Annotated in this window: 195 protein-coding genes and 2 pseudogenes (2 of these 197 cut by a window edge); 94 read left to right on the top strand and 103 right to left on the bottom strand. The window is 71.7% G+C overall.

The window, feature by feature from the left end:
- Window positions 1-677: the 5' portion of an ROK family protein gene (locus ACNNMR_RS42570; RefSeq protein ID WP_420000126.1), read on the bottom strand. Its footprint begins 484 nt before the window's first position; 677 of the gene's 1,161 nt are visible here — the first part of the coding sequence; it begins with the start codon at window positions 675-677; the stop codon falls past the left edge of the window.
- 142 nt (window positions 678-819) lie between these two features.
- Here ACNNMR_RS42570 and ACNNMR_RS42565 point away from each other — a divergent pair, with 142 nt between their 5' ends.
- The 6 genes from ACNNMR_RS42565 to ACNNMR_RS42540 are packed head-to-tail and all read left to right on the top strand — an operon-like array spanning window position 820 to window position 8,388.
- On the top strand, window positions 820-2,136 hold the full coding sequence (locus tag ACNNMR_RS42565) for a glycoside hydrolase family 36 protein (RefSeq protein ID WP_420000125.1): 1,317 nt from the start codon (window positions 820-822) through the stop codon (window positions 2,134-2,136).
- Window positions 2,133-3,080 (top strand): carbohydrate ABC transporter permease, encoded by a 948-nt coding sequence (locus ACNNMR_RS42560; protein ID WP_420000124.1) that lies wholly within the window; start codon window positions 2,133-2,135, stop codon window positions 3,078-3,080. Before ACNNMR_RS42565 ends, ACNNMR_RS42560 begins: the two co-directional genes overlap by 4 nt.
- A 15-nt stretch (window positions 3,081-3,095) precedes the next feature.
- Window positions 3,096-3,914, top strand: coding sequence for a carbohydrate ABC transporter permease (locus tag ACNNMR_RS42555; RefSeq protein ID WP_420000123.1), 819 nt, complete (start codon window positions 3,096-3,098; stop codon window positions 3,912-3,914).
- 13 nt (window positions 3,915-3,927) lie between these two features.
- On the top strand, window positions 3,928-5,235 hold the full coding sequence (locus tag ACNNMR_RS42550; protein ID WP_420000122.1) for an ABC transporter substrate-binding protein: 1,308 nt from the start codon (window positions 3,928-3,930) through the stop codon (window positions 5,233-5,235).
- Window positions 5,236-5,246: 11 nt separating this feature from the next.
- The gene (locus ACNNMR_RS42545) at window positions 5,247-6,779 is read left to right on the top strand and encodes an alkaline phosphatase D family protein (protein WP_420000121.1); all 1,533 of its coding nucleotides are present in this window, start codon (window positions 5,247-5,249) and stop codon (window positions 6,777-6,779) included.
- A gap of 1 nt (window position 6,780) precedes the next feature.
- Complete coding sequence (locus tag ACNNMR_RS42540; RefSeq protein WP_420000120.1) at window positions 6,781-8,388, top strand: beta-N-acetylhexosaminidase; 1,608 nt, start codon at window positions 6,781-6,783, stop codon at window positions 8,386-8,388.
- On the opposite strand, the gene ACNNMR_RS42535 is transcribed toward ACNNMR_RS42540, so the two are convergent.
- The 3 genes from ACNNMR_RS42535 to ACNNMR_RS42525 are packed head-to-tail and all read right to left on the bottom strand — an operon-like array spanning window position 8,385 to window position 12,607.
- Window positions 8,385-8,987 carry a GNAT family N-acetyltransferase gene (locus ACNNMR_RS42535; RefSeq protein ID WP_420000119.1) on the bottom strand — a complete coding sequence of 201 codons (603 nt, stop codon included), beginning with the start codon at window positions 8,985-8,987 and terminating at the stop codon, window positions 8,385-8,387. The genes ACNNMR_RS42540 and ACNNMR_RS42535 overlap by 4 nt on opposite strands.
- A 39-nt stretch (window positions 8,988-9,026) precedes the next feature.
- The gene (locus tag ACNNMR_RS42530) at window positions 9,027-11,240 is read right to left on the bottom strand and encodes a hypothetical protein (protein WP_420000118.1); all 2,214 of its coding nucleotides are present in this window, start codon (window positions 11,238-11,240) and stop codon (window positions 9,027-9,029) included.
- Complete coding sequence (locus tag ACNNMR_RS42525; RefSeq protein WP_420000117.1) at window positions 11,237-12,607, bottom strand: FAD-dependent oxidoreductase; 1,371 nt, start codon at window positions 12,605-12,607, stop codon at window positions 11,237-11,239. Before ACNNMR_RS42525 ends, ACNNMR_RS42530 begins: the two co-directional genes overlap by 4 nt.
- A gap of 177 nt (window positions 12,608-12,784) precedes the next feature.
- Between ACNNMR_RS42525 and ACNNMR_RS42520 the strand changes: the two genes are divergently transcribed.
- From ACNNMR_RS42520 to ACNNMR_RS42495, 6 genes are all read left to right on the top strand, one after another.
- Complete coding sequence (locus ACNNMR_RS42520) at window positions 12,785-13,744, top strand: phosphotriesterase family protein (protein WP_420000116.1); 960 nt, start codon at window positions 12,785-12,787, stop codon at window positions 13,742-13,744.
- Entirely contained in the window at window positions 13,741-14,499 is a 759-nt protein-coding gene (locus ACNNMR_RS42515) for a sugar isomerase domain-containing protein (protein ID WP_420000115.1), read from the top strand. Before ACNNMR_RS42520 ends, ACNNMR_RS42515 begins: the two co-directional genes overlap by 4 nt.
- A 3-nt stretch (window positions 14,500-14,502) precedes the next feature.
- Entirely contained in the window at window positions 14,503-15,960 is a 1,458-nt protein-coding gene (locus tag ACNNMR_RS42510) for a xylulokinase (RefSeq protein ID WP_420000114.1), read from the top strand.
- Entirely contained in the window at window positions 15,950-16,705 is a 756-nt protein-coding gene (locus tag ACNNMR_RS42505) for an SDR family NAD(P)-dependent oxidoreductase (RefSeq protein WP_420000113.1), read from the top strand. Before ACNNMR_RS42510 ends, ACNNMR_RS42505 begins: the two co-directional genes overlap by 11 nt.
- A complete protein-coding gene (locus ACNNMR_RS42500; RefSeq protein ID WP_420000112.1) occupies window positions 16,702-17,433 on the top strand; it encodes a GntR family transcriptional regulator in 732 nt (243 codons plus the stop codon). Before ACNNMR_RS42505 ends, ACNNMR_RS42500 begins: the two co-directional genes overlap by 4 nt.
- A gap of 322 nt (window positions 17,434-17,755) precedes the next feature.
- Window positions 17,756-19,120, top strand: coding sequence for an NAD-binding protein (locus tag ACNNMR_RS42495; RefSeq protein WP_420000111.1), 1,365 nt, complete (start codon window positions 17,756-17,758; stop codon window positions 19,118-19,120).
- Here ACNNMR_RS42495 and ACNNMR_RS42490 read toward each other — a convergent pair.
- The 5 genes from ACNNMR_RS42490 to ACNNMR_RS42470 all read right to left on the bottom strand — a co-directional run bounded on the left by ACNNMR_RS42490 (window position 19,105) and on the right by ACNNMR_RS42470 (window position 23,920).
- Window positions 19,105-20,052 carry a LysR substrate-binding domain-containing protein gene (locus ACNNMR_RS42490; RefSeq protein ID WP_420000110.1) on the bottom strand — a complete coding sequence of 316 codons (948 nt, stop codon included), beginning with the start codon at window positions 20,050-20,052 and terminating at the stop codon, window positions 19,105-19,107. The genes ACNNMR_RS42495 and ACNNMR_RS42490 overlap by 16 nt on opposite strands.
- 16 nt (window positions 20,053-20,068) lie before the next feature.
- On the bottom strand, window positions 20,069-20,398 hold the full coding sequence (locus ACNNMR_RS42485) for a non-heme iron oxygenase ferredoxin subunit (RefSeq protein WP_420000109.1): 330 nt from the start codon (window positions 20,396-20,398) through the stop codon (window positions 20,069-20,071).
- A gap of 2 nt (window positions 20,399-20,400) precedes the next feature.
- Window positions 20,401-21,990: a xylulokinase gene (locus ACNNMR_RS42480; protein WP_420000108.1), complete on the bottom strand. Its 1,590-nt coding sequence runs from the start codon at window positions 21,988-21,990 to the stop codon at window positions 20,401-20,403.
- Between the two features lie 8 nt (window positions 21,991-21,998).
- Complete coding sequence (locus ACNNMR_RS42475; RefSeq protein ID WP_420000107.1) at window positions 21,999-23,000, bottom strand: fatty acid desaturase; 1,002 nt, start codon at window positions 22,998-23,000, stop codon at window positions 21,999-22,001.
- Between the two features lie 77 nt (window positions 23,001-23,077).
- Window positions 23,078-23,920 (bottom strand): alpha/beta hydrolase, encoded by an 843-nt coding sequence (locus tag ACNNMR_RS42470; RefSeq protein WP_420000106.1) that lies wholly within the window; start codon window positions 23,918-23,920, stop codon window positions 23,078-23,080.
- 113 nt (window positions 23,921-24,033) lie between these two features.
- On the opposite strand from ACNNMR_RS42470, the gene ACNNMR_RS42465 reads away from it, so the two are divergent.
- Entirely contained in the window at window positions 24,034-24,495 is a 462-nt protein-coding gene (locus ACNNMR_RS42465) for a MarR family winged helix-turn-helix transcriptional regulator (protein ID WP_420000105.1), read from the top strand.
- Between the two features lie 13 nt (window positions 24,496-24,508).
- Here ACNNMR_RS42465 and ACNNMR_RS42460 read toward each other — a convergent pair whose 3' ends face one another.
- Window positions 24,509-25,627, bottom strand: a complete 1,119-nt coding sequence (locus ACNNMR_RS42460) for an alkene reductase (protein ID WP_420000104.1) — start codon at window positions 25,625-25,627, stop codon at window positions 24,509-24,511.
- 112 nt (window positions 25,628-25,739) lie between these two features.
- On the opposite strand from ACNNMR_RS42460, the gene ACNNMR_RS42455 reads away from it, so the two are divergent.
- The 8 genes from ACNNMR_RS42455 (at window position 25,740) to ACNNMR_RS42420 (ending at window position 54,631) form a co-directional block, all read left to right on the top strand.
- Window positions 25,740-26,108, top strand: coding sequence for a MerR family transcriptional regulator (locus ACNNMR_RS42455; RefSeq protein ID WP_420000103.1), 369 nt, complete (start codon window positions 25,740-25,742; stop codon window positions 26,106-26,108).
- A gap of 139 nt (window positions 26,109-26,247) precedes the next feature.
- Window positions 26,248-26,442 carry a hypothetical protein gene (locus ACNNMR_RS42450; protein WP_420000102.1) on the top strand — a complete coding sequence of 65 codons (195 nt, stop codon included), beginning with the start codon at window positions 26,248-26,250 and terminating at the stop codon, window positions 26,440-26,442.
- Between the two features lie 35 nt (window positions 26,443-26,477).
- Window positions 26,478-27,089, top strand: coding sequence for a hypothetical protein (locus tag ACNNMR_RS42445; RefSeq protein ID WP_420000101.1), 612 nt, complete (start codon window positions 26,478-26,480; stop codon window positions 27,087-27,089).
- Window positions 27,090-27,111: 22 nt separating this feature from the next.
- On the top strand, window positions 27,112-27,648 hold the full coding sequence (locus tag ACNNMR_RS42440; RefSeq protein WP_420000100.1) for a hypothetical protein: 537 nt from the start codon (window positions 27,112-27,114) through the stop codon (window positions 27,646-27,648).
- A gap of 176 nt (window positions 27,649-27,824) precedes the next feature.
- Complete coding sequence (locus ACNNMR_RS42435; protein ID WP_420000099.1) at window positions 27,825-37,199, top strand: type I polyketide synthase; 9,375 nt, start codon at window positions 27,825-27,827, stop codon at window positions 37,197-37,199.
- 35 nt (window positions 37,200-37,234) lie between these two features.
- Entirely contained in the window at window positions 37,235-47,614 is a 10,380-nt protein-coding gene (locus tag ACNNMR_RS42430; protein ID WP_420000098.1) for a type I polyketide synthase, read from the top strand.
- Window positions 47,595-53,120 (top strand): beta-ketoacyl synthase N-terminal-like domain-containing protein, encoded by a 5,526-nt coding sequence (locus tag ACNNMR_RS42425; protein ID WP_420000097.1) that lies wholly within the window; start codon window positions 47,595-47,597, stop codon window positions 53,118-53,120. The genes ACNNMR_RS42430 and ACNNMR_RS42425 overlap by 20 nt, the downstream gene beginning before the upstream one ends.
- Window positions 53,117-54,631: an FAD-dependent monooxygenase gene (locus ACNNMR_RS42420; protein ID WP_420000096.1), complete on the top strand. Its 1,515-nt coding sequence runs from the start codon at window positions 53,117-53,119 to the stop codon at window positions 54,629-54,631. Before ACNNMR_RS42425 ends, ACNNMR_RS42420 begins: the two co-directional genes overlap by 4 nt.
- Before the next feature lie 22 nt (window positions 54,632-54,653).
- Here ACNNMR_RS42420 and ACNNMR_RS42415 read toward each other — a convergent pair whose 3' ends face one another.
- Together ACNNMR_RS42415 and ACNNMR_RS42410 are read right to left on the bottom strand one after the other, a co-directional pair.
- Window positions 54,654-55,907 (bottom strand): cytochrome P450, encoded by a 1,254-nt coding sequence (locus tag ACNNMR_RS42415; protein ID WP_420000095.1) that lies wholly within the window; start codon window positions 55,905-55,907, stop codon window positions 54,654-54,656.
- Window positions 55,908-55,928: 21 nt separating this feature from the next.
- Window positions 55,929-57,644 carry an acyl-CoA dehydrogenase family protein gene (locus ACNNMR_RS42410; protein ID WP_420000094.1) on the bottom strand — a complete coding sequence of 572 codons (1,716 nt, stop codon included), beginning with the start codon at window positions 57,642-57,644 and terminating at the stop codon, window positions 55,929-55,931.
- Between the two features lie 115 nt (window positions 57,645-57,759).
- On the opposite strand from ACNNMR_RS42410, the gene ACNNMR_RS42405 reads away from it, so the two are divergent.
- A complete protein-coding gene (locus ACNNMR_RS42405) occupies window positions 57,760-59,373 on the top strand; it encodes an MFS transporter (protein ID WP_420000093.1) in 1,614 nt (537 codons plus the stop codon).
- Between the two features lie 9 nt (window positions 59,374-59,382).
- Here the strand turns inward: ACNNMR_RS42405 and ACNNMR_RS42400 are convergent, their stop codons facing one another.
- Entirely contained in the window at window positions 59,383-62,139 is a 2,757-nt protein-coding gene (locus tag ACNNMR_RS42400; RefSeq protein WP_420000092.1) for an AAA family ATPase, read from the bottom strand.
- Window positions 62,140-62,225: 86 nt separating this feature from the next.
- The gene (locus tag ACNNMR_RS42395; RefSeq protein ID WP_420000091.1) at window positions 62,226-63,191 is read right to left on the bottom strand and encodes a DUF3500 domain-containing protein; all 966 of its coding nucleotides are present in this window, start codon (window positions 63,189-63,191) and stop codon (window positions 62,226-62,228) included.
- Window positions 63,192-63,233: 42 nt separating this feature from the next.
- Here ACNNMR_RS42395 and arr point away from each other — a divergent pair, with 42 nt between their 5' ends.
- Complete coding sequence (gene arr / locus ACNNMR_RS42390; RefSeq protein WP_420000090.1) at window positions 63,234-63,644, top strand: NAD(+)--rifampin ADP-ribosyltransferase; 411 nt, start codon at window positions 63,234-63,236, stop codon at window positions 63,642-63,644.
- Between the two features lie 104 nt (window positions 63,645-63,748).
- Here the strand turns inward: arr and ACNNMR_RS42385 are convergent, their stop codons facing one another.
- The 8 genes from ACNNMR_RS42385 to ACNNMR_RS42350 all read right to left on the bottom strand — a co-directional run bounded on the left by ACNNMR_RS42385 (window position 63,749) and on the right by ACNNMR_RS42350 (window position 70,134).
- Window positions 63,749-64,924 carry a GDSL-type esterase/lipase family protein gene (locus ACNNMR_RS42385; protein WP_420000089.1) on the bottom strand — a complete coding sequence of 392 codons (1,176 nt, stop codon included), beginning with the start codon at window positions 64,922-64,924 and terminating at the stop codon, window positions 63,749-63,751.
- 102 nt (window positions 64,925-65,026) lie between these two features.
- Window positions 65,027-65,980 carry a pirin family protein gene (locus ACNNMR_RS42380; RefSeq protein ID WP_420000088.1) on the bottom strand — a complete coding sequence of 318 codons (954 nt, stop codon included), beginning with the start codon at window positions 65,978-65,980 and terminating at the stop codon, window positions 65,027-65,029.
- Window positions 65,977-66,339, bottom strand: a complete 363-nt coding sequence (locus ACNNMR_RS42375; protein ID WP_420000087.1) for a carboxymuconolactone decarboxylase family protein — start codon at window positions 66,337-66,339, stop codon at window positions 65,977-65,979. Before ACNNMR_RS42375 ends, ACNNMR_RS42380 begins: the two co-directional genes overlap by 4 nt.
- Before the next feature lie 20 nt (window positions 66,340-66,359).
- A complete protein-coding gene (locus tag ACNNMR_RS42370) occupies window positions 66,360-67,202 on the bottom strand; it encodes an alpha/beta fold hydrolase (protein ID WP_420000086.1) in 843 nt (280 codons plus the stop codon).
- 31 nt (window positions 67,203-67,233) lie between these two features.
- Window positions 67,234-68,508, bottom strand: coding sequence for a glutaminase (locus tag ACNNMR_RS42365; RefSeq protein WP_420000085.1), 1,275 nt, complete (start codon window positions 68,506-68,508; stop codon window positions 67,234-67,236).
- A 9-nt stretch (window positions 68,509-68,517) separates the two neighbouring features.
- Entirely contained in the window at window positions 68,518-68,904 is a 387-nt protein-coding gene (locus ACNNMR_RS42360; RefSeq protein ID WP_420000084.1) for a GNAT family N-acetyltransferase, read from the bottom strand.
- A 177-nt stretch (window positions 68,905-69,081) separates the two neighbouring features.
- On the bottom strand, window positions 69,082-69,390 hold the full coding sequence (locus tag ACNNMR_RS42355) for a GNAT family N-acetyltransferase (protein ID WP_420000083.1): 309 nt from the start codon (window positions 69,388-69,390) through the stop codon (window positions 69,082-69,084).
- Window positions 69,391-69,477: 87 nt separating this feature from the next.
- Entirely contained in the window at window positions 69,478-70,134 is a 657-nt protein-coding gene (locus ACNNMR_RS42350) for a hydrolase (protein ID WP_420000082.1), read from the bottom strand.
- Window positions 70,135-70,284: 150 nt separating this feature from the next.
- Here ACNNMR_RS42350 and ACNNMR_RS42345 point away from each other — a divergent pair, with 150 nt between their 5' ends.
- Complete coding sequence (locus ACNNMR_RS42345; protein ID WP_420000081.1) at window positions 70,285-70,752, top strand: MarR family winged helix-turn-helix transcriptional regulator; 468 nt, start codon at window positions 70,285-70,287, stop codon at window positions 70,750-70,752.
- An 80-nt stretch (window positions 70,753-70,832) separates the two neighbouring features.
- Here ACNNMR_RS42345 and ACNNMR_RS42340 read toward each other — a convergent pair whose 3' ends face one another.
- Window positions 70,833-72,281 (bottom strand): MFS transporter, encoded by a 1,449-nt coding sequence (locus tag ACNNMR_RS42340; protein ID WP_420000080.1) that lies wholly within the window; start codon window positions 72,279-72,281, stop codon window positions 70,833-70,835.
- A 213-nt stretch (window positions 72,282-72,494) separates the two neighbouring features.
- Here ACNNMR_RS42340 and ACNNMR_RS42335 point away from each other — a divergent pair, with 213 nt between their 5' ends.
- Window positions 72,495-72,791, top strand: coding sequence for a heavy-metal-associated domain-containing protein (locus ACNNMR_RS42335; protein WP_420000079.1), 297 nt, complete (start codon window positions 72,495-72,497; stop codon window positions 72,789-72,791).
- Window positions 72,792-73,068: 277 nt separating this feature from the next.
- Here ACNNMR_RS42335 and ACNNMR_RS42330 read toward each other — a convergent pair whose 3' ends face one another.
- Together ACNNMR_RS42330 and ACNNMR_RS42325 are read right to left on the bottom strand one after the other, a co-directional pair.
- On the bottom strand, window positions 73,069-73,731 hold the full coding sequence (locus ACNNMR_RS42330) for a DUF305 domain-containing protein (RefSeq protein ID WP_420000078.1): 663 nt from the start codon (window positions 73,729-73,731) through the stop codon (window positions 73,069-73,071).
- Window positions 73,732-73,841: 110 nt separating this feature from the next.
- Window positions 73,842-74,258 carry a DUF6153 family protein gene (locus ACNNMR_RS42325; protein WP_420000077.1) on the bottom strand — a complete coding sequence of 139 codons (417 nt, stop codon included), beginning with the start codon at window positions 74,256-74,258 and terminating at the stop codon, window positions 73,842-73,844.
- A gap of 112 nt (window positions 74,259-74,370) precedes the next feature.
- On the opposite strand from ACNNMR_RS42325, the gene ACNNMR_RS42320 reads away from it, so the two are divergent.
- The 3 genes from ACNNMR_RS42320 to ACNNMR_RS42310 are packed head-to-tail and all read left to right on the top strand — an operon-like array spanning window position 74,371 to window position 75,652.
- Complete coding sequence (locus ACNNMR_RS42320) at window positions 74,371-74,739, top strand: BlaI/MecI/CopY family transcriptional regulator (RefSeq protein ID WP_420000076.1); 369 nt, start codon at window positions 74,371-74,373, stop codon at window positions 74,737-74,739.
- A complete protein-coding gene (locus tag ACNNMR_RS42315) occupies window positions 74,739-75,221 on the top strand; it encodes a hypothetical protein (protein WP_420000075.1) in 483 nt (160 codons plus the stop codon). The genes ACNNMR_RS42320 and ACNNMR_RS42315 overlap by 1 nt, the downstream gene beginning before the upstream one ends.
- Complete coding sequence (locus tag ACNNMR_RS42310) at window positions 75,158-75,652, top strand: M56 family metallopeptidase (RefSeq protein WP_420000074.1); 495 nt, start codon at window positions 75,158-75,160, stop codon at window positions 75,650-75,652. Before ACNNMR_RS42315 ends, ACNNMR_RS42310 begins: the two co-directional genes overlap by 64 nt.
- A 95-nt stretch (window positions 75,653-75,747) precedes the next feature.
- Here the strand turns inward: ACNNMR_RS42310 and ACNNMR_RS42305 are convergent, their stop codons facing one another.
- Window positions 75,748-77,283 carry an MFS transporter gene (locus ACNNMR_RS42305; protein WP_420000073.1) on the bottom strand — a complete coding sequence of 512 codons (1,536 nt, stop codon included), beginning with the start codon at window positions 77,281-77,283 and terminating at the stop codon, window positions 75,748-75,750.
- Window positions 77,284-77,376: 93 nt separating this feature from the next.
- Here ACNNMR_RS42305 and ACNNMR_RS42300 point away from each other — a divergent pair, with 93 nt between their 5' ends.
- The 9 genes from ACNNMR_RS42300 to ACNNMR_RS42260 all read left to right on the top strand — a co-directional run bounded on the left by ACNNMR_RS42300 (window position 77,377) and on the right by ACNNMR_RS42260 (window position 86,493).
- On the top strand, window positions 77,377-78,021 hold the full coding sequence (locus ACNNMR_RS42300; protein WP_420000072.1) for a TetR/AcrR family transcriptional regulator: 645 nt from the start codon (window positions 77,377-77,379) through the stop codon (window positions 78,019-78,021).
- Window positions 78,022-78,127: 106 nt separating this feature from the next.
- Window positions 78,128-78,460, top strand: a complete 333-nt coding sequence (locus ACNNMR_RS42295; RefSeq protein ID WP_420000071.1) for an NADH-quinone oxidoreductase subunit A — start codon at window positions 78,128-78,130, stop codon at window positions 78,458-78,460.
- Entirely contained in the window at window positions 78,451-79,872 is a 1,422-nt protein-coding gene (locus ACNNMR_RS42290) for a hypothetical protein (protein ID WP_420000070.1), read from the top strand. Before ACNNMR_RS42295 ends, ACNNMR_RS42290 begins: the two co-directional genes overlap by 10 nt.
- A complete protein-coding gene (locus tag ACNNMR_RS42285; protein ID WP_420000069.1) occupies window positions 79,865-80,797 on the top strand; it encodes a complex I subunit 1 family protein in 933 nt (310 codons plus the stop codon). Before ACNNMR_RS42290 ends, ACNNMR_RS42285 begins: the two co-directional genes overlap by 8 nt.
- 18 nt (window positions 80,798-80,815) lie before the next feature.
- Window positions 80,816-81,379: an NADH-quinone oxidoreductase subunit J gene (locus tag ACNNMR_RS42280; protein ID WP_420000068.1), complete on the top strand. Its 564-nt coding sequence runs from the start codon at window positions 80,816-80,818 to the stop codon at window positions 81,377-81,379.
- Window positions 81,376-81,681: an NADH-quinone oxidoreductase subunit NuoK gene (nuoK, locus tag ACNNMR_RS42275; RefSeq protein WP_420000067.1), complete on the top strand. Its 306-nt coding sequence runs from the start codon at window positions 81,376-81,378 to the stop codon at window positions 81,679-81,681. The genes ACNNMR_RS42280 and nuoK overlap by 4 nt, the downstream gene beginning before the upstream one ends.
- Entirely contained in the window at window positions 81,678-83,558 is a 1,881-nt protein-coding gene (locus tag ACNNMR_RS42270) for an NADH-quinone oxidoreductase subunit L (protein WP_420000066.1), read from the top strand. The genes nuoK and ACNNMR_RS42270 overlap by 4 nt, the downstream gene beginning before the upstream one ends.
- Before the next feature lie 8 nt (window positions 83,559-83,566).
- The gene (locus ACNNMR_RS42265; RefSeq protein WP_420000656.1) at window positions 83,567-85,072 is read left to right on the top strand and encodes a complex I subunit 4 family protein; all 1,506 of its coding nucleotides are present in this window, start codon (window positions 83,567-83,569) and stop codon (window positions 85,070-85,072) included.
- 5 nt (window positions 85,073-85,077) lie between these two features.
- Window positions 85,078-86,493: an NADH-quinone oxidoreductase subunit N gene (locus ACNNMR_RS42260; protein ID WP_420000655.1), complete on the top strand. Its 1,416-nt coding sequence runs from the start codon at window positions 85,078-85,080 to the stop codon at window positions 86,491-86,493.
- A gap of 7 nt (window positions 86,494-86,500) precedes the next feature.
- Here the strand turns inward: ACNNMR_RS42260 and ACNNMR_RS42255 are convergent, their stop codons facing one another.
- Window positions 86,501-87,718 (bottom strand): MFS transporter, encoded by a 1,218-nt coding sequence (locus ACNNMR_RS42255; protein WP_420000065.1) that lies wholly within the window; start codon window positions 87,716-87,718, stop codon window positions 86,501-86,503.
- A gap of 65 nt (window positions 87,719-87,783) precedes the next feature.
- Between ACNNMR_RS42255 and ACNNMR_RS42250 the strand changes: the two genes are divergently transcribed.
- The gene (locus tag ACNNMR_RS42250; protein ID WP_420000064.1) at window positions 87,784-88,377 is read left to right on the top strand and encodes a TetR/AcrR family transcriptional regulator; all 594 of its coding nucleotides are present in this window, start codon (window positions 87,784-87,786) and stop codon (window positions 88,375-88,377) included.
- Between the two features lie 22 nt (window positions 88,378-88,399).
- Here ACNNMR_RS42250 and ACNNMR_RS42245 read toward each other — a convergent pair whose 3' ends face one another.
- The gene (locus ACNNMR_RS42245; protein WP_420000063.1) at window positions 88,400-89,854 is read right to left on the bottom strand and encodes an FAD/NAD(P)-binding protein; all 1,455 of its coding nucleotides are present in this window, start codon (window positions 89,852-89,854) and stop codon (window positions 88,400-88,402) included.
- A 184-nt stretch (window positions 89,855-90,038) separates the two neighbouring features.
- Between ACNNMR_RS42245 and ACNNMR_RS42240 the strand changes: the two genes are divergently transcribed.
- From ACNNMR_RS42240 to mtnB, 6 genes are all read left to right on the top strand, one after another.
- Window positions 90,039-91,118: a LuxR C-terminal-related transcriptional regulator gene (locus ACNNMR_RS42240; RefSeq protein ID WP_420000062.1), complete on the top strand. Its 1,080-nt coding sequence runs from the start codon at window positions 90,039-90,041 to the stop codon at window positions 91,116-91,118.
- Between the two features lie 252 nt (window positions 91,119-91,370).
- Window positions 91,371-92,207, top strand: coding sequence for an MHYT domain-containing protein (locus ACNNMR_RS42235; RefSeq protein ID WP_420000061.1), 837 nt, complete (start codon window positions 91,371-91,373; stop codon window positions 92,205-92,207).
- Between the two features lie 49 nt (window positions 92,208-92,256).
- Complete coding sequence (locus tag ACNNMR_RS42230; protein ID WP_420000060.1) at window positions 92,257-93,960, top strand: enoyl-CoA hydratase-related protein; 1,704 nt, start codon at window positions 92,257-92,259, stop codon at window positions 93,958-93,960.
- Between the two features lie 92 nt (window positions 93,961-94,052).
- Window positions 94,053-94,637 carry a 1,2-dihydroxy-3-keto-5-methylthiopentene dioxygenase gene (locus ACNNMR_RS42225; RefSeq protein WP_420000059.1) on the top strand — a complete coding sequence of 195 codons (585 nt, stop codon included), beginning with the start codon at window positions 94,053-94,055 and terminating at the stop codon, window positions 94,635-94,637.
- Complete coding sequence (gene mtnC / locus ACNNMR_RS42220; protein ID WP_420000058.1) at window positions 94,634-95,359, top strand: acireductone synthase; 726 nt, start codon at window positions 94,634-94,636, stop codon at window positions 95,357-95,359. The genes ACNNMR_RS42225 and mtnC overlap by 4 nt, the downstream gene beginning before the upstream one ends.
- A complete protein-coding gene (gene mtnB / locus ACNNMR_RS42215; RefSeq protein ID WP_420000057.1) occupies window positions 95,356-95,970 on the top strand; it encodes a methylthioribulose 1-phosphate dehydratase in 615 nt (204 codons plus the stop codon). Before mtnC ends, mtnB begins: the two co-directional genes overlap by 4 nt.
- On the opposite strand, the gene mtnA is transcribed toward mtnB, so the two are convergent.
- Window positions 95,971-97,002, bottom strand: a complete 1,032-nt coding sequence (gene mtnA / locus ACNNMR_RS42210) for an S-methyl-5-thioribose-1-phosphate isomerase (protein ID WP_420000056.1) — start codon at window positions 97,000-97,002, stop codon at window positions 95,971-95,973. It abuts the gene before it with no gap.
- A gap of 257 nt (window positions 97,003-97,259) precedes the next feature.
- Here mtnA and ACNNMR_RS42205 point away from each other — a divergent pair, with 257 nt between their 5' ends.
- Genes ACNNMR_RS42205 through ACNNMR_RS42170 form a run of 8 tightly spaced genes read left to right on the top strand, consistent with a single transcriptional unit; the run spans window position 97,260 to window position 105,157 of the window.
- Window positions 97,260-98,309: a BMP family ABC transporter substrate-binding protein gene (locus ACNNMR_RS42205; RefSeq protein WP_420000055.1), complete on the top strand. Its 1,050-nt coding sequence runs from the start codon at window positions 97,260-97,262 to the stop codon at window positions 98,307-98,309.
- Window positions 98,290-99,831 (top strand): ABC transporter ATP-binding protein, encoded by a 1,542-nt coding sequence (locus ACNNMR_RS42200; RefSeq protein ID WP_420000054.1) that lies wholly within the window; start codon window positions 98,290-98,292, stop codon window positions 99,829-99,831. The genes ACNNMR_RS42205 and ACNNMR_RS42200 overlap by 20 nt, the downstream gene beginning before the upstream one ends.
- A 1-nt stretch (window position 99,832) precedes the next feature.
- Entirely contained in the window at window positions 99,833-100,903 is a 1,071-nt protein-coding gene (locus tag ACNNMR_RS42195) for an ABC transporter permease (RefSeq protein ID WP_420000053.1), read from the top strand.
- Window positions 100,903-101,763 carry an ABC transporter permease gene (locus tag ACNNMR_RS42190; RefSeq protein ID WP_420000052.1) on the top strand — a complete coding sequence of 287 codons (861 nt, stop codon included), beginning with the start codon at window positions 100,903-100,905 and terminating at the stop codon, window positions 101,761-101,763. Before ACNNMR_RS42195 ends, ACNNMR_RS42190 begins: the two co-directional genes overlap by 1 nt.
- Complete coding sequence (locus ACNNMR_RS42185) at window positions 101,760-102,530, top strand: nucleoside phosphorylase (protein WP_420000051.1); 771 nt, start codon at window positions 101,760-101,762, stop codon at window positions 102,528-102,530. Before ACNNMR_RS42190 ends, ACNNMR_RS42185 begins: the two co-directional genes overlap by 4 nt.
- Window positions 102,527-103,822 (top strand): amidohydrolase, encoded by a 1,296-nt coding sequence (locus ACNNMR_RS42180; protein WP_420000050.1) that lies wholly within the window; start codon window positions 102,527-102,529, stop codon window positions 103,820-103,822. The genes ACNNMR_RS42185 and ACNNMR_RS42180 overlap by 4 nt, the downstream gene beginning before the upstream one ends.
- Entirely contained in the window at window positions 103,819-104,430 is a 612-nt protein-coding gene (locus ACNNMR_RS42175; RefSeq protein ID WP_420000049.1) for a sulfite oxidase-like oxidoreductase, read from the top strand. The genes ACNNMR_RS42180 and ACNNMR_RS42175 overlap by 4 nt, the downstream gene beginning before the upstream one ends.
- The gene (locus ACNNMR_RS42170) at window positions 104,423-105,157 is read left to right on the top strand and encodes a ferredoxin reductase (protein ID WP_420000048.1); all 735 of its coding nucleotides are present in this window, start codon (window positions 104,423-104,425) and stop codon (window positions 105,155-105,157) included. Before ACNNMR_RS42175 ends, ACNNMR_RS42170 begins: the two co-directional genes overlap by 8 nt.
- Window positions 105,158-105,174: 17 nt before the next feature.
- Here the strand turns inward: ACNNMR_RS42170 and ACNNMR_RS42165 are convergent, their stop codons facing one another.
- The 6 genes from ACNNMR_RS42165 to ACNNMR_RS42140 all read right to left on the bottom strand — a co-directional run bounded on the left by ACNNMR_RS42165 (window position 105,175) and on the right by ACNNMR_RS42140 (window position 114,256).
- Entirely contained in the window at window positions 105,175-107,499 is a 2,325-nt protein-coding gene (locus ACNNMR_RS42165) for an arylsulfatase (protein ID WP_420000047.1), read from the bottom strand.
- Window positions 107,496-109,499: a dipeptide ABC transporter ATP-binding protein gene (locus ACNNMR_RS42160; RefSeq protein ID WP_420000046.1), complete on the bottom strand. Its 2,004-nt coding sequence runs from the start codon at window positions 109,497-109,499 to the stop codon at window positions 107,496-107,498. The genes ACNNMR_RS42165 and ACNNMR_RS42160 overlap by 4 nt, the downstream gene beginning before the upstream one ends.
- Entirely contained in the window at window positions 109,496-110,350 is an 855-nt protein-coding gene (locus ACNNMR_RS42155) for an ABC transporter permease (protein WP_420000045.1), read from the bottom strand. Before ACNNMR_RS42155 ends, ACNNMR_RS42160 begins: the two co-directional genes overlap by 4 nt.
- 7 nt (window positions 110,351-110,357) lie before the next feature.
- Window positions 110,358-111,302 carry an ABC transporter permease gene (locus ACNNMR_RS42150; protein ID WP_420000044.1) on the bottom strand — a complete coding sequence of 315 codons (945 nt, stop codon included), beginning with the start codon at window positions 111,300-111,302 and terminating at the stop codon, window positions 110,358-110,360.
- A gap of 3 nt (window positions 111,303-111,305) precedes the next feature.
- Window positions 111,306-112,880, bottom strand: a complete 1,575-nt coding sequence (locus ACNNMR_RS42145) for an ABC transporter substrate-binding protein (RefSeq protein ID WP_420000043.1) — start codon at window positions 112,878-112,880, stop codon at window positions 111,306-111,308.
- Window positions 112,881-113,023: 143 nt separating this feature from the next.
- On the bottom strand, window positions 113,024-114,256 hold the full coding sequence (locus tag ACNNMR_RS42140; RefSeq protein ID WP_420000042.1) for an ROK family protein: 1,233 nt from the start codon (window positions 114,254-114,256) through the stop codon (window positions 113,024-113,026).
- 301 nt (window positions 114,257-114,557) lie between these two features.
- On the opposite strand from ACNNMR_RS42140, the gene ACNNMR_RS42135 reads away from it, so the two are divergent.
- Window positions 114,558-115,520, top strand: coding sequence for a TauD/TfdA dioxygenase family protein (locus ACNNMR_RS42135; protein ID WP_420000041.1), 963 nt, complete (start codon window positions 114,558-114,560; stop codon window positions 115,518-115,520).
- Window positions 115,521-115,561: 41 nt separating this feature from the next.
- Here the strand turns inward: ACNNMR_RS42135 and ACNNMR_RS42130 are convergent, their stop codons facing one another.
- The 3 genes from ACNNMR_RS42130 to ACNNMR_RS42120 form a co-directional block, all read right to left on the bottom strand.
- Complete coding sequence (locus ACNNMR_RS42130) at window positions 115,562-116,683, bottom strand: acyl-CoA dehydrogenase family protein (RefSeq protein WP_420000040.1); 1,122 nt, start codon at window positions 116,681-116,683, stop codon at window positions 115,562-115,564.
- The gene (locus ACNNMR_RS42125) at window positions 116,680-117,612 is read right to left on the bottom strand and encodes a sulfite exporter TauE/SafE family protein (protein WP_420000039.1); all 933 of its coding nucleotides are present in this window, start codon (window positions 117,610-117,612) and stop codon (window positions 116,680-116,682) included. The genes ACNNMR_RS42130 and ACNNMR_RS42125 overlap by 4 nt, the downstream gene beginning before the upstream one ends.
- Before the next feature lie 158 nt (window positions 117,613-117,770).
- Window positions 117,771-118,229 (bottom strand): RrF2 family transcriptional regulator, encoded by a 459-nt coding sequence (locus ACNNMR_RS42120; protein WP_420000038.1) that lies wholly within the window; start codon window positions 118,227-118,229, stop codon window positions 117,771-117,773.
- Between the two features lie 96 nt (window positions 118,230-118,325).
- Between ACNNMR_RS42120 and ACNNMR_RS42115 the strand changes: the two genes are divergently transcribed.
- Both ACNNMR_RS42115 and ACNNMR_RS42110 read left to right on the top strand, forming a co-directional pair.
- On the top strand, window positions 118,326-118,409 hold the full coding sequence (locus ACNNMR_RS42115; protein WP_420000654.1) for a putative leader peptide: 84 nt from the start codon (window positions 118,326-118,328) through the stop codon (window positions 118,407-118,409).
- A 140-nt stretch (window positions 118,410-118,549) separates the two neighbouring features.
- Window positions 118,550-118,858, top strand: a pseudogene (locus tag ACNNMR_RS42110) (winged helix-turn-helix domain-containing protein); the annotation flags it as partial.
- A 3-nt stretch (window positions 118,859-118,861) separates the two neighbouring features.
- Here the strand turns inward: ACNNMR_RS42110 and ACNNMR_RS42105 are convergent.
- Window positions 118,862-119,398, bottom strand: coding sequence for a GNAT family N-acetyltransferase (locus ACNNMR_RS42105; RefSeq protein WP_420000037.1), 537 nt, complete (start codon window positions 119,396-119,398; stop codon window positions 118,862-118,864).
- Window positions 119,399-119,421: 23 nt separating this feature from the next.
- Between ACNNMR_RS42105 and ACNNMR_RS42100 the strand changes: the two genes are divergently transcribed.
- Complete coding sequence (locus ACNNMR_RS42100; protein WP_420000036.1) at window positions 119,422-120,090, top strand: phosphotransferase; 669 nt, start codon at window positions 119,422-119,424, stop codon at window positions 120,088-120,090.
- Here the strand turns inward: ACNNMR_RS42100 and ACNNMR_RS42095 are convergent.
- The 6 genes from ACNNMR_RS42095 to ACNNMR_RS42070 form a co-directional block, all read right to left on the bottom strand.
- Window positions 120,087-121,223 (bottom strand): MsnO8 family LLM class oxidoreductase, encoded by a 1,137-nt coding sequence (locus tag ACNNMR_RS42095; RefSeq protein WP_420000035.1) that lies wholly within the window; start codon window positions 121,221-121,223, stop codon window positions 120,087-120,089. The two genes, ACNNMR_RS42100 and ACNNMR_RS42095, sit on opposite strands and share 4 nt — an antisense overlap.
- Window positions 121,220-122,353, bottom strand: a complete 1,134-nt coding sequence (locus ACNNMR_RS42090; protein WP_420000034.1) for an LLM class flavin-dependent oxidoreductase — start codon at window positions 122,351-122,353, stop codon at window positions 121,220-121,222. The genes ACNNMR_RS42095 and ACNNMR_RS42090 overlap by 4 nt, the downstream gene beginning before the upstream one ends.
- A 144-nt stretch (window positions 122,354-122,497) precedes the next feature.
- Window positions 122,498-123,040, bottom strand: coding sequence for a GrpB family protein (locus ACNNMR_RS42085; protein ID WP_420000033.1), 543 nt, complete (start codon window positions 123,038-123,040; stop codon window positions 122,498-122,500).
- 59 nt (window positions 123,041-123,099) lie between these two features.
- Window positions 123,100-123,807, bottom strand: coding sequence for a hypothetical protein (locus tag ACNNMR_RS42080; RefSeq protein WP_420000032.1), 708 nt, complete (start codon window positions 123,805-123,807; stop codon window positions 123,100-123,102).
- 42 nt (window positions 123,808-123,849) lie between these two features.
- On the bottom strand, window positions 123,850-124,260 hold the full coding sequence (locus ACNNMR_RS42075) for a hypothetical protein (RefSeq protein ID WP_420000031.1): 411 nt from the start codon (window positions 124,258-124,260) through the stop codon (window positions 123,850-123,852).
- An 83-nt stretch (window positions 124,261-124,343) separates the two neighbouring features.
- Entirely contained in the window at window positions 124,344-125,096 is a 753-nt protein-coding gene (locus ACNNMR_RS42070) for an SDR family NAD(P)-dependent oxidoreductase (protein WP_420000030.1), read from the bottom strand.
- A 120-nt stretch (window positions 125,097-125,216) separates the two neighbouring features.
- On the opposite strand from ACNNMR_RS42070, the gene ACNNMR_RS42065 reads away from it, so the two are divergent.
- Entirely contained in the window at window positions 125,217-126,161 is a 945-nt protein-coding gene (locus ACNNMR_RS42065) for an AraC family transcriptional regulator (RefSeq protein ID WP_420000029.1), read from the top strand.
- An 8-nt stretch (window positions 126,162-126,169) separates the two neighbouring features.
- Here the strand turns inward: ACNNMR_RS42065 and ACNNMR_RS42060 are convergent, their stop codons facing one another.
- Window positions 126,170-128,749: an ABC transporter permease gene (locus ACNNMR_RS42060; RefSeq protein ID WP_420000028.1), complete on the bottom strand. Its 2,580-nt coding sequence runs from the start codon at window positions 128,747-128,749 to the stop codon at window positions 126,170-126,172.
- Between the two features lie 50 nt (window positions 128,750-128,799).
- Window positions 128,800-129,549: an ABC transporter ATP-binding protein gene (locus ACNNMR_RS42055; protein WP_420000027.1), complete on the bottom strand. Its 750-nt coding sequence runs from the start codon at window positions 129,547-129,549 to the stop codon at window positions 128,800-128,802.
- A gap of 240 nt (window positions 129,550-129,789) precedes the next feature.
- Here ACNNMR_RS42055 and ACNNMR_RS42050 point away from each other — a divergent pair, with 240 nt between their 5' ends.
- Both ACNNMR_RS42050 and ACNNMR_RS42045 read left to right on the top strand, forming a co-directional pair.
- On the top strand, window positions 129,790-131,466 hold the full coding sequence (locus tag ACNNMR_RS42050; RefSeq protein WP_420000026.1) for a sensor histidine kinase: 1,677 nt from the start codon (window positions 129,790-129,792) through the stop codon (window positions 131,464-131,466).
- Window positions 131,463-132,140 (top strand): response regulator, encoded by a 678-nt coding sequence (locus tag ACNNMR_RS42045; protein WP_420000025.1) that lies wholly within the window; start codon window positions 131,463-131,465, stop codon window positions 132,138-132,140. Before ACNNMR_RS42050 ends, ACNNMR_RS42045 begins: the two co-directional genes overlap by 4 nt.
- A gap of 66 nt (window positions 132,141-132,206) precedes the next feature.
- Here ACNNMR_RS42045 and ACNNMR_RS42040 read toward each other — a convergent pair.
- Both ACNNMR_RS42040 and ACNNMR_RS42035 read right to left on the bottom strand, forming a co-directional pair.
- Window positions 132,207-132,467 (bottom strand): annotated as a pseudogene (locus ACNNMR_RS42040) (metal-dependent transcriptional regulator); the annotation flags it as partial.
- 8 nt (window positions 132,468-132,475) lie between these two features.
- Window positions 132,476-133,015, bottom strand: coding sequence for a YbhB/YbcL family Raf kinase inhibitor-like protein (locus ACNNMR_RS42035; protein WP_420000024.1), 540 nt, complete (start codon window positions 133,013-133,015; stop codon window positions 132,476-132,478).
- Window positions 133,016-133,121: 106 nt separating this feature from the next.
- On the opposite strand from ACNNMR_RS42035, the gene ACNNMR_RS42030 reads away from it, so the two are divergent.
- Window positions 133,122-133,805: a GntR family transcriptional regulator gene (locus ACNNMR_RS42030; RefSeq protein WP_420000023.1), complete on the top strand. Its 684-nt coding sequence runs from the start codon at window positions 133,122-133,124 to the stop codon at window positions 133,803-133,805.
- A gap of 27 nt (window positions 133,806-133,832) precedes the next feature.
- On the opposite strand, the gene ACNNMR_RS42025 is transcribed toward ACNNMR_RS42030, so the two are convergent.
- Entirely contained in the window at window positions 133,833-134,210 is a 378-nt protein-coding gene (locus ACNNMR_RS42025) for a winged helix-turn-helix transcriptional regulator (RefSeq protein ID WP_420000022.1), read from the bottom strand.
- 101 nt (window positions 134,211-134,311) lie between these two features.
- Here ACNNMR_RS42025 and ACNNMR_RS42020 point away from each other — a divergent pair, with 101 nt between their 5' ends.
- The gene (locus tag ACNNMR_RS42020) at window positions 134,312-135,163 is read left to right on the top strand and encodes an alpha/beta fold hydrolase (RefSeq protein WP_420000021.1); all 852 of its coding nucleotides are present in this window, start codon (window positions 134,312-134,314) and stop codon (window positions 135,161-135,163) included.
- Window positions 135,164-135,183: 20 nt separating this feature from the next.
- On the opposite strand, the gene ACNNMR_RS42015 is transcribed toward ACNNMR_RS42020, so the two are convergent.
- The gene (locus tag ACNNMR_RS42015; RefSeq protein WP_420000020.1) at window positions 135,184-135,978 is read right to left on the bottom strand and encodes a carbon-nitrogen hydrolase family protein; all 795 of its coding nucleotides are present in this window, start codon (window positions 135,976-135,978) and stop codon (window positions 135,184-135,186) included.
- Window positions 135,979-136,014: 36 nt separating this feature from the next.
- Window positions 136,015-136,770: an HpcH/HpaI aldolase family protein gene (locus ACNNMR_RS42010; RefSeq protein WP_420000019.1), complete on the bottom strand. Its 756-nt coding sequence runs from the start codon at window positions 136,768-136,770 to the stop codon at window positions 136,015-136,017.
- Window positions 136,771-136,825: 55 nt separating this feature from the next.
- On the opposite strand from ACNNMR_RS42010, the gene ACNNMR_RS42005 reads away from it, so the two are divergent.
- Window positions 136,826-137,503: a GntR family transcriptional regulator gene (locus ACNNMR_RS42005; RefSeq protein ID WP_420000018.1), complete on the top strand. Its 678-nt coding sequence runs from the start codon at window positions 136,826-136,828 to the stop codon at window positions 137,501-137,503.
- Window positions 137,504-137,523: 20 nt separating this feature from the next.
- Here ACNNMR_RS42005 and ACNNMR_RS42000 read toward each other — a convergent pair whose 3' ends face one another.
- From ACNNMR_RS42000 to ACNNMR_RS41980, 5 genes are read right to left on the bottom strand one after another with little or no spacing between them, the layout of a single operon-like run.
- Window positions 137,524-139,179, bottom strand: coding sequence for an ABC transporter ATP-binding protein (locus ACNNMR_RS42000; protein ID WP_420000017.1), 1,656 nt, complete (start codon window positions 139,177-139,179; stop codon window positions 137,524-137,526).
- Window positions 139,176-140,000, bottom strand: a complete 825-nt coding sequence (locus ACNNMR_RS41995) for a creatininase family protein (RefSeq protein WP_420000016.1) — start codon at window positions 139,998-140,000, stop codon at window positions 139,176-139,178. Before ACNNMR_RS41995 ends, ACNNMR_RS42000 begins: the two co-directional genes overlap by 4 nt.
- A gap of 42 nt (window positions 140,001-140,042) precedes the next feature.
- Window positions 140,043-140,936, bottom strand: a complete 894-nt coding sequence (locus ACNNMR_RS41990; RefSeq protein ID WP_420000015.1) for an ABC transporter permease — start codon at window positions 140,934-140,936, stop codon at window positions 140,043-140,045.
- Between the two features lies 1 nt (window position 140,937).
- On the bottom strand, window positions 140,938-141,882 hold the full coding sequence (locus tag ACNNMR_RS41985) for an ABC transporter permease (protein ID WP_420000014.1): 945 nt from the start codon (window positions 141,880-141,882) through the stop codon (window positions 140,938-140,940).
- On the bottom strand, window positions 141,879-143,471 hold the full coding sequence (locus ACNNMR_RS41980; RefSeq protein WP_420000013.1) for an ABC transporter substrate-binding protein: 1,593 nt from the start codon (window positions 143,469-143,471) through the stop codon (window positions 141,879-141,881). The genes ACNNMR_RS41985 and ACNNMR_RS41980 overlap by 4 nt, the downstream gene beginning before the upstream one ends.
- A 277-nt stretch (window positions 143,472-143,748) precedes the next feature.
- Between ACNNMR_RS41980 and ACNNMR_RS41975 the strand changes: the two genes are divergently transcribed.
- The 13 genes from ACNNMR_RS41975 to ACNNMR_RS41915 are packed head-to-tail and all read left to right on the top strand — an operon-like array spanning window position 143,749 to window position 154,410.
- Window positions 143,749-144,492 (top strand): ABC transporter ATP-binding protein, encoded by a 744-nt coding sequence (locus ACNNMR_RS41975; protein WP_420000012.1) that lies wholly within the window; start codon window positions 143,749-143,751, stop codon window positions 144,490-144,492.
- A 2-nt stretch (window positions 144,493-144,494) separates the two neighbouring features.
- Complete coding sequence (locus ACNNMR_RS41970) at window positions 144,495-145,343, top strand: ABC transporter permease (RefSeq protein WP_420000011.1); 849 nt, start codon at window positions 144,495-144,497, stop codon at window positions 145,341-145,343.
- 12 nt (window positions 145,344-145,355) lie between these two features.
- A complete protein-coding gene (locus ACNNMR_RS41965; protein ID WP_420000010.1) occupies window positions 145,356-146,423 on the top strand; it encodes an ABC transporter substrate-binding protein in 1,068 nt (355 codons plus the stop codon).
- 19 nt (window positions 146,424-146,442) lie between these two features.
- A complete protein-coding gene (locus ACNNMR_RS41960; protein WP_420000009.1) occupies window positions 146,443-147,594 on the top strand; it encodes an FAD-dependent oxidoreductase in 1,152 nt (383 codons plus the stop codon).
- Window positions 147,595-147,607: 13 nt separating this feature from the next.
- Window positions 147,608-148,207 (top strand): amino acid synthesis family protein, encoded by a 600-nt coding sequence (locus ACNNMR_RS41955; RefSeq protein ID WP_420000008.1) that lies wholly within the window; start codon window positions 147,608-147,610, stop codon window positions 148,205-148,207.
- Window positions 148,191-148,946 (top strand): class II aldolase/adducin family protein, encoded by a 756-nt coding sequence (locus ACNNMR_RS41950; protein ID WP_420000007.1) that lies wholly within the window; start codon window positions 148,191-148,193, stop codon window positions 148,944-148,946. The genes ACNNMR_RS41955 and ACNNMR_RS41950 overlap by 17 nt, the downstream gene beginning before the upstream one ends.
- Window positions 148,933-149,865, top strand: a complete 933-nt coding sequence (locus ACNNMR_RS41945) for a 3-hydroxyacyl-CoA dehydrogenase NAD-binding domain-containing protein (RefSeq protein ID WP_420000006.1) — start codon at window positions 148,933-148,935, stop codon at window positions 149,863-149,865. Before ACNNMR_RS41950 ends, ACNNMR_RS41945 begins: the two co-directional genes overlap by 14 nt.
- A complete protein-coding gene (locus tag ACNNMR_RS41940) occupies window positions 149,862-150,680 on the top strand; it encodes an alpha/beta fold hydrolase (protein ID WP_420000005.1) in 819 nt (272 codons plus the stop codon). The genes ACNNMR_RS41945 and ACNNMR_RS41940 overlap by 4 nt, the downstream gene beginning before the upstream one ends.
- 7 nt (window positions 150,681-150,687) lie before the next feature.
- On the top strand, window positions 150,688-151,104 hold the full coding sequence (locus ACNNMR_RS41935) for a YbhB/YbcL family Raf kinase inhibitor-like protein (RefSeq protein WP_420000004.1): 417 nt from the start codon (window positions 150,688-150,690) through the stop codon (window positions 151,102-151,104).
- 36 nt (window positions 151,105-151,140) lie between these two features.
- Window positions 151,141-151,905 (top strand): IclR family transcriptional regulator, encoded by a 765-nt coding sequence (locus ACNNMR_RS41930; RefSeq protein ID WP_420000003.1) that lies wholly within the window; start codon window positions 151,141-151,143, stop codon window positions 151,903-151,905.
- 48 nt (window positions 151,906-151,953) lie between these two features.
- Window positions 151,954-153,192, top strand: coding sequence for a Tm-1-like ATP-binding domain-containing protein (locus ACNNMR_RS41925; RefSeq protein ID WP_420000002.1), 1,239 nt, complete (start codon window positions 151,954-151,956; stop codon window positions 153,190-153,192).
- Complete coding sequence (locus tag ACNNMR_RS41920; RefSeq protein ID WP_420000001.1) at window positions 153,182-154,006, top strand: phosphoenolpyruvate hydrolase family protein; 825 nt, start codon at window positions 153,182-153,184, stop codon at window positions 154,004-154,006. Before ACNNMR_RS41925 ends, ACNNMR_RS41920 begins: the two co-directional genes overlap by 11 nt.
- On the top strand, window positions 154,006-154,410 hold the full coding sequence (locus tag ACNNMR_RS41915) for a cupin domain-containing protein (protein ID WP_420000000.1): 405 nt from the start codon (window positions 154,006-154,008) through the stop codon (window positions 154,408-154,410). The genes ACNNMR_RS41920 and ACNNMR_RS41915 overlap by 1 nt, the downstream gene beginning before the upstream one ends.
- Before the next feature lie 24 nt (window positions 154,411-154,434).
- On the opposite strand, the gene ACNNMR_RS41910 is transcribed toward ACNNMR_RS41915, so the two are convergent.
- Window positions 154,435-154,749 carry a nuclear transport factor 2 family protein gene (locus ACNNMR_RS41910; protein WP_419999999.1) on the bottom strand — a complete coding sequence of 105 codons (315 nt, stop codon included), beginning with the start codon at window positions 154,747-154,749 and terminating at the stop codon, window positions 154,435-154,437.
- A gap of 188 nt (window positions 154,750-154,937) precedes the next feature.
- Here ACNNMR_RS41910 and ACNNMR_RS41905 point away from each other — a divergent pair, with 188 nt between their 5' ends.
- Window positions 154,938-156,161 carry a saccharopine dehydrogenase family protein gene (locus ACNNMR_RS41905; protein WP_419999998.1) on the top strand — a complete coding sequence of 408 codons (1,224 nt, stop codon included), beginning with the start codon at window positions 154,938-154,940 and terminating at the stop codon, window positions 156,159-156,161.
- A gap of 34 nt (window positions 156,162-156,195) precedes the next feature.
- Here the strand turns inward: ACNNMR_RS41905 and rpsR are convergent, their stop codons facing one another.
- Genes rpsR through rpmG form a run of 4 tightly spaced genes read right to left on the bottom strand, consistent with a single transcriptional unit; the run spans window position 156,196 to window position 158,065 of the window.
- Window positions 156,196-156,432 (bottom strand): 30S ribosomal protein S18, encoded by a 237-nt coding sequence (gene rpsR / locus ACNNMR_RS41900; RefSeq protein WP_419999997.1) that lies wholly within the window; start codon window positions 156,430-156,432, stop codon window positions 156,196-156,198.
- Window positions 156,433-156,465: 33 nt separating this feature from the next.
- Window positions 156,466-157,629, bottom strand: a complete 1,164-nt coding sequence (locus ACNNMR_RS41895; RefSeq protein WP_419999996.1) for a GTP-binding protein — start codon at window positions 157,627-157,629, stop codon at window positions 156,466-156,468.
- Between the two features lies 1 nt (window position 157,630).
- Window positions 157,631-157,885 (bottom strand): type B 50S ribosomal protein L31, encoded by a 255-nt coding sequence (locus tag ACNNMR_RS41890; protein WP_419999995.1) that lies wholly within the window; start codon window positions 157,883-157,885, stop codon window positions 157,631-157,633.
- A gap of 15 nt (window positions 157,886-157,900) precedes the next feature.
- A complete protein-coding gene (rpmG, locus tag ACNNMR_RS41885) occupies window positions 157,901-158,065 on the bottom strand; it encodes a 50S ribosomal protein L33 (protein WP_165230397.1) in 165 nt (54 codons plus the stop codon).
- Window positions 158,066-158,156: 91 nt separating this feature from the next.
- On the opposite strand from rpmG, the gene rpmB reads away from it, so the two are divergent.
- From rpmB to ACNNMR_RS41850, 7 genes are all read left to right on the top strand, one after another.
- The gene (gene rpmB / locus ACNNMR_RS41880) at window positions 158,157-158,393 is read left to right on the top strand and encodes a 50S ribosomal protein L28 (RefSeq protein WP_419999994.1); all 237 of its coding nucleotides are present in this window, start codon (window positions 158,157-158,159) and stop codon (window positions 158,391-158,393) included.
- The gene (gene rpsN / locus ACNNMR_RS41875; protein ID WP_419999993.1) at window positions 158,393-158,698 is read left to right on the top strand and encodes a 30S ribosomal protein S14; all 306 of its coding nucleotides are present in this window, start codon (window positions 158,393-158,395) and stop codon (window positions 158,696-158,698) included. The genes rpmB and rpsN overlap by 1 nt, the downstream gene beginning before the upstream one ends.
- 12 nt (window positions 158,699-158,710) lie before the next feature.
- Window positions 158,711-158,881 carry a 50S ribosomal protein L32 gene (gene rpmF, locus ACNNMR_RS41870; RefSeq protein WP_419999992.1) on the top strand — a complete coding sequence of 57 codons (171 nt, stop codon included), beginning with the start codon at window positions 158,711-158,713 and terminating at the stop codon, window positions 158,879-158,881.
- Between the two features lie 300 nt (window positions 158,882-159,181).
- On the top strand, window positions 159,182-160,993 hold the full coding sequence (locus ACNNMR_RS41865) for a coagulation factor 5/8 type domain-containing protein (protein ID WP_419999991.1): 1,812 nt from the start codon (window positions 159,182-159,184) through the stop codon (window positions 160,991-160,993).
- 16 nt (window positions 160,994-161,009) lie between these two features.
- Window positions 161,010-162,095 carry a DUF1996 domain-containing protein gene (locus tag ACNNMR_RS41860; protein ID WP_419999990.1) on the top strand — a complete coding sequence of 362 codons (1,086 nt, stop codon included), beginning with the start codon at window positions 161,010-161,012 and terminating at the stop codon, window positions 162,093-162,095.
- The gene (locus tag ACNNMR_RS41855; protein ID WP_419999989.1) at window positions 162,092-163,849 is read left to right on the top strand and encodes a discoidin domain-containing protein; all 1,758 of its coding nucleotides are present in this window, start codon (window positions 162,092-162,094) and stop codon (window positions 163,847-163,849) included. Before ACNNMR_RS41860 ends, ACNNMR_RS41855 begins: the two co-directional genes overlap by 4 nt.
- An 82-nt stretch (window positions 163,850-163,931) precedes the next feature.
- On the top strand, window positions 163,932-164,981 hold the full coding sequence (locus ACNNMR_RS41850; RefSeq protein WP_419999988.1) for a LacI family DNA-binding transcriptional regulator: 1,050 nt from the start codon (window positions 163,932-163,934) through the stop codon (window positions 164,979-164,981).
- A gap of 9 nt (window positions 164,982-164,990) precedes the next feature.
- On the opposite strand, the gene ACNNMR_RS41845 is transcribed toward ACNNMR_RS41850, so the two are convergent.
- From ACNNMR_RS41845 to ACNNMR_RS41820, 6 genes are read right to left on the bottom strand one after another with little or no spacing between them, the layout of a single operon-like run.
- The gene (locus tag ACNNMR_RS41845) at window positions 164,991-165,431 is read right to left on the bottom strand and encodes an OsmC family protein (protein ID WP_419999987.1); all 441 of its coding nucleotides are present in this window, start codon (window positions 165,429-165,431) and stop codon (window positions 164,991-164,993) included.
- 38 nt (window positions 165,432-165,469) lie between these two features.
- A complete protein-coding gene (locus ACNNMR_RS41840; protein WP_419999986.1) occupies window positions 165,470-167,245 on the bottom strand; it encodes a WD40 repeat domain-containing serine/threonine protein kinase in 1,776 nt (591 codons plus the stop codon).
- Window positions 167,246-167,262: 17 nt separating this feature from the next.
- Window positions 167,263-168,141, bottom strand: a complete 879-nt coding sequence (locus ACNNMR_RS41835) for a carbohydrate ABC transporter permease (RefSeq protein ID WP_419999985.1) — start codon at window positions 168,139-168,141, stop codon at window positions 167,263-167,265.
- Window positions 168,138-169,172, bottom strand: a complete 1,035-nt coding sequence (locus tag ACNNMR_RS41830) for a carbohydrate ABC transporter permease (protein WP_419999984.1) — start codon at window positions 169,170-169,172, stop codon at window positions 168,138-168,140. Before ACNNMR_RS41830 ends, ACNNMR_RS41835 begins: the two co-directional genes overlap by 4 nt.
- The gene (locus tag ACNNMR_RS41825) at window positions 169,169-170,410 is read right to left on the bottom strand and encodes a sugar ABC transporter substrate-binding protein (protein WP_419999983.1); all 1,242 of its coding nucleotides are present in this window, start codon (window positions 170,408-170,410) and stop codon (window positions 169,169-169,171) included. The genes ACNNMR_RS41830 and ACNNMR_RS41825 overlap by 4 nt, the downstream gene beginning before the upstream one ends.
- Window positions 170,411-170,448: 38 nt before the next feature.
- The gene (locus tag ACNNMR_RS41820) at window positions 170,449-171,513 is read right to left on the bottom strand and encodes a LacI family DNA-binding transcriptional regulator (protein WP_419999982.1); all 1,065 of its coding nucleotides are present in this window, start codon (window positions 171,511-171,513) and stop codon (window positions 170,449-170,451) included.
- Window positions 171,514-171,646: 133 nt separating this feature from the next.
- Between ACNNMR_RS41820 and ACNNMR_RS41815 the strand changes: the two genes are divergently transcribed.
- Entirely contained in the window at window positions 171,647-173,728 is a 2,082-nt protein-coding gene (locus tag ACNNMR_RS41815; protein ID WP_419999981.1) for a glycogen debranching N-terminal domain-containing protein, read from the top strand.
- A 5-nt stretch (window positions 173,729-173,733) separates the two neighbouring features.
- Here the strand turns inward: ACNNMR_RS41815 and ACNNMR_RS41810 are convergent, their stop codons facing one another.
- Entirely contained in the window at window positions 173,734-174,573 is an 840-nt protein-coding gene (locus ACNNMR_RS41810) for a phytanoyl-CoA dioxygenase family protein (protein WP_419999980.1), read from the bottom strand.
- 108 nt (window positions 174,574-174,681) lie between these two features.
- On the opposite strand from ACNNMR_RS41810, the gene ACNNMR_RS41805 reads away from it, so the two are divergent.
- Entirely contained in the window at window positions 174,682-175,581 is a 900-nt protein-coding gene (locus ACNNMR_RS41805) for an AraC family transcriptional regulator (protein ID WP_419999979.1), read from the top strand.
- On the opposite strand, the gene ACNNMR_RS41800 is transcribed toward ACNNMR_RS41805, so the two are convergent.
- From ACNNMR_RS41800 to ACNNMR_RS41780, 5 genes are read right to left on the bottom strand one after another with little or no spacing between them, the layout of a single operon-like run.
- Window positions 175,528-176,196: an ABC transporter ATP-binding protein gene (locus tag ACNNMR_RS41800; protein ID WP_419999978.1), complete on the bottom strand. Its 669-nt coding sequence runs from the start codon at window positions 176,194-176,196 to the stop codon at window positions 175,528-175,530. The two genes, ACNNMR_RS41805 and ACNNMR_RS41800, sit on opposite strands and share 54 nt — an antisense overlap.
- On the bottom strand, window positions 176,189-177,109 hold the full coding sequence (locus tag ACNNMR_RS41795; RefSeq protein WP_420000653.1) for an ABC transporter ATP-binding protein: 921 nt from the start codon (window positions 177,107-177,109) through the stop codon (window positions 176,189-176,191). The genes ACNNMR_RS41800 and ACNNMR_RS41795 overlap by 8 nt, the downstream gene beginning before the upstream one ends.
- A 41-nt stretch (window positions 177,110-177,150) precedes the next feature.
- Window positions 177,151-178,020, bottom strand: a complete 870-nt coding sequence (locus ACNNMR_RS41790; RefSeq protein ID WP_419999977.1) for an ABC transporter permease — start codon at window positions 178,018-178,020, stop codon at window positions 177,151-177,153.
- Window positions 178,013-178,978: an ABC transporter permease gene (locus ACNNMR_RS41785; RefSeq protein ID WP_420000652.1), complete on the bottom strand. Its 966-nt coding sequence runs from the start codon at window positions 178,976-178,978 to the stop codon at window positions 178,013-178,015. The genes ACNNMR_RS41790 and ACNNMR_RS41785 overlap by 8 nt, the downstream gene beginning before the upstream one ends.
- Window positions 178,979-179,007: 29 nt before the next feature.
- On the bottom strand, window positions 179,008-180,600 hold the full coding sequence (locus ACNNMR_RS41780; protein WP_419999976.1) for an ABC transporter substrate-binding protein: 1,593 nt from the start codon (window positions 180,598-180,600) through the stop codon (window positions 179,008-179,010).
- Between the two features lie 229 nt (window positions 180,601-180,829).
- Between ACNNMR_RS41780 and ACNNMR_RS41775 the strand changes: the two genes are divergently transcribed.
- The gene (locus ACNNMR_RS41775; RefSeq protein WP_419999975.1) at window positions 180,830-183,208 is read left to right on the top strand and encodes a LuxR C-terminal-related transcriptional regulator; all 2,379 of its coding nucleotides are present in this window, start codon (window positions 180,830-180,832) and stop codon (window positions 183,206-183,208) included.
- Here ACNNMR_RS41775 and ACNNMR_RS41770 read toward each other — a convergent pair.
- Entirely contained in the window at window positions 183,197-183,616 is a 420-nt protein-coding gene (locus tag ACNNMR_RS41770; protein ID WP_419999974.1) for an arsenate reductase ArsC, read from the bottom strand. The genes ACNNMR_RS41775 and ACNNMR_RS41770 overlap by 12 nt on opposite strands.
- A 125-nt stretch (window positions 183,617-183,741) precedes the next feature.
- Between ACNNMR_RS41770 and ACNNMR_RS41765 the strand changes: the two genes are divergently transcribed.
- Window positions 183,742-185,127, top strand: coding sequence for an NAD(P)-binding domain-containing protein (locus ACNNMR_RS41765; RefSeq protein WP_419999973.1), 1,386 nt, complete (start codon window positions 183,742-183,744; stop codon window positions 185,125-185,127).
- Between the two features lie 50 nt (window positions 185,128-185,177).
- Here ACNNMR_RS41765 and ACNNMR_RS41760 read toward each other — a convergent pair whose 3' ends face one another.
- From ACNNMR_RS41760 to ACNNMR_RS41750, 3 genes are all read right to left on the bottom strand, one after another.
- A complete protein-coding gene (locus ACNNMR_RS41760; protein WP_419999972.1) occupies window positions 185,178-186,710 on the bottom strand; it encodes an amidohydrolase family protein in 1,533 nt (510 codons plus the stop codon).
- 158 nt (window positions 186,711-186,868) lie between these two features.
- Window positions 186,869-187,867, bottom strand: a complete 999-nt coding sequence (locus ACNNMR_RS41755) for a dipeptidase (protein ID WP_419999971.1) — start codon at window positions 187,865-187,867, stop codon at window positions 186,869-186,871.
- A gap of 3 nt (window positions 187,868-187,870) precedes the next feature.
- Window positions 187,871-189,592, bottom strand: a complete 1,722-nt coding sequence (locus tag ACNNMR_RS41750; protein ID WP_419999970.1) for a thiamine pyrophosphate-binding protein — start codon at window positions 189,590-189,592, stop codon at window positions 187,871-187,873.
- Window positions 189,593-189,690: 98 nt separating this feature from the next.
- On the opposite strand from ACNNMR_RS41750, the gene ACNNMR_RS41745 reads away from it, so the two are divergent.
- Window positions 189,691-191,649, top strand: a complete 1,959-nt coding sequence (locus tag ACNNMR_RS41745; RefSeq protein WP_419999969.1) for an amidohydrolase family protein — start codon at window positions 189,691-189,693, stop codon at window positions 191,647-191,649.
- A 14-nt stretch (window positions 191,650-191,663) separates the two neighbouring features.
- Window positions 191,664-193,148 carry an alpha/beta hydrolase gene (locus tag ACNNMR_RS41740; protein ID WP_419999968.1) on the top strand — a complete coding sequence of 495 codons (1,485 nt, stop codon included), beginning with the start codon at window positions 191,664-191,666 and terminating at the stop codon, window positions 193,146-193,148.
- Window positions 193,149-193,157: 9 nt separating this feature from the next.
- Here ACNNMR_RS41740 and ACNNMR_RS41735 read toward each other — a convergent pair whose 3' ends face one another.
- The 14 genes from ACNNMR_RS41735 to ACNNMR_RS41670 are packed head-to-tail and all read right to left on the bottom strand — an operon-like array spanning window position 193,158 to window position 213,014.
- Window positions 193,158-194,558, bottom strand: a complete 1,401-nt coding sequence (locus ACNNMR_RS41735; RefSeq protein ID WP_419999967.1) for an aldehyde dehydrogenase family protein — start codon at window positions 194,556-194,558, stop codon at window positions 193,158-193,160.
- Between the two features lie 14 nt (window positions 194,559-194,572).
- Window positions 194,573-196,135 (bottom strand): GMC family oxidoreductase, encoded by a 1,563-nt coding sequence (locus tag ACNNMR_RS41730; protein ID WP_419999966.1) that lies wholly within the window; start codon window positions 196,133-196,135, stop codon window positions 194,573-194,575.
- Complete coding sequence (locus ACNNMR_RS41725; protein WP_419999965.1) at window positions 196,132-196,827, bottom strand: precorrin-6A/cobalt-precorrin-6A reductase; 696 nt, start codon at window positions 196,825-196,827, stop codon at window positions 196,132-196,134. Before ACNNMR_RS41725 ends, ACNNMR_RS41730 begins: the two co-directional genes overlap by 4 nt.
- Window positions 196,828-196,837: 10 nt before the next feature.
- The gene (locus ACNNMR_RS41720) at window positions 196,838-197,887 is read right to left on the bottom strand and encodes a dipeptidase (RefSeq protein WP_419999964.1); all 1,050 of its coding nucleotides are present in this window, start codon (window positions 197,885-197,887) and stop codon (window positions 196,838-196,840) included.
- A gap of 9 nt (window positions 197,888-197,896) precedes the next feature.
- On the bottom strand, window positions 197,897-199,786 hold the full coding sequence (locus tag ACNNMR_RS41715; protein ID WP_419999963.1) for a S9 family peptidase: 1,890 nt from the start codon (window positions 199,784-199,786) through the stop codon (window positions 197,897-197,899).
- Entirely contained in the window at window positions 199,783-200,676 is an 894-nt protein-coding gene (locus tag ACNNMR_RS41710) for an alpha/beta fold hydrolase (RefSeq protein WP_419999962.1), read from the bottom strand. The genes ACNNMR_RS41715 and ACNNMR_RS41710 overlap by 4 nt, the downstream gene beginning before the upstream one ends.
- Window positions 200,669-201,688, bottom strand: a complete 1,020-nt coding sequence (locus ACNNMR_RS41705; RefSeq protein ID WP_419999961.1) for a dipeptidase — start codon at window positions 201,686-201,688, stop codon at window positions 200,669-200,671. The genes ACNNMR_RS41710 and ACNNMR_RS41705 overlap by 8 nt, the downstream gene beginning before the upstream one ends.
- Window positions 201,681-203,207 (bottom strand): S10 family peptidase, encoded by a 1,527-nt coding sequence (locus ACNNMR_RS41700; protein WP_419999960.1) that lies wholly within the window; start codon window positions 203,205-203,207, stop codon window positions 201,681-201,683. The genes ACNNMR_RS41705 and ACNNMR_RS41700 overlap by 8 nt, the downstream gene beginning before the upstream one ends.
- Window positions 203,208-203,249: 42 nt before the next feature.
- A complete protein-coding gene (locus ACNNMR_RS41695) occupies window positions 203,250-205,520 on the bottom strand; it encodes a DPP IV N-terminal domain-containing protein (protein WP_419999959.1) in 2,271 nt (756 codons plus the stop codon).
- Window positions 205,521-205,536: 16 nt separating this feature from the next.
- Window positions 205,537-207,651: a DPP IV N-terminal domain-containing protein gene (locus ACNNMR_RS41690; RefSeq protein WP_419999958.1), complete on the bottom strand. Its 2,115-nt coding sequence runs from the start codon at window positions 207,649-207,651 to the stop codon at window positions 205,537-205,539.
- Complete coding sequence (locus ACNNMR_RS41685; RefSeq protein ID WP_419999957.1) at window positions 207,648-209,531, bottom strand: dipeptide ABC transporter ATP-binding protein; 1,884 nt, start codon at window positions 209,529-209,531, stop codon at window positions 207,648-207,650. Before ACNNMR_RS41685 ends, ACNNMR_RS41690 begins: the two co-directional genes overlap by 4 nt.
- Window positions 209,528-210,400 carry an ABC transporter permease gene (locus ACNNMR_RS41680; RefSeq protein WP_419999956.1) on the bottom strand — a complete coding sequence of 291 codons (873 nt, stop codon included), beginning with the start codon at window positions 210,398-210,400 and terminating at the stop codon, window positions 209,528-209,530. Before ACNNMR_RS41680 ends, ACNNMR_RS41685 begins: the two co-directional genes overlap by 4 nt.
- Window positions 210,400-211,362: an ABC transporter permease gene (locus ACNNMR_RS41675; RefSeq protein WP_419999955.1), complete on the bottom strand. Its 963-nt coding sequence runs from the start codon at window positions 211,360-211,362 to the stop codon at window positions 210,400-210,402. Before ACNNMR_RS41675 ends, ACNNMR_RS41680 begins: the two co-directional genes overlap by 1 nt.
- The gene (locus tag ACNNMR_RS41670) at window positions 211,359-213,014 is read right to left on the bottom strand and encodes an ABC transporter substrate-binding protein (RefSeq protein ID WP_419999954.1); all 1,656 of its coding nucleotides are present in this window, start codon (window positions 213,012-213,014) and stop codon (window positions 211,359-211,361) included. Before ACNNMR_RS41670 ends, ACNNMR_RS41675 begins: the two co-directional genes overlap by 4 nt.
- 216 nt (window positions 213,015-213,230) lie before the next feature.
- Here ACNNMR_RS41670 and ACNNMR_RS41665 point away from each other — a divergent pair, with 216 nt between their 5' ends.
- Together ACNNMR_RS41665 and ACNNMR_RS41660 are read left to right on the top strand one after the other, a co-directional pair.
- Window positions 213,231-214,184 (top strand): GntR family transcriptional regulator, encoded by a 954-nt coding sequence (locus ACNNMR_RS41665; protein WP_419999953.1) that lies wholly within the window; start codon window positions 213,231-213,233, stop codon window positions 214,182-214,184.
- 183 nt (window positions 214,185-214,367) lie between these two features.
- Window positions 214,368-214,586: a hypothetical protein gene (locus ACNNMR_RS41660; protein WP_419999952.1), complete on the top strand. Its 219-nt coding sequence runs from the start codon at window positions 214,368-214,370 to the stop codon at window positions 214,584-214,586.
- On the opposite strand, the gene ACNNMR_RS41655 is transcribed toward ACNNMR_RS41660, so the two are convergent.
- The 11 genes from ACNNMR_RS41655 to ACNNMR_RS41605 all read right to left on the bottom strand — a co-directional run bounded on the left by ACNNMR_RS41655 (window position 214,579) and on the right by ACNNMR_RS41605 (window position 225,263).
- Entirely contained in the window at window positions 214,579-215,694 is a 1,116-nt protein-coding gene (locus ACNNMR_RS41655) for a P1 family peptidase (protein WP_419999951.1), read from the bottom strand. The genes ACNNMR_RS41660 and ACNNMR_RS41655 overlap by 8 nt on opposite strands.
- Window positions 215,691-216,122, bottom strand: a complete 432-nt coding sequence (locus ACNNMR_RS41650) for a cobalamin B12-binding domain-containing protein (protein ID WP_419999950.1) — start codon at window positions 216,120-216,122, stop codon at window positions 215,691-215,693. Before ACNNMR_RS41650 ends, ACNNMR_RS41655 begins: the two co-directional genes overlap by 4 nt.
- Window positions 216,123-216,145: 23 nt before the next feature.
- Window positions 216,146-217,825: an acyl-CoA mutase large subunit family protein gene (locus ACNNMR_RS41645; RefSeq protein ID WP_420000651.1), complete on the bottom strand. Its 1,680-nt coding sequence runs from the start codon at window positions 217,823-217,825 to the stop codon at window positions 216,146-216,148.
- Window positions 217,822-218,727: an ArgK/MeaB family GTPase gene (locus ACNNMR_RS41640; RefSeq protein WP_419999949.1), complete on the bottom strand. Its 906-nt coding sequence runs from the start codon at window positions 218,725-218,727 to the stop codon at window positions 217,822-217,824. The genes ACNNMR_RS41645 and ACNNMR_RS41640 overlap by 4 nt, the downstream gene beginning before the upstream one ends.
- A complete protein-coding gene (locus tag ACNNMR_RS41635; protein WP_419999948.1) occupies window positions 218,714-220,210 on the bottom strand; it encodes a class I adenylate-forming enzyme family protein in 1,497 nt (498 codons plus the stop codon). Before ACNNMR_RS41635 ends, ACNNMR_RS41640 begins: the two co-directional genes overlap by 14 nt.
- A gap of 1 nt (window position 220,211) precedes the next feature.
- Window positions 220,212-220,616, bottom strand: a complete 405-nt coding sequence (locus tag ACNNMR_RS41630; RefSeq protein ID WP_419999947.1) for a 3-aminobutyryl-CoA ammonia lyase — start codon at window positions 220,614-220,616, stop codon at window positions 220,212-220,214.
- Window positions 220,617-220,723: 107 nt separating this feature from the next.
- Window positions 220,724-221,881, bottom strand: a complete 1,158-nt coding sequence (locus ACNNMR_RS41625; RefSeq protein WP_419999946.1) for a DUF3500 domain-containing protein — start codon at window positions 221,879-221,881, stop codon at window positions 220,724-220,726.
- Window positions 221,878-222,654: an alpha/beta fold hydrolase gene (locus tag ACNNMR_RS41620; RefSeq protein ID WP_419999945.1), complete on the bottom strand. Its 777-nt coding sequence runs from the start codon at window positions 222,652-222,654 to the stop codon at window positions 221,878-221,880. Before ACNNMR_RS41620 ends, ACNNMR_RS41625 begins: the two co-directional genes overlap by 4 nt.
- Window positions 222,655-222,716: 62 nt before the next feature.
- Window positions 222,717-223,334: a TetR/AcrR family transcriptional regulator gene (locus tag ACNNMR_RS41615; protein WP_419999944.1), complete on the bottom strand. Its 618-nt coding sequence runs from the start codon at window positions 223,332-223,334 to the stop codon at window positions 222,717-222,719.
- Between the two features lie 58 nt (window positions 223,335-223,392).
- Window positions 223,393-224,541: a pyridoxal phosphate-dependent aminotransferase gene (locus ACNNMR_RS41610; protein WP_419999943.1), complete on the bottom strand. Its 1,149-nt coding sequence runs from the start codon at window positions 224,539-224,541 to the stop codon at window positions 223,393-223,395.
- Window positions 224,538-225,263, bottom strand: coding sequence for an RraA family protein (locus tag ACNNMR_RS41605; protein ID WP_419999942.1), 726 nt, complete (start codon window positions 225,261-225,263; stop codon window positions 224,538-224,540). Before ACNNMR_RS41605 ends, ACNNMR_RS41610 begins: the two co-directional genes overlap by 4 nt.
- Before the next feature lie 186 nt (window positions 225,264-225,449).
- Here ACNNMR_RS41605 and ACNNMR_RS41600 point away from each other — a divergent pair, with 186 nt between their 5' ends.
- The 3 genes in view from ACNNMR_RS41600 to ACNNMR_RS41590 are tightly spaced (at most 60 nt apart) and all read left to right on the top strand, a layout consistent with a single transcriptional unit that may run on beyond the window.
- On the top strand, window positions 225,450-226,661 hold the full coding sequence (locus tag ACNNMR_RS41600; protein WP_419999941.1) for an acyltransferase family protein: 1,212 nt from the start codon (window positions 225,450-225,452) through the stop codon (window positions 226,659-226,661).
- A 60-nt stretch (window positions 226,662-226,721) separates the two neighbouring features.
- On the top strand, window positions 226,722-227,744 hold the full coding sequence (locus ACNNMR_RS41595; protein WP_419999940.1) for a fatty acid desaturase family protein: 1,023 nt from the start codon (window positions 226,722-226,724) through the stop codon (window positions 227,742-227,744).
- A protein-coding gene (locus ACNNMR_RS41590; protein ID WP_419999939.1) for a sensor histidine kinase crosses the window boundary here: on the top strand, window positions 227,744-228,642 show its 5' portion. The gene runs 322 nt beyond the window's last position; 899 of the gene's 1,221 nt are visible here — the first part of the coding sequence; its start codon is at window positions 227,744-227,746; its stop codon lies beyond the right edge, outside the window. The genes ACNNMR_RS41595 and ACNNMR_RS41590 overlap by 1 nt, the downstream gene beginning before the upstream one ends.

The raw sequence follows: 228,642 nt of genomic DNA, 5'->3' as shown, positions 1-228,642 counted from the left end.
GCGCCGGTGCGCCGCCCCGCGTGTACGAAGACCGCGTCCCTGATGCCCTTGGCGACGCCCAGCTCGCGTTCGGCGAGGGCGGCGAGGCGGGCGTCGTTGTCGATCTCGATGGGGCAGGAGAAGAGCTCGCCGAGGCGGGCGGTCAGGTCGACGCCCGCCCATCCGGGGATGCCCGCACAGATCCGTACCACGCCGGCGTCGTCGACGATGCCCGTCGTACCGGCGGCCACCGTCCACAGATCCTCGCGGGCCAGCCCCGCCATCGTGAGGCAGCCCTCGACCGCCCGCTCCGCGGCGGCGATCCGCTCATCGGCGGGCGTCGCCGGGGTGACCGCCTGCCGGGTCTCGGCGAGGACGGCGCCGTCCAAGTCGGATACGACGGCCCTGACCGTATGCACACCGAGGTCGATGCCCGCGATGTGGCCGGCCTCGGCGCGAAAGCGGTAGCGCCGCGCCGGGCGGCCGATGGTGCCGGCGGACGGCGCCACCTCCACCACCCAGCCCAGCTGGACGAGTTGGTCGACCACGTCCTTGGTGGACGGCCGGGACAGCCCGGTCCGCTCCGCGACGGCGGTGAGGGTGAGCGGTCCGTCGGCGCGCAGGGCGGCGAAGACCGCCAGCGAGTTCAGCTGGCGCAGCCGGGACAGGTCCCCGCCAGTGGGGGCTGCGGAAGCCATGTATTGAAGCTCTCCTTCGGAAATTCCTGCAACAACCATTGACCGCCACCTCGTTGGTGGCTACTAATGATGGTCTCCTTCGTAAAGCCCATCCAGTCATAAGCCCTGTTCAGTGCAACTGGCAACCCCCGGGAGAGCGTTCATGCGGTTCAGCGAGGTGGCGGAGGTCGATCACGACACCGGCCGGGCACGGATCTTCGAGCAGGGCTGGCAGTCGTGGAGCCCCTCGTCCACGTACCGGATCGGGGAGCGGCCGGCGCGCCCCGCCACCGACACCATTCAGATTCTCTGCTACCGGCCCGAGACGCCGGTGCCCGAGGGCAGCTTTCAGGGCGAGGGGCTGCTCGCCCTCGACCCCGGCGACGGCGGTCCCGTGCACGTCTTCTCCACGCCGGACCCCGACGCCATCCCGTCGATACGGGCCAGGCCCGAGCGCGGCCGACTGCTCGTCACCGCCGACGGCCCGGTCCGCCACACCACCCACGACGGCGGCCTCGACGCCGCCCTCGCCACCTGGGCGGACACCCTGGCCACCCAGGCAGGCATCGGAGAGATACCGGCCGCGGCCCCCATGTGGTGCAGCTGGTACGGCTACTGGGACAAGGTCACCGAGACCGACATCGCCACCGAACTGGACCACATCGACCGCTACGGCCTCGACGCCGGCATGATCCTCCTCGACGACGGCTACGAGGCCGGCATCGGCGACTGGCTCGACATCCGCCCCGGCTTCGGCGACCTGGCCGCCACCGCCCGCCGCATCACCGACACCGGCAGGCGCGCCGGGATCTGGCTGGCCCCGTACCTGGTCGGCAGCGGCAGCCGGCTCTTCCGCGAGCACCCCGACTGGCTGGTCGGCGGCGCCGACGCCGGCCGGATGTGGGATCAGGACCTCGCCGTCCTCGATGTCACCCATCCCGAAGCCGCCGAGTATCTCGGACACGTCTTCCGCACGCTGGCCGGGCTCGGCTTCAGCCACTTCAAGCTCGACTTCATCTACGCCGGCGCGCTCGCCGGCCATCGGCACGAGGACGCCGGCCCGGTCACCGCGTACCGCCGCGGCCTTGAGATCATCCGGGATGCCGCCGGGCCCGACGCCACCCTGCACGGCTGCGGGGCGCCGCTCATCCCGAGCCTCGGGCACGTCGACATCATGCGCGTCGGCCCCGACACCTCCACCGCCGTCCAGCCCCGCTCCGGCGACATCAGCCAGCCCTCGCAGGCCGGCGCGGAACTCTCCAGCCGGGCCCGGGAGTTCCTGCACGGCCGCTGGTGGGTGAACGACCCCGACTGCCTCATCGTGGCCCCGGGCGTGGAAGCCCGTACGGACTGGGCCGACTTCATCGCCTCCTCCCCCGGGCTGCGCGGCTCCAGCGACCGGCTCGGAGACCTCGACGCCTGGGGACTCGCGACCACGAAGCGGCTGCTGCGCCCGAGCTCCGGGGAGCCGCCGCGGTGAAGACGACGACCATCCCGGCGCGCCGCCAGGCGGCGACGCCCACGCCGAAGCCCGCATCCGCCGTCCGTCGCTACAAGAAGCTCAACCTCACCCCGTACCTCTTCCTGGCCCCCAGCCTCTTCGGCGTCCTCGCCTTCCTGCTGCTGCCGGTGCTGATCGTCGCCGGGGTCAGCCTGTTCAAGTGGGAGCTGCTGGACAGCCCGACCTTCATCGGCCTCGAGAACTACCGCAAGCTGGCCGGCGACGGCGACGTGCGCCATTCCCTGTGGGTGACGGTCCTGTACGTCCTGCTCTCGATCCCGGTGCAGACCGTCATCGCGCTCGGCCTGGCCCTGCTGCTGAACCAGAAGATCCGCGGGGTGAAGTTCTTCCGCGCCCTCTTCGTCGTGCCGTGGATGGCCACGCCGATCGTGATGGGCGTGGTGTGGACATGGATCTTCGATCCGGCGAACGGGGCGCTCAACAAGTTCCTCGGCGCCTTCGGCGTCGACGGCCCCAACTGGCTCAGCGATGCGGCCTTCGCCCTGCCCGCCGTCGCCGCCGTGCAGGTCTGGCAGTACGCCGGCTACAACATGCTCTTCTTCCTCGCCGGCCTGCAGGGCATTCCGGGCGAGCTCTACGACGCCGCCGACACCGACGGCGCCTCCAAGGTCCGGCAGTTCGTCCACATCACGCTGCCGCTGCTCAACCCGACCATGTTCTTCGTGCTGGTGACGAACATCATCGGCTCCTTCCAGGTCTACGACACGCTCTATGTGATGACCGAGGGCGGCCCGGACAAATCCACGGAGGTCCTCAACTTCCGCATCGTCCAGACCGCCTTCACGGAATTCGACTTCGGTTACGCCTCCGCGATGGCGATGCTGCTCTTCGCGCTGATCCTGGCGTTCACCGTGGTCCAGGTCCGCTTCTTCAACCGGCGCACGACGTACGACATCAGCTGAAGGAGGCGGACCGGCATGCGAAAGATCTCGAAGAAGCCCCTCATCTACGTGGCGCTGGTGCTGGGCGCGGCGGTCACGCTGTTTCCGTATCTGCTCGTCGCGCTGACCGCGTTCAAGGACCGCGGGCAGCTGTTCTCCAGCGCTCCCTGGCTGCCCGCTTTTCCGCCGACGACCTCGAATATCGACAAGCTCATCGACTCGGGCTTCCTGAGCTACGTCGGCAACACCGCGCTCATGACCACGGTGCTCACCCTCGGGCAGCTGGTCTTCACGACCTTCGCGGCGTACGCGTTCGCGCGGATGAAGTTCAAGGGCCGGGAATTCCTGTTCTGGTGCTATCTGGCCACGATGATGGTGCCGAATGCGGTCACCATGATCCCGCTGTTCCTCATCATGCGGGAGATGGAACTCGTCAACACCTGGTTCGGGCTGCTGGCCCCGTATCTGCTCGGCACCCCGTACGGCATCTTCCTGATGCGGCAGTTCTTCCGCACCATCCCCGCCGACCTGGAGGACGCCGCCCGTATCGACGGGGCCGGGCCGCTGACCGTGCTGTGGCGGATCCTGCTGCCGCTGTCGCGGCCGGCGCTCGGCACGCTCGCGATCATCACCATCGTCACGACCTGGAACAACTTCCTGTGGCCGCTGATCATCACCAGCAGCGACGACACCAAGGTCGCGACGGTCGCCATCGCCACGCTCAAGCAGAACATCGGCACCGACTACAACCTCATGATGGCCGGCAGCCTGATCGCGCTGCTGCCGATGGTGCTCATCTTCCTGTTCTTCCAGCGGTTCATCGTCCGGTCCGTGGTTCTCACGGGCCTGAAATGAGAGGCCTCAAGCGATGAAGAGAATGACACGGCTGTGCGCGGCGATAGCCGGCGCGGGGATGTTCGCCGTCACGGCGGCCTGCGGCGGCGGCACCGGCGGATCCGGCGACGGCGAACTGGTCTACCGCACCTGGGACGAGCAGCAGAAGAAGGGCCTGGAGAAGGTGATGGCCGCCTTCGAGAAGAAGAACCCGGGCATCAAGGTCAAGATCGAGCTGCTGCCCTGGGACCAGTACTGGACCAAGCTCACCGCCGATGTGGTCGCCGGCACCGCGCCCGACGTGTTCTGGATGAGCGTCCCGCAGTTCCCCGAATTCGTCACCAAGGGCGTGCTCGCCGACGTCTCGGACGTCGTGAAGGACCCCTCCCAGTACAACAAGAACGTCGTGCAGTCCTACACGTACAAGGGCAAGCTCTACGGCGTCCCCAAGGACTGGGGTGCGGTCGGACTGCTCTACAACAAGGACCTGTTCAAGAAGGCCGGCGTGAAGATGCCGGAGAAGCTCACCTGGGCGCCCGACGGCTCCGGCACCTTCCTGCCACTGCTGCGCAAGCTGACCGTCGACAAGTCCGGCAAGCACCCCGGCGATTCCGGCTTCAACGCCAAGCAGGTCAAGCACTGGGGCTTCGCCTCCTGGAACCACTACCAGACGCAGTGGATGAACTGGATGGTCTCCAACGGCGGCAAGATCACCGACAAGCCGTTCGGCAAGTTCGCCTTCAACGGCCCCAAGGAGGTCGAGGCCCTCAAGTGGGGCGTCGACCTGGTGAACAAATGGAAGGTCTCCCCGCCGGCCGCCCAGACCAACCCGCCGTCCATGCAGGCCACCGAGATGTTCCAGCGCGGCCAGCTGGCGATCTTCCCGGCCAACAACGCGCTGCTGCCCTTCGTGCAGCCGGAGGCCAACTTCAAGATCGGCACCGCCGCGATGCCCGAAGGCCCGGCCGGCCGCGCCGTGAACATCAACGGCCTCAGCGAAGCCGTCTACGCCAAGTCCAAGCACCCCGAAGAGGCCAAGAAGCTCGCCCGCTTCCTCGCCACCCCCGCCGCCCAGAAGATCATGGGCGAGGACGGCTACGTCTTCCCGGCGCTCACCAGCCTCGACCACACCTACGTCGACTACTGGAAGAAGAAGGGCATCGACGTCTCACCCTACGTCGAGGAGTCCAAGGGCAGGACCTTCAACCTGCCGATCGTGACCGGCTTCTCGGCGGCGGAGAAGGGCCTCAACCAGAACATGAACTCCGTCTACCTCGGCAAGACCAGCCCCAAGGACGGCGCCGACAAGGCGGTCCAAGACGGCAACGCGAAGCTGAAGTGAGGACAGGCCGGATGCCTTCCAGACGCGCCTTCGTAACGGCCGCCGCCACCCTGCCCGTGCTCATCAACGCCCCGGCGCGGGCGGCCGGCCGGCGGCTCGCCGACCCGTTCACCCTCGGTGTCGCCTCCGGCGACCCCACCCCCGGCGGCGTGGTGCTGTGGACCCGGCTCGCCGTCGACCCGCTCGCCCTCGACGGCCGCGGCGGCATGCCGGACGCGGACGTACGGGTGCAGTGGCAGATCGCCGCCGATCAGTCCTTCCGCCGGGTGGTACGGGAGGGGACGACGCGGGCCCGGGCCGCGGCCGGGCACAGCGTGCACGTCGAGGTCGACGGCCTCGCGCCCGGCGGCGAGTACTTCTACCGCTTCCGCACAGGGCAGGACCTCTCCCCCGTCGGCCGCACCGTCACCGCGCCCCGACCGGGCACCCGCACCCGCGACCTCAACTTGTCCTTCACCTCCTGCTCCGACTGGCAGACCGGCTACTTCACCCCGTACGCGCGGATGGCCGAGGACGCCCCCGACCTGATCGCCTTCCTCGGCGACTACTTCTACGAATACGGCCCGTACGCCTCCAACGTGATCCGCCCGGTGACCGGCGGCGAGTGCTTCACGCTCGCCGACTACCGGCTGCGCTTCGCCCTCCACCGCACCGACCCCGACCTCCAGCAGGCGCACGCGATCGCGCCATGGGCACCGGTCTACGACGACCACGACATCGAGAACGGCTGGGCCGGCGACATCCCCGAGCAGCCGGACCCGCCGTTCCTGCCGCGCCGGGCGGCGGCGTTCCAGGCGTACTGGGAGAACATGCCGCTGCGCCGCGCGCAGCACCCCACCGGCCCCGACATGACGCTGTACCGCACCATCCGCTGGGGCGCCGTCGCCAACCTGCACATGCTGGACACGCACCTGTACCGCGACCTGTACGCCTGCACCGGCAAGCCCGGGATGATCCCGGCGGACTGCGCGGAGCGTCTTGACCCGGGGCGCACCATGCTCGGCGCGGAGCAGGAGGCGTGGCTGGACTCCCGGCTGCGCACCTCGCGGGCGACCTGGGACCTGCTCGGGCAGCAGGTCTTCTTCATGCAGATGGACTGGAAGAACGGCGACGCCGTCGAGTTCTCCAACGAGGGCTGGGACGGCTACGCGGCCACCCGTACGAAGGTCACGGACGCGATCGCCGCCTACCGCCGCAACGGCGTCGTCCTCACCGGCGACGTGCACTCGCACTGGGCGGGCGAGGTCAAGCGCGACTTCGGCGATCCGGACTCGGAGTCGGTGGGCGTGGAGCTGGTGACCACGTCGGTGACCTCGGCCCGCGACGGCCTCGACGAATACCCCAACACCCAGATCCTGCTGGCCGAGAACCCGCATGTGAAGTTCTTCAACGGCCGCCGCGGCTACGTCAGAACCCGCGTCACCGCGGAGGCCATGCACGTCGACTTCCGCTCACTGAAGTACGTATCGACGCCCGGCGCCGCCGCGTACACCTCCGGCTCGTACGTCATCGAGGCCGGCAGCCCGCATCTCAAGGAGGCCTGACTTGATCATCCCGGCACCGTCGCACACCCGGCCCGGCACCGGCACCTTCTCCCTCGGCCCCGACACCCCACTGCACGTAACCGACCCGGAGCTGGCCCCGGTGGCGGCGGTGCTGCGCGAGCAGCTGGCGCCCGCCACCGGATGCCACTTCCCGCCGGGCCGCGGCGGCATCGAGCTCGCGCTGGACGCCGGCCTCGGCGCGGAGGCGTACCGGCTGACGGTCGCGACCGACGGCATCCGGATCGCCGGCGGGGACGCGGCGGGCGTCTTCTACGGCGTGCAGTCGCTGCGCCAGTTGCTGCCGCCGCAGACCTTCCGGCGCGCTCCCCTGTCCGGCGGTCCGGTCGGCGTCGGCTGTACGGAGATCGAGGACCGGCCGCGGTTCGGCTGGCGCGGCGTGCTGCTGGATGTCGCCCGGCACTTCTTCACCAAGCGCGACGTGCTGCGGATGATCGACCTCATGGCGCTGCACAAGCTCAACGTGCTCCACCTGCATCTCACCGACGACCAGGGCTGGCGGCTGGAGATCAAGCGCTATCCGCGGCTGACGGAGGCCGGCTGCTGGCGCCACGAGTCGCGGCAGGGCTGGGACCGCGACGGCGGCGACGGCCGCCCGCACGGCGGCTACTACACGCAGGAAGACATCCGCGAGATCGTCGCGCACGCCGCGACCCGGCACGTCACCGTCATCCCCGAGGTCGACGTCCCCGGCCACACCCAGGCGGCGATCACGGCGTACCTGGAGCTGGGCAACACCGGGGAGCAGCTGGAGGTGGCCACCGGCTGGGGCGTGGGCACCCGCGTGCTGAATGTCTCCGACTCCACCCTGGAGTTCGTACGGAACGTCTTCGACGAGGTGGTGGAGCTCTTCCCGGACCCGCTGATCGGCATCGGCGGCGACGAGTGCCCGAAGGACGAGTGGAAGGCGTCCCGGGCGGCGCAGGCGCGGATGGCGGGGCTCGGTCTGCGTAACGAGGACGAGCTGCAGAGCTGGTTCATCGGCCAGGTCTCCGACCACCTGGCGACGCGCGGCCGGCGCCTGCTCGGCTGGGACGAGATCCTGGAGGGCGGCCTGCCGCCGGGCGCCACGGTGGTGTCGTGGCGCGATCACCACGGAGCGGTGAAGGCCGCGCAGGCCGGCCACGACGTGGTCACCAGCCCGGCCCGCGAGGTCTACCTCGACTACCGGCAGTCGGCGAGCCCGGACGAGCCGGTGCCGGTCGGGACGGTGCTGCCGGTCGAGGAGGTGTACGCCTTCGAGCCGGTGCCCGAGGAGCTCGCCGGCACGCGGGCGCAGGAGCGCGTGCTGGGCGCGCAGTGCGGCCTGTGGACGGAGGCGATCGACAACGTGCGGGTCCTGGACTTCCAGGCGTTCCCGCGCATGAGCGCCTTTGCCGAGACGGTGTGGAGCTCCGCGGACCGCGACACGGCGTCCTTCATGGCCCGCCTCACCGAGCATCACCTGCCGCGCCTGGAGGCGCTGGACGTGGAGTACCGCCCCCTGGACGGGCCGCACCCGTGGCAGCGCCGCCCCGGCGTGCGCGGCCGGCCGGTGGAGATGGCCGACTACCTGGCGGGGGTGGCGCACGACACGCGGAATATCCGCTAGCCGATGGCGGGTCGGCCGCGGTGCTCGAACCACTCCGGCGCCAGGATCGACATGACCACCGCGGCCACCCGCCGGCCCTCCCACAGCAGCGCGTCGCGCAGCACGCCCTCGGCGACGAACCCCACTTTTTCGTAGACCCGCCGGGCTCGCGGATTGAAGGCGTAGACCTCCAGCGAAATGCGATGCAGCCCCAGCTCCTCGAAACCGTGGCCGATGATCAAGCGGGTCGCCTCCGTGCCCAGGCCCCGCCCGTAGGCGCCGGGCACGAGCATGATGCGGAAGTTGCAGCTCTCGTTGCCCGGCTCCCACTGGTTGAGGACCACCTCGCCGATGACGTCCCCCGTCGTCCGCTCGATCACGGCGAGATCCAGCCGGTCGTCCTGGTCGCGGCGGGTGTCGTACCAGGTGCGTATCGCCGCCTCATCGAGCGGGCCCTCGTCATGGCTGCCGGTCAGCCGTGACGACTCGGCATCCTGGAGCATCGGCAGCAGTGCCGGCACATCGTCCACCGTCAGCGGCCGCAGCAGCACCCGGTCTCCCCGCAGGGTGGGCTTCTTGAGGAAGTCGGGGCGCCGGGTGCTTCGATCGCGATCAGCCATGGGGGCATTCTGTCCGGCCGGCCGTGCGGCGTCCTCCCGTTATTCGCCGCCGGAGAACCGCACCTCGACGTGCTCCACCGGCGTGCCGTCGGCCAGCCGGTCGGGTACGTCCATGCGCACCTGGCCGCGCTCGACCGGGAAGGTGCCCAACGCCTCGGTACGACCGCCGGGCAGGTGCGCGGTGAGGTGCGCGCGCGTGGCGGCGCCTTCGTGGCGTACGAGGAGGCGGGCCGGCTGGAGGGCGACGACGCCGAGGTGGTCGCTGCGCGTCAGCGGCTGCGCGGTCAGGGAGCCGACCGCCGCCTGGGCGTCGGTCTCCACCACGTCGTCGAGGCGTCCACGCCCTGGCACGCCGGCGAAGCCGTGCGGGCGGAGCGCCGCCAGCACCGGCTCGCCGTCCTCGTACCGGACCCAGGAGGCGGCCCGGGCTCCGGTGGAGACCGCGTGCGGGACGCCGCCAAGCGCCGCCACCACGCCGAGGGGGGTCGGCCGGACGAGCCGTGACAGCCCGTTGTACGCGGCGACCTGTTGCGCGGTCAGCCGGTCGGCGGGGCGGCCGGTGGCGAACGAGCCGAGGGAGCCGAGCGGGCCGGAGGCGATGGAATCGAACCAGATCTGCTCGAGGTCGTGCGTGTCGTAGCCGGAGGATCCGTAGCTCGCCACGCCCAGCTCCGTGAGTACGGAGGAGAAGTACAGCCGCCGGTTCACCTCGGCCGGTATCTCACCGGAGGCCAGGAACAGGTCATCGGCGCTGATCAGGTCGAGGCGGGAGGCGAACAGCGGCGACAGCGAGTAGTACATGACGGCGATGTCCGGGTCGGCCGCGCGCAGCGCGTCGACAACCAGCTCCACGGCATGGCCGAAGATCCGCTCGCCGCCGAGCCGCGGGTCGTGCGGCCGGGCGGTGGCGAGGGACGGCAGCTCGTAGCCGAAGTCGAACTTCACCAGGCTCGGCCGGTAGCGGTGCACGAAGCGCTCGATGCAGGCCCTCAGCGCCGCCGCCGTTTCCGGGTGGGTCACGTCGTACAGCCGGTAGCCGCCCGGCCGCACGATCGGACGGCCGTCGGCGCCGCGGAGCATGTGCGCATCCGTGAGCCCGAGCGCGCCCGGATCGTCGCAGCGCAGGAACGCCGCCCACAGCCCGATCCGGTCGCCGTCGGCGCGTACCCGGCGCAGAAAGTCCTCGAAGTCCGGCAGCCGCTTCGGATCGTGTTCGAGGACGCCGTAGTTGCCCTCCCACTTGTCGTCGATCACGAACAGGCCGCGGGTGAGGCCTGTGGCCCGGTACGCGGCATGGATCGTCTCCAGGCCTTCCTGGTCGAGCCGCTCCTGGTCGGTGCCGGTCGCGAGTTGGGCGGCCCAGGTGGTGAATTGCGGCAATGCGAGGGTCTCGTCCTTGACCGGGGTCCGGTGGCTTGGCGCCGCCACCCCGTCCGCGACGAGCGCGCGCTGATACGCGGCGACGGCGGCGCGCTGATCCGCGCCGAAAGAGATCCGCCAGCGCGGACCGAGCGGCTGCTCGCCGCGGGCGGCCGGCCACGGCTTGCCCGCCAGCCGCAGCACCGGCGCCGCGCAGCCGCCCGCGATCCGCAGCATCAGATCGCCGTCAGGCAGCTCGGCGAGCCCGCAGCAGTACGCGGCGGACACCCGGTCCTCGACCTTGCCCGCCAGCAGCGGCATCCCGTCGGCGTGAAAGCCGCCGAAGTAGTGCGCGGGCAGCCCCCATTGCTGCATCGGACTGTCCACGTCGCAGGCGCCGCGCCCCAGCCAGGTCGTCAGATCCAGGCCGGTGATGGCGGGCACGATCGGGCTGAGTACGGGCGCCTCGCAGATTCCCGGGTGGACCAGGAAGGCGGCCGCAAGGGTGGGACGGGGGTCGGGCCCCGCGGTGGCGAACCAGTGCACCGACTCGATTTCCTCGTCGCGCCCGGAGGCGTAACCGAGGGGTTCAATCCAGCCGCCGTCGTCGTCGAAATGCCAGACCAGGCGCACGGTGGCGGCGCCGTTCACGCCTTCGTACGTGATCAGCACCCGGTCCCCGTCCACCTCACAGCCGGCCGGCGCCCCCGCCGAGCACACTTCCGCGGCGTCGCGGCGTACGAGCACCGCGGGCTGCCCGGCGCCGCGGACGACCTCGCGTCCCCGCGCGTCCCTGAAGGCGAAGGTGTCGTCGGCGCGCGACCAGGTCCACGAGTAGGCGGTGGCCTCGATACGTACGCGAGTCCCGTCGTCGGTGATCACCGGCTGCGTCACGCTGTCATCCCTTTCACCGGGCCGGGCACTGGTTCTGCGTCCCGCACGTCGTCGCCGGTGACCACCGCGCCCGCCGCGCGCAGGCGGCGCCGCAGCGGCTCCGGGTCGACTTCGCGGGTGCCGGCGGAGCCGGCCGCGGCCATCGCGGCCGCCGTGCCGGCCGCCTGGCCGAGCGCCATGCACTGCGCCATGGACCGCACCGACGCGTGCGCGTCGTGGGTGGCCGAGAAGCAGCGCCCGGCGACCAGCACATTCGCCGCGTCCCTGACCACGAGAGTGCGCAGCGGGACGCCCACGACCTGGCCGTCGGGGAGGTACGTCCAGCCGGTGCCGACGCCGTCGTTGTGGTCCTCGATGGGGGCGCCGCACAGCGCGATCTGGTCGGGGAACTGCCGCGCCCCCAGCACGTCCGCGCGGGTGAGCCGGTAGTCCCCGTACACCCGGCGGGTCTCGCGGACGCCGATCTGGCTGCCGAAGGCGACCAGTTGGGCGTCCGCGTAGCCGGGCACCCGGTCGCGCAGGAAGCGCACGTACTCCAGCGCCTGGCGGCGGCCGGCCATCTCGGCCGCGGTGAGCAGGTCGGGGTCGGTGGCGTTGACCGTGCGGCCGTTCTCGCTGCGGTACGACGGCAGCCGCGTCATGATCGTGGCGGTGACGTGGTCGACCGGCGTGATGTGGTCGCTGCCCTCCAGGCGGGGCAGGTCGTACGCGCCGCTCGCCGCGGCCTCCCGCATGAGCGCGGCCAGCTCGCGCTTGGGCAGCGGCCGGCGGCGTTCCATGTCGACGTTTGCCATCCGGAAGGTCGTCGTCAGCGTCTGGGCCGGCTCGCGTTCGCCCGCCAGCTCGTAACCGAAGCCGGCGAAGTGGCACAGATCCGCGTCGCCGGAGGCGTCCACGAAGACGCGGCCCTCGACCCGGGCCGGGCCCGACTTGGTGGCGACGATCAGGTTCTCCACCGCGTCGTCGCTGCCGACCCGCACCCCCTGCAGGGTGGTGTGCAGCAGCACGCGCACTCCCGCGTCGAGCACCAATTGCTCCCAGGCGACCTTCAGATGCTCGGGGTGGTACGTGACACCGGTGCCGGCGCCGAAGGAGTTGGGGCGGCGGACGACCGGGCCGAGCCCGGTGAGCGCCTCGACCACCTCGTCGCCGATCCCGCCGACGACCTTCAGCGGCCGGGATCCCGGGGTGTAGAAGCCGTAGAACGTGTCCAGCACCGCGGTCGACGTGCCGCCGAGGAACGCGTTGCGCTCGATCAGCACGACCGAGGCGCCGGCCCGGGCAGCGGCGATCGCGGCGCTCGCCCCGGCCGAGCCGGAACCGACCACGACGACGTCGGCGGTGGCGGCGATTCGGGTGTCCTCCATGCGTCTCCGCCCTCCCAAGTGGTCCGCAAGCGCGATGAACGTACGTCCCCCTTTCCGACAGTGTCAAGACCACTCACACAGAGTCTACTTGGCCCTTTAATGCCTCAAGCCACTTCCCTGGCAGACCACTTTGGGTGACACTCGAAGCCAAAGTGGTCCGTCCAAAGAGGAGGTGCGGTGATCACCACCGTCCTGGGTGACATACCGGTGGACCGGCTGGGGCCGACCGACTGCCACGGGCATCTGCTGATCCGCGGCGGGCTGCCGGTGGCGCTGGAGCCCGAGTTCCTGCTCGACTCCGTGGATGCCGCGGTGGCCGAGGCGAAGGAGTTGCTTGCCGCCGGAGGCGACGCGGTCGTCGACTGCATGCCGCTCGGCGTCGGCCGCGACGCCGCGGGTCTGGTCGACACCGCCCGCCGCAGCGGGCTCACGCTGGTGGCCGCGACCGGCTTCCACAAGGACCGCTTCTACGCCGCCGATCACTGGGTGCGCCGCTACGACGCCGACCGGATCGCGGAGTTGCTGGTGGCCGAGGCGCGCGAGGGCATGGAGCGCTCCGGTTACGGCGACCCGTACGTGGAGCGGATCGAGGCCCGGCCCGGCATCATCAAGGTCGCCACCAGCGCGCCGGAGCCGACCGCCATGGAGCGCACCACGCTCCGCGCAGTCGGCGCCGCGGCCGCCGCCACCGGCCTGCCCGTCATCAGCCACACCGAACACCCTGACGCGGCCCCCGCGCAGCTCGCCGCGCTGGCCGCGGAGGGACTGCCGGCCGAGCGCGTGATCCTCTCCCACATGGACCGGCACGGCGACGCCGACACCCTCGCCGCCGCCTGCGAGACCGGCGCCACGGTGTGCCTGGACTGGCTGGGCCGCACCGACCGGCGCCCGGACTCCTTCGTCGTCGACCTCGTGGTACGGCTGGTGCGCCGCGGCCACGGCGACCGGGTCGTGCTCGGGCAGGACCTGGCCCGCCGCGGCTACTGGCACGCTTACGGCGGCGAGCCGGGCATGCGCAATCTGTTCGCCAACGTCGTACCGCAACTGGCGGCCGCCGGACTCTCGCCCGACGAGGTGCGCGCGGTGCTGATCGACACGCCCCGCAGAGTCCTCGACCGCATGGAGGTGACGCGATGAGCCTCGCGTACCCGCAACTGGCCCGGGAGATCGTCGACCGTATCGAGGCGACCCAGGAGGCGCCCATCCGCGCCGCCGCGGACGTCTTCGCCGACGCCATCGCCGCCGGCGGACTGGTGCACCTCTTCGGTGCGGGCCACTCGCGCATGGGCGTGGAGGAGATCTTCCCGCGCATCGGCTCGATCGTCGGCTATCACCCGATCGTCGAGCTGTCGCTGTCGTACTACACCAACGTGGTCGGAACGATGGGCCTGGCGCAGGCGCTGTTCCTGGAACGGCAGGACGGCTTCGGCGAGTTGCTGCTGTCGCAGTACGCCTTCGGGCCGCACGACGCGGCCATGGTGATCTCCTCCACCGGCATCAACAACGTACCCGTGGAGGTGGCACTCGGGCTGAAGTCGCGCGGCCTGCCGGTCGTCGCCCTCACGTCGGTGGCGCACTCCTCCTCCGTCGACTCCCGGCATCCGTCGGGGAAGCACCTGTACGAGGTGGCGGACGTCGTGGTGGACAACTGCACGCCCCCCGGCGACGCGGCCGTCCACGTCGAGGGCTGCGACTACCCCGTGGGGCCCACCTCCACCATCGGCACCGTGGTGGCCGCGCACTCCATCAACGCGCTGCTGGCCGAGGGCCTGGTGGCGCGCGGCGTGAAGCCGGTGGTGCTCGGCAGCCCGCACTTCAGCGACGAGGAGAGCGCCCGGCGGAACCTGGCGGATTACTACGCGGCACACCTCGAGCGGACCAGGGGCGTGTAGCGGGTGGCACTGACGATCGGCGTGGACATCGGCACCAGCGCGGCCAAGGCGCTCGTCCTCGACCCCGGGACGGGCGTCGTCGGCCGCGGCTCGGCCGCGCACCCCACGCACACTCCCGGGCCGGGGCAGGCGGAACAGGACCCGCGGGCGTGGTGGACGGCGACGGTCGCCGCCGTCCGGCAGGCGGTGAAGGACGTACGGCCCGCGGACGTGTCCGCGATCGCCGTCAGCGGCCAGGGCGCCGCGCTCGTCCTGCTGGACGACGCCGGGGAGCCGCTGCGTCCGGCGCTGATCCACCTCGATCAGCGGGCCGCGGACGAGGCGGCCGAACTGAGCGGCGGGGGCCTCGGCGCCGCGGTCATGGCGGCGTCCGGCAACCGTGTCGGAGCCTGGAACCTGGCCGCGAAGCTGACCTGGGTGCGCCGCCACGAGCCCGGGCTCCTCGCCCGTACCGCCCACGTCACCTCGGCGGCGGGATACGTGCTGTCGCGGCTGGCCGGACGGCAGGCGCAGAATGTCAGCGACGCCGGCATCTCCGACCTGTTCGACCTGGGCGCACGCGGCTGGTCCGGGCAGGTGCCGGCCGAACTGGGCCTCAGCGACAAGCTGTTGCCGCCGCTGTACGCACCGACCGAAGCCATCGGTGGCCTGTCCCCCGCGGCCGCCCGTGAGCTGGGCCTGCCGCCGGACGTACGGGTCGTGGCGGGCGGCGAGGACACCTCCGCGGCCGCGCTCGCGGTCGGCGTGCTGCATCCCGGCGACGCGTATCTGAGCCTGGGCACGGCAGGCGTCGTCGGCGTCGCCGTCGGTCCTGGCGCCCGGCACGAGCCGCGGCTGCTGACCTTTCCGCATGTACGCGACGGGCTCGACCTGCTGTCCGGGTCGATGACCTCGGCGGGCGCGGCCATCGCCTGGCTGGCGGAGGTCACGGGCACCGACCCGGCCGGGCTGCTGGCCGCCGCGGAGTCGGCGCCGGCCGGGGCCGACGGCGTGGTGTTCCTGCCGTACCTGGCCGGCGAACTCCACCCCATCGACGACCCGGCGGCCCGCGGTGTCTTCTCCGGCCTGTCGCTCGTCACCGGTCAGGCTCAGCTCGCCCGGGCCGTGGTCGAAGGCTCGGCCGGGGCGGTCGCCCACAACCTGAGCGTTGCCCGGGCCGCCGGCGCCGCCCCGGCCCGCCTTGCCGCGACCGGTCGGCCGACGGCGTCCGGGGCGTGGATGCAGGCGGTGGCCGATGCCACGGGCGTGCCGGTGGACGTGCACGCGGGCGATGGCGCGCCGCTCGGCGACGCGCTGCTGGCCGCGGCGGGCACTGATGGTGCGCTGCCTGAACTGGTGCGGGCACACAGCCGGGTTGAGGCGACGTACCAGCCGGATCCGGCGGGACAGCGGGCCGCGGCGGCCCGGCGGCGGATTGCGGCCGCGCTCTACGAGGCGACGAGGAGTGGGGATGAGCACTGAAGCCACGGCCCCGCGTACGGCCCTCGTCACCGGCGCCGCCTCCGGCATCGGGCTGGCCACCGCCCGCCGGCTGGCCGCGGACGGCTGGACGGTCATCGGCCTCGACCGGCGGCCGCCGCCGGCCGGCTTCCCCGGCACCGCGGCGGTCGCCGATGTCACCGACGAGGGGGCGCTGCGCGACCGTATCGACGTGCTCGACCGCCTCGACGCGCTGGTCTGTTGCGCGGGTATCTCGGGCGGCGCCGCAGGGGACGGGCCGGTGGCGCGGTCGAGCGGCGCCGCCTTCGACGCCGTCGTCGGTGTCAACCTCCGCGGCACCTTCCTCACCGCCTCCGCCGCCTGGCCCGCGCTCGTCGCGGCGCGCGGCACGGTCGTCACCGTGTCGTCGGTGCTCGGACTCACGGGCGGCGGCGGGCCGTTCCGCAGCCACGCGTATGTGGCGGCCAAGGGCGGCCTGGTCGCGCTCACCCGGGCGCTGGCAGCCGAGGGGCGCGGCGCGGGCGTGCGGGCCAACTGCGTGGCGCCCGGCCTGGTCGACACTCCCCTTGCCGCCCGCGGCGTCGCCGACCCGGCGGTGGCCGCGTACGTACGCGAACGGCAGCCGCTCACCGGCGGCGTGATGGACACGAGCGCGGTCACCGGCGCCATCGCCTTCCTGTGCGGCCCGGACGCGGCCGCCATCACCGGCCAGACCCTCACCGTCGACGCCGGCTGGACCCTCGACCCCGACCTGGAGGAAGCGTGAACAACAGCCGCCTGGGCCGTGAGCTGGCCGCGGCACTGGAGACCACCATCTACAGCGGCCGCTGGCCCACCGGCATGAAGATCCCGGCCGAGCGCAGCCTGGCCGCCACCCACGAGGTGAGCCGGCAGACCGTACGGGAGGCGCTGGACGAACTCGAACGCGCGGGCCTGGTCGTCCGCCGCCACGGCAGCGGCACCTACGTCGCGCCGCGCAAACTGGAGCAGTCGCTGATGAGCCACTTCTCGATCGTCGAGTCGCTGCGGCAGGCCGGGGCGAAGGTCGGCACGTCGACCCGTACCGAAGCCGTGGTCGACGCGCTGCCGCAGATCGCCCGCGAGCTCGGCCTGGACCCCGGCGCCGAGGTCTTCGAGCTGGAGCGGCTGCGGACCGTGGACGGTGCCCCGTTCATGCTGGAGCGCACTTGGCTGCCGACGGGCCTGGTCCCGGGCCTGGCCGAGACCGGCATCGGCGAAGCCGGCCTCTACCAGACCCTGCGCGAACGCTACGGGCTGGTGCTGGTGCGCGCGATCGAGTCCTTCGAGCCGGTGCTGCTGCACGGAGCGGAGGCGGCGGCCCTGGACGAGGATCCCCAGCAGTGCGCCCTGATGCTCACCCGCACCACCTACGACGAACACGACCGCCCGGTCGAAACCGCCCGCGCCATCCTCCGCGCCGACCGCTGCCGCACGCTGGTCGAACGCCGCGTCCATGAGCCGGACCGGCCGTGAGGTCTCTGCGGGTCATGCGGAATTCGGGTGTCCATGCGGGGGTGGCGCGAGCGGGGGTTCATACCCTCGTCGACAACGGGAGGTAACCAGATGAGCGCCACAGCGACGGACAAGCGCCACCCGCCGAGCACAGACCAGCAGTGCGCCAAGGGACCGGCCGACCCCAGCTGCCACTGCGGCCGCACGCTCACCACCTGCAATGGCTGCGGATCCCCCCGCTGCACAGCCTGCGACCCCTACCGGTCCGATGACTGCGACATTGGCCGCTGAACACCGCGGCCGAGAGGATCCGGCTGGGCACCCGCCCGACAGGTGCTTCGTCGTGATCGGCAGCGATGTCGCCCGCCGGGTCTGCGGCTCGCTGCTCGCGGCCGGCTGCCTCGTACGGCACCTGGCGCAGCCCACGGACCAAGAGCTGCGTCGTGCGCTGGACGGTGATGTCACCGGCGTGGCGATCCTGCTCGACCATGACGTGGAGTCCCTGCGGTATGCGCTCGCGGTCGAGCACATCCGGCCCGGCGTCCGGCTGGTCGTGACGGTATTCGACCGGACGGTCGCCGAGCAGCTCGTGCGCGTCGTGCCGAACTGCCGCGTCACGTCACCGGCCGACGTCGCGGCTCCGGTGCTGCTCGCCGCGTGTCTCGAGCCCGACCTGCTGTCGCTCGACCGGACGGACTGCGGCGGCCACGTCGGAGCCCGCCCGCGCGGTGACGGCGTCGCGCTCGAACCCTGGCATCCGCCTCGCTCGCTGCGGCTGCGGGCCCGGCTGGGGAAGGTCAGAGGGCAGCTGCGGCCGCATGACGGCAGTTCGCGCATCATGCTGACCGGGCTCGCCGGGCTGCTCGCCGTCCTGCTGGCGGACGTGGCCTGGTCCATGGCCTTCAACCACCGGCCGCCGGTGGCCGCGTTCTTCGAGGCGGTCCGTACGGTGGCGACCGTGGGGCCCGCCGCCGCCCACGGATCCACTGCCTACCTGGTGTTCGCCGGCCTCGCCATGCTCATCACCATCGTCTTCAGTGCCGTCTTCACCGCCGGCATGGTGGACCGCCTGCTGGCGCCCCGCTCGATCGGCATGGTGGGCCCCCGCGCACTCCCCCGCGGCGGGCACGTCGTGGTCGTCGGCCTGGGGCAGGTCGGGCTGCGGCTGTGCACCCGGTTGCAGGACCTCGGCGTCGGCGTGATCGCGGTGGAACGCAACGCGAAGGCGCCCAACCTCCGCCTCTCACGGGCACTCGGCATTCCCGTGGTGATAGGCGATGCCTCCGACAAGTTCGTGCTGCGCAAGCTCAGCCTGCACACGGCCCGCGCCATGGCAGCCGTCGCCTCCGACGACCTGGACAACGTCGCGGTCGCGGTGGCCGCGCGGGCGGTCGCACCCGACCTGCGCGTGGTCATCAGGGCGGGGGATCACGAGGCCATCGCGGAGACCCAGTCGCTGTTCAGGATCGGCATCGTGCACGATCTGGGCAGCCTCAGCGCCGCGTACACCACCGCGAGCCTCACGGGACTTCAGCCGTGCGGCGTGCTCACTCACGGCAGGCAGCTTCTCGTGGCGCGTACGGACGGAACCTTCACTCCCTGGCCGCGGATCGTACGCTGCGACCACCCGCAGGTTAACGGCACCGTGCGGGACGGCGACACGGCCCCGAGCAACTCGGCCGCCCCCGTCCGCTACGGCCCGGCGTGAAGGTTCTGGTACGGCGGCCGTTCAGCGTCCGGGGGGCCGCTCGTCTCGCCCGCGTCGAAGAGTTTCTCGGCGATGGTCATGAAGGCCCGGATCTCCGGTGCGTGGCGGCGGCTGCGCAGGCAGACGGCGAAGGCCTCGGTGTGGACGTCGGCGTCGACGATGGGGAGCATCCGGGTCCGGGGCTCGTCCACGTACTCGACCTCGGTGCTGATGCCGATGCCGAACCCGGCCAGCACGGCCTCCCTGACCCCCTCGCGGTTCACTTCGAGCGCCACCCGCGGGACGATGCCCAGGTGGTTGAGGGCTCGTTCGAGGACGAGTCGGCTGGTTGAGCCGTGTTCGCGCATGACCAGCGGCTCGTCGGCCAGCTCGCCGAGTCCGATGCCGCTGCGGCCCGCCCACGGATGATCGTCCCGGCAGAGCAGCACCACCTGCTGCCGGCTCGAGGGCAGCGCCATCAGCTGGGTGTCGAGCGTGGCCTGTCCGACGATGCCGACGTCGATCTGCTGTTCCACCAGCTGCTCGACGACCGCGGCCGAATTGGCGAGCTGCAGCGAGACCTTCACCGCGGGGTACGTCTTGGCGAAAGCCGCGAGCACCCGCATGACGTAGGTAGGGGCCACTCCCCCGACCCGGAGCGTGCCGTGCACGGTCGTGGCCGACGAGCCGAGCAGGTCGAGGATCCGGCCGTGCAGGTCGAAGAGCTGCTCGGTGAACGCGAAGAGTTCCTCGCCCAGGGGCGACAGCACCACGCCACGCGATGTGCGTCGCACCAGTTCGATGCCGTAGCTGGCTTCGAGTTGCCGCAGCTGGATCGTGACCGTGGGCTGGCTTACGTGCAGCAATGCGGCGGCGCCGGTGACGCTGCCCGCCACCGCCACCGCGTGGAAGGAGCGGAGCTGGTTGAAGCCGACGTACGAAAGACCCGCCATCGACACCACCTCATGCTCACTCCGGGAGCCTCACCCACACCTGCCCATCTTCGACCTTTACGGGGTAGACGCGAAGGGGGGCGACGACAGGTGCTGCCTTCGGCCGGCCCGTAGGCACGTGGAAGAGGCCCTGGTGCCGCGGGCACTCGATGATGTCGCCCTCCAGATATCCCTCGGACAGGGAGGCCTCCTGGTGGGTGCAGCGGTCGTCGGTCACGTGGTAGCTGCCGTCCTCCAGGTGGAAGAGCGCCAGACTGCATCCGCGCACCTCAAAGGGGGCTACGTCGTCCTCCTCGACCTCGTCGGCACCGGCCACGGCGTGCCACGTGCCCGAGCCCTCTGCCACGCTCAACGGCTGCCGCCCGCTCCGACCATCGCACTCGGGCCCGGCCGGCTGTACCGGGACACCAGTTGGCTGTGCCTGCTCATGCTGGTCTCCAGGTCGAGGTAGATCTGATGCCAGAGTTCGAAGAACTCGCCGTACATCGCGTGCCGTTCCGCGTCCGGCTCCACGGCTCCCTTGATCTTGACGAGGGATTTCGCCGGCTCGCGCAGGTCGCGGTACAGCCCGACGCCCGTGGCCGCGATCATCGCGTCGCCCAGCGGAGCTGCCTCGTCCACGTCGGGGATGACGAGCCGGTGCCCGGTGACATCAGCGGTGATCTGGTTCCACAGCGCGCTCCTCGTGGGGCCGCCGTTCAGCACGATCTCGTCGAACTCGACGCCCGCTTCCTGTGCGATCCGGACGTTGGAGTACAGGTCGAACGCGACGCCTTCGATGAGCGCCCGGATGAAGTGCGCTCTCGTACTGAATGGCTGCATGCCGAAGAAGACCCCGCACGCGTTGAGGTCCCACCGCGGCGCCAGTGAGTTGCCGAGGTAGGGGAGGTAGAGCAGCCCGTCGGCGCCGGCGTCGATCTGCCCGGCCTGTTCGGTGACGAGGTCGAAGACATTACGTCCCATGCGCTCGGCCATGACGACCTCGGGGTCGGCGAACTTGTCGCGGAACCACTTCAGCGAGGCACCCGTGAACGCCATGGGAGCGTCGAGCAGAGTGAGCCCCTCAATGACGTGCGGCCATTTGAGGATGCGGTATTCCGGCACCTCCTGCTCGCGCGGGATGACGATCCCGAGATTCGAGCCGGTGCCCATCGAGTAGTACGCCTGGCTGACCTCGGTGATGCCGGCACCGAGGGCGGCGGAGCCGATGTCCGTCCCGCCCGCGACCACCGCCGTGCCTGCGCGCAGCCCTGTCTCGGCCGCGGCTTCGGCGGTGACCGTGCCGATGACCTGCTGCGAGACGCTGACGTCCGGGTAGATGCCGGGGTCGAGACCGAGATCGGCGGTCAGGGCGTGGTCCCAGCTACCTGTTTTGTGCTCGTACGGATAGAAGAGGCCGGCGTCGCCCTGATTGATGGAATAGCTGCCGGACAGCCGGAAATTGCAATATCCGGTGGGCGAGAGCAACTTGTGGATCCGCCCGAAGGTCTCGGGCTCATGGGTGCGTATCCACAGCAGCTTCGGCTCGATGAACCAGGACGCGACCCGATTGCCGTTGACGGCGTTGATGCGCTCCTCGCCGATGCGTTCGCGGATCTCCGTGCACTCGGCGTGCGCGCGGGAGTCCATCCAGATCATCGCCGGCCGCAGCGGCCGTCCGGTGCGGTCGACCGCGAGCGTCACACCGACGAGCCCGGAGAGGGATACGGCGGCGATGTCACCGGCCGGCCCGGGCAACTGGCGCACGCAGTCGCGGATGCAGGCGGACACCGCGTCCCAGTACTCGTCGGCGTACTGCTCGGCCCATCCGGGATGCGGATGGTGCAGCGGATGCTCGGCCGCCGCCGTGGCGATGACGGCGGCGGTAGCGGTGTCGAGGACGCACGCCTTGACGTTGGTGGTGCCGATATCGACACCGAGGGTCAGCTGTCCTGGCACGGATGCTCCTACCTTTCAGCCGTGGCGGCGGCCCGCGCGGTCGCGGTGGGAACGGTCGAACCCGCACCCTTGCCGAGATTGGCGACGATGTCACGGTGCGCGGCCGCATAGCCCTTGCTGATCACGTACTCGCGCTCCGCGGGCTCGCCCGGCAGCGCCTGGTGGAGCGCCTTGAGATGGTGGAACGGCACCGAGGGCGCCATGTGGTGCTCGGCGTGGTACGGCATCTGCCAGTAGAGGAAGCGGACCACCGGATTGCTCAGCGTCGTCCGCGTATTGGTGAGCGGGTCGGCGCCCTCTTCCATCCCGGTGTGCTCCGCCATCCGTACGAGCCGCAGCGTCGGCTCGGCGATGATCCGCGGCACCAGCCAGAAGGCCAGCAGCATGAGCCAGAAGGAGAAGAGGACCGACGCCGCCGCCAGCAGGACGTAACAGCCCACCATCAGCCGGGCCTCCCAGATGATCCGGGGCCGTACCGACTCGGGCAGGAAGGTCTTCTCGCGCTCGTTGAAGCGCCCGGTGGTGCCCCGGTAGAGCGTGCCGGCCATCTTCGGCCAGAACTCCATGCCGAAGACCTCGCCCAGATATTCGGCGAGGCCGTCGGGCATGGGCACCTGGTCGGGGTCGCGCTCCGGATCCTGGGTGTAGCTGTGATGGGCGGCGTGCCGGTAGCGGAAATACAGCGCCGGGCGCATCAGCACGAATCCACAGAATGTCGCCAGTGTTGAGTTCAGCCAGCGGGTGCGGAATGCGGTGCCATGGGTGCATTCATGCATCGGCGCGAAGAGGAAAACAAGGATGACGCCGTGCAGGAACATCGTGGGCACCATCCACCAGGTGCCCCAGGCGAGCGCGATCAGCGTGGTGGTCAGCGCCGCGGCCACGAGGTGTCCGGCCACGTAGCGTACGGCGGGCGCGTCACGCCGCTGCTGAAGGGCCTTGAGTTGCTTGCGCGGCAGCGGGGGCTTGGGAGGTTTCGCCCACGGATCCACATCATCCGGAGTCAGCATCGGCCTCATTGCTAAAGCGTCGTCCACTGCGCCAGGCGAGTCGAATCCAAATATCGGAAGGCGGGCATTGAGTGGGTCTATACGTGCAGTTGAGGCAGCGTCTTAGAGAGGAACTGGCCTGCCCGCTCCAGGGCCGCGGCCGCCTCTGGGGATTCGGTGTCGAGCTGGAATACATGCGGCTGGCGCGGGGCCACCTCCAGCGTCACCTCGACCTCGTCGGCGCCGGCGCGGCCTGCCAGTCGTACGGCATCGTCCAGCAGCAGCTCGCTCGACCCGACCTGGATCAGGAGGGGCGGCAGGCCGGCGAGGTCGGCAAAGAGTGGGCTCGCCTCGGGCTTTGCGCCGTCGGCGCCCGCGAGGTACTGACCGAAGAGCCACTCGAGATCGGCCGGAGCGAAGACCGGGTCCACGCCGGTCTTGGACCGCACGCTCGCACCGCTCAGCGTCAGATCGACCGCCGGTGAGAACAGGACCGCCGCCGCCGGCAGCGGCAGTCCTTCATCCCGGGCGCGCACCATGGTGACGACTGCCAGCGCGGCACCGGCCGAGTCGCCCGCGATCACCAGCCGCCGCGGATCCACGCCGGAGTCCAGTAGCTCGCGGTACGCCGCCAGGCAGTCATCGGGCGCGGCCGGGAACGCGTGCTCGGGCGCCAGCCGGTAGTCGAGCGAGACCGCCCGGCCGTCCAGGTGCCGCAGCAGCGCGGCGGCGAGGTGGGCACTGACGCGCGCCGACCCGACCACGAACCCGCCGCCGTGGAGATACAGCAGCACGTCCTCCCCCGCCGGGCCGGGCGCCGCGCTCCGCAGCTCCAGTGCCGGCTGCCCGCCGAGCGTCGTCGTCGACGCGTCGACATCGGCGGGCAGCGGCCGGGTGAACATCGCCGCGAACTGCTCACGCTGTTCCGTAATGCCGGTCATCTCGTCCTCCAGGTTTTAGTCAAGCCCCCTGACAGTCAGGCGACCTTACCAGTTCGCTGCCTGATACTGTCAAGCGACCTGACTAACCCACTTGGAAGAAGGGCCGCACGACGATGACGACGCGTTCAGGCGCGCGGGAGCGGCAGCAGGAGCCGAAGTTGCCCCTCCACGCCCTGCTCACCCGGGCCAGGGACATCGCGCTCGAGGGGCTGCACCAGCAGCTGGCGGAGGAGGGCTTCGAGGGGATCCGGTTCGTCCACGGCTCGGTCTTCCGCTACATCGACCCCGAAGGCTCGCGGCTCACCACGCTCGCCGAACGCTCCGGACTCACCAAGCAGGCGCTCGCCGAACTCGTCGCCGACCTCGAAAAGCACGGCTATCTGGAGCGCATCGCCGACGAGGCCGACCGCCGCGCGAAGATCATCCGACTCACCGAGCAAGGCAGGGCGGCCCAGGCCGCGGCGGGCCGGATCCTCGAGGACGTCGAGCAGCGATGGTCCGGGCTGCTCGGCAAGGACCAGGTCGCTGGCCTGCGCCGAACGCTGGAGCAGATCGTCGCGCTCGACGCCGCCTGAGCGGGCGGCCCGTTCAGGCCTGCAGCACGCCTTGAGGCTCACCCTCGTGACGGTACGCCGGGAAGTCGATGAACCCGGCGTCACCGCCGCCGTAGTAGACGGCCGGATCGGCCTCCGCCAGCGGAGCACCGAGACGAAGGCGCTCGACCAGGTCGGGATTGGCGAGGTACGCCCGTCCGAAACTGACCAGGTCCGCCCCCAGCCCCAGCCAGCGGTCGGCGGACTCGAGACCGGTCGGCGCGGAGCCGAACGGCTTGTCCCCGCGCGCCAGCCAGGAACTCGGATTGACCACCATCGTGCCGTCCCAACGCTTGCGCAGGTCAAGCATCGTCGCGTCGTCGGTGGTCGCCTCGATGTGGACGTACGCCAGGCCCAGCCGGTTCAGTTCGGTGACCAGTGCCGCGTAGACCTCGGCGTGGTCCGGCTCGGCGACGTCCCAGAGCCCGGCACCGGGCGAGAGCCTGATGCCGGTGCGCTCGGCGCCGACCGCATCCGCGGTGGCCTCGACGGCCGCGACCGCGAAGCGGATCCGGCCCGCGACCGACCCTCCGTAGCGGTCAGTGCGCAGGTTGGCGTTGGTGGAGAGGAACTGGCTGATCAGATAGCCGTTGGCACCGTGGAGCTCGACACCGTCGAAGCCCGCTCCGACCGCACGGACAGCCGCCGCCGCGTACGAGCGCGCCTGCTCGGGTACCTCCTGAGTGCTCAGCTCCCGCGGGACCGGGGCGGGCTGCGGGCCGGTGGGCGTGAAGACCGAGCCGGCCGCCGCGACCGCCGAGGGGGCGACCGGCTGCAGCCCGGTCACCGACTCATGGCCGATCCGGCCGCCGTGCATGAGCTGGGCGAAGATCCGGCCGCCGTTGATGTGCACCGCGTCGGTCACCTGCCGCCAGGAGGCGGCCTCTTCGTCGGTGCGCAACCCTGCGGCGCCGGGGTTGGACGTCCCGACCAGGTTGGGGCCGATCCCGTCGGATACGAGCAGTCCGGCGCTCGCGCGTTGGGCGAAGTACGTCGCCATCGAGGGCGTCGCGAGGCCGTCGGTGGTGCCGCGCACCCGGCTCATCGGTGCCATCACGATCCGGTTCGGGAGGGTGAGTGCGCCGAGCTGGTGGCGGTCGAAGAGAGTGGTCATGCGGTGGCTTCCTCTGCTCTGCCTGGCGTGGTCGGTGGGGACATCACGTACGCTAAAACCTGACACTGACGTCAGAGGCAAGCTTTGTGCCGGAGATCACAGGAGGTGGAACGTGCGGATCGGCGAGCTCGCGCGGCGGGCCGGGGTGAGCGTGCGATCGCTGCGCTACTACGAGGAGCAAGGGCTGCTGACATCCGAGCGCAGCGCGAGCGGGCAGCGGCATTACGCCGAGTACGCCGTCGACCGGGTGATCCTCATCCAGCGCCTCTACGCCGGCGGCCTCTCCAGCCGGACGATCGCGGAGGTGATCCCCTGCGTCGACTCTCCCGGCGCCGACACCGCCGACGATGCCTTCGAGCGCATGCTCGTCGAACGCGACCGGCTCAGCGCACACATCGACGATCTGCTGGCCACCCGGGACGCACTCGACGAACTGATCGCGATGAACCGCCGCTTCCGCGCGACGCAGGCGATCGGCTAGCGCGCCGCGGTGCCGCGTGGACCAACCGGTCCATGGGGTGGGAAGCGGGCCGTCTGCTATCCATCGGACAGCTCTACTGGGCGATCCAGATGCGTTCAGGTGCGGTGTCAGAACAGGGCGAATCGACCCTTCGCAGGGGATGCATTTCATCAAGACAGACATCGTCGAAAATCTGGGCAAGGACGGCTCGCTGGGCGATCCGAAAGACTGGAAGATCGCGGTCTCTCCCGCCAACGAGCAGACACCCCTGGAGCGGTATCGACCCGCCGCAGGCGACACCATTTACCTCCTCAAGAGCGACGTAGGCCGCCCTCCAGCGGCCGAGTTCCCCTGATGCCCAGGCCACCAGCCTTCCTTGAGGACCTCAGCGTGAGCACCGCCCAGGAGCTGTTCCGTGAGAGCTCACTGGTCCCCCTCTTCCGGCGCGGGCTGGTGTTCGTACAGTGCAAGCGGCCCGCAGCCGACCAACTCATCGCGTCCGCGGCAGTGGAACTCGCCCCGCACCTCCGATTCCGTCACCACGACACGCGCGATCTCGAGAGCCGCGCACTCCGCGCACCCGGCCCTGGCGCGAGGGCGAGCCCCGCCCGATGCGCGGTGCTGCCGCTGGTGGAGATCCATGGTTCGACGGACGGGGTGGCAGATCTGGTAGCCGGCTACAAGGCCCTCGGTCACCGGCGCGGGTTATGGGTGAAGGGCCACATCGCGGAGCTGCCGACGGCGACGCTCTGCCAGTTCGACGCCCTGTTCCTCTTTCACATGAGCGAAGGCGACTTCAATCACGTCAGGTCGTCCGTTCCCTTGGGCGACAGCGCGGCCAAGGAGCTCGAGGACTCCGTGGACGCCTCAGGAAGGGCCTACGAGAGCGTCCTCTGCGTCGTTACCTCGCCCGCGATCGGCGAGCAGCCTCTCCCCCGACTGACGCCCCGGCCAACCGTGCTGCCGCTCACCCCGCACGACAGGGACGCGTCGTTGCCGTGATCGACCGATCGGAGGAATGGCTGTGTCCTGGACTGTGCCGGCGATCGTAGCGACCTGCGCCCTCGCCTTCACCATCGGATCGTTCTGGTGGATGAACGAACGCCGGGGCCGGCTCAGGTCCTACGCACCGCACACCTTCGGTGCTTGGGTGAAGGACCGCCAACTATTCGTCCACCTACCGCTGGTGATTTACAACACCGGGCCCAAGCCCCTGATCGTCCAGAACCTCCGCCTCTGCTTCAGCGACGGTCCCGCCGGGATCGAGCCGCTGCTCTGGAATGGATGCTTGGCCGAAGCCAGGAAGTCACACATAGCCAAGAACGCGAAGCCCGCGATCTTTTCGGTGCCCGGTCGTCAAGCACTGCAATTGTTTGTGGATTTCGGCAGCGAATTGCCGCAGGATCGACCTCACAAGGAGCACCTGTGCGACCGCACGGCGACGATCGAGGCCATGCTCGGCGACCGTGACGCGTGGGGACCACTGGTTCGGTTCACACTCCAACTCGGCCGTGTGCAGGGCCCCTACGAGTTCGGAATGTATCGCAACGACCGCGGCTGACACACCTCCCCTCCCCCGCCCACCTCGGCCCTTACCGGGCCCGTGAGGCGTGGGGCGACTCGGCGTCCACCAGGCAGGCGACTCCGCGGCGAGCGTTGCGCATGCCGCCCGCTGAGTGTGGCGCCACCGGTGCGAGCGAGACTTCGGGGGCGGCCGGCGCACAGCGGAGGAATGCGATGCCCTATGGACCCGGATCTCGTCGTGAGAAGAAATACGTCGCGATGGACGACGACGCCATTGCCGTCATCGGGTTGTCCTGCCGCTTTCCCGGCGCCCCGGATCCGGACGCATTCTGGAGCCTGCTGAGAAACGGCGAGGACGCCGTCACCGAGGCCCCCGCGGACAGGCGCGAGCAGTCCGCCGCGTACGCCTCCTTCCGTGGCGGATTCCTCGACCAACCGGACTATTTCGACGCGGATTTCTTCGGCATTTCCGCCCGCGAGGCGGCCGCCATGGACCCGCAGCAGCGCCTCGCCCTCGAACTCGCCTGGGAGGGCCTGGAGCACGCGGGCGTGCTGCCCGAGACGCTGCAGGGCAGCGACACCGGCGTCTTCGTCGGGTCCATCTGGGACGACTACGCCAAGCTGGCCCACCAGCACGGCGCCGCCGCCCTCACCCAGCACAGCCTCACCGGCCTGCACCGCAGCGTCATCGCGAACCGGCTCTCCTACGTGCTCGGCCTGCAAGGACCGAGCCTCGTCGTCGACTCGGGCCAGTCCTCCTCCCTCGTCGCCGTCCACATGGCCTGCGAGAGCCTCCGCACCGGCGAATCCGCCATCGCCCTCGCCGGCGGGGTGAGCCTCAACCTCATTCCCGAGAGCTTCCACATCGCCGACCACTTCGGCGGCCTCTCCCCCGACGGCCGCTGCTACACCTTCGACGCCCGCGCCAACGGCTACGTACGCGGCGAAGGCGGCGGCCTCGTCGTCCTCACCACCCTGCGCCGCGCGCTGGCCGCGGGCCACCCCGTCCACGCCGTCATCCGCGGCAGCGCCGTCAACAACGACGGCGGCGGCGGCCACAACCTCACCTCCCCCAGCATCGAGGGCCACCGCGACGTCCTGCGCCGCGCCTGCGCCCAGGCCGCGGTTGACCCCGCCGACGTCCGGTTCGTAGAGCTGCACGGCACCGGCACCCCCGTCGGCGACCCGGTCGAGGCCGCCGCCCTGGGCGCGGTCCACGGCGCCGCGCGCGCCCGTGACGGCGATGCGCCGCTGCTGGTCGGTTCGGTGAAGACCAACATCGGCCACCTGGAAGGCGCCGCGGGCATCGCCGGGCTCATAAAAGCCGTGTTGTGCGTACGGGAGCGCACGCTCGCCCCGAGCCTCAATTACGAGACCCCCAATCCGCGCATCCCACTCGACGCCCTCCATCTGGAGGTGAATACGGCCCTCCGCACGCTGCCGGGCAGCGAACCGCTGCTGGCCGGGGTCAGCTCGCTCGGGGTCGGTGGCACCAACTGCCATGTGGTGATCTCCGACTGGGTGCACCGCGACGACGGCGACGGCGAGCGAGCTGAAGCGTCCGAGGCCCCGGCCTCCGGGCCGGCGCCCGTTCCGGTGCTGGTGTCGGGGCGTGCGGAGGCGGCCCTGCGAGGGCAGGCGGAGCGGCTGCGGTCGTTGGTGGAATCCGCCGCCGGTGCGGTGTCAGTGGCGGACGTCGGCTACTCCGCGGCGGTGACGCGGGCGCAGTTCGAGCACCGCGCCGCGGTGATCGCCACCGATCGCGGGTCGCTGGCGGCCGGGCTGGCCGCGCTGCAGGACGATGGAGCGGATTCCGGGGTCGTACGGGGCGTCGCGCGCGAGCGGGACCGGGCGGTGTTCGTCTTCCCGGGACAGGGATCGCAGTGGGCCGGCATGGCGCTGGACCTGGCGGAATCCGCGCCGGTCTTCCAGCAGCGGCTGGCCGATTGCGCAGAGGCACTCGACCCGTTCGTGGACTGGTCGCTGCTGGAGGTCCTGGGCGACGAGCAGGCCCTGGAGCGGGTCGACGTGGTGCAGCCCGCGCTGTGGGCGGTGATGGTGTCGCTGGCGGCGCTGTGGCAGGCCCACGGTGTACGCCCGGCCGCGGTCGTCGGCCACTCGCAAGGCGAGATCGCCGCCGCCTGCGTCGCGGGCGGCCTCACCCTGGAGGACGGCGCACGGGTCGTGGCGTATCGGAGCCAGGCGGTCCTGGCGCTGTCCGGGCAAGGCGGGATGGTCTCCCTCGCGGTTCCGCGCGCGGACGTTGATGAGCTGCTGGCCCGCTGGGAGGGCCGTATCTCAGTGGCGGCGGTCAACGGCTCGGCGGCCACCGTCGTGGCCGGTGACGCCGACGCCCTCGACGAGATGATGGACGTCTGCCGGGAGCAGGGGACCCGAGCACGGCGCATCCCGGTCGACTACGCCTCGCACTCCACGCACGTGGAGCGCATCGAGGACCGGATCGCCGAGCTCCTGGCGCCGGTACGGCCCGTATCGGGCGAGGTCCCGTTCTTCTCCACTGTCACCGGGCAGCAGCTCGACACCGCCTCCCTCGACGCCGATTACTGGTACCGCAACCTGCGCCGGACCGTCCGCTTCGAGACCGTCATCCGCACCCTCCTCGCGGAGGGACACCAGGCGTTCATCGAGATGACCCCGCACCCGATCCTGACCATCCCGATCGAAGCGACCGCCGAAGACGCGAACACCGACGCACTCATCGTCGGCAGCCTGCACCGTAACAACGGCGGCCTCGAACGCTTCTACACCTCCCTCAGCCAGGCCTGGGTCAGCGGCGTACCGGTCGACTGGGCCGGCGTCTACGCCCACACCCCCGCCCGCCGCATCGGCCTCCCCACCTACGCCTTCCAGCGCCGCCGCTACTGGCTGGACGACCCCGGCACCACCCACGACGCCCCGCCGTCCAGCACCTCCCCCGGCGATCTCGATCACGACCTCCCCGACCTGGTGCGCGGCCAGATATCCACGGTGCTGGAGCGCCGCTCCCCGGACACCCTCCCGCTGGAGCGGTCGTTCAAAGACCTGGGCTTCGACTCGCTCAAGGGCGTCGAGCTCCGCAACCGCCTGAGCCAGGCGACCGGCAAACGATTGCCGACAACGCTGATCTTCGACCACCCGACGCCGGAGGCGCTGATCCGCTTCCTCCGGTCAGAGGTGCTGGACGAGAGCTCCCGCAGCACCGCTGCCGCCACCACCACCGACGCTCCCGCCGACCCCGTGGTGATCGTCGGTATGAGCTGCCGCTTCCCCGGCGGCGTACGGTCGCCGGAGGCCCTGTGGGATCTGGTGGCGTCGGGCGGCGAGGGTATCTCCTCCTTCCCTGCCGATCGCGGGTGGGACCTGGAGGGGCTCTCGGACCCCGGACCGGAGCGCTCTGGGACCTCCGCCACCGGCCTCGGCGGGTTCCTCCACGACGCGCCGGAGTTCGACGCCGAGCTGTTCGGGATCAGCCCGCGCGAGGCCACGGCCATGGACCCGCAGCAGCGGCTGCTGCTGGAGACCGGCTGGGAGGCGTTCGAGCGCGCCGGCATCGACCCGTTGTCCGTACGCGGCAGCAGGACCGGCGTCTACGCCGGGACGTTCATGTACCGCGACGCCGGCGGGGGCGGGCCCGTGGACGGGATCGAGGGCTACCGGCTGACCGGCGGCGCGGCGAGCGTGCTGTCGGGACGGCTGTCGTACGCCTTCGGGCTCGAAGGGCCGTCCATGACGGTGGACACGGCCTGTTCGTCGTCGCTGGTGGCGCTGCATCTGGCGGCGCAGGCGCTGCAACAGGGCGAGTGCTCGATGGCGCTGGTCTGCGGCGTGACCGTGATGCCCACGCCGCAGACCTTCGTGGAGTTCAGCCGGCAGGGGGGACTCGCCCCGGACGGGCGGTGCAAGTCATTCTCTTCCTCGGCCGACGGCACCGGGTGGGCCGAGGGCGTCGGCGTGCTCCTGGTGGAGCGGCTGTCCGAGGCCCGCCGCAATGGGCACCAGGTGCTGGCGGTCGTACGCGGCTCCGCGGTGAACCAGGACGGCGCCTCCAACGGCCTCACCGCCCCCAACGGCCCGTCCCAGCAACGGGTGATCCAGGCGACACTGGCCAGTGCCGGCCTGTCCGCCGCCGAGGTGGACGCGGTCGAGGCGCACGGCACCGGCACCAAGCTCGGCGACCCGATCGAGGCGCAGGCCCTGATCGCCGCGTACGGCCGGGACCGCCCGGACGACCGCCCGCTCTGGCTGGGCTCCGTAAAGTCCAACATCGGTCACACGCAAGCGGCGGCCGGTCTGGCGGGGGTCATCAAGATGGTCATGGCGATGCGCCATGGCGTGCTGCCGCACACCCTGCACGTGGCCGAGCCCAGCCCGCACGTGGACTGGAGCGACGGGACCGTACGCCTGCTGACCGAGCAGCGCGACTGGCCGTCGGACGGCCACCCGCGCCGCGCCGGTGTCTCCGCCTTCGGGATCAGCGGCACGAATGCCCACGTCATCCTTGAGCACGCACCCGCCGAGGAGCCGGCAGCGGCTCCCTCCGCCCCCGCCCTGCTCCCGCTGCCGGTATCCGCCAAGAGCGAGTCGGCCCTGCGCGACCAGGCCGCCAGGCTGCTCTCCCACCTCGACGCCCACCCCGGCCTCTCCCCCGCCGACATCGGCTTCTCACTCCTCACCGGCCGCGCCACGCTCGACCACCGCGCCCTCGTACTGGCCGACGACAGCGCCGCCTTACGCGGCGGCCTCGCAGCTCTCGCCGAGGGCGGCCCCGCCCCGAACCTCGTCACCGGCGTCGTGCGCAGCGACAGGAGGGCGGTGGCGTTCCTCTTCGCGGGGCAGGGCAGCCAGCGGGTGGGGATGGGGCGGGAGTTGTACGGGCGGTTCCCGGTGTTCGCGGCGGCGCTGGACGAGGCGTGCGGGCACTTCGATGCGCTGCTGGAGCGTCCGCTACGGGAGGTGATCTTCGCCGAGGACGGCTCGGCGGAGGTGGAGTTGTTGCATGAGACCAGGTACACGCAGCCCGCGCTGTTCGCAGTCGAGGTGGCGTTGTTCCGGCTGATCGAGAGCCTGGGCGTACGGCCGGACTACGTGGCCGGCCACTCGATCGGCGAGGTCGCGGCCGCCCATGTGGCGGGTGTCCTGTCGCTGCGGGACGCCTGCAGGCTGGTGGCGGCCCGCGGCCGATTGATGCAGGCGCTGCCTGCCGGCGGCGACATGGCGGCGCTCCAGGCCACCGAGGAGGAAGTGCTCGACAGCCTGACCGGATACGGCGACCGCGTCTCGATCGCCGCGCTCAACGGCCCCACATCGACCGTCATCTCCGGCGACGCCGACGCGGTGACCGAGATCGCCGCGAGCTGGCAGGAGCGTGGCCGTCGCACCAAGCACCTGCGGGTCAGCCACGCCTTCCACTCCGCCCATATGGACCCGATGCTGGATGAGTTCCACGCCGTCGTACGGGACCTAGATCTCCAGCCGCCGCAGATCCCGGTCGTATCGAACCTCACCGGCGAGACCGCGGCCGGGGAGGAGATCTGTTCCCCGGAGTACTGGGTCCGCCACGTCCGCGAACCCGTCCGCTTCTGCGACGGAGTCCGGCATCTGCAGTCCGCAGGCGTGACCACCTTCCTGGAGGTCGGCCCCGACGGCACCCTCACCGGAATGACCCGCGACTGCCTCGCCGACGCCGACCTCATCCCCGTACTCCGCCGCGACCGCCCCGAAGCGCTCGCCTTCGCCACAGCTTTGGGTCGGCTGCACGTACGCGGCACCGCGCCCGACTGGACGGCGTTCTACGACGGCACCGGCGCCCGCCGGATCGACCTGCCCACGTATGCCTTCCAGCGCAAGCGCTACTGGCTGAATGACGCCGACAGCCTGGTGCTCAGCGCCCGGCTGTCGCTGGAGACGCAGCCCTGGCTGGCCGATCACATGGTGCTCGGCAGGGTCGTGTTCCCCGGGACGGGCCTGGTGGAGCTGGCGATACGGGCAGGTGAGCAGGCCGGTTGCGGCGCGCTCGACGAGCTCACGCTGCAAGCGCCGCTGGTGCTGCCCGAGAAGGGCGCCGTGCAGGTGCAGGTCGTGGTCGGCGACCCCGACGCGAGTGGCCGCCGACCGGTCGGCATCAACTCCCGGCCCGAGGACACTCAGGGCGCCGCCGGCGCCCCATGGACCCGGCACGCCAGCGGCACCGTCACGCCCACCGGCCCTGAGGCGCCGTTCGACCTCAGCTCCTGGCCGCCGGCCGATGCCGAGGAGGTCGCGGCTGATGGTCTGTACGCGCGGCTTACTGAGGCGGGTCTGGAGTACGGGGCGGCGTTCCGTGGGGTGCGGCGGGCCTGGCGGCGGGGCGAGGAGGTGTTCGCCGAGGTCGAGCTGCCCGAGGACCGGCACAGTGACACCGGTTCGTACGGCCTCCACCCCGCGCTCTTCGATGCCGCGCTGCACGGGATGGCCCTCAGTGGGCTCAGGCAGCCACCACGCCGCCCACTGCTCCCGTTCTCCTGGAGCGGTGTGCGGCTGGATGCCGTCGGCGCCACCACGCTGCGGGTACGGCTGGCGCGCAGCGGTCCCGAGTCCCTCGCGCTCCAGATCGCCGACGGTGCCGGACGTCCCGTCGCCGAGGTCTCCTCGCTGATGCTCAGGCCGCTGGCCGAGGAGCTGTTCGGCGCCGCGGCGGCCGCGGTCCACGAGTCGCTCCTCCGGCTGGACTGGACCCCGGTGCCGCTGCCCGCCGCGGGCCCGCCCGCGCCGCGATGGGCCCTGGTCGGCACGACCGGCGCCCGGCTGTCGGGACTGCTTGCCGCCGCCGGGACCGACGTCGTGACGTACCCCGACTTCGACGCGCTGGGCGCCGCACTCGCCGCCGACGGGCCGCCCGCCGACGTGATCGCCGTCGCCTGCGGCGCGAGGGAGGACTCGACCGTCGGGCCGAACGAGGCCGGCACCCCGCACGCAGCCGCCCGTTCCGCCACCGCCAACGCCCTTACCGCAGCCCGCTCCTGGCTGGCCGACGACCGGTTCACCGGCCGCCGCCTGGTCGTGCTCACCCAGGGCGCCGTGGCCGCCACCCCCGGCGAGACGCCCTCTCTGACCGACGCCCCGGTCTGGAGCGTCATACGCTCGGCCGAGGAGGAGCACCCCGGCCGCTTCGCCCTGATCGACACCGACGGCACCGACGCATCCCTGCGCGCCCTCCCTGCTGCAGCCACCGCCACCGGCGAACCGCAGATCTCCCTCCGCGCCGGCGACGCCCACATCCCCCGCCTGACCCCGCTCGGCTCCGAAACCGCCCTCACCCCACCGGACGCCCCCGCCTGGCGACTGGACGCACCCACCAAAGGGACGATCGAAGGCCTCGACCTCATCCCCTCCCCCGAGGCAACGGCCCCCCTCGCCCCCGGCCAAGTCCGTATCGCGATGCGCGCAGGCGGCCTGAACTTCCGGGACGTCCTGTTCGCCCTCGACATGTACCCCGACGAGATGCTCCTCGGCGGCGAAGGCGCCGGCGTCGTCACCGAGGTCGCGCCCGACGTGACCCGGCTGACCCCCGGGGACCGGGTGCTGGGCCTGATACCCGGCGCGCTCGGCCCCGTCGCCGTGGTGGACCACCGGATGGTCGCCCACATGCCCGCCGGCTGGTCGTTCACCGAAGCCGCCGTCGTCCCGATCGTCTTCCTCACCGCCTACTACGGCCTGGTCGACCTCGGCCGCCTCCAGCCCGGCGAATCCGTCCTCGTCCACGCCGCCACCGGCGGCGTCGGCACGGCGGCCGTCCAACTCGCCCAACACCTGGGCGCCGAGGTCTACGGCACCGCCAGCGCAGCCAAGTGGGACACCCTGCGCTCGATGGGCCTCGACGACGCGCACATCGCCTCCTCCCGCACACTGGACTTCGCGGACACGTTCCGCGCCCCAACCCGCGGCGAGGGCGTGGACGTCGTACTCAACTCCCTCGCCCGCGAGTTCGTCGACGCCTCCCTCGGACTGCTCCGCCCCGGCGGCCGGTTCGTAGAGATGGGCAAGACCGACATCCGTACGCCCGAAGCGGCCACCGCGGGCCGACCAGGCGCCTCGTACCGCGCCTTCGACCTCATGGAAGCCGGCCCCGACCGCATCCAGGAGATGCTGACCGCCATCCTCGGCCTCTTCGAGAGCGGCGCGCTGCGCCTGCCCCCGATCACTACCTGGGACGTACGAGCCGCCAAGGAGGCGTTCCGTCACCTCAGCCAGGCGCGGCACGTCGGCAAGGTCGCGCTGACCGTGCCCCGTCCCGTGGCCCCCGAGGGCACGGTCCTGATCACCGGTGCCACCGGCACCCTCGGCGGCCCGCTGGCCCGGCATCTCGTCGCCGACCACGGCGTCCGGCATCTCGTGCTGGCCGGCCGCCGGGGACTGGACGCCCCCGGCGTTACGGAGCTGGCGGCGGAACTCACCGCCCGCGGCGCCGAGGTGACCGTGGCCGCCTGCGACGTCGCCGACCGCGCCGCGGTCGCCGCGCTGCTGGCCGCGGTGCCGCCGGAGCACCCGCTGACCGGCGTCGTGCACGCGGCCGGCGTGCTGGACGACGGCGTGGTCGCGGCCATGACCCCGGAGAGCCTCGACCGGGTGTACGCGCCGAAGGCGGCTGCCGCCTGGCATCTGCACGAGCTGACCCGGGACCTGGACCTGCCGCTGTTCGCGCTGTTCTCCTCCGCCACCGCCGTGCTCGGCAGCGCCGGGCAGGCCAACTACGCGGCCGCCAACGCCTTCCTCGACGTCCTCGCCCAGCACCGCAGGGCCGAGGGCGCGGCCGCCCTGTCGCTCGGCTGGGGACTGTGGGCGACGGACACCGGTATGGCCGGCGGGCTGAGCGAGCGGGACCGCACCCGGTTCGCGCGCGGTGGCGTGGGCGCGCTGAGTGCCGCCGAGGGGCTGGAGCTGTTCGACGCCGCGCTCGGCACGGGCGAGCCCCATCTCGTACCGATGAAGCTCAACGCGGCCGCGCTGCGCGCCGGTCCGGGCGAGCGGATCAATCCGGTGCTGCGCGGCCTCGTGCGGAGCCGCGCCGCGCGGCCGGCAGACGACACCAGCAGCGACCGGCGCGCGGCCTCGCTCGCTGAGCAGCTCGCCGGGCTCTCCCCGATCGAGCAGCAGCGCGCGGTCCTGGAGACCGTACGAACCGAGGCCGCCGTCGTCCTCGGCCACGCCTCGCCGGCCGCGATACCGGCCGACGCCGAGTTCAAGGACCTGGGCTTCGACTCGCTCACCTCGGTCGAGCTGCGCAACCGGCTCGACGCGGCGACGGACCTGCGGCTGCCGGCCACGCTCGTCTTCGACGTCACCACGCCGCAGGCGATGGCCGGCTATCTGCTGTCGCAGCTCTTCCCGGACGGCGCCGAGCCGGCCGCCGACGCCGACGGGGAACTCCGGCAGCTCATCGCCTCGATCCCGGTGGGACGCCTCCGGGCCGCCGGCCTCGAAGAGATCCTGCGCCGGCTCGCCGCCACGGCGGACGAGCCCGCGCACGACGGCGGCAACACCGAGCTCATCGACGCGCTGGATGCCGCGGACCTGGTGCGTATGGCACTCGAAGGATCCGAAGCCCCCTGACTACGTGACCTGCTGCCCCCTGACCTGCCGACCTTGTGAGGACCCCGAACATGACGAACACGTCCACCGAGAAGCTGGTCGAGGCGCTGCGGAAGTCCCTCAAGAAAACCGACCGGCTGCGCGAGCAGAACCGGCAGCTCACCGCCGCCGCCGGAGAGCCGCTGGCCATCGTCGGGATGAGCTGCCGCTTCCCGGGCGGGGTCGGCTCTCCGGAGGAGCTGTGGGACCTGGTCGCCCGCGGCGGCGACGCGATCACCGAGTTCCCCACCGACCGCGGCTGGGACCTCGACTGGCTCTACGACCCGGACTCCGAGCGCGAGGGCACGTCGTACACGCGGCACGGCGGCTTCCTCTACGAGGCGCCGGACTTTGACGCGGAGCTGTTCGGGATCTCGCCGCGCGAGGCGCTGGCGATGGACCCGCAGCAGCGGCTGCTGCTGGAGAGCACGTGGGAGGTGTTCGAGCGGGCCGGCATCGACGCGGCGTCCGTGCGCGGCAGCCGCACCGCCGTCTTCGTCGGCGGCCTGCGCCAGGATTACGGCCCGCTGCTGTACGTGCCTGTCGAGGGCGTCGTCGGGCACCGGCTGACGGGCGTCGCGGCGAGCGTGTTCTCCGGGAGGCTGTCGTACGCCTTCGGGCTCGAGGGCCCGTCCGCGACGATCGACACGGCCTGCTCGTCCTCGCTGGTGGCGCTGCATCTGGCCGGGCAGGCGTTGCGGCAGGGCGAGTGCTCGCTGGCGGTGGTCGGCGGCGTGAATCTGATGTGCACGCCGGGGACGTTCACCGAGTTCGCCCGGCAGGGCGGTCTCGCCCCGGACGGGCGGTGCAAGTCCTTCTCCTCCACGGCCGACGGCACCGGCTGGGCCGAGGGCGTCGGCATGCTGCTCGTGGAGCGGCTGTCCGACGCCCGCCGCAACGGCCGCCGGATCCTTGCCGTGGTGCGCGGCTCGGCGGTGAACCAGGACGGCGCGTCGAACGGCCTCACCGCCCCCAACGGCCGCTCGCAGGAGCGAGTGATCCAGGCGGCGCTGGCCGGCGCGGGCCTCTCGGCCGGTGAGGTCGACGCGGTCGAGGCGCACGGCACCGGCACCAAGCTGGGCGACCCGATCGAGGCGCAGGCCTTGATCAACACGTACGGCAAGGAGCACGAGCCGGAGCGGCCGCTGTGGCTGGGCTCGCTGAAGTCCAACATCGGCCACAGCCAGGCGGTCGCCGGCGTCGCGGGCATCATCAAGATGGTCATGGCGATGCACCACGGCGTGCTGCCGCGCACCCTGCACGTGGAAGAGCCCACCCCGCATGTGGACTGGAGCGCCGGCACCGTACGCCTGCTGACCGAGGAACGTGAATGGGCGGAGGACGGGCACCCGCGGCGCGCCGGTATTACGTCGTTCGGGGTCAGCGGCACCAACGCGCATGTGGTCATCGAGCAGCCCGCGGCCGAGGCCTGGGCCGGAGCCGAGGACGGGCGGCCGGGCGCCGCGCGGGCCCTGGCCGACCTCGTACCGCTGCCGCTCTCCGCCAAGTCTCCTGATGCGCTGACCGACTTGTCCGCGCGGCTGCGCGACCACCTGTCCGCCCGGCCCGAGCTCGATCCCGTGGATGTCGCCTACTCGGCGGCGACGGGGCGGACCGCGCTGGAGCACCGTGCGGTGCTGCTGGCGTCGGATCGGGACGAGCTGCTGGCCGGGCTCGACGCGCTCGCGGACGGGCGCTCGTCCGCCCGGCTGGTGCAGGGGGCGCAGGCTGATGGGGGGACGGCGTTCCTCTTCGCGGGGCAGGGCAGCCAGCGGGTGGGGATGGGGCGGGAGTTGTACGGGCGGTTCCCGGCGTTCGCGGCGGCGCTGGACGAGGCGTGCGGGCACTTCGATGCGCTGCTGGAGCGCCCGCTGCGTGAGGTGATCTTCGCGGAGGAGGGCTCAGCTGAGGCGGAGTTGTTGCACGAGACCGGGTTCACGCAGCCGGCCTTGTTCGCTGTCGAGGTGGCGCTGTTCCGGCTGTTGGAGAGTCTGGGCGTGCATCCGGATTACGTGGCGGGGCACTCGATCGGCGAGGTCGCGGCGGCGCATGTGGCGGGGGTGCTGTCGCTGGCGGATGCCTGCGTGCTGGTGGCGGCTCGTGGGCGGTTGATGCAGGCGCTGCCTTCCGGTGGCGCGATGGCCGCGGTGCAGGCGAGCGAGGAGGAAGTACGCGACAGCCTGGCCGGATACGGCGATCGGGTTTCCATCGCCGCGCTCAACGGGCCTTCGTCGGTGGTGGTTTCCGGGGACGCCGACGCGGTGGCCGAGATCGCTGCCGGGTGGCAGGAGCGCGGTCGTCGCGCCAAGCAGCTGCGGGTCAGCCACGCTTTCCACTCCGCGCACATGGACCCGATGCTGGACGACTTCCGGGCCGTCGTACGGGACCTCGACTTCCACCCGCCGCAGATCCCGGTCGTATCGAACCTCACCGGCGGGACGGCATCCGCGGACGAGATCTGCGCACCGGAGTACTGGGTGCGGCACGTCCGCGAAGCGGTCCGGTTCTGCGACGGCGTCCGGCATCTGCAGGCCGCGGATGTGACCACCTTCCTGGAGATCGGCCCGGACGGCACCCTCACCGGCATGGCCCGCGACTGCCTCGCCGACACCGCCACCGAGGACGACGCCGACCTCATCCCCGTACTGCGTCGCGACCGTGCCGAGGCGCACATCTTCACCACGGCCCTGGGCAGGCTGCACGTACGCGGCGCAGGTCCGGACTGGGCGGCGGTCTTCGCCGGCAGCGGCGCCCGGGCCGTCGACCTGCCCACCTATCCCTTCCAGCACCGGCGTTACTGGATGGACGCCACCGTGGAGGGGACCGGCGCGACCACCGCCCCCGCCCTCGGCCTGACGCCCGCCGGGCATCCGCTGCTCGGCGCAGCCGTGTCGCTCGCGGACGCCGACAGCCTGGTCCTCACCGGCCGGCTGTCGGTCGACGCGCACCCCTGGCTGGCCGATCACGCGGTGCTCGGCAGGGTCGTGTTCCCCGGTACGGGCCTGGTGGAGCTGGCCGTCCACGCCGGTGACCAGGCCGGCTGCGGCGTACTCGACGAACTCACCCTGGAGGCCCCGCTGACGCTGCCCGAGCGCGGCAGCGTGCAGGTCCAGGTCGTCGTCAGCGTCCCTGACGACGCAGGGCGCCGCCCGGTCGGCATCCACTCCCGGCCAGAGGACACCCGGGACGACGCCGACGCCGACGCTCCGTGGACCCGGCACGCGACGGGCGTGCTGGCCGCGGTGGAGCCCGCGGACGTGGCGGACGAGATGTCGGCGGAGATGGCCGTGTGGCCGCCGCCGGACGCCGAGGAGGTGCCGGCGGACCAGCTGTACGAGCGGATGGCGGAGCTCGGCCTGGACTACGGTCCTGCGTTCCAGGGCACGCGCGGCGTGTGGCGGCGGGGCGACGCGGTCTTCACCGAGGTGGCGCTGGCCGAGGAGCAACTGGGCGACGCCGGTGCGTACTGCGTCCACCCCGCACTCCTCGACGCCGCGGGCCATGGCTTGGTGTTGGGCGACGCGTCCGGCGGCGGAAGCCCCCGGCTCCCCTTCGTCTGGAGCGGCGTCGGCGTCCAGGCGACCGGGGCCTCTGTGCTGCGGGTGCGCATGACTCCCGCAGGCCCGAACGCAACCTCGGTGCTGGCCACCGACCCCACCGGCCAACCCGTCATCACCATCCGGTCCGTGGCCTCGCGACCGATCTCCGTCGAGCAACTCGGCGCCGCCACCCGCGAGACGGGCGGCACGACGCTGTACGCGCTGGACTGGACGGCGCTCCCCGCCGCCGCACCCCCGGACCCGGCCCTACGATGCGCGGTCCTGAGGGCGGACGACGGGCAGGCGGCCGGCCTCGCAGCCGCCCTCGCCGCGGCGGACGCGGTCCCGTACCGGGGCCTGGATGCCTTCGGCGCGGCGGGCGGCGCGGACCTGGCGGACACGGTGGTGGTGCCGTTCGTCCCGGACGCCACCGTCGTACGGGACGGTGCCGGAGCCGGGAGCGACGCGGCGGATGCCGCGCGGGCCGCCGCGCATCGCGCGCTGGAACTCGTGCAGGCCTGGCTGGCCGACGAACGCTTCGGGGCGGCCGTGCTGGCGGTCGTCACCCGTGGCGCGGTCGCCGCCGGCCCCGACGAGGACGTGGATCTGGCGCACGCCCCGCTGTGGGGCCTGGTGCGATCGGCGCAGACCGAGAACCCGGGCCGGATCGTGCTGATCGACCTCGACCTCGAAGACGAAGACGAAGCAACCGCTGTGGCGCTGCTGCCCCAGGCGCTGGCGGCCCGGGAGCCGCAGGTGGCCGTACGGGCCGGGGCCCTCCTCGTGCCCCGGCTGGCCAGGGCGGCCATGGCCGGTGACGCCGTACCTGCCGACGGGCCGGGGCGCTGGGACGCGGGCGGCACGGTGCTGATCACCGGGGCCACCGGCGCGCTGGGCGGCCTGTTCGCCCGCCACCTGGTACGCGAACACGGCGTCCGCCACCTGCTGCTGACCAGCCGCCGCGGAGCGGCCGCCGCGGGCAGCGCCGAGCTGGCGGCCGAACTCACCGCGCTCGGCGCCGACGTCGAGCTGGCCGCCTGCGATGTGGCCGACCCCGACGCGCTGCGCCGGCTCCTGGACGGCATACCCGCCGACCGCCCGCTGACCGGCGTCGTGCACGCGGCCGGCGTCCTGGACGACGGCGTCATCGGCGCCCAAACGCCCGAGCGGATCGACGGCGTCTTCCGCCCCAAGGCGGACGCCGCCCTGAACCTGCACGAGCTGACCCGCGACCTGGACCTGTCCGCGTTCGTGCTGTTCTCCTCGGCCGCCGGCACCATCGGCAGCGCGGGCCAGGCCAACTACGCCGCGGCCAACACCTTCCTCGACGCCCTGGCCCACCACCGACGCGCGCACGGCCTGACCGCCACCTCACTGGCCTGGGGCCCCTGGGGCGAGGGCGGGATGGCCGCCGAGCTGAGCGACGCCGACCGGGCCCGGCTGGCCCGCGCCGGTACGACGCCGCTCACGCCGGAGCAGGGACTCGGCCTGTTCGACGCCGCCCTGGCCCTCGACGCGACCGTGGCCGTACCCATCGGCCTGGACACCGCGGTGCTGCGCGCTCAAGGAAGCGCTCTGCCGGTCGTGTTCCGCGGCCTGGTCCGCACCGCTCCCACCCGTCGCGTCGCCGAAGCCGGCGGCGCGGCCGGGGGCGCCGACCTCCCGCGGCGGCTGGCCGGCATGTCCGCGGAGGAGCGCGAAGAGGCCGTGGTCGGCCTCGTACACGCCACCGTCGCGGAGACCCTCGACTACCAGAACGCCGACTCGATGGACCCCCGCCGCGGCTTCAAGGACCTCGGCCTCGACTCTTTGACCGCCGTCGAGCTGCGCAACCGGCTGGAGAAGACCACCGGCCTGCGGCTGCCCGCCACGCTCGTATTCGACTATCCCAACCCGGCGGCTCTCGCGCGGCACTTGATCGATGAGCTGGTCGACACCGCGGCCCCGGCTCCCGTCGCGGCGCCCGCGGAGCCGACCGCGCTCGACGACGACCCCATCGCCATCGTCGGCATGAGCTGCCGCCTCCCCGGCGGCGTACAAACCCCCGAGGACCTCTGGGAGCTCGTCGCCTCCGGATCCGACGCCATCTCCCCCCTCCCCACCGACCGCGGCTGGGACCTCGACGCGCTCTACGACCCCGACCCGGACCGGCCCGGCACCTCGTACGTACGCGACGGCGGATTCCTCTACGACGCGGGTGACTTCGACGCGGAGTTCTTCGGCATCAGCCCGAAGGAGGCGCTGGCGATGGACCCGCAGCAGCGGCTGCTGCTGGAGACGTCGTGGGAGGCGTTCGAGCGCGCCGGGATCGCCCCGGCGACGGTGCGCGGCAGCAGGACCGGCGTGTTCGCCGGCGTCATGTACCACGAGTACGCCTACCGGCTGCCGAAGATGCCGGCGGAGCTGGAGGGATATCTCGGCACCGGCAACACCGGCAGTGTGGACTCCGGCCGTATCGCGTACACCTTCGGCCTGGAGGGCCCGGCGGTCACGGTGGACACGGCCTGCTCCTCGTCCCTGGTGGCGCTGCACCTGGCGTGCCAGTCGCTGCGCCTCGGGGAGTCTTCGCTCGCGCTCGCCGGTGGCGTGACGGTGCTGTCGGCGCCGGTGTCGTTCGTCGAGTTCAGCCGGCAGCGGGCGCTCGCCCCCGACGGCCGGTCCAAGTCCTTCTCGGCGGCCGCCAACGGCACCGGCTGGTCCGAGGGCATCGGCATGCTCCTGCTGGAGCGGCTGTCCGACGCCCGGCGCAACGGCCACGAAGTGCTCGCCGTGGTACGCGGCACAGCCGTGAACCAGGACGGCGCCTCCAACGGCCTCACCGCCCCCAACGGACCCGCACAGCAGCGCGTGATCAAGGCCGCGCTGTCCGCGGCCGGCCTCGACCCGGCCCAGGTGGACGCGGTCGAGGCGCACGGCACCGGCACCAGGCTCGGCGACCCGATCGAGGCGCAGGCGCTGATGACGGCGTACGGCCAGGACCGGCCGGACGACCGGCCGCTCTGGCTCGGCTCGGTCAAGTCCAACATCGGCCACACGCAGGCCGCCGCCGGGGCAGCCGGAGTCATCAAGATGGTCATGGCGATGCGGAACGGCGTGCTCCCGCGCACCCTGCACGTGGACGAGCCCTCGCCGCACATCGACTGGAGCGCGGGCAGCGTCTCGCTGCTGACCGAGCAGCGGGCCTGGCCCGGCGGCGAAGAGCCGCGCCGGGCCGGGGTGTCCTCCTTCGGGATCAGCGGGACCAATGCGCATGTGGTCATCGAGCAGCCTCCTGCGGCGGACGAAACGGAGGCCGCCGCGCCCGCCACGACGGCGCCGGTTCCGGTGCCGGTCTCGGGGCGTGGTGCCGGAGGCCTGCGGGGGCAGGCGGGGCGGCTGCGGTCGTACGTGGAGTCGGCTCCTGGTGAGGTGTCGGTGGCGGACGTCGGCTACTCCTCGGCGGTGACGCGGGCGCAGTTCGACCATCGTGCGGTGGTCGTTGCCGCCGACCGTGGGTCGTTGACGGCGCGCCTGGCCGCGCTGGAGTCCGGCGGCGCGGATTCCGGGGTCGTACGGGGCGTGGCGGGCCCGCGGGACCGTGCGGTGTTCGTCTTCCCGGGTCAGGGCTCACAGTGGGCGGGCATGGCGCTGGAGCTGGCCGAGTCCGCTCCCGTCTTCCGGGAGCGGCTGGCGGAGTGTGCCGTAGCGCTGGAGCCGTTTGTGGACTGGTCGCTGCTGGAGGTGCTGGGCGACGCAGAAGCCCTGGAGCGGGTGGACGTCATCCAGCCCGCGCTGTGGGCGGTGATGGTGTCGCTGGCGGCGCTGTGGCAGGCCCACGGCGTGCATCCGGCGGCGGTGGTCGGCCACTCGCAGGGCGAGATCGCCGCGGCATGTGTCGCGGGCGGCCTGTCGCTGGAGGACGGCGCCCGGGTCGTCGCGCTGCGCAGCCGGGTCGCCCGCGGGATCTCCCAGCAGAGCGGCCTGACGTCGCTCGCCCTCCCCCAGGCGGGCGTCGAGCAGCTTCTGACCCGCTGGGACGGGCGCCTGTCCGTAGCGGCGGTCAACGGGCCCTCCGCCACCGTCGTGGCCGGAGACACCGCCGCGCTGGACGAGCTGATGGACCTCTGCCGCGAGCGGGACATCCGGGCGCGGCGGGTGACGGCGGCGTACGCCTCCCACTCCGCGTACGTGGAGCCGCTCAAGGACACGCTCGCCGAGCTCTTCGCGCCGGTGCGGCCCCTATCGGGTGCGGTGCCGTTCTTCTCGACGGTGACCGGGGAGCAGCTCGACACCGCGTCCCTGGACGCCGGTTACTGGTACCGCAACTTGCGGCACCCGGTGCGGTTCGAGCCGGTGATCCGCTCCCTGCTCGCGCAGGGGCATCAGGCGTTCATCGAGATGACCCCGCACCCGATCCTGACGGTGCCGGTGGAGGAGACGGTGGAGGACGCCCGCGCCGACGCGGTCGTCGTGGGCAGCCTGCAGCGCGACGAAGGCGGCCTGGAGCGCTTTTACGCCTCGCTGGGCGAGGCCTGGGTCAGCGGCGTGCCGGTGGACTGGGCGAGCGGCTACGCCGACCCGCCCGCACGCCGCGTCGACCTGCCGACGTATGCCTTCCAGCGTCGCCGCTACTGGCTGGACGAGCCTGACACCGGCCAGGACGCCGCACCATCCGGCACCGACGCCGTGGAGACCCGCTTCTGGGAGGCCGTCGAGCGGGAGGACCTCGAAGCGCTCACCGGCACCCTCCAGACCCAGGAGGCCGATGCCCTGGGGGCGATCCTGCCCGCCCTGTCCTCCTGGCGCCGCGGTCGGCGGCAGCAGTCCGCGGTCGACTCGTGGCGCTATCAAGTGACTTGGCGGCCCGTACGGGAACCTGAGCACCCCGCCATCACCGGCACCTGGCTCCTCGTCACACCCGCCGTCGACACCGGCGCACCGGACGACGACCTGGCCGGTGCGTGCGAGAGCGCGCTCGCCCGCATAGGGGCGCGTACTATCCGTGTCGCCGTGGACCCGGGCGCCGACCGCGCCGCCGTCACCGCAGCCATCACCGCCGCCCTCGCGAGCGACGGCGACGGCGACGGCGACGGCGCCTCGCCCGCCGGGGTGCTCTCACTCCTCGGGCTGGACGAGACCCCGCTGCCCGGCCGCCCGTCCCTGTCCACCGGCACCGCCGGCACCCTCGCCCTGCTCCAAGCCCTCGCCGATACGGCATGGGACACCCGCCTCTGGCTCCTCACCCGAGGCGCGGTAGCCACCGGCGGCGGCGACCGGCTGACCAGTCCCGTACAGGCCCAACTCTGGGCCCTGGGCCGTACCGCCGCGCTGGAGCACCCGCTGCTGTGGGGCGGCCTGGCCGACCTCCCGGCCGCCCCCGGGGAACGGGCGCTCACCAGGTTGGCGCGCCTGCTCGCGGACCCCGGGGACGAGGACCAGCTCGCCGTCCGCGCCTCCGGCGCCTTCGCCCGCCGCTTGGCGCGGTTGTCTCCCGGCGACCGCACCGACCGCGGCGCATGGCGCCCCAGGGGTACGGTCCTGGTCACCGGCGGCACCGAGGGCGCCGGGGCGCATGCGGCACGCTGGCTCGCCCGCAGCGGCGCCGAGCACCTGGTGCTCACCCACGAGGCCGGAACGCCGCCCCCGGACGCCGGTCTCACAGCCGAGTTGACCGGCCTCGGCACCGCCCGGGTCACGGTCGAGGCATGCGACACCACCGACCGGCAGGCACTCGCCGAGGTGCTCGACCGAGCCGCCGCCGACATCCCGTTGACCGCCGTCGTCTTCACCGCCGCCGCAACCGCGCCCGCCGCCCTGGCCGATACGGGCCCTGACGCGCTCGCGGACGCGCTCGACCAGGTGGCCGGCGCCGGTCACCTGCACGCGCTGCTGGACGGCGTCCCCCTCGACGCCTTTGTGCTCTTCTCCTCCGTCGCCGGAGTGTGGGGCAGCGGCGGCCAGAGCGGCATCGGCGTGGCCAATGCCGGCCTCGACGCGCTCGCCGAACAGCGCGCCGGGCAGGGCCAGAAGGCCACCTCGCTCGCCTGGGGCCTGTGGGGCGACGCCGACGCCGCCGACGACCCCGAGGCTGAACAGGCCCGCCGCGACGGGCTGCGCCGCCGGGGCGTGTCCGAGATGGCCCCGGAGGCAGCCGTCCTCGCCATCCCCGCGGCCGTCGGCGCGGGCGAGGCCACCACGGTCGTCGCCGACATCGACTGGGAGCGCTTCGCGACGGCGTTCACCGCCGTCAGGCCCAGCCCGCTCATCGGCGACCTCCCGGAGGTCCGCAGGGCGCTGGCCTCCGATGACCCGGCCCAAGCGGCGGACGCCGGCACCGGCGCCCTGGCCCAGCAGCTCGCCGGCCTCGCCGACGCGGACCAGGACCGCGTGCTGCTCGACGCCGTACGCACCGCGATCGCCGAGGTGCTCGGCCACTCCGACCCCACGGAGGTCGAGCCGCACCGAGCCCTCAAGGACGTCGGCTTCGACTCTCTGGCCGCGGTCACCCTCCGCAACCGCCTCGGCGCCGTCGCCGGGCTGCGCCTCCCCGTCACCCTCGTCTTCGACCACCCGACCCCCGCCGCCATAGCCGCGTACCTGCGGGGCGAACTCGGCACCGGGGCCAAGGCACCGCTCGACGAGGAGCTGGACCGGCTGCAGGCCGCGCTCTCCTCCGCGACCGGGGACGAGGACGTACGGGAACGGGTCGCCGCCCGCCTCACCGGATTCCTCTCCCAGCTCGGCGCGTTCGACGGCAACGGCGACAGCACGCGGCCGTCCGGGCTCACCGATCAGCTCGAGACCGCCACCGACGACGACATCTTCGACTTCATCGACAGCGAGCTGGGACAGGACAGCAGTGAGGACAGCCATGTCTGACGAGCAGCGGCTCCGCAGCTACCTCAAGCGTGTGACGGTGGAGATGAGCGAGGCCCGTCGCCGCCTGGAGGAGGTGGAGGAACGGGCCCGCGAGCCGATCGCCATCGTCGGGATGAGCGGCCGGTTCCCCGGCGGGCTGCGGTCGCCGGAGGAGCTGTGGCGGTTCCTGGCGGAAGGCGGCGACGCGATCTCGCCCTTCCCCGCCGACCGGGGCTGGGACCTGGACGGGCTGTACGACCCCGACCCGGACCGGCCCGGCACCTCGTACGTCCGCCACGGCGGATTCCTCTACGACGCGGGCGACTTCGACGCGGAGTTCTTCGGCATCAGCCCGCGCGAGGCCGCGGCCATGGACCCGCAGCAGCGGCTGTTCCTGGAGACGGTGTGGGAGGCCTTCGAACGGGCCGGCCTCGACCCGCTCGCCCTGCGCGGCAGCAGGACCGGCGTCTTCGCGGGCTGCAGCGCGGAGGACTACAGCACGATCCTCGCCGCCGCCCCGCCCGAGGAGGTCGAGGCCCACCGGCTGACCGGCACCTTCCGCAGCGTCCTCTCCGGCCGGGTGTCGTACCTCTTCGGCTTCGAGGGCCCCGCGCTGACCGTGGACACGGCCTGCTCATCGTCGCTGGTGGCGCTGCACCTGGCGCGCCAGTCGCTGTTACGGGACGAGTGCTCGCTCGCGGTCGTCGGCGGCGTGAACGTCATGGCCACGCCCACCGGCTTCGTGGACTTCAGCCGCCAGCGGGGACTCGCTCCGGACGGCCGGGTCAAGGCGTTCTCCGCGGCGGCGGACGGCACCGCCTGGTCCGAGGTGGTCTGCGCGATTCTCGTAGAACGCCTCTCGGAGGCGCGGCGCAACGGCCACGACGTGCTGGCGGTCGTACGCGGCTCGGCGGTGAACCAGGACGGCGCCTCCAACGGCCTCACCGCCCCCAACGGCGCGGCGCAGCAGCGGATGATCCGCGCCGCGCTCGCCGACGCGCGGCTCGCGCCGTCCCAGGTGGACGTGGTCGAGGCGCACGGGACCGGCACCACCCTGGGCGACCCGATCGAGGCGCAGGCGCTGCTGGCGACGTACGGCCAGGACCGGCCGTCCGACCAGCCGCTGTGGCTTGGCTCGGTGAAGTCCAACATCGGGCATTCGGGCGCTGCTGCCGGCGTCGCCGGGGTCATCAAGACGGTGCTGGCGATGCGGAACGGCATGCTGCCGCGCACCCTGCACGCGGACGAGCCCTCACCGCATGTGGACTGGTCGTCCGGGGCGGTGTCGCTGCTTACGGAACCGGTGGAGTGGAGCCGGGACGGGGACCGGCCGCGGCGGGCCGGGGTCTCGGCGTTCGGCGTCAGTGGAACAAACGCGCACGTCCTCGTCGAGGAGTCTCCGCTCACCGAGGCAGACGAGGATGCCGGGCCGGGCGTGGTGCGCAAGGAGGCCGGGCCATGCGTGGTACCCGCGGTCTCCCCCTCCGGGGGTGTGCCGGTGGTGGTGTCGGGGCGGGGCGCGGCGGGTCTGCGGGGGCAGGCGGGGCGGTTGCGGACGTACGTGGAGTCCGCTCCCGGCGACGTGTCGGCGGCGGACGTGGGCTTCTCCTCGGCGGTGTTCCGGTCGCAGTTCGAGCACCGCGCGGCGGTGGTCGCCGCCGACCGGGCGTCGCTGACGGCGGGACTTGCCGCGGCGGAGGCCGGGGAGCCCGCACCGGGAATGGTGCAGGGCGTCGCGCGCGACCGGGATCGTGCGGTGTTCGTCTTCCCCGGCCAGGGATCGCAGTGGGCCGGGATGGCGCTGGAGCTGGTGGCGTCCTCACCCGTATTCCGTGAGCGGCTGACCGAGTGTGCGGCGGCGCTGGAGCCGTTCGTGGACTGGTCGCTGCTGGAGGTGTTGGGCGACGAGGCGGCGCTTCAGCGGGTTGATGTGGTGCAGCCGGCATTGTGGGCCGTGATGGTGTCGCTGGCCGCACTGTGGCGGGCCCACGGCGTTCATCCTGCGGCGGTGGTGGGCCACTCCCAAGGCGAGATCGCGGCCGCGTGCGTGGCGGGCGGGCTGTCGCTGGAGGACGGGGCGCGGGTGGTGGCATACCGGAGTCAGGCGGTGCTGGCGCTGTCCGGGCAGGGCGGCATGGTGTCCATCGCTGCCTCGCGGGCGGACGTTAATGAGCTGCTGGCCCGCTGGGAGGACCGTATCTCGGTGGCGGCGGTCAACGGCTCGGCGGCCACGGTGGTGGCCGGTGACGCCGACGCCCTCGACGAGATGATGGACGTCTGCCGGGAGCAGGAGATCCGCGCCCGTCGCATCCCAGTCGACTACGCCTCGCACTCCACCCACGTGGAGCGGATCAAGGACCAGATAGCCGAGCTCCTGGCCCCCGTACGGCCCATATCTGGTGAGGTGCCCTTCTTCTCCACGGTCACCGGGGAGCAGCTCGACACTGCCTCCCTGGACGCCGATTACTGGTACCGCAACCTGCGCCGGACGGTCCGCTTCGAGACGGTGGTCCGCTCCCTTCTCGCGCAAGGTCACCAGGCGTTCATCGAGATGACCCCGCACCCGATCCTGACCACCCCGGTTGAGGAGACCGCCGAGGACACGAGCACCGACGCGCTCGTCGTCGGCAGCCTGCACCGCAACGACGGCGGCCTGGAGCGCTTCTACGCCTCCTTGGCGGAAGCCTGGGTCAACGGTGTGCCGGTGGACTGGGCCGCCGTCTACGCCGACACCCCCGTCCGCCGCGTCGACCTGCCCACCTACGCCTTCCAGCGTCGCCGCTATTGGATGGAGGCACCCGCCGCATTCCACGCCGCAGGTCCGGTCGGCGCCGACTCCTGGCGCTATCGCATCGCTTGGCGCCCGCTCAAGGAACCGGATCGCCCCGCACTCACCGGCACCTGGCTCGTCGTCGCACCCGCTCACCCCACCGCCACCGCCGAGCGCATCACGGCCTTGACCCGCGCCCTGGAACGCAATGGCGCCCGGGTGGCCGTGGTCGAGAGCGACCCCGGCGCGAACAGCCGGGAGCAGCTCGCAGGACTCCTGGCCGCGGCTGCCACCGCCGAGTCACCGGCCGGCGCCGAGCCACCAACGGGCGTCCTCTCCCTGCTCGCCTGGAACGACGACGCGCCCACCCCCAGCCACGCCGCCTCGGCCACCCTGCTGCTGCTCCAGGCACTCGCCGACGCAGGCATCGAGTCCCCGCTGTGGGCCGTCACCCAGGGCGCCGTACGCGTGGACGACGCCGACACGGTCGACCACCCGGACCAAGCCGCGGTCTGGGGCCTGGGCCAGGGCGCGGCGCTCGAATTCCCGCTCGCCTGGGGAGGCCTGGTCGACCTGCCCGCCACGGTGGACGACCGCGTTGCGGCCCGGCTCGCGGGTGTCCTGGCCGGGCTCGACGGCGAGGACCAGGTCGCGATCCGCTCCTCCGGCGTGTTCGCCCGCCGCCTGGTGCGCTCTCCCCACGGCGCCGCGGCCGCCGGCCCCGACCGGCGGTTCTCCGGCACGGTTCTCGTCACCGGCGGTACGGGCCCGATGGCCGCCCACGTCGCCCGCTGGCTGGCCGGCAGCGGCGCCGGACACCTGCTGCTGACCAGCGCGGCCGCGTACGACCCTGACCGCACGGTCGAGCTGGAGGCCGAACTCGCCGCCCTCGGCGCCAAGGTGACCTTCGCCGACTGCGACGCCGCCGACCGCGACGCGCTGGCCCGCGTACTCGCGGCCGTACCGGCGGACCGGCCGCTCACCGCCGTCGTGCACACCGACGGGCTGCTGGAGGAAGGACCGCTGGAGGCCTTCGTCCCCGAGGCACTCGAAGCCATGCTCCGGGCCAAGGCCCAGGCCGCGTGGAACCTGCACGAGCTGACCCGCGACCTGGACCTCTCCGCCTTCGTCCTGTTCTCGTCGGTCTTCGCCACCCTCGGTGGCACCGTCGGCCTGGCCGGCTGGGCGGCCGCCAACGCCGCCCTCGACGCCCTCGCCGAACACCGCCGGGCCCGCGGGCTACCGGCCACCGCCGTCGCCTGGGGCGCCTGGGCCGACACCGAGGTACGCGGCGCGGAGCAGGCGGAGTTCGAGCAGGCGCGGCAGGAGCGGCTGGCGCGCCGCGGGCTGCCGTCGCTGCCGCCCGATCAGGCCGTCGCCGCACTCCAGCAGGCGCTGGACCGGGACGAGGCCGTGCCCGTACTGGCCGACGTGCGCTGGGAGACACTGCTCGGGGTGCTCGGCCGGGACCGGCCGCGCCCGCTGCTGGCCGAGCTCCCGGACGTCCAGCGGATCCGCCAGGCCGCCGGCACCGCCGATGGCGGACAGGCAGCACCGGGGCAGGGGTTGCCGCAGCTCTCCGGGCTGTCCGGAGCCGAGCAGCACCGGCTGCTGCTCGACCTGATCCGTACGCACATCGCCGGTGTGCTCGGCCACGCGGACCCGGCGGAGGTGACGATCGACCGGGCGTTCCTGGAGATCGGCTTCGACTCGCTGACCACCATCCAGCTCCGCAACCGGATCAACGCCGCTGCCGGGCTGCGGCTGACGGGCCGCGCGGTCCTCGAGGCCCGTACGCCCGAGGGGCTCGCCCGTCACGTACGGGAGGAGCTGGGTGCCGTGGAGGACGACGGCGCCGCCGGGGCGGAGGCCGCCGGCGGACAAGAGGGGCTGCTCAGCGACCTGTTCCTCCGGGCCGGCGACCGCGCCGACGCCCCCGGCGGGGGCGACACCCCCAGCCTCCTCGACGTACTCGACCTCCTGGACGCGGCCGCCCGCCTGCGACCCGCGTTCGACACCCCGCAGCCCGGCGAGCTGCCGCAGCCGGTCGGCCTTGCAGCGGGCACCGCCTCGCCCGCCCTCATCTGCTTCCCCTCGGTGCTCGCCACCTCTGGTCCACACCAATACGCCCGCTTCTCCGCTGAGTTCACCGGCGAACGCGACGTAACGGCGCTGTCCCTGCCGGGCTACACCCCCGGCGAGCGCCTCCCCGCGACATTGGACGCGCTGGCCGAGGCGGCGGCGTCCGCCGTACTCGAACGGGCCGGAGCAGCACCGTTCGTGCTCACCGGCTACTCCTCCGGAGCACTCCTGGCCCACGCGGTCGCCCGCCACCTCGAACGCTCCGGCACCTTCCCAGACGCGCTCGTGCTCCTCGACGCGTACCGGCTCGACTCCAGAAACCGCTCGACCCTCGGCCCCGCCCTCCTGACCGGCATGGCGGACCGCGTCGGCGACCTCATCCCGGTCGACGACACCAGACTCACCGCGATGGCCGGCTACCTGCGGCTGCTCGACAGCTGGGAGCCCACCGCACTCCAGACCCCCGTCCTCCTGGCCCGCGCCAGCGACCCCGTGCCCGGCTGGCCGGCGGACCACGCCTGGCGGTCCTCCTGGAGCCGGCCCCACACCGCGCTCGACATCGCCGGAAACCACTTCTCCGTCATCGAGGAGAACGCCCGGCTGACCGCCCGGTCGGTCCAGGGCTGGCTCGACTCCGTCACCAAGCCGAAGGCACGAAGGGAGCAGCCCGTATGACAGGCAAAACGCAGGTGCTGATCGTGGGCGGCGGGCCCTGCGGGCTGGCCGCGGCCTGCACGCTGCTGCGGATGGGCGTGGGCGTACGGGTGCTGGAGGCCGCCGCGGAGCCGAGCACCGGGTCCCGCGCGATCCTGCTGTGGCCGCCGACGCTGGAGAGCCTGCGCGCGGTCGGGGTGCTGGACCAGGTCGAGGAGCTGGGCTTCCGCTGCAAGGCCATCAACTACCACCTGCCGGAAGGCCCGATCATCCGGGTCGTGCTGGACAAGGTCAACCAGCCGCTGATCCTCCAGCAGGACAGAACCAACCGGCTGCTGGAGCAGGAGCTCGAGCGGCTCGGCGGCCGCGTCGAGCGGTCCATGCGGGTCACCGATATCGGCACCGCCGCCGAGGACCGCGTCACGGCCGAGGTCAAGGGACCCGACGGGACCGAGCTGATCGAGGCCGAGTGGCTCATCGGGGCGGACGGTGTCGGCAGTACGGTCCGCGAGCGGCTCGGCGTCGAGTTCCCCGGGACGTACATCCCGAGCACCTCGCTGCTCACCGAGGGGCGGGTGCACGGCGGCGGCCTGGACCGCGGCGAGATGCACTATCTCTACAGCGCCGGCAGCTCCCTGGTCTTCGTGCCGCTGCCGGGCGGCGCCGTGCGGCTGTCGTCGCGCATCGAGGCCGACACGCCGCTGACGCCCGAGACCGTCCAGCGGCTGCTCGACGCGCACGACCTCGGGCTGAGCATGTCGGACCTGGAGGCCGTGACCTCGTTCACGAGCCAGGAGCGGATCGCGGCGCGGTACCGCAAGGGGCGGGTCTTCCTCGTCGGCGACGCCGCGCACACCCACCTGCCGCTCGGCGGGCAGGGCCTCAACCTCGGCCTTCAGGACGTACGCAACCTGGTGTGGAAACTCGCCGGGGTCGTCCAGGGCCGGCTGGACGAGGCCGTCCTCGACACGTACGACATCGAGCGGCGGCACGTGGCCGAGGAGACCCTCAAGCTCACCGCCCAGCTGGGGGCGAGGTTCATGAAATGCACCGGCACCGGGGCGGGGAACCTGCTCGCCTCGGCCACCAGCCGGGCACGCAATGCGTGGTGGGCCGCCCTGCAGCGGTCCGGCGTGCTGCGCCGCTTCTACGCGCCGGTGCTGGCCGGCTGGCGGGTCAGCTACCCGGACGCGCTGTTCGGGAGGCCCGCCGCGCCCGAGCGCAGCCGCCGGGAGCTGCGCCCCCGTCGGCTGCCGGGGCCCGGGGCCCGTACGCCGCACTGGGTCGCCGAGCCCGGGCGGGACGAGGCCGCCGCCCGCTTCCGGCTGCTGACCACGGGCGGTGAACTGGCCAGCCACGCCGCCGAGGTGGCCGCCCGCCGGCCGGACCTGGTGGTGCACGAGCGGGTGTCGCTTCCCCGCCGCGGCCCGGGCTTCCTGCTGCTGCGCCCGGACGGCTTCGTCGCGGCCAGCGGGCAGGAGGCCGGCGACATGGCCCACGCCGAGCGGCTTCTGGGGCGCCTGGCGGCGTGAGTCAAGACCGGTGGCCGTCGCGTCAGGGGCCCGCGGCGGCCACCATCTCCACCGGCATCTCCAGCATCACCGCGTGCTTGTTGCTGGGCGCATAGCCGACCGGCCCGGTGACCCGTATCGCCGCCACCCGGTCGAGCAGCTCCTCCAGCAGCACCCGCAGCTCAAGACGGCCCACCTCATCGCCCAGGCAGTAGTGCGTGCCCGCCCCGAAGGTCAGGTGCGGGTTCGGATCCCGGCGTACGTCGAACTCCTCCGGCGCGGCGAACACCGCCTCGTCCCGGTTGGCCGCGGGCCACCACAGGGTGACCTTGTCGCCGGCGCGGATCAGCTTGCCGCGCAGCTCGATGTCGCGGGTCGCGGTGCGCCGGTTGTACGGGTTGGGCGGCGCCCAGCGCAGCATCTCCTCCACCGCGCCCGGCACCAGCGTCCGGTCCGTACGCAGCGCATGCCACTGGTCCGGGCGCTCGGCCAGCGCCAGAAGGCCGCCCGCGGCGGTGTTCCTGGGCTGCTCGCTGCCGGTGAGCAGGAGCAGCCCGAGGTTCGCCGACCGTTCCAGCGGGGTTATTGGGCTCATCCCGGGGATCTCGCCGACCGCCACCACCGACGCCAAGTCCTCGGCCGGCGAGGCGGTCTTGGCCGCCAGCAGCCCGTCGACGTAGCCCTGCATAGCGGCAAGCGTGGCCTGCGAGCGCTCCGTGGGGTGGCCGGCTCTGCGGTCCGTGAAGCCGACCACGTCGTGCGCCCAGGCGACGAGGCGGTCCCAGTCCCGCCGGGGCGCGCCCAGCAGCAGCGCCATCGCGCGGACCGCGAACTGTTCGGTCACGTCCGTAACGAAGTCGCAGGCGCCCCGGGCGACCGCCTTGTCGATCACCTCGGCCGCGCAGGTCCGCAGCTCACCCTCCAGGGACGCTGCCACCCCGGCGGAGACGGCGGGCCCCAGCAGCTGCTTGATCAGCTCGTGCCGCGGGTTGTCCATCATGGGCAGCAGCACGCCCGCGACCTGGCCGAGCGGCAGGTCCGCCAGGTGCGAGCCGCCGCCCTTGCGGCCGCCGCCGCCCTGTGCCGAGAAGGCCGGGTCCGCGGCCGCGGCGGCGATGTCGCCGTGACGGGTGAGCACCCAGAACCCCTCGCCGTCGGGCATCCGCCCCGGCGGGTGGAAGAGCACGGGGGCCTCCCGGCGCAGCCGGGCGAGCACGTCGTACGGCACGCCGGCGGCGTACCGGGCCTGGTCTGTCAGGTCGAAGCCGCCGAGGACGGCGGGGAGATCGTGGGTCATCGGGATCCTCCTCGCGCGTCGTCAGCGGCTGTGCAGGAACTCCATCCCGTCGCCGGTCAGCAGCGCGCGGCTGGTACCGGCGAAGTCGGGCTCGGGCTGCGGGTCGAGGCGCCGCCACAGCTCCGCGAGCCGGTGCCGGGCCTCGGTGCAGACGATGTCGGCCAGCTGCTGTACGTCGGTGCCCTGGCCGGCGAGGTGGCTGGTGCGGGAGAGGACGGCGCACATCGTGAACAGTTCGGTGGCGACCCGGCTGATCTGGATGATCAGGTTCTCCTTGGCGAACAGGTCCGCGGGGTCCGGGTGCCGGCGTACGAGGTCCCAGCAGGTCTCCGCGAACCGCCGCACCTGCCGGGCCGCCTCCTGCAGATGGGCGCGGTTGGCGGTGGTGAGGTGGGCGCCGCCCATGGCGTCGGCGTCGAAGCCGAGGTCCGCCTCCAGTGAGTCGGCCTGGCCGTTGTACAGGCGGTTCAGCAGGAGGTGGGCGGTCTCGTTGTCGATCTGGAAGTCGACGTTGGCGACGATGCGGAGGCCGCGGGCGTCGCGGAAGGCCCGCTCCAGCGGGATCGGATCCGCGCCCCTGCGGCGCTTGCTGTGTTCGGTCTCGAAGCCCTCGCCGCCCATCAGGCTCATCGTCCGGTCGAGGGTGCGCCAGGCGTGCGTCGTGGTGATGTTCTTGGTGACGAGCTGCTCGAACCAGCGGTGCATGGGCTGGTCCCCCAGCAGGCACCACTGCACGACGGTCTCCAGGGCGAACACCTCGGCCATCGAGGTGGCGAGGATCCGCTGGATCTCGTCGTAGTCGCCCAGGTCGCGGCCGTCGATCCGGCGCCGCCGCGCGAAGTCCCGGGACCAGGCCAGGCAGTTGCGGGCAAGTGCGGTGGCCGGGCCGCCGACGCTCAGCACCCGGCCGACGAGCGCGACCGCGCCCACCAGGGGCGCCAGCTCCGGCTCCTCGACGGCCTTGAGCACGCGCTCCTTCGGCACGCGGATGTTGTCGAAGCGCAGCGCCGCGTTCGGCAGGCCCTTGCTGCCGAGGAATTGGATGGGGTGTACGACGCCGAAGCCGGGGTCGCTGGTCTCCACGAATGCGGCGGCGACGCTGCGTTCCCCGTTCTCCACCAGCGTCGCGGAGACGACGATCAGGTCGGTGATGGGCCCGTTGGCGGTGAACAGCTTCCGGCCGTTGATCACGTACCCGTCGCCGTCCTCGTCGGGGGTGACGGTCAGGCTGACGAACCGGTTGTTCTGGCCGCCCGGGTCGGTGTCGCCGAAGGCGCAGATGATGCCGTCCTTGACGCGCTCGCGCACGTACTCGCGCAGCGGCCCGCGCAGCACCGGCAGCAGCGCCTGCGCGCCCGCCGTGTTGCTCAGCCCGACCACCTGCGCGGCCGGCACCGACCGGCTCGCCACCTGCTCGATGAAGCGGAATACGGTGTAGTACGGCAGCTCGCGGCCGCCGACGTCCGCGGCCGCCAGCAGCTTGTGGTAGCCGCGCTCCTTGTACGCCTCGACCAGGTCGAGGGGGAACTCGCCGGTGCGGTCCAGCTCCCCGGCGTCGAGACTGCTCTCCAGGAAGGCGCGCACCTCCGCCACCAGGGCGTCGCCCACCCGCCGTTCTTCGGGGTCCTGTTCCGGGAACGGGTGCAGCAGGTCCCAGCGTAATTGTCCGGATTCCAGGCTGGTAAGAAAGTTCGGCGTCTCGGTCTTGAGGGAGTTGTCAATGTAACCGGTCTTCATGTCTATCCGGTGTACAAAATACCCCCCTTATTTCCAACCCCAGTTCACCCCCTACGGCACCGCAGTCCAGCGGGATTCTTCCGCGGGTAAAGCGAATTCCCGCATCATCGACGCCATGGCATTCCAAGAAGCAGCCTCGCCGCCGCCGAGCAGCACCCGCTGGTGGACCCTCGCCCTCGTCACCCTGGCGACGTCCATGCTCATGCTGGACCTGTCCGTCGTGAACGTGGCGCTGCCCAGCATCCGCGGGGACCTGGACGTGGCGAGCCTCTCCGACCTGCAGTGGGTCCTCGACGCGTACGCGCTGACCCTCGGCGTGTTCCTGCTCACCGGCGGCTCGCTGGCCGACCGCTTCGGCCGTAAGCGGATCTTCCTGGCCGGCTTCGGCGTCTTCTCGGTCTCGTCCCTGGTGTGCGGGGTGGCCTGGGACATGCTCAGCCTCAACCTGGCGCGCGGCGTGCAGGGCTTCGGCGCCGCGGTGCTGTTCGCGGTCGGTCCCGCGCTGATCGCGCAGGAGTTCCGCGGCAAGGAACGGGCCACGGCGCTCGGCGTCTTCGCCGGCGGCTACGGTGTGGCCATCGCCGCCGCGCCCCTGGTCGGCGGCGCGCTCACCCAGGGGGTGAGCTGGCGGTGGGTGTTCCTCCTCAACGTTCCGCTGGGCATCTTCGCCATCGTCACCGGCGCCTGGAAGATCCGCGACACGGGCGAGCGGCGCAACCACGGCGACGACTGGCTCGGCCTGATCAGCTTCTCGCTGTCCATGACCGCCCTGGTGTACGCGATTCTGCGCGGCAACGCGGAGGGCTGGACCAGCGGCCTGATCCTCGGCCTGTTCGCCGTGGCGGCCGTGCTGATGACCGCCTTCATCGCGATCGAACAGGCCCGCGGCGAGCGGGCGATGCTCGACCTGTCGCTGTTCCGTAACCGCAGCTTCAACGGCCTCGCCGCCGTGTCCGTGATCCTCATGGGCGCCGCCCTGGCCGCGATCTTCCTGGAGACCGCCTTCCTCCAGAACGAGCTGCACCACTCACCGCTGGAGACGGGCGTACGAATGCTGCCGCTGACGGCCGTGCTGATGCTGATGGGCGGCGTGGTCGGAGGCCTCACAGCGCGGGTGTCGCCGCGCTATCTGCTCGGCTTCGGGTCCGTCGCGGTCGCGGCGGGCATCGTGACCGTCCCGCTGATGCTGGACGACGGCAGCTCGTGGACGGCGCTGCTGCTGTCGTTCCTGCTGCTGGGGATCGGACTGGGCATCTTCAACCCGACCCGCGCGGCCATGGCCATCAATCTCGTGGAGCCGCGCAAGGCGGGCATGTCCAACGGGGCCAGCGAGACATTCCAGCAGATTGGCGTGGCGCTGGGCATCGCCATCTTTGGCGCTCTCTACGAGGCCCGGCTGACCAGCCACTTCGTCGATTCCGGCGTCGGGCGTGAACTGGGCGCCACCGCGCAGCACCTGGGCGAACCGCTCGCGGCGGGCGGCTCGCAGGTGGCCGCCGATGCGGTGCCGGGCGACGTGGCCGCGCGCGCCGTCGAGGCAGCGCACTCCGCGGCGGTGTCGGGTCTGACGGAGACATTCGCCATCGGGGCGGGCGTGATGGTGGTGGCCGCCGTGATCGGGTTCGCCTTTGTCAGCGGCAAGGACATGCATGAGAGCAGCGTGGTCGAGGCGGAGGGGCCGGCGCCCGTCCAGCCCGACGACGAGGCCGCCGAGACCGCGCTGCGGTGAGAGCGACGGTCAGGCCCTTCCGTCCGACAGGGCCAGGTCCGGGTGCAGGACCCGGGTCAGATCCGACCGCCGTGCGATCCGCAACTTGCGGTAGACGCGGGTGAGATGCTGCTCGACCGTGCTGACCGTCACGCACAGCTTCGCCCCGATCTGGCGGTTGCTGTATCCGCTGGCCGCCAGCACGGCGACCCGGTACTCGGCGTCGCTGAGCTGCGCCGGCCAGCTGCCGTCCGGCTCCTGGGGACCGCGGCCGGCCGGCTCGATGTGGGCCACGCCGGCCACCCCTCCGTCCGCCTCGGGCGGCAGCGTCCGCCCCGCCTCCGCGGCGCCACACTGGTGGGCGAGCTGGTGCGCGCTGCGCAGCAGCGTCCGCGCCTGGCCGTGCTCGCCCAGCGACCGGTGGGCCAGGCCGAGATCCGTCAGCGTGTGCGCCAGCTCAAGGCGGTCGTACGAGCCGGACAGCGCCGCCACGGCCTGCCGCAGCAACTCGACCCTGCGGCCGGGATCGCCCGCCGCGGCCAGCACGCGCAGGGTGACGGCACGCTCCCGCGTGTGCTCGGGCCGCAGCCTCCCGAACTGCTCCGCGGCCAGCCGGTGCGCCCATCGGCTCTCGCCGAGCCGCAGCAGGCTCTGCGCCGCGTCCGTCCGCCAGGGCAGCAGGGCGGGGACGTCCATGTGCCAGCGCTCCATGAGCGACCCGACCGTACGGAAGTCCGCGACCGCCGCGTGGAATCGCCCGGCCGCATGGTGCTGCCGCCCCCGCGCCTGCAGGTACAGCAGCCCCGGCGGGGTCCGTAGCAGAGCATCCGGCACCGGCGTCAGCAGCACCTCGGCCGCGTCCGCGGGTCTGTTCATGGCCCGGGTGGCGTTGAGCAGCGTGCTCAGCGGCAGGCCGACGACCACGCCCCAGCTGCGGGGCGGCAGCACCGAGAGGGCCGTACGCGCATGGGCCTCGGCCGACCGCAGGTCGCCGCGCCGCAGCGCGATCTCCGCGCGCAGCGCTTCGAACAGCGCGTGCCACGTCGGGGCGCGTCGCTTCCTGGCCGCCGCCAGCAGGGCGTCGCAGAACGGCTCGGCTACGGTGGGCCGGCCCGCCCAGATGAGGGTGAGGAGTGCGGCGGCTATCGGCGCCACGGTGCGCTCGTTGAGCCGGTGCCGGCGCAGGGCCTGCTGGGCTTGGGCGGCCTGCTCAGCCGGGGTCGCCGTGCCGGTCCCGGTGAGATCGGCCAGCAGGGCGCGGAATGGCTCGCCGAGCCGCGTCGAGGTCTCCAGCCAAGTCGGCTGCCGGTCGGGCTGCGGGTCGGGCTGCCGGTCGGGCTGCCGGTCGGGCTGCCGCAGCGCATCCCGCGCGGCCTCCACGTCACCGAACCACAGCAGCCAGCCGGCCAGTGCCAGCACGTCGGTACGGGCGAGCCGCCCGGCCCGGGCCGCCTCCGTCAGCTCCGGTACGTATCGCAGCACCAGCGCGGGTTCGCGCCGCCCCTCAGCCCGCATCAGCAGCGCCGTGGTCGCGGCGTGCTCCGCCCTGTCCGCGGGGCGCCGACCACTGATCCGCTGCCGGGCCGCCCGCAGGCAGGCCAGCGCACGCTCCACGTCATCGGCGGCGAGGGCGTGTTCAGCCGCCTCGTGCAGGATCGGCACGGCGCCGGGCACGTCCGCCGTCTCACTGTCCACCAGCTGGCGGGCGATCGCTGCGGCCGGGGCACCCGCCTCGTACAGCAGCCGCGCCGCCCGCGCCCGCAGGGCGGTGCGCTCGGGCGCGGGCAGACCGGCGAGCACCGCGGGCCCGGCCGCCGGATGCCGGAACGCACGCCCCGAGAGCACCCCGGCGGCATTCAGAACGTCGATCGCCCGCCGGGCCGTGCCCTCCTCAAGACCGGCCAACTCCCCCAGCAGCGCGGGGCTCACGGTCTCGCCCAACACGGCGAGACCGCGGGCCGCCACCGGCACCGCCGGATCGCAGCGATAGAGGCACCGCTGCAGTGCCTCGCCGAACGCCGTCCCGGCGCCAGGGGGTTGCGCCGTCCCGGCACCGCCCGAGCCGAGGAAGTCGGCGACCAGCCCCTGCAGCAGCACCGGATTGCCACCGGTGAGCTCGTGGTACTGCAGCGCGAGCCGCTCCAAGTGCTGCTGCGCCAGCAGCTCCCGTACGCCTTGTGGCGACAGCTGCGCCAGCTCCAGGACATGCGTCCGCGGCTCCTGGTGCAGCCCGGCGGCCACCCGCGGCACGGTCGGGGCCGCGTGCGCGGACTCCGCGAGCACGATCAGCACACGGCTTCGGCGCAGCTTGCGTACGAACGCCGACAGGCACTCCAGCGAGCCCACATCGGCATCCTGCGCGTCATCGATGCTGATGAGCAGCGGACCGGGTGCCTGCTCCGCCACGTCCAGCAGCGCCTGGGACAAGCCGTTCAGCGCGTACGCGGTGACCCGGTCGTCGACCCCGCGCTCCGTACCGAACGCGGCCCTCTCCGCGCCCTCCTCCAGCAGCCGCGCAACGTGCTCCGCCCTGCCCGGCGGGAGCTCGGCGCCGCGCAGGAGCTGCCCCAGGACCCCGAGCGGTACGGCCCGCTCCGCCCGCGCGGCAGCGGCGCTCAGCCGGCCCGCCCCGGACGCCCTCGCCTCCTCGGCGAAGGTGCGCAGCAACTCGCTCTTCCCACTCCCCACGGGCCCGCTGACCAGGACGACCCGGCCACCACCCGACTCCCCCGCCTCCCGGAACAGCCGATGGAGGCGCGCAAGCTGCTCGGCTCTCTCCAGCAACATCCTGCGACCATAGAGAGGTGGGCTAGTAGCGCACTTGGACGTCGGTGGCATGGCAGCGGCCGCCGCTGCCAAGCCGCTGCCGGCTGCTATCGATGCTGCTCCGTGTAATGCGCGCGCAGCAGATCGGCGCCCCAGTCGTGGCGGATGTGCCGCCAGACGGAATGCGCGTGATTGCCGCCATCCTGGGTGTTGTCGTACTCGATGAGGAAGTCCGGGCCCCGGACGCAGTAATAGTGCCGCTCGCCCGGCGCCAGCCCGCCGGCCCAGGCAAAAGAGAGCGTGTCCAGCCCCTGCGCCACGGCGTCGGCCCAGCATTCCTCCGCATACGCGGCGGGCGCACGGTCAAGGTAGCGGCGCACCAGGCGCTCCACCAGCCGCTGCTGGCCCGGCGCCATGTCCGCGTACGGCAGGCCGCCCGGCAGCAGTCCCGGGTCGGCGAACGGATCGGCGCGGGTCAGGATGTCATCCGGCGGCTCGGTCGCGAAGAGCGCCTTCGCCTGAAGTCCGGCGTCCAGGTCCGTGACCAGCTCCCGCGCCAGATCCTCCTCCGGCCCCAGCAGCCGCCGCCCGGCCTGCGGCCCGTCCCCGAGCCGCGCCGGCTCCGCGCCGATGAAGTGCGGGGTCACCCGGATTCCGCCCGCCGTGATCAGGACATGCACGGCGAGATGGTGCCCATTCATCCGCCAGCCCCACGGACCGTCGCCATCCGGATCCCCCAGCAGCCGCACCCAGTACCGGTCCGCCCCGCCGGCGCCGAGGATCCCGCGCCGATACCGCTCCACCTCAATCGCCCCACGCGCGAGCTCGGCCCCGGGCACGCTGTGCGCCGCCCCCAGCACGGCATCGACGGCCTCACGCTGCGCACGATCGAGCCCTTCGGTCGACAGCCCGGGCCGCGCCCCCGGCAGATACGTCCACTCCCGCCACTCCGGCGCATCCAGCCGCCCGGGCCCCGCACGCAGCTCCCGCACCTGCTCCGGCTCCAGCACGTCCAACAGCCCCCGCACGGCCTCCCGCATCTCCGCGGCAGTCTCCTCATGCAATCCGCTCACCATCGCGCTCCCTCCCCAGGGATCCGTTGTTAGCCTATGCCGATGGACGAGGTGTTGGACGAGGGCCCCTTCTTTCACGGCACAAAGGCCAAGCTACAAGTCGGTGACCATCTCACCGCCGGTTTCCGCTCCAATTACCGGCCGGAAATCGTAATGAACCACATCTACTTCACCGCATTGCGCGACGGCGCAGGCCTCGCCGCCGAACTCGCCACCGGCGACGGCGAACCGCGCGTTTACGTGGTCGAACCAACCGGCGCCTTCGAGAACGACCCCAACGTCACCGACAAGAAATTCCCAGGCAACCCCACCCGCTCCTACCGCAGCACGGCCCCCCTCCAGATCACCGGCGAGATCACCGACTGGACCCGCCAGACCCCCGAGGCTCTCCAACTCTGGCGCGACCGCCTGACCGCCATCCGCCAGGACGACGGCGCCGAGATCATCAACTGAGGGTCCGTGAGCGCGGCTCGAAGCAATGGCATCCGAACGGGGCCATCGGCGCCGCCGTCGCCGCCCGCAATAACCTGACGCCGAGCCGCGTACGGGGCGTGACCTCAGGTGGTGAAGGGACCGCCGTTGCCGAAGACCAGGTCGGCGAAGCGTTCGCCGATGTGCTGGTGGGTGGCTGGGTCGGGGTGGAGTTCGTCGGGGAGGGGGCGTTCCGCGTAGTCGGACGCGCTGTAGAGGTCGAGGCCGTTGAGGTAGTGGAGGTTCGGGTCGGTGGTGGCGCGCTGGTGGACGATGCGGGCGAGTTCGTCTCGGATCACGGTCAGCGTCAGCTTCCCGGCGGCGGTCTCCGCGGGGTCGCCGGTGCTCATGAAGCGCATCCGTCCCTCGCTCATCGCGCTGACGTCCGGGGCGGCGGGCCCCGGGGTGTTCTCGTGGATGGCGCAGTAGATGGGGGACGCGACCAGCAGCGGGGTGGTGGGGTGGCCGTCGCGGATGGTGTCGAGGAAGCCGTGGACGGCCGGGCCGAAGGCGCGTAGCCGCATCAGGTCGGCGTTGACGACATTGATGCCGATCTTGAGGCTGATCAGGTCGGCGGGAGTGTCGCGGATCGTGCGGGCGGTGAACGGGTCGAGCAGCGCGCTGCCGCCGAATCCCAGGTTCACCAGCCCCACCTTGCCCAGGGTCGCGGCGACGGCGGGCCAGGTCCCGGTCGGGGTGGCGGCGTTGGAGCCGTGGCTGATGGAGCTGCCGTGGTGCACCCAGACCTTGCGGTCATTCGGCGGCGCGGTCTGGACGGGAGCGTTGGTGCGCAGGCCGGCCAGCAGGGCGGTCTCGTCATGCGGCAGCCAGATCTCGATGTCCTTGTCATGGCCGGGCAGGCCGCTGAACCGCAGCGTCTCCACCGGCCCCGGCCGGGTCTCCGCGGTCCCGGCGACCATGTCGATGGTGAGTACGTCGCCGTCCGTCACGCTCTCCCGGCCCGCGAGCTGCCCGTCGACGAGAAGCTCGTACACCCCATCGGCCCGCAGCGGCGCTCCGGCGTAGACGCGCTTGGTCGCCACGACGTCCAGCTCGACGGCGGTGGCCGCGCTACGGATCACCATCCGTACGCCGGAGGGCTGCGACTCGGCCATCGCCAGCTGGCCGTCGGGGATCTGCCGGCGCGCGAACGCGGGCAGCCGGTGGGGCAGCGCGCCGCGTTCGGTGTGCTCCAGGTCGAGGGCGCCGAGCAGGAGGTCGGCGGTGATGGGGGTGGTGGTCCAGTCGTGCTCGGTGCGCATTTCGGTCTCTTTGCTCGGAATCATACCTAACAGCATTATAGATTTACCTAATGTGATTAGGCAAGGGTTTCGGCCAGCCAGTCATGGATGGTTCTCCTTGCGCTACTCGCGCGGGCGCAGTCTCGCGTTCGGGAGCACCGGCGCCGGCAGCGGTGGGAGCTGGCCGGGCGGGAACTCGCCGAACAGGGCGGGCTTGCCGTCGTCGAGCGGGTCGATGGGCTCGAAGCCGAGTTCGGCCTGGTAGCGGCGCCGGTACTCGGCGATTTCGTCGTGGCTGCGGCCGATGAAGTTCCACCACATCACGATCTGCTCCCCCAGCGGGATCCCGCCCAGCAGGATGACGCGGGCTTCCGTATCACCCGCGGTGATGGCCAGGGTCTCGGATCCGGGAGGGACGTAGGCGAGTGATCGGTGGTCGACGGCGGCCGAGTTCACCGTGACCTCGCCCGTCTCGGCGAGGACGGCGTGCTCGAAGTCGGTCCGTACGGTGAAGCGAGCTGTGGCGCCGGGCTCGACGACGAGTTCGGCGCCGAGCAGGTCCGGTGTCCGCGTGTCGACCGGGGACGCCGAGCCGAGGAGCTCGCCGATGAATACGCGCGCGGTGACGCCGGGAAGCGACACCGGCTCCGGTGCGTAATGCACGAACGCGTTCTCGCTGAATCGCGTCTCGTCCGGCAGCGCGTACCAGAGCTGCACGCCGTGCAGCGTGCTCACCGCGGGGTCGCTGAGCTCCTGATGGGTGATGCCGCGGCCGGCGATCATCAGGTTGAGCTCTCCCGGCACGACCGGCGCCGCGTTGCCGCCGGAGTCGAGGTGCCCGACGTGCCCGGCGAAAAGCCAGGACACCGTCGCGAGGCCGGTGTGCGGATGCCGCGGCATCTGCATCCCACCGGTCTCGGATACGTCGTCGGGGCCGAAGTGATCCAGGAAGCACCACGACCCGACCAGCGACCTGCGCCGCTGCGGGAGGGTCCGGCGCACGGTCGTGGCGCGCACGCCGCCGAGCGGCACCAGGCGCGGCGTGAGGATCTCCACCTCCGTCTCAAGGTTCGTCATCGAATGATCTTTCCTTCCGCGTCGCGCGGACGCACCGGATGGCCGCTGAGAATCGAGATGCGGTTGAAGGCGTTGATGGTGACCGCCACCCACTCGGCAGCGACGAACGCCTCCTCGCCGAGAGCCACTCGGGCGCCGGCGAGATCGGCGTCCGACTCATCGGTGATGGGGAGCGCCGTGACCGCTTCGGCCACGGCGAGCACCGCCCGCTGCCGTTCGTCGAACAGCCGGGTCTCCCGCCACGCCGACAGCAGGTCCAGCTTCTGCTGCGCTATCCCCGCCTCGCGTATCGCCGACGAGAACGCCGACGCGGCCTGCCACGCCTCGGGCATGACCTTGTCCAGATACGGACGGCTCACCGTTTCCACTTCCGCGGACGTCACTTGGACAGGAAGTCACGCAGCGCGGCGTTCACTTCGTCCGCGTGGGTCCAGAGGAGGCCGTGCGGGGCTCCTTCGATCTCGACGTATGTGGCCTCGGGGAATGCCTTGTGGAATCGCCGCGCGGTGGCGTCGACCGGAAGGATGTTGTCCTTCGTCCCGTGCAGGATCAGCGCGGGCTTGCCGCTCGCGCGGACCGCCTCGACATCGCTCCGGAAGTCCTCGATCCATGCCGGGACGACGGCGTACGCGGCCACCGGTGCGCTGCCGATCGCGACATTCCAGCTGCCGGTCACGACCTCCTGGCTGATACGGGTGCCGAGGTTCTCGTCGAGGTTGTAGAAGTCCTTGTAGAACTGCGTGAACCACGCGTACCGGTCGCCCTTGGCGGCGGTGGCGATTCCGTCGAAGACCGACCGCGGCACGCCTTCGGGATTGTCGTCGCGGGCGACGAGGAACGGTTCGAGCGAGGCGAGAAAGGCGAGCTTCGCGACGCGCTCGTGGCCGTGGCGGCTGACGTAGCGGGCGAGTTCGCCGGTGCCCATGGAGAAGCCGACGAGCACGACGTCCGTAAGGTCGAGGGTTTCGAGGACCGTGTTCAGGTCGGCGGCGAAGGTGTCGTAGTCGTATCCGGTGCCCACCTTCGAGGACTGGCCGAAGCCGCGCCGGTCGTACGTGATGACCCGGTAGCCCTGGTCCAGCAGCTCTCGCGTCTGGCGCTCCCAGCTGTGCCCGTTGAGCGGATATCCGTGGATCAGGACGACCGGCTGACCCGAACCCTGGTCCTCGTAATACAGCTCGACCGGCGTGCTGTTCTCGGTGTCCACTGTGATGTAACCCATTATTCTCTACCTTTCCTTACCGGACTTCTCTTCAGGCCGAAGCCTGTTCCACCGTGCTTACGACAGTAATTCGGCCCCCGTCGCCGGGATCTGGGTCGGGAATGACTGTCTCCGGGTCTACGAGGTAGACCTCGTGGCCGTCCAGCGTGAGCCGACGCGTGACCTCCAGGACCATGCGCCTGGCCACGTCGTCGATCGAATAGACCATCGTGAGGTCGACGGCCACCCTGGTCTCCTGAAACGCGGAGTCCACGGCCTCGCGAACGACTCTCTCGGCACCGGCGAAGCCGATCCCGCCTTGCAGTTGGAGGACCCGCAGCGCGTCAGGACCGCTGCCGACGACATGGTTGGAGCGCACGACCGCGCGCGCGGCGGCTGGGACGCCCATCAGATGCAGACCCATGTCGGATGAGAATCGCTCGAAGAGCGACACCCCGCGCACACTGTTCCCGTGCGGATCGAGGCGCGGCGAGAAGGTGGCGATGCCGATCTGGCCTGGGAGCGCGCCGATGAGCCCCCCGGCCACGCCGCTCTTCGCGGGAATTCCGACCTGGGTCGCCCAGTCCCCGGCCGCGTCGTACATTCCGCAGGTGAACATGACGCTCAGCACCTGCCGCACCACCGGTTCAGGGATCACTCGGACACCCGAGAGCGGATTCACCCCGCGATTGGCGAGCGTCGCGGCCATCATGGCCAGATCTCGCGCGGTGACGAGCACGGAGCACTGGCGGGTGTAGCCCTCGACCACGGACGTCGGGTCCTCGGTGAGGATGTTGTGGCTGCGGAGCATGTTGGCAATGGCGAGATTGCGATGCGCGTGCTCCATCTCCGATACGCACACCGCCTCGTCCGTCCTCAGCCGGCGGCCGGCGAAGGCCGACAGTCCGTCGACTACCCGCTCGACACGCTCCGCCGGTTTCAGATCCTCCGCCCCGGCCAGCGAGTGCGTGGTGATCGCGCCCGCGTTGATCATTGGGTTACGGGGACGCCCGGTCTCGCTTTCCAGGGAGATCTCGTTGAACGCCTCACCCGATGGTTCGACGCCGACCTTGGCGAGCACGGGGTCGAATCCTCGATCCGCCAGCGCAAGGGCGTACGCGAACGGCTTGGAGATCGACTGGATCGTGAATTCCGTATCGATGTCACCGGCACCGTAGACCTCCCCCTGCACCGTGGCGAAGACCGCGCCCAGAAGCTCGGGGTCCGCCGCCGCAAGCTCGGGGATGTATCCCGCCAGCTCGCCCGACGTATCCGCCACCGTATCTCCGAGCACCTCGGCCAGGTAGTCGGGAATGACTGACCGCATGCGCCCTCCTCAGCTCTGCGTTGCGCGTCTGACCAGCGCAAAGTCGGACGGTGTCGGCTGGCGGAACATGCCACCGTTCGCGACGAATTCATCGCCGTGCTTCTTCAGGTGGCGGGCGAACAGCGGGCACACGGGCACGACGGTGAGGTTCTTACGAATGCTGTCATCGAGCGCCTCCCGTACCAGCAGACCGGCCAGCCCACGGCCACCGAATTCTTGGTCGATCTCGGTGTGGAAAAAGATCCGCTCCTCGCCTACGCCGGGATTGTCGACGAATTGGGCCCTGCCGATCGGAGGTCCGTCGCCGAGGTTCACGGTGTAGGCATGGATCGGGCCGGTGACATCCAGCGTGACCGTAACGGATGCGCCGGTGTTGTCGATCAATTCTTGCGTCATCAGGCTCCACTTTCGTAACAGCGATTGGGGAAGGGGCGCCATCAGTCCGAAGGCTTTCGGCCGCAGGGCCCCGCATGCGTCCGGGCTCGAATGTCACGGTGATCAACTGACCCTCGTACGCCTTCTTCTCGGTTCCCCGGCTCATATCGGCCTCCGTCGCTGCCGTGTCCGGCTGTTTCAGTCGCTGACGTTGCTGCGGGACTGGTACAGCAGGTCCTGGTATTCGGGATGCCGGGCAATCCATCCGGCGAAGAACGGACAGGTCGCCAGCACCCGCAGATTGGCGGCGCGTGCCTCGTCGAGGGCGGTGCGAGCCAGTGCGCCGCCGACCCCCTTGCCCTCGTATTCCGGCAAGACCTCGGTGTGCACGAATGCGATGAGTTCCGTCGTACGCAGGTATTCCGCGACGCCGGCGACCTTGGACTCCCCGCCGACCCGGGCCTCGTATCGCTTGGATTCCGGAGCGTCACTCACTTCGACTGCCACGTGTCCTCCATGGGACTTCGCGCGGGGTTTTTCTTCACGCTAACCCGCTTAAGTTGATGCATCAACTGGAGCAGTGCAACGGCAAGGTCAGGCTGCGTCACCAGCGGGTGTGGCCAGCAGCTGCATTTCCCAGGCAAAGGCCACGCCCGAGGCGCCGCCATGCTGGGCCTGGACCTCCGCCGCGCCCGGCACGGTCTTCTCGCGGGCCCAGTCGCGCTGCCACTCCCCCATCACGGCCATCCAGGTGATCGGCACCACGCCCGCCTGCACCATGCGCCGCACCGCCATGTCGTGGGCCTCCTTCGAGACGCCGCCCGAGGCGTCGGTCACGGCGAAGACGTCGAAGCCCTCGCCCGCCGCCTGTATGGCGGGCATCGCCAGGCAGATCTCGGTCCAGAGGCCGGCGAGGATCAGCTTCTTGCGTCCGGTCGCCTTGACGGCGTCCACCACCCGCTGGTCCTGCCAGGTGTTGATGAAGGTCCTGTTGATCGGCTTCTGCTCCGGGAAGACGTCCTGCACGCCCTGGATGAGCAGGCCGCCGCGCTCCTCCAGGACCGTGGTCAGAATGGTCGGGACGTCGAACACCTTGGCGGCCTTGGCGAGTCCGACGACGTTGTTGACCACCATCGTCGGCTCGTGGCTGTTGAGGTTGGCGACCTGGAACGGCTGGTGGTCGATCAGTACGAGAACGCTCTCCTCGGGCGTCAGCAGCGCGTCGAGTCCGGCCTTGTTCTCGGTGCTCATGGGGATTCCCTCTCTGGCGCATTTGGTTGATGCGTCACCTACATTAGGCGGAGGTTGTTGAAGCGTCAACTAGATCCCTGGAGGGGCGACTTCCGGGCACCTGCCCGACGGACGGACACCCCGTCCGAGCGGCGCCGTTACCCTCGGTTCATGAACGCAACGCCGCGCTGGCTGACGTCGGACCAGAGAGCCGCCTGGGACGGCTTCATCCGCATGCAGGAGCAGCTCATCGGACGGCTGTCCCGCCGCGTCCAGGCCGACTCCGGGATGTCCGCCGCCGACTACACCGTCTTGGTCAAACTCACCGAGACCGGCGACGGGCGACTGCGCTTCATGGACCTGGTGAAGCTGGCGGGTTGGGAGAAAAGCCGGATGTCACACCAGGTCGCACGGATGACGAAACGCGGCCTTGTCGCCAAGGAGGACTGCCCCGACGACGGCCGCGGCGCCTTCATCGTCGCCACCACGGCCGGCTACCAGGCGATCCAGGACGCCGCACCCATGCACGTCGAACACGTCCGCCGCCTGTTCATCGACGCCCTCCCCCCGGACGACCTCGACGCGGCCGCCCGGATCTTCAACCGAGTCCTCGCCCATATGGAGAAGCAGCCCGACTGACCGACCGGCCAGCGCCCCCCAAGGCTGGCCGGCGGTCGGCAGGAACTCCCGGTCGGCCCGGGCCACCAGGCGTATCAAGGTCAGATTGCCTTCACCCCCTCCGGTTCCACGTCCGCTTCGGCTCCGGCAGCCTGGGGTGCTGAGCGCAGCGCCAGGAGTGAGGCGGCTGCGCCAAGTGCGGCCAGGATGGCGGCGCCGGTGAAGGCCGCCGAGAAGCCGTTGGTCAGGGCCTCCGGGTCACCCAGTTCGCGGGCGCCGTACGACGCCGCCACCGCGGTCATCGCCGCCAGGCCGAGCGCGGAGCCGACCTGATAGCTGGTGTTGACGATGCCTGAGGCCAGGCCGCCTTCCTCGGGGCGGGCGCTGGAGAGGGCGGTGCCCAGTGACGGGATGAAGGCGAGCGACATGCCGATGGCGGCCAGCAGCGAGGCGGGCAGGACGTCCACCCAGAAGCTGCCGTCGGAGCGGGCGAGCGACAGCCAGAGCATGCCGCCGGCGAGGGCCAGCAGGCCGGTGACGATCAGCGGCTTGGGGCCGTACCGGCCGATCAGCCGTGGCGCCAGCACGATCATCATGATCATGATGGCGATCGTCATCGGCAGCAGGGCGGAGCCGGAGGCGAAGGCGCCCAGGCCCAGGACCTGCTGGAGGTAGAGGTTCAGGAAGAACCACATCGGGATCCAGGCGGCGGCCATCAGGAGTTGGGCGAGGTTGGCGCCGGCCAGGTTCGGGGTGCGGAAGATGCCCAGGCGTACGAGTGGTTCGCGCCGCTTGGCCTGGATCGCTATGAAGGCCGCGATCAGTGCCGAGCCGGCCAGCAGCACCAGCCAGGTCTCGGCCGAGCCCCAGCCGGTCTCGGGTGCGCGGACGATGGCGTACACGGCCGTGGCCAGGCCGGCGGTGACGGTGAGCGCGCCCGCGAGGTCGAGTGAGCCGCGACGGGCGGGGGCCGAGGGCATGACGGCCGGGGTGAAGGCCAGGACGAGGGCGGCGACGGGGATGTTGATGTAGAACACCCAGGGCCAGCTGGCGTACTCGGTGATGAGCCCGCCGAGGAAGACTCCGGCGGTGCCACCCGCGGGGGCGGCCGCCCCGTACAGGGCCAGCGCCTTCGTCAGCTCCTGCGGCCGGGCGCCGAAGAGCATCATCAGGAGGGTCAGCGCGGACGGCGCGATGAGCGCCGCGCCGACGCCCTGGAGCCCGCGCCCGGCCAGCTCGACCCAGACCTCGCCGGCCAGCCCCGCGACGAGGGACCCGGCGGCCAGCACCGCCCAGCCGGCGACGAACAGCCGCTTGGCGCCGAGCAGATCGGAGAGCCGGCCGCCGAGGAGGAGCAGGCCGCCGAAGGCGATGACGTAGGCGTTGAAGACCCAGGAGAGGTTCTCCTGGGAGAAGCCCAGTTCGGCCTGCATCTTGGGGAGGGCTACGCCGATGATCGACGTATCCATGATCACCATGAATTGGGCCAGGGCGATGAGGGCGAGCGCCGTCCAGCGGCGTGGGTTCGGGGGTGCGGTTGGGGATGACATTCTGGGGCCTCCTATACCGGGTGGGGGTATCTGCTTGCGACCGATGAGCAAAATACCCCCTGGGGGTATTCCCGCCAAGGGGGTGATCCGACAAGAAGTTGCGCCTGGCGCGCTTGCACTGGTGATACCCCCTGGGGGTATCCTGTCGGCGCAAGGCACGGTCCGCCCGGGTGGCGGCCTGCCGCACTACATCCGCTTGCCCAGGAGGAAGTCATGAGCGAGAGCCAGTCCTGCTGCACCCCCGACGGAAGCTGCGGGGGCGGCGGCACCGCCACCACCGTCGCCGCGCCCGCGACGCAGACCACCACCGTCTTCACCGTCAGCGGCATGACCTGCGGCCATTGCGAGGCATCCGTCGCCGAGGAGATCTCCGCCCTGCCCGGCGTGACCGCCGTGAAGGCCGACGCCGCCAGCGGAAAGGTTTCCGTCGACGCCGCCGAGAGCCTCGACGAGGAAGCCGTGCGCGCCGCTGTCGACGAGGCGGGCTACGAGCTCGTCGGCCGGGCCTGAGCCGACAGCCCAGGGTCCGGGCGGCAGGCGCGCCTCAGCCGCCCGGACCCTGCTGCGTCCAGCGTTACGGCGTCAAAGCGAGGCGCTTCGTGAAGGACTTGCCGCCGTCCTTGGACTCGTAGACGCCGTCCTGGCTTGCCGCCAGGACGCGGTTCTCGTCGATGGCCGTGAGCGGAGCTTCAGCTTCATGGGGAGTTCCATTGCGGGAGGCGTACGACCGGGCCCCGAACCCGCAGAGGGCAGGACCCGGTTCGTACGTGACGGAAGGGGTGTCGGGTCAGGCCTCGTCGAGGAACTGCTGGAACTTCTTCACCTCGGCCGACTGGCCCGTGATGACCGCCCCGGCGAGCTTCTTCGCGGCGGCGTTCCTGCCGTCCTTCCGCTCCGTCTTCGCCATCTCGATGGCGCCCTTGTGGTGCTCGATCATCATCTCGGCGAAGGCCTTGTCGAAGGCCGCGCCCTTGGAGTTCTCGAGCTTCTTCATGTCCGCGTCTGAAATCATCCCGGACATCCCGTGATCCATGCCGTGCTCCCCGCCCTCCATCTTGGTGGGCTTGCCCCAGGACTTCAGCCAGCCGGTCATGGTCTTGATCTCCGGGTCCTGGGCCTTCTCGATCTGGCCGGCCAGGTCCTTGATCTGCTGCGACTCGGCCCGGCCGTCGGCCAGCTTCGCCATCTCCAGCGCCTGCTCGTGGTGCGGGATCATGCTCTGCGCGAAGGTGACGTCGGCGTCGTTGAACTCGCCGGTCCTCTTGCCCGCGTTCCCGCCGGCCTCCTCGGGCGCCGACGAGCTCTTCTTGCCGCCGCCGTGGTCCATCCCGGACATGTCGTCGCCGTCGTCGCCGCAGGCGGCGAGGAGCAGGGCGCCGGCGGCGAAGACGCCGATCGCGGCCAGGCGGCGGTTACGGGCGCGCCCGAAGGCGCGGGGGGTGATGCTCATGATGGATTGCCTCGTTCTTTCTCTCCTACGGATCTGGGCACGGGTCACCGCACCGGCGCCGCGGGCGAGCGCTGAGCGCGCGCCATGGGGCGGGGCGGTGTGACGTCGGCCTAGGTCCGTAGCACCGAGAGAAGGGACAGATCCGGTGGGCGAGGCGGCGGGGAGTTGGGCCGCGGGGCGGCAGCGGCGTGGGCCGGCCAGTTCACCGGGCGGTGGCCGCTGCGGGCGAAGGCGGCGCGCAGCAGGGCGACGAAGGCCCAGGTGCCGAGGATGGCGAGGCAGACGGATGCCATGTCCATACCGGTGGCCAGGCCGATCGCTTTCGAGCCGCCGCCCTGGTCGTGGTGGCCGGCCTCGGGAGTGGCCGGTGCCATGTGATGCGAGGTGTGCATCGACGAGCTCATCCCCTGCGCCGACGCGCCGTCCGGATGCCCCGACGTATGCATCACCGTCACCCCGAGCGCGAGCACGGCGACGAACAGGAGGCGTCCGATGACGCCACCCATGCGCGACCAGCCGTTGCCCACGATCCCGATCTCCTCTCACGGGCGAGCGTACCCGCTGCTTCCACTAAGCTGCTTGGCAGTAGCGTACGCAACGTGGTACCTGCTCCGCATGCCGGCCAGGAGGGGAACGATCGTGCGAAAGCTGGGTGAGCTCGAGGCGGAGATCATGCACCGCCTGTGGGCCTGGGGCCGGCCGGCGACCGCGCGCGATGTGCTCATCGACCTCAACAAGCAGCGGCCGGTCGCGTACAGCACGGTCAAGACCGTCGCCGACATCCTCCACCGCAAGGGGCTCCTGCGGCGGGAGAAGGAAAGCCGGGCCTGGGTGTACGAGCCGACGCTCACCCGGCAGGAGTACACGGCGGCGCTGATGCAGGAGGCCCTCGACAGCAATCCCGACCCTGCCGGCGCCCTCGTCAGCTTCGTCGAACAGATCTCGCCTGAAGAGGTGGAGGCCCTGCGCTCCGCGCTGCGCGCTGCGAAACGCCGGAGCGGCTCGTGATGGCGGCGCTCGTACTGGCCGCGTACGCCGCCCTCGCCGGAGCCGCGGCGCCGTACGCGCTGGCGCGGGCGCGGTGGGCGCACCGTATGCCCAAGGTGGCCGTCCTCGCCTGGCAGGGGCTGATGGCGACCTTCGTGGTGTCGACGGCGCTGGCCGTGCATCGCCTGGTGCTCGCCGAACAGCATGTGCACGGCGGGCTCGTCGGCCTGCTCCACCTGTGCGGCGTGCCCGCGGCGGGTGCCGGGCGCGGGGACATGACGCCGACGGTGGCGGATGCCGCTCTGCTGCTGCCACCGCTCCTCGTCGCCCTGCTTCCGGCCGCGTGGCTGCTGCGCGCGATCGGGCGCGGCGGGCGCGGCGGCGGCATGTGGTGCTGCTCGCCCTCGTCGGGCGTGCGGCTCCGGAGTACGACGCCACGGTGCTGGATCATGACGCCGCCGCCGTCTATTGCCTGCCCGGGCGCGCGCGGCGCGTCGTCGTGACCCGGGGTGCGCTGGAGGTGCTCACCGAGGAGCAGCTGCGCGCCGTACTCGATCATGAGCGCGCGCACATCGCCGGGCGGCACCATCTCGCGCTGGCCGCGGCCGAGGGGTTCGGGCGGGCATTCAGGGGTCTGCCGCTGGCACGACTCGGGCGCGAGCAGACGGCGCTGCTCCTGGAGATGGCCGCGGACGACCGGGCGCTGCGCCGCCACCGGCGCGATGATCTGGCCACCGCCATGTGTGAGGTCGCCGCTGGCCAGACCCCGCAGGCTGCCCTCGGCTCCGGCGGTCCTGGCGCAGTGATCCGGCTGCGCCGTATCCTCACCCCGGCCGCCGCACCCCGCCGGGCCACCGGCGTCGCCCTGATCCTCGCCTCGCTCACGGCACCAGCGCTGCCGCTGCTGCTGGCCTGCTGCCCGCCGGTCGGCTGAGGGCTGCCCGCCTGTCCGCTGACGGCTCGCGCCGCGCCTACGTACCGAAGGGGGCTGCGGGATGGGCGGCGCCGGGAAAGCTCAGGTCCGCAGGGTCATCGGGTGGTCGCTGGCGGGCGCGATGGACGCGAAGCCGCGGGCCGGCGCGGGCGCTTCGGCAGCAGCAAGGCGGCTGCCAGACCGCCGAGGATGACGACGGCGAGGCCACCGACCATGGCGTCGGCCATGCCGGAGGTGAAGGCGTGGCGGGTGGCGGCGGCGAGTTCGGCGCCGGGCTGTCCGCCGATGTCTTCGGCGATGCGCTGGGCGCCGGTGGCAGAGGCGCGTACGGCGTCGGCCGCCTCCGCGGGCAGCCCGTCCGCGGCCTTGCCGGCCTCGCTGCGATAGGTGGTGTTGAAGATGCTGCCGAGGATCGCGATGCCGAGGACGCCGCCCAGCTCGCGGGTGATGTCGTTGAGGGCCGAGGCCACGCCCTGTTTCGCGGGCGGTAGGGCGGCGACGATGGCGTCGGTGGCGGGAGTCGCGGCGAAGGCGATGCCGGCGCCCATCAGTACGGCCCCGATGCCGATCGGGGCGTATCCGGAACCGGTGTCGAGGGTCGCCATCAAGCCGAGTCCGCCGGCGATCAGCGCCATCCCGAGGCCGACGACCGGCCGCATCCCGAAACGCTCGGCGAGCCGCGGCGCCGGTGGCGAGAACACCATCGCACCCAGCGCGAGCGGCATCATCGCCAGCCCGGCCTCGAACGGCGAATAGCCCAGGATCTCCTGCAAATACTGCAGCCCGAGGAAGAAAAAGCCGAACATCGCCAGCGACTCGGCGGTGATGACCAGCGCCCCGGCGGACAGCCCGCGCAGCCGGAACATCCGCGGGTCCAGCAGCGGATGGCGGCGGCGCAGCTCCCACGGCACGAAGGCGGCCAGCGCCAGCACCCCCACCACGAATCCCGCCACGACGGCCCCCGCGCCCCAGCCGAGCTCCGGCCCCTCGACGATGGCGAAGACCAGCGCCCCGACGCCGACCACGGACAGCAGGCTGCCGCCCGCGTCGAACGGCGCCGCGTGCGGATCCTTCGATGCCGGAGCCCACACCACTACCCCCACCAGGGCCGCGATGGTGAGCACGATGTTGAGTACGAAGACCGACCGCCACGAGTACGCCTCCAGCAGCCCGCCGGCGATCAGCACGGCCGCCATGGCGCCGCCGACGGTGACCCCGGACCAGACCCCGATGGCCCTGCCGCGCTCCTCCGGCGGAAAGACGTGCGTGATGATCGACAGGGTCATCGGCATGACCAGCGCCGCGCCCACGCCCGCCGCCGCGCGCAGCACGATCACCCAGCCCACGTCGTCGGCGAAGACGATGCCCGCCGATGCCGCCCCGAAGAGCACCAGTCCGGCGAGCAGGACGCCCTTGCGTCCGTGGCGATCCCCCAGCGCCCCGCCGGGCAGCAGCAGCCCGGCGAAGACCACGCCGTAGGCATTCACGATCCACTGCAGCTCGGACTCGCTGGCGTCCAGATCCCGCGCGATGTCGGGTACGGCCACCATCAGCGACGTCATCATGCCGACCACCACGGCCAGCGCAAGGCACATCACGGCCAGCACCGTCGTGCGTCGCCCGCCGGTCATGCCCACCACCCCATTCAAACGATCGATTGAATCACTCGTTTCAGTAGAGCACGGTTGCTTGCCCGGATTCAAGCGGTCGTTTTAAATGGGCGTATGGCGCGCAAGAACGAGATCCCCGCAGACACCAAGGACCGCATCCTCGACGCGGCGATCCGACTCTTCGGCGAGCGCGGGTACGCGGCCACGTCACTGCGCGCCGTGACGGAGGCAGCCCAGGCCAACATCGCCGCGGTCAACTACCACTTCGGCTCCAAGGACGGCCTGCTGCGCGCCGTCGTCGGGCGGACCATGGCCCCGGTGAACGCCGAACGGGAGCGGCTGCTCGACCAGTTGACGGCGAAGGGCGCCAAGCCCGGCGTGGATGAGCTGGTGCGGGCGTTCGTGGAGACGGGTGCGCATGTCGTACGGCGGCAGGGGCGCCGCGAGCGCGACGTGGCCCGGTTTCTGGGCCGGGTGATGTTCGAGACGGACCCGGCGGTGCGCCGCGTCTTCGCCGACGAGGTGGATCCGGTCGAGGGCCGCTACCTGGCGGCGCTCATCGAGGCGCTGCCGAAACTCCCGCCGGACGATGTCACCTTCCGCTACCGCGCCATGGTCGGCCTGCTCGCCCTGCACCAGACCGGCGCGCTGGCCGACCTCGCGGGGCCGTCCGCCGATGCGCCGCGCCTGCAGGCGGTGCAGCGGGAGATCGAACGGCTGACGGCTGCCGTCATTGCGATCTTCCGCGCGGCGGCGTAGGGATCTGTGGAGCGTTGGCCTCGGGTATACCCTCCATGGGTATATTGTGGCTCGCGGACTTGGCGCGTTGACCGCTAAGGAACTTAGCAGCTGAAGGAGGTACCCGGTGCTGGTTCTGCTCGGTGTGGTCCTCGGCGGGCTGCTTGCGCTTTACGGGCTGGCTGCCTGGCTGCGCGAGGGGCAGCGGCCGCTGGAGGCGGGGCCGTTCAGTGGCGGGTATCCGGCGCGTGAGCATGCCTTCTCGCGGTTCCATGTGCGCTGGTATCCGGTGACGATGATCTTTCTGGCCTTCGACATGGAGATGCTGTTCATGTACCCGTGGGTGCGGGTGGTGCGGGAGATGGGCACGCCGGCCGTCGTGGAGATGTTCCTCTTCCTGGGGATCCTCTTCGCTGCCGTGGCCTACGCCTGGCGTGAGGGTGCGCTGCGGTGGACTTGAGGCGTGTGGTGCGTAAGTGGGCGTTGAGCCGGCCCGCGGTGCTGGTGGCGACGCTGCCGGGGGCTACTCGGGTGCGGCTGGCCACGGAGGCCGAACTCCGGCGGCGTGGGTGGTCGTTGGCGCAGAGTCCGGCGGCGGCTGACGTCTTGGTGGTGGCCGGGGAGGCTGGGTCGGCGCTGGATGATGCGCTGGGGGCGGTGTGGGGGCAGATGCCGTATCCGAAGGCGATGGTCTTCGTGAGCGGTGTGGATCGGGTGGGGGCGGCCTTGGACGAGGTCGGGAGGGAGCTGGTCGCGGGGACGGGTGCCGGGGTGTGGCCGCGCGGTGACTCTGGGGCGGGGCATGGGGGGCACGAGGACCACGTCGTGGAGCACGACGAGCACGAGGGCCATGCCATGGAGCACGGCCAGCAGCACGATGGCCTCGCCATGGAGCATGGGGCTCATGGCGGCCATGGTGAGCACGGAGGTCATGCCGACCAAGAGCACGCCGCACACGACACTCACATCGATCACGAGGCCCATTGGGCCCATGGCGACCACGGCGGACACGAGACCCACGGCGGACACAACGCCCACGGGGGCCACGGCCACCACCACGGCGGCGTCATCGCGGGGTTGCCCATGGCAGACCGGGCCGACGACCGCGACGGACTGCGGCTCGACCAGCTGCACGTCCCCCTCGGCCCGGTGCTCGCCGACTGGCCGGCCGGGCTGGTCCTGGACCTCGCTCTACAAGGTGACGTAATCCAGCACGCCGAAGTGCGCCACCCCTCCCCCGCCGACCCGCCGAGCCTTCCGTACTGGAACGAACCCTGGCTGCGCGCTGCCCAAGGCGAGCGCGTCAGTCGCGGATCCGCCGAGCGGCGGCGCTGTGCTGCTCATCTCGACAGCCTCTCCCGGCTGCTGGCCGTGGCCGGATGGCCCGACCCCGCCGCCCGCGCCCGCCGGCTGCGCGACGCGGCGCTCGGTGGGGCGACCGCCGCCGAGCTCACCAGGGACGTACGCACCCTAGCTCGCCGGGTACGGCGTTCCCGCACGCTGCGGCGCCTGACCGCAGGCCTCGGCCCATTGCCCGCCGCCCGCGCTCGCGAACTCGGCGTGACCGGCCCGGCGCTGGCCGCCGACGGCGACGGCGACGGGCACTGCAACGCCCACGACACCCACGACCGGATCATCACCTGGCTCACCCAAGTCGAGCACAGCGCAGCCGCCGCCGACGACAAAGCCCCACTCCCGCCCGGAGCGATGGACGGCCCACGCGGACAGCTGGACAGCCACCACCCACCATCCGCCGCCCTGCTCTCCGCCCTGCCCGCCCTGCTCGAAGGCTCCGAGTTCGCCGCCGCCCGCCTCATCGTCGCGAGCCTCGACCCCGACCTCGACGAACTACGGGCGGAGGCCCATGTCTGACACCGCCCCCGCGTGGGCGACGGTGCTGCTGCCCCTCGCCCTCATCCTCGCCGCCCTCGCCGCCGCCGGCTTCGACGCGGTCCTGACCGTCGCCGCCGAGCGCGGCGGGCGCGCCTCGCTCCGCAACGCGACCGCGCCGCTGCGCAAGGGAGTCCGCCTCCTCGGGCAGCAGACCCGGCGCACCACCGCCGATGACCCGTGGCTCGGCCGCATCGGCATCGCGCTCGTCCCGGTCGCCGCCGTGCTCGCCGCCGCCGTACTCCCCTGGGGCTACAACTCCCTCACCGACCCCGTCGTCGGCGTGGTCTGGTTCAACGCCATGGAGGCCCTGGCCTGGGCCGCCGTCTGGCTGGCCGGCTGGGGCCCCAACTCGGCGCTCTCACTCATCGGCGGCTACCGCTTCCTCGCCCAGGGACTCGCGTACGAACTCCCGCACATGTTCGCCCTGACCACAGCCGCACTCGGCGCCGAGTCCCTCCGCGTCAGCGAAGTCGTGGACGTCCAGCAGGGCCTCTGGTTCGCGGTCTGGATGCCGGTCGCCTTCGCCGTCTACCTCCTCAGCGCCCTCGCGATGTCCTTCTGGGGCCCGTTCGACCACCCCCTCGGGCGCGACATCGCAGGCGGCGCCGTCGCCGAGCACAGCGGAGTCGACCGGCTCGTCCTCCTCGGCGGCCGATGGATGCTGCTCGTCGTCACCGCGGCATTCAGCGTCCCCCTCTTCCTGGGCGGCGGGCACGGGCCGCTGCTGCCCGCCTGGGCGTGGACGCTGATCAAGACCGTGGCGGTGCTGGGCCTGCTCATTGCCGGGCGGCGCTTGCTGCCGACGCTGCGGATGGATCGCTACATGGAGTTCGCGTGGATGGTGCTGGTGCCGCTGACGCTGCTGCAGGCCCTGTTCGTCGCCGTCGTCGTGCTCAACCGATAGCCGGAGGGAGGTCAGTTCATGCTTGATGACATCGTCTTCTGGACGCTGGCGGGGCTCGCGGTGGCGAGCGGCGTCATGGTGTTCCGCTTCGACTCCATGGCGCGGGCCACGTATTCGCTGCTGCTATCGCTGCTGTGCGTCGGCGGGATGGTGATCCAGCTCGGTCTCGACTACCTCGGCGTCGTGATCATCCTGATGATGACGATCGAGATGGCCATCATGGCCGTGTTCATGGTGATGTACATGATGAATCCGGCCGGCCTGATGCCGATGTCCATGCTCCACAACAAGCGCGGGGCAGCGGCCATCTGCGCGCTCGTCTTCGCTCTCCTGACCGCCGGCAGCCTGCTCGCACCCTGGCCGGCGCGCAGCGGCAAGCCCGACGACGACCCCACGATGGCGCTCGGCGAGTCGCTCATGGGGCCGCACATGCTGACCATGATGACCCTTGGCTTTTCCCTGTTCAGCACCATCGTCGCCACCGTCGTGCTGGCCACCCGCCGCGGCCGCTACGACCGCTTCGGCGATGACCTGCGGTCGCGCCCGGCCGCCGATCCGGTACGGGGAGGAGTCGGCCGATGACCCTCGAACTCTTCCTCGTCGCGGCCTCCGCCCTCTTCAGCATCGGCCTCTTCGGGGCGCTGACGCAGCAGTCGATCGTGATGCTGATGATGGGCCTTGAGCTGATGCTCGGCGGCGTCATCCTCGCCGCGGCGGCCATCTGGAAGTACGTCGCCCCCGCCGCGACCGACGGCCAGGTGCTGATCGTGCTCGCGGTCACGGTGATGGCGGTGGAGATGGCGATCGGGTTCGCCGTCGTCACGGCGATGTTCCGGACGCGCGAGGTCGACATGACCGACGAGGCCGCGGAGTTGAAGGAGTGAGCGCGCTGCTGTGGGCGCTGGTCGCGGTGCCGCTCGCCTCCGGGACCCTGCTCGCCGTATGCGGGCGGCGGGCCGATCGGTACGCGCCCGGCCTGGCGACGATCGCCGCCGCTGCCGCCGTCGTACTCGCCGTCCTCGCCGCCTTCCGGCACCCGTCCGCGACCGCCCCGCTGCTGGCGGGCGCGCCCTTCGGTCTGGCGGTGGACGGGCTGTCCGGGCTGATGGTGGTGACGGTCAGCGTCATCACGCTGCTCGTGCTGATCTTCAGCACCGCCGACATCGGCGCGGACGAGGCGCGTGCGCGCTTCTACGGGCTGATGCTGCTGTTCGGCGGCGCGATGCTGGTCACCGTCACCGCGACCACGCTGCCCGCGCTGCTCATGGGGTGGGAGGTCATGGGCGCCACCTCGTGGGCGCTGATCGGCTATTGGTGGCGTGATCCGGTACGGGTGGAGGCGGCCGGGGTCGCCTTCATCACCACCCGTACCGCCGACCTCGGGCTCTATCTCGCCGCCGGGGCCGCGCTCGCGGGCGGCCAGGCGGGGGCGCTGTCGCTCGGCGGGCTCGACGGGCTGGGCGGTCCCTGGCCGCACCTGGTCACGGCGGGCGTCATCGTCGCCGCGCTGGGCAAGTCGGCGCAGCTGCCGTTCAGCTTCTGGCTGTCCAGGGCGATGCAGGGGCCCAGCCCCGTATCGGCGCTGCTGCACTCCGCGACGATGGTGGTGGCCGGGGCGTATCTGCTGATCCGGCTGCGGCCGCTGCTCGCCGCGTCCGGGTGGGGCGACGACCTGGTGGCTTGGACGGGGGCGGCGACCGCGCTCGTCCTCGGCTTGGTCGCCGTCGCACAGACGGATCTCAAGCAGCTGCTCGCCGCGTCCAGCTGTGCGCAGATCGGCTTCATGGTGCTGGCGGCGGGAGTTGGTGCGGCCACCGGCGGGACGTTGCAGCTCATGGCGCATGCGGCGGCGAAGAGCCTGGCCTTCCTTGTCGCCGGCTTCTGGCTGACCTGGCTCGGCTCGAAGGCGCTGCCCGAGCTGCGTGGCGCCGCGCGTCGGCACCCCGTGGCCGGGGCCGCGTTCACGGTGGCCGCGCTCGGACTGGCCGGGGTGCCACCGCTGTCGCTGTGGGCGGCGAAGGATGTGCTGCTCGCCGGGGTGCTCGAGCACAGCCCGGTGTTGTACGCGGTGGGGCTGGCGGCGGCGGTGGTCTCGGTTGCGTACAGCGTCAAAGCCCTGTGGTACGTGTGGCGGCCGGCGCCGGCTGCTGAGCCCGCGAAGACGGCACCGGCCGCCCCGGCCAGCGGCAAGCAATTGCCGCCGCCCGCCGTACTGCTGCCTTTCGCCGTGCTCGCGCTCGCGGCCGTGGGGCTGGCCGTCCTGGCGCTGCCCGGCCCGCGGGCCGCGGTGGGCCGGGTCCTGGGTGTGACGGGGGAAGCGACTCCCCATGCCTGGGAGTTCGCCCTGTCCGCCGCCCTCGCACTCGCCGCCTCCGCGGCCGCCTGGGCCTGGGGCGGACGCCGCACGCCGATCCCAGCGGGCCTCGCCTCCTGGGCCTCCGCATGGCTGGGCCTGGAGGCAGCGGCCCGTACCTTCCTCGTGCGCCCGACCCGACAACTGGCCGCCGGCCTCGCGGCCTTCGACGACCGGGTTCTCGACCGCGGCGTCGATGGCCTGGCCGGCGGAGCCGTCCGCCTCGCCGCGGCCGTCAACCGCCGTGTGGAGGCCGCCGTCGACGCTTCGGTCGAAGCCCTCGCCACCGCCACCCGCGCCCTCGGCCGCCTCGCCCGCCGCCCCCAGACCGGGCAGCTGCACCAATACCTCGCCCAGGCCGTCGCGGCCTTCACCGTCCTCGCCGTCGTCTTTGTCCTCGTGAGGTGACCGGACCCTTGCTTACGGCCATCATCCTGCTCCCCGCCGCCGCGGCCGGGCTGCTCCTGTGCCTGCCACGCTCGACACCGAACCGGGTGTTCCTCGGCGTGTGGCTGGCGGCCTCAGCCGCGGTGCTCGCGCTGACCATCGCGCTCTGGGTGAGATACGACAACGGCGGCGGCATCCAGTACGAGACGAACGCCCGCTGGATCCCCAGCGCCGGCATCAGCTACCACATCGGCGTCGACGGCCTGTCACTCCCGCTGCTCGCCCTCACCGCCGTGCTCTTCCTCGCCTGCGCGCTCTACGCGCTGCGCGAGACCCGCCGCGTACGCGAATTCGCCGCGCTCTTCCTCTTCCTGCAGACCACCTGCCTGGGCCTGTTCGCCGCGCTCGACCTGATCCTTTTCTTCGTCTTCTTCGACCTGTCGATCGTCGCGATGTACTTCATCATCGCGGGCTGGGGCCACGCCGGCGCATCCCGCGCGGCGATGAAGTTCTTCCTCTACACCTTCCTCGGCTCGCTCATCCTCCTCCTCGGCTTCATCGGTCTCTACCTGGCCGCCGACCCCCACACCTTCGACATCGTCGAACTCTCCCGCCAGAACCCCCTCGCCGGCCGCTCCGTCTACGGCGCCCTCGTCCTGCTCGCGCTCGGCGTCGGCCTGGCGGTGAAGACCCCGACCGTGCCGTTCCACACCTGGCTGCCGCCCGCGCACACCGAGGCCCCGGCGGCGGGCTCGGCGATCCTGGCCGGAGTGCTGCTGAAGATGGGCACCTACGGATTCCTGCGCATCGCCATGCCGCTGCTGCCGGAGTCCTGGCGCTCGTACGCCCTCGTCTTCGTCGTGGTCGGCGTCGTCTCGGTGCTGTACGGCGCCCTGGTGGCGCTCGCCCAGACCGACTTCAAGCGCATGATCGCGTACACCTCGGTCAATCACATGGGTTACATCATCCTGGCCATCGGCGCCGCGGCCGCCTCCGGCGCGGACACCGCCGACGCCCGCCGCCTGGCCGTGACCGGGGCGACGTACCAGATGGTCAGCCACGGCCTGCTGACCGGCGCGCTCTTCCTCCTCGCCGGTGTCCTGTACGAGCGCGGCCGCACGTACGACATGGGCGCCTACTCCGGCGTCGCGAACCGCGCGCCCGTCTTCGCCGCCTTCACCGGCATCGCCGTCTTCGCCTCTCTCGGGCTGCCGGGCTTCGCCGGGTTCATCGCCGAGTTCCAGATCCTCGCGGGCAGCCTCGGGCCGCGCCCGGTCGCCACCGGCCTGGCCGTGCTCGGCATTCTGCTGACCGCGGCGCTGCTGCTGCGGGCGCTGCAGCGGATGTTCCTCGGGCCGCTGAGGCTGCCCGACGCACCGGGCGCGGGGCGGCCGTTCCCGGACGTACGGGCTCATGAGACGGCGGCGATCGCGCCGCTGCTCGTGCTCGCTGTCGTCCTCGGGCTCTTCCCGCGCTTCGTCCTCGACGTCATCGAGCCGTTCTCGCGCGGCGTGCTGGAGCTGCTCGCGCGATGAACGAGATGACCGGGACCGAGAATCCCGCCGACCTGCTCCCCGAGGTGATCCTCGCCGCCTCCGCGGTGCTCGGGCTGCTGCTCGGCGCCTGGCTGCCGCGGCACCGGCAATGGCTGGTCGGCGCGCTCGCGTGCGCGGCCTGCGCCGCCGGGATCGTGGCGGCCGCGGTGGCCGCGGCCGGGGATCCCATGACGGCCTTCTACGGCGCCTTCGCCGTCGACGCGGTGACTTCGACGAGCCGCATCGTCATCCTCGGCGGCACGCTCATCGCGCTCGCGCTGAGCTTCAGCGCCTTCCGGGCGGACAAGCGCGAGAGCGAGTTCTACGTACTCCTCCAACTCGCCTCGCTCGGCGCCCTGATGCTCGCCGGTGCCCAGGACCTTCTCCTCCTGGCCGCCGCGTACCTCCTCGCGAGCGTGCCCGCGTACACCCTCGCCGGCTTCCGCAAGGACGCGCCCGGCACGGAAGGGGCGCTGAAGTACTACATCACCGGCGCGCTGCTCGGCGTCGTGATGCTCGCGGGCATCACCGTCCTGTTCGCCGCCGGCCGGGCCAGCGCGTACCCGGCACTCGCCGAGGCCCTGCCCACCGCCTCCACGGCGCTGGTCTCGGTGGGCGTCGTCGGGCTGCTGGCCGGTGTGCTCTTCAAAGCGGGCGCCGTGCCCGGCCACTTCTGGGTCCCGGACGCGATCCAGGGCAGCGCGCCACCGGTCGCCGCGTTCCTCACCACCCTCCCCAAGATCGGCGCACTGGCCGCGCTCTATCGCCTGGCCGCGGTGCCCTTCGCCGATACGGACATCCCGTGGCCCGCGCTCCTTGCCGTCCTGGCCACCGCGTCCATGACGCTGGGCAACCTGGCCGCCTTCTTCCAGACCGACGTCAAACGGCTCCTCGCGTACTCCACCATCAGCCAGGTCGGCTATCTGCTGCTGCCGGTGGCCGTGGCCGTACGCAGCGATGACGCCCAGCCCGCCCTGCTCTACTACCTTGCCGCCTACGCCCTCACCAACCTCGGCGCCTTCGCCGTCGTCTGCGCCCTCCCGCACGCCCACACCCTCGCCGACTACCGCGGCCTGCTGCGCCGCCACCCCTGGCTCACGCTGAGCCTGATCGTCTGCCTGCTCGGCCTCCTCGGCACCCCGCCCACCGCGGTCTTCCTCGGCAAGCTGCAGATCTTCACCGCGGCCGTGGACGGCGGTTATGCGTGGCTGGCGGTGGTCGCGGCGATCAACACCGTCGCGTCCCTCTTCTATTACCTGCGCTGGATCTACCCGGCGGTGTCCGGCACCGCGGCGGAGAGCACGAAGCACGTCGTACGCCCCGCCGCCCTCCTCGCCTACGCCGCCGCGGCCGCGTCCGTGGCGCTGGGAGTGGCGGGCGGGCCCGTACTCGATCTGCTGGACGGGCCGCTCGCCCGCTGACAGCCTCTCAGCGGTCGTCGGAGGCCAGGGCGAACAGCGCCAGCGCCGCGACCTGTGCCGCCGCGGCGCCCAGCGGCAGCGCGCCGCTGCCCAGCGTGCCGAGCAGCAGTCCGCCCGCGGCGCCGCCGCCCGCCACGCCGAGGTAGACGGCGCTGCTGTTCAGCGCGAGGGCCTCCGATCCCGCCGGGCCGGCGAGCCGGAGCAGGCGGGCGCTGGCCGCCGGTGGGATCCACCAGGCGGCTGCCTGCCAGAGCAGGATGAGCGGCAGTACGAGGGCGAGCGGCGCCGGGCGCAGCGGCCAGCAGGCCGCCAGTCCGAGCATGATGGCGGCGAACGCGCCGCATCCCACCACCAGCGCCCGCTCCGCGCCCCAGCGGTCGGCGGCCGGGCCGCCGAGCTGCCCGCCGACCAGCCCCGCGATGCCGACGAGGACGAAGATGACGCCGAGGCCGGTGGGGCCGATTCCGGCGAGGTCGCGGAGGTAGACCGCGAGATAGGTGAGGACGGCGAGGTTGCCGAGGACGGCGAAGGCGGTGGCCGTCAGCCCCATGAGCAAGGCGGGGCGGGTGAGCGGCGCCAGCCGGTCCTTCAGCCGCAGCCGCACGCCGCGCGGCGGCTCCGGCAGAGTGACGTAGACGCAGATCAGCGCCGCCGCCCCCAGCAGGCCGCCGAGCACGAACGCGCCCTGCCAGCCCGCCACCGCGCCGGCCCAGGCGCCTAGGGGGACGCCCAGCAGCAGTGAGGTGGTGAGACCGCCGAGCACCAAGCTGAGGTAGCGGCCCTGGCGCTCCGGCGGCGCCAGGGCCGCCGCGGCGCCGAGCGCGCCGGGCACCACCACGGCCGCCGCGAGGGCCGCGAGCACGCGCAGCGCCATGAGCAGCGGGAACGCGGTCACCAGGGGCATGGCGAGGTTGGCGGCGGTGAACACCGCCAGGGCCGTGGTGAACAGCGGGCGGCGCGGCCAGCGGGCGGTGACGACGGCGGCCACCGGGGCGGCCAGCGCGAAGACCAGCGAGAAGACGGTGACCAGCTGCCCGGCCGTGGACTCGCTGACGTGCAGGTCGTCGGCGAGCCCCGGCAGCACCGCGGCCACCAGGTAGTCGTCGGTGGAGAATGCGAAGGTCGTCAGGGTGAGCGCGAGCAGCCAGCCCGGCAGCGGCGGCGAGCGGCGCAGCAGACGAGAGGTGGTGGTGGATACGGGAGTGGCCGTGTCGTTCTTGTCCATGCCATAAAGGTAACAGTCGTTACCCTTATCAAAGCCACCGGTTTTCCTGATCCGGCAGGAGCCCCATGCCCCGTACGCCCGACCCCGCCCGCAAGACCGCCCTGCTCGACGCGATCGTCGACTACCTGACCGTCCACGGCCTCGGCGCCCTCTCCATGCGCCCGCTGGCCAAGGAGCTGGGGCAGACCACGCGGGTGCTCACCCACCACTTCGCCGACAAGGCGGAGCTGCTGGCCGCCGCCCTGACCAGGCTGGACGAGCGACAGCGCGCCTGGCTCGCCGAACTACCGGGCGCGGACGGCACGCTGCCCATGAGCGAGGTGGTCAAGGCCACCTGGGAGTACCACCTCACGCCCGAGCACCTGCCCTTCACCCGGCTGATCCACGAGATCGAGGGCCTGGCGGCCGGCGACCGCCTCTCCGGCGCCGCCTCCCGGCTCCTCGCCGACCGGGTGGAGTTCGTCGCGGGCTGGTTCCGCGACCGGGGCGTGCCGGAGGCGGACGCCCGGGACTACGCCACGCTGCTCAACGCGACCTTCGCCGGGCTGCAGATCGACATGCTCAACACGGGCGACCGCGAACGCACCACCGCTGCCCTGCACCGCCTTGCCGAGCAGACCGACACGTGGGTGGCCCGGCACGCACGTACAGGACGGTGACTCAGGAGGCGACTGCCTCGATCTAGCTCGCCTCCGTACGGAACGCCCGCGCGGTGCGCGCCGCCTGGGCCGCGACGCCGGGGATGCTGGAGGTGATGAAGGAGCCGCCGCCGGTCAGGTCGCCGACCACGTGTATGCGCGGGTCGGCGGGGAGCAGGCCGCCGGCCGGGTGCGCCGTCGCCAGGCCCGCGCGCACCAGGGACCCCGCCAGGTCACCCGCCCGGGGCGGCGTCGCGTGCGCCGACGGGTTCACGGCGTTGAGGACGTAGTCGGCCGTGCGGTCGCCGCCCGCGTCCCGGATCCGGAAGCGGCCGCCCTCCGGCTCGATGGCGCGGAGGCAGGCGGCGACGGCGAGTTGGCCGGTGTCGAGCAGTCGCAGCAGCACGGCCGCGTTCACCGGCACCATGGGGGAGGCCACGCTGGCGGCCGTACGGAAGTGCCGCCGCAGCAGCGTGCGGTCGGCCTCCGGCAGCAGCGGCCACGCGAACGGGCCGACCGAGTGTGCCGCCTCCTGCACCACCCGGCGGCCGATCCGCGGGTCGTCGATGGCGGCGAACTGCCGCCGCAGCCGCTGCACCGGGTCCTCCACGGGAGCCCGCAGCAGGTCGGCGGCGAGCGCCTCGAAGTCCTCGCCCGCGTCCGCCAGTTCCGTACGCAACAGGCCGATGAGGTCGTCGAGCCCGACCTGCCCTCGCGTGCGGTGCAGCTCCGCGACGCGCTCGGCGGTCAGGTGCGCCGGGCGGCGGCCGGTCGGGCGCTGCCAGACGTGCGGCAGCATCCCGCTGCGCGAGTGCAGCGTTATCCGCCCCTGATGGCCGCGCGCGGCGAGAGCCACGACGACGTCCACGGCGGTCAGTCCGCTGCCGAGTACCGCGACGCGGCCGTCGACGGGGATCGCGTCGAGGGTGTCCGCGAGCGGGTACGGGTCGGCGGTGAAGCCGGGAGCGCCGGCGAGGTCGTACGGGTCCGGGGGCGTGCCGCCGCCGACGCAGAGCGCCACGTGGGTGGCGCTGTGGTCCCGGGTCGCGTGCGTGTCCGCGTCCTGTGCGCGCAGTACGAACCCGGCCGCCGAGCGGGCGATCCCCGTGACGCGGGCGGCCCGGACGCGGACCGTCCAACCCCGCTCGGCCAGGGCCGCGATGGCCTTCTCCGCGGTGTGCGCCAGGTACTCGCCGTACAGCGCCCGCGGGACGAGCGGCTGGCCCAGCCGCTCGTCCATGTGGTCGGCGCCGCGGGTGCCGAGCCAGGTCGCGTAGTGGCCGAAGTCGCCGTGCCGGACCGACATGATGGCGGGCGGCACGTTCACCAGCACCGCGTCCAGGTCCCGCCCGTACGGCCGCCCGCGCCACAGCTGCGGCGACGGCTCGAAGACCGTGATCGTGCCGGCGCCGCCCGCGCCGGGGCCGTCTTCCGCCACTGACAGCGCGTCCAGGAGGCCCACGGCGGCCGCGCCGCCTCCGACGATTGCGAGGTCCATGATCTGTCTCTCCGTTGGTCGAGTGCGTCCGGCGCGGCAATCCGCCGGATGACCTCGACCCTCGCCGCCCGCGGCGTGCGCTCCCATCCCGCACCGGAGGGTGATCGGCGGGGAATGACCCCCTCAATCGAGGGGTTGGCGGAAGAGCAGGGGCCGCGCAGGGTGAGCGGCGGAGGGGATGCGCATGACCGATCGACGCCAAGCCGTGCTGGCGGCTGCCGGAGCGGCCACCGATGCCGTCGGGCTCTTCGACCGCGTCTCCGCGGGATTGCGCCGTACGGTCCCCTTCCACTCGGCCGTGTGGACGGCCGCCGACCCGGAGACGGGGCTGATCACGGCGCCGATGGTGGTGCAGAACCTGGGCTCCGGCGAGCGCTGCGCCGAATACTGGGAGAGCGAGCTGCTGCAGGAGAACGTGGTGCCGTTCCGCGACCTGGCCCGCGCCCCGGTGCCGGCGGCCGGGCTGCGGGCGGCGACCGGCGGACTGCCCGCGCGCAGCGCCCGGTTCCGGCGGCTGCTCGCGGACCAGGGCGTGCACGACGAGCTGCGCGCCGTGCTGCGGATCGGCGACCGGCCCTGGGGGCTGGTCAGCCTGTTCCGTACCGACAAGGACTTCGGCCCCGACGAGGTCGAGCTGCTCGCTCGTCTCTCCCGGCCGCTCGCCGAGCAACTGCGCCGCTTCGCCGGGCCGCCCGCCGCCGGTCCGCGCACCGACTCCCCCGCGCCAGGCCTGATCCTCTTCGACGACACCGGCGCGGCCCTGTCGGCCAACGAGGAGGCGCGACACCACCTCGCCCTCCTCCCCGACGGCCCTTCCTACCCGACCCAACTGGGGCTGCGGCTACCCATCTGGCTGATCGGCACGGCCCTCCAGGCGCGCGCCATCGCCGACGGCCGCGACGACGGCGACGCCCGGCTACGGATCCGTACGACCGAGGGCCGCTGGCTGAGCTGCCACGCCTCCTGCCTCACCGCCGCCGACGGCGCTCCGGGCCCGGTGGCGCTCGTCATCGAACCGGCGACTCCGGCCGACCTGGCGGTGCTGATCGCCGACGCGTACGGCCTGACGGAGCGCGAGCTGCAGATCACCCAGCTCATCGCCCGCGGCATGGCCACCGCCGAGATCGCCACGATGCTCTTCATCTCCCCGCACACCGTCCGCGACCACCTCAAGGCCGTCTTCGCCAAGGCCGGCGTCTCCACCCGCGGCGAGCTTGTCGCCCGCCTGTTCACCGAGCATTACTGGCCCGCGATGCGCAAATAACCACCACCGCGTCATTACATTCGGAACCTCTAAGTGAAGCCGTTGCGGGGGTTTTGTGTTGATGCCCTGTGACATGCACAACACGCTTTCGTGGAACCGAATTTGACACCCCTCGTGAGCCCGGACTTATACGGCGAATGCTCATCAGGTCAGCACCCTGCAAAACTTCTTGAGCATCCCGCTGACTCACACCAGCGACTAACGTGCTGCTAGCTTCTGCCGCCGGTTTCCCCTACCCCCGAAGGAGCCGGCATGCACCTTTCCGCGATTCCTGTGAACGATTTCACGTATGGCCCGATAACCCCGATCGTGGCCTACGCGGCCGCCTGTCTCGGCGCCGCGCTCGGCCTGCGCTGCACGCTGCGCGCCATGACGCACACCACCACCGCGCGCGCCCGCTGGCTGGTTCTCGGTGCCGTCGCACTCGGCACCGGCATTTGGACGATGCATTTCATCGCTATGACCGGATTCAGCATCGAATCCATGGACATTGACTACGACGTCCCGGTCACCTTCGCCAGCCTCGCGGTGGCCATCGTGGTAGTCGGCATCGGCGCGTTCGTCGTCGGTTACGGCGGCCGGGGTCCCGTACCGCTGCTTTGCGGCGGCGCCATCACCGGCCTCGGCGTCGCCGCCATGCACTATCTCGGCATGGCGGGGATGCGCTTCGCCGGACATATCTCGTACGACACCACGATCCTGGTCGCGTCCGTCGTGATCGCCGTCGTCGCCGCCACCGTCGCGCTCTGGCTGGCCGTCACCGTGACGAACTTCGGCGCCGCCATCGGCTGCTCCCTCATCATGGGCGCCGCCGTCTCGGGCATGCACTACACCGGCATGGCCGCCCTGCAGATCACCGCCGCCCCGGGCGTCGGCGACGCCGGCCGGCAGCCGGTCGCCGTGCTCGCGCCGATGCTGGTGGGGCCGGTGCTGCTGCTGTTCTTCGTCGGGCTGATGGTCTCCATGGATCCGATGGACCGGGAGCAGTGGCGCTCCGAGCGCAGCAAGCACAAGAAGCGCAGCCAGCCCGAGCAACACGTCGAGACCACTGCTTCACAACCTCACCGCAGCACCCCCACGCCACGCTGAGCACGCTCTCCCCAGCAGCGTCTCCCCCACGGAAGGTCCCGCCGCCACCATGTCCAGCCCCGCCGCCACCGCCGCCGGTCTGCGCATCATGCTCATCTCCAGCGCCTACAACAGCCTCACCCAGCGGATGGACGCCGAGCTCACCGACCGCGGACACAGGGTCGCGTCGCATGTCGTCGAGGACGACTTCGGCCTGCGCGTGGCCGTCGCCCAGCACCGGCCGCAGCTGATCATCGCGCCGATGCTCAAGACCGCGCTGCCGGCGGACATCTGGAAGGCGGCGGTGTGCCTGATCGTGCATCCGGGGCCGGTCGGCGACCGCGGTCCCTCGTCGCTGGACTGGGCCATCACCGAGGGCGCCGAGCGCTGGGGCGTCACCGTGCTGCAGGCGGTGGAGGAGATGGACGCGGGCGACATCTGGGCGACGGTGGAGTGCCCGCTGCCGCCGGTGGGCAAGAGCGACCTCTACCGCGGCGAGATCGCCGACGCGGCGCTGGCGGCGGTGCATCTGGCCGTCGACCGCTTCGCGTTGCGCACCTACGTGCCCGAGCCGCTGGACCGCGCCCTCGCCGCCCGCGCGGGCACCGCCGCGGTGACCGGCACCCTCAAGCCGTACCTCCGGCAGCACGCCCGCCGCATCGACTGGACCCACGACACCACCGCGACCGTGCTGCGCAAGCTGCGCGCGGCCGACTCGTTCCCCGGCGTGCTGGACACGCTGGACGGCCGGGAGTTCTTCCTCTACGGGGGTCACGAAGAGGAAGCGCTCCGCGGCCGGCCAGGCGAGCTGCTGGCCCGGCGGGCGGGCGCCGTCTGCCGGGCGACGGCGGACGGGGCGGTGTGGCTGACGCAGCTGCGGCCGCGGCGGAAGCCGGGCGGCCCGGCCACGTACAAGATGCCGGCCACGATCGCGCTCGGCGCGAAGGCGGCCAAACGGCTGCCGGAGATCCCCGCGCCGCTCGGCGCCGGGCCCGGCACCTGGGCGGACATCCGCTACCGGGAGCGCGACTCGGTCGGCTACCTGAGCTTCTCGTTCCCGTCCGGCGGGATGAGCACGGCCCACTGCGCGCGCCTGCTCCAGGCGTACGAGCAGGCCCGCTCCCGCCCGACCAGCGTGCTCGTGCTGGGCGGCACCCGGGACTTCTTCTCCAACGGCATCCACCTCGGTGTGATCGAGGCGGCCCCGTCCCCGGCCGACGAATCATGGCGGAACATCAACGCCATGAACGACCTCGTCCACGCCGTCCTCACGACGACGGACAAGGTCACGATCGCCGCCCTCGGCGGCAATGCCGCGGCCGGCGGCGTCATGCTGGCGCTCGCGGCGGACGAGGTCTGGGCGCGCGAGGGCGTCGTCCTCAACCCGCACTATCGCAAGATGGGCCTGACCGGCTCGGAGTACTGGACGTACACGCTCCCGCTGCGCGCAGGCGTCGACCAGGCGCGCGAGCTGCTCAACGACGCCCGCCCCGTAAGCGCCCTGCGAGCCCGCGAAATAGGCCTGGTCGACTACGTGATCCCGGCCACCCCTGACGCCTTCCCGGCGGAGGTCGAGACGGTCGCGGCCCGCATGGCCGCCTCCCCCGAACTCACCGCCTGGCTCCGCGGAAAGGCCCACCAGCGAGCCAAGCACGAGGAGGCCCGCCCCCTGTCCTCCTACCGCGAAGCCGAGCTGGCGAAGATGCGCCGCATCTTCTACGACCAGGAATCCGAGTATCACCGTCTGCGGTACGCATTCATGCGCAAGCTGTAGCCGTTCTCGGAGAGTGAGACGGCGGGGCCGGCGGCTGCCGTACGGCGCCCACCTGGGGATACGATCGATTCCTCCCTCTCCTTGGAGTTCGCATGACTCTTCTGACGACCTGGCCCGAGTCCGGGCCCGGCACCGTGACGCGGCGTACCTCCGCGCCCGCCGAGATCAAGGAGGCGCTGGCGCCGCTCGGGGTGCGGTATGAGCAGTGGCCGGTGCGTGAGGATGTGCCTGCCGACGCCGACAGCGACACCGTGTTCGCCGCGTACGGGACCGAGATAGACAAGCTCAATGCGGAGGAGGGCTTCACCACCGTCGACGTCCTCGGGCTGCATCCGAGCGACGACCCGGAGTTTCCCGCGAAGGCGAAGGCCGCGCGGGAGAAGTTTCTGCAGGAGCACACGCACGACGACGATGACGAGGTCCGCTTCTTCGTCTCGGGCTCCGGCATCTTCTATCTGCACGTGGGCGGCGAGGTGCACGCCGTGCTGTGCGAGAAGGGCGACCTCCTCGGGGTGCCGCGCGGGACCACGCACTGGTTCGACATGGGCACCAGCCCGTCGTTCACGGCGATCCGCTTCTTCCACGAGGAGGACGGCTGGATCGGCAACTTCACCGGCGACCGGATCTCCGACCGCTTCCCGGACTACGACACGATCGCGGCCGGGCACCTGGCGTGAGCGTTCGGTTCGACGTGGATGCCGTGGTGCTCGACATCGAGGGCACCACGAGCGCCACCGGGTTCGTGGTGGATGTGCTTTATCCGTATTCGCGGGCCCGTTTTGCGGCGCTGCTCGCAGAGCGCGGTGGTGAACCCGAGGTCGCGCGCGCGGTCGCGCAGGTCCGGGAGCTGCTCGGCGAGCCGGATGCGGACGCGGCCCGTATCGAGAAGGCGCTGGGCGGCTGGCTCGACGAGGACCGGAAAGCCACGCCGCTGAAGACGCTCCAGGGGATCATCTGGGCCGAGGGCTTCGCGCGCGGTGACCTCGTCTCGCATTTCTACGACGACGTGCTGCCGGTGCTGCGCGCCTGGCACGCGGCGGGTGTCCAGCTGTACGTGTACTCGTCCGGGTCGGTCGCCGCGCAGCGCTCATGGTTCGTCAACAGCCCCGACGGCGACCTGCTGCCGCTCGTCAGCGGCCTGTACGACACGGAGAACGCCGGGCCCAAGCAGGAGCCCGAGTCGTACCGCCGCATCACCGCCGCCCTCGGCGACGTCCCCGCGGACCGCACCCTCTTTCTCTCCGACCGGCCGGGCGAGCTCGATGCGGCGCGCGCCGCGGGCTGGCGCACCGCCGGTGTCCGGCGGCCCGGAGAGCCGTATTACGAGCAAGGCGTCGGCGACCACCCCGAGGTGGGCACCTTCGACGAGATCACCCTGAGCACGAGGAGCCCGCAGTGAGCACGACCTCCGCCTCCACTACCTCTCAGCTGCATGAGGCCGGGGCGATACTCGCCGCCGAGTCGGCGCGGTTCGCGTCGTTCGGCTGGATGCGCGGCACATCAGGCAATCTGTCGGCCGTCCTGTCCCGCGACCCGCTGCGTCTCGCGGTCACCGCCAGCGGTCGCGACAAGGGTGAACTGACGCCCACGGACGTGGTGCTGGTCGATGAGCTCGGCGCGGCGGTGGAGGGCGGCAAGCCGTCCGCGGAGGCCGCGCTGCATGCCCGGGTCGCGGCGCTGACCGGCGCCAACGCCGTCGTTCATGTGCACACGGTGGCCTCCGTGGCGATGGGCAGGCGCGAGCCCGGCGGCATTGTCTTCCGGGACCTGGAGATGCTGAAGGGTGTCGGGCAGCCCGCACACGACACCGAGGTGACGCTGCCGGTCATCGCCAACAGCCAGGACATGACGGTGCTGGGCGACCGCCTGGAGGCGGCGCGCAGCGAGCGGATGCCGGCGGTCGTGGTCGCCGGGCACGGGCTGTACGCGTGGGGGGACTCGCCGCAGCAGGCGCGGCACCACACGGAGATCGTGGAGTGGCTGCTCGAACTCGCCCTCACCGACCGGTAGTCAGACGAGCCGCTCCCCCGGCAAATCGCCCGCCGACACCTCCAGCACCCCGCGCTCGGTGACCAGCCCGGTCACCAGGCGCCCCGGCGTCACGTCGAACGCCGGGTTGTGGCCGCGCGAGTCCGCGGGTGCGGTACGGACCCCGCCCCACTCCAGCACCTCGTCCTCGCCGCGCAGTTCGATGTGGATGGCGCCGCCGTCCGGCGTCTCCAGGTCCACCGTCGTGGTCGGCGCCGCGACCAGGAACGGGATCCCTGCATCCGCGCAGGCGAGAGCGACCCCCACGGTGCCGACCTTGTTGGCCGTATCGCCATTGGCCGCGATGCGGTCCGCCCCGACGATCGCCGCGTCCACCTCACCGCGCAGAATCGTGCCCGCGGCGGCGCCGTCGGCCTGCACGTAGTGCGGGATGCCCTCCTGGACCAGCTCCCAGGCGGTCAGCCGCGCGCCCTGGAGGAGCGGCCGGGTCTCATCGGCGTACACGATCTCCACCAGACCGCGGGCGTGCAGCTCGCGGATGACGCCGAGCGCGGTGCCCCAGCCGGCGGTGGCGAGCGCGCCCGTGTTGCAGTGCGTGAGGAGGCGCAGCGGCCGGTCCGCGCCCACCTTCTTGACCAGCCAGTCCGCGCCATGGGCGCCCATGGCGTGATTGGCCTCCACGTCCTCGCGCTGCACGGCGGCCGCCTCGGCGAGGACGGCGTCGAGGCCGTCGTCGATACGGGCGGCGACCCGGTCCACGCACACCATCAGGTTCACGGCGGTCGGCCGCGCCGCCCGGACCCGCGCGACCTCGGCCCGCAGCCGCGCGGCATCCCAGCTCTCGCGCTCGCCCTGCAGCAGCGCGAGGGCGACCCCGTACGCCCCGGCGGCGCCGATCGCGGGCGCGCCGCGCACCACGAGCCGCTGGATGGCGTCCACCAGGGCGTCCACGTCGCGGATTCGGCGGATCTCCGTGCGGTGCGGCAGCGCGGTCTGGTCGATGAGGGCGAGGGCGTCGCCGGTCCACTCCACCGCGCGTAGTTCCTGGGACATGCGCGAAACCGTACATGACCTGGAGGAACCACAGTTCGAGACGCTCGCGCAGCAGTGCGGGGAGCAGTGCTACTCTCCTGCTCCGCCGCGCCGTGACGACAGAACCGAGGAGGGACCGTGCTGCTGACAATGCGCCGTTTCCTCGACTACGGCCGGTGCGCAAGCGACGCCTGTCGCGGCTGATCCGCTCCCCCGCGCGCCCGCCCTGTTCCCCTCTTCCCTCCGCTCGACGCCATCAGGTCCGGAAGGTCCCCGCCATGCCTCGTAGAATCCGCCCCTTGCAGTTCGCCGCTCTGGCCGCCGGTGCGGCCCTCGTGATGACGGGCTGCAACGCCGCCGCAAAGAAGGACGATTCGGACGGGGCGGGGGGCAAGGGGTCCAAGGCCTTCACGCTCGTGACGCCGGATCCGGTCGGCCAGAACGAGTTTCTGAAGCTCGCCGTGACCGGGGTGAAGGCGGCGGCGAAGGCGAACGGCGGCTCGTCGAAGGTGTACCAGAGCTCGGACACGGCCTCGCAGCAGCAGAACCTCAAGGCGGCGGTGGACACGGCGCCCGATACCGTCGTCCTGGTCGGGTTCGAGTTCGCGGACGCGGTGGCGCAGCAGGCGGAGGCGCACCCGAAGCAGCAGTTCCTGATGGTCGACGCGTGCACGAAGAAGCCGTACAAGAACGTCGCCTGCGCCGTCTTCCGCGAGCACGAGGGCGTCTTCCTCGCGGGCGCCGAGGCGGGGCTGCTGAGCAAGAGCGGCAAGGTCGGCGCGGTGGACGTGCTGGACACGCCGCAGTTCCGGCGCTACAGCGACCCGTTCGCGGCCGGGGCGAAGCACGTGGACAAGAAGGCGCGCGCCAGCACCCGCTTCGTCGGCGGCCAGTCGCCCTTCGACGACTCGGCGCGCGCCAAGGAGCAGGCCGGTTCGCTCATATCCAAGGGCACCGACCACATCATGGCGGCCGCCGCGGCCGGCAACTACGGCGTCTTCGAGGCGGCCAAGGCCAAGGGCGTCTTCGCCTACGGCGTGGACGTGAACCAGTGCCCGTCGGCGCCCGGCACCGTGGTCGACAACGTGGTGAAGCGGACCGACGTCGCCGTCCGCGACGGCATCAAGCACATCCTCGCCGGCGACGCGGGCAAGACGGTGTCGTACGGCCTCAAGGAGGGCGGCATCACGCTGACCGGCCTCGAGGACGGCCTCGCGTCCTCGAAGTGCGTGATCGCGAAGCACAAGGACGTACTCAAGAAGATCACCGCGCTCCACGACGACATCGTGTCCGGGAAGCTGAAGGTCGATGACCCCGCCGCCGCCTGACGAGGCCGCGCCCGCCTTTGAACTCGTCGGCATCAGCAAGGAATACCCCGGCGTCCTCGCCAATGACCGCGTCGACCTGTCGGTGCGGCGGGGCGAGATCCATGCCCTGATGGGCGAGAACGGTGCGGGCAAGTCCACGCTGATGTCCATCCTGTACGGGATGCTGCCCCCGGACTCCGGGTCCATCAAGGTCGACGGGCGTGAGGCGTCCTTCGCGTCGCCGGGCGATGCGATGGCCGCCGGGCTTGGCATGGCGCACCAGAGCTTCAAGCTCTTCGACTCGCTGACGGTCACCGAGAATGTCGTGTACGGCGCCGAGCCCCGCCGCTTCGGCTTTGTCGACCGGGCGGCGGCGCGCCGCCGGGTGGCCGAGCTGGTCGAGGCGCACGGTCTCACGGTCGATCCGGACGCGCGCGTGGGCGACCTGCCGGTGGGCGTGCGGCAGCGGGTGGAGATCCTCAAGCTGCTGCATCGCGGCGCCCGTACGCTCATCCTGGACGAGCCGACCGCCGTGCTGACGCCGTCGGAGGCCGACGCTCTGTTCACGGTGCTCCGCTCCCTTGCCGCCGAGGGCCGTACCGTCGTGCTGGTCACGCACAAGCTGCGCGAGGTCCTGGAAGGCAGCGACAACGTGACGGTGATGCGCGACGGCCGGGTCGCCGCCCGGCTGCGTACCGCCGACACGACGGCGGAGGAGATAGCGGCGGCGATGACGGGGCGGGCCGTCGACCTGGACCGGATATACGAGCCCGGGGCGCCGGGCGACGACATTCTGCAGGTCTCCGGGCTGTCTGCGGCCGGCGTGCACGACGCCGAACTCGCGGTGCGGGCGGGCGAGATCGTCGGCATCGCGGGGGTGGCGGGCAATGGGCAGAGCGAGCTGGTCGAGGCCCTCGCCGGGCTGCGCCCTGTCACCGCCGGGCGGGTCACCCTCTCCGGCCGCGACATCACCCATGCCTCGGCGGCCCGGCGGCGCGTCGAGGGCCTCGCGTACGTACCCGAGGACCGGCACGCCGTGGGCACCGCGCCCGCCGCCTCCGTGGCCGACAACCTGGCGATGGGCCATCACAGGACCGCCCTCTCCCACCGGGGCATGCTGCCGCCCAAGACGGTGCGCGAGCACGCCCGCGCTCTGATCGAGCGCTTCGGTATCAAGGCGTCGTCGCCGCAGGTGGCCGCGAGCGCGCTGTCCGGCGGCAATCTGCAGAAGCTGCTCATCGGGCGGGAGATCGCGCATGACGCGCCGCTGCTGATCGTCGAGCAGCCGACTCGCGGCGTCGACATCGGTGCCGTACAGACCATTCACGAGCAGCTGATCGCCCACCGCGACGCGGGGCATGCGGTGCTGCTGGTGTCCGCGGAGCTGAGCGAGGTGCGCGGGCTCGCCGACCGGGTGCTGGTGATGTACGAGGGGCGGATCGTGGCCGCGTATCCGAAGGCGGAGGCGGATGAGCGGGCGCTGGGGCTCGCGATGGCCGGTGGGCTTTCGGCGGCCGATGAGCCCGTGGCGAAGGGGGCCTGACATGGCGACAGCCACTGTGCCTGCCCCCGCGCGCGTGCTGCGCTCGCCCGTCTTCTTCTCCATCGTCGCGGCGCTCGTGATCGGGGCGGTGTTCCTGGTCGCCACCGGCGCGGATCCGCTGACCGCCTACCGGGAGGTCCTGACCGGCTCGCTCGGTCCTGCGGGCATCGGCTCCACCCTCACCACCGGTACCAGCGTGCTCGGCATGTCGCTGGCGCTGGCGATCCCGCTACGCGCCGGGCTGATCAACCTGGGCGGGGACGGCCAGTTGGTGCTCGGCGGCATCGCGGCCGCCGCGGTCGGGCTGTACTCGCCGCTGCCGGCGCCGCTCACGACCATCCTGGCCGTCCTCGCGGGGATGGCGGCGGGCGCGTTGTACGCCGCGCTGGCCGCGCTGTGCGACATCAAGTTCGGCGTGCCGCTGCTGGTGAGCAGCCTGCTGCTGTCGTATCCGGCGTCATCGCTCGCCTCGTATCTGGTGCGCTATCCGCTCAAAGAGCCGGGTTCCAGCCTGCCGCAGACCGAGCGGCTGCCGGACGGTGTGGAGCTTCCCGCCTTCGGCAGCTCGACCGTCACCATCGGTCTCGTCCTCGTGGCGCTCGCCGCCGTCGCGTACTTCGTCGTCGACTCGCGCACCACCGCCGGCTACGAGATGCGCATGACGGGCCTCAACCCGCGCTTCACCGCGTACGCCGGCGTCGAGCGCGGCCGCCAGACGCTGCGCCTGATGGCGGTGTCGGGCGCCCTCGCCGGACTCGTCGGCGCGATCGGCGTGCTCAGCTTCCCGTTCCGCTTCCTGGACGGCGCGCTCACCGCGCCGAACTACACCTGGACCGGGCTGACGGCGGCGCTGCTCGCGGCGGCCGCGCCCGTGGGCACCGTACTGGCGGCGTTCTTCTTCGCGATGCTGCAGGTGGGCGGGCTGTCCATGGAGCGTACGACCGAGGTGCCGCGCGAGCTGACGCAGGTGCTGCAGGCGATTGTGATCGTGTTCCTCGCGGCGCGGCTGCGGATCGCATGGCGGGGGCCGCGGCGCAAGAAGCAGGACGAAACCGTGAAGGACGGCGAGTGATGTTCTTCGACTCCGATCTTGCCCTGTCGGCGCTGCGCGCCCTCACCCCGATCCTGCTCGCCGCGCTCGGCGGCGCTCTGTGCGAGCGGGCGGGCGTCTTCAACATCGGCCTCGAAGGCATGATGCTGATGGGCTGCTTCACCGCGGTGGCCACGAGCTGGTTCACCGGCAGCCCGTGGCTCGGCGTGCTGGCCGCGGCGGCAGCGGCGGCCGCGTATTCGCTGATCCTCGCCGTCGGCGCGGTGACGCTGAAGGGCGACGCGGTCGTCCTCGGCGTCGCCATGAACCTCCTCGCGGTCGGCCTGACCAGTTTCCTTCTCCGTACGGTCTTCGGCGTGCAGGGCACCTTCGACGACCCGGACCTCGCGGGGCTCGGGGAGATCGCCGGCTTCTCGCCGCTGACGTGGCTGTCGTGGGCGGCGGTCGCGGTCGCCGCGGTGCTGCTGTCCCGGCACGCGTGGGGGCTGCGGCTGCGCGGCGTCGGGGAGACGCCGGACGCGGCCGCGACGCTGGGGGTGAGTCCGGTGAAGTACAAGTACGGGGCCGTGCTCGCCTCCGGGGTGCTGTGCGGCCTCGCCGGGGCGCAGCTCGCCCTCGGGAACGTCACCCTCTTCTCGGAGAACATGACGGCCGGCCGCGGCTGGATCGCCGTCGTCGCCGTCATGCTGGGCCGCGCCCTGCCGCTCGGCGTGCTCCTCGCCGCCCTCCTCTTCGGCCTCGCGGAGGCCGCCGGATTCCGCCTCCAGGGCCTCGGCCTTCCGCAGCAGGCGACGGACGCCGCGCCGTACGTCGTCACCCTGATCGCCCTCTTCCTCACCACGGCGCAGCGCCGCCGCCGCAAGACTGGAGCCGTCGCATGAGTGCCACCGCAGCCGACGCAGCCGACCTGCTGCCCATCACCCGGATACCGCGCACCGGCCTGCCGCCGCGTGCGGTCGTCGTGGGCGACCCGGCCCGCGCGGCGGCGGTCGCCGAGCTGCTGGACGACGCGAAGGAGGTGTCGTACCACCGCGAGTACCAGGTCTTCAGCGGCAATTGGCGCGGCCTGCCGGTCGTCGTCGCCTCGCACGGGGTGGGCGCGCCCGGCGCGATCCTGCTGTTCCAGGAGCTCGCGGACGCGGGTGTGCACACCCTCATCCGCTTCGGCACGGCGGGCGCGATGCGCTCGGGCATCGGCGACGGCGACCTGGTCATCGCGGAGGCCTGCGTACGGGACGACGGCGTGACGCAGCAGCTGGTCCCCGCCGAATACCCGGCGGTGTCCGCGCCGGAGGCCGTACTCGCCCTCACCGGCGCGGCGCGCGACGCGGGCGCGCCGCACCACCGCGGCCTGGTGTGGACGCGGGCCGCCTTCCAGCCGGGACTGATTCCTCTTGATACGTACAACAAGGCCGGTCTCGCGGCGATCGAGATGGAGCTTTCGGCGCTGTACGTGACGGCGTCCCTGCGCGGCCTGATCGCGGGCGGCGTCCTCGTCGTGGACGGCGCGAACGCGGACGAGCTGGTGGACGAGGACGCCACCGGCGGCTACAACCCGCACCGCGAGGTCGTCGCCGCGGGCGTGGCCCGCGGCAGCGTCGTAGCCCTGGATGCCCTGCGCACACTGTCCGAAGACAGGGCCCGATGACCGGCGAGCCGGTGGATCTGCTCGTCCACGGAGGCACGCTCCTCACCGTCGACGACGCCTCGACGGTCATCCCGGACGGCGCGCTCGCGATCCGCGACGGCGCCATCGCGGCGGTCGGCGCCACCGACGCGCTGCGCGCCCGCTACTCCCCCGCCGACGAACTCGACGCCGCCGGCGGCCTCATCATGCCGGGCCTCATCAACACCCACACCCACCTCGCCATGACGCTGTTCCGCGGCGGCGCGGACGACGTGACGCTCCAGGACTTCCTCGGCCGGGTGATCCCCGCCGAGGCCCGGCTCCTCAACCCTGGCAATGTGGCGGCGGCTGTACGGGTCGCCATCGCGGAGAGCGTACGGGCGGGGGTGACGTCGGCGCTCGACATGTACTGGTTCCACGAGGCCGCCGAAGACGCGGCACGGGAGGCGGGCTGGCGGCTGCTGACCGGACCCACCTTCATGGACGTACCCGACCCCCCGGACGGCCGCACCTACGACACCCGCCTCGCGTGGGCCCGGCGCGACCTGGCAGCGCGCGCCCCGGGCACGCGCCCGGTCCTCTTCGCGCACTCCACCTACACGCTCTCGCCCGAGCAGCTCACCGAGATCTTCGCCCTGGGCCGGGAGTACGGCGCGCTCCTCCACATCCACGCCGCGGAGAACGCCGCCGAGGTCGCCACCGTGGAGGCCGGCCACGGCAAGCGCCCCGTCGAACTCCTCGACTCCCTGGGCCTGCTGGGCCCCGACGTCGTCCTGGCCCACGCCGTCGACCTGACCGCCGCGGAGATCGCGGCCCTCGCCCGCACCGGCACCTCCGTCGCCCACTGCCCGGTGTCCAACCTGAAGCTGGGCTGCGGCATCGCTCCCGTACCGGACCTGCTGGCCGCAGGCGTCACGGTCGGCCTCGGCACGGACGGCGCCGTCAGCTCGAACACCCTCGACCTGCTGGGGGCGGTGCGGCAGGCCGCGCTGGTGCACAAGGCGGCGGGCGACCCGACGGCCGTCAGCGCGGAGCAGGCGGTACGGATGGCCACTGCGGAAGGCGCCCGCGCGCTGGGGCTCGGCGCCGAGCTCGGCTCCCTGGAGGCGGGCAAGCGCGCCGACCTGATCGTCATCGACCTGGACCGCCCGCACTTCACGCCGCGCCACGACCCCTGGTCGATGCTCGCGTACGCCGCCCAGGCCGCCGACGTCCGGCACACCGTCGTCGACGGCCGGATCCTGATGCGCGACCGCGCGCTCACGACGCTCGACGAAGACTCCGTCCTCGCCGCGCTGGAGGCCGCCGCATGAGCCGCCACGTCACCCGCGGCTTCGTCGGCCGCCCCCGCGTCGACAATCCCGGGCTGCCGCCGGGCCAGTACGACGCGGGCGCCGACTGGCCGGTCCTGTCGGCGGAGGTCACCCCGGACCTCTCCCCCGCCGACTGGACATTCCGCATCGACGGCCTCGTCGCCGAGCCCCGCACCTGGACCTGGGACGAGGCACAGCAGCTGCCCACCAGCCAGTACGAGGGCGACATCCACTGCGTGACGAGCTGGTCCAAGTTCGGCGTCCGCTTCGGCGGCGTGCCGCTCGACGCCTTCCTGGACGCCGTCCGCCCGGACCCCTCCGCCACGCATGTGGTCGCGTACTCCCACACGGGCTACACCACCAACCTCCCCCTCTCCGACGTCACCGACGGCCGCGCCTGGGTGGCTTTCACGTACGAGGACGCCCCCCTGCCTCCCGAACACGGCGGCCCCGCCCGGCTCCTCGTACCGCACCTCTACTTCTGGAAGAGCGCCAAGTGGCTCGCGGGCCTGCGCCTACTCGACCACGACGAGCCCGGCTTCTGGGAGCAGAACGGCTACCACGGGCGCGGCAACCCCTGGGAAGAACAGCGGTACGCCGGTGACTGACGCGCTCCGCACCCGCTTCGCCGTCCCCGGCCGCATCGCCGCCAGCAACCGCGCCGCCGCCACCTGGCAGCGCGCCGTGCTCACCGGGATCCGCCGGGAGACCCCGGACGCCGCGACGTTCCGCTTCGCGGTGCCCGGCTGGCAGGGCCACCTCCCCGGGCAGCACCTGATGCTGCGGCTGACCGCCGCGGACGGCTATACGGCACAGCGGCACTACTCGCTCGCGTCACCGCCCGACGACTCCGGTCACATCGACCTCACCCTCGATCACGTCGAGGGCGGCGAGGTCTCGGGCTATCTGCACACCCTCGCGCGCGTCGGCGACGAGATGGAGGTGCGCGGCCCGCTCAGCGGCTTCTTCGCCTGGCCCGGCGACCGCCCCGCGCTGCTGGTCGGCGCGGGCTCAGGTGTCGTCCCCCTGATCTCGATGCTCCGCCACCATCGCCGCCGCCAACTCGACGTGCCTTTGCGTCTCTTCGTCTCGGCACGCACGCGTGAGGATTTGATCTACGCGACGGAGTACGGCGACGAGACGACGGTCGTACTCACCCGCGAGGGCGAGCGCCGACGCTTGTCGGCGGACCATCTGGCGCCCGCCCTCACCGCTGCCGCTCCCCCGTGGGACGCGTACATCTGCGGCTCCAACTCCTTCGCGGAGCACGCCTCCCGGCTGCTGGTGGACCTCGGCCAGCCGGTGGAGCGGATCCGTATCGAGCGCTTCGGCTGAGGCGCGGGGACGGGGACTCACTCGAAGGCGGCCGCCGCCGCGCGCAGCGCCCGGGCGATCTCCTCGGGGGCGTCGGGGCCCGGTGGGCCCGGTGTGTACGTGACCGAGTGCAGGTTGCCCGTATAGCGGAAGACGCCGTGCCGCTCGTGCAGCGGCCAGGACACCGGGGACTTGCGGTCCACGCCGATGCTGATGCCCTGGAGCGGGGCCATGCCGATCAGCTGGTGGACCGGCGCGGGGGTGGCCCGTGGTGTGCCGTCGACCGTGAGCGTGAAGCGCCAGCGCAGGCCGCGCTCGGCGGTGGCCACGAGCTCGATGCGGCGGGTGCCTGGGGGTAGCGGGCCGGCGTCGGTGGTGTGCAGGGCGCCGTAGGCGTTGTATGCGAAGTGGAGCCTGCCGTCCTCGGCGTACAGGCTGTAGCCGCCGCCCTGGTCGCCGTGCGAGAGCAGCACGCCCGCGTCGCCGTCCGCGTAGCCGGGGGCCGACAGCTCCACCGTCGCGGTCCACGAGCGCAGCGCGATCAGGCGCGACGAGCGGTAGCGCTCCAGCTCCGGCGTGCCGGCGAGCAGCGTGACCGAGTGGGTCAGGCGCTGTTCGGACGGGCCGCGGCGGGCCAGGGCGCCGGAGGCGTCGGGGAGGGGGAAGACGCCGTTGCGCCAGGCGGCTTCCTCCCAGGCGGCGGCGAGTTCCTTGACGAGGTCCGGTCGTTCGGCGGAGAGGTCGTACAGCTCGGTCGGGTCGGTGCGGATGTCGTAGAGTCGCCATTCGCCGTCGTCGTACGGGTCGCCTGGCCGGTGCAGGGTGACGAGCTTGTGGCCGTCGCGGTAGTAGCTGCGGTTGCCGGTCATCTCGCAGTACTGCTCGGTGTGGGTGCCCGCGGCGGCCGGGTCCGCGAGGACCGCCGCGAAGCTCGCGCCGTCCTGCTCCTGGACGGCGTCCTCCCGGGTCACCCCGGCCAGCTCCAGCAGCGTCGGTGCGACGTCGGTGACGTACTGGTAGGCGTGCCGGATGCCGTCGTCCCCGGCCGCGCGCGGCAGCCCGGCCGGCCAGGAGAGCAGGAAGGGCACCCGCACCCCGCCCGCGTACGTGTGCCGCTTGTAGAGCCGGAACGGGGTGTTGGACGCCATCGCCCAGCCGCGCGGATAGTGCACGAGGCTGCGCGGGCCGCCGATGAGGTCGGGGTCGCGTTCGACGTCGGCCGGCCAGTCGGCGGGGAGGTGCGGGTGGTGGGCGAAGCGGCTGAAGTAGCTGCGGCTGCCCTCGGCGCCGCCTTCGCCGCTGCCGCCGTTGTCAGAGGTGAAGACTACGATCGTGTTGTCGAGTTCGTTCAGGTCACGGAGGGTGTCCAGAAGCCGTGCCAGGTTCTGGTCGACGTTGTCGACCATTGCCGCGTACGCCTCCATGTAGCGGGCGAAGAGCTCCTGTTCTTCCTGCCTCAGCTCATCCCACGGGCCCACGTCCAGGCCGTCCTCGGCGTTGCGCGGCGGCAGTTCGGTGCCGGGTGGGAAGAGGCCGTCGGCCAGCTGGCGGTTGAAACGGGTGCGGCGGAGCTCGTCCCAGCCGGCGGTGTAGCGGCCGCGGTGGCGTTGCAGGTCGGCGGGCTTGGCCTGGAGCGGGGCGTGTACGGCGTTGTGCGCGTAATAGAGGAAGAAGGGCTTCTCGGTGTCGTGGGCGCGCAGCGACTTGACCATGGAGATGGCCTGGTCGGTGATGTCGTCGGTGTAGTAGTAGCCGTCCGGGAAGGCGTCAATGTCGAGGGGGGTGTTGTCGCGGACGAGCTGGTGCGGGTGGAAGAGGTTCGTCAGGCCTTCCAGGACGCCGTAGTACTGGTCGAAGCCCTTCTGCAGCGGCCAGTTCGCGCGGTCGTCGGCGGCGGAGGACGCGGCGTCGCGGGAGAGGTGCCATTTGCCGACGGCGTACGTGGCGTAGCCGGCGCCGTGCAGCGTCTCGGCGAGGGTCGGGAAGTCGGGGGCGATCTCCATGCCGTAGCCGGGGAAGCCCGGGTCGGCGTTGGCGACCATGGCGTAGCCGACGCGGTGCGGGTTGCAGCCGGTGAGCAGCGCGGCGCGGGAGGGGGAGCAGAGCGGGACGGTGTGGTAGTTCGTCAGGCGTATGCCGTCGGCCGCCAGGGCGTCGAGCGTCGGGGTCGGGACCTCGGCGCCGAACGGGCCGATGTCGCTGAAGCCCATGTCGTCCAGGTAGACCAGGACGATGTTCGGCGCTCCGGCGGGCGGGGTGCGGCGGTCGGGCCAGGCGGGCTCGGAGTCGGCGAAGGTGCGGCCGACGCGGCCGGGGAAGCCGGCGTACGGGTCGCGGCGGGGGCCGTGGGGCGGGGGTGTCATGCGGCGGAGGCTCCTACGGCGTCGGCGTCGGCGGGGACGAGGTCGGGGGCGGCGGCCAGCAGCCGCTCGGTGTACGGGTGTTGCGGCTGCGAGATGACCTGGTCGGCCAGTCCCGTCTCGACTATGCGGCCGTTGTGCATGACCGCGATCCGGTGGCTGACCTGCCGTACCACCGCCAGGTCGTGGGCGATGAAGACAAGCGCCAGGCCGAGGTCGCGCTGCAGGTCGGCGAGGAGGTTGACGATCTGCGCCTGCACCGAGACGTCGAGCGCGGACACCGGCTCGTCGCAGATCAGCACCGACGGCGCGGGCGCGAGCGCGCGGGCGATGCCGATGCGCTGGCGCTGGCCGCCGGAGAAGGCGCTGGGACGGCGACCGGCGGTCGCCGGGTCGAGGCCGACCAGCTCCAGCAGCTCGGCGACGCGGCGGGCGCGTGCCTGGCGGTCCTCGTACGCGGAATGCCCGCGCAGGGGCTCGGCGATGCTCTCGCCGACGGTCATGCGGGGGTTGAGGGAGGCGTACGGGTCCTGGAACACCATCTGGACCTGCTGCCGCAGCGCGCGGAGTGCGGCGCGGGAGGGCCGGGTGACGTCCTCGCCGCGCAGGCGGAGGGTGCCGCCGTCCGCGGGGTGGGCGTGGGCGAGGACGCGGGCGAGGGTGGACTTGCCGGAGCCTGACTCGCCTACCAGGCCGAGGGTTTCGCGGGCGTGCAGCTCCAGGGAGACGCCGTCGAGTGCCGTGAGCGAGCCGCGCCGGCCGCGGCGGAAGACCTTGCGGATGTCGGTGGCGGTGAGGAGGGGCGTGGCCGGGTCGGCCGCGGACGCACCGGGCGGGCCCACGGATCCGGCTGCGGGCTCGGCGCTCGACGGCACGGGCGAGGACGTGCTCCCGGCGACGGCCGCGTCTCCGGCCGGCCTCACCGCCGCAGCCGGCAGCACCGCCGCAGCCGGCCCCGCCTCGGCCGGGACCGCCGGTGCCACCGGCTCTGCCACTGGCCGGAGCGCACCGAGAAGTTCGAGCTCGTCCGCGCGGTGGCAGGCCGCTCGGCTCCGCTCGCCGCCCGGTGCCGCCAGCGTCTGCGGCTCCGCCGCGCACCGCTCCTCCGCGTGCGCGCAGCGGGCCGCGAACGCGCAGCCGGTCGGCACCAGTGACAGGTCCGGTGGCGATCCCGGTATGCCGCGCAGCCGGGTCCCGGACGGCGACGACAGGCGCGGCACTGCCGCCAGCAGGCCCGCGCTGTACGGGTGCCGGGGCCGGGCCAGGACGTCGGCGGTCGGGCCGTCCTCGACGACCGTGCCGCCGTACATGACCAGTACGCGCGCGCATGTGCGGGCGACGACGCCCATGTTGTGCGTGATGAGCACCAGCGCCGTGCCCGTCTTCTCGCTCAGCTCGGTGAGCAGCGTGAGGATCTGTTCCTGGACGGTGGCGTCCAGCGCCGTCGTCGGCTCGTCGGCGAGCAGCACGTCCGGCTCGTTGGCCAGCGCCAGCGCGATGAGGATGCGCTGCCGCTGGCCGCCGGAGAACTGGTGCGGGTAGTCGTCCAGCCGGCTCTCCGCGTCCGGGATGCCGACGAGCTCGAGCAACTCCCGCGCCCGCGCCCGCCGCGCCGGGCGGTCCGCGCCGCCGTGCGCGCGCAGCACTTCGTCGAGGTGCCGGCGGACCGTGAGCACCGGGTTCAGCGAGGTCATCGGATCCTGAAAGATCATCCCGATCCGCGCGCCCCGCACCGCCCGCAGCTCCTCCTCCCCCGCCGCCGTCAGGTCCGTCCCTTCGAGGCGTACGGAACCGGCCGTGACGCGCCCGCTCCCGGGCAGCATCCGCAGCAGCGCCAGCGCCGTGGTCGACTTCCCGGACCCCGACTCGCCGACCACGGCGATCCGTTCACCGCGCCGCAGCGTGAAGTCCACATCTCGCACGGCATGCACCACGGATCCGTCAGAGGCGGTGAAGTCCACGCTCAGGCCGCGTACGTCGAGGAGCGCGTCGGTGGTGGTCATCGGCGTATCTCCCGGTTGAGGGCCTCGGACAGCAGGGACAGGCCGAGGACGAGCAGGGTGACGGTGAGCAGCGGCCCGGCGGCGAAGTACGGGGCCTGGGAGAGGAAGGGCAGCGCCTGGCTGAGGACGCCGCCGAGGGTGGGTTCCGGCGGGCGGACGCCGACGCCGAGGAAGCTCATCGCGCCTTCGAGGAAGACGGCGACGGTGAGGGAGACGGCGACCTGCACGATCAGCGGGTCGGCGGCGTTGGGCAGGATGTGCCGGGCCAGCAGCCGGACCCGCCCGGCACCGCCGACCCGGGCGGCGACCGCGTACTCCCGCTCGCGCTGCACAAGGATGCCGGTGCGCAGCTGCCGTCCGAAGACGGGGATCTCGGCGAGCGCGATGACGACGATCACCGGCAGCCGCCCGGGGCCGAGCATGGCGGTGATGGCGAGCGCCAGGATCAGCCCGGGAAAGGCCAGCACCAGGTCGAACAGCCGCTGCACGGCCGTGTCGAGCACCCGGTGCGCGGCCGCGAGCAGGGCCAGGGCGCAGCCTACGAGCGCGCCGATCGGGACCGCGAGCGCGATCACCTCGACGTCGGTACGGATGCCGTAGAGCACCCGGCTGAACAGGTCGCGGCCGAGGTCGTCGGTGCCGAGCAGATGCCCGCCCTCGCCGGGCGCGAGGAGGGCGCGGCTGGACTGCTCGGTCGGCCCGTACGAGGTGAGCAGCGGGGCGAGCAGCCCGGCGAGCACGACGAGCGCTACGAGGGCGAGGCCGATGCGGCCGCGGATGCTGCCTAGCACCTTCGGGAGGCGCGGCAGCCGCAGCGTCCGTACGGCCGCGGTCGAGGACAGGGTGGTCATCGGCAGATCACTCCCACCGGATCCGGGGGTCGAGCCAGGCGTGGACGGCGTCGGTGAGCAGCTGCACCACGACGAAGACGGCTACGAGCAGGAGCAGCAGGTCCTGGACGACCGGGTAGTCGCGGCGGGTGAGCGCCTGTTCGGCGAGCTGGCCGAGGCCTGGCCAGGCGAAGATGGCCTCGACCAGGACGGCGCCGCCGAGGAGGTGGCCGGTCTGCATGCCGAGGAGGGTGACTACGGGCGGCAGGGCGTTGGGCAGCGCGTGCCGCCACAGCAGGCGGCGGCGCGGCACGCCCGCCGCGACGGCGGTGCGCACGTAGTCCTCGGCGAGGGCGCGCTCCAGGCTGTCCCGGAGGTAGCGGCCGAGGACGGCGGCGCTGGGGAGGGCGAGGCAGACGGCGGGCAGCAGCAGGTACTGCAGCTCGAGATCCGGAGCCTGAAGGAGGCCGATCCGGCCGCTGGACGGCAGCAGTCCGAGGCCGACCGCGAAGACCAGCACCAGCAGCACGCCGGTGACGAACGGCGGCACCGCGAGGGCGCCCGTGGTCAGCGCCCGTACGACCGCCTGCACCCAGCGCCGCCGTGAGGTGGCGCCGAGGACGCCGAGGGCGAGGCCCAGGGACACGGTCACCAGCAGCGCGCCGATGGTGAGTTCTGCCGTGGCGCCGAGGCCGTCGCCGATGAGGGTGGCGACGTCGCCGCCGACCGCGTACGACGGGCCGAGGTCGCCGGTGAACAGGTCGCCGAGCCAGGCGAGGTACTGCGTCAGCAGCGGCTCGTCGAGGCCGAGGCGGTCCCGGATGGCGGCCACGGAGGCCGGGCTCGCGTCCGGCCCGGCGAGCGTGGTGGCGGCGTCGCCGGGGACCAGGCGGAGGATCGCGAAGATCAGGAAGGAGGCGAGGAGCAGCACGAGGAGGGCGGAGGGGATCCGCTTCAGGAGGTATCCGCGCATGGGTCAGGCCAGGTAGGCGTGGTCGAGGTTGAGATAGCTGAACTTGCCGAGGGTGGCGCCGCGCAGCTTCTTCGCCGCCACCTCGACCTGGGCCTGCACGGCGAGGTCGATGATGAACGCCTCGTCCAGCAGCAGGTCGGAGATCTTCTGGTAGCGGGCGCGGGCGGCGGGCGAGTCGGCTTCCTTGACCTCCCACGCCTCGTGGACGGCCTTGGTGTACGCCTTCGAGCGGAAGCGGGAGGTGTTCTTGGCCTCGTTGAAGGGATACGCGCTGACCGCGAGCGTGGACGGCTGCACCTGGGCGAAGCCGTGGCCGTTGATCCACAGCGCCGGCATATCGCCGCCGATCAGCTTCTTCTGGAAGGTGGCGGTGTCGTGCGGCTGCAGCTCGGTCTTGATGCCGATCTGCTTCAGGTCGTACTGGACGATCTCCGCGATCGAGGTGTGCAGCGGCATGGCGGGGTGCCCGAGGGGGACGGTTTTGCGGGTGTCCGCTCCGGAGGCCTTCAGCAGGGCGCGGGCCTTGCCCGGGTCGTGGCGGTAGTGGGTGCGGTTGGCCTCGCTGTAGGCGGGCGAGGACTTGGGCCACGGGGCGGCCGAGGCGAAGCCGTAGCCGCCGAGGGCCTGCTCGACGACCCGTTCGCGGTCGACGCCCCAGGCGACGGCCTGCCGGAAGTCCTTGCTGTCGGTGGGGTTGTCCGCGACGGTGGCGCCGACGTAGACGGCGCCGTTGCCAGTGGCGTAGCGGCGGACGCGGAAGTCGTCGCGGCTCTTCAGCGCGGCGAGGTGCTTGCCGGAGACGTGGTACGAGAGCTGGACCTGGCGGGAGCGGAGGGCGGAGAGCAGGGCGTCGGGCTGGGTGAAGACGCGCAGTTCGACGGCGTCGAGGTAAGGACGGTCCGGTATCCAGTACTTGTCGTTGCGGGTCAGGCTGAGGCCGGTGCCGGGCTGCCACTGCTTCAGGCGGTACGGGCCCGTGCCGTTGAGCTTCGCGCCCTTCACGGTCTCCGCGACCGTGTGCCGGTCCGTGATGATCATGAATTCGAAGAGGTCGAAGAGGTTGCCCACCGGGTGGGCGAGCTTCAGCACCAGCTCGTGGGCGCCGCGCTTGTCGAAGCCGGTGACGGCGCGGGCGGTGGCGGCCAGCTGGGCAGAGCGGACCGGCTTGGTGAGGTTGCGGATGGCGAAGATGACGTCGTCGGCGTCGAACGTGCGGCCGTCGTGGTACGTGACGTCGTCGCGCAGCCGCAGCGTGATGCTGCGGCCGTCGGCCGCGTACTGCCAGGACTTGGCGAGCTCCGGCTGCGGCTTCAGCTCATCGTCGTAGCGGGTGAGGGTGTTGTAGATCAGCCGCTGCTGCAGCGACTGGCCGCTCTGGGTGAACAGCAGCGCGGGAGTGAAGTCCTGGTTGATGCCGACGACCAGCTTGCCGCCGCGCTTCGGCCCGCTGCCGCCCTCGGCGGTGGACGCCGCGGACCGGCAGCCCGCCAGCCCACCGCCCGCCCCGAGCAGAAGGGCGCCGGCACCGGCGGCGCGCAGGGTGGTGCGGCGGGAGGGCAGGGGTGGTGGCACAGGCATGACGGAGGCCCATTTCTTTTGCTGCGAGCGGAAGGAATGCCGGAAGTGAGGAATTCAAAGGCACGTTTCGGTATTCGATCGCAGCAGAATGACAGTAAGCCCGACGACCGGTCAACCTCGGTTTTTGTACGGGATGTTGACTATCACAACGGGGCCATTGCCGGAATATTGCGGGCGCCTTGCAGCGGATTCCTGAACAGCGGATTCAGTAGGACGGTGACCGCCGCGACCGGAAGCGCGGCCGGTCCAGCATGTGGGACCACGATCCGCTCCGGATCTTCGCTGACGTGCGAATGGTCGATCGCGGCCGCCCGTATCTCCTCCAGATAGCCGGGGTGGAGCACGCTCGACTGCTCGGTGATCACGACGAGATCGGGGTTCAGCACGTCGAGCAGCAGTCCGGTGGCCCGGCCCACCGCGCGGGCCCGCTCGCGCAGCAGCGAGTCGGCGCGCGGGTCGCCGGCCGCGGCCGCGTCCACCAGCAGCGCCGCGCTCGGCTCCGGGATCACACCGCGGGCGACGGCGGTACGGGCCAGCGCGGCATCCGATGCGGTGGCCTCCAGACAGCCCGTACGGCCGCAGCTACAGGGCGCGGCGCTGTCCGGAACCGGCAGGTGGGCCACGTCCCCGGCGCCGGCGCGGGGGCCGCGGTGCACGACTCCGGCGATGGCGACGGCGGCGTCCACGACGTTGCCGACGAAGAGGTGGACGAGGGACCGGCGGGCCGCGGCGCGGCCGAAGAGCAGCTCGGACTGGGCGACGGCGCGGGCGTGGTTGTCGATGCGTACGGGCAGACCGGTGTGCCGCTCCAGGACGCTCGCGAGGGGGAGTTGGCGCCAGCCGAGCGACTCGTGGCGGACGACCGTACCGGTGCCGGGGTCGACCCAGCCGCCGACGGCGGCGCCGACGCCGAGGTGCGGGCGGGCGGCGGTGCCGTGCTCGACGAGGAAGCCGGCGAGGGCCCCGCCGACCGCGTCCGGGAGCCGGTCGGCAGGGATCCCTTCGTGCCGGAACACCCGCCGCGCGAGCACCCCTCCGCGCAGGTCGGCGAGGCAGAACACGGACTGCGGCACCCCGATGTGCACGCCACCCGCGACCGGCCCGGCGGCTGCTCCGGCCCGCAGGTCGACGGGGATCTGCGGCCGTCCCACCCCGCCGCTCGGGCCTGCGCTGCCCGGCAGTTCGTGCAGGAGGCCGAGCCGCGTCAGGTCGGTGCACTGCCGGGAGACGGCGGCCGGGCTGAGCTCGGCGAGGCGGGCGATGGCGCTGCGGGCGACCGGACCGTGGTCGAGTACGGCGCGCAGCACGGCGGCGGCGTTGGCTTCGCGGCGGCGGTCGCCGGAGGTTCGGGTGCCCTGGGGGGCTGGGGACAACATGTCCCCAACATGCCCTGAACCACGGGATTCGGCGAGCATCGGCGGACGGAATACCGTCAAGAATGTCGGCAGTATTGCAGCCTCATGAAGGTGGCCGGGATAGCCTTGACGCCTTTCCGGGACCGGACCATGATCCTGGGCATGACCGCGATGATTCAGCCCCTTTCCGCGTGTCCTACCGCCGCCTGATTTACGGCCCTTGCCGCGGCATTCGCTGCACCCCAGCTCCAGTTATCCACTCCTCCCCACGCGGCTCGGAATTCTTTCCGCTCCGAGCAGAACCAACGAAGGGACCCACCCCATGACATCCGCACCCGCCAAGGACACCGTCACCGTGGAGAAGGTCGGCGGCCGCATCGGCGCCGTCGTCTCCGGCGTCCGGCTCGGCGGCGATCTCGACGCCGCGACCGTGGCCGCGGTCCGTAACGCCGCCCACGAGCACAAGGTCATCTTCTTCCGCGACCAGCGCCACCTGGACGCGGACGGCCACGAGGCCTTCGGCCGGCTGCTCGGCGACCTCGTCGCCCACCCCACGGTCCCGTCCGTGGACGGCCGTTACGCGCTCGGCATCGACAACGCGCACGGCGGCCGCGCCAACCAGTGGCACACCGACGTCACCTTCGTCCCCGCCTACCCGGCCTTCTCCATCCTCCGCGCCGAGGTCATCCCGCCGTACGGGGGCAACACCCTCTGGTCCAACACCGCCGCCGCCTACGCCGAACTCCCCGAGCCGCTGCGCGTCCTCGCCGACAGCCTGCGCGGCGTGCACACCAACGACTACGACTACGCGGCCATCCGCCCCGACGCCCCGTCCAAGGCGATCGAGCAGCACCGGAAGGTGTTCACCGCGGTCACCTTCAAGACCGAGCACCCGGTCGTCCGCGTCCACCCGGAGACCGGCGAACACACCCTGATCCTCGGCAACTTCCTGCAGAAGCTCTCCGGCTTCAACGCCCGCGACTCGCGCGCCCTCATCGCCGTCCTGCAGTCCCACGTCGAGCGCCCGGAGAACACCGTCCGCTGGCAGTGGCGCGCGGGCGACGTCGCGATCTGGGACAACCGCGCCACCCAGCACTACGGCGTCGACGACTCCGACGCCCACGAGCGCACCCTGCGCCGGGTGACGATCGACGGCGATGTCCCGGTGGGCGTCGACGGCCGCCGCTCGGTGCTGCTGGCACCTGAGTCGGTGCCGGAGCCGCGCTACGGGATCGCCTCCGGTGCTTCGACGGACGGCCGGGTGGCGGAGCACGCCGCCGCCTGACGCCCACGACCGCAGCTAGCCCCTGACCGGCAGGTCAGGGGCTAGCTGTTCAGGTAATGGTCGCCAATCGCCCGGAGCCGGCGGGCGCTCGCGTGCTCGGCCGTCAGCACGCGGGCGTTGCGCCAGAAGCGGTCCAGGCCGGGGGCGTCGGCGAGTTCCAGGACTCCGGTGGTGATGTGCAGCATGGCGTCGGCGGTCACGGACTCGGCGGTGGCCACGTGGAAGGTGACGGCCGTAGGTTCCTCGACGTCCACGTACGGCCCGGCGCTCAGCGCGCGCGACATCGCGTGCGTCGCCCGCTCGACGAGGGCGCCGGCGGTCTGCGCCGAGGCGGCGAGATCTCCGTACGCGAGGAGAAGGTCGGGATCATTGCCCGGGAGCCGCGTCGTCAGGCTGTTCCTGCTGAGGTCGCGGGCCTCCGCCAACGCGCCCTCGATGATGCCGAGGCCGACGTGACACAGGGCGAGCCGCAGCGCCGGCTCGGCGAGGGCGGTGCGCGGCGGGGTGGTCTCGTCGTCGTGCGGCCGGGGGCCGAGGATCTGCTCCGGCGATACGGGGATGCGGTCGAGGACAAGGGTGCCGGCGTCCGCGACGCGCTGCCCGAGGCGGTCGTGTGCGGGCTCACCGGTCATGCCCCGGTGGCTGCGCGGGAGGCGTATCACCAGGATGTCGCCGGTCGCGGCCGACACGGCGTCCACGACGAGCTGGTCGGCGACGGTCGCCGCCGTGTCCACCCAGCAGCTCCCGTCGAGCACCTGCCGGCCGTCGCCGGTGGCGAGCGTGAGGGTCGGCGCGGATTCGTCGGCGGCGATGGGGCGTACGGACCCGCTCCAGAGCCACTGCCCGCGAGCCGAGTCGGCGTCGATGGCGGCGGACCGGGGAGACGTGGCGTAGAAGCGGCTGCTCCAGGTGTGTACGTAATGCCGCGCGAGGATCTCGCCGACGGAGCTGTCCGCCGTCGCGATCTCCCGGATGGCGGCGCAGGCGGTCTGCCAGTCCAGTCCGTGCCCGGGTCCCGGCGGGGTGAGCGCGGCCAGCAGGCCGGCCTCGCGGAGCCGGGCGACCTCGTCGGCAGGCGGCTTGCCCGCCTGGTCGCGGGCGATCGCGTCGGTGGCGAGGTCGTCGGCCACTTCACGGGCGGTGCGCAGGATCTCCGCGGTCATGCGCTCGTGCTGGGCTCTGTCGTACGGTCGCCTTCGGCTTGGGCTGGGACGCTCGTTGGGGCGGCGGCCTGACGGCGGTGTTCCTTTACGGAGTAGCCCACGGCCGCGGCCCACAGTGCGTAGATCAGCGCGTACACCACCCACCGGGCGCCCTCCCCCGCCCCGACCCAGTCGCTCCGCAGCACCGTCCGGATGTTGGTGAGCACGATGAGACCGCCCACCGCGGAGCCGAGGATGCGCGGCGGCACGTGCCGTACGAGCCAGGCGGCGAAGGGTGCGGCGATCAGGCCGCCGAGGAGCAGGGCGAGGGCCCACTGGTAGTCGATGCCCTCGGAGCCGAGGCCGAACAGGAAGCCGAGGCTGGCCGCAAGCGCGACCAGGAACTCGCTGGTGTCGATGGAGCCGATGACCTTGCGGGGCTCCATCCGCCCGCTGGCGAGCAGCGCGGGCGTGCCCACCGGGCCCCAGCCGCCGCCTCCCGTGGCGTCGAGGAAGCCGGCCACGACGCCGAGCGGCGACAGGAACCGCTTCCGGAGCGGCTTGCCCAGATTGCCGGTGGGCAGGCCGCGGAAGGTGAAGCGGCCCAGCACGTACAGCCCGAGGCCGAGGAGGATCAGGGCCATCACGGGCTCTGCGGTCTCGGTGGAGAGATTCGACAGGACGGTGGCGCCCGCGAAGGCGCCGACAGCCCCTGGCACGCCGATCTTGGCGACGACCTTCCAGTCCACATTGCCGAACCGCCAGTGGGACACGCCCGAGGCGAGCGTGGTGCCGATCTCGGCGAGGTGCACGGTGGCCGAAGCGGCGGCGGGGTTGGTGCCGAAGGCGAGCAGGAGGGTGGTGGAGGTGACGCCGTACGCCATGCCCAGGCTTCCGTCGACCAGTTGGGCCCCGAGCCCGGCAAGTGCCAGCAAAATCAGCGTCTTCACGACCGCTTCTCCCCATCCCTAGTTTCCCCATCGGATTGATAGGGATAGTGGGCGGGAGTGGCCGAGATGACAAGTCGGCGTCCAGGAAATGGACGGATCCGTATCGCAATTCGAGAACGCCCTGGCCAGAACGATCAGGGAACGATTCAGGGAACGATTCAGGGATTGACCCAGGCCGCCGGGTCCTGCGCCAGCTCGTGTACGAAGCCGGGGAGCTGTCCCGCCGCGATGTCGGCGAGTGAGACGCCCTCCAGGATGTGGCGGACGTTCGCCCGCAGGGCGACCCACAGCGGCAGCAGCGACTCGGCCGGGCCGCCGTACGCCAGCTCGGGGGGCCGGACGCCGCGCACGGAGACGAGCGGTCCCTCGACGGCGCGGATGACGTCGGCGACGGTGATGTCGGCGGCGGGCCTGGCCAGCCGGTAGCCGCCGCGGATGCCGCGCTGGCTGACGACGAGCCCGGCGCGCCGCATGTCGCCGAGGATGCCCTCGAGGAACTTGTGCGGAATCTCCTGCGCGACCGCCATGGCCTCGGCCTTCATGGGCTCGGCGTGCTCCGCACCGGCGAGCAGGAGGGCCGCCCGCACGGCGTAGTCCGCCTTCGCTGAGATCCGCATGCGGGCATTATCGCGCAGGTCATGCACGCACGCGAATTCCTACAAACTTGATAGGGAAGCTTGACGGGCGGCGGCGTCCCGCCACAGACTGACCACATGCCCCTGTCGCAGCCGCCGCTCGTTCGCCGCAGGCACGTCGACTTCCGTCGCGTGGCCAGCGCGGTCTGCCGACCCTACTGAGACCGGACCCTGCGGGCGCCCGCGCCCTGCCCGGACGGACCCAGCGGGCCCCCGCGATTCGCGCGCCGCCGCTCGCCTCCGCTCACTCCACCCTTCTCCAGCCAAAGGGGCTCAACGTGACCATCACCCTCCCCGATTACGCACCTCCCGCCCGCGGCGACGCCGCCGTACGCATCGACCACGCGAGCCGCGTCGTCCACGTCGACGGCCGCGAACTCGACCTCACATACCTGGAGTTCGAGCTACTCGCCCACATGGTCGCCCACCCGCACCGGGTGCACACCCGCGACGCGCTCCTCGCCGGCATCTGGCAGTACACCTACGCCGGCGACGGCAGAACGGTCGACGTCCACATCGCCCGCCTGCGCCGCAAGCTGGGCCCCGCGCACCGGTCCCGCATCGTCACCGTCCGCCGGGTCGGCTACAAGTACGTGCCGGGCCTCGCGTAGCCATCAGAGCCGCATCGTGGTGAACAGGTTGGTTCCGTACGCCACGTCCACTTCCTTCCGGTCGGTCTCGGTGAATCCGACCTTGGCCAGCACACGGCGCGAAGCGGTGTTCCAGTCCCAGACCGTGGCCCACAGACGCTGGTACCCAGATGATCTCGCCCAGTCCACCACCGCCAACGAGGCTTCCGTCGCGTACCCCTGACCCCAGACTCGGCGCAGCAGCTCGAATGCCAGCTCCGGTTCCCCTTCCGATCCTCGCCCGCTGTCGACCAGCCCGCAGTAACCGACGACATCGCGAGCGCCCTTCCGCTCGACCGCCAACAGCCCGCTCGCCCACACCCGGCTGCCGCGGATCGAATCCTCGAGCTCTGCCACCGTGGGACGTCCGTCCGCGTCGATCCGACGGTGCGGCGGCACCCGCGGATCACGCTCGGTCCACAGCTCCCGCTGAACAACAGCCTCGGCCACTCGCCAAGGTCTGAGCAGCAGACGACTCGTCTCGAGTACAACCTCACTGCCCGAATCCGCGCCAACCGTCATGGCAGCAACCGTGTCACAGGTGAATGCACTGTCATGCCAAGGGCCAGGATGTCGCCATGGAGAAACGAAGTGCCGTTGTACGGCGGACGTATCACCCCCGGCGTGGTCAAGGTCGGCCAGGCTGGGTGCCGGCCCGGTTCCAGCGCTGGACCGACTCCCAGGTGGCCGCGGCCGGCTCCCTGCTCCGTTCCTTCCACGACGCCACCCGCGGCAGTCGGCTGGCCGGCGGGCATCCCGCGGTCTGCCACCACGACCCGGGACCGAACAACACTGTCTTCGCCGACAACATCGCGGTAGCCTTCATCGACTTCGACACCGCCGCCCCCGGTGATCCCATCGAAGACCTCGGCTACATGGCGTGGACCTGGTGCATCTCCTCCAAACCCACCGCTCCTCCCGCCACCGTCCAGGCCGCCCAGCTACGCGCCCTCGCCGACGCGTACAGACTCGACGAGCCCTCTCCCGCCTCATCGATGCCGCGCTCGACCGCCAGGCCCGCAACGCCAGGTGGTGGCACAGCCGCCTCGCGCACCTGCCCCCACGCGTCGCCGACGACCACACGATCGCCGAGCGCATCCGGTGGTCCGAGCAGGAGCACGCCTACACTTCGGCCAACCGCACAACCTTCGACACGGCCCTGGGCTGACAAGACGGCGTCAGGCTTCGCAGACGTACACCGTCGTGGTTCCTAGCGGCGCTGCCACTCCCCCGCCAGCAGTTCGTACGAGCGGACGCGGTCGGCGTGTGCGTGGGTGATTGTGGTGATGAGGAGTTCGTCGGCGGCCGTCGCCTCCTGGAGCCGCTCCAGGTCGTCGGCCACCCGCCGCGGGGAGCCGACGAATTGGGTTTCCAGGCGGTCCGCGACCAGCTCCCGGTCGGCCTCCGTCCAGGCGTGCGCGCGGGCCTCCTCGGGCGTGGGGTATTCGATCGCGCCCTCCGCCGTGCGGATGCTGCGCACCCACGCGGCGTAGCCGGTGGCGAGTTCGCGGGCCGACGCGTCGTCCTCGGCGACGACGACGTCGGCGGAGACGGTGACGTACGGCTTGTCCAGCGCGTCGGAGGGCTGGAAGGCGGCGCGGTAGCCCTCCACGGCTTCCAGCACCGTCGCCGGGCTGACGTGGTAGTTCGCCGCGAAGCGCAGGCCGTTTCGGCCCGCGACCTGCGCGGATTCGCCGCCGCTGCTGCCCAGGATCCACACCTCGACGTCCGCACCCTCGCCCGGCACCACGTGCGCCTCGACGCCCTCCGCCGAGCGGTACGTGCCCGCGAGCAGCGCGAGGATGTCATCGACCTGCTCGCCGTAATCCTGCGCCTCGGCGTGCGGCTGCCGCAGCAGCCCGCGCTGCAGGGCCACGCGGGGCGAGCCCAGCAGGTGCTCGTACGAGAATCGCTTCGGGATGCGCAGCCCGTTCGGCGTCAGGCCGTCGACGACGGGCGTGGTGGTCGGCGCCGGCCCGGCGGAGGACGCGGGCGGGCGGCCGCCGGAGCGGCCCAGGCCCAGGTCGATACGGCCGGGGTGGAAGGCGTCGAGCAGGCCGAACTCCTCCACCGTGGACAGCGCCGTCCGATGGCCCAGCTGCACCGCCCCCGACCCGAGCCGGATCGTGGAGGTCGCCGCGGCCGTCAGGGCGAGGACGACGGCGGGCGAGGTGCCGGCCACGCCCGGGTTGAGGTGATGCTCGGCGAACCAGTAGCGGCAATAGCCGAACCGTTCCGTCTGCTGCGCCAGATCGACGGAGTTACGCAGCGCCTCCGGCGCACTGGAGCCGCTCGATATCGGCACCAGGTCGAGGACGCCGAGCGGGATGCCGGCCGGGCGACTCACCGGGCGGCCGCCGCCGCCAGGTTGTGGGTGCCGCGGGCCGCCCGCCCGGCGTCGCGCTTGGCGACCTCCTCGCGGACGATCGGGATCACGTAACGGCCGAAGTCGATCGCGTCGTTCAGCAGGTCGTAGCCGCGCGCGGAGAGGATGTCGACGCCCAGGTCGTAGTAGTCGAGCAGGGCCTCGGCGACCGTCTCCGGGGTGCCGACGAGGGCGTTGGAGTTGCCGGCGCCGCCGGTGGCCGCGGCGGTCGGCGTCCACAGCGCGCGGTCGAAGCGCTGGCCCTGCTCGGCGATGGCGATCAGCCGCTGCGAGCCGGTGTTCTCCGGGGCGCCGGTGTAGCGGCGGAGGACCTTGCCGCGCCGCGACCGGTTGGCCTTGATCGCGCCGACCGTACGGTGCGCCTTTTCCCAGGCCAGCTCCTCGGTCGGGGCGATGATCGGCCGGAACGCGGCCTGGATCCGCGGGGTGTCGGCGCGCCCGGCCGCCTTCGCCGCCGCCCGGACCGTATCGATCTGTTCGGCGGTACGGTCGAGCGGCTCGCCCCACAGGCAGTAGATGTCGGCCTCGGTGCCGCCGGCGGCCAGCGCGGCGGGCGACGAGCCGCCGAAGGAGACGCGGGGGCGCGGCTGCTGCGCGGGTACCACGTCGCTGACGAAGTCGCGGAAGCGGTAGTACTCGCCGTCGTGGTCGAAGGGTTCGCGGGTGGTCCAGATCTTCTTGACGACCTCGATGTATTCGCGGGTGCGGGCGTAGCGCTCGTCCTTGGTGAGGATGTCGCCTTCGCGCTGCTGCTCGTGGTCGTTGCCGCCGGTGATGAAGTGCACCGTGAGCCGGCCGTCGCTGATCTGGTCGATGGTGGCGAAGGTCTTGGCGGCGTAGGTGGGGTACGAGACATTCGGCCGGTGGGCGAGGAGGATCTGCAGCTTCTCCAGGCGCGCCCCGAGATACGCGGCTCCGGCGGCCGGATCGGGCGAGCCCGCTCCGTACGCGAAGAGCACCCGGTCCCAGCCGTGCTCCTCGTGCGCCCTGGCCAGGCGCAGCGTGTAGTCCTTGTCGAAGGCGGGGCCGGAGCGGGGACTGGTTTCCGAGCCGTCATTGGTGGCGGCAATGCCAAGGAATTCCACGGGCATGGGAAAGCGACCTTTCGCAGGCGGTCGGAAAGGAAAGCACGCAAGGAGAATCCCATTCACCGATATGCGGCGCGCCCCGTCAACTCCCATCCGAATGCCGGGACATGCGCCCGGCATTCCGGTCTCCCGGGCTGAGACGGCGGGTCAGGCGGGCCTCGGCCGCCAGCCGGTTTCGCGTGCCCAGCGCTCGGCCGCCGTCATCAGTACAGTCGTGGCGGGGGCCTTGATCTGCCCGTTGTCGTAGATGTCCGGCACGCTGCGCGCCAATTGCTTCTTGAAGGCCTCCCACCCCTGCCGGGCCGTTTCGTCGGCGCGCAGGAAGTCGCGGAAAAGGAGCGCGAAGCGGGCGCCCGGGCCCCCGGCCCGGCGCAGGTGGACGTTGCACCGACGGGCACCGATCGGCGGCGCGAAGACCAGTTTCCGGCATTCCTCCCCGAAGGAGATCTCCGTACGATTCCAGGGCTCCGGCCGGCAGCGAAAGCCGATCGCGCCCATGAGCGCGATGTGCCGGTCCTCGTCGATGTCGTCGACCAGGACTTGGACGTCCACGCAGTCCTTCGCGGCCAGCCCGGGCACCGAAGTGGACCCGACGTGGTCGATCGCCCGGGCGTGGCCGCCGAGGGCACCGCGCAATGTCCTGGCCACCTGCTCGAAGTCCACCGCCCATTGCGGCTGATAGTCGAGCATGGCAACCAGACTTGGCTCATCGGGAAAAGGCATGCCCACCAGCATGCACGAGCCCCCCGTCAGGCGCGGAACGACAGCATCCCGCGCTTGTCCACGTAAATGGCCCGGTCGAGCCACTCGACCCGCTGGACGCCGTCGGTGCAACTGGCCGAGAGATCCTGGCAGTAATGGCCGGATACCTTGCCGGGTTCCGCGGTGAACACCTTCGGAAGCCGGTCGCACCGCGGGTCCACCGGCGCGAGGGGTCCCTCCGTCGTCCCGTTCTTGCCGGTCTCCCAGGCGAAGAGGTCGTAGACCGACCGCGCGGTGTGCACGGTCTTCAGCGGCCGGGCCGTGTAGATGAAGTCCTGGCTGAAGGCGCCGGCGCTGCCCGAGGTCATGCCCTTGCTGGTCACCTGCCACGGCACGGTGACGCCCTCGTACGACACGGTGCAGCGGACGGTCTCGCCGCGCGGCCGCATCACCTCGCCCGCACACTTCCCGGCGCCGGTCTTCCCGATGGACCCCGCCATCCGCAGCGTCTCCCGCCGCAGGTGGTTGAGCACCTTCTCCTCGGGCTCCGCCTTGAAGTCCGGCGTCGGGAGCACGTCCTCCAGCTTGGAGTCGATGAGGCCGGGATGCCGCTGGCTCGGCTCGATCTTCACCGGCCGCTTCTGGCCCTTGGCCGACGCGGGCTTCGGCTTGGCGTCACAGCCGCTGGGCTCGTCGGCGCAGCCGCCGGCCAGGGCCATGAGCGCGGCTACGGCGGGGATCACGAGACGCCTCATCCCACGGTCTTATCCGCCCGCGCGCGCCCGCACACCTGCGGCTCAGTAGCCGTAGCCGCCGCTGTCGTCGTCACCCGTGCCGCCGTCCGTCGATCCGGCTTTTCCCGGCACCGTCACGGCGTCAGGGCGGTCGACGGTGTCGAACTTCGCCGGGGCCGCGGCCTTGGCGCCCAGCGTCACGGGCTTCCAGAAGGCCAGGCAGCCCTTGGTGCAGATGATCTTGGAAGTCGACTCCTGGTCGGCGGTGTACAGCGTCATCCCGTGTGCGTCGCCGAAGACCTTGCCGGCATCCGAATCGCGCTGGGTCACCGCCTTCGCGGCGGCTCCGCCACCGCCGTCCCCGTCATCGCCTCCGCCCGAGGAGCAGCCGGCCGCGGCGAGCACCACCGCGACCGGTATCGCCGTCGCCATCACGAGGGTCCGCCGCCCGTACGAGCCGATGGAAGTGCGCATCACAACTCCGTTCCGGCACCACTGTGTTGTTCACGGTGCCTGCGTCGCGCGCTCTCCCGTACGTACCGGAGGGAGGGGTGTGTTCAGGTCTGGTTCTCGCCGCCGTCGACGTAGATGTTCGCGCCGACCACGTAGCTGCTCTGCTCCGACGCCAGGAAGGCCACGACTGCCGCGGCCTCCTCGGGCCGGCCCATGCGGCCCTTGGGCACGGTCGCGGCCACGTTCTCCTTGACGGCCCGGGCGGTCTCCTCGTCGCCGAAGGCGGCGGTGCCGCCGGGGGTCTCGATCCAGGCGGGCGAGATCACGTTGACCCGGATGCCGCGGCCCTTGAGCTCGGTGGACCACGTCCGCGCGAAGGACCGGACGGCCGCCTTCGACGCCGCGTACGCGCCGAATGCCTCGACTCCGCGATCACCGGCGGTAGAGCCGACCAGGACGACCGAGGCGCCGTCGTTGAGCAGCGGCAGCGCCTTCTGCACGGTGAACAGGGTGCCCCGGACGTTGACCCCGAAGGTCTGGTCGAAGTGCTCCTCGGTGGTCGCTTCCAGCGTCACGAACGCGCCGACCGCCGCGTTCGCCACCAGCACATCCAGACCCCGGCCGCGCGCCCGGACCGCGGCGTAGAGCCGGTCCAGGTCCGCCGGCTTCGCGATGTCGCCAACGACCGCGGTCGCCCGGTCCGCACCGATGGTCTTGACGGCGGCCTCCAGCTCGGACTCCCGCCGGCCGGTGACGAAAACATACGCGCCCTCGTCCGCCAGCCGCACGGCGGCGGCCAGCCCGATGCCGCTGCTGCCCCCGGTGACCACCGCCGTCTTGCCTTCCAGCTGTCCCATGTGAGTGTCTCCATCGCGCTATCGATGCCGAACCGTTCACCATCGAGAATGCGGGAGATCGGCGGTACTATCCATGATGCAGAGTCCGCCATTCTTTACGTATCGTCCAAGCTCCAGGAGGTGACCCCGGTGCTCGGCTTTCAGGATCCAGTGGCCGACGCGATCGGCCTGCTCCGCCCTCGCACCGTGATCGGGCCCAGCCTCTTCGCCACGGGAGAGTGGGCGCTGCGCTTCGACACCTTCCTTCATGTACGGGTCGGGGGCCTCGTGCGCGGCACGTGCTGGCTGATCCTCGACGGGCACGAGCCGGTGCTGCTGAAGGAGGGCGACACCTTCATGCTCGGCAACCCGCCGCCTTACGTGCTGGCCGGCACCCCCGACGCCCGGCCGCGCCCGGCGGAGCCGGTACTGGCGGGCGCCGAGGACGGGTTCGTACGGATCGGCCCGGAGTCCGCGGACGACCTGTACCTCTGCGTCGGGCACATCGCCTTCGACGACGACAACGCGGCCCTCCTGACCGATCTGCTGCCACCGCTCGTGATCGTCCGCGTCACCGATCCGCATGGCAGCCGGCTCGCGCAGCTCATCGACCTCCTGGCCAACGAGGTCTCCGTGCACGCGGCCGGCGGCCCGCTGGTGCAGAACCACCTCGCCCAGATCCTGCTCGTGCACATGCTGCGCGCGCACGCCGGCCAGACCGACCGGCCCACCGGCTGGCTGGGCGCGCTCAACGAGGACGGCATCGGCGCCGCGCTGCGTGCGGTGCACGCGGACGTGGCCCACTCCTGGACCCTCAAGGAGCTCGCCGGGATCAGCCACATGTCGCGGTCCGCATTCGCCCAGGCCTTCAAGAGCCATGTCGGGGTCCCGCCGCTGGAGTATCTGATCCACTGGCGTATGAGCCTCGCCCGCGACGCCCTCGCCCGCGACACGCTGTCGATCTCCGAACTCGCACGTGCCACGGGCTACCGGTCCGAGAGCGCGTTCAGCACCGCGTTCCGCCGCGTGGTCGGCGCCTCGCCCGCGCAATTCCGGAGCCAGGCACGGCAGTCGGCGCGGCGGTGAGCGCCGGCTCACTGCGCATGGATCGCCTCCAGCACATTCGCGCGGGCCGCGCGGCGGGCCGGCCAGATCGCGGCCAGGACGCCGATGACCAGGGCGAGCAGCGCGAAGAGCGCCAGCCGCGGCCAGGGCAGCACCGTCTCATACGAGCTCAGGCCGCCGCCCGCCACCCCGCTGTTGAGCCAGGCGAGGAAGACGCCGGAGCCGATGCCGAGCGCCGCGCCGAAGAGGCAGATGACGATCGACTCCAGCCGCACCATCTGCCTGATGCCGCGTCGGTCCAGGCCGATCGCGCGCAGCATGCCGATCTCGCGGGTGCGCTCGAAGACCGACATGGCCAGGGTGTTGATGACGCCGAGGACCGCGATCAGGACGGCCATGCCGAGCAGGCCGTACATCATGTTGAGGACGGTGTCGACGGAGCCGGCCTCCACCGCCACGATCTGCTCCTTGTCCTGGACCTGGAGCAGCGGGCTGTTGCCGAGGGCGGTGCGCAGCCGGGTCTGCAGCCGCTCGTCCGCCGCGTCGGCCTTGACGAGGATGGTGTCGAGCTTCTTGCCGGTGGCGTACGGCAGGACGTCGTCGAGGGTGCCGATGGCGTCGGTGACGGTCTTGTTGGGTTCGTAGAGGGCGACGACCTTGAAGGTGACCGGCTTCTGGCCGCCGGGTTCGAATTCGCTGCCGATGCTCCCCTTTACCGTGTCGCCGAGGGCGAGGTCGCGCTGCTGCGCCCAGTCCGTCGAAACGGCGATCCGGCCCGGGCCGATGTCGGTGAGCGAGCCGTTGGTGACGTGCAGGTCGGTGACGGCGGGCAGGGTCTTGGTGGTGACGCCGTTGATGATGCCGAGGCCGTCGTCGATCTCCAGGGGGGCCGAGGCGAGCGGGGCGGCCGTCGTGACGCCCGGCACGCGTTCCAGCTTGTGCACCGCGTCCGTGTCGAGGCCGCCGTCGAAGGTGGAGTTGGTGACCCGGTAGTCGGCGGCGTTGCCCGTCGTCACCTCGGCGGCCACCGCCCGCTGGGCGGAGTTCGCCGACACCGTGAGCCCGGTGATCAGGCAGAGGCCGATCATGAGCGCGGAGGCGGTGGCGGCGGTGCGGCGCGGGTTGCGCTGGGCGTTCTCCTTGGCGAGCTTGCCGGTGACGCCGAAGAGGGAGTACGTGATCCGGCCCGCGAGCCCCACGATCGGCCGGGACAGCAGCGGGGCCAGCAGGATCAGCCCGAGGAGGAACAGCCCGGCGCCGAACATAGCGATCATGAGCCCGGTCGCTTCGGGATCGTCCAGCGTCGTCACGTACACCATCACGAGCAGGCCGAAGCCTGCCAATGCCGCGCCGAAGGCGTTACGGAGCACCAGGCTGCGGGCCGGCGGCGGGGCGTCGACGGTGCTCATCGCCTCGACCGGGGCGATCCTCGCCGCCTTGCGGGAGGGCAGCCAGGCGGCGAGCACGGTCACCACGACGCCGACGAAGAGCGCGGCGAGGAGGGTGCCGGGTGCGATGACGAGCGGGCCCGAAGGGAGGCCCGCGCCGGCCGAGTTGATGATCGACGGCAGCACCTTCGCGATGCCGAGGCCGAGTACGAACCCCGCGGCCGAGGCGCCGAGGCCGAGCAGCCCGGCCTCGATGAGCACGGAGCGGACGACCTGGCGGCGGGAGGCGCCGACCGCGCGCAGCAGCGCGATCTCGCGGGTGCGCTGGGCGATGAGCATCGTAAAGGTGTTGGCGATGATGAAGACGCCGACGAAGAGGGCGATGCCGGCGAAGACGAGCAGCACCTGCGTCAGCGCCTTCGTGCTCTGCTCGGTCTGCGTGGCCTGCTCCTGCGCGAGCTCCGTGCCGGTGCTGACCGCCGCGCCCTCCTCGGGCAGCAGCTTCCGTACATCCGCGGCCAGCCGCGTCTCGTCCGCGCCGGGCGCCGCGCCGATCACGATCTCGTCGTAGTGGCCGGGGGAGACGAAGAGCCGCTGCGCGGTGGCGGTGTCGAGGAGCGCGAGGGTGCCGCCCGCGGTGACCCGGGGGTCGGTGGTGGAGACGAGACCGACCAGCTTCTTCTTCAGCGTGGGGCCGGTCGTGGCGAACCGTACGGTGTCGCCGATCCGGTATCCGGCCCGCTCGGCCGTCTTCGCGTCCAGCGCCAGCTCGCCCGCGGCGGCCGGGGCGCGGCCCTGCTTGACGGGATAGCGCGGGTCTTTCCCGTCCTTGCCGGGCGCGTAGTTGGCGGCCAGGTTCGCCCACGGGGTGTCGCCGCCGACCGGGTCGCCGTCCTTGGCGGCGAGGGTGGCGCTGCCGTTCACCGAGGGCCGTACGGAACCGGCGCCGGGAACGTCGCGGATCTTCGCGGCGAGCGCATCGTCCAGCGGGGTCCTGGTCTTGCCCGGCTCGGTCCGCGGTGCGTCCGAGGCGGCTTCGTACGCCACGGAGACCGCGACGCCGTCGAGGTTCTTGGCGGCGGCACCGCGCAGGGCGCCGCCGACGGTATCGCCGAAGACGAGGGTGCCGGAGACGAAGGCGACGCCGAACATGACGGCGAGCGCGGTCATGACCAGCCGGGCCTTGTGCGCAAGGACGTTGCGCAGAGCTGTTCGCAGCATGGGTGGATGCGTCCTGTGTGTGGGAGGGCGGGAGTGGGCTCAGCTGGTGCTCAGCTGGTACGGGCGACGGCGTGGCTCTCGAACCGCCGCATCCGGTCCAGCACCGCGTCCGCGGTCGGCGCCGCCACCTCGTCGACGATCCGCCCGTCGGCGAGGAAGATGACGCGGTCCGCGTACGAGGCGGCGACCGGGTCGTGGGTGACCATGACGACGGTCTGCTCCAGGCGGTGCACGGACTCCTTGAGGAAGCCCAGGATTTCGGCGCCGGAGCGGGAGTCGAGGTTCCCCGTCGGCTCGTCCGCGAAGATGATCTCGGGGCGGGAGGCCAGCGCGCGGGCCACCGCCACCCGCTGCTGCTGGCCGCCGGACAGCTGCGCCGGCCGGTGCCCGAGCCGGTCCGCGAGGCCGACGGCGCCGACCACGCGGTCCAGCCAGGCGCGGTCGGGCGCGCGGCCCGCGATGGCCGCGGGGAGGGTGATGTTCTCGGCGGCGGTGAGGGTGGGCAGCAGGTTGAAGGCCTGGAAGACGAACCCGACCTTGTCGCGGCGCAGCCGCGTCAGCTCCCGGTCCCCCAGTCGCGCCAGCTCCACCTCGCCGATCCGCGCCGAGCCCGCGGTGATCGAGTCGAGCCCGGCCATGCAGTGCATGAGCGTCGACTTGCCGGACCCGGAGGGCCCCATGATGGCGGTGAAGCGGCCGCGCCCGAACGCGACGTCGACGGCGTCGAGGGCGACGACGCGGGTCTCGCCGGATCCGTAGACCTTGGTGAGTCCGGTGGCGTGGGCGGCGGCGTACATCATGCTTGCTCCGTGAGGGGCCGGGCGGCCCGGATCCGGGCCGCGGTGACAAGGTGCGTCCAGCCTCGCCCCGCCGACCCGCCGGAATCGTCGGTCGGAAGGCGTGACTCGCGGCTCTGTCAAAGGGCAGGGAAGAGGGGCGCGCTCCTCCTTGGCGCCTCTTCCTTTTGGCAGAGGCGTCGGCATCCGGATCCCCCGCGAGGCGCACCGGACCAGCGCCTTCGCCCCCCGATACTGGAGGGCATGCCGTCCCTCCGTACCGCCGTCGCCGCGCCCGGCGAACACGGCCGCCTCCTGTGGCGGGCCGTCGCCGAGGCGGTGGGCGGCGGCATCCTCGCCGTCAGCACGTACGCGGCCATGGCGGGGCTGCAGAACGACTTCACCGCCGAGGCGCTGATCCCGCCGACGCTGCTGGCCATGCTGCTGCTCGTGATCCGCAGACGGGTCCCGGTCGTCTCGCTGCTCGGGCTGGCGGTGCTGCTGGGCGTGGTGCCGTATTACGGGCTGATCGTCGCCGTCACCGCGTACACCACCGCCCGCCGGCTGCCCGAGCCCCGCCGCCGCACCCTGCTGCTGCTCGGCGCGAGCCTGCTGACCATCGCGGCCGCGACCGTCAGCACCCCGCAGACCGGCCTCGGCAACCACACGTACGGGCTGGCGCTCGGCATCGTCCTCGCCGCCACGACGATCGGCGTGCCGGGTCTTGGCGGCATCACGGCCGGTCAGCAGGACCGGCTCGTGACCGCGCTGCAGGAGCGTACGGCCGCGGCGGAGGAGGCGCGGCGGCTCGCGGGCGATGCGTCGCGCAGCGCGGAGCGTACCCGGATCGCGGCCGAGATGCATGACCTCGTCGGGCACCGGCTCAGCCTGATCGCGGTGCATACGGGCGGCCTCGAACTGGCGCTGAGCGACCAGGAGCCCCGGCTCAAGGAGAGCGCGGCGCATGTGCGGCAGGCGGCCCGGGACGCGATGCACGAGCTGCGGCAGGTGCTCGGCGTGCTGGGCCCGTTCAGCCGCGACACCGGCACCGAGGCGCTCACCGACGCGACCGGCACGCGGACGGACATCGAGGCGCTGGTGGAGGAGTCGCGGGGCACGGGCACCCCGGTCTCGCTCGACTGGCAGGGGTCCGACCTGGACGGCCGGGACGCTCAGGTGCGGCGGGCGGTGCACCGGGTCGTACGGGAATCGCTCACCAACGCGCACAAATACGCCACCGGCGCGTCCGTCACAATCGCCGTCGTCCACACCGACGACGAGGTCACCGTCCGGGTGCGCAACGATTCCCCCGACTTCCCCGCGACCGCCCCCGAGCTGTCCACCGGCCGCGGCCTGACCGGGCTCCGCGAGCGCGTCGAGCTGCTCGGCGGCAGCCTCGACGCGGGGGTGCGCCCGGAGGGCGGCTTCCAGGTGCAGGCCGTCATGCCGGCGGTGCCGGACCCGGCGGGCGCCGGGCGCCGCTCCACTCCCGCGGCCGCCCTGGGCAGCGGGGCGACGGCACTGTCCGGGATGCAGCATCGCGTCGGCAGCGTCCTCACGGCGCTGCTCGGGCTCGCGGGCGTCGCGGTCACGATGATGTTCGGCGTGATCCTGGTCGAGCAGGCGGCGCGGCCGCAGCCGGTGTACGGCAAGCCGGAGCAGATCCGGGTCGGCATGTCGAAGCAGCGGGTGGAGGAGCTCAGTTACGGCGACCAGGACGCGGTCCGCGCGGCGGCGCGGGGCCGCGAGCCGGCGCGGCCGGAGGCCGCCACGAGCTGCATGTACGCCTTCAGCCCCGACGAGGAGGAGCTGGCGGCGAAGGGCCGCTTCGGCATCGCCCGCTACTGTTTCCGCGCCGACACCCTCATCAAGATCAACCGCTTCAGCGTGCCCATGGTCAACGAGCCGGGGACCGCAGCCACCCCTGGGGAGAGCCGATGACGACGACGGTCCGCGTCCTGCTCGCCGACGACGAGGAGATGATCCGGCGCGGCGTGCAACTGGTCCTCAGCCACGCGGAGGGCATCGAGGTCGTAGCCGAAGCGGCGAACGGCGAGGAAGCAATCGCGCTGGCCGCGCAGCACCACCCCGACGTGGCGCTGGTCGACATCCGCATGCCGGTCCTCGACGGCCTGACCGCCGCCCCCCGCCTGGCCGCCCTCGACCCGGCGCCGGCGGTGGTCATGCTCACCACCTTCGGCGACGACGAAAACGTCGTCCGGGCACTGCGCGCGGGCGCGGCCGGCTTCCTGCTCAAGGACGAGGGCCCGCAGGAGCTGATCAGCGCGGTCCGCGCCGCGGCGGCGGGCGACGCGGTGTTGTCCCCCGGCGTAACGGGCGCGGTGATCAACCGCATGCTGCAGGGCACAGCCCCCGCAGCCCCGCCCGCGCGGGGAACCACCCCACCGGACACCCGCCTCTCCACCCTCACCGACCGCGAACGCGAGGTCCTGACCATGCTCGGCCAGGGCTTGTCGAACCAGGACATCGCCCTCCGCCTGGGCATCGGAGTGGGCACCGTGAAAACCCACATGGCGGCAATCCTGGACAAGACCCAGACATCCAGCCGCGTCCAAGCGGCCCTGCTGGCCCATCAGTCGGGCCTGATCGGTTGAGTGTGCCGCGCTCGCACCGCACGGTCGCGCGGACTGTCACGCCGTCGGGTGAAGCTCCCCGGTGCCCCGCTCGCCGAGCTCTTCCAGGCCCGGGATCGGGTCGCCGCAGGGCGAGTGTGCCGGGCCCTCCTCGGTCAGCTCCAGGTGCCGGTCGCCGGTGACGTGCAGCAGGCCGTCGCGCTCCATTCTGGCGGCGGTCTGACTGACGGTCGGGCCGCTCTGGCCCAGGCGCTCGGCGATGCGGGCGCGGATGGGGACCACGCCTTCTTCCTCAAGCTCCAGGATGGTGCGCAGATACATCTGCGGGGTGTCGATGAGCCGGGACATGCGGCCTGTCAGGCGGGGGTTTCGGCGGTGGCGGTCAGGACCGCGCGGCCGAGGATGTGGCCGGACATGGTGAAGCCGAGGTAGGCCGGGGTGCCGTCGGCCGGCACGCCGATCCCTGCGACGTCCAGCGCGTGCACCACGATGAAGTAGCGGTGCGGGCCGTGTCCGGGCGGCGGCGCGGCGCCGATGTAGCGGGCGGCGCGGGCGTCGTTGGGCAGCTGGAAGGCGCCCGCGGGCAGGCCTGAGCCGGTGTCGTCGCCGGCGCCCTCGGGGAGTTCGGTGACGGTGGCGGGGATGTCGGCGACCGCCCAGTGCCAGAACCCGGACCCGGTGGGGGCGTCGGGGTCGTAGACGGTGACGGCATAGCTCTTGGTGCCCTCCGGGGCTCCGCTCCAGGACAGCTGCGGGGAGATGTCCTTGCCGCCGGGGACGCCGGATATCCCGGAGAGCTGCTCGGGCGCGAAGGCGGCACCGTCCGTGACGGTGGTGCTGGTGACGGTGAAGGAGGCCGCCTCGGGGAGGCGGGCAAAGGGGTCGTTGGCGCTCAAGGCGTAGATCCTTTCTGACGGTGACGCAGGGAGTGGGCCTCCCTGGCCGTTGGATCGACCATAACACCAATAATCGATTATCTGCAGCGTCGTCTATGATGGCGCCATGACGCAGACGGCCCTTACCTCGACCTCACCGGGGAAGCAGATGCTCTCCGAGCAGGCCTATGGACACCTTCGCGACGCGATCATGCGCGGCGACTACGCCCCCGGTGACGCCCTCAAACCGCACGACCTCGCCAAAGAACAGGGCGTCAGCCTGGCCGTCGTGCGCGAGGCGCTGGTACGACTGGTCGGCGACGGCCTCGCCGACCGGCTGCCCAACCGCGGCTTCGCCGTCCCGCACGCCTCCGACCGCCGCTGGCAGGAGATCGCCGAGGCCCGCCGGACCATCGAACCGGTCCTGCTGCGCATGGCCATCGAGCGCGGCGACGTCGACTGGGAGGCCCGCGTACGAGCCGCCCACCACCGCCTGGCCCGCACCCCGCCGTACCTGCCGGAGGAGGGCGAGCACTACAGCGAGGCCTGGTCCGAGGCCCACCGCGCCTTCCACCGCACCCTGCTGGAGGGCTGCGGCAACCCGGTCCTGCTGGAGACCTTCGACCGGCTGTGGACCGCAAGCGAACTGGCCCGCCGCTGGTCGGCGAACCGCACCCCCAACCGGGACGGCGCCACCGAACACCGCCGCCTGGAGGAGGCGGCCCTGTCCCGCGACGCCGACACCGCCACCGAGGTCCTGACCCAGCACCTCACGCAGACCGCAGCCGGCCTCACTGCGGAAGCCGAGTAGGGCAGCGCCCTGCGGTTGTCACGACCCTTACTGGAGTTGGTTGTTGCGGTCGATCTCCTGCATGTGTGTTTCGGCCCAGAGCCGCAGGGCGGCGAGCGGTCCTTCGAGGGAGAGGCCGAGTTCGGTGAGGCGGTAGTGGACGGCGGGCGGCACGGTGGGTTCCACTCGGCGCGTGACCAGGCCGTCGCGGGCCAGGCTCTGCAGGGTGACGGACAGCATCTTCTGTGAGATGCCGGGGATACGGCGCCGCAGTTCCGCGAAGCGCAGCTCGTCCGGAGCCGCCTCGGCCAGCACCTTGACCGCCATCGACGTCCACTTGGTGCCGATCCGGTCGAGCAACTGGCGGGTCGGGCAACGCGGATCCAGCAGATCACCCCGCTCGCCGGGCCGCCTCGATGTGGTCACTCCGGGCTCACCACCTGAAGGGAAAGTGCCGTCTTGGACGGACCAGGATAGTTCATTAGCGTGACCTGGTAACCAAACCGCACCACCCCTGGAGCCCTTCCATGCCCGAGCTGCGGCGCATCCCCGTCAACGGCGTCGAACTCAACGTCGCCCTCGCCGGATCGGGCCCGCCCGTCCTGCTCCTGCACGGCTTCCCGCACACCTGGGAGTTGTGGACGGACGTCATGGCCGACCTGTCCGGCCGCTACCGCGTCATCGCACCGGACCTGCGCGGGTTCGGCGCCAGCAGCCCGGCCCCCTCCGGATACGACGCAGGCACCCTGGCCGAGGACGCCGCGGCGCTTCTCGCCACGCTCGGCGCGTCCTCGGCCGCGGTGGTGGGCATCGACGCGGGCACCCCGCCGGCCTTCCTCCTCGCCCTGCGCCGCCCCCATCTCGTCCGGCGCCTGGTCGTCATGGAGTCCCTGCTGGGCAGGCTGCCCGGCGCCGAGGACTTCCTCGCCGACGGCCCGCCGTGGTGGTTCGGCTTCCATGCCGCCGCACCCGGCCTTGCCGAGACCGTGCTGGAGGGCCACGAGGCCGCCTACATCGACTGGTTCCTGCGCGCCGGCACGCTCGGCGACGGGGTGCGACCCGCCCTCCGGGATGCTTTCGTCCGCGCCTACACCGGCCGCGAGGCTCTGAGCCGCGCTTTCTCGTACTACCGGGCGCTGCCCCAGAGCGCGCTGCAGATCCAGCAGACGGTCGCCACCGCCCGCCTGACGGTGCCGACGATGGCGGTGGGCGCCCAGCCCGTCGGTGCGGCACTGGAACGCCAGCTCCGCCCGATCACCGACGATCTCACCGGACACGTCATCGAAGACTCCGGCCACATCATCCCGCTGCACCGTCCGCGCGCCCTGCTCACGCTGCTGCGCCCATTCCTGGCCAGTGAGGACGCGAAAGCAACGTGAGCGGGGCCGGCGGCAGGCTCTCAGGCGAAGGACACCGTGAAGCGGCGGTTGGTCAGGCTCGGGTTCTTGGCCCTGACCTCCGCCACCCGCTTGGCGTCCAGGGGGGCCGAGGCCACGCCCGGGTTCTCGCCGGCGGAGGCGACCGCGTGACCCATGGGGTCGATGATGCTGCTCTGTCCGCTCCATGTGGGGCCGGTCTGGCCGCAGCCGAGGACGTATGCCGTGTTCTCGATGGCGCGGGCTCGCAGCAGCGTGGTCCAGTGGTCTTCCTTTACCGGGCCGACCACCCATGCGGCAGGTACGACGATCGCCTCGGCGCCCGCGTCGACCAGGAAGCGGGCCATTTCCGGGAAGCGCAGGTCGTAGCACGTCATGACGCCGAAGGTCAGACCGTCGAGGGCGAAGGTCAGGGCCTGTGCCGCGTGCGGCTGGATGCGGTCGGACTCGCGGTAGCCGAAGGCGTCGTAGAGGTGGACCTTGCGGTACGCGCCGAGGCGCTCACCCGCACTGTCCACGGCCACCACGGTGTTGCTCGGCTTGCCGGAGCCGTCGCGCGGTGCCTCGGTCATCCCCGCGACCACCGCGATTCCGTGCTCCTTCGCCGCGGCCGCGATCGCCGTCGCGAACGGGCCGTCCACCGGCTCAGCCTGGCTCGCGGTCTCAGCCGCCGGGTCGGGGTTGGCGTACATGGCGTTCTCGGGGAGGACGACGAGGTTCGAGCCCTGGGCCGCGGCCGCGGCGATCAGGCCCGTGGCCGCCTCCAGGTTGGCTGACTTGTCGGTGGTGGCGGCGAACTGGCCGACCGTTGCGAGCATGGGATGTGGTTCCTTCCTCAGAGTGGTAAAGAGTGACTACGGGCGGATGAGTTCCGTGGTCTCGTCCAGCGCCGCCCGGAAGCCCGCCGCCAGCGCGCCGTGCTGCATCGTCAGCACCAGCTGATCGGCGCCGTGCGCCAGCGCGAAGGACTTCTCCGCCGTCGACCACGCCGGCAGCACCCACGGCTTCCCGGCCGAGCGCGCCGCGTCCGCGATCACCGCGAGGTCGGCGAAGTCACCGTCCCCGCGCGTGTACGCGCCCCGCTCCCGGCGCATCGACAGATCGCTCGGGCCGACGAAGACCCCGTCGACCACCGGCAGCGCCAGGATCTCCTTGATCTCCTCGATCGCCCCGGCGTCCTCGATCATCGGATACACCCGGGTCGAGCGGTCCTGCCGGGCGATCCAGTCGTCGTCGAAGCCCCCGTACCCCGCCGTCCGGCCCCCGGCAAAGCTCCGGTCGCCGAGCGGCGGGAATTTCCCGTACGAGCACACCAGAGCCGCATGCGCCGCACTCTCGACATGCGGCACGACCACCGCCGTGGCGCCGAAGTCCAGCGCCTGCTGGATCGGCCCCCGCTCCGGCCCGAGCACCTTCGCCAGGACGTCCAGGTCCAGCGAGCGCAGGAACGGGATGAAGCGCTCCAGATCGGCGAGGTCGAAGGCGCCGTGCTCGATGTCGAGCACCACGGCGCCGTAGCCTGTGGCGGCCACGATCTCCGCCGCCGCGAAACTCGGGTCCGAGAGCCAGGCGGCGTACTTGCGGCGGGGATCGGTCGTGCGCGAAGACATGAGCCTCCTTAATCAGGTATACACTGCGTATACGCATTCGGTGAGGGAGATGAGCGTGTCAGTCGACCAGGGGGGCAGCGCCGGTTCGGCGCGGTCGCGGGCCTACGAATGGGTGCGCGAGGCCATCTTGTTGGGGCATTACCAGGAGGGCGAGTTCCTGGAGGAGAAGGCCCTCTCGGAAGAGGCGGGGGTGTCGCGGACCCCGGTTCGCGAGGCGCTGCACCGGCTCGCGGCGGAGGGGTTCCTCGACCTGCTCCCCCGCCGTGGCGCCCAGGTCCGCCGCGTGACCGTCGGCGAGATGATCGAGACGTACGAGATGCGGCAGGTCCTGGAGATCCACGGCTTCTCGATCCTCTGCGAGCGGCGGATCGAGATCCCGCCGGAGCAGGCCGAGCTGCTGGAGCGGATGGGCGCCCCCGACCTGTTGGCGCGGTCCCGCGCCGGCGACCGCGAGGCGATCGCCGAGCACGGGAAGCTCGACTTCCGCTTCCACTGCGGCTTCGTCCGGGCGACCGGCAACACCGTGCTGCTCGACCTCTTCCGCAGCCTCCAGCCGCGGCACCAGCGGATAGGAGTCTCGGCGATCACCATCCGGCCGGAGCGGCTGCCCGTCATCATGCGCGAGCATCACACGCTGCTGACGGCGCTGACCAAGCACGACTTCGAGCTGGCGGCGGAGACGCTGCGTACGCACCTCAACCCCGATGACACGGTGGTCGCGCACCTGAAGTGACGGCACGCGGGAGGAGGCCGTCACGCCGCCATCTCCCGCCACAGCCGCCGCCGCTCCGTCTGCTGGGCCGGGTCCGGCACCGGAGCGGCCGCCACCAGCCGCCGGGTGTAGTCGGTCTGCGGCCGGGCCAGCACCTCGTGCGCCGGGCCGTGCTCGACGAGCCGGCCGTGCTGCAGCACCGCGACCTCGTGGGCGAGCAGCTCGACCACCCCGAGGTCGTGCGAGATGAACAGGCAGGCGAAGCCGAGCCGGTCCTGCAGCTCCCGGAACAGCCGCAACACCGTGGCCTGCACGGACACATCCAGCGCCGAGGTCGGCTCGTCCGCGATGAGCAGCTCCGGCTCCAGCGCCAGCGCCCGGGCGATCCCGATGCGCTGCCGCTGGCCGCCGGACAGCTCGTGCGGAAAGCGCTCCGCCCAGCTCGCCGGCAGCTCGACCTGCTCCAGCAGTTCGGCCACCCGCTTGCGCGCCTGCGCCCGGTCGGCGGTACGGCTCGCCAGCAGCGGCGCCGCGATGGAATCGCCGATCGACAGGCGCGGGTTGAGCGAGGCGCCGGGGTCCTGGAAGACCATCGAGTACGTGGGGCGGAAGGCCCGCAGCCGGCGTCCGGTCAGGCGGGTGACGTCCGTACCGCACACCTCGATCGACCCGGCGGTCGCCCGCGAGAGGCCGACGATGGCGCGCCCGATCGTGGACTTGCCGGAGCCGGACTCGCCGACCAGCCCGAGGATCTTGCCGGGGCCGATGGCGAGGCTGACGCCGTGCACGGCCTTGAAGCCCTTCTGCCCGAGCCGGCCCGGGTATTCGACCTCCAGGTCCGTCACCCGCAGCGTCGCGGCCTCGGCCTCCTGCGCCGCCTCGGGCGCCGACTCGACGGAGCCGGGGGCCGGTGGCTTGGGGACCGCGGCGAGCAGCTTGCGCGTGTACTCGTGCTGCGGCGCCGCGAACAGCCGCTCGACCGGCGCCTCCTCGACCACCTCGCCCTGCTTCATGACCACGACGCGGTCGGCCAGGTCGGCGACCACGCCCATGTCGTGGGTGATGATCAGCACCGCCGAGCCCAGGTCCTTCTGCAGTCCGCGCAGCAGGTCGAGGATCTCGGCCTGCACCGTGACGTCGAGCGCCGTGGTCGGCTCGTCGGCGATGATGACCTCGGGCGAGCCGGAGATCGCCATCGCGATCATCGCCCGCTGCCGCTGGCCGCCGGAGAGCTGGTGCGGGTAGCTGTCCACGCGGCGTTCGGGCTCCGGGATGCCGACCTTCGTCAGCAGCTCGATGGCCCGGGTGCGGGCCTCCGCAGTGGGGATCTTCTCGTGGCAGCGGATGGCCTCGGCGATCTGCCGGCCGATGGTGTAGACGGGGTTCAGGGCCGTCATCGGCTCCTGGAAGATCATCGCGATGCGTTTGCCGCGGATGCCGCGCAGCGCGTCGTGGTCGAGGCCGAGCAGCTCGGTTTCGTGGAAGCGGATGCTGCCGCGATGCCGCGCACTCCCGCCGACCAGGCCGAGGACGGACATCGAGCTCACGGACTTCCCGGACCCCGACTCGCCGACCAGCGCGACGACTTCACCCTTGGCGACGGTGAAGCTGATGTCCCGTACGGCCGGGGTCCACTCCCCCGCGATACGGAAGTCCACCGACAGCCCCTCGACCGTCAGGACGGCATCGCCGGTCATCGTGTCCCCGCGGCGGCCGCCGTGTCGCGCGTGTTCGCCTCGTACTCACGCAGATACGCGGCACAGAAGCCCAGCACCCGCTCGATCCAGATCTCGCCCGTACGCGCGCTGCCCAGGCTCACATCGCCGGTGCAGCCGGTCGGGCTGACCTCGGAGAAATCCCACAGGACGGTGCCGGGCACGTCATAGCCGGGGATGGCGGCGTCGGTGTAACTGGTCGGCTTCCACCCGTCGTCGGACGCCAGCCCCCCGGGCTCGGCGAGCTCGCTCTGCACCTGCTCGGGGAACATCGCCAGCATCGCCGAGTGCTCCGGCTCCGCCCCGTGCCCGTACGCCGTGGCCGCGTCGTCGTATACGTCGCGCATCAGCGCGTACCCGAGCTGCCACGGGTACAGGTGCCCGATCAGCACCCCGAAGTCGCGCCGCGCGTCCAGGCTCGCGCCGGTCACCGGGCCGACGTTGCCGCCGTTGTTGTCGACGATGACGATGCGGCGGAAGCCGGAGGCCACCAGGGCCTGGATGATCTCGTACGTGACATTGCGCAGCGTCGCCTGGCTGAGCGAGAGGTTGCCGGCGTAGCCGCGGAAGGTGCCGGAGTGGCCGTAGTTCAGCGCCGGGGCGACCCAGTAGCCGTGCTCGCGGGCCAGCCGGTCGGCGACCCACTCGGCGACGATGGAGTCCTCGTGTACGGGCAGGTGCGGGCCGTGCTGCTCGATGGCGCCGATAGGGAGGAGGACGACCGGGTCCTGCGCGGCCAGGTGCTTGACCTGGGTCCAGGAGAGCTCGCCGAGGCGGTGGGTGTCAGGCAGGGTGACGGTCATGTGGCGTTCCTTTCAATGGCGTTGCGATGGTGCGGGGGTGGTTCAGGAGTCGGACCCGCGGCGCCGCGGGTCGAGGAGGTCGCGCAGGCCGTCGCCGAAGACGTTCAGGGCGAGCACGATGAGGATGATCAGCACCGAGGGATAGATCAGCAGTGCGGGCGAGACCTCCAGGAAGTCGCGGCCGGCGCCGACCATGGTGCCGAGGGACGGCAGCGGCGGCTGGGCGCCGAGGCCGAGGAAGCTCAGGCCCGCCTCCATCTGGATGGCGAAGCTCACCGAGAGGCTGAGCTGCACGATCACGGGGGCGGCGACGTTCGGGAGGATGGTGCGCAGGAGGATGGTGGTGCGCCGGGTGCCCATGATCTCGGAGGCCTCGACGTACTCCACATTCCTGATGGCCAGGACCTGGCTGTGCACGATGCGGGTGAAGCGCGGGATGTAGAGCACGCCGATGACCATGACGACGTTGATCAGCGCGGGCCCCATCGCGGCGACCACGGCGATGGCGAGGACGATGGGCGGGAAGCTGAGCAGGATGTCGATGCCGCGCATGATGATGCTGGACGCGACCCGGCCGCCGTAACCGGCGATCAGGCCGAGCGCCGTGCCGATGACGCCCGCGATCGCGACGGCGGACAGCGCGACGGCCAGGGACGTACGCAGCCCGATCAGCAGCCGCGAGAGCACATCGCGCCCGAAGTCGTCGATGCCCAGCACCCCGCCGCCGGTGAGCGGCTTGCCGACGATGTCGCGGTAGTCGTGCGGCGCGATCAGCGGTGCGAGCAGGGCGGCCAGGCCGACGATCAACAGGAATCCGCCGGCAATCGCGGTACGGCGGTTGGCGGCCAGCCGCCGGAGGAAGTGCTTGCCGCGGCGCCCGGCCTGTGCGTCGGGCTCGGGTGGGGCTTGCGTTGGGGAGAGTTCGGCGGTCGACATGTCAGGCTTCCTCCGCCCGCGGGTCGAGGGCTCGTGTCACCAGGTCGCCGACCAGGTTGACGAGGATGACGATGGCCGCCACGGCGAGGACGACGGCTTGGATGATCGGGTAGTCCCGCTGCCCGACGGCGCTCATCAGCAGCGAACTCACACCCGGCCAGCCGAAGATGGTCTCGACGAGGACGGTGCTGCCGATGAGGGTGGTCAGCTCGACGGTGGCCGCGGAGGCGACCGGAAGGAGCGCGGTGCGCAGCGCATGGTCGTTGATCACCTTGCGCTCCGCGAGTCCCTTGGAGCGGGCCGTGCGCACGTAGTCCGTACTCAGCGTCTCCAGCATCGCCGACCGCGTCATACGGGTGATGACGGCGCAGGAGGCGGCGGTCAGCGTGATCACCGGGAGGATGAGGATCTGCAGGTGGGTGACCGGGTCTTCCCACGGTGTGGTGAAGCGCTGCGGCGGCAGGATGGGGACGAGGAAGGCGAAGACCATCAGCAGCAGCGTGCCGATGACGAAGACGGGCAGCGAGATCCCGAAGATCGATCCGGCGACCAGCGCGTGGTCGGCGGGCTTGTCGGCGCGGGTGGCCGCGATCCGGCCGAGGAAGATGCCCAGCACCAGGGCGATGATCAGGGATATCAGGACGAGTTCGAGGGAGTTGCCGAGCCGGGTCGGCAGGTCCTGCATGACGGGGCGGCTGCTCATCAGCGACGTGCCGAGGTCGCCCTGGAAGAGCCGCCCCCAGAAGCCGAAGTACTGCTGCAGGAACGGCTCGTTGAGGTGCATCGCCTCGCGCGTCTGGGCGACCTGCTCGTCGGTGGCGCCCTCGCCGAGCGCGGCGCGTGCCGGGTCGCCGGGGATGAGGCGTACGAGAAGGAAGACGATGCTGCCGACGGCGAAGAGCTGCAGCAGGGCCTGCGCGAAGCGGGTGAGCAGGAAGCGTTTCATGCGCCCTTCTCCATCCATATGCGGCGGAGGGTCGTGCCGGTCCAGGACCCCTTGGGAGGGTGCTGGTAGCCCTTGACGTAGTCGTAGTGCGCCTCGCCCTGCTGGCGGCGGATCGTCCAGGTCATCGGGAGCAGTTCGAGCGCCCGCTGCTCCACATCCCGGTAGATCTCGTCGCGCAGCGAGCGGTCGCGGGCCCTGCGCCCCTCTCCCAGCAGCCGGTCGATCTTGTCGTCCTTGAAGCCGGTGTTCACGGCGAAGGTGCCGGTGCTGCTGAGGAAGTCGCCCAGCGAGGACGGGTCGCCGAACTTCGGCGCCGTGCCCCACGAGTGGGCGGGAAAGGACTTGGCGGTGACGCTGGCCCGGAAGGTCAGCCACTCCTGCTGGGTGAGCCGCACATCCACCCCTGCCGCCCGGATGCCGGGCAGCATCGCCTGCGCCGGGCGGGCGATCACGGAGTACGTGCTGGTGGTGACCACCGGCAGCGTCATGCCTTCCCGGCCCGCCTTCTTCAGCAGGAATCGCGCCTGCTCAGGGTCGTACGACAGGGTGTTGTCGAGCTTCGCCGGATAGCCGGCGAACGCACCCGGCATCAGCCCTCCGTCGATCGGCTGCCCGTGCCCGAGGAGAGCGGTCTCCAGCACGGACGGGCGGTTGACGGAGAGCGCGATGGCCTTGCGGACACGTGCGTCGTCGAACGGCGGCTTGGTGGTGTTGAACCCAACGAAGCCGAAGCCGAAGCTGCGATCCGAGGCGAAGCGCAGCCGCGGGTTCTCCTCGATCACGTCGACGTGGGTCGCGGGGACGTAATCGATCATGTCGACGGTGGCGGTGCGCAGCGCCGTGACGCGGGCGTAGTCGTCGCTCATCGGCTGGAAGACGATGCCGTTGAGGTACGGGAGGCCGTTGTCGAAGTAGTCGTCGAAGCGGGAGAACGTGGTGCTCACGCCCGGGATCCGCTCGATGAACTTGAACGGGCCCGTCCCCATGACCTTCGTCTTCGGATCGGCGCCGGACTCGATCCACCGGCGGGAGACGATGTTCGCGGTCGGCCCGGCGAGGACGAAGGGGACGGTAGTGTCGGGCTGCTTCATCCGGAAGACGACGGTGGACGCGTCGGGCGCCTCGACCGCCTTGACCTGGTCGAGCAGCGGACCGGTGGTCGCCGCGGTCTTCTTGTCCATCATCCGGCGGAACGAGAAGACCACATCCTCGGCGGTCATCCGCGAGCCGTCGTGGAAGCGCACCCCCGGGTGCAGCTTCACCTTGTACGTCGTGGTGTCGGACCAGCCGAACTCGGCCGCCAGATCGCCGGTGATCTCGCCGTCCCCGTCGTACTGGAGCAGGCTGTTGTAGCTCAACTGCCGCAGGAAGTCGGACGCCGCGCCCGTGGTGACGTGCGGATCGAGGTTGGCGGGGTCCGTCGACAGGCCGAAGTGCAGCACCCCGCCCCGGCTCGGCCCGCCGGGCCGGGCCTTTACGGCCTCCATGGATTCGGGCAGGTTCACCGGACTCCCGCAGGCCGCCAGCCCCGCCGTACCGAGCGCGCCTCCGCCTACTGCAAGCAGGCGTCGCCTGCTGATTGCTGCCATGACATCTCCACGCATCGGGGCTTCGGAACGAGCCGCTCAGGATGTGGATCCACCATGCATGGAGCATGTATACATGGCGTCCACACGGTGGTCAATGGGGCGGCACGCAGACCAACTCGGCGCGCATGCCTTGACGTCGCCCCGGGCGCGAGCATAGCGTGGTTGATAACAAGTTATTAGAGAGTGATAACGCAGAAAAACCAACGCACTCCGGTATCGCATACCAGGAGAGGAGCGGGTTATGGAATCCCTGGGGATTTCAGCGCAAGGGATCGCGATGCGCTTCGCTCGACGCGCACAGGAACAGACGGTCCTGGAAGATATCAACCTCGACATCACCCCGGGCAGCTTTGTCACGCTGCTTGGCCCATCCGGGTGCGGAAAGAGCACCCTGCTCAAAATCCTGGGCGGCATTCTCGCGCCCACCGCCGGCGCGGTTCAGATCGGCGGTCTGCCCGCCGAGGACGCGGTCAAGAGCCGGCAGATCGGCCTCGTACCGCAGCGGCCCGCGCTGCTGCCCTGGAAGTCCGCGCTGCAGAACGCCACCATGCTGCGGCAGATCGCCACCGGCGAGCTGTCCAGGGAGGCGGCGTCCGCCGCGCGGGAGGCTCTGGACCTCGTCGGGCTCAGCGCGGCGGAGGACAAGCTGCCGCATGAGCTGTCCGGCGGCATGGCCCAGCGGGTGTCCATCGCCCGCGCCCTGGCCATGGACCCGGCCATCCTGCTGATGGACGAGCCGTTCGGCGCCCTGGACGCCATCACCAGGGATGAGATGAACGAGAAGCTCGCCGAGATCTGGGCGGCCACGGGCAAGACGATCGTCTTCGTCACCCACTCCATCTCGGAGGCGGTCTTCCTCTCCGACACCGTGCACGTCATGAGCCGCGACCGCGGCCGCGTGCTGGAGTCCCTCGACGTCGCCCTGCCCCGGCCGCGCACCCGCGGCGTATTCGACAGTCCGCTGTTCGGCGAGTACACGGCGCGGCTGCGCGGCCACCTCGAGCCGAAAGCGACGGTCTGATCATGGCACTCGCACAGGACAGCGCAAAGCGGCAGCAGGCCGGCCCGTCCTCGGGTAACGGGCAGGGCATCGGCCGTACGATCCGGTACTGGATCTCCCGGGCCTGGCCTTCCCTGGCCGTGCTCGTCGGCGCGTTCGTCATCTGGGAGCTGGCCGTCGAGATCCTCGGCATCTCCAGCTTCGAGCTCGCGAAGCCGACGGAGTTCATCGCCGAGATGGGGCGGTCCAGCGACATGCTGCTGGAGTCCACCTGGGCCACCACCCAGGAGATCCTCTACGGCTTCCTGCTCAGCTTCGCCATCGGCGTGCTCCTCGCGGTGCTCATCGTCCGCTTCGGCTGGCTCGAGCGCGCCCTCTATCCGCTGATCGTCCTCTTCCAGGTGGTGCCGAAGGTGGCGCTCGCGCCGATCTTCATCCTCTGGTTCGGGTACGGGCTGGCGCCGAAGCTGCTGCTCATCGTCGTGATCGCGTTCTTCCCGATCACGCTCAACATGATCGTCGGCCTGAAGGCGATCGACCAGGACCTGATCCTGCTGATGCGGTCGGTCGGTTCCTCGAAGAACCAGATCCTCACCCGTATCCAGATCCCGACCTCGCTGCCGTACCTCTTCGCGGGCATGCGCATCGCGATCACGCTGGCCGTCATCGGCGCGGTGGTCGCGGAGTTCGCCGGGGCGCAGAAGGGGCTCGGCTATCTCATTCAATTCGCTTCGACACAGCTCGACACGCCGCTGATGTTCGCGGCGTTGACCCTCGTGTCGCTGCTCGGCCTGATCCTCTATTACGGGATGTCGCTGCTCGAGTTCGCGTTGAGCAAGCGTTTCCCGCACATCAAGGCCGACACGGAATGATTTGGAGCCACCATGTTTTCCTCCGGAAGGCGCTCCAAGAAGACCGCGGCCGGAATCGCGGGAGCGGCGGCAGCGGCACTCCTCCTCGCCTCCTGCAGCTCGGAAGTCAAAATTGATTCCGATGCGGACGGGCTCGACAACGTCACCGTGCAGCTCGATTACCAGCTCCGCGGCAACCACGCCATGTTCCAGGTCGCCGACCAGCTCGGCTATTTCAAGGAGCAGGGCATCGACGTCGAGGCCATCAACACCGGCACCAGCTCGACCGACGCCCTGCGCATGGTCGGCAAGGGGCGGGCGGACTTCGGCTTCGCCGACCTGCCGACGCTCGTCACCGCGCGCTCCCACGAGGTGCCCGTGACGGCCCTGGCGGCCGTCAATCAGACCTCGCCGCTGGCCATGTGCACCGTGAAGAACAAGAACCGGCTGAAGTCCGTCGGCGATCTGAAGGGCCTGACCTCCGGCATCCACGCCGCCGGTTCGACCTTCATCTTCTATCAGGCGCTGCTCAAGGCCAACGGCCTCGACCGCGGCGACCTGACGGAGGCCAGCGTCAACCCTCCGTACGAGAATTTCCTGCTCAAGGGCAAGGTCGACACCGTGCCCTGCTACATCGACGCCGAGGTGCCGCACCTCGAGGACATCGCCGGCGGCAAGGGTTCGCTCGACGTGCTGCTCGGCTCGGAGCACGGCTACCAGGCCTACGGCTCCGGGCTGTTCACCAGCGACGAGATGGTCAAGAAGCACCCGGACCTCGTCCAGCGGTTCACCAACGCGTACCTCAAGGCCTTTGAGTACGTGGTCGACCACCCGGACAAGAGCGCCGCGATGATCGCCAAGTCCTCGCCGCAGACCCAACCCCTCGCCCCCCTGTTCCGGCGCCAGCTGCAGGCCGACATCGACCACACCTTCACCAGCGCGACCACCGAGAAGCACGGTCTCGGGGCGATGGATGAGCGGGTCTGGCGGACGACCATCAGCACCCTCGCCGACCAGGAGCTGCTGAAGAACAGCACCCCCGCGACGAAGGACGTCTACAACCCGTCGTTCGTCGAGAAGTACGCGGCGAAGTCGGACTGAGGAGGAGGGAAGCGGAGCTATGAACACCACGGTTGAAAAGCACGGCCGCCACGCCGAAATCTCCGGCGCGGGGTTCGCCGGCCTCACCGCCGCCATCGCACTCGCCCAGCGCGGCTGGACGGTACGGGTCCATGAGAAGGGCGCGGAGCTGCGCGAACAGGGTGCGGGCATCGTCCTCTGGCACAACAGCCTGAAGGTCCTCAAGGCGATCGGCGCCTACGACCGGGCGATGGCCGACTCGATGACCCCGCCCTACTACGAAACCCGCTTCCAGCACGACAGCATGTCCCACGAGGACTTCGGCGGCATGCCCTGGCGCACCATGACCCGGCCGCACCTGCACAAGTCGCTGCTGGACACGGCGGTCGAGGCCGGGGTGGAGATCCGCACCGGCTCGGAGGTGGTCGCCGCCGACCCCCGCGGGCGGCTCACCCTCGCCTCCGGTCACCTGCTCGATGCCGACCTCGTCATCGGCGCCGACGGGGTGAAGTCGAGGGTCCGCGACTCGATCGGGTTCGAGCAGGAGCGCTCGAAGTCCCGCGACGGGATCACCCGGTTCCTCGTCCCGCGGCGGCGGGCCGAGCTCGGCCCCGGCCAGTGGGACAACGTTATCGACTTCTGGAACCTCGACCCCCGCTATCTGCGGGTGCTCTACGTGCCCTGCAACGACCGCGAGCTCTACATCGCCCTGGGCGCCCCGAGGGCCGACGAACAGGGCAGCCGGACGCCGATCGACCTGGACCTGTGGACCACCGCGTACCCGGAGCTCACCCCCGTACTGGAGGCCGCGGCGACCGCCAAGGACCCGCGCTACTACGGCTACGAGACCACCGTCGTCGAGGAATGGCGGCGCGGCGCCGTGGCCCTGGTCGGCGATTCGGCGCATGCCATGCCTCCGGCGCTCGCCCAGGGCGCGGGCTGCGCGATGGCCAACGCGTACACCCTCGCCGTCGCGGCCACCGAGGCCGCCGACGGTGAGCTGGAGGAGGCGCTGGCCCGCTGGGAGCAGCTGGAGCGGCCGATCACCGACCGCTGCCAGCAGCGCTCCGCCGGCTTCGCCGCCAGCCGCCGGATGGCCGAGGGCAGTCAGTTCACCCTCGAGAACCTCGAGACCGCCCTGTACGACCCGACCAACCCCAACCGCCACGCCCTGACGCTCGCGCAGGGCTGAGGAGATGAGTCAGATGACCCCCGAGGAGCAGGTGACCAAGGACTACCAGGTCCGCCGCTGGGTCGGCCTGGTCGAGGAAACCCTGCACGAGAACGGCCCGGTGGCCGGACCGCCGCTGCTCAAGGCGGTCTCCGGCGTCGTCATCAAGAACCCGTTCGCCGGCCGGTACGCCGACGATCTGTCCGTACTCACCGAGCCGAGCGCCGCGCTGGGGACGGCACTCGGCAGCCGGGCCGCCGCACTGCTCGGCGGCCGCGAGGTGCAGAGTTACGGAAAGGGGGGCCTGGCGGGACTGGCCGGCGAACAGGAGCACGTCGTCGCCTGCGTCACCACGGTCTTCGGCGACGCGCTGCGCGCGGCGGTGGGCGGCGGCGCGGCCTGGATCTCGTCGGCGACCAAGACCGCCGCCGCCGGCGCGAGCCTCGACATTCCGCTGGCCTACAAGGACGAGCTGTACGTCCGCTCGCACTACGACGCCGCCACCGTGTCCGTACCCGATGTGCCGCGCCCGGACGAGCTGTTCATCTGCGTGGCCGTCGCCACCGGTGGCCGGGTGCACGAGCGCGTCGGCGGCCTGACCGTAGAGGAGATTTCCCATGCAGCAGCACAGTGACGCCCTGTACTCCCAGGACGACTCCATCGCCAACGTCCTGGACAACCTCGCCCGGGCGCACCGGATCCTGGAGCTGGAGGGCCACGGCGACATGTCGATGGGCCACCTGTCCTACCGCGATCCGCACGGCCGCGGGCTCTGGCTCAAGCGCGGCAACCTCGGCATGGAGGAGGTGCGGGCGGAGGACTACATCCTCATCGACTTCGACGGCAATGTGCTGGAGGGCCAGGGGCTGCGCCACCTGGAGTGGCCGCTGCACGCCGAGATCATGCTGGCCCGGCCTGACGTCCATGTCGTCGGCCACTCGCACCCGTTCCAGGCCACCGTCTTCGGCGCCAGCACCGCCACCCTGCAGCCCGTCAACAACCACGGCGTCTGGTTCGCCGAGCACGGCGTGCCGCGCTTCGCCGAGACCAGCCACATCATCACCACCGTGGAGCTGGGCAAGGCCCTGGCCCAGACCCTCGGCAACGCCGATGCGGTGCTGCAGGCCAACCACGGCGCCTCGTTCGTCGGCAGCAGCGTCCGCGACGCCACCCTGGCCGGGATCTTCCTCGAAAAGGCCGCGACCTTCCAGCTGGCGCTCGCCGCGTCCGGCCTGCCGTACGAGTCACCGGATCCGGCGGAGAGCGTCGAGAAGAACCGCCGCATCTACCCCGAGCGGGCGCGCGACAACTACTGGATGTACTTCAACCGCAAGCTCGACCGTCACGAAGGGAATCACCATGACTATTCCTAAGACCATCGCCGTCATCGGCTCGGGGAGCATGGGTCCCGGCATCGCGGCACTGCTCGCCCGTTACGGATCCGACGTCCGGCTCAACGACGTGAGCGCGGAGGCCCTGGCGCGGGCGGAGGGGATCTGCGCCGGCATCGTCACCCACCTCGACCAGCTCGACGTCCCCCTCACGGCCGGCGGCTCCGTCACCTTCGAACGCGACCAGGCCAAGGCCCTCGACGGCGTCGACCTCGTCATCGAGGCGGTGCCGGAGAAGCTAGACCTGAAGAAGACCGTCCTCGCGCAGGTCGAGGCCGCCGTACGCGACGACGTCATCATCGCGACCAACACCTCCGGCATCCCGATCTCGGACATGGCCGTGGACATGGCCCACCCCGAGCGCCTCATCGGCATGCACTGGTCCAACCCCCCGCATCTCATCCCCATGATCGAGGTGGTGAAGGGCGAGCACACCGACCCCGCGATCGAGGAGCGGCTCGTCGGCATGGTCGAGGGGTTCGGCTACGAGGCCGTAGTGGAGAAGGAGGTGCCGGGCTTCGTCGAGAACCGGGTGCTCTACGCGGTGCTGCGCGAGTGCATGGCCCTGGTCGAGGAGGGCGTGGTCTCCCAGAAGGACCTGGACACGGCGGTCAAGTGGGGCATCGGCTACAAGCTCGCGGTCATCGGCCCGATGCGGCTGGTGGACATGGCGGGCCTCGACATCTATGAGGCCGTGGGCTCGTACCTCAACCGCGACCTGTCCAATGAAGCCGGCGTCTCCTCCCTCGTCACCGACCTGACCGCCGAGGGCAAGCTCGGCATGAAGACCGGCGGCGGGCTCTACGAGTACGGCGACGGCGAGGTGGCCGCCAAGCGGGCGGACATCATCGCCGGGCTGGTGAGCGTCCGCAAGGCGCTCTCCGCGATCAAGCCGGTGTGACGGACGTGGAGTTGGAGTACGTCCGTAACGGGGAAGTCGAGCTGTGCGTCCGTGACGCGGGCACCGGGCCCGCGGTCGTCCTGCTGCACGGCACGACCGCCAGCCTGGGGGTCTGGGATGCGGTCGTGGACGCCCTCGGCAGCGGCACGGTACGTACCATCGCCGTCGACCAGCGCGGCCACGGCCGCAGCTCCAAACCCGCCTCCGGGTATGGCGCCGCGGAGTACTGCGCCGATGTGCTCGCCCTGATCCGCGAGCGCGACTGCGGCCCGGTGGTGGTGGCCGGACACTCCCTCGGCGCCCGCAACGCCGTGGTGCTCGGCGCCCGCTCCCCCGCCGTCGTCGCGGGCGTGGTGGCGGTCGACTACACGCCGTTCGTCGAGCCCGGCGTGCTGGACGCGCTCGATACGCGGGTGCGCGGCGGGGACCGCACCTTCGACTCACCCGCCGACGTACGGGCGTATCTGAAGGGGCGGTACCCGCTGCTGCCCGCCGACGCGGTCGAACGCCGCCTGCGGTACGGCTACGCCATGGCCGGCGGCGGTCTGCGGCCGCTCGCCGACCCGCGCGCGATGGCCCGGACCGTCGAAGGGCTGCGGCACGACTTCGCGGCGGAGACGCGGGACATCGCGGTCCCCGTGACCCTGCTGCGGGGAGAGCACAGCGCGATCGTCTCCCCGGAGGCGTTCGCCGCCACCCGCGAACTGCGCCCCGACTTCCGCGCGGTGGAGCTCCCCGGGCTCGACCACTACGTACCGGAGGAGGACCCGCGGGCCGTCGCCGACGAGATCATCCGCATGCTCGAGAGGAACTGAGAGAACCATGCCCCTGAACATCAAGGACCTGGCCGTCACCGCCACCAGCTTCGGCCCCGGCGAGCGGATGCCGGACCGGCACGCCGCCGACCGCGGCAACACCGCACCCGAGATCGAGATCACCGGCGTACCCGCGGGCACCGCGGAACTCGCGCTGATCATGCACGACCCGGACGCGCCGCTGCCGCACGGCTTCACGCACTGGGTGGTCTACGGCATCGACCCGGCCACCACCAAGGTGACCGGGGACAAGGCGTACATGGGCCCGCAGCCGCCTCCCGGGCACGGCACCCATCACTACTATTTCTGGGTTTACGCCCTCGACACCGTCGTATCCGGCGAGCCGTCGCGGGAGGAGTTCCTCACCACGTACGGCCCCCACATCATCGAGCAGAACCGGCTCGTCGGTACCTTCTCCACCTGACGCACCCGGCCACCACCACAGAAAGGCGAACGCATCGTGCCAGACGGGCAGGAGCGAACCCCCGGCGTCGACAGCGCCAGGCGGCTGTTGAAGGTCCTTCTCCTCTTCACCGAGAAGGGGCCGGAGCTGAGCGTGGAGGAGATCGCGCACTCCGTCGGGATCTCGGTCCCGTCCGCCTACCGGTTCGTCTCACTCCTGCGGGAGATGGACCTGGCCGAGGACACCGGCCGCGGCACGTATGTGCTGTCGCCGCGCGTACTGCTGCTGGGCCGCAGCGCCGAACAGGCCTTCCCCGTCTCACAGGTCCTGCGCCCGCTGGTCGAGCGGCTGTCGAAGGACACCGGCGAGGCCGCGCTGGTGATCCGGCGGGTGGGTGACTTCGCGACCTGCGTGGAGATGAGCCAGCCGGAGCACACGATCCGGCTGTCCTTCGAACCCGGCCAGATCATGAGCCTGCACCGCGGCGCGGGCCCGAAGCTGCTGCTGGCCTCCATGGGCGAGACCTGGGCACAGCGCTACTTCGACCGGCTCCGCCCGGCGCCGCCGCAGTCCGAACAGGACGCGGTGCTGGCCGAGGTCCCCGCCATCGCCGGCCAGGGCTGGTCGAAGAGTGAGGCGGAGGTCGACGAGGGCGTCTGGGCCGTCGCCGCACCGATCACGGTGGGCGGCCGGGTGCTGGCCACGGTGACCGTCGCGGGTCCCCAATTCCGCATCGACGGCGAGCGGTCGGAGTACATCACGGAGCGGGTCATCGCCGGCGCGGCGGAGCTGTCCGAGTCGCTGAGCACCTGGCGGCATTGAGGGGCGGCTCCTCGATAGTGGCCCGAGTATGTGGGTAACGGTTCGGGCATGGCCGTCATATTGGTGGGGACCCTGGACACCAAGCACCAGGAGTACGCGTTCGTCCGCGACCTCGTCGTCGCCCACGGGCTGGAGGTCGTGCTGGTCGACACCGGCGTGCTGGGACCGCCGGGACTCGAACCCGACTTAGGCGCCTCCGCCGTCGCGGAGGCCGCGGGCACGACGCTGGAGGCGCTGCGGACCCGCGGCGACCGAGGGCACGCTCTGGCCGCGATGGCGGCGGGCGCCCGGGCGGTGGCCCAGGACCTGCACGCCCGCGGCCGGCTCAGCGGCGTGCTCGCCCTGGGCGGCAGCGGCGGCTCGTCCATCGCCGCGACCGTGATGCGGGCACTGCCCGTAGGACTGCCGAAGCTCCTGGTCTCGACCATGGCCGCGGGTGACGTCTCCGCGTACGTCGGCACCACCGATGTCACGCTCATGTACAGCGTCGTCGACGTCGCCGGGGTCAACTCGATCTCGCGGCAGATCCTCTCCAATGCGGCCGGTGCGATCGCCGGGATGGCCGGCGCGTACGAGGCCCGGCAGGCGGCCGACGCGCGGCCGCAGGACAAGCCGCTCGTCGCGGCGTCGATGTTCGGCGTGACGACACCGGCCGTCAACACCGCCCGGCAGCGGCTGGAGGAGCTCGGCTACGAGGTGCTGGTCTTCCACGCCACCGGCTCCGGCGGCCGCACCATGGAGTCGCTCATCGCGGACGGGCACCTCGCGGGCGTGCTCGACCTGACGACGACGGAGCTGGCCGACGAGCTCGTCGGTGGCGTGCTGACGGCAGGGCCCGACCGGCTCACCGCCGCGGCCGCGGCCGGGGTGCCGCAGGTGGTCAGCCTCGGCGCTCTCGACATGGTCAACTTCGGTCCGCGCAGCACCGTCCCGCAGCAGTTCGCGGACCGCACCCTGCTCGTCCACAACGACGCGGTGACGCTGATGCGTACCAGCGCCGCCGAGGCCGCCGAGATCGGCGCCACGCTCGGCAAGAAGCTCGCCGCCGCCAGCGGCCCTGCCGCGCTGCACGTGCCGCGCGGCGGACTCTCGGCCGCCGACGCCCCGGACGGCCCGTTCTGGGACCCGGAGGCGGACGCCGCGGTGGTCGCCGCCGCCCTCGCCGGCGTCGCCGGCAGCCCCGTCGACGTCGTCGAATCCGACCGGCACATCAATGACCCCGCCTTCGCCACGTCGGCGGCCGACCACCTGCACCGACTCATCCAAGGGACGCGCAATGAACCGTGACCAGGCCCTCGCCGGGTTCCGCAGCCAACTCGAGGCGGGGCGGCCGATCATCGGTGCCGGCGCCGGCACCGGGCTGTCCGCCAAGGCCGCCGAGGCGGGCGGCGTGGACCTGTTGATCATCTACAACTCCGGCCGGTTCCGGATGGCCGGGCGCGGCTCCCTGGCCGGGCTGCTGCCGTACGGCGACGCGAACGCGATCGTGCTGGAGATGGCGAACGAAGTACTGCCGATCATCGAGTCCACACCGGTGCTGGCCGGGGTCTGCGGCACCGATCCGTTCCGCCGCATGCCGTGGTTCCTGGACGAGCTGCGCGCGCTCGGCTTCACCGGCGTGCAGAACTTCCCCACCGTCGGCCTCATCGACGGCGTCTTCCGCGCCAACCTCGAGGAGACCGGCATGGGTTTCGGCCTCGAAGTCGAAATGATCAGACTCGCCGCGGAACGCGACCTGCTCACCGCCCCGTATGTCTTCGACCCCGCCCAGGCCACCGCCATGGCGCAGGCCGGCGCCGACATCCTCGTCCCGCACCTCGGCCTGACGACAAAGGGCAGCATCGGCGCCAAGACGGCGATCAGCCTGGACGAGGCCGCCGAGCGCATCCAGGAGATGCGCGACGCCGCCGTGGCCGTCAATCCGTCCATCCACGTGCTCTGCCATGGCGGCCCGCTCGCCGAGCCGGAGGACGTCCGCTACGTCCTCGGCCGGACCGAGGGCATCGCCGGCTTCTTCGGCGCCTCGTCGATGGAACGGCTGCCCACGGAACGCGCCATCGCGGGCCAAGTGCACGCCTTCAAGAAGCTGGGAGACAACTGATGCACCGCGAACCGGATTCCCTGCCCACCATGGTCTTCGACTGGGGCGCGATCAAGTGGCATGTGACGCCGGAGTCCGTCCCCCAGGCGACCTCGACGCTCGGCGAGGTAGTCATCAACCCGAACAAGGGCCATGACCGCCACGAGCACCCGGACGCCGACGAGATCCTTTACGTCATCGAGGGCGAAGGCGTGCAGACCGTCGGCGACGACCCGGCATTCACCGTGAAGGCGGGCGACGCCATCTGGATCCCGAAGGGCACCCTGCACTCGACCCACAACACCGGCTGGCGCCCACTGCGCCTCATCGCCACCTACACGCCCGGCGGCGCCGAGAACGCGCTCAGGACCGTACCCGACTTCGCCGAGCTGGCGCCGGGGCAGGCGCCGACCTGGGCGCGTTGACCTGGGGAAGGCATGCCCCAGGCGTCACGCCTGCCCGGTCTCGATCCGGCTGATCTTGCCGTCGTCGGTGAGCGTGAAATGCCAGCGGGTGTTCATCTCGCCCCAGGTGTCGTTGCGATAGCGGACCGTCAGGTCGGTGCCGTCGCCGTTCTGCCGGTGGACGTCCATGTGGCCGTTGCTGGTGAAGATCTCGCGGTCGATCCAGTCCTCCAGCTCCCGCGTCGTGCCGTCGTCGGTGAGCTCGGCGTCAGGGGTGAGGAGGGCGAGGAAGGCGTCGCGGTCGCCGCGGTTGACGGCGTCGACCAAGGCGCGGACGGCGGGGTTGTGTGGAGCGGACATGGCGTCTGCCTTCCCCTGTCGGCGTGACCGCGGTCGCGCAGGGGCTGAGCTTCACCCGGCCGGCCGCCTCCGCACTGGGCCGTACGAGCGTCGTCGCCGCTCTTCGTAAGGCGCCATGCGATGCGCGAGGATCGGTCGCAGCCCCCGGGCGCCCGCCCGCGGGTCCGTCTCGACGAAAGGGGTGTGCCATGCGCGTACTACTCGTGGGGGCGGGCGGCGTCGGAACCGCCGCCACCCGGATCGCGGCTCGCCGTGACTTCCTGTCCCACATGGTCGTCGCCGACTACAACCTGGCCCGCGCCGAAGCGGCCGTCGCCGCGCTGGGCGAGCACGGGTGCCGCTTCACCGCGCGCCGCGTGGATGCCACCGACGAGGCGGCGGTCCGGGCCCTTCTCACGGAGGAACGCTGCGACGCGCTGCTCAACGCGACCGATCCGCGCTTCGTGATGCCGCTGTTCACCGCCGCGCGCGAAGCGGGCACCCACTACCTCGACATGGCGATGTCGCTCTCCGCGCCACACCCGACCGCGCCGTACGAGCAGTGCGGGGTGAAGCTCGGCGACGAGCAGTTCGCGCAGGCCGCGTCCTGGGAGCGCGCCGGTCGCCTCGCCCTGGTCGGCATGGGCGTCGAGCCGGGGCTGTCGGACGTATTCGCGCGCTACGCGGCCGACGAACTCTTCGACGAGATCGAGGAGATCGGCGTACGCGATGGCGCGAACCTGACCATAGCGGGCTACGACTTCGCCCCCTCCTTCAGCATCTGGACCACCATCGAGGAGTGCCTCAACCCGCCCGTGGTCTACGAGAAGGGCCGCGGCTGGTTCACCACGGCCCCCTTCAGCGAGCCGGAGGTCTTCGACTTCCCCGACGGCATCGGCCCGGTCGAGTGCGTGAATGTCGAGCACGAGGAGGTCCTCCTGATCCCCCGCTGGGTGGACGCGCGCCGCGTGACGTTCAAGTACGGCCTCGGCGACGACTTCATCGCCAAGCTGAGGACCCTCCACGAGCTGGGCCTCGACTCCACGGCGAGGGTCACCGTCCCCGGCAAGGACGGACCGGCCGAGGTCTCCCCACGGGACGTCGTCGCGGCCTGCCTCCCCGACCCGGCGACGCTGGGCGACCGCATGACGGGCAAGACCTGCGCAGGCACCTGGGTCAAGGGAACAAAGAACGGCGCCGCACGCGAGGTGTACCTGTACCACGTCGTCGACAACGCCTGGTCAATGCGCGAATACGGCTCCCAGGCCGTCCTCTGGCAGACCGCCATCAACCCGGTGATCGCCCTCGAACTGATCGCCGGCGGCCAGTGGAAGGCCACCGGCGTCCTCGGCCCCGAGGCCCTGCCGCCCCGGCCGTTCCTCGACCTGCTCGGCACGTACGGCTCGCCGTGGGGGCTGCGCGAGCAGCACTGACCGGACGTGGGCATCCGGACCGGCGCGGGCCTGGCTACTTGGGCTTGGACGCGTATGGCAGCAGCGCCATCTCCCGGGCGTTCTTGATGGCGCGCGCGAGGTCGCGCTGCTGCTGGACGGTCACGCCGGTCACCCGGCGGCTGCGGATCTTGCCGCGGTCGGAGATGAACTTCCGCAGCAGGGCGGTGTCCTTGTAGTCGATGTACGTAATGCCGGCGGCCTTCAGCGGATTCTGCTTGGGGCGGCGCGGCGGCTTGCGGACGTGGTGCATGGGGCGAGGCCTCTCAAGGTGTGCGTGGTTCGGTCAGGCGGGCGTGCCGAGCAGTTCGTCGAAGGCGGTGGACAGGCTGCGCCAGGCGGCATGACCGGCCTCGTATTCGGCGTCGGTGAGCAGGCAGGAGTCCAGCAGCCGCAGCAGTTCCGCGCGGTCGAGGTCCGGGCCGGTGAAGGTCAGGTGCTGGGCGCGGTCGCCGTGTTCGGGATGCCAGTCCAGGGCCGCGGATACGGTGCGGGCGGGCGGCTCGACCGCCCAGGCGGCGTCCGGCAGCGCGGCCAGCCACGGTCCCGCCTGCTCGATGCACAGCGCCCCGCCGGTGGCGTCCCAGGACAGCAGGGTGTCCGGCCGGTCGGCGAGCCAGACACGGCCGCGGCTGCGCACCGCGGCGCAGGTGATGTCCTCAAGCGCCGCGTAAAGCCGCCCGGGATGCAGCGGCCGGCGGCGCTGCCAGACGAGCGTGCCCACCCCGAAGGCATACGCCTCCTGCGGCAGCAACGCACACGCCGGATGCTGCCGCTCCGCGGCCGCGTCGGCATCGAAGCCGGTCAGCGCCGCCCGCACCAGCCCGGCCGAGCCGAGCCGATGCCGCCGCGCGGTGCCGTGCAGCTGCTCCAGCAGCACGGCGTCGGCCGGCTCGGCCGCCCCGGCGCAGCCGACAGCCAGCACCGGCGGGTACTCGAGCTGCCGGGCGAAGGTGTCGGCGACCGTACGCCGGTCCCCGGGCCCGAGCGCCAGGCCCTGCTCCGCGAGGTCGTCGCCGCAGGTGAGAAACGGCAGCAGCGAGTCGGTGTCGACGGCGGTGACCACCCCGACCAGCTCGACGCTTCCGGCCGGCGCGTTCGCGATCAACTCGGCGATGCCGCGCGGCTCCACCGCGTCCCACAGGTCGACGACGATCAGCGGATACGCCCCGCCGATGAGCGACAGCAGCGTGGGCACCAGGTCGTCGCGTACGGCACAGCAGGTGCAGTCGGACCGCATCCGCGGCCGCCCCCGCTCCCGCACCCCGGCCGCGTCGCGCACGGTGCGCAGCACCCGGCCGTCCTCGGGCGCGCGCAGATCGTGGTGGACGGCGACGGCGCCGGGCACCGCACGCAGCAGCTGCTGGACGGCCTGCGTACGCGCCTCGCTGTGCAGCCCGGCGACGATCACGACCGGCACCGGCGCCGCCTTCTTCTCCAGCTTCCCCATGTCAGCTCTCCTGCTGCCGCCCGTAGCGACGCTCGAAGCGCTCCACCCGACCGGCGGCGTCGAGGACCTTGGCCCGGCCGGTGTAGAAGGGGTGGCTCGCGGAGGAGATCTCCACATCGATGACGGGATAGTTGCGGCCGTCCTCCCAGGCGATGGTCTGCTCGCTGGTGGCGGTGGACCGGGTGAGGAAGGCAAAGCCGGCGGACCGGTCGCGGAAGACGACGGGACGGTACGCGGGGTGGATGCCGGGCTTCATGTCGGTCGGTTCCTTTCAGCGCTCTTCGCGGAACATCACGTGCCGGCCGGCGACCGGGTCGTACTTGCGCAGCTGCAGCCGGTCGGGGTCGTTGCGGCGGTTCTTACGGGTGACGTAGGTGAAGCCGGTGCCCGCGGTGGAACGGAGTTTGATCACCGGACGCAGTTCGTTGCTGGCCATGCCCGACAGCATACATGAACACGGTTTTCATTATCAGGTAGGGTGTCGGCGTCACCTGATGCCGCCAACCCCACGTGGAAGGAACCCGCACATGTCCGCCCGATGCCAGCTGACCGGACGCACGCCCGGCTTCGGCAACGCCATCTCCCACTCGCACCGCCGCACCCGGCGCCGCTTCGACCCGAACATCCAGCGCAAGCGCTACTGGCTGCCCAGCGAGGGCCGCCACATCCGGCTCACCCTCAGCACCAAGGGCATCAAGGCCATCGACGCGATGGGCATCGAGCGGGCCGTGGCGAAGATGCGCGCCCGCGGGGAGAAGATCTGATGGCCAAGACCAGCAAGATCGCCAAGGACGCCAAGCGCCGGGCCGTCGTCGCCCGTTACGCCGCCCGCCGGGCGGAGCTGAAGGAACTCATCCGCAGGCCATCGACCCCGCCCGAAGAGCGCTCGGCCGCCCAGCGCGAGCTGCGCGCCCAGCCGCGCGACGCCAGCCCCACCCGAGTCCGCAACCGCGATGCCATCGACGGCCGCCCCCGCGGCTACCAGCGCGCCTTCGGCCTCTCCCGGATCAACCTCCGCGTCCACGCCCACGCCGGAAACCTCCCCGGCGTCCGCAAGTCGAGCTGGTGAAAGGACCCCGCCATGGCCGTACCCAAGCGCAAGCTCTCCCGCAGCAACACCCGCCACCGCCGCGCCCAGTGGAAGGCCACCGCGCCGCAGCTGGTGCCCATCACGGTCGACGGCTCCACCTACCGGGTGCCGCCGCGCCTGGCCAGGGCGTACCAGCGCGGCCTGCTGCGCCCTGAGGACTGAGGCGCAGCGGACGGACGCAGGCAGCGCACGGGGCCCGTCGGCCGCGGCTCTCATCCGAGAGTCGCGGCAGACGGGCCCTGCCGGTGGCGCGGTCTGCGAATGCACCCTCCGCACGTTCGAGACTTTTACGGTCCAGCCGCGATGCCGCCCCACCTGACGACAGGCCCGTCAAATTCCTGAACTCAACTTCCTGCGCACCCTCTTGACGTGCTCGCACCCAAGCGCAACTATCCGACCCGTTGGAGAGCGCTCTCCCATCCGTCATCCGCCCCGCGGACCCCACCATGAACGGAGAGCTCCATGCGCACACCCCCCACCGGCGGCTCATCAGACGCCGCCAGACCCACCCCGTCGCGCCGTAAAGTCCTGACCGCCGCGGCCGCGGCAGCCGCGGTCGCCGTAGCAGGAACGCCGGTCACGGCCCAGGCGGCCACCGACCGGAACCGCCCCCGGCCGAAGCCCCGTCCCACCGCAGATCCGGATCTCGGCCCCAATGTGATCTTCTTCGATCCCGCCACCCCCGGCATACAGGCCAAACTGGACGAGATCTTCAAGCAGCAGGAGTCCGCGCAGTTCGGCGGCGGCCGCTTCGCGCTGCTCTTCAAGCCGGGCACGTACGGCGGGCTCAATGCCCAACTGGGCTTCTATACCTCGATCATGGGCCTGGGCCTGTCCCCCGACGACACCCACATCAACGGCGACGTGACCGTCGACGCCGGCTGGTTCGGCGGCAACGCGACGCAGAACTTCTGGCGGTCGGCAGAGAACCTGTCGCTGAGCCCCGTCAGCGGCGCCAACCGCTTCGCCGTCTCCCAGGCGGCCCCGTTCCGCCGCATGCACGTCCGTGGCGACCTCAACCTCGCCCCCGCCGGCTACGGCTGGGCCAGCGGCGGCTACATCGCCGACTCCCGCATCGACGGCACCGTGCAGCCGTACTCGCAGCAGCAGTGGTACACCCGCGACAGCTCCATCGGCGGCTGGCTCAACGCCGTCTGGAACATGGTCTTCTCCGGCGTCGAGGGCGCGCCCGCGCAGTCCTTCCCCGATCCGCCGTACACGACCCTGCAATCCACGCCCGTCTCCCGCGAGAAGCCCTTCCTCTACCTGGACGGCGCCGAGTACAAGGTGTTCCTGCCCGCGCTGCGCCGCGACGCCCGCGGCACCAGCTGGGGCGGCGGCACCCCGCAGGGCGAGTCGCTGCCGCTGTCCGACTTCCACATCGTGAAGGAGGGCGCCACCGCGGGCAGCATCAACGCCGCGCTCGCGGACGGGAAGAACCTGCTGTTCACCCCCGGCATCTACCACGTGGACGCGCCGATCGAGGTCACCCGCGCCAATACGGTCGTGCTCGGCATCGGCTATCCCACCATCATCCCCGACGGCGGGGCGACCGCCCTGAAGGTGGCGGACGTGGACGGCGTACGGCTCGCGGGCCTGCTCGTCGACGCGGGACCGCAGAACTCCGCGACGCTGGTGGAGATCGGCCCCGAGGGTGCCTCCGCCGGGCACTCGGACAACCCGATCACCCTCCAGGACGTGTTCATCCGCATCGGCGGCGCGGGCGCCGGCAAGGCCACCACCAGCATGGTCATCAACAGCAACCACACCATCGTCGACCACACCTGGGTCTGGCGCGCCGACCACGGCGACGGCGTCGGCTGGGAGACCAACCGGGCCGACTACGGGGTGGTGGTCAACGGCGACGACGTGCTGGCGACCGGGCTGTTCGTGGAGCACTTCAACAAGTACGACGTGCAGTGGAACGGCGAGCGCGGCCGGACGATCTTCTTCCAGAACGAGAAGGCGTACGACGCGCCCAACCAGGCCGCGATCCAGAACGGCGACCTGCGCGGGTACGCCGCGTACAAGATCGCCGACTCGGTGTCCGAGCACGAGGGCTGGGGCCTCGGCAGCTACTGCTACTACAACGTCGACCCCACGATCATCCAGGAGCACGGCTTCGCGGCTCCGACGGGCGCCGGGATCAAGTTCCACCACCTGCTGGTGGTCTCGCTCGGCGGTAAGGGCCAGTACGCGCACGTCGTCAACGATCACGGCGCCCCCACATCGGGGAGCGACACCGTTCCGTCGAAGGTCGTCTCGTACCCCTGATCGCAGGAGACCCGCCATGAGGAAATCGCTTTTACGTGCCTTACTGCTGCCCGCGCTCGCGCTGGTCCTGTGCGTCGGCTCGCTCGGCGCGGTCGCGGCGGCCGGACCCGACGGCGACGCGTCGTCGGGCGGCAAGACCGCGTCCGGCCACGCCGGACACGCCGCCGCAGCCGCCCCTGTCGCCTCCGGCGACGACCCGGACGGCGACGGCTACATCCCCGCGGAGCCGCCGGTCACCGGCGTCGAACCCTCCGCCAAGGAGCCGCCGCACCGCTACTTCCACGAGTTCCAGGCGAACTGCTCCGTCTCCCACACCAAGCCGGACGACCCGATCGTCTACCCCGGCCAGCCCGGCCGTTCCCACGACCACACCTTCATGGGCAACACCACGACCGACGCCCACAGCACCACCGCCTCCCTCGCCGCCGGCGGCACCCGCTGCAAGGCACCCGGCGACAAGTCCGGCTACTGGATGCCCACCCTCTCCAAGAACGGCCAGCCGGTGCTCCCCGTCGGCGACCAGGTCATCTACTACAAGACCGGCGTCACCGACTACACCAGCGTCCGCCCGTTCCCGAAGGGGCTGCGCTTCGTGGTCGGCGACCCGGTGCAGAGCGCGGCGGAGTTCCGTAACCACCCCGGCTTCGTCGAGGGCTGGGAGTGCGGCGAGAGCTACTTCAACACCGAGATCCCCGAGCGCTGCCCCGACACCGCCGACACCCAGCTCAACATCCGCTTCCAGGCGCCGAGCTGCTGGGACGGCAAGTATCTGGATGCGCCGGATCACCGCAGCCACATGGCGTATCCGGTGGTGAAGGACGGGACGAACAATGACGTCTGCCCGGCCAGTCACCCGGTCGCACTGCCGATGATCGAGTTCAAGATGGCCTTCCCCGTCAACGGCGACATGAGCGGCGTCGAGCTGGCCAGCGGCACCGGGCACTCCTTCCACTACGACTTCTTCAACGCGTGGGACGACGCGACGCTGAAGGCGCTGGTGGACCACTGCGTGGTCGGCGGGCTGCAGTGCAACGCCCGCGGCTACGACGAGGCGCACCCCGAGGCGGGCGCGGCGCTCGACGAGAATTACGAGCTGCCATGACCGGGGCGCTGAGGAAGATCCGCACGCGGGTGCCCGCTCTCCTCGCCGCCGGGACCCTGCTCGGTGGAGCCACGGCCGCGCTGCCCCCGCAGCCGGCCGCGGCCGCCGCGGCGAGCGTCGTCAAGGTGACCGGCTCCCAGGGCAACTGGCAGCTGACCGTCGACGGCCAGCCGTACACCGTTAAGGGCCTGACCTGGGGCCCGCCGGTCGCCGAGGCGGCGTCGTACATGCCCGACGTCAAGTCGCTCGGCGCCAACACCGTCCGCACCTGGGGCACCGACGCCACCACCAAGCCGCTGCTCGACGCCGCCGCGGCCAACGGCGTCAAGGTCATGGCCGGCTTCTGGCTGCAGCCCGGCGGCGGCCCGGGCAGCGGCGGCTGCGTCAACTACGAGACCGACACCGGCTACAAGGACAAGATGCTGGCCGAGTTCCCGCGCTGGGTCCAGGAGTACAAAGACCACCCCGGGGTGCTGATGTGGAACGTCGGCAACGAGTCGGTGCTCGGCCTGCAGAACTGCTTCAGCGGCGACGAGCTGGAGCGGCAGCGCAATGCGTACACCACCTTCGTCAACGACATCGCGAAGAAGATCCACGAGGTCGACCCGAACCACCCGGTGACCTCGACGGACGCCTGGGTCGGCGCCTGGCCGTACTACCAGCGCAACTCCCCCGACCTGGACCTGCTGGCGGTCAATGCGTACGGCGCGGTCTGCGACGTCCAGGAGGCGTGGGACAAAGGCGGCTACAACCGGCCGTACATCATCACCGAGGCCGGCCCGCCCGGCGAATGGGAGGTCCCCGACGACGCCAACGGCGTGCCCGACGAACCGACCGACGCCGCAAAGGCGGAGGGCTACACGACGGCATGGCAGTGCATCACCGGCCACCGGGGCGTCGCTCTCGGCGCCACGCTCTTCCATTACGGGACGGAGAACGACTTCGGCGGGGTGTGGTTCAACCTGACCCCGGACAAGAAGCGACGGCTCTCGTATTACGCGGTGAAGCGCGCCTATGGCGGCGATACGGGCGGCGACAACACTCCCCCGGTGATCTCGGGGATGGCAGTGGCGAGCGCGGGGAACGTCCCGGCGGGCCGTAAGGTCACGCTCTCGGCGGATGTGGCGGACCCCGACGGGGACGCGCTCACCTACGAGGTCCTCGTCAACAGCAACTACATCGACGGCGGCAAGGCGCTGACACCGGCGGAGTTCACCCGTAACGCCGACGGCACCTTCTCCGTGACCGCACCCGACCGGCTCGGCGCGTGGAAGGTCTACCTGCGGGCGGAGGACGGCCACGGCAACGTGGGCATCGAGACCCGCTCCATCAAGGTGGTGCCGCCCCCGGTCGACGGCACCAACATCGCCCGCGGCAAACCGGCAAAGGCCTCCTCCGAACAGCCCGACTCGTACGGCGGCTGCCCCTGCCTGGCCGCCGACGCGGTCGACGGCGACTTCGCCAGCCGCTGGGCGGGCGACTGGTCGGACCCGCAGTGGGTGCAGGTGGACCTCGGCGAGAAGACGTCCTTCCGGCACGTCCAGCTGGTCTGGGAGGCGGCGTATGCGAAGGCGTACGCGGTCCAGGTCTCCGACGACGGGCAGAGCTGGACCATCGTGCACGAGACGGATTCGGGGAATGGCGGGGTGGACGATCTGGATGTCTCGGGCTCGGGCCGGTACGTGCGGGTGTACGGCACCCAGCGCGGCACGGGTTGGGGCTATTCGCTGTACGAGTTGGGCGTGTACGCCTGAGCGCGGGGCGGCCCGGATGGCGGAGTGGGGCGGGTCCGGGCGGCCTTGGAGAGCGATTTCCGAGCGTGCTATAACGGCGCACATGGCCAGACCGCCGACCCTTGAGGACGTGGCCCGGGCAGCAGGAGTGTCCCGGGCCACGGCCTCGCGCGTGCTCAACGGGACCAGGAATGTGGACCCTGAGCTGCAGGAGGCGGTCCGCTCGGCGGTGGCGAGCACGGGGTACGTGCCGAACAGCGCGGCGCGGTCGCTGGTGACGCGGCGCACGGGAGCGGTGGCGCTGGTGATTTCGGGGGCGGGGGACGAGGGCGACGACACCGATGGTGACGGCGAGGGGGCGTACCGCCGCCAGGTCCTCTCCGACCCCTTCTTCGGCCGCGTCGTGGACGGCGCCATCGGCGCGCTGCGCCCGTACGGCATGCACCCGCTGCTCATGCTCGCGGAATCCGCCGAGGCACGCGCAGAGGTGGTGGACCGCCTGCGCCAGGGCATGGCGGACGGCGCTCTGCTGGTCTCCACGCACGGCGAGGACCTGCTTCCCGGCATGCTGACATCCGCCGGCGTCCCGACGGTCCTCTTCGCCCGCCCGGCCCGCCCGGTCCCGGCCAGCTACGTAGACCTGGCCCACCGCGACGGCGCCCGCCTGGCCGCCGAACACCTGATAGCCCGCGGCTGCGAGCGGGTGGCAACGATCTCCGGCCCCCTGGACGTCCTGGCGGGCCAGGAACGCTTCGCCGGCCTACGCGAGGCCATGGAACGCCGCGGCCACCCGTACCTCCCCTGCGCCGAAGGCAACTTCACCAGGGAAAGCGGCGAGGAGGCAATGACCCGCCTCCTCCGCGAACACCCGGACCTGGACGGCGTCTTCGCCGCCAACGACCTCATGGCCCAGGGCGCCCTCCACGTACTCCAGCAACACGGCAAGCACATCCCCACCGACGTAGCCGTAATCGGCTTCGACGACAGCAGCGCCGCCACAGCCACCCGCCCCACCCTCACCACCATCCGCCAGCCGGTCGAGGACATGGCGGGCGAAATGGTCCGCATGCTGGTGGCCGCCCTCGACGCGCCGGCCGCCAGACCTTCCTCGGTGATCTTCGAACCCAGCCTGGTGGTCCGCGAGTCGGCGTGACAGATCGCCCTACTGACTGTCCGGCGTGACGGACGTCGTGACCGGGGTGCCTGTTTCGATGGTGCGGCTTACCGTGCAGAGGCGGTCGTGGGAGGTTTTGATGGCGCGGGGGAGGATGGTGCGGGCGCGGTCGCCTGTTTCGCCGGCGGGGAAGGTGACTGTGAAGGTGGCCTGGAGGTCGGTCATGCGGTTGCCTTGGTCGTCTTCGACCTTGTTGCCGGTGACCGCGACCGTGAATTCGGTCGGTTCCGCGTGGCGGGTCGTGGCGACGTCCACGTCGGCCGCGGTGCAGCCGCCGATCGCGGCGAGCAGGAGCTCGACCGGGGTGAAGCCGGGGGCGGAGCCGGTGGCGAAGCTGAGTTTGTCGCCGCGGGCGTTGGTGGCGGTGAATTCGCCGGGGGCGGTGCGTTCGACGGTGACGGAGCGCAGGGAGTCGGAGTTGGCTGTCATGACGACGACAGTACTGTCGAGTCCGGTCGACTCCGCGCCTATTCGATCAGTACGTCCCAGAGTCTGATCACTCGGTCCACTCCCCCGCTGGCCAGCGTACGGCCGTCCGGGCTGAACGCCAGGGTGTGGATCGGGCCGGTGTGGCCGTCGAGCGCGAGGCGCTGGTCGCCGGTGGCCGGGTCCCAGAGGCAGATCACGCCGTCGTAGCCGCCCGTCGCGAGGGTGTGGCCGTCCGGGGCGAAGGCCATGGCGGTCCTTCCCTCCGGCTGTCCCTCCAGCAGCCGCAGGTCCTCGCCGGTACGGGCGTTCTTGAGGTGCACGGCCTGGTCGCCGGGGGCGGTGGCCAGCGTCTCCCCGTCCGGGCTGAAGACGAGACTCGTATACGGGTTCCTGGTCAGCTTCCAGCGCTGCTGGCCCGTGGGTACGTGCCACAGCCGCGTCGTCCGCGAGTCGCCGCCGCCCACGATATCGCGGCCGTCCGGGCTGAACGCCATGGCGCTCACCGACCCGCTGCCCCACTTCATCACGTGTCCAGGCGCTCCCGTACGCGCGTCCCACAGCCTGATCCCGCCGCTGCCGCCGGTGGCCAGGACGGCGCCGTCAGGGCTGAATGCCACACAGTGCACCCCCGTCACCCAGCCCGTGTACTTCACGGTCAGGCGCTGCTCACGGCTCGCCGCATCCCATAGCACGATGTTCTTCCCGCATCCGGTGGCAATGGTGCTGCCGTCCCCGCTGAAGGCGACGGCCGCCGGCATCGTGCTGCCCATGGGCAGCGGGGGTTTCGGTTCGCCGGTGCGCGGATCCCACAGGCGTACGAACTTGTCCCAGCTGCCGCTGGCCAGGGTGCCGCCGTCGGGGCTGAAGTCGAGGGAGGACACATTGCGGCGGTGGCCGGACAAGGTGAAGGACGGCTCGAGGCGTGGGCCCCGGCCACGCGATCTCCGTGGGGTGGCGGACTCGGCCGGCGGCCCGCTGGAGGAGCGTTCATCGGCCTGTACGCCGGCCAGTTCGTGCGCCACCACCCGCGCGTCGGGGCGTGCCGCGGGGTCCTTGGCGAGGAGGGTGAGCACCAGGTCGTCGAGGTACGTCGGCAGCTCCGGGCGCAGCTCGCGCGGCGGGGCAGGAGCGTCCTCCACATGCTGGTGAAGCAGGGCATATACGGACCCAGCCGCGGCGAACGGCGCGCGTCCCGTGAGCATCTCGTACAGGATGCAGCCAAGCGAATACAGGTCGGCGCGAGCGTCCACGCCCGTGCCCCGCCACTGCTCCGGTGCCATGTACAGCGGCGTCCCCAGCACACTCCCCGCCGTGGTCAGCGCGGCCGAGGCATCGGCGGTCAACGCGATGCCGAAGTCGCAGATCTTCATCTCGTCGCCCGGCTGCACGAAGAGATTCCCCGGCTTCAGGTCGCGGTGTACGACGCCGCGCCCATGGGCCGCCGCCAGGGCCACGGCGGTCTGCCGCGCCACGTCCACGGCCCGCTCGACAGGCAGCGGCCCGCCGCGCTCCGCCAGCACGTGCCCCAGGTCCCGGCCGCGCAGCAGCTCCATCACGATGAACAGGAACCCGTCGTGCTCCCCGGCATCGTGCACCACGGTGATCCCGGGATGCTGCAGCCCGGCGAGGATCGCCGCCTCCCGCTGAAAGCGCCGCACCGCGCTCGCACCGCCCAGCGACGACAGCACCTTGACCGCCACATCCCGCCGCAGCAGCGACAGGTCCCGGGCGAGCCACACCTCCCCCATGCCGCCGCGGCCCAGCAGTTCCTTCAGCTCATAGCGGCCGCCCAGCGTCACCCCGGCGAGCTCCATGGCCCAACACTATGCGCTCACTGCTTGACGGACCCGGCGTTCGCACCGCGTACGAACTGCCGCTGGAAGCAGAAGAACAGCACCGCCACGGGGATCGTCGACAGCGCCGCTGCCGCCAGCTTCAGCGGGAACTGGTTCCCGCCGCCGAGACCGCCCGACACGAAGCGGGCGAGGCCCGTGGTCAGCGTCTCGTACTGATCGGACTGGGTGGAGACCAGGAAGTGCGTGAACTCATTCCACGAACCCTGAAAGGACAGGATCGTCAGCGTGATCAGCGCCGGCCGCGCCATCGGCAGCACCACCGACCAGAACGTCCGCACCACCCCGGCCCCGTCGATCCGCGCCGCCTCCTCCACCTCGCGCGGCAGCGTCTCGAAGAACTGCTTCATGATGAAGATCCCGCCCGCGTCCACGAGCAGCGGCACCACCATGCCGGAGTACGTGTCGAACATGCCGAAGGTGTTGAGCACCAGGAACTTCGGGATCAGCAGCACGATCCCGGGCACGGCCATCACCCCGATGATGAATCCCGTGAGCAGCACCCGGCCGCGGAACCGCAGCCGCGCCAGCGCGTACCCCGCCATGGAGTCGAAGAGCACCCGGCCGCCGGTGACCAGGACGGTCACGACGACCGAGTTCGACAGCCAGCGCAGGAACGGCACGCTGTCCGACTCGCTGAGGCCGAAGAGCCGTTGGTACGCGGCCGTGGTGGGAGTCGTCGGACACAGCCCCAGCGGGTTGCCGGAGGCGTCCGCCTCGGTCTTGAAGCTGTTCGCCACCTGCAGCACGAACGGCAGCAGATACAGCAGCGCGAGCCCGGCGACCAGCGCGTAGCCGAGGACGCGGGCCGGGCGCGGGAAGCGCCCCAGCACCGGCTGCTCGACGGGACCGGTCATGCGTGCCTCCGCTCGCGCAGCAGCCACCGCTGCAGCCCGACGAGCGCCAGGATCAGCGCGAAGAGGATGAAGGCGATGGCCGCGCCCTGACCGAAGTCGGCGTTGTCGAAGGCGGATTTGTACGAGAGGTAGGCCGGGGTGAGCGTGGTGTTGGAGGGCGAGCCCTGGCTCATCACGTACACCATGTCGAAGACCTGCCAGCTGCCGATCAGCGCCAGGGTGAGGACCAGGAAGAGCACCGGGCGGATCGCCGGCAGCGTGACGTGCCGCAGCAGCTGGCGCCGGTTCACGCCGTCCAGGGCGGCGGCCTCCTCCAGCTCCCGCGGCACGTTCTGCAGCGCGGCCAGGAAGATGAGCATGAAGGTGCCCGAGGTGGTCCACGTGGTCATCAGGATCATGGTCAGCAGCGCCACCGAGGGTCCGGCGAGCCACTCGCTCATCGGCAGGCCCATCACGCTCGCGCCCGCGCCCGGCGGATGCGCCGGGTCGACCAGGCCGAGGCCGCCGAGCAGCACCCACACCACGCCGCGCGGGTCGTTGAGCCAGTTGGGGCCTTTGATGCCGACCCAGGACAGGAGGCTGTTGACCGCGCCGCTGCCCTGGAAGAGGAAGAGGAAGACGGTGGAGACGGCGATGGAGGAGGTGACGGACGGGAAGTAGAAGCCGGTGCGCAGCGCTCCGCGGCCGCGCAGCAGCCGCTGGTTCACGATCATCGCGAGGGCCAGCGAGACGCCGGTGGCCAGCGGCACGGCGAGCAGCACATAGAAGGCGTTGTTGCGCAGCGAGGTCGCGAACAGGGTGCGGTCCAGGCCGTCTTCGGTGATCAGCGAGCGATAGTTGTCCAGGCCGACGAAGGCCGCCTTGCCGCCGGTGAACGGGTTCGACTGCCCGTCCCAGTCCAGCAGCGACACCCACAGCGCCATCACGATCGGCAGCGCCATGAACAGCCCGAGCACGGCGACCATGGGGCTGACGAACAGCCAGCCCCAGGGCCCCTCGCGACCGCGGATGCCGGACGCCCGCAGCCTCACTTGGCGCTCTCTTCGATCACCGGCTCCCCGTTGCGCTGCAGGTCGGCGAGGATCTTCTGCGGGTCGGCGGTCTTCAGCCCCAGCAGATCGCTGTTGAGCTGACCGGTGACCTTGTCCATGCCCTTGACCGTCACCGGGCCCTGGATGCCGTCGCCGACCGGCGTCCACGGCTCCCGGTCGGGGTGCTTCGCGAAGTAGTCCTCGGCGGCGGAGGCGCGGGCCGGGATGGCGCCGAAGCCCTCGCCCATGGCGAGCTGCTGCTTCGGCTCGGCGAGGTGCTGGACGAGGTCGACGGCGGCCGCGCGGTGCTTGGACTTCTGCGCGACGCCCCAGCAGGTGGTGAAGGCGAGGTTCCCCTTGCCGCCCGGGCCCTCGGGCATGGCCGCGAGCCGGTAGCCGGTGTCCGGGAAGTCGTTCTTCATCTGCCCGGCCAGCCAGCTGCCCTCGATGGTCATGGCGGCCTTGCCCTGCCCGAAGGCCTCACCCGCATTGAGGGAGTCGACGTTCTTGGCGTACTTCCACCAGCCCGCGTTCAGGCCCTTCTTGACGAATCGGAGCGCTCGCAGATTCTCGTCGGAATCGGCGGTCATCTTCGTCTGCCCGGCGTTGGTGAGCCAGCCGCCGGACTCCTTCATGAAGGCGCCGAGCCGCTGGTACTCCTCGCTGGTGACCAGCCCGGTGACCTTGCCCTTGGTGAGCTTCTTCGCCGCCGACTCCAGCTGCGCCCAGGTCTTGGGGTAGTCCTTCGCGGTCAGCCCCGCGTCCTTCCAGAGCTCGGTGTTGATGGCCAGCGCGAGCGAGCCCGCGTCCTTTGGTACGCACATGGGCTTGCCGTCGTACGTGAAGGACTGGCGCAGCGTCCGCGGGAAGTCGTCGACGTCGTGGATCTTCCCGGCGTACGGGTACAGCGAGCCGCCGGCGGCATAGTTGGCGAACTGGTCGGAGTTGACGTAGAAGACGTCCGGCGGATTGCCGCCCGCGAAGGCCTGGCCCAGCTGCTGGTTCATGTCCTTGGCTGTTTGCACGGTGACCGTGTTGCCCGACTTCTCGGCGTATCCGGCGACCGCCTTCTTCACCGCCTGTGTCTCGGCGGTGCCGGAGGAGGCGATCAGCACGGTCAGCTTCTGCTTGCCGCCGTCCTCTTGGGCGGTGTCGCCCTCGTCGAAGCCGGAGGAGCAGCCGGCCGCGAGGAGGACGGCGCAGCCGGCCAGGGCAGCTATGGGGGTGCGCTTCTTCATGAGGGTCTCCGTGATGATGCGGCTCGGGGGAGGATGCTTCAGTTCTTGTCGGCCGCGTCGCCGTGGGTCGGCGACGAGTCCCGGACGACGAGTTCAGGGGCGAGCAGCGGTCGCTCGGGCGCGCGCGCCGGGTCGGCGATGCGGGCCAGCAGCAGCCGCATGCACTCCCGCCCGGCGGCGTCGAGAGGCTGGGCCACGCTGGTGAGCGGCGGGGTGAGCAGGCCGGCGGCCGGGGTGTCGTCGAAGCCGGTGACCGCGACGTCGGCGCCGGGGGTGCGGCCCCGTTCGGCGACCGCGCGGTAGCAGCCGACGGCGAGGGTGTCGCTGGCGGTGACGACGGCGGTGGCGCCGGCGTCGAGGAGGGGGCCGACGGCGGCGCGGGCCAGGTCCACATTGTCGAGGCTCTCGGCACGCCGTCCACGGACCGGCAGGCCGTGCCGCCGCATGGCGCGCTTCCAGCCGGCGGCGCGGTCGTCGCCGGCGCCGGAGCCGCGCGGCCAGCCGAGGAAGGCGATCTTCCGGTGGCCCTGGGCGACCAGGTGCTCAACCGCGGCGTCCGTGCCCGCGGCGCCGTCCACGTCGACCCAGTCGCCGATCTGCCGGCCCGACCACATGCGGCCGAAGGCGGCGAACGGCACGCCGCGCTTGTCCAGCCAGGCCTGGCGCGGGTCGCCGTGGCCGGTGGCGCTGAGTACGAACCCGTCGACGCTGTACGTGTCCAGCAGCTCCTGGTAGGCCTCCAGCACCTTCGGTCCCTCGGGCGCGGCGAACAGCAGGATGCGGTGTCCGGACTCGTCCGCGGTCTCGGACAGGGCGTGCAGGAAGCGGTCCATCACCGGCGAGGTGGTGCCCGGCTCGACGGGCTGGATGCCGTAGCCGATGAGCTTGCTGGAGCGGGTGCGCAGCGTCTGGGCGGCGCGGTGCGGGCGGTAGCCGAGGGCGTCGATGGCCTGCCGTACCCGCTCGAGGGTGTCGCGGCGCAGCAGGTCGGGCGCGTTAATGGCGTTGGAGACGGTCTGCGGGGAGACGCCGGCGCGGCGGGCGACCATCGCGAGCGTCACGCTGCCGGCCGCCCCGGACCGCTGACCTGGTGTCTGCGCCATCGCTCTGTGTCTCCTCGGCTTATTGCCTCAAAATTCGGTCAGTTGGAGCGATCAAAGAGGATTGCTGACCGGATGAACTGCATCTACAGTCCTTGGAACGCTCCAATGCCTCAGAGATTGGGCCCTGTTCGACATGAGTGTCAAGACCTCGGCGCTGCAGCCTTTTCTGCACGACAGCTGCATCACCCTGCATGCGCCGAGCTTCACCGCCTCCCGCCCCGACGGGCAGCTGCGCGACGGCGCGGACGGCTTCTACCACGGCGAACGCCGCGCCCTCGCCCGCCTGGAGATCAGCGCCGACCGCGTCCCGGCCGCGCCGGTCGCGGGCGGGTCGGAGGGCGCGGACCGGGCCCTTTTCCGTACGGTGCTGCGCGGCGTCGCGGAGTCGACCGCGGACCCTGCGGTGGTGCTGGAGCGGCGCCGTACCACCGCGCCCGGGCGCCTGACGGAGTCGCTGCGGGTGGTCAACTCCGGCCGGATACCGGCACTGATCCGCCTCACCGTCGCCGCCGCCACCGACCTGGCGTCCATGGAGCAGGTCAAGTCCGGCACGCCCGTGGCACCGGTGCCCGCGAAGGTGGAGATCGCCACCGGCGCGGCGCTGCTGTGGATCGGCGACACCGTGTCCGTACGACTGGCGAGCACGCCCGCGCCCACGGGCATTGAGGCCGGTCCGGAGCACGGCAGGCTGCACTACGACATCGCGCTGCCCCCGGGCGAGAGCTGGACGGCGGAGCTGGTGTGCACGGCCGAGGACGCGGAGGGCGAGCCCTTCCCGGCCCCCATCGCCGAGTCGGCGCCGTGGCGCACCCCGCAACTGCGCAGCGCCGACCGCCGGTTCGACGACTGGCTACGCGTGTCGCACGCCGACCTGCGGCGGCTGCTGCTCGCCGACCCGGACCGGCCGCAGGACGTCTTCCTCGCGGCCGGCGCCCCCTGGTTCGCGACCCTCTTCGGCCGCGACTCGCTGTGGGCGGCCCGCATGCTGCTGCCCCTGGGGACCGACCTGGCCGCGTCCACCCTGCGCGTGCTGGCCCGCCGGCAGGGCACGGCCACCGACCCACGCACCCAGGAGCAGCCCGGCAAGATCCTGCACGAGGTCCGCCGCGCGGGCCTGCGGCTGCCGCAGCACCGGCTCGACACGCCACCGGTGTACTTCGGCACCGTGGACGCCACCCCGCTGTGGGTGACGCTGCTGCACGACGCCTGGCGCTGGGGCCTGGACCCGGCCGAGGTCGAGCGCCTGCTTCCGTATGCCGAGGCCGCCCTGGCCTGGATGCGCGACCACGGCGACGCGGACGGCGACGGCTTCCTGGAGTACGTCGACGTGACCGGCCGGGGCCTGGCGAACCAGGGCTGGAAGGACTCCGGCGACGCCATCCGCTTCCGCGACGGCCGGCTCGCCGAGCCGCCGATCGCGCTGTGCGAGGTGCAGGCGTACGCGTACGAGGCCGCCCGCGGCGGCGCCTCGCTGCTGCGCGCCTTCGGCCGGCCGGGGGCCGACGGGTGGGAGGAGTGGGCGGCGCGGCTGAAGTCCCGCTTCCGCAGCGCCTTCTGGGCCGAGGACGACCACGGCCCGTACCCGGCCGTCGCCCTGGACCGGGAGAAGCGCCGGGTCGACTCGGTCACCTCCGCCTTCGGCCATCTCCTCGGCACCGGCCTGCTGGACCAGGACGAGAGCGCGCTGCTGGCCAAGCGACTCGCGGGCCCTGACCTCGACGCGGGCTTCGGGCTGCGGACGCTCAGCAGCGACTCCGGCGGCTACAACCCGCTGGGCTATCACATCGGTTCGATCTGGCCGCACGATACGGCGATCGCCGTGCACGGCCTCACCCGCGCAGGCCACCCCGGGACGGCCGCATCGCTGGCGACCGGGCTGATCCGCGCGGCGGGCGGCTTCGACGGGCGGCTGCCGGAGCTCTTCGCCGGGTACGGCACGGACGCCGGGGCCCGCCCGGTCCCGTACCCCGCGTCCTGCCGGCCGCAGGCCTGGGCGGCCGCATCCGCGGTGCTCGTGCTGCAGTCGCTGCTCGGCCTGTCGGCCGACGTCCCGGGCGGCACGCTGACGGTGGCCGCTCAGGTGCCGCGGGACCTCCGCCCGTTGCACGTCGTGGGGCTCGAAGCCGGCGGCCGGCCGCTGGAGTTCACGGTGGCGGCGGACGGCGCCGCCGACGTGGTGGCGGCGGCCGGACTCACCGTGCAGCGCCGCGGCTAGCAGAGTCAGACTGCCCCGCTGCCGCCGTACAGGACGGGGTTCAGCGGCGTGTCCGGGACCTGGCCCACCTCCGCGCCCGGCATCCAGCCGCGGTCGGCGATCTGGTTGTCGTTGGTGGGCTCGGCGACTCTGATGTCGGCGTCCATGTAGATGACGGTCATGACGCGGCGCGGCACCGTACCCCTGTTGGGGCCCGCGTGGTGGAAGGTCCAGCCGCGGTGGAAGCTGGCGTCGCCGAGGGCGAAGGGGCGGGTCACGTCCGCGAAGTCCTGTTCGGCGACGGCCGCTCGCAGCCGCGCCTCGGACTCGTCGGAGATCGGCAGGTCGCGGCCGTAGGCGAAATTGTGGCTTCCGCGGGCGAAGGCCAGGGGGCCCATGGCGAGCGGGGTGTCCTGGAGCGGCAGCCAGAGGGTGAGGCAGCGGTCGGAGGACAGCGGCCAGTAGTACTGGTCGGCGTGCCAGGGGGTGATGCCGCCGCCCGGCTCCTTGTACAGGGCCTGGTCGTGGTAGAGCCGCACCGCGTGGACGCCGAGGAGGCGGGCGGCGATGCCGGCCAGGCGGGCGGAGAAGGCCAGCTGCCTGACCCGCTCGTTCTCCCGCCACAGGTTGGTCACCTGGAGGAATGCCTTGCCGTACGTGTCCCGTTCGGCGAGCGGCAGCTGCTGCGTGTTGAGCCGGATCACCTCGGCCGTGATCGTCGGCTCGTATGCCGCCACGGTCTCCGGCGACAGCACGCCGGAGAGGTGGATGAAGCCGTCGCGGTTGAAGTCGGCGGGCGCGGTCGCGGCGAGGCCCTCGTACGGGGTGTCGAGCTCGGCGACGGGTGCTTCCGGGATTGCGGTCATGGCACCACCGTCGCAGTCCGCGAACGTCCCTCACCACGCCACGATTGCCCACTTCCGGTACGCAGTTGCCACACTGGACGAGGCGCCGTCACGGACTAGGGTGGCGTCGTGAAGCCGCGCTTCGAGCAGCCGGGCGTGCCGGACGGCACCACCTTCAGCTGCTTCATCCGCCGCCAGGAGTCCTTCGACTTCGCCTGGCACTTCCACCGCGAGTACGAGCTGACGCTGATCACCGAGGGCTCGGGCACCCGCTATGTGGGTACCACCGTGGAGCGCTACGAGCCGGGGGACCTGGTGCTGCTGGGCCCCGACCTGCCGCACACTTTCGCGTCCGAGCCGTACGAGGGCATGGCCGAGGCGGCGGTCGCGCAATTCCGGCACGACTTCCTGGGCCCGGACTTCTTCGGCCTGCCGCAATTCCGCCCCCTGGCCGGGCTGCTCGCGCACTCCGTCCGCGGGCTGCACTTCGGCCGGGTGTCAGGGGAGGTGGCACGCCTCCTTGCGGATCTCCCCCGCCTCCCGCCGGCCGCCCAGACGGTGGCCCTCCTCACCGCCCTGCAACACCTCACCAGCGACGCCACCGCCACCGCGATCACCGGCCCCGGCTACGCCCCTGCCCCTTCCCCCGCGGTCCGGGAACGCATCGACGCCGTCTGCCGGCACCTGCGACAGACCCACACCCAGCCCGTGGACCAGACGGCGGTGGCAGCCCTGGTCCACATGTCCCCCACCTCCTTCAGCCGCTTCTTCCGCCGCGCCATGGGTCGTACGCTCACGGACTACGTCAACCAGCTCCGCATCGAAACGGCCTGCACACTGCTGACGGACACCGCCCTCCCCGTCACCGAGGTCGCAACGCGCAGCGGCTACCAGAACCTCTCCAACTTCAACCGCCGCTTCAAGGAACTGAAAGGACTGCGGCCGACCCAGTACCGGGCGTCTCACTTGGGGCGATCAGCCGATGAGGTCGTCGAAGGTGACGGTGCGGTCGCACCAGCGGGTCAGTAGTGGCTTGTCGTGGCCGACCGCCAGGAGGGTGGCGCCCGTGGCGGTGCGGTAGTCCTCGACGGCTGTTACCAGGGCGGCTGTCGTGGAGGCGTCCAGCATCGCCGTCATTTCGTCGCAGATGAGGATGCGGGGCTTCAGGACGAGGGCGCGGGCGAGGCAGGCGCGTTGGAGCTGGCCGTCGCTCACCTCGTGAGGGCGGCGGGTGAGGAGCTCGGGGGTGAGGCCGACTACCGGGGCGAGTTCCGCCAGGCGCGCCTCGATCTCCGGCTTGCGGCCCGTCGCGCGGAGGGGCTCCGCGATCGTGGCGTGGAGGGTGAGGCGCGGGTCGGCGGACAGGCGGGGCTGCTGGAAGACGACGCCGATCGCCGTGCGGTGGGCTCGGTCCGCGCGGTGGCGCCAGCGGCGGATCGGGGTGCCGTCGAGGTGCACTTCGCCGCTGTCGGGGCGGTGGAGGAGGGCGGCGATGCGGGCGAGGGTGGACTTGCCGCAGCCGCTGGGGCCGAGCAGGGCGACCGATTCGCCGGTGGTCAGCGTGAGCGACGCGTCGCGGACGACAGGACTGCGGGGGTCGTAGCCCGCGGTGATGCGGGTCAGTTCGAGGGCGGCGTCAGCCACGGCTTGGCTCCGGGTCGAGGGTGTGGTGGCAGGCGGCACCGTCGCGGGTCGGCGGCAGGACCTCGCAGGCCTCCGTGGCGTACGGGCAGCGCGGCGCGAAGGCGCAGCCCGGCGGGAGGCTGTCCAGCTCCGGCGGCAGGCCGGGGATGGGCGTGAAGGCGCGTTCCGGCAGCGCCTCGAGGAGGGCGTGGGCGTACGGGTGCCGGGGGCCTGACCCCTTGAAGAAGGCGTCCGCGGGGGCGGTTTCGGCGATGCGGCCCGCGTACATCACCGCCACCCGGTCGGCGATGCGCTCCGCCGCGGCGAGGTCGTGGGTGATGATCAGCAGCGTGTGGCCGCCGTCGACGTGGCGGCGCAGCTCGTCGGCGGTGGCGTCGACCAGGTCCCGGTCGAGGCCGGTGGTCGGTTCGTCGGCGAGCAGCAGAGGGGCGCCGCTGACCAGGGCGAGGGCCGTAGCGGCGCGCTGGGCGAGGCCGCCGGAGAGCTCGTGCGGATAGCTCTCCAGGTGCGCCGTGGGGAAGTGGGCGCGGGCAGCGGCCGCTTCGGTGGCCGCGGGCAGGTCGGCCCTGGAGGTGTCGGTCAGCTCCCGGATGGATTCTGCGAGCTGGGACCTGACCGTACGCACCGGGGTCAGGTGCGCGGCCGGGGACTGCGGTATCAAGCCGATGCGGCGGCCCCGGACCGTTCGAGCCAGGTCCTGCTCGCTCGCCCCGAGCAGCTCTACCGGAGCGCCGCGGCCGTCGTCGAGGGTCGCGGCGCCTGCTGTTTCGGCGTTCGCGGGCAGCAATCCCAGGAGCGCCGAGGCGAGGACCGACTTGCCGCAGCCGCTCTCCCCGACGAGCGCGAGGCACTCCCCCGCCGCCAGGTCGAACGACACGTCGCTGACGGCCGCGATGTGGCGGCCGCCGGGCATGCGGAAGCGGACCGACAGGTTGCGTACGGAGAGCACCGGGGTCACAGCATCAGCTCCGATCGGCGGCGTGGGTTGAGGCGCTCGCGCCAGGCGCCGGCGAGCCCGGCCACGGCCAGCGTGGGAATCACGATGAACAGGCCGGGGAACGCCACCGGCCACCAGTCGCCGGCAAGCAGCGCGCCACGGGCGCTGTTCACCATCGCGCCCAGGCTGGCGGTGTGGTTCGGGAGCCCGAGGCCGAGGAACGACAGCGCGCTCTCGTGCCAGATCGCATGCGGGATCATGAGCACCGCGGCGAGCGCCGCCTGCGGCAGCACCCCCGGGATGAAGTGCCGTACAGCGAGCCGCCGTCGGGACGCGCCGCCGGAGATGGCCGCGTCGATGAAGGGGCGGCCGCGCAGCGACAGCACCTCCGCCCGGACGATACGGGCCGTGGACACCCAGTGCGTCAGGCCCACGGAGATCACGACCGGCCACACCCCGGGCCGGAACATCGCCACAATGAAGATGCCCAGCAGCAGATGCGGCACCGCGGAGAAGGTGTCCACCACCCGCATCACCAGCCGGTCGGCGCGGCCGCCGAGGGCACCGGCCAGCGCGCCGATGGCCGTACCGAGAACGGTCGAGACCAGCGCGGCGACGACGCCGACGAGGAGCGAGACGCGCAGCCCGTACACGCTGCGGACGAGGACGTCGCGGCCGACCTCGTCGGTGCCGAAGGGGTGCGCCAGGGACGGCGGCTGGAGCTTGGCCGCGATGTCGACCGCCTGCTGGTCCAGCTGGACCAGCGGCGGGACGAGCAGCACGGCGAGGACGACCAGGCCGACGAGGGCGGCGGAGATGCGTATCCGCCAGGTGCGGGTGCTGCGCTGCTTGGCGCCACGCGTGCGCCAGATGGTCGCCTCAGCCATCGAATCCCACTCTCGGATCGGCCAGCCCGTACAGCAGATCGGACACCAGATTCCCGATCAGCACCGCCGCCGTCCCCAGCACGGTCAGGGCGGCAAGCAGCGGAAAGTCGACCGCGGTGGCCGCCTCGACGGTGGCCGCCGCGATGCCCGGCCAGCTGAAGACGGTCTCGATCAGCAGGGCGCCGGTGATGAGTTCCGGGATGCGGGTGCCGATGAGCGTGAGTACGGGCAGCAGCCCGGACCGCAGCGCATGCCCGAAGAGCACCGTCCGCGGGGCCAGACCGCGGGCCTTCGCCCCGCGGACCGGGTCCTCGTCGAGGGCGTCGCCGACGCCCTGGCGGACGTACAGGACGAACCACGGCAGCTGGGAGACGGCCAGCACCGCGGCGGGCAGCAGGATGTGGCCCGCCACTTGCCCGAAGGTCACGGCATCCGTGCCGGCGTCCGTGAGGCCGCCCGCCGGGAGCACGTCGAGCTGCAGGGCGAAGAACCAAACGGCGAGCAGGCCGAGCCAGAACGGCGGCGCCGCCTCGAGCCCGTACGCCACGGACGACACCGCCCGGTCGAACATGCCACCCCGCCGTCTGGCCGCGAGCACGCCCAGCAGCGTGCCCACCACCAGCGCGAAGACGAAGGCGAGGGCGCACAGCAGCACGGTCCAGCCGATCCGTTCGCCGATCACGGTGGCGACCGGCTGCCGCATGCTGCTGGACTCCCCCAGGTCGCCGGAGAGCGCCGAGGTCAGCCAGTCCCACCAGCGCTGCGCGAAGGGATCGTCGACGCCGAGGTTGGCGCGCAGGTCGGCGAGGGCTTCCTTGGAGGCGGTCATGCCGGCGGTACCGGCGTACGCGCGGACCGGATCGAAGGGCGAGGCCGCGGCGATGGCGAAGACGCCGAAGGTGACGGCGACCAGGACGGGCGCCGCGTAGAGCAGGCGGCGCCCGGCCATCCGCGCCATTGCCATGACCGGCAGGGTGCGGGCCGCGGTCACGACTTGGGCTGCCAGCTCTCGGCGTTCCACCACGGCCCGGTGCCGTAACCGTGGTCGTGCGGCTCGGTCTGGGTGGTGAGGCCCTTCCAGTCGTCGCCGATCACGTACAGGTGGTCGATGTGGGTGAGGAAGATGTAGCCGGGATCCTTGGCCAGCTCGCGCTGGACGGTGTCGTACGCCTTCTTACGGGTGTCGCGGTCCCCGCTCTCGCGCCCGGTGATCAGGGCCTTGTCGACGGCCGGGTTGTCGTAGTGGGCCATGTTGTTGAACTCCTGGCCCGCCAGCGACGAGTGCAGCATCGCGTACAGGTCGAAGTCCGGGTCGGCCGGGCTGCCGCCGCCCGCGAGCACCGCGTTGTGCTTCATCCGCGGTGTGATGACCTCCCAGGTGCCGCTCTCCACCTTCACGTCGATGCCGAGCTTCTTGGCGTCGGCGGCGAACGCCAGGGCGTGCTGCTGGCGGAGCTTGTCGCCGGCGACGTACCAGATCTTGAAGGCGGCGCGCTCGCCGTCCTTGCTGCGGATGCCGCCCTCGCCGGGCTTCCAGCCCGCGTCGGTGAGGATCTTCTTGGCGCGGGCGGGGTCGTGGGCGCGCTCGGTGCCCTTGGCGAACCAGTCGCTGGCCGTCGGGATCGGGCCGTACGCGGCGTGCCCGGCGCCGTCGAGGATGTTCTTCACCATCGCGTCGCGGTCGACGCCGGTGTCCAGGGCGCGGCGGACCGCCTTGTCGCCGGTGACCGGGCCCGCGGTGGGCAGGGTGACCGTGCGGTGGTCGGCGGTCTCGGCCGCGAGGGTCTTCAGGCCCTGCTCGCCCTTGAAGGTCTTCGACAGGTTCGGGGGGAGGATGGCGCCGTCGAGGTCGCCGGAGCGCAGGCGGGTGGCGCGGACGTCGTCGTCCATGATGATCGCCATCGTCAGCTTCTTGACCTTCGGCTTCGGGCCCCAGTAGCGCGGGTTGGCCTTGAAGGTGAGCTTTTCGCCCTTGCGCCAGTTGGCGAGGACATACGGGCCGGTGCCGACCGGCTTGGTGTTGAACGCGCCGGTGTTCACGTCGCTCTTGGCGGCGACGTGCTCCGGGGTGATCGGCAGCACGGTGCGGTCGGCGAAGGGGGCGTACGGGTACTTCAGCTGGAAGACCACCGTGTGGTCGTCTTTCGCCTGGACGTCCTTGATCGCGTCCAGTTCGCCCTTGGACGCGTTGTTCGTCTTCTTGTCCAGGATGGTGTCGTACGTGAAGACGACGTCGTCGGCGGTGAAGGGCTTGCCGTCGGAGAACTTCACGCCCTTGCGGAGGGAGTACGTGTAGGTCTTGCCGTCGTCGGTGACCTTCGGCAGCTCGGCGGCGAGGGCCGGCTTGAGCTTCATGTCCGCGTCGCGGGTGAGCAGGCCGTCGAAGATCTTGGAGTTGCCGTCCTTGCCGTAGCCGAGGAGCGGGCTGAGGGTGTCGGGCTCGTAGGCGACGCCGACGACGGCCGAGTCCTTTGCCCCGTTCGCGCCCGGTTTTGACGGGTCGGAGCAGGCTGCGGCGCCCACCGCCACCGAGCCGAGGACCGCGCCTGTTATCAGCGTCCGTGCGCGCCGGGCCGACATACTCCACACCCCTGTTGAAGATCGACTGTTATTGCAAAGCGCTGGCAATTAAACAGCATGACGGCGCTCCGGATCACGGGGGTGTGCACAGCACGACCTTGATCGATCCCAAATCGATCCCAGGCGGTCACAAGGGAACACCTCGCGTAGCCCTACGCCACGCAGCCGCCTGGATACCTAGAGTGTGCCCCGGACTCGTACCGCCGGGTCCCGCCGACCAAGGGGAGCCATGGACGCCTTCGTACCGCAGGCGCAGTCCGCCCACGACCTGGACGCAGGCGCCGGCCTGCCCGCCGAGCTGACCCGCCTCATCGGCCGGGAAGCCGAACTGGCCGAGGTGCGGACCGCCTTAGGGCAGGGGCGCCTGGTGACGCTGATGGGCGCGGGCGGCGTCGGCAAGACCCGGCTCGCCCTGAGCACCGCGCGGCGGACGCGCGAATACTGCCCCGACGGCGTGTACTTCGTGGAGCTGTCCGAGCTGCGCGACCCGGAGCTGCTGGCCAATGCGGTCGCCGCGGCCGTGCAGCTGCCGGAGCAGTCCGAGCGCACCACGCGCACCATGCTGGAGACGCTCATCGGCTACTTCGGCCGCAAGCAGGTGCTCCTCGTCCTGGACACCTGCGAGCATCTCGTCGACGCCTGCGCGGTGTTCGTGCAGTCCGTGCTGCGCTATTGCCCGCAGGTACGGGTACTGACCACCAGCCGGCAGCCGCTGGACGCGCCCGGCGAGCATGTCCTGCAGGTGATGCCGCTGCCCGTGATCGACCCCGACGAGGACGCGCTGCCCGGCGCCGAACCCTCCGACGCCATGCTGCTCTTCGCCGAGCGCGCGGCCGCCGTGGTCCGCGGCTTCGGCCTCACCGACGCCAACCGCGACCTGGTCGCCCGGCTGTGCCACCGCCTCGACGGCATCCCGCTGGCCATCGAGCTCGCGGCCGTACGCCTGAGGGCGCTGTCCCTGGAACAGCTCCTCTCCCGCCTCGACGACCGCTTCCGGCTGCTCTCCGGCGGCAGCCGCGGCGTCCTCCCCCGGCACCAGACCCTGCGCACCGCCATCGACTGGAGCCACGGCCTGTGCAGTGACCAGGAGCAGCTGCTCTGGATCCGGCTGTCGGTCTTCGCGGGCGAGTTCGAGCTGACCGCCGCCGAAGAGGTCTGCTCGGGGCCGCGGCTGCCCGCCGAGGAGATCCTTGAGTGCCTGATCGGCCTGGTGGACAAGGCGATCGTGCTCCGCCTCGACGACGAGGGCGACGGCAGCGACGCCCGCTATCGCATGCTCGACACGATCCGCGAGTACGGCAGGGAACGGCTCGCGGAGAGCGGCGCTGAGCTCGAATACCGCACCCGGCACCGCGACCACTGCCTCGCACTGGCCGAGGAGTTCGACTCCCGCTGGCTGACCGGCGACCAGGTGGCATGGATGCGGGCGGCCTGGCGGGAGCGGGCGAGCCTGCGCTCGGCGCTGGAGTTCTGCTGCACCGAGCCGGGCGAGGCCGCGACGGGCCTGCGGCTGGCGTCGGCGCTGTGGGGGCTGTGGCTGTGCCAAGGGCGTACGGACGAGGGGCGCTATTGGCTCGAGCGGCTGCTCACCCACTGCCCGGGACCGCATCCTGCCCGGGTGACGGCGCTGCGGGTCGCCGGCCATCTCAGCCTGATGTCGGGCGCGCACGAGCGCGGCCTTGAGCTCACGCAGCAGTCACGGGACGCGGCGGACGAGGGCGGCGGCGGGCGGGTGGACGCCGCGTACGTGGTCTTCAACCAGGGCCTCGCGCACACCCTCACCGGCGAACTCGACCTCGCGCTGGAGCACCTGGGCGACGCCCGCGAGCGGCTCTCGGGCCTCGGCGAGCGCGGCGGCGAGGCCTGGATGCTGGGCACGATGTGCGGCTCGTACCTCTGCGCCGGCGAATACGACAAGACCCTGGCCACCTTCGAGGAGACCCAGCCGATCCTGGAGCCGCTGGAGGAGCGCTGGGTGTCGGGCTGGGTCGGCTGGATCCGCGGCGCCGCGCTGTGGGGCCTCGGCCGCCACGACGAATCCGCGGACGTGCTGCGCTCGGCGCTCTCGATGTGCATGGAGATCGACCATGCCCAGGGCATCGCCTTCTCCATCGACACCTTCGGCTGGATCGCCGCCGCCGAGGGCCGCCACAAGCGGGCGGCGCCGCTGCTCGGCGCGGCGGACCGGCTGTGGGAGAGATTCCACGATCCGCGCCTCGGCATCCCCGCCATGCACCAGGCCCACGACGCGGCGGTGGCCGCCTCGCGCACCGCCCTCGGCAAGCGCCGCTTCGAGGAGCTGTACGCCACGGGCGCCGCGCTCCCGATACAGGAGGCCGTGGACCGCGCCATCAGCGATCCCCGTACGGCCTCGGGCAAGGAGCGCTCCGGGGGCGCGCGCGGCGGCTGGGCGGCGCTGACCGTACGGGAGCGGGAGATCGCGGCGCTGGTCGCCGAGGGCCTGTCCAACCGCCGCATCGCGGAGCGCCTGACCATCTCGAAGCGGACGGTGGACTCCCACGTGGAACACATCCGCGGCAAGCTCGGCTACGCCTCCCGCACGCAGATCGCGACGCTGGCGACGTCGCACCTGCCGCTAGGGTCCTGAGCGGCCGACCGGCGCGATCTCGGCGATCAGCCTCTCGACCCGGGCCTTGATCTCGTCCCGGATGGGCCGTACGGCGGCGACGCCCTGGCCCGCCGGGTCGTCGAGCTTCCAGTCCAGGTAACGCTTGCCCGGGAAGACCGGGCAGGCGTCACCGCAGCCCATGGTGATGCACACATCGGAGGCCTTGACCGCGTCCACGGTGAGGATCTTCGGGGTCTCGGCGGCGATGTCGATGCCCACCTCCCGCATGGCCTCGACCACGGCCGGGTTGACGGCGCCGGCCGGGGCGGAACCGGCGGAGCGGACCTCGACCCGATCGCCGGCGAGGTGGGTGAGCCATGCGGCGGCCATCTGCGAGCGCCCGGCGTTGTGTACGCACACGAACAGGACCGAGGGCTGGTCAGGCATTTGACATCGCGACCTTCCATTTCGACGGATGTCTATGTTGACGCTCATCTAAGTGGGTGGCAGGCTGAGGTCACAAGACATAGACAGGAATCGAATTACGCCGTGGAATCGAGGATACGCCGCCCATGAGCAGCGACCAGCAACAGCTCCCCGTCGTAGTCATCGGCGCCGGCCCCGTCGGCCTGGCCGCCGCCGCACATCTGCTTGAGCGTGAGATCGAGCCGCTGGTCCTGGAAGCCGGGGCCACAGCGGGGAGTGCCGTGCGGGAGTGGGCGCATGTGCGGCTGTTCTCGCCGTGGCGTGAGGTCGTCGATCCGGCGGCGGAGAAGCTGCTGGCGCCGACCGGCTGGGTGCGGCCCGAGGGCAGCGCGTATCCGAGCGGTGGTGACTGGGCCGGGCAGTATCTGCGGCCGCTGGCCGATGTCCTGGGCGGCAGGGTGCGGTTCGGCGCCCGGGTCACCGGCGTCACCCGCGCGGGGCGGGACCTCGTCGTCGACGCCGGGCGGGAGGCGCAGCCGTTCACCGTGCACGTCGAGCATGCGGACGGGCGCGAGGAGCGGATCGCCGCACGTGCGGTGATCGACGCCTCCGGCACCTGGACAGCGCCCTCCCCGGTCGGCGGCAGCGGGCTGCCGGCGCTGGGGGAGAAGGCCGCCGCCGCGCGGATCTCGTACCGCGTGCCCGACCTCAAGGACCCCGCCGTACGCTCCCGTTACGCCGGAAAGCGCACCGCCGTCGTCGGCTCCGGCGCCTCCGCCTTCACCGCCCTCGCCTACCTCGCGGACCTGGCCAAGGACGCACCCGGCACACACACCACCTGGATCCTGCGCCGCGGCATCGGCGGCAGCACCTTCGGCGGCGGCGAGGCCGACCAGCTGCCCGCCCGCGGGGCGCTCGGGCTGCGGGCGAAGGCGGCCGTGGACGAGGGGTACGCGGACGCGGTCACCGGCTTCCGTACGGGCGCCGTCGAGCAGGACGGCGAGCGGGTCGTGCTGGTCGCCGAGGACGGGCGCAGGCTGGCGCCCGTGGACGAGGTCATCGCCCTCACCGGCTTCCGCCCGGACCTGTCCTTCCTGGGCGAGCTCCGCCTCGGCCTGGACGAGCGGCTGCAGGCTCCCGTCGCCCTCGCCCCGCTGATCGACCCCAACGTCCACTCCTGCGGCACCGTCTACCCGCACGGCGTCAAGGAGCTCTCCCACCCCGAGCAGGACGTCTACCTCGCCGGCATGAAGTCCTACGGCCGCGCCCCGACCTTCCTCGCCCTCACCGGCTACGAGCAGGTCCGCTCCATCGCCGCCGCCCTCGCGGGCGACCGCGAGGCCGCCGAGCGCGTCGAACTCACCCTCCCCGAGACCGGGGTGTGCGGCGGCGCCGGGCTCTTCGACGATGCGGAGGCGGGGCAGGCGGAGGCGGACGGTGGCGGCTGTTGCACCCCCACGCCCCAGCTGGTGCAGCTCGGCGCCCCGGTCACCGCGGAGGGCAACAGCTGTGGCACCGGCGGCGGGTGCTGACCCCACCCCAAGTCCGTCCGGCCGCTGCTCGCCCTCGGCACCGGGGCAGGTCAGCAGCAGCGTCGCGGTGACCGCGCGGCGGCGGCCGCGGGGCCCGCCGGCGGCTGGCTTTCGGCGGCGGCTCGGGCCACGGCGGCCAGTTCGCGCTTCCGGTCTTCGCGGCCGAGGTACCGGCCGGCCGTGACGACCGAGTCGATGCGGCGGGTGTTACGGATGTCCGCCAGGGGGTTGGCGTCCAGGACGACGAGATCGGCGCGGTGTTCCGGGAGGCCGAGCATGCGGGCGGGAGCGGTGGTCGCGGCATCCAGTACGTCGCGTGCGGGCAGGCCCGCCTCGGCCAGGAGCTCCAGTTCGCCGTGCAGGGAGAAGCCGGGGACCAGGTAGCCGGTGCCGGTGTCCGTGCCCGCCAGGAGCGGCACGCCGCTGCGGTGCAACTCCTCGACCAGGTGCAGGCGGTGGGCGTAGATGCGGCGGATCATGGCGGCGTCGCGCGAGGTGCGGTTCGCGGTCAAGGTCTTCCAGGTGCCGGGCCACTCCCCCACCATCCAGTCCGGGAGGTACTTCCACTCCTCCTCCCCTGTAGGCAGCTCCTCCGGGCGCTCCAGGCTGTGGTGGACCGAGAGCGTCGGTACGACCCGGGTGCCGCGCGCGGCGAGCCGGTCGAAGAGTTCGCGGGCGCGGTCGCGGTCGTAGTGCCGCACCGCCTCGTATTCGAGGACGTGCACCTGCCGGAACCAGGCGTTGTAGCGCTCCAGGCTGGACGGCTCCCGCGGGTCGAGCCGCACCCGCGCGAGCCCGCGCCGGATCTCCCGCTCCGCGGCCGGGGTGGCGGTGGCGAGCAGCAGCGCGTGCAGGTGCTCGATGCTCTGCTGGCCCGCGTCGGCGCACTCGGCGATGGTGAGCGCGTCCGGGCAGTGCCCGGCGATACGGAGGCCGCGCCGCCGCGCCTCGTCCGCGATCGCGGCGTGCGCGCGGCGGGACAGCCGCGAGTAGACCTTGACGAAGTCCGCGCCCTCCCGCGCCACCCGGCGCACGGCGCGGCGCGCCGAGGCCTCGTCGGTCACCTCGATCACCTCGCCGCCGGTGTCGTTGGTGAACAGCGTCGGCGGCCCGTCGAGAATCGGGCTCGCGATCACCCAGCGCGGCCCGAGCAGCCGCCCGGTGTCGACCTTCCGCCGCCACTCGTGGTGCACCGGCTGGCCCCACATCTCGCGCACGGCGGTGACTCCGGTGAGCGGGAAGAGCGGCGCCATGATCTCCTCGGGCCCGGAGGTGTGCACATGCGCCTCGACAAGGCCGGGGATCACGTACTTGCCGCGTACGTCCACGACGCGGGCGCCCGCCGGCACGGCGGCGGAGGGCTCGACAGTAACGACGCGGTCGCCCGCGATAAGGATGGTGCGGTCCGCGTGCGTGCGCGCCCCGTCAACGACGGTGGCGTGCGTGAGCGCGAGCGGGCGGCGGCCCTGGCCGCTCCCCCGCGACCGGTCGGCGGCGTGAGCGCCGGCGCCTGCGGGCCCGCCGACGAGGGCGGCTCCGGCGACGGCGCCTGCGGTGCCGAGGAGTTGGCGGCGGTTGATCATCGTACGGACCTCCGGTGGCCTGGATCTGCTGTCACGGGGCGGTGCGTACGCAACTCTTCCGCGGCCCGGCGCGCAGTGCAGTGCGGCTGGGCGGCGGATCGGGGGTGCACCTGGCACCACCTCTGCGCGCGCACGCCGCCGCCCTGGACCCCGAGCCGCTACCCAGTGGCGCGGGTTCGTTCCAGCAGCCGGAGGTAGTTGCCGCCGCAGATCTGCGCGATCTCATCCGGAGTCAGGCCGCGTTCCGCGAGGCCGGTCGGGAGCTTGCCGAGTTGGCTGGTGTCCTCGATGCCGTCGGGGCCGCGGCCGTAGATCTGCGCGCCGGTGTCGCGAAGGCCGTGGGAGCCGTCGGGGTCTACGGACTTCATCACCGTAGCCAGCACTTCCGCCGGGCCTTCCCAGTAGTCGGCGCCGATCGCGATGTGGTCGGGGCCGACCAGGTCGTACATGTGCATGGCGTGGTCGAGGAGGTCGGACAGCGTCGCGGTGAGGGCGTCCTCGCTTACGTACTCCCGGCAGCTGTTCAGGCCGATGACGCCGCTGCGTGCCGCCACCGCTTTGATCTGGTCGTCGGTCAGGTTGCGGGGGTGCGGGCGGACCGCGTCGGCGTTGGAGTGGGAGACGAGGATGTCGCCCTGGTAGAGGTCGAGGGCGTCCCAGAATGAGGCGCGTGAGGTGTGGACCAGGTCGACCAGCATGGGCAGGGTCTCGAGCTCCCGGAGCGTGGCTTTGCCCAGGTGGGTGAAGCCGCCGTCGCCGAGGCGTTCGTTGGCGCCGGTGCAGAGCAGGTTCTGCATGTTGTGCGAGAACGTGAAGGCGGTGCAGCCCAGCCGCGCGAAGATGTGGAGGGCGTCGAGTTCGCCCGCGAACGCCGGTGAATAGCCCTCGATCGACAGCAGGACGGCGAAGGAGCCCGGCGGCCGGTTCTCGTATTCGGCGCGGGTGGTGACGAGCGTCAGCTCGCCCTCCGAGCGGTGGATCTCCGAGAGCACCATGCCGAGCGTCGCCCAGTCGGAGATCTGCAGGACGCCGCCGGTCAGGCCGCCTTCCCGCCACCGCGGAAGGTGGTGGTCGCGCAGCACCTGTGCCGTACGGCCCTCGGTGGCGTGCCGGGTGATCACATTGCCGATGGCCGGGCCTACGTAGATGTTGAGCATCGTTCAGCCTTCTTCCTGTCCGGTACGGAGGGCCCGCTCGGCCTCGTCCCAGCCCCGTACGACATGCAGGTCGGGGAGGTCGGCGAGACCCGCGGTGAAGTCGGGCGAAGGGATCTCGCCGCTGGTGCGGACATCGATGAGGGAGGGTGCGTGCGCGATGGCCTCGCGCAGGGCGGGGGCGAGGTCGTCGAGGGCGGTGACCCGCCGGGCGTGCAGGCCGAGGGCGGCGGCCAGTTGGTCGTAGCGGCAGCCGGGGAGTTCGGTGTTGAAGCGGGGGTTCGCCGCGTAGTTGGCGACGTGGTCGAGGCGCTCGATGTTCCAGGCGCTGTTGTTGGAGATCACGAAGACCGGTTTGGCGCCGGTGCGGCGGGCCGTGTCGAGCTCCATCGCGTTGAAGCCGAAGGCTCCGTCGCCGATGAGCGCGAGGACGGTGCGGTCGGGGTGCAGCAGGGAGGCGGTGATGGCGAAGGGGACGCCGACGCCGAGCAGGCCGAAGGTGCCGGTGTCCAGGCGGGGCGGTGGGGTGAGTCCGACGCGGGCGAAGGAGAGGGTGTCGCCGCCGTCGGCGATGAGGATCGGGGCGCGAGTCGCGTCCGCGAGCGTCTCGTTGATCGCGCCGATCAGCGCGTTCGGGTGGATGGCGCCGTCCGGGCCGGTGGGCTCGGCGCGGGCGCGGTCGGCCCAGCGCTTGCGGCGCCGGGCGTTGCGGTCTCGCAGGTCGTTCCGCCAGGCGGTGTCCGCGGCAGCCGGGGTGGCCGCCGCGAGAAGGTCGAGTGCCCGGCCGGGATCGGCTCTGACCCGCACATCGCCGACGCGGTTGGCGGTGAGTTCCTCCCCGTGGCGGCCGATCCGGACGAAGGTGGTGGCGGCGGGGAACGCGGCGTTCGATCCGTAGCCGAGGGCGAAGTCCAGGCGGCGGCCGACCGTGATGACCGTGTCGGCGCCGCCCATGGCGGCCGAGCGCATCGCGGGCACGTAGGCGGGGTGGTCGTCGGGTACGAGCCCTCTGCTCTCCGGGGTGTCGAGGTACAGCGCACCGCTGGCCGCCAGGAATCGGCTCAGCTCCGGCCGCGCGGCTCTGGCCCCGCGGCCGCTGATCACCACGGGTCGCCGGCTCGTGCGGATGGCCGCGGCCGCGGCGTCGATCGCCTCCGGCCGGGGCTCGTACGGCTCCGGTACGCGCGGCGCGCCGCTGATCTGCTCGGCCCGGCTCCACGTCGTAGCCCCACGCAGCACATCCGTGGGGAAGTCCAGAAAGGCCGGACCCGGCGGCCCCTCGGCACCCACCGCGGCTTCGAAGGCGGCCCGCAGTAAGGGGAGCAGCTGGCGCGGGTGGCGTACGGTGCCGGCCAGCCGCGTGATCGACCGTACGAGTCCGGCCTGTTCGAGCTCCTCCAGCGCCCCCAGGCCGAGTTGGGCGCTGGGCGGGAGCGCGGAGAGGATCAGCACGGGCACCCGCGCCTGGTGGGCGGCGGCGATGCCGGGGACCGCGTTGGCGAGGCCGGGGCCCGCGGTCACGGTCGCGACCGCCAGTTCACCGGTGAGCTCTGCGTCCGCCTGCGCCATGTGCACGGCCGCCGCCTCGTGTCGTACGTCGATCACCCGCAGTCCGGCGCGCGTCGCCTCATGCCACAGCGGCTTGATGTGGCTGCCGGTGAGGCCGTAGATCCGCCGTACGCCGGATCGGGCCAGGAAGGCGGCGACGGCGTGCGCGACGGTGAACATGGCCAGAGACTAAGGCACATTACGACCTATTCCAATAGGTCGTAATGCTGTTAACGTGATGGGCTCGATGGCATGAACACCTCTGTTCTGGAGGCCCGTTGAAGGACCATGAAGCGCCCACCACCATCCTCGCCGGGACCGTCATCACCATGACCGGCCGGGGCATCCTCCGCGATCAGGCGATCACCGTCGCCGACGGCCGGATCAGCCGCGTGGAACCGCGCGCGCGGCACCGGGCGGCCGCGGGCCCCGTCCTCGACTGGCGGGACCGTACGCTCCTCCCGGGTCTGGCCGACTGCCACACGCATGTCGATGAACGCGCGGATCTGCTCCTCAACCTCGCGCACGGCGTCACGACCGTACGCAACATGCGCGGCAAGCCCTGGCACCTGCGGTGGCGGCAACTGGTCGCCGAGGGCCGCGAGCCGGGTCCGTACCTCGTCACCAGCTCGCCCATGGCGGACGGGCGCGGCGCCCCGGGGACGACGGTGTGGCCGGACTCCGCCCTGATAGCGGACCGCGCCGCCGCGCACGCGGCCGTCAGCCGCTGGGCCGACATGGGCTATCAGCAGGTCAAGGCGTACCAGTGGCTCTCCCCCGACGCCCTGCGGGGCCTGGGCGAGGCCTGCCGGGAAACCGGCCTCCCGCTGGTCGGGCACTGCCCCCAGTCACTCACCGTCCACGAGGCGATCGACCGCGGCCAGACCGGGTTCGAGCACCTCAACAACTACGAGTACGGCACCTTGCGCCCGGCCGCCCAGAAGCGCCTGGACGCCTTCTACGCCCAGGGGTTCAGCTACGGCCGCGGGCGCAACCGCTTTTCCCCCGAGGCGGCGGAGGCGGCCACGGACCTCGATGGCGCGAGGCTCACCGATCTGGCGCAGCGGATCGCCGCCGAGGACATCACCTCCTGCCCCACCCTCATCGTCTTCGACCGCGTGCTGGGCGACCGGGACCTGTCCGAGCCGCGGCTGCGCTACGTCGATCCCGTAACGGCCAGGACCTGGCTGCCGGAGCATGACTTCCGCTTCCAGGCGCTGTCGGCCGAGGAGCTGCAATACGCCGCCGGTCTCTTCCACCGGCGCGGGCAGCGGATCACCGCGGCGCTGCGGGACGCCGGCGCCCGGGTCCTGGTCGGGACGGACGCCCACAATGCGTTCGTCTTCCACGGCTCCTCCCTGGTCGAGGAGATGGAGTTGCTCGTCGAGGCGGGATATACGGCCGCCGAGGTGCTGGCGATGGCCACCCGGGGCGCGGCCGACTACCTGGGGCTGGAAGACCGCGGCCGGATCGCCGCCGGCTGCGCCGCGGATCTGGTCGCGGTCACCGGCGACCCCGCGGCTTCGGTCGCCGCGCTGCGGGATCCGGCCGCGGTCGTCGTCGGCGGGGCCGTCCTGGAGCGCGCGCAACTGGACGGCCTGCTGGCGGAGGCGGCGGCGCTGCTGCACGCCGAGCCGGACCGCGAGCGACTGCGCGCACTCGGTCCCGCTGAGCGCCTCATCGGCGATTACGAGCGGACCAACTTCGGGCTCACGGACGCGGTCACGCGGGTGTCCGCGAGCCCCGCCGCCGACGGCGCGACCACCTGGCGGGAGCAGGTGGTGAGCCGCGGCCGTACGGAGACGCGTACCGCCGTCATCGACACCGAGGGGCGGCTGGTCTCGGCGGCGGTCGAGCGGCGCCGTCCCGAGGGCGTCGAGTCCGCGGTCGCGCGGCGCACCGACGGCGCCGGGTACGCCGTCCAATCGACGGCCCTGGACGGCTCGCGGCTGGACGCCGGGCTCCCCGGGCCGCTCCACCCCGGAGCCGACCTCGGCGTACCCGCCGCGCTGGCCGCCGCCCGGCACGCCCCCGCCAGCGGCGAACTGCCGGTCCTCACGCTCTCCACCAGCCTGGCGAACGGCCTGGCCCCGGTGCCGGGCACCCTCACGCGCCTCGACGGTGAGCTGCTGCAGCACACCACCGACGCCCGGGTCCGGATGAGCGGCGGCGACGAGCTCGACGCGTACACCCGGACCGCCCCCATGGAGGAAGTCGTCAACCGCCGCATCACCTGATCAGGAGGCTGGACATGAAACGACAGCGCGTCATTGGCGCGGGCGTGGCCTTAGCCGCCCTGCTGGGCCTCGGAGCCGCGCCCGTCCCGGCGGCCGCCGCGGCGGCCACCGCCGACCGGCAGGCGGCCCAGCCGCAGTGGGGCCCGTGCCCCGAGGACGTCGTGGCCGAAGCCGCGCCGACGGAGCTGGACTGCGCGACCGTGCCCGTACCGAAGGATTACGCCAAGCCCAAGGGCGACCGTTTCGACCTGACGATCTCCCGGCTGGCCAGTACGAACCCGGCGAAGCGCCGCGGCATCCTCATGCTCAATCCGGGCGGCCCCGGCGGCTCCGGACTCACGCTCTCCGCGCTGCTGGTGAAGCAGGGTCTGCCGGCCGATGTCACCGACCGGTACGACATCATCGGCATGGACACCCGCGGCGTCGGGCACTCGGGAAAGGTCTCGTGCGGCTTCAAGGAAGATGACGCGTACTACGCCAACGTCCCGCCGTACGCGGTCGACGACGCGGCGGTCACCGCGCAGGCGAAGATCGTCAAGGAGGTGGCCGAGCGGTGTGCGGGCGCTGACCGCGATGACCGGCTCCGCCATCTGACGACCGCGAACATGGCCCGCGACCTGGACCGCATCCGGGCCGCGCTCGGCGAGAAGCGGACCAGCTTCCTCGGCTATTCCTACGGCTCGGCGCTGGGCGCGGCCTACGCGTCGATGTTCCCCGGGCGGTCCGACCGGATCGTGCTCGACAGCAACATCGGCGACACCCACCTCGACCGCGACGGCCTGCGCCGCTTCGCCCTCGGGATGGAGGACACGTTCCCCGACTTCGCGAAGTGGGCGGCAGCGCGGCACGATACCTATGGGCTCGGCGCCACTCCCGCGCAGGTGCGCCAGACGTACTTCAGCATCGCCGGGCGGCTCGACAAGGAGCCCGCGGCAGGGATCGACGGCGGCCTCTTCCGGCTCCTCACCTTCGGCGGCCTCTATTCGGCGCGGCAGTACGCGAAGCTGGCCGAGCAGTGGCAGTCGCTGCGGTCGCCGGCCCCGGCCGCAATCGCGAGCGCGCCGTCGCCGAACGACAACTTCCTGTCCGTATTCCTCTCCGTGACCTGCAACGACGTCGAGTGGCCGGAGAACGTCGACACATACCGTCGCGCAGTCGCCAAGGACCGCATCCGCTACCCGCTCTTCGGCGCCGCGGCCGCCAACATCATCCCCTGCGCGTACTGGAAGCACGCCCCGGCCGAGCCGCCGGTCCCGGTCAACGACCACGGCCCGCGGAACGTACTGATCGTCAACAACCGCAACGACGTGCCGACCCCGCATCGCGGCGCGGAACTGCTGCGGCGGAAGTTCGAGCACCGCAGCCGCCTCCTCAGCGTCGACGGCAGCGGGCACGGGGTCTACGTACTCGGCGGCAACTCCTGCGCGCTGGCCACCACCACGCGCTTCCTCGTCAAGGGCGTCATGCCGTCCGACGACACGCGCTGCCCCGCCGGCTGACCTCGTCGTTCAGCCGGACCGGCCGGCGATGTTGACCGAGGCCGGGCGCGTCGCCGCATCGTATGCGGCGTTCGCGCCCGTTGCCCCCAGGCCGCTGTCGCCGGCCGGTTCGAAGACCATCTCCGGGCTGCCGCCGCGCCATTCGTTGATCCAGACGATGCCCGCCGGAAGCCGTGCGGCCGCGGCGATGTGGTCCGGGTCGTTCGTGTAGACCGTCGCGGCGAGGCCGTAACGGGAGTCGGCGGCGCGCTCCAGGCCTTCCCCGAAGTCGGCCACTACGGCGACCGGCGCGATCGGTCCGAAGGTCTCCTCGGACATCACCAGCATCGCCTCGTCGACGCCGGTGAGCACCGTCGGCGGGTAGTAGTAGCCCTTGCCCGGCGGTTCCTCCCCGCCGGTACGGATCTTGGCGCCGCGCTCGACCGCGTCGGCGACGTGCCCGCGGACGATGTCCCGCTGCCGCGCGTCGACCAGCGGACCGAGCGTCTCCCCGGGGGCGTACGGGCCGGCCGCCTCGACCAGGGCGTCGGTGAACTCCTCGGCGATGTCCTGATGGACATAGATCCGCTCCATGGAGGTGCAGATCTGGCCGCTGTTGAGGAAGGACCCGAGCGCCACCTCCGCCGCCGTCGCCCGCACGTCCACGCCCGCGTCGACCACCACGGCGTCTTTGCCGCCGAGTTCGAGCATCGCCCGGTGCAGCCGGCCGCCGGCTGCGGCGCCGACGGCGCGGCCGGCCGCGACCGAGCCGGTGAAGTGCACCAGTTGAATGCCGTCATGCCCGGCGAGCGGCGCGCCGGCGCGGGCGTCGCCCAGGACCAGGTTCACCACGCCGGGTGGCAGCGTCAGCAGTTCGCACAGCCGCACGGCGGAGAGCGGTGAACGCTCGGAGGGTTTGACGACGACGGTGTTGCCCGCGACCAGCAGCGGGCCCAGGGCGCCCAGCAGGACCGTGCTCGGGAAGTTCCAGGGGGTGATCACCGCCGTGACGCCGAGCGGATGCCGCACGATCCGGGTCACCCCGCCCGGATGCTCGTGCGTCTCCTCGAAGGGGTACGTCAGCGCCCGCTCCGCGGCTTGCTTCAGCCCGGCCGCGCCGCCCTCGATGAAGGCCTTGCCGAGGCCGGCCGGCTTGCCCATCTCCTGCCGCTCCAGCTCGGCGAGCTCGTCCGCACGGCCGACGATACGGTCCGCCCACGCCCCGATCCGCGCCACCCGCTCCGCGACCGGCAGCGCCGCCCAGGCGGGCTGTGCCGCCGCGGCGGCCGCCACCGCCCGGTCCACGTCCTCCGCAGTGCCTGCGGGCGCGCGGGCGATGACCTTCTCCGTCGCCGGGTCGACGACGTCCAGCAGCGTGTCGCCTGCGGTGTCCTGCCAGCCGCCGCCGATCAGGTTCTTCACGGTCTGCACGAGGGCACATCCCTTCAGATGAGGCGGTCGGCCATCAGCTCGCCGGCCATGATCGCGGCGAGGTTGGTGTTGGCGCGGGGCACGAACGGGAAGACCGACGCGTCGACCACCCGCAGCCCGTCCACGCCCAGGACCCGGCAGCCGCTGTCCACGACCGTCGCCGGATCGTCGGCCCGGCCCATCCGGCAGGTGCTGGTGCCGTGCTGGGCGTCCACGACCGTGGTGAGGAGGTGGTCGTCCAGCTCACTGTCGCGGTCCAGCGCGGCGAACAGCTCCGGGTTCGCCTCCCGCGGCGAACCGGTCGTGACCGCCGCGGTCTCCGGCCCGCCGGCGAGCTCGGCCAGCGCCCGGACGCCCGTGCGCATGCGGGCGAGGTCCTGCGGGTCGGAGAGCATCCGTTCCCGTACGAGCGGCTGGTCGGCGGGGTCGGCGGAGGTGAGGGTCAGCGTGCCCCGCGAGTAGTTGCGGTTGAGCCAGACGCCGTAGCAGCCGATCCGGGCGCCCGGCGTGGCGGCGCCCATGGCCAGCACGTTCTCGTTGAGGGCCACGAACATCATGTCGTTCTCCGGCGCCCCTGGGCCGCTGGTCCAGCGGACGCAGACGTTGGTGTGCCGGTCGTGCGGCGACTTGCTGCCAGCCTCCTCGGTCAGCGGGAGGGCGATGAGGGCGAGCGGGTGGTCCTGCATCCCCTGCCCGACCGGGAGGTCGTGGCGTACGTCAATGCCCAGCTCACGCAGGTGCCCGGCGGGGCCGAGGCCGGAGCGCATCAGGATCGCCGGGGAGTGGATGACCCCGGCGCTGAGGACGATCGTGTCGGCGTGCTCGGTGAGCGAGTCTCCGCCGGCCGTCATCCGCACCCCGACCGCCCGGTCGCCGTCGAAAACCACCCGGTCGACCAGGACATCCCCGCGTACGGTCAGGGTGTCCAGGTCGCGCGCCCACTCCAGATAGCCGTCGTTGACCGTCACGCGGCGCCCGGCGCGCGAGTTGATCGGGTACGGGGACACCCCGCTCCCCCGCGGCGCGTTGACGTCCGCCGCCCAGCCGTATCCCGCCGCCCGGCAGGCCTGCGCCAGGGCCTTGTCGACGCCGCCCCAGGCGTCCTGCGGCATCCGGTGGACGGGGATCGGCCCGCCGCGGCCGTGGTACGGGTCGTCGCCGTACAGCTCGTCGTCCTCCAGCCGGGCGAAGTACGGCAGCACGTCGTCGGGGCCCCAGCCGGTGCAGCCGAGCCGCTCCCACTCCTCGTAGTCCGCCATCGGCGGCCGGATCGCGATCTGCCCGTTGACGGCCGAGCTGCCGCCGGCGCCGCGGCCGCGCCAGTACAGGTCCTGCTGCTGCTTGTCCGTCCGCGCGGCGTTCACCCCCTGCCAGATGAGGTCCTCGCTCGCCGCGGCGTCCAGCAGCGCGAGCCGCGGATTGGGCGAGCGCCAGACCTCGTTCATCTCCGCCGACCGATAGTCGGGACCGGCTTCCAGCAGCAGCACCCGCGCGCCCTTCGCCGCCGTACGGGCCGCGAGCGCGGCGCCCGCCGAGCCCGCGCCGACGACGATGACATCCCAGCCTGCCTGCCTCATATGTCCGCCCTTCCGCCAGAGTTGATGTGGTGCAGGCCGTTGAGCCACGCGAAGGCGGCCGCCGCGTCCGACACCGCCTCGCCCCCGTCCGGCCGCCGCACGATGACCACGTCCAGGTCGCGCCGCTCGGCCGCCCGCAGAAAGCAGCCGACGTCGTCATCGCCGGAGTCGGCCGCGACCAGGAGCCGGGCGCGGTGTTCGGCTATCGCCGCGAGGGCGCCGCTCAGCCCGTACCGGCTGCGCGTCGGCTCCCTCGCCCAGCCGGGCAGCGGCGGCTCGGCGGGCAGCCGCCGCCGGTGCACGCCCGCCGAGCGGCCGCCCAGGTCGCCGAGCCGCTCGGCCAGCCGCAGGGGGCTGAGGGCGGTCAGCACGGCGCCGGGGAAGCCCGCGGCCGCATCCCGGGCGGCGTCGAAGGAGTCGACCCACTGCCAGCGCGACGCTCCGGCGAGGCGCGCGAATGACGGCGGCGTCGCGCGCAGCAGCGGCAGCCGCGCCTGGGCGCAGGCCGCCGCGACGGTGGCGGACAGCTCCTCGGCGTACGGCTCCGCGGCGTTGATCACGGCGTTGGCGCGGAACGCCGGTGCCGAGAAGTCCACGACGCGTTCAGGGTCGTCGAGCCGGACATAGTCCTGGTCGCCGTACTCCAGCGCCATCACCAATTCATCGGCCAGCCGCGTCGACCCGACGATCAACGGCCGCACGCTACGGCCCGCCCTCGCCCGGCGGCACCCCCATCACCTCGCTGAGCACCCGCATGGCATTGCCGCCGAGCACCTTCTTGATGTCCGCGCCGGAGAAGCCGCGATGCGCCATCTCCTCCGTGATCCTGGGCAGATCGGAAGGCCGCCGGATGTCCCCGCCGTCCCCCACCTGACCCAGCCCGAGGTCGGGCCAGCCGCCGAAGACCTCCTGGAAGTAGTCGTCGACGAAGTCGGGGCCGAGGGCGATGGCGTCGATCGAGGCGACCGATGCCAGGTGTTCGATGTGGTCCACCACCCGGGCGGCGGTGGGCCGGCCCGGGTCGATGAAGGGCGGGATGGCGGCCGCCACGCCGATCACTCCGCCGAGTCCGGCGACGCCCTTGATCTGCTCGTCGGTCAGGTTGCGGTGGATGTCGGTGACCGCGCGGCAGGCGGAGTGGGTCGCCAGCAGCGGGCGGCGGGCGTGTTCCAGGACGTCCTCGACGCCGGCGAGGCCGAGGTGGCTGAGGTCGAAGACGACGCCCAGCCGCTCCATCTCCGCCAGCACCTCGACACCCTGCGGGGTGAGGCCGCCGCACGCCGAGTCGTCCAGGGCGCTGCCGTCGGCGAGCATGGTGCGGCCCAGGTGCGCGAGGGACGCCACGCGCACGCCGACCCGGGCCATGGTGCTGATCAGCTCCGGGTCCTGGCCGATGGCGTGCGCGCCTTCGAGGGCGATGACGAGCGCGACCTGCCCTGCGGCGGTGGCCCGCCCGACGTCGGCGCCGGTGCGGCAGACGGCGAGGTGCTCCGGATACTGCTCGGCCAGCCGGTGGATGCGCTCAATGAGCAGCAGCGTCCTGCGCAGCGCGCCCTCGGACTGGAACTGCTCGTCTATGTACACCGGCAGCACCTGGACGTTCACCCCGCCGGCCCTCAGCTCCGGAAGCCAGAAGTCGCCGAAGTAGTCCGTACGCCCGCGCCGGTCGAAGTGATCGACCAGCAGGATCAGGTCGTTGTGCAGATCGGCCACCAGGGCCTCGTCGTGCAGTGCTGTCGCTGCTGCTGTCATCGCGTACGCCTAACTCTCGGTCTGCCGGCCGCCCAGGTGCCGGGCGAGGAAGCGCTCCAGCACCCGGTGGATGTCGATGAGGTTCTCCGGGTTCTGGATGCGGTGGCCCTCGTCGGGCTTGACCACATACTCGACTTCGACCCCGCGGGCCCGTACCGCCTCGACCATCAGGTCGGACTCCTCCTGCACCACGCGCACGTCGTTGGATCCCTGGACCACCATCAGTGGCGTACGGACCTGGTCCACCCGCGTGATCGGCGAGCGGGCCAGCATGTCGGCCTCCTCCTCCGGGATGGCGGGGTCGCCGACGTAGGTGAACCAGTTGTTGCCGATCTGGCCCTGGGCGAAGGGCGGCAGCGTGCGCATGAAGTTCGCCATGTTGGAGATGCCGCACACGTCGACGGACGCGGCGAAGACGTCCGGGGTGAAGGTGACGGCCACCAGCGCCGAGTAGCCGCCGTACGAGCCGCCGAAGATGCCGACGCGGTCCCGGTCGGCGTAGCCCTCCTTGACCGCCCAGTCGACGGCGTCGATGAGGTCGTCGTGCATCTTGCCCGCGAACTCGTGCAGCGAGGCGCGGGTGAAGGCCTTGCCGTAACCGGCGGAGCCGCGCATGTTCACCTGCAGCACGGCGTAGCCGCGGTTGGCGAGGTGCTGCACCCGCGGCTCGTAACCAGGCCCGTCCCGGAACCACGGGCCGCCGTGCACCACCAGCACCAGCGGCAGCCCGGCCGGCTCGACGCCGAGCGGCAGGGTCAGATACCCGTGCACCGTCAGCCCGTCGCGCGAGGTGAAGGAGACCGGCCGCTTCTCGGCCAGCGCGGCCGGGTCCAGGTGCGGGTACGGGCGGAACAGCTCGCGGCTCTCGCCGGTCTCGTGGTCGTAGTAGTACGTGACGCCGGGCACCGTGTCGTGGGTGAAGCTGACCACCCAGCGGCGCTCCGTCTTGTCCGACGACACGAAGGCGAGGTCGCCGTCGGAGAGCGCGGACAGCCTCTCGTACACCTCGGCGAAGTGCGGGTCGAGCGGATGGATGACCTGCCGGGCCCCCAGATAGCGGACGGCGAGGAGCTCGCCGGTGCGCGCGCTGTGGATGAGGGGCTGGGGGAACATCGAGTTGACGCTGCCGCGGGCGTCGATCTCGTACGCGGGATGGCTGTCGACGGCCGTCTCCGCGCCCGTCTCGGCGTCGAGCCGGACCAGGCGGAAGAGGTCGCTGTTGCGGTTCGAGCCGACCCAGAGGCCGGTGCCGTCCGGGGTGACGGTGGTCGGGGTGAGTCCCATGGGCAGGTCGCTGCCGTCGTACGCGATGATCTGCCGGGTGCTGCCGGTGGCCGGGTCCCAGGCGTGGATCTCATGGCTGCCCCGCGTGACCACCGTCGCGAAGAGCTCGCCGCCGCGGCCGCAGTGCCAGCCGTCGACATGGCCCGGATTCTCGGCCATCACGGTGCCCTCGCCGGTCGCGATGTCGATGCGGTGCACGTCGAACTGGTCGATGCGGCGCTGGTTCAGCACCGCGACGAGGGTGCCGGGCAGGCCGGCGGGCTGCCAGAAGTCCAGCGTACGGACCTGGGGGCCCGGGGTGAGGTCGACCGCGGGGGCGTCCGGGTGCTCCAGGTCGACGCGCAGGACGTGCCAGTTCTCGTCGCCGTCGCCGTCCTGGGTGTACAGCAGCCAGCGCGGGTCATCGGTCCAGTGGTAGCTGTGCACGTCGCGGTGGTGGTCGTGCGTGACGCACACCGCGTCCTCGGTGTCGAGGCCGCGGATCCAGACGTTCAGCCGGCCCTTTTCGGGCGCCAGGTACGCGATCTTCGTGCCGTCCGGCGAGATGGACCCGCCGGTGGCGGCCGGGCTTGTGAAGAAGTCCGCGATCGGGATGAGGGGGGCGACGGTCGTCATGGCTTTCCCTTCCGCAGCAGGTCGGCGACGATGTCCGGCAGATAGGCCTGCTGAACGCTCAAGTGGCCGTGGTCCGCGATGACATGCAGGTCGGCGCCCGGGATGGCGCGCGCCAGCCAGACCGAGTGCTCGTAGCTGACCATCAGGTCGAGCTTTCCGGTCCATACGGTGACGGGGACGGTGATCGCGCCGAGGTCGTAGCCCCACGGGGTGACCAGCGCCAGGTCGTCCTCCAGCCAGCCCTCGATGCCGGTCGAGACCGCCTTCTTGAGGCTCGCCATGAAGATCTCGCCGAACTCGGTGGTGCACAGCTCCTGGTCGACCGGCGGCAGCGCGCCCCGGTACTGGTCGACGAAGTCGGCGGCGGTGATGTCGCCCCACTTGGCCACGGTCTTCACCAGCCAGGGCTCGACCGCGGCCCGGCCCTGCTCGGCGAGCTTCCACTCCTCGACGTTCTCCGGGCCCATGCCCGCGTAGTAGTCGAGACCCGCCGCGTCGATGGGCGCCGGGCTGACGATCGCGGCGGCGGCCCGGCAGCGGTCGGGGAGCAGGGCGGCGCAGCCGAGGACGTTGCCGCCGCCGCCCGAGGCGCCCATGGAGAGGAAGGTGTCGACGCCGAGGTGGTCCAGCACCTGGGCGATGTCGTCGGCGATGTCGGCCATCACCCGGCCGGGGCGGGGTGAGCTCTTGCCGTAACCAGGCCGGGCGGCCATGACATAGCGCAACCCGTGAGCATCGCAGACGTCCGCGAAGGGCTTTCTGGGCACCAGGCCGCCGGGGGTGCCGGAGTGGTTGAGCAGCGTGCCGGCGGTGCCGGTGCCGTAGGTGAGGATTTCGGTCTGCCGGCCGTCGGGCTGCGGCACGAGGTCGTACGTCCAGCCGTCAGCCATGCCGCACCGCCGGCTGCGCCTTGGCCGGGCGGGCGCGGTCGAGCATGCGCAGATACGACTCGCCGCAGATCAGGTCGATCTCGTCCGGGGTCAGCCCGCGCTTCGCGAGGCCGTCGGCGAGGGCGCCGAGATGCCCGGCGTCCTCGATGCCGTCGGGCCCGAATTCGTACAGCTCGCGGGCCCGGCCCTTGATGCCGTGGGCGCCCTCCGGGTCGACCATGTCGAGGATCGGCACCAGCATCTCCACCGGGGACTCACAGTAGTCGGCGCCGATGCTCATGTGCTCGGGGCCGACGAGGTCGTACAGGTGGATGGCGTGGTCGAGGAGGTCGGAGAGCGTGGCCTTCATGGGGTCGGGTGAGACATAGCCGCGGAAGGTGTTGAGGCCGATCACGCCATTGCGTTCGGCGACCGCCTTGATCTGGTCGTCGGTGAGGTTGCGCGGGTGCGGGCAGAGGGCGTCGGCGTTGGAGTGGGAGACGAAGAGGTCGCCGTCGTAGAGGTCGAGGGCGTCCCAGAAGGACGCGCGGGACATGTGCACCAGGTCGACCATCAGGGAGGTGTGTTCCAACTCCTTGAGGGTCTGCTTGCCGAGGTGGCTGAAGCCGCCTTCGCCGAAGCGCTCGTTGCTGCCGGTGCAGAGCAGGTTCTGCAGGTTGTGCGAGAACGTGAACGTGGTGACGCCGAGCTCGTCGAGGGTGTACAGCGCCTCCAGGTCGCCGGCGAGCTCGCCGTGGCCCTCCAGGGAGAGGAAGAGGCCGAAGGATCCCTCCGGGCGGTTGTCGAAGTCGGCGCGGGTCGTGCAGTAGGTGATCTCGCCTTCGGAGCGGGCGATCTCGGCGAAGTACATGCCGGCCGCGCGCCAGTTGGAGATCTGCACCACGGCGGCGTCCAGCTTTCCCGCCTTCCAGCGCGGGATGTACGTATCGCGCAGCACCTCGGCGCGATTGCCGGGCATCGCGTGGTGCGCCATGACGTCGTAGATGACGCCGCCGACGTAGCTGTTAATCATCGCTGCCCCCGGCCGGGGTCGAGTCGGCGACGAATGCGGCGATGGCGGCGGAGAAGGCCTGGCGGCTCTCCTGCCAGGCGTAGAACATGTGGCCGCCGCCGAAGTGGCGCACGGTGAGGCGGTCGGCGACGCTCTCGTCGAGCCGCATCAGGTTCCGCATGCGGTCGCTCGTGTAGTAAGGCGTCATCATGTCGTACCAGCCGTGGGTGATGAACGCCCTGGTGTGCGGGCTCATCGCCATGCCGTAGCGGAAGTCGTCGACGGCGCCGGGGCAGCCCTGGAGGTAGAGCTGGGCCTCGTCGTTCTTCCAGTTCATGATGACGTCGGTGGCCAGGAGCTTGTACTCGCGGTGGGTGTCGAGGCCGATCTCCGTCCGCAGGTGCCGGTTGACCGCCGCCGTGTACACGGAGTAGATCGCGGTCAGCGTCGGGTCGGCGCCCTCGTACGGGTCCCGGTCGGGGAAGGGGTCGGGCGCCTTGATCGTCCCGTCGTACGCGCCGACGACCGTGCCCTCGTCGCGCAGCAGCTCCTTCTTGAACCGGTGGACGCGGACGCGGCCTTCGGCCCGCCGGACCAGCTGCGGGTCGAGCCCGGTGAGGTCCGCGTACCGGTTGATCACCCGGTCGCGTTCGTCGGCCGGCATGGCGGCGCCGCGGGTCAGGAAGGTGGCGTAGTCGCCGGTGGCAAACTCCTCGGCGGCGCTCAGGACGTCTTCGAGCGGGTCCTCGGCTTTGAAGGCGCGCGAGCGGCCATGGTGCGCGGCGGTGGCGGCCATGGTCGGCAGGATGTCGATCCAGGGCTCGACGGCGTAGTCGCCCCAGCCCATCGCGGTGGCGAGGAAGGCGGGTTCGAGCGCGGGCGAGATGAGGATGACGCCGTTCAGGCCGACGCCGGGCTGCTCCTGCAGCATGCGGGTCAGCCGCCCGGCCCGGTAGCCGCCGTAGCTCTCACCCGCGACGAACAGCGGCGCGCCCCAGCGGCGGTGCTGCGACAGCCAGCCGCTGATGAACTCGCACATCGCCTCCAGGTCGCGGACCGTGCCGAAGTACTGGTGCGGGTCGTGCCCTGCGTCATCCTTCTGCTTGTCCGTACCGTCCTTGGCCCCGTTCTTGGCGTCCTCCGGCTCGATGACCCGGCTGAAGCCGGTGCCGACGGGGTCGATGAGCACGATGTCGGTGAAGGCCAGCCAGGAGTCCTCGTTGTGCTCCAGCTGCGGCGGCAGCTTCGGTATGGTGCCGTCCGCCGGGAAGCGGACCCGCTGCGGCCCGACGACCCCGAGGTGCAGATACGCGGAGCCCGCGCCGGGCCCGCCGTTGAAGACGAAGGTCACCGGCCGGTCGGGCGCGGCGTCCTGGGCGAGGTAGGCGACCGAGAAGACCTCGGCGGTGGGCTTCTCCTTTTTTCGGAGCACGAACCAGTCGGCGGTCGCCGTGTAGGTGATGTCGTTCCACGTCCCGGTGGTCGAGGCACCGCGCGGCGGCTCGTAGTCGGCCTTGGTCTTCTGTGCGTCGTCGCTCACGTGACGGTCTCTCCTTCGCTCGGGGTTCGGCAGTTGTCCTGCTCAGCCCAGCAGCTCGGCCAGCGCCTCGGGGTCCGCCGGGATGTCGGCGATGCGGTACGGGGGCGGGGTGGCGCCCAGCAGATGGCGTACGAAATAGTCCCAGCGGCGGCGCAGCCAGTACGCCTGGTTCCAGAGCATCGTGTGGTCGGCGTTGGGGACGATGAGCAGGTCGAAGTCCTTGTTCTCCTTGATCAGGGCCTCGGCCAGGCGCATCGTCAGATGCGGGGTGACATTGTCGTCCATCTCGCCGTGGGCGAGGAGCAGCTTGCCCTTGAGGTTGGCGGCGAGGGCGGCGTTGGCGTGCGGCCCGTAGTCGAACTCCGCCGCGAGGCCGTAGTACTTCTCGCCCCACCACGAGTGGTACGTGCCGTCGTCGTGGTCGCCCGCCGAGGACACCGCGACCTTGAAGAAGCCGGGCTCCCGCAGGATCGCGCGGGTCGAGGCGTAGCCGCCGCCGGAGTGGCCGAAGATGCCGACCCGGTCGAGGTCCATCCAGGGGCGGGTGGCGGCGAGTTGTCTGATGGCCGCGACGTGGTCGTCCAGGTAGTCGCCGTCGCCGAAGAGCCGGGCGTGGTCCTGGAAGGCCTTGCTGCGCAGCGGGGTGCCGCGGTGCTCGACCACCACGTGCACAAAGCCGAGCGCGGCGAACACCATGCCGTTCCGCTCCCCGGCCATGACGCCCCGGGCGAGCGGGAAGCGGTGCTGCAGCGGGCCGAGCTGCGGGCCCGGGTAGATCTCGTCGACCACGGGATACGTGGCCGCCGGGTCGAAGTCGTGCGGCCGGTAGAGGGAGCAGTAGAGGTCGGTGACGCCGTCGGCCGACTTGACCACGATCCGCTCGGCGGGCGTGAACCCGGCTTCGTACAGACCGGCGGGGTCGGCCTCCTCCAGCTCCATTACGACGGCGCCGGTCGCGTCGCGGAGCACGGACACGGCAGGGACGTCGACCCGCGACATGACGTCCACGAAGTACCTCCCCGACTCCGACGGCAGCGCGTCGTGGTCGAGCCCGTCGCTGGTGATCACGGTGATCTCGCCGCCGTCGAGCGACACCGAGCACAGCTGCTGCAGATAGATATCGGCGTCGGGCTCGCGCCCGCCCGCCGTGAAGACGACGCGCCGCGACTCCTCGTCCACGGCGACGAGCTTGCGCACCTGCCAGTCCCCCGAGGTGAGCGCGGTGACCGTGCCGTCCGTCGCGTAGCGGTAGAGGTGACCCCAGCCGCTGCGCTCCGACCACCACAGCACCTCGCCCGAGTCCAGGACCCGGACGTTACGGTCCATGAAGTGCGGGCCGCACTGGACGGTCGTCCCGCTGGTCTCCTCCACGAGCACCGCGACCTCGCCGGTCCCGGCGTCCAGCTCGTACAGCCGGACCGTCCGCTCGCCGCGGTCGCCCGCCAGCCAGTACGCCCTGGTCCCGGCGTCGTTCCACCAGCAGTGGCCGAGCTGGATCGCCGACACGTACGGCATCAGGACCGGCTCGCACTTCGCCTGCGTCGCATCGCCCGTGGCCGCGTCGAAGACCATGAACTCGGCGGTGGCGAGGTGCTCGTCGCCGACCATCGAGTAGCGGTACGTCATCGGCCGCGGGCGGCCGCCGTCCGGCGGCGCGGCGCGGACCAGGTGCATCAGCTCGCAGTCGCGCTGGTCGAGGCGGTGGGTGAGGAAGCGGGAAGAGTCGGGTGACCAGACGATCAGCGGGGGTGCGGTGAAGCCGAGGTTCTCCTGCATGACCTTGTTGGCGCAGGAGTCGGCCTGGGCGGCGTAGCCGTGGGCTTCGGCGCCGTCGGCGGTGAGCTGCCGTTCCTCGCCGCTGTCGAGGTCGCGGAGGTAGAGGTTGTACGCGCGCAGGCCCACGGCCCAGCGGCCGTCGGGCGAGCGCTTCTCGCCGTCGGGCGCGGTGCCGAGGACAGTGGCGGTGTACGTGTCCAGGGAGACCTCTATCCGCTGCTTCTCCACGTCCACCCGGATCGCGTCGTCGGTGAAGTCGATGGCGTAGAGCGGCAGATCGGCAGCGTCCAGCTCCTTCTCGACCACGCCGTTCAGCGCCTCGGCCAGCCGCACGCGGTCGAATGCCGGCCGCCTGGTGCCGGACTCCGCGTCGACCAGCACGAACTCCACTCCGGCCGCGGTGCGGTTGCGATACCAGAAGGTCTCGGTGTCCTTGATCCAGTTCGGGCGGACATGCGGCGAATGGATCAGCTTCTTGAGGTTGTGCGGCAGCAGCGACTCGGCCGTGGCATAGCGGGCCTGCAGATCGGATGTCATGGATCGGCTCTCCCGGTCAGGCGAGGACGAAGTCGGGGGCGGGGAATTCGGCGAGCCGGTAGTCCGGCGGCTGCTCGCCCATCAGGTGCCGTACGAAGTAGTCCCAGCGGCGCCGCTGCCAGTAGGCGGCGTGCGGAGTGATGTGGTGCGGGGCGTTCGGGAGGATCAGCAGGTCGAAGTCCTTGTTGGCCTGGATGAGCGCGTCGGCGAGCCGCATCGTGTTGTGCGGTACGGCGTTGTCGTCCATCTCGCCGTGGACCAGCAGCAGCTTGCCTTTGAGGTTGTCCGCGAGGGCGACATTCGCCTGCCGGTCGAAGTCGAACTCGCCGGTCAGGCCGAAGTACTTCTCGCCCCACCAGGCGTGGTTGACGCGGTTGTCGTGGTTGCCGCCGGAGGAGACCGCGACCTTGTAGAAGTCGGGCGCCTGCAGCATGGCGCGGGTGGAGGCGTAGCCGCCGGCCGAGTGGCCGTAGATTCCGACCCGGTCCAGGTCCAGCCACGGCCGGGTCGCGGCGAGCTGCCGCAGAGCGGCCACGTGGTCGTCCACGAAGGGGGCGTCGCCGGAGTGGCGGACGGCGTCCTGGAAGTCCTTCGAGCGCAGCGCGCTGCCGTGCCCGTCGACCACGACCACCGCGAAGCCGAGCGCCGCGAACTCCGCGGCATGCCCGAACATCGCCCCGGTGAGCGGCCCGCCGGAGAGCGGGAAACGCAGCGGCGCACAGGAGACCTGCGGGCCGGGATAGATCTCCTCGACCACCGGGTACGTACGGTCGGGGTCGAAGTCGTGCGGCCGGTAAACGGCGCAGTACAGGTCGGTCTCGCCGTCCGCGGCCTTCACCACCACCCGCTCGGGCGGCGTCCAGCCGGCCGCGCGCAGCGCCGTGGCGTCGGCCCGCTCCAGCTCCATGACGACGCCGCCGGAGCTGTCGCGCAGCACCGAGACCGCCGGGATGTCCCAGCGGGAGGCGACGTCCACGAAGTACCGGCCCGAGGGCGACGGCTGCGCGTGGTGGTCGAGCCCGTCGCTCGTGATCGCGGTGACCTCGCCGCCGTCGAGGGACACCGAGCACAGCTGCTGCAAATACGGGTCGGAGCCCGGCTCGCGCCCGCCCGCGGTGAACACCACCCGGCGGGCCGCCTCATCGACCGTAACGATGTGCCGGACCGTCCACTCACCCGAGGTCAGCGCGGTAACCGTACCGTCGGCGGCATAGCGGTAGAGGTGCCCCCAGCCGCTGCGCTGCGACCACCACAGCACCTCGCCGCTCGCCAGCACCCGCACATTGCGGTCCATCTGCTGCGGGCCGAGGAGGAGCTGCGAGTCGCTCCGCTCCTCGGCGAGCACGGTCACCTCGCCGGTGTCCGGGTCGAGCGCGTGCAGGGCCACATGGTGGTCGCCGCGGTCGCCGGACAGCCAGTACACCCGCGACTGGCCGGCGCTCCACCACACCCAGCCGTACGCGATCGGGGGCACGAGCGATGCGGCGACCGGCTCGCAGCGCGCCTGCACGGACTTTCCGGTGGCGGCGTCGAAGACGAAGTATTCGGCGGTGGCGATGTGTTCGTCGCCCGGAACCGCGTAGCGGTACGTCATCGGCCGCGGCCGGCCGCCGTCCGGCGGCGCCGAGCGGACCAGGTGCATCAGCTCCAGCTTGCGCTGGTCGAGGCGGTGGGTGACGAAGCGGGTGGAGTCCGGCGACCACTCGACCAGCGGTGGCGCGGCGAGGCCCAGGTTCTCCAGCATCACCCGGCCCGCCGCCGCGTCGGTCATCCCGCCGTAGTCGTACGCCTCGATGCCGTCGGTGGTCAGGCGGCGCTCCGCGCCCGTGGTGGTGTCCCGGATCCAGAGGTCGTGCGCGCGCAGCGAGACCGCCCACCGGCCGTCGGGAGACGCCGCCTCGTCCGGTCGGGACCGGTCCTGCCACTCGTGCTCCAGCGCCGGTCGCTTTGTGCCTGCCTGCGCGTCGACGAGCACGTGCTCGTGCCGGTCGCCGGACTCGTTGCGGTACCAGAAGGTGTCGGTGTCGTCGATCCAGTTGGCCGCGACGCGCGGGGTGGCGATCAGCTTCTTGAGGTTATGCGGGAGCAGCGACTCGGCCGTGGCGTAGCGGGCGTGCAGGTCGGACGTCATGACAGGCGACTCCCAGCGGTCGGGGCGGGGGCGGCGAGCCAGTCGCCGTCGGAGCGCGGCACGGAGCGCAGGAGTTCGCCGGTGTAGGCGTGCTCCGGGTGGTCGAGGACGGCTTCCGTCGGTCCGGATTCGACGACCCGGCCGCCGTTCATCACGTACAGGAACTCCGATGCCTGCCGGACGATCGACAGGTCGTGGGTGATGAAGAGGTAGCTGATGCCGCGGTCGGTGCGCAGCTGCTCCAGCAGGTTGAGGATCTGTGCCTGCACGGACATGTCCAGGGCGGACACCGGCTCGTCGCAGATCAGCAGCCGGGGGCCGGCGGCCAGCGCGCGGGCGATGGCGATGCGCTGCCGTTCGCCGCCGGAGAGGGCGGCGGGGCGGCGGGCGGCGTAGTCGCGGGGCAGGCCGACGGACGCCAGCAGCTCGCCGACCTGGCGGGCCACGTCCCCGTCGCCATGGGAGTGCGTGGTGATGGCTTCCTTCAGCGTCCAGCCGATGGCGCGCATCGGGTTGAGGCTGGAGTACGGGTCCTGGAACACCGTCTGCACGGTCTTGCGCAGCTTGCGCCGGTCGCGGTCGCTGAGCTTGCGCCAGCTCCGTACCGAGATGCCGTCGATGCGGATGTCGCCGCCGGACGGCGTCTCCAGCCCGACCAGCATGCGGGCGAGGGTGGTCTTCCCCGACCCCGACTCCCCCACGATGCCGACGCTCTCCCCGTCCCGTACGGACAGCGAGACGTCGTCGACCGCGCGGACGGTGCGGCTGCCGCTGGTGAAGACCTTCTCGACGTGCTCGACCTCGATCAGCGCGGGGCCGCCGCGGCCGTCCGGCAGCGGCGGCGCCGGCTCGTCGGCCTTGGCGCGGACCGCGGCCATCTCGGTACGGATCTGCGGGAGCCGCACGCAGCGGGACTCGTGGCCGTCCGCGACGACCTCCAGCTTCGGGAGGCCGTCGCGGCACTCCGGGGCCGCCCACTGACATCGGTTCGCGAACGGACAGCAGTCCTGCACCTCGCCCGCCGCGGGCACCGAGCCGGGGATGGCGACCAGGCCGCGCACCCGCCGGTCGGCGGGCGGCTCGGACAGCAGCAGGCCCTGGGTGTACGGGTGCAGCGGCTCGCTCTGCACATCGGCCGCGGCCGCCGCCTCGACCAGCGAACCGGCGTACAGGACATGGATGCGGTCGCAGGTGGCGAAGGCGACGCGCAGGTCGTGGGTGATGAGGATCAGGCTCATGCCGCGGGCCCGCTGGATCCGCTTGATGAGCGCGAGGACCTCCCGCTGGGTGACCACGTCGAGCGCGGTCGACGGCTCGTCCGCGATCAGCACCTTTGGGTCGCGGGCCAGTGCGGCGGCGATGGCGACGCGCTGGCGCATGCCGCCGGACAGCTGGAACGGATACCGGTCGGCCACTGAAGGGTCGCCGATGCCGACCTCGGCGAGCCGGCGGACGGCCTCCGCCCGCTTCTCCGCGCGGCTCAGCCGTCGGCCCGGGGCGAGGGATTCGACCAGGATGGTGCCGATCCGCATCACCGGATTGAGCATGGTGAAGGGGTCCTGCATGACGGTGCCGATCTCGCTGCCGCGGATCGTCCGCCACTCCTTCTCGGAGAGTTCGAGGAGGTTGCGGCCGCCGTACTCGGCGACTCCGCTCGCGACCACGCCGGCCGGCAGCAGTCCGGTGAGCGCCTTGGCCGTCATCGACTTGCCGCTGCCGGACTCGCCGACGATGCCGAGGCTGTCGCCCGCGGCGAGGGTGAACTCGTTGGCGGCGACGATCGCCCCTTCGCCGCCGAGGCCCGCCCGCCCGATCTTCAGGCGGCTGACGCTGAGGACCGGGGCACCCGGCGGAGCCTGCTGCTCGGTGGAGGTGTTCAACGGGTGGCTCCTCGGCTCGAGATCTTTTCGAAGGTCCAGTCGCCGATCAGGTTCGTCGCGGTGGCGGCGATGACGATCGCGAGGCCGGGGGCGATGCTGGCCACCGGGTTGGCGAACAGCAGCGCCTGGTTCTCGGAGAGCATCTGGCCCCAGTCCGGGGTGCCGGGTGCGGCGCCGAGGCCCAGGAAGGACAGCCCGGACAGGGCGATCAGCGCGCCCGCGAAGAGCAGGAAGGTGTTGGCGAAGGCGGTCGCCGCGATGTTCGGCCAGATGTGGAAGAACATGATGCGGCGGTCCGCGACCCCGAGCGTCTTGGCGGCCTCGACGTACGGGCGCGGGATCTGCTCCAGGGTGGCGGCCCGTATGACGCGGGTGTCGAAGGGGATCGACAGCACGGCCATCAGCAGCACCGCCAGCCAGTAGCCGCCGCCGAGCGCGCCCGCGACCACGATGATGACGAGCAGCGCGGGCATGGCCACCATGAGGTCGACCCAGCGCATGATCACGAAGTCGGCGAGGCCGCCGCGGTAGCCGGAGAGCAAGCCGAGGAGGTTGCCGCACACCATCGTGACGAGGGCGATCAGCAGCGGGCCGACGATGGCGGAGCGGGCGCCCGCGATCACCCGCGAGAGGACGTCGCGGCCCAGCGCGTCGGTGCCCAGCCAGTGCTCGGCGCTGGGGCCCGCCGAGCCTGCCAGGGCGTTCTGCTCGCCCGGGTCGTGCGGTGTCAGCCACGGGCCGAACAGCACCATGAGGACGACGATGCCGAGGAGGACAAAGCAGACGGCGATGGGGACCGGCAGGCGCCGGCGCCGCTTCGCGGCCGGCGTTGCCGCGGAGACCGGACTATCTGCGGAGACAGCGGCCATCAGGTGCGCCCTTCGTAGCGGATCCGGGGATCGATCACCAGATACGTCAGATCGGCCAGCAGATTGGCCAGGACGATGACCGCGGCGATGAGGAGGGTGAGCCCCTGGATCATCGGCAGGTCGTTGTCCTGCGCGGAGCGCACCAGGAGTTCGCCGAGGCCGCCGAGCGAGAAGGTGGTCTCCACGAGTACGGCGCCGGTGACGAAGTACGACAGCAGCACGCCGCTGACGGTGATCACCGGGATGAGGGCGTTGCGCAGCAGGTAGCGCTGCAGCACCCGCCGCCACGCCAGCCCGCGCGCCCGCGCGAACGTCACGTAATCCTGGTCCAGTACGGCGATCATCGAGGCCCTGGTGTGCCGGAGCATGAAGGCCGCGATGGTCAGGGAGAGCGCGATCGCGGGCAGCGTCAGATGCCACAGCATGTCGATGAAGCCCGCGCCCTTCCCGGCCGCCGGGAACATGGGCATCAGCACGGCGAAGAGGTAGAGGAGCAGGATGCCCAGGACGAACGGCGGCGTGCTCAGCGTGACGACGGCCCCGGCCACCAGGCCGCGGTCCAGCGCCTTGCGCTGCTTCAGCGCCGCGACGATGCCGGGGATGACGCCGAACAGGATCGTCAGGAGATAGGCGTACGCGGCCAGGAAGGCCGAGGCCCCGAGGCGGGCGCTGATCTCGTCCGTGACCGGCAGGGTGGTCTTCACCGAGTCGCCGAAGTTGAGCGTCAGGGCGTCTCTGGCCCAGATCCAGTACTGGGTGAAGAACGGGTCGTTGAGGTGGTATTCCTCGCGGAGCTGCGCGACCAGCTCGGGCGAGCTCGACCGGCCGCCGAGCAGCGCGTCGACGGCGTCGCCGGGCGCGAGGTAGGTCAGCGAGAACACCCCGAAGGACAGCAGCACCAGCAGGACCGCCATCGCGCCCAGCCGCCTGGCGACGAAGATCAGGATGCCGTGCAGGTTCATTTGGCCACCACGTTCAGCGCCCAGGGCCCGTTCATCCAGTAGCTGTCGTACCCGGCGATGTCGTACTTCGCGGAGGCGTAGTGATTGCCCTCGGCGTACAGCGGCACGTACGGGACGTCCTTGCCGAGGCGCTTCAGCAGGTCGGTGTAGATCTGCAGCCGCTGCTTCGGCTCCTGGGTCTTCAGGCCGTCGGCGAGGAGCTTGTCGACCTCGGGCGGGGTGTAGTTGGCGATGTTCAGGCCGCCCTTGGCGGCGTTGGCCTTGCCCAGGAAGATCGAGTCCCAGCTCGGGTCGGGGGAACAGGCGCCGGTCTCGGACGAGGTCACCGGCCGGGTGTCGGGGCCGCCGGTGAGCCGGGCGGTGAACGCGGAGTCTGCAACGCTCTCCAGCTTGAGCTTGATGCCGATCTTCTTGAGCTGGTCGACGATGACCTCGCCGGTGGCGGCCGTCGAGGTGGCGATCACGTACGTGCCGCTGAATCCGTTCGGCACCTTGGACTTCTTCAGCTCCGCCTTCGCCTTGGCGATGGAGTGCTCGTAGACGGGGATGCTGTCGAGCGCCTTCCCGACCTCTTCCTTGCTGCCCAGCGGCCGCATCAGCTCAGGGGCGATGAGGGTGTTCAGCGGGGCGCCCGCCCGGCCCTGCGTGGAGGCGATGACGTCCTTGCGGTTGATGGCGTACGCGGCCGCCCTGCGCACATGCACGTCGTCCCACGGCTGCTTCGTGGTCGGCATGCTGAAGAAGGTCGTCGCGCAGGTTGCCACTGTGGTGACGATGTTCTTGCCCGCGGTGGAGTTGAAGGCCTTCGGCGAGCCGACGCCCGGGGACAGGTCGATCTCGCCGGAGCGCAGCGCGAGGGCCATGCTGTTGTCGTTGGCGTACGACTTGACCGAGATCTTGTCGATGGCGGGCTTGCCGCCCCAGTAGTGCGGGTTGGCCGAGAGCTCCACGCCGCTGGTCGGGTTGAGGCTGTCGAACTTCCACGGGCCGGTGGCCACCAGGAGGGTGCCGGGCTGGCCGAAGTCCTTCTCGTGCTCCTGGTGGAACTTCTTCTGGAAGATGACCGACCAGAACATCGCGGGCGTGTACTTGAAGGAGGCGTCCGGCTGGGTGAGGGTGACGCGGACGGTGCGCTTGTCCGGCGCTTCGATGTGGTCGACGTTGGCGTAGTAGTGGCTGCGCCGGCTGCCCTGGGTGCGGTAGTAATCCCAGGAGAACTTGACGTCGGCGGAGGTGAGCGGCTTGCCGTCGGAGAACTTGACGCCCTTGCGCAGGGTGTACTCGTAGACCTTGGCGCTGGTCTGCTTCCAGCTGGTGGCCAGCCAGGGTTCGAGCTTCCCGTCGGGGCCGACCCGGAGCAGCGACTCCAGGCCAAGGGTGTTGGTGTAAAGGCCGGAGCCGATGCCCTTCTTGGGGTTCAGGGTGGGCACCTGGCCGAGGATGCCGACCTTGAGCAGCGGGATCCGCTGGTCCGAGACGGACTTGCCGGGGCCCACGGTCCGCTCCTTCACCGCGGCGCCCGCCTTGCCCGTGCCGGCGCCCGGTGAGTTGTCGGTGCAGGCCGCCGCCCCCAGGGCCACGGCACCGGCCACCGCCAGCGCCATCGGGCGCGACAACCGCCGCCTTGCTGGGCCGTTCACATCGGACTTCATGATGACTCCGGTTTCGTTGTGTTCCGGTAAGTCAGTCGAGCGCCAATGGCATGGGCCAGTATCATTGGGCCAACTTCCGGCCGTCAAGGGCCTAGTTGGAGGTATCTAAGTTACCCATTAATGATCTACTTGCCTGGGTCAAAGCAGATAGGTTGAAGGTCTCGGCGTACCATAGGCCGAACTGCGGAGCCGCGTTCGTAGAGGGAGAGCCGAGCCTTGGTCGACAACCTTCAGGTGAGCCGTCACTCGGACGTGCCCATCTTCCGTCAGATCGTCACCCAGCTGACATTCATGATCGAGTCGGGCGACCTCGAGCCCGGGCAGACCCTCCCGAGCGCCCGGCTGTTGGCCGACAATCTCCACATCAACCGCAATACGGTCGCCCGCGCCTACGCCGACCTGAGCGAGCTCGGCCTGGTGGAGAGCCACGGCCGCAGCGGTACGAGGGTGGTCGGGCCCGGCCCGGCGCAGGACACCTCGCCGGCCCGCGACCAGGCCCGGGCGGTGCTGGAGCAGGCCGCCAGGGAGTGCATCGAGCTCGGCCTGTCGGCGGCGGAGATCCAGTCGCTGGTGATGGGCCTGGCCATGCGCGCGGAGGAGAACCTCCTCAAGGTCTCGTTCATCGAGTGCAATGACGATCGCGCCAAGTACTTCGCCAGCGAGCTCGGCGGCCACCTCGGGCTGAAGGTCAAGCCGCTGGTCCTCGGCGCGTTCGTGCCCGAGGAGGAGCAGGCCGACCTCGTCCTCACCACGTTCTTCCACCTGGCGGAGGTGCGCGGCCTGTTCCGCAAGCTCAAGTCCGAGGTGGTCGCGATCGTCGTGGCGCCGCACGTACAGACCCTCGTGCAGATCGCCTCCGTGTCGAAGAAGCGCAAGGTCGGCATCTGGTACCGCACCGACGACCAGGCCCAGCTCGTCCAGGACTCGCTCACCCAGGCGGGCCTCAGCAACATAACGATCCTGCACGGCACCGAGGACGACGACCTGAAGGGCACCGAACTCGTCGTCATCCCGAGCGAGATGCCCGAGCTCAAGGCGAGCCTGGAGGACCGGGTCAAGGTGCTCGAGTTCGGGAACGTGCTGGACGCCGCGTCCATCCGCATGGTCGCCGAGGTGGTCAGCGACATGCAGGCCGCCAAGCGCGGCGGCGCGCAGGAGCCCGCATCCTGAGACGCGCTGGGCAAGGGTGCCGCCGCGTGTGACAATCCCTGCCATGCAGCAGCAGCTGATTATTAGCCGCCGCATGCAGGCACCGAGCTGACCGGGAAACACCCGGCCCTCACCGCCCGCATGCAGACCTCTCGCGCACCGCGAGGGGTCTTTTTCATTTCCGCCACCCAGGAAGACCAGGCTATGAACGACGAACCCTGCACCCTCACCGCCACCCTCCGGCACAGCCGCGGCGCCCTCAGCCGCATCACCGCCGTCCTGACCAGCCATGGCGTGCTCGCCCTCCGGTACTCGCTGACGGACGCCGGCCACGCCACCGCGGAAGTGCGGCTGCCGGGCGCCCACGCCGTCCGGGCGCGGGCCAAGCTGCTGCGGATGGTCGACGTGGTCGACGTCAGCTAAGCCCCCGCCCCATCGCCTCCCGCAGCAGGTCGTGGTCGAGGGCGTGCGCGGTCAGGCCGTCCCTGCCGGTCGTCGTGACCGCCCCGACCATGGCGTTCAGGATGGCCTCCTCGGTGCTGTCGATGACGGCGTCGAAGAGCAGGTCGATCACCGTGTCCCCCACCATCCGGACGGCGAACTCGTCCGCGGGCGCCGGGCCGAGCCGCACCGGCGCGAGCCCGTCGTTGCCCGTAGCGAAGGACAGCAGCAGATCCCCGCTGCTGTTCTCCCCCGTGCCGCCGGTCCGCCCGATCGCCAGCGCACCGCGCTGCGCGAGCCGCTCGCACTGATGCGGCAGCAGCGGCGCGTCGGTGGCGATGAGCACGATGATCGAGCCGCTCCCGGCGGCGGGCCGCCGGATCCCTTCGTACGGAGTCGGCACCACGTCGGCGGTGATGCGCTCCCCGACGGGCACGCCGTTCACCCGCAGCCGCCTCCGGCGCCCGTGGTTGGCCTGCACCAGCACGCCGACCGTGTAGCGGCCGCCCCCGTCGGCCGTCACCACCCGCGAGGCCGTGCCGATGCCGCCCTTGAACTCGTGGCAGATCATGCCCGTACCGCTGCCGACCGCCCCTTCGGGCACGGTCCCGCCCGCGAGCGCCTCGAAGGCGGCGTCCACATGCTCCTGCGTTACGTGCCTGCCGTTGATGTCGCTGAGGATGCCGTCGTACGTCTCCCCGACCACCGGCAGGTGGAAGTACAGCTCGTCGTCCCCGCGCTCGCGGTGCAGCCGGGCGACGATCGCATCGCGTACGACCCCGGCCGAGTGGGTGTTGGTGAGCCCGATAGGAGTGGTGAGCTGCCCGTTCTCGCGCACCCACGCCAGGCCGGTGAGCTCGCCGTTGCCGTTGAGGCGGTGCGAGCCGGCGAAGACGGGCGAGGCCCACACCCCCGGCCGCGGCTCGACGACCGTCACGCCCGTACGCACCGGCCCCCGCCCGACGTCCAGGGGCCCGTCGCCGGAGACGAGCGTGTGGTGCCCGACCCGGACTCCGGCGACGTCGGTGATCGCGTTGTACGGTCCGGTCGGCAGCTCGCCGATGGCGATGCCGAGGTCGCGGGACCTCACGCCTGGCCCACGTGGCGCGCGTTGGACTTGATGTAGTCGACCAGCTCACCCGTCGGAGTGCCAGGGCCGAAGACCGCGTGCACGCCGTAGCCGCTCAGGGTCTCGGCGTCCTCCGGCGGGACCGTGCCGCCGACCAGGAAGAGGACGTCCGTACGGTCATTGGCCTTCAGCAGCTCGCCGAGCTCCTTCGCGTACTCCAGATGCGCGCCGGAGAGGCTGGAGAGCCCCAGCACATCCGCGTCCTCCTGGACGACCGCGCGCAGGATCGACTCCGGGGTCTGGTAGATGCCGGTGTAGACGACCTCCATGCCCGAGTCCCTGAGCGCCCGGGCGACGACCTTGGCGCCGCGGTCGTGGCCGTCGAGCCCTGGCTTGGCGACGACGACCTTGAGCGGCGCCTCGGGCCGCCCGTCCGTAACTGACTGCATATCTCGCTCCGTTCACAACAGGTTCAGAAGACGGTCGACGGCTGGTGATGCCCCCAGGTGCCGCGCAGCACATCGCAGATCTCCCCGACGGTGGCGCGGGCCCGGACGGCGTCCTCGATCAGCGGCATGAGGTTGTGGTGCAGGTCGGGCGCCGCCTGCTCGATGGCGCGCAGCGCCGCGGTCACCCGGCGGTCCTCGCGGGAGCGCTTGACCTCGGCGAGGCGCTCCATCTGCCGCTCCATGACGCCGGGGATGGGGCGGTCGATCTCGAGGTCCTGGGTCTCGTTCTCGTCCACGAAGTCGTTCTGGCCGACGACGATGGCGTCGTTGCTCTCGACCGCGACCTGCTGCTCCCAGGCGGAGTCGGCGATGAGCTGGGCGGCGTAGCCGTTCTCGACGGCCTGGATCATGCCGCCCATGCCGTCGATCCGCTCGATGAGCTCGGTCGCGTCCTGCTCGATCTGGCTGGTCAGGGACTCGACGTAGTACGAGCCGCCGAGCGGGTCCACGACGTCGGCGGCGCCGGTCTCGTGGAGGATGATCTGCTGGGTGCGTACGGCGATCTTGATGGCGCTCTCGGACGGGATGGACAGCGCCTCGTCGAGGGAGTTGGTGTGCAGCGACTGGGTGCCGCCGAGGATCGCCGCCAGCGCCTGGATGGCGGTGCGGGCGACGTTGTTGATGGGCTGCTGGGCGGTGAGCGAGACCCCGGCCGTCTGGCAGTGGGCGCGCATCAGCCAGGACCTGGGGTCCTTGCAGCCGAGCCGCTCGCGGGTCAGCCGGGCCCACAGCCGCCGGGCCGCGCGGAGCTTCGCGGCCTCCTCGAAGAAGTTGTTGTGTACGTCCCAGAAGAAGGACACCCGCGGCGCCAGCCGGTCGGGGGCGATGCCGCGGGCGGCGGCGTGCTCCAGGTAGCAGAGGGCGTTGCTGATGGTCAGGCCGACCTCTTCGACGGCCGTCGCGCCCGCGTCGCGGATGTGGTAGCCGCAGACGTTGAGCGGGTTGAAGCGCGGCATGACGTCGGCACCGTACTCCATGGTGTCGACGACGAGCTCCACCGCGGGCAGCGGCGGGAAGATGAACTCGTTCTGGGCGATGTATTCCTTGAGGATGTCGTTCTGGGTGGTGCCGTTGAGGGCGTGCCCGGGGATGCCGCGCTCGTCGGCCACCACCCGGTACATGGCGAGGAGGATCGCCGCCGACGGGTTGATGGTCAGCGAGGTCGAGATCTGGTCGAGGGGGATGCCGTCGAAGAGCGCGTGCATGTCCACGACGGTGTCGATGGCGACGCCGATCCGGCCGACCTCGCGGCGGTAGACGTCGTGGTCGGAGTCGTAGCCCAGCAGCGTAGGCAGATCGAAGTCGGTGGACAGGCCGGTCTGGCCGGTCTTGAGCAGGTACTTGTAGCGGTTGTTGGTGTCCTCGGCCTGGCCGAAGCCGGCCACCTGGCGGATGGTCCAGGGGCGGCCGCGGTACATGGTGGCGTGCACGCCGCGGGTGTACGGGTATTCGCCCGGCAGTCCGATGTCCGCGGCCGGGTCGAGGCCGCGGAGGTCGGCGGGGGTGTAGATGTCCTTCACCTCGGCGCCGGAGAGGGTGGTGAATTCTTTGCGGCGGCGCGGGATCCGCTCGTAGTCCGCCGCCACCCGCTCGCGCTGCCAGGTCTGGACGCGCTCGTCCCAGCGCCTGGCCCCCTCGCTCATTGTGCCCATCGGCCCGCCGCCTCCTTCAGTATCCGGTTCACGGAGTTGTGCATGCTGTCCTGCGAGTCCAGGTCCAGGGCGCCCGCGACGTCGCCGACCCAGGCCTCCGCCACAAGGGAGGCGTCCGCGCCCCACTTCTCCAGCCGCAGCCGCTGGAGCTCGCCGCTGGAGCTGAGCTCCTGCCAGCGCTCCAGCAGTCCCTCGCGCAGCTTGTCGACGCCCTCCCCCTCGGTCGCGACGGTCAGGTGGACGGCGTCCGCGCGGCCGGCGGCCAGCCGCAGATGCCGGGCGGTCTCGCGGGCGCCCGGCCGGTCGGCCATGTTCACCACGAAGGCGTCGGCGACCTCCATCAGGCCCGCCTTGATGGTCTGCACGGCATCGCCGAGGCCCGGCACGGTGACCAGCAGCACGGTGTCGGCGACGTCGACGATGGCCACCTCGGTCTGCCCGGCGCCGACGGTCTCGATGAGGACGACGTCGAAGAGCCCGGAGAGCTCCAGGAGCCGCGCGATGTTACGGGTCGCCGACGCCACCGCGCCGTGCGAGCCGCGGCTGGCGAGGCTGCGTACGAACACCTCGGGGCGGCCGCTGAGATGGGTCTCCATCCGCAGCCGGTCGCCGAGCACCGCGCCGCCGGTGAGCGGGCTGGACGGGTCGATGGCCAGCACGGCGACGCGCAGCCCGGCGTCGGCGTACGACTCGATCAGCCGGCCGGTGAGCGTGGACTTGCCGGCGCCCGGCGGGCCGGTGACCCCGACGATGTGGCAGGGCTGCGCGGCGCGCGGGACGGTGACCTCCCACGGCGGGCTGTTCTCGACCTGCGTGACCGCGCGGGCGAGCGGACCCCACAGGCCCTGCCTGCCCTTCGCGGCCACGGCGGCGATGTCATCAAGCTCGAACAAGGCTGATCTTCCCGTCGACGATCATCCGGCGGACGGCGTCCTTGGCGGTCTTGCCGATGCCGGTGGTGGGAAAGGAATCGATGAGTCCGGCCCCGGTCGGCCGCTTGAAGCCGGCCAGCCGGGACCTGCAGTGGTCGAGCAGCGCGGCGGAGGTGACGGCCCGTCCCGGCCGCGGCACGGCCACCACGACGGGCGTCTCACCCCAGCGGGCGCTGGGGATCCCGACGACCACGACCCGCTCGACCGCCGGATGCGCGGCCGCGACCGCCTCTATCTCCGCCGGGGCGATGTTGATACCGCCGGAGATGATGATGTCCTTGCTGCGCCCGGTCAGAAAGACCATCCCGCGCTCGTCGATCCGGCCCAGGTCGCCGGTGCGCATGGAGCCGTCGGGGGCGAGGGCGGCCTTGGTCGCGGCGACGTCGTCGTAATAGCCGCGCATGCGGGCCGGGCCACCGCCGAGCAGCTCGCCGCTGCCGTACGCGGCCGCCGAACCGTCGCCGTGCTCGACGGTCAGCGCGGAGGTGGCGAACGGCCGCCCCACGGTGGTCGGTTCGGCCCGCAGCAGCTGGTGGGGCGCCGCGGTCAGCGTCAGCACCTCGGTCATGCCGTAGAACTGATTCATCTCCACCCCCGGCAGCTCCTCCCACCAGCGGCGCAGCAGCGGCCCCGGCATGACCTCCGACGCGAACATCACCCAGCGCAGCCGGGCGAGCTTGTGCGGCGGGGCATGCTCGATGAGCCGGCTGAGGATGGTCGGCACCGCGTCGAAGGTGGTCGCCCTGGTGCAGGCATCGGCCACCCGCTCTATGTCGAATCCGGGCAGGATCTCGACGGCACCGCCGGTGCACAGCATCGGCAGCACCTGCTCCGGTATGCAGGCGTACAGCGGCAGGAAGACGAGGCCGCGCTCGCCCTGCCCGAACGGGAACACCGACGCCAGCTGCAACGGGCCGTGCAGCAGGGTGCCGTGGCTGTGCACGACGCCCTTCGGCCGGCCGGTGGAGCCGCTCGTAGGCACGATGGCGCAGGTGGAACTGGCGCCGAGAAAGGGGAGCCGGCCGCCGCCGGGCGCCTCTTCGGCCGCTCCTTTCATGGGCAGCACGGGAATGGCCGCGGCGGCGAATTCGTCCCGTACGGCCGCGTCCACCCGGCCGACGAAGACGGCGCGGGCGTCGAAGGAGGTGAGCTGGTCCCTGATCGAGGCGGCGTCGAGCAGGTGGCTGACGGGGACGACCGCGCCGCCGGCCCGCAGGATGCCGAAGTAGTTGACGACATAGTCCCGTTCATTGGCGCCGACGAGTCCCACCGCCTGCCCGGGCGTCAGCCCCATGGCGAGCAGCCGGCGGGCGACGGCGGCCGACCGTTCCCAGAACTCCCGGTAGCTCCACGTGGAGCCCTCGCTGATCAGCGCCGGATGGCCCGGGTGGGCACGGACGACCGCGCCCACCCACGAGACGACGGAGCCCAGGCGTCCGGCCACGTCAGGCGGTCCCGGCGGGGCGGTTGTTGGCCCCCACCACGATGGTGGCGACGGCGGTGGCCGCGAGCACGGGGGCGTCGAGCGCGATCCGCGCGCCCTTGTCGTCGACGGCGAGCACCTTGTAGATCCGCGCCTCGATCCGCCGGCTGCTCCGCCCTCGCCCGACCACCCTGGCCAGCCCCTCGACGAAGTCCCCGGCCCGCAGCGGCGCGGTGAACTCCACCGATTCGTACGCGGCGCACAGCCCCTCATCTCCCCCTTCCCGCAGGGCGAGTTCGGTCTCCAGGTCGGCGAAGATCTCCATCGCCTTGGACCCGGGCACGAGGTTCCCCGCGTACCTGGCGTCTCCGGGTGCCAGCCGCAGCCGGATCATCGCTTCGTCATCAGCGGACCTCACGTCAAACATGCGGATGTCCCTCTCCGTGTGGCGGGCGGACGAACGCGTCACAAGTGAGGGTAGAGCACCTAGCCATATCTGGTTAGGTCTAATGAATAACTTTTTTGCCTAGCTGGCTAGCGCGTTGGGGTGGTCCGGTGGTGCGCGGCGTGATGGGCGGCCAGGACGTCGCCGCCGAAGTCGGTCTCCGGGTCCCGCCACGCGGAGTGGGCGTGGTTGACGCCGCGCTGGGTGTTGGTGAATTCGATGAGCAGCCGCGGGCCTTGCAGGCGGTAGTAGTGCGGCTCGCCCGGGGTCGTGGAGCCGGCCCAGGCGAGGTGCACGGCGTCGAGCGCCGCCGGGTCGTCGTAGCGGGGCAGCGGGGATACGCCGTCCGGGACGCGGTCGAGGTATGCGCCGAGCAGTGCGCGCAACAACTCACGCTGCGCGGCGTCGAGTTCGCCGCCTGCCACGCCCTTGGGCTGCGCGCTGAGGGCCAGCGCCCGCTGGTTCGCGCCGTCGAACCCCGTGGCCGGGCGCTCCGCACGCTCCGGGACATACGGGCCGGGGCGCCAGAGCTCGTGGCGGTACACCACCCGGTCGTCGACTCGGGTGCTGTTGCCCGCCACGATGTCGTTCGGAGCGCGGCCCAGCAGCACCGCCCGCGCGGCGGACTCCGGGCGCAGCGAGCGGACCAGCTCGCGGGCCAGGTCCTCGGCCGTGCCGAGCGGTCGCAGCGACGCGCCGCCCAGCAGCGGCGAGACGGCCGGGTCGGCGCCGAGGAAGCAGGGCGTGGAGGCGGCGACAAGCCCGTCCACCACGAGGTAGTTGACCGAGACGTGGTGCCCGCCGAACCGCCAGCCCCACGGCCGCACCCCACCCGGCTCGCCGAAGACCCGCAGGTAGTACATGCCCGGGTCACGGGTCCGCTCCCGCCCCCAGTTCGCCGAGAAGCCCTCGACGCGGTCGAGTACGTTCTCAAGCCCGAGGACGGTAGCGACGGTGTTGTACCCGGCTTCGGACAGCCCGCTGGCGAGCAGCCCCATCACGAGGCGGTGCTGGGCGGGTTGCTGCTGGTGGAAGGTGAGGCCGCCGTGGTCGGTGGGCGTGTAGAACCAGCGGGTGCGCTCGGCCTCGCCCACGCCGTCCGCACCCGTACCGTCCGCACCCGTACCGTCGGCGCCCGGCGGCGGCCCGACACCCAGCGTGCGCTGGGCCGCATCCAGCGAGTCGAGCCACGCCTGGGCAGCCGCGGCCATCCGGCTCGCGACCTGGCGGCTGAGATCCTCCGTCATGCCGCACTCACCCCGAGGAACTCCCGCGCCCAGCCGGCCGTCCGGCCCGCGAACTCCACCGCGATCCCGTGCCGCCCGCCCTCGATCGAGCGGAGCTCGGCCTTCGGCATCTGCCGCTCCATCAGGACGGCACCGGCGTACGGCGCCAGCCGATCCGCCGTGCCATGCACGATCAGGGTGGGTACGGAGATCTCCCCCAGCCGCTCCCGGATCTCGTGCTGCCGGGCGACGGCGTGGCGGCGGGCGCTCTGCCCGGGATCGCGGGCGGTGAGCGTCTGGGCGGGCCGGGCCGCCCGCATCGCGGCCTGGCCGTCCCGCGTGAAGAAGAAGTCCGCGGCCGCGTGCTGCCGGTCCTCGTGGGACATGTCCAGCAGTTCATTGATGGCCGCGCTGCTCATCGCGAAGCTCGGCGTGGTCGCGACCAGGACGAGGGAGGCGATCCGCCGGGGATGCCGGAGCGCGGCGTGCTGCGCGACGGCGCCGCCGAAGGATGTGCCCAGCACATGCGCGCTGTCGAGCCCCAGCGCATCGAGCAGGGCGACGAGGTCATCGGCGAGGTCGGCCATCGTGTACGGGGCCGGCGGGTTCACGGTGATCCCCGAATCGCGCTGGTCGTAGGAGATCGCCCGTATCCGTGCGCCGAGGTGCGCACGCAGGGCCGCGAACTGGGTGCGGTCGCTCTCGCCGCCATGGACGAGCACGAGCGGCACCCCGGCGCCGCCGTCATCTATGCACCCGACGTCGAGCTCACCTGCCCGGACGGTGGTTCCCATTGCAGACTCCCTTGTCGCCGCTGACACAGAGATGCTCATGCGAATTGAGAGGACCGTATCACTTAACCTGCTCGCGCCCACCCGCGTACGGCACCGCGATATGCCTCCGTCAGCCGGGTGATGACCTCGCGCCGGGACAGCTCCGTCTGCTGCAGCAGGTCCTGGATCTCCCGCGGATCGAAGAGCATGTTCGCGAGGAACAGCGCGTACTCGCTCATCTCCTCCGCGACCCCGAGGTCCTCGAGCAGCCCTCGCACCGGCCGGCCCCACGCGTCCCGTACGGCGATCATGATCTCGTTGCCGCTGTGCAGCCGCTCCAGATACCCGCGCCGGGACCTCAGCTGCACCAGCGCCGGGCCGTGCTCGGCGAGCAGGTCCACCCACTTGTCCACGACGGCGTCGAAGAGCGGCCGTCCTTCGGCGGTCGACGCCGCGCTGTAGTCGCGGAGTTCCTCGACGACGCTGAGCACGTAGGCGGCGAGCGCGTCGTCCATCGTGGAGAAGTAGCGGTAGGCGGTGGCCGGGCCGATCTCCGCGCGGGCCGCGACGGCCTGCATGGTGAGCTGGTCGGGCGCCTCCCGGGCGAGCTCGCCGACGGCCTCGAGGAGGCGCCGGCGGTTGCGGCGGGTGTCGCTGCGCAGCTTGCGCGCCCCCTCCGGGGCCGCCTGCTGATCAGTCACGGGCCTCCTCCGCCCTCGTCGAAGTGCAGGCGCAGGATATCTCCTGCGTGCCGCGCGCTCAGCATGCCGCGGCGCCGAGGTGGCGGACGATGCGGGCCAGCCCGGTCCGCAGGTCGCCCTCGGCGGCGGCGAACGAGATCCGGATGTGCCCCTCCCCCGAGGGCCCGTACTCGGCGCCGGCCCTGACCAGCACCCCGCGGTCGGCGAGTTCTCGGGCGACCGCGGCGGAGGGCAGGCCGGAGTCGTAGCGGAGGAATCCGTAGAACGCCCCCTCCGGCGGCACAAGATGCAGGCCGGGCACGCCGGCCAGCTGCCCGACCACGAGCTCGCGGCGCCGCCCGTACCGCTCGGCCATGGCGTCGACGACGCCGTCCGGGAGGTCGAGGGCGGCCAGGGCCGCGTGCTGGACGGCCGTGTTCAGCGATCCGCCGTACGTCCGGTGCACCTGCGCCGCCGCGTCCACCACCTCGCGCGGCCCGGTCAGCCAGCCCACCCGCCAGCCGGTCATCGCGTACGTCTTGGAGAAGGTCTGCACGTACACCGTCCGGTCGCGCAGCGATTCGATCTCCAGGGCGGAGGTCAGCTCATGGCCTGGATAGACCAGCCGGTGGTACGCCTCGTCGCTGACGACCAGGGTGCCGGAGCCGTCGAGGAGCTTGCCGAGGGCTTTGAGCTCGTGGTCGGTGTGGACGATGCCGGTCGGGTTCGACGGGTTCGAGAAGATCATCATGGCCGCGCCGGGCAGCGCGGCGGCCAGCGCGTCCAGGTCCCAGTGCAGGTCGGGGGCGAGCGGGACGAAGTCCACGGTGCCTCCGGCGAGGACGACCAGGTCGGCGTACAGCGAGTAGGCGGGCTCCGGGATGACGACGCGGTCGCCGGGGCCGATCATCGCCTGCACGACGGCCGCGAGGGCGGCGGTGGCGCCGTGGGTGACCAGGATGTCGTCGGCGGTCCAGGTCCGCCCGGGGTGCGCGGGGAGCCGCGATGCGAGGGCGGCGCGCAGCTCCGGCAGGCCTTTCTGGTCGGCGTAGTGAGTGTGCCCGGCGCGCAGGGCGGCCACGGCGGCCTCGATCACGGGCGGCGGGGTCGGAAGGTCCGGCTCGCCCATGGCGAGGGATACGGATCCGGGCGGGGCTGGGGCGAGGGCTGGGCGCCGCGAGAGGCGGCGCAGCTCCGCGAGCCGGAAGGCGGGCGGCGGAGCGGTCATCGGGCCGCGGCCGCATCGCCGGAGCGCCCCGCGCCCGCCTCGCCGGGGCCCGTCGCCGCCACATCACCCGAGCGCGCCGCACCCTCGGCCCGCGCGGCCAGGATGCGCCGCCGTAGCGCCTCCTCCTTCTCGCCGATCCCGTCGACCGCGGCCACGACCTCTCCTACCCGCTGCCGCGGCACCACCACGACCCCGTCGGCGTCCGCGACCAGCACGTCGCCCGCCGCCACCACCAGGCCGCCGACCGCCACCGGAGCGCCGATGGTTCCGGGCCCGTCCTTGAACGGACCGGCAGGCGTGATCGCCCGCGCATAGACGGCCAGGCCCATCTCGGACAGCGCCTGCACATCACGTACGGCACCGTCGACCACCGCCCCCACCACCCCGGCATTCACCATGATCTCGCCGATGAGATCGCCGATCAGCGCCCGCGTGATGTCCCCGTGCCCGTTGACCACCAGAACGTCGCCCGGCCGCGCTTCGTCGAGCGCCCGATGGATGGCCAGGTTGTCGCCGGACCGTACGTCCACCGTCAGCGCATTGCCCAGCAGCGCGGCGCGCTCGGTGCACAGACGTATGCCGCCATCCATGACCGTCATGCGCTGCAGCGCATCACCGACGTTCGCCGCCGGCGCCTCCCCGAGCCGGCTCGTCTCCGCCGCCGCCACCCGGTCCCAGCCCGGCGCGACGAACACGCTGTCCGTCTCCGCAGCTATGAACATAATGAGTCTCCACTCTTAAGTGAGGTACTCTTCTCAGATACGACGACCATAGCCGCTCAGCGCGCACCCGAGCCACCCCCTACCGCGGTATCACCGCGGACTTAGCTCCCCAGCGTGACGCCGCGCCCGCCACCGCCTTCTTACGTTCCTCTCTGTCACCACGGACGAGACAGCGGGAGACCTGCGATGAAGACCCTCACGAAGCTCACGGAGCTCACCGCGAAGATCGACGGCAGGACCCCCGCCCACCGCGACCGCGCCATCGACGGCCTGCGCGCCCTCGCGCTCCTCGCCGTCCCGACCGGCCACTGGCTCCTCGGCGGCTTCACCCTCGACACCGGCGGCGGGCTGCACAACGCCAGCCCGCTGTCGAGCTTCGCCGCGCTCGCGCCCGCCAGCTGGTTCCTCCAGCTGCTGGGCATCTTCTTCCTGGTCGGCGGCTACTCCTCGTATCTCTCCTACCAGCGCCGCACGGGCTCCACGCGCCAATGGATCGCGGGCCGCCTCAAACGCCTGGGCCGCCCGGTCCTCGGCGTCACCGCCATCTGGGCGCTGCTCATTCCCCTGCTGCATTACGGCTTCGACGTCCCGGCCGCCACCCTCCACACCGCGTCGACGCTGGTCGTCCAGCCCCTGTGGTTCGTCGGCGTCTACGCCGTGATCACGGCCCTCACCCCATACTGCATCCGGGCCTCACGCCGCCTGGGCTTCCGGGCCGCGATCCCGCTGCTCGGCTCCGTCGCCGTCGTCGACTTCCTCCGTTACGGGCCGTACGCCGACGCCATGCCGTCCTGGCTGAGCCTGCTCAATCTACTGCCGGGCTGGATGTTCGCGTACCAGCTGGGCGTCTCCTGGGCCGGCAAGCGGCTCGGCCGCCGCGAGGCGTGGCTGCTGCTCGTGGGCGGTGTGGCGCTGTTCGCCACGCTGCTGCTCGCCTTCCACTATCCGACGTCGATGGTGGGCGTCCCGGGCGAGGCCCGTACGAACTCCCACCCGCCGTCCCTGCTCGTGCTCGCCCTGGCGGCCGCCCAGTCCGGCGCCGCGATCCTGCTCCGCGACAAGCTCGCGCGGCTCCTCAAGCGCCCCGCGCTCTGGGCCCCGGTCGTGGTCATCAACCTCTCGGCGATGACCATCCTCTGCTGGCACCAGACGGCGATGCTCGCCGCCGCCGTCCCGGCCTCGCATCTCGGTCACATCCCAGGACTCACCACCGCGCCCGACGGGGCCGGGTGGGTCCTGGCGCGGCTGGCCTGGATGCCGCTCTTCGCGGGCCTGCTCGTGGTGATCACGAAGTTCGCCCAGCCCCTGGAGACCCCGTGGGTGCGTACGGGCACGGCCCGCCGCACGGCGGCCGGCGTCCTCGCGGCGGGCTTCGCCTCCTTCGCACTGGCGGCGTGAGCGATGAACCACCACGACCCCGCCGCCATCACCCTCCACCGACCCCAGGAGCACCACACCGTGACGCAAGCCCCACCGGCCACGGGGAGCGAATTCGCGCCCCTGCTGCGCGACATCAAGGCTCGGGGGCTGCTCGACCGACGCCCCCGCTGGTACGCCCGCACCATCGCGGTCAACGCCCTCAGCCTCGCCGCCGTCATCGCCGCCATGGCGCTCATCGGCGGCTCCTGGTGGGTGCTCGCGCTCGCCCCCGTACTCGCCGTCCTGTCCGCCCTCACCGCCTTCATCGGCCACGACGCGGGCCACGCCCAGATCACCGGCGACCGCGCCACCAGCCGCCGCATCGGCCTCATCCACGGCAATCTCCTGCTCGGCATGAGCTACGCCTGGTGGAACGACAAGCACAACCGCCACCACGCCAACCCCAACCACATCGACAAGGACCCCGACGTAGCCGCCGACGTCCTCGTCTTCACCAGCAAGCAGGCCGCCACCCGCACCGGCTTCCGCGGCTGGCTCACCCGCCACCAGGCGTGGCTCTTCTTCCCGCTCACCCTCCTCGAAGGCCTCGCCCTCAAGGTCTACGGCTTCCAGCACCTCCGCCGGCAGACCGGCCGCGAGCGCCTGGTGGACGGCGCGCTCCTCATCGCCCACGTCATCGGCTACGCCACCCTCCTCCTGGCGACCATGCCGCTCACCCACGCGCTCGTCTTCGCCGCGCTCCATCAGGCCCTCTTCGGGCTGCACTTGGGCATGGCCTTCGCCCCCAACCACAAGGGGATGGACATGCCGGACCCGGACGGCGACGAGAAGTGGGGGCACCTGCGCCGCCAGGTCCTGACCTCGCGCAATGTCCGCGGCAGCGTCCTCACCGACTGGTTCCTCGGCGGCCTCAACTACCAGATCGAGCACCACCTGTTCCCCAGCATGCCCCGCCCCCACCTCAGGCGCGCCCAGCGCGCGGTCCGGGACCACTGCCGTGACCTCGGCATCCCGTACGCGGAGACCGGGCTCATCGACTCCTACCGGCAGGCCCTGCGGCACATGAACGAAGTCGGCGAGCCGCTGCGACTGGACATCTGATGATCTCCGTCGAGGACGAACGCCGCCGCGCGCTGCTCGCGGGAGCCTCCCGCCGGTGGGTACGGGTGCTGCCGTGGGGCCTGGCCTTCGTGCTGACCGTCGCCCTGCTGCCCACCACCATCCAGGTGCTCAGCGTCGAGTACGGCCTGAACGCCGTCGCCGCCAGCGCCCTGGCCGTCGCCCAGGCCGCGCCGCTGCTGCTCGCCGTCGTCCGCCCGCTGCAGGCCTGGTACGTCATCTTCGCCGCGGACATCGCCGGGGCGATCGCCCTGCTCGGCGTCGACTTCGACGCCCGGCACCTCTGGCCCTTCCCGGTCATGGCGATTGTCGGATACGTCGGCCTCTGCCTCGCCCTCGGCCTGCGCGAGTCGCGCCGGACGCTGGTGCTGGTGTGGCTGGCGACGGCCGCCGCGAACGTCGGTCTCGGCTTCGCCGCGCCCAACGGCTGGAACGCCAAGAACGCCCTCCTCACCATCCTCGGCGGCGTCGCCCTCCTCCTCGGCGCCGCCCTCCGCGAGCGATACGAGGCCCAGCGCCGGCTCGCCGTACAGGAGTCGATCAGCGAGGCCGAGCGCGGCCGCCGGACGCTGCTGGAGGAGCGCGCCCGCATCGCGCGCGAGCTGCACGACGTGGTGGCGCACCACATGTCCGTCATCACCGTGCAGGCGGGCACGGTGGCGTATCGCCACGACGACGTGCCGCCGGACATGAAGGACGAGTTCACGTCCATTGCGACGACCGCGCGCGAGTCGCTCGGCGAGATGCGGCGGCTCCTCGGCGTGCTGCGGAACGAGGAGGCGCACGGCGACCTCGCCCCGCAGCCGGACCTGACGCGGATCTGGCAGCTGGCGGAGGCGACGGTGCGGGCGGGCGTGCCGGTGGAGTTCACGCCGTGCGA

Source organism: Streptomyces boninensis (assembly GCF_048572725.1).
Classification (GTDB): Bacteria; Actinomycetota; Actinomycetes; order Streptomycetales; family Streptomycetaceae; genus Streptomyces; species Streptomyces boninensis.
The sequence above is the reverse complement of the archived record's forward strand: the minus strand, read 5'-3'. Positions and strand labels throughout refer to the sequence as shown.

Coding starts and splice junctions, on each gene's coding strand:
- ACNNMR_RS42565 (WP_420000125.1), top strand. CDS start 820: ATGCGGTTCAGCGAGGTGGCGGAGGTCGATCACGACACCGGCCGGGCA.
- ACNNMR_RS42555 (WP_420000123.1), top strand. CDS start 3,096: ATGCGAAAGATCTCGAAGAAGCCCCTCATCTACGTGGCGCTGGTGCTG.
- ACNNMR_RS42550 (WP_420000122.1), top strand. CDS start 3,928: ATGAAGAGAATGACACGGCTGTGCGCGGCGATAGCCGGCGCGGGGATG.
- ACNNMR_RS42545 (WP_420000121.1), top strand. CDS start 5,247: ATGCCTTCCAGACGCGCCTTCGTAACGGCCGCCGCCACCCTGCCCGTG.
- ACNNMR_RS42535 (WP_420000119.1), bottom strand. CDS start 8,987: ATGGCTGATCGCGATCGAAGCACCCGGCGCCCCGACTTCCTCAAGAAG.
- ACNNMR_RS42525 (WP_420000117.1), bottom strand. CDS start 12,607: ATGGAGGACACCCGAATCGCCGCCACCGCCGACGTCGTCGTGGTCGGT.
- ACNNMR_RS42515 (WP_420000115.1), top strand. CDS start 13,741: ATGAGCCTCGCGTACCCGCAACTGGCCCGGGAGATCGTCGACCGTATC.
- ACNNMR_RS42505 (WP_420000113.1), top strand. CDS start 15,950: ATGAGCACTGAAGCCACGGCCCCGCGTACGGCCCTCGTCACCGGCGCC.
- ACNNMR_RS42490 (WP_420000110.1), bottom strand. CDS start 20,052: ATGGCGGGTCTTTCGTACGTCGGCTTCAACCAGCTCCGCTCCTTCCAC.
- ACNNMR_RS42475 (WP_420000107.1), bottom strand. CDS start 23,000: ATGCTGACTCCGGATGATGTGGATCCGTGGGCGAAACCTCCCAAGCCC.
- ACNNMR_RS42470 (WP_420000106.1), bottom strand. CDS start 23,920: ATGACCGGCATTACGGAACAGCGTGAGCAGTTCGCGGCGATGTTCACC.
- ACNNMR_RS42465 (WP_420000105.1), top strand. CDS start 24,034: ATGACGACGCGTTCAGGCGCGCGGGAGCGGCAGCAGGAGCCGAAGTTG.
- ACNNMR_RS42460 (WP_420000104.1), bottom strand. CDS start 25,627: ATGACCACTCTCTTCGACCGCCACCAGCTCGGCGCACTCACCCTCCCG.
- ACNNMR_RS42450 (WP_420000102.1), top strand. CDS start 26,248: ATGCATTTCATCAAGACAGACATCGTCGAAAATCTGGGCAAGGACGGC.
- ACNNMR_RS42435 (WP_420000099.1), top strand. CDS start 27,825: ATGCCCTATGGACCCGGATCTCGTCGTGAGAAGAAATACGTCGCGATG.
- ACNNMR_RS42420 (WP_420000096.1), top strand. CDS start 53,117: ATGACAGGCAAAACGCAGGTGCTGATCGTGGGCGGCGGGCCCTGCGGG.
- ACNNMR_RS42415 (WP_420000095.1), bottom strand. CDS start 55,907: ATGACCCACGATCTCCCCGCCGTCCTCGGCGGCTTCGACCTGACAGAC.
- ACNNMR_RS42410 (WP_420000094.1), bottom strand. CDS start 57,644: ATGAAGACCGGTTACATTGACAACTCCCTCAAGACCGAGACGCCGAAC.
- ACNNMR_RS42405 (WP_420000093.1), top strand. CDS start 57,760: ATGGCATTCCAAGAAGCAGCCTCGCCGCCGCCGAGCAGCACCCGCTGG.
- ACNNMR_RS42400 (WP_420000092.1), bottom strand. CDS start 62,139: ATGTTGCTGGAGAGAGCCGAGCAGCTTGCGCGCCTCCATCGGCTGTTC.
- arr (WP_420000090.1), top strand. CDS start 63,234: ATGGACGAGGTGTTGGACGAGGGCCCCTTCTTTCACGGCACAAAGGCC.
- ACNNMR_RS42385 (WP_420000089.1), bottom strand. CDS start 64,924: ATGCGCACCGAGCACGACTGGACCACCACCCCCATCACCGCCGACCTC.
- ACNNMR_RS42380 (WP_420000088.1), bottom strand. CDS start 65,980: ATGACGAACCTTGAGACGGAGGTGGAGATCCTCACGCCGCGCCTGGTG.
- ACNNMR_RS42370 (WP_420000086.1), bottom strand. CDS start 67,202: ATGGGTTACATCACAGTGGACACCGAGAACAGCACGCCGGTCGAGCTG.
- ACNNMR_RS42365 (WP_420000085.1), bottom strand. CDS start 68,508: ATGCGGTCAGTCATTCCCGACTACCTGGCCGAGGTGCTCGGAGATACG.
- ACNNMR_RS42360 (WP_420000084.1), bottom strand. CDS start 68,904: ATGACGCAAGAATTGATCGACAACACCGGCGCATCCGTTACGGTCACG.
- ACNNMR_RS42350 (WP_420000082.1), bottom strand. CDS start 70,134: ATGAGCACCGAGAACAAGGCCGGACTCGACGCGCTGCTGACGCCCGAG.
- ACNNMR_RS42345 (WP_420000081.1), top strand. CDS start 70,285: ATGAACGCAACGCCGCGCTGGCTGACGTCGGACCAGAGAGCCGCCTGG.
- ACNNMR_RS42340 (WP_420000080.1), bottom strand. CDS start 72,281: ATGTCATCCCCAACCGCACCCCCGAACCCACGCCGCTGGACGGCGCTC.
- ACNNMR_RS42335 (WP_420000079.1), top strand. CDS start 72,495: ATGAGCGAGAGCCAGTCCTGCTGCACCCCCGACGGAAGCTGCGGGGGC.
- ACNNMR_RS42330 (WP_420000078.1), bottom strand. CDS start 73,731: ATGAGCATCACCCCCCGCGCCTTCGGGCGCGCCCGTAACCGCCGCCTG.
- ACNNMR_RS42315 (WP_420000075.1), top strand. CDS start 74,739: ATGGCGGCGCTCGTACTGGCCGCGTACGCCGCCCTCGCCGGAGCCGCG.
- ACNNMR_RS42305 (WP_420000073.1), bottom strand. CDS start 77,283: ATGACCGGCGGGCGACGCACGACGGTGCTGGCCGTGATGTGCCTTGCG.
- ACNNMR_RS42300 (WP_420000072.1), top strand. CDS start 77,377: ATGGCGCGCAAGAACGAGATCCCCGCAGACACCAAGGACCGCATCCTC.
- ACNNMR_RS42285 (WP_420000069.1), top strand. CDS start 79,865: ATGTCTGACACCGCCCCCGCGTGGGCGACGGTGCTGCTGCCCCTCGCC.
- ACNNMR_RS42280 (WP_420000068.1), top strand. CDS start 80,816: ATGCTTGATGACATCGTCTTCTGGACGCTGGCGGGGCTCGCGGTGGCG.
- nuoK (WP_420000067.1), top strand. CDS start 81,376: ATGACCCTCGAACTCTTCCTCGTCGCGGCCTCCGCCCTCTTCAGCATC.
- ACNNMR_RS42260 (WP_420000655.1), top strand. CDS start 85,078: ATGACCGGGACCGAGAATCCCGCCGACCTGCTCCCCGAGGTGATCCTC.
- ACNNMR_RS42255 (WP_420000065.1), bottom strand. CDS start 87,718: ATGGACAAGAACGACACGGCCACTCCCGTATCCACCACCACCTCTCGT.
- ACNNMR_RS42250 (WP_420000064.1), top strand. CDS start 87,784: ATGCCCCGTACGCCCGACCCCGCCCGCAAGACCGCCCTGCTCGACGCG.
- ACNNMR_RS42245 (WP_420000063.1), bottom strand. CDS start 89,854: ATGGACCTCGCAATCGTCGGAGGCGGCGCGGCCGCCGTGGGCCTCCTG.
- ACNNMR_RS42240 (WP_420000062.1), top strand. CDS start 90,039: ATGACCGATCGACGCCAAGCCGTGCTGGCGGCTGCCGGAGCGGCCACC.
- ACNNMR_RS42235 (WP_420000061.1), top strand. CDS start 91,371: ATGCACCTTTCCGCGATTCCTGTGAACGATTTCACGTATGGCCCGATA.
- ACNNMR_RS42230 (WP_420000060.1), top strand. CDS start 92,257: ATGTCCAGCCCCGCCGCCACCGCCGCCGGTCTGCGCATCATGCTCATC.
- ACNNMR_RS42225 (WP_420000059.1), top strand. CDS start 94,053: ATGACTCTTCTGACGACCTGGCCCGAGTCCGGGCCCGGCACCGTGACG.
- mtnA (WP_420000056.1), bottom strand. CDS start 97,002: ATGTCCCAGGAACTACGCGCGGTGGAGTGGACCGGCGACGCCCTCGCC.
- ACNNMR_RS42205 (WP_420000055.1), top strand. CDS start 97,260: ATGCCTCGTAGAATCCGCCCCTTGCAGTTCGCCGCTCTGGCCGCCGGT.
- ACNNMR_RS42200 (WP_420000054.1), top strand. CDS start 98,290: ATGACCCCGCCGCCGCCTGACGAGGCCGCGCCCGCCTTTGAACTCGTC.
- ACNNMR_RS42195 (WP_420000053.1), top strand. CDS start 99,833: ATGGCGACAGCCACTGTGCCTGCCCCCGCGCGCGTGCTGCGCTCGCCC.
- ACNNMR_RS42190 (WP_420000052.1), top strand. CDS start 100,903: ATGTTCTTCGACTCCGATCTTGCCCTGTCGGCGCTGCGCGCCCTCACC.
- ACNNMR_RS42185 (WP_420000051.1), top strand. CDS start 101,760: ATGAGTGCCACCGCAGCCGACGCAGCCGACCTGCTGCCCATCACCCGG.
- ACNNMR_RS42180 (WP_420000050.1), top strand. CDS start 102,527: ATGACCGGCGAGCCGGTGGATCTGCTCGTCCACGGAGGCACGCTCCTC.
- ACNNMR_RS42175 (WP_420000049.1), top strand. CDS start 103,819: ATGAGCCGCCACGTCACCCGCGGCTTCGTCGGCCGCCCCCGCGTCGAC.
- ACNNMR_RS42165 (WP_420000047.1), bottom strand. CDS start 107,499: ATGACACCCCCGCCCCACGGCCCCCGCCGCGACCCGTACGCCGGCTTC.
- ACNNMR_RS42160 (WP_420000046.1), bottom strand. CDS start 109,499: ATGACCACCACCGACGCGCTCCTCGACGTACGCGGCCTGAGCGTGGAC.
- ACNNMR_RS42155 (WP_420000045.1), bottom strand. CDS start 110,350: ATGACCACCCTGTCCTCGACCGCGGCCGTACGGACGCTGCGGCTGCCG.
- ACNNMR_RS42150 (WP_420000044.1), bottom strand. CDS start 111,302: ATGCGCGGATACCTCCTGAAGCGGATCCCCTCCGCCCTCCTCGTGCTG.
- ACNNMR_RS42145 (WP_420000043.1), bottom strand. CDS start 112,880: ATGCCTGTGCCACCACCCCTGCCCTCCCGCCGCACCACCCTGCGCGCC.
- ACNNMR_RS42140 (WP_420000042.1), bottom strand. CDS start 114,256: ATGTTGTCCCCAGCCCCCCAGGGCACCCGAACCTCCGGCGACCGCCGC.
- ACNNMR_RS42135 (WP_420000041.1), top strand. CDS start 114,558: ATGACATCCGCACCCGCCAAGGACACCGTCACCGTGGAGAAGGTCGGC.
- ACNNMR_RS42130 (WP_420000040.1), bottom strand. CDS start 116,683: ATGACCGCGGAGATCCTGCGCACCGCCCGTGAAGTGGCCGACGACCTC.
- ACNNMR_RS42120 (WP_420000038.1), bottom strand. CDS start 118,229: ATGCGGATCTCAGCGAAGGCGGACTACGCCGTGCGGGCGGCCCTCCTG.
- ACNNMR_RS42115 (WP_420000654.1), top strand. CDS start 118,326: ATGCCCCTGTCGCAGCCGCCGCTCGTTCGCCGCAGGCACGTCGACTTC.
- ACNNMR_RS42105 (WP_420000037.1), bottom strand. CDS start 119,398: ATGACGGTTGGCGCGGATTCGGGCAGTGAGGTTGTACTCGAGACGAGT.
- ACNNMR_RS42100 (WP_420000036.1), top strand. CDS start 119,422: ATGCACTGTCATGCCAAGGGCCAGGATGTCGCCATGGAGAAACGAAGT.
- ACNNMR_RS42090 (WP_420000034.1), bottom strand. CDS start 122,353: ATGCCCGTGGAATTCCTTGGCATTGCCGCCACCAATGACGGCTCGGAA.
- ACNNMR_RS42085 (WP_420000033.1), bottom strand. CDS start 123,040: ATGCTCGACTATCAGCCGCAATGGGCGGTGGACTTCGAGCAGGTGGCC.
- ACNNMR_RS42080 (WP_420000032.1), bottom strand. CDS start 123,807: ATGAGGCGTCTCGTGATCCCCGCCGTAGCCGCGCTCATGGCCCTGGCC.
- ACNNMR_RS42075 (WP_420000031.1), bottom strand. CDS start 124,260: ATGCGCACTTCCATCGGCTCGTACGGGCGGCGGACCCTCGTGATGGCG.
- ACNNMR_RS42070 (WP_420000030.1), bottom strand. CDS start 125,096: ATGGGACAGCTGGAAGGCAAGACGGCGGTGGTCACCGGGGGCAGCAGC.
- ACNNMR_RS42060 (WP_420000028.1), bottom strand. CDS start 128,749: ATGCTGCGAACAGCTCTGCGCAACGTCCTTGCGCACAAGGCCCGGCTG.
- ACNNMR_RS42055 (WP_420000027.1), bottom strand. CDS start 129,549: ATGATGTACGCCGCCGCCCACGCCACCGGACTCACCAAGGTCTACGGA.
- ACNNMR_RS42050 (WP_420000026.1), top strand. CDS start 129,790: ATGCCGTCCCTCCGTACCGCCGTCGCCGCGCCCGGCGAACACGGCCGC.
- ACNNMR_RS42045 (WP_420000025.1), top strand. CDS start 131,463: ATGACGACGACGGTCCGCGTCCTGCTCGCCGACGACGAGGAGATGATC.
- ACNNMR_RS42030 (WP_420000023.1), top strand. CDS start 133,122: ATGACGCAGACGGCCCTTACCTCGACCTCACCGGGGAAGCAGATGCTC.
- ACNNMR_RS42020 (WP_420000021.1), top strand. CDS start 134,312: ATGCCCGAGCTGCGGCGCATCCCCGTCAACGGCGTCGAACTCAACGTC.
- ACNNMR_RS42015 (WP_420000020.1), bottom strand. CDS start 135,978: ATGCTCGCAACGGTCGGCCAGTTCGCCGCCACCACCGACAAGTCAGCC.
- ACNNMR_RS42010 (WP_420000019.1), bottom strand. CDS start 136,770: ATGTCTTCGCGCACGACCGATCCCCGCCGCAAGTACGCCGCCTGGCTC.
- ACNNMR_RS42000 (WP_420000017.1), bottom strand. CDS start 139,179: ATGACCGGCGATGCCGTCCTGACGGTCGAGGGGCTGTCGGTGGACTTC.
- ACNNMR_RS41995 (WP_420000016.1), bottom strand. CDS start 140,000: ATGACCGTCACCCTGCCTGACACCCACCGCCTCGGCGAGCTCTCCTGG.
- ACNNMR_RS41990 (WP_420000015.1), bottom strand. CDS start 140,936: ATGTCGACCGCCGAACTCTCCCCAACGCAAGCCCCACCCGAGCCCGAC.
- ACNNMR_RS41985 (WP_420000014.1), bottom strand. CDS start 141,882: ATGAAACGCTTCCTGCTCACCCGCTTCGCGCAGGCCCTGCTGCAGCTC.
- ACNNMR_RS41980 (WP_420000013.1), bottom strand. CDS start 143,471: ATGGCAGCAATCAGCAGGCGACGCCTGCTTGCAGTAGGCGGAGGCGCG.
- ACNNMR_RS41975 (WP_420000012.1), top strand. CDS start 143,749: ATGCGCTTCGCTCGACGCGCACAGGAACAGACGGTCCTGGAAGATATC.
- ACNNMR_RS41970 (WP_420000011.1), top strand. CDS start 144,495: ATGGCACTCGCACAGGACAGCGCAAAGCGGCAGCAGGCCGGCCCGTCC.
- ACNNMR_RS41965 (WP_420000010.1), top strand. CDS start 145,356: ATGTTTTCCTCCGGAAGGCGCTCCAAGAAGACCGCGGCCGGAATCGCG.
- ACNNMR_RS41960 (WP_420000009.1), top strand. CDS start 146,443: ATGAACACCACGGTTGAAAAGCACGGCCGCCACGCCGAAATCTCCGGC.
- ACNNMR_RS41955 (WP_420000008.1), top strand. CDS start 147,608: ATGACCCCCGAGGAGCAGGTGACCAAGGACTACCAGGTCCGCCGCTGG.
- ACNNMR_RS41950 (WP_420000007.1), top strand. CDS start 148,191: ATGCAGCAGCACAGTGACGCCCTGTACTCCCAGGACGACTCCATCGCC.
- ACNNMR_RS41945 (WP_420000006.1), top strand. CDS start 148,933: ATGACTATTCCTAAGACCATCGCCGTCATCGGCTCGGGGAGCATGGGT.
- ACNNMR_RS41935 (WP_420000004.1), top strand. CDS start 150,688: ATGCCCCTGAACATCAAGGACCTGGCCGTCACCGCCACCAGCTTCGGC.
- ACNNMR_RS41925 (WP_420000002.1), top strand. CDS start 151,954: ATGGCCGTCATATTGGTGGGGACCCTGGACACCAAGCACCAGGAGTAC.
- ACNNMR_RS41920 (WP_420000001.1), top strand. CDS start 153,182: ATGAACCGTGACCAGGCCCTCGCCGGGTTCCGCAGCCAACTCGAGGCG.
- ACNNMR_RS41915 (WP_420000000.1), top strand. CDS start 154,006: ATGCACCGCGAACCGGATTCCCTGCCCACCATGGTCTTCGACTGGGGC.
- ACNNMR_RS41910 (WP_419999999.1), bottom strand. CDS start 154,749: ATGTCCGCTCCACACAACCCCGCCGTCCGCGCCTTGGTCGACGCCGTC.
- ACNNMR_RS41905 (WP_419999998.1), top strand. CDS start 154,938: ATGCGCGTACTACTCGTGGGGGCGGGCGGCGTCGGAACCGCCGCCACC.
- rpsR (WP_419999997.1), bottom strand. CDS start 156,432: ATGCACCACGTCCGCAAGCCGCCGCGCCGCCCCAAGCAGAATCCGCTG.
- ACNNMR_RS41895 (WP_419999996.1), bottom strand. CDS start 157,629: ATGGGGAAGCTGGAGAAGAAGGCGGCGCCGGTGCCGGTCGTGATCGTC.
- ACNNMR_RS41890 (WP_419999995.1), bottom strand. CDS start 157,885: ATGAAGCCCGGCATCCACCCCGCGTACCGTCCCGTCGTCTTCCGCGAC.
- rpmG (WP_165230397.1), bottom strand. CDS start 158,065: ATGGCCAGCAACGAACTGCGTCCGGTGATCAAACTCCGTTCCACCGCG.
- rpmB (WP_419999994.1), top strand. CDS start 158,157: ATGTCCGCCCGATGCCAGCTGACCGGACGCACGCCCGGCTTCGGCAAC.
- rpsN (WP_419999993.1), top strand. CDS start 158,393: ATGGCCAAGACCAGCAAGATCGCCAAGGACGCCAAGCGCCGGGCCGTC.
- rpmF (WP_419999992.1), top strand. CDS start 158,711: ATGGCCGTACCCAAGCGCAAGCTCTCCCGCAGCAACACCCGCCACCGC.
- ACNNMR_RS41865 (WP_419999991.1), top strand. CDS start 159,182: ATGCGCACACCCCCCACCGGCGGCTCATCAGACGCCGCCAGACCCACC.
- ACNNMR_RS41860 (WP_419999990.1), top strand. CDS start 161,010: ATGAGGAAATCGCTTTTACGTGCCTTACTGCTGCCCGCGCTCGCGCTG.
- ACNNMR_RS41855 (WP_419999989.1), top strand. CDS start 162,092: ATGACCGGGGCGCTGAGGAAGATCCGCACGCGGGTGCCCGCTCTCCTC.
- ACNNMR_RS41850 (WP_419999988.1), top strand. CDS start 163,932: ATGGCCAGACCGCCGACCCTTGAGGACGTGGCCCGGGCAGCAGGAGTG.
- ACNNMR_RS41845 (WP_419999987.1), bottom strand. CDS start 165,431: ATGACAGCCAACTCCGACTCCCTGCGCTCCGTCACCGTCGAACGCACC.
- ACNNMR_RS41840 (WP_419999986.1), bottom strand. CDS start 167,245: ATGGAGCTCGCCGGGGTGACGCTGGGCGGCCGCTATGAGCTGAAGGAA.
- ACNNMR_RS41835 (WP_419999985.1), bottom strand. CDS start 168,141: ATGACCGGTCCCGTCGAGCAGCCGGTGCTGGGGCGCTTCCCGCGCCCG.
- ACNNMR_RS41825 (WP_419999983.1), bottom strand. CDS start 170,410: ATGAAGAAGCGCACCCCCATAGCTGCCCTGGCCGGCTGCGCCGTCCTC.
- ACNNMR_RS41820 (WP_419999982.1), bottom strand. CDS start 171,513: ATGGCGCAGACACCAGGTCAGCGGTCCGGGGCGGCCGGCAGCGTGACG.
- ACNNMR_RS41815 (WP_419999981.1), top strand. CDS start 171,647: ATGAGTGTCAAGACCTCGGCGCTGCAGCCTTTTCTGCACGACAGCTGC.
- ACNNMR_RS41810 (WP_419999980.1), bottom strand. CDS start 174,573: ATGACCGCAATCCCGGAAGCACCCGTCGCCGAGCTCGACACCCCGTAC.
- ACNNMR_RS41795 (WP_420000653.1), bottom strand. CDS start 177,109: ATGCCCGGCGGCCGCCACATCGCGGCCGTCAGCGACGTGTCGTTCGAC.
- ACNNMR_RS41790 (WP_419999977.1), bottom strand. CDS start 178,020: ATGGCTGAGGCGACCATCTGGCGCACGCGTGGCGCCAAGCAGCGCAGC.
- ACNNMR_RS41785 (WP_420000652.1), bottom strand. CDS start 178,978: ATGGCGCGGATGGCCGGGCGCCGCCTGCTCTACGCGGCGCCCGTCCTG.
- ACNNMR_RS41780 (WP_419999976.1), bottom strand. CDS start 180,600: ATGTCGGCCCGGCGCGCACGGACGCTGATAACAGGCGCGGTCCTCGGC.
- ACNNMR_RS41775 (WP_419999975.1), top strand. CDS start 180,830: ATGGACGCCTTCGTACCGCAGGCGCAGTCCGCCCACGACCTGGACGCA.
- ACNNMR_RS41770 (WP_419999974.1), bottom strand. CDS start 183,616: ATGCCTGACCAGCCCTCGGTCCTGTTCGTGTGCGTACACAACGCCGGG.
- ACNNMR_RS41765 (WP_419999973.1), top strand. CDS start 183,742: ATGAGCAGCGACCAGCAACAGCTCCCCGTCGTAGTCATCGGCGCCGGC.
- ACNNMR_RS41760 (WP_419999972.1), bottom strand. CDS start 186,710: ATGATCAACCGCCGCCAACTCCTCGGCACCGCAGGCGCCGTCGCCGGA.
- ACNNMR_RS41755 (WP_419999971.1), bottom strand. CDS start 187,867: ATGCTCAACATCTACGTAGGCCCGGCCATCGGCAATGTGATCACCCGG.
- ACNNMR_RS41750 (WP_419999970.1), bottom strand. CDS start 189,592: ATGTTCACCGTCGCGCACGCCGTCGCCGCCTTCCTGGCCCGATCCGGC.
- ACNNMR_RS41740 (WP_419999968.1), top strand. CDS start 191,664: ATGAAACGACAGCGCGTCATTGGCGCGGGCGTGGCCTTAGCCGCCCTG.
- ACNNMR_RS41730 (WP_419999966.1), bottom strand. CDS start 196,135: ATGAGGCAGGCAGGCTGGGATGTCATCGTCGTCGGCGCGGGCTCGGCG.
- ACNNMR_RS41720 (WP_419999964.1), bottom strand. CDS start 197,887: ATGACAGCAGCAGCGACAGCACTGCACGACGAGGCCCTGGTGGCCGAT.
- ACNNMR_RS41715 (WP_419999963.1), bottom strand. CDS start 199,786: ATGACGACCGTCGCCCCCCTCATCCCGATCGCGGACTTCTTCACAAGC.
- ACNNMR_RS41710 (WP_419999962.1), bottom strand. CDS start 200,676: ATGGCTGACGGCTGGACGTACGACCTCGTGCCGCAGCCCGACGGCCGG.
- ACNNMR_RS41705 (WP_419999961.1), bottom strand. CDS start 201,688: ATGATTAACAGCTACGTCGGCGGCGTCATCTACGACGTCATGGCGCAC.
- ACNNMR_RS41695 (WP_419999959.1), bottom strand. CDS start 205,520: ATGACATCCGATCTGCAGGCCCGCTATGCCACGGCCGAGTCGCTGCTG.
- ACNNMR_RS41690 (WP_419999958.1), bottom strand. CDS start 207,651: ATGACGTCCGACCTGCACGCCCGCTACGCCACGGCCGAGTCGCTGCTC.
- ACNNMR_RS41680 (WP_419999956.1), bottom strand. CDS start 210,400: ATGGCCGCTGTCTCCGCAGATAGTCCGGTCTCCGCGGCAACGCCGGCC.
- ACNNMR_RS41675 (WP_419999955.1), bottom strand. CDS start 211,362: ATGAACCTGCACGGCATCCTGATCTTCGTCGCCAGGCGGCTGGGCGCG.
- ACNNMR_RS41670 (WP_419999954.1), bottom strand. CDS start 213,014: ATGAAGTCCGATGTGAACGGCCCAGCAAGGCGGCGGTTGTCGCGCCCG.
- ACNNMR_RS41660 (WP_419999952.1), top strand. CDS start 214,368: ATGAACGACGAACCCTGCACCCTCACCGCCACCCTCCGGCACAGCCGC.
- ACNNMR_RS41650 (WP_419999950.1), bottom strand. CDS start 216,122: ATGCAGTCAGTTACGGACGGGCGGCCCGAGGCGCCGCTCAAGGTCGTC.
- ACNNMR_RS41645 (WP_420000651.1), bottom strand. CDS start 217,825: ATGAGCGAGGGGGCCAGGCGCTGGGACGAGCGCGTCCAGACCTGGCAG.
- ACNNMR_RS41630 (WP_419999947.1), bottom strand. CDS start 220,616: ATGTTTGACGTGAGGTCCGCTGATGACGAAGCGATGATCCGGCTGCGG.
- ACNNMR_RS41625 (WP_419999946.1), bottom strand. CDS start 221,881: ATGACGGAGGATCTCAGCCGCCAGGTCGCGAGCCGGATGGCCGCGGCT.
- ACNNMR_RS41620 (WP_419999945.1), bottom strand. CDS start 222,654: ATGGGAACCACCGTCCGGGCAGGTGAGCTCGACGTCGGGTGCATAGAT.
- ACNNMR_RS41610 (WP_419999943.1), bottom strand. CDS start 224,541: ATGACCGCTCCGCCGCCCGCCTTCCGGCTCGCGGAGCTGCGCCGCCTC.
- ACNNMR_RS41605 (WP_419999942.1), bottom strand. CDS start 225,263: ATGTTCATAGCTGCGGAGACGGACAGCGTGTTCGTCGCGCCGGGCTGG.
- ACNNMR_RS41600 (WP_419999941.1), top strand. CDS start 225,450: ATGAAGACCCTCACGAAGCTCACGGAGCTCACCGCGAAGATCGACGGC.